This window comes from Pseudomonas sp. COW5 (assembly GCF_026240005.1).
Taxonomy (GTDB): Bacteria; Pseudomonadota; Gammaproteobacteria; order Pseudomonadales; family Pseudomonadaceae; genus Aquipseudomonas; species Aquipseudomonas kribbensis.
Map to the genome: position 1 here is coordinate 5402119 of NZ_JAPHVP010000001.1, position 230686 is coordinate 5632804.

Below are 230686 nucleotides of genomic sequence, written 5' to 3' on the forward strand. Positions count from 1 at the left end.
GCGACCATCAACAGCTTGTCCAAATCCCACGCCATGACCGGGTGGCGCATCGGCTGGATGATCGGGCCCAAGCCGTTGGCCGAGCATCTGGTGAATCTGTCGTTGAGCATGCTGTTCGGTCTCCCGGACTTTGTGCAGAAAGCCGCACAGATCGCGCTGGAGAAGGATTTGCCGGAGGTGACGCAGATGCGCGAGGAATACCGGTTGCGCCGGGATCTGGTGTGCGAGCGGTTGCGCGGCTGTCCGGGTTTGTACCCGATCAGGCCGGATGGCGGGATGTTCGTGATGGTCGATGTGCGCCAGACCGGGATCGGCGCGCAGGGTTTTGCCGAACGGCTGCTGGAAGGGTATGGGGTTTCGGTGCTGGCCGGTGAAGCGTTCGGGCCCAGTGCGGCGGGGCATATTCGCATCGGGCTGGTGGTGGATCGGGTGAAGCTGGCGGATGCGTGTTCGCGGATTGCCTTGTGCGCTGCGCAGCTTCTGCAAGTGCGCAGCGCCTGAAAAATGTGTATTACCTTGACCGGCCCCATCGCTGGCAAGCCAGCTCCCACAGTGGCCGTGTCGTCCACAAAATCTGTGCACGCCAGAAAACCTGTGGGAGCGGCGGTGCGACGATTCGACTTGCCCGCGAAGACGACCTGACAGGCGCTGAAGATTTCAGCCTTGCCAAGCTGATGAATTCACCAGATTCATCGGCCTCTCCCCACCCAGCGCCGCCAACAGATTCTCCACCGCACACCGCGCCATGGCCTCGCGCGTTTCATGGGTCGCCGACCCCATGTGCGGTGTCGCCACCACGTTGTTCAACTGCAACAACGGCGAGTCGTGATTCAACGGTTCACGCTCGAACACATCCAGCCCCGCCGCGCGAATCCGGTTATGGCGCAAGGTGTCGATCATCGCTGCCTCATCCACTACCTTGCCTCTGGAGATGTTGATGAAGATGCTTTCCGGGCGCATTAGTGCAAACTGCTCGGCGCCAATCAAACCCTCGGTCTGTGCGGTCAGTGGCAACGTGAGGCAAATGAAATCCGCCTGCCGCAGCAGTTCCTCCAGACTGCGGTACTGCGCATCGAAACGCGCTTCGACTGCCGGTTTGCGCGACTGACTGTGATAGATCACCGGCATGCCAAATCCGAAATGCCCGCGCTGCGCCAACGCCTCGCCGATCCGACCCATGCCGATGATGCCCAGCGTCTTGCCGTGCACGTCGGTGCCGAAATGCGCCGGGCCGATGCTGCGGTGCCAGTGGCCGCCGCGCACCATGTTCGCCAGTTCAACCACGCGCCGGGCGGTGGCCAGGATCAGGGCGAAACCGGTGTCGGCGGTGGTTTCGGTGAGCACGTCCGGGGTGTTGGTCAGCAGAATCCGGCGCCGGGTCAGGTAGTCGATGTCGTAGTTGTCGACGCCCACCGAGACGCTGGAAATCGCTTCAAGCTTCGGCGCCAGATCGAGCAGCGCCGCATCCAGTTTCAGGCTGGCACCGAGCAACCCGTGGGCGCCGGGCAGGGCGTCGCGCAGTTTCATCAGGCCGGTGGCGTCGAGGCTGTCGATCAGCGTCACATCGACCTGTTCCTCAAGGCGCGCCATCAACGCCGGCGACAGTTTCTTGTACAGCACAACCTGCTTTTTCATTGCAGTCATCTCTCTATCAATTCAGGAATGGGCCGGCAGCGGACGCGGTGCGACGCGCTTGGCCGTCACCCGGTCGCTGGCGCCGGGCTTGAGAAAAATCGTCAGCACCACGGAGAGCAGCAACGCGCCACTCATCAACAGGTACGAAGCGCCGGGCGAACCGGTGGCGCTGTTCAGGTAACCGACCAGATACGAGCCGCCAAACGAACCGAGGGCGCCCATGCTGTTGATCAGCGCCATGGCGCCACCGGCAACGTTGGCCGGCAGGATCTCCGGGACGATGGCGAAGAACGGGCCGTAAGGTGCGTACATGCAGGCGCCGGCGATCACCAGCAGCGTGTACGACCACCAGAAATGCTCGGCGCCCAAGGCGTAGGAGCCGTAGAACGCCACCGAGGCAATCAGAAGTGGCGGCCAGACGAAGCGTTTGCGTTTTTGCAGTTTGTCCGAGCCCCAGGACACCAGCAGCATGCCGATCACTGCCGCGAGATAAGGCAACGCCGACAGCCAGCCGGCCTCGATCATGTCCATTTGCGCGCCGGCCTTGAGGATTGACGGCAACCACAGCACGAAGCCGTAGACGCCGATGCTCCAGCAGAAGAATTGCAGCGCCAGAATGATCACCTTCGGCGAACGGAAGGCTTCGGCGTAGTTCTTCACCGCTTTGATGCCGACCTGTTCGGCGGCGAGGGCGCTCTCAAGATCGTGCTTTTCCCGGTCGCTGAGCCACTTGGCCTGGGCCGGACGATCATCGGCGAGCTTCCACCAGATAAACGCCCAGAGAACCGCCGGCAGCCCTTCGATGATGAACATCCAGCGCCAGCTGAAATGCTGCACGAGATAGCCCGAAACCACCGACATCCACAACATGGTCACCGGGTTGCCGAGGATCAGGAAGGTGTTGGCCCTCGAGCGTTCGGCGCGGGTGAACCAGTGGCACAGGTACACCAGCATTGCCGGCATCACCGCGGCTTCGACCACGCCGAGCATGAAGCGGATGACGATCAGCCAATAGGCGTTGGAGACGACGCCGGTCAACGTGGCAAGCCCGCCCCAGAGGATCAGGCTGACGAAGATCAGCTTCTTGACGCTGTGCTTTTGCGCGTAGATCGCGCCGGGCACCTGGAAGAAAAAGTACCCGAGGAAGAACAGCGCGCCAAGCAGCGAGGACAGGCCCGGGGTGATCATCAGGTCTGCGGCCATTCCGGAGGCGGCGGCGAAGCCGTAGTTGGCACGGTCGAGGTACGCCAGGCTGTAGGTGATGAACACGATCGGCATGATGTACCACCAGCGGCGGGTGGCGAGGGTTGCGGTTTTCATGGTCTTGCTCCTGAGCTTGTTGTTTTTGTCGCAGCAGGTTCAAAAATTGTTGCGTCTGTTACGCGCCCTTCGCGAGCAAGCTCGCTCCCACAGTGTCCGTGGCGTACACAAGACTTGTGGGAGCTGGCTTGCCAGCGATGGCGGCCTCGAATTCAGCGGTGAGTTCGGATCGGGTCGGCAGTCCTTCCATGTCGCCACGGCTCTGCACCGCCCGGCTGCCAATCCAGTTGGCGCGTCTGACGGCTTCGGGAAAACTCAGGTGCTCCAGCAGGGCACTGATCATCCCCACCGCAAATCCGTCCCCGGCGCCGACCGTATCGACCACAGTCTCGACCGGCACCCCGGCGACAAACCCCTGATCCAGATGCGTGCGGTAATACGCGCCCTGCGGCCCGAGCTTGATTGCCACGGCTTCGGCACCCTGATCGAGATAGAACGCAGCAATATCCGCCGGATCTTCAAACCCGGTCAGCAACCGGCCTTCGCTCAACCCCGGCAGCACCCAGTGGGCGAGGGCGGCGAGGCGGTTGATCTCGGTGATCATCTCCCGTTCGCTGGCCCACAGGCTCGGGCGCAGGTTCGGGTCGAATGACACGCTGCGCCCGGCGTTGCGCATGCGGGTCATCAGTTCACGGGACATTTCCCGGGCCGAGGCGGACAGCGCCGGGGGAATGCCGGTGGCGTGCAGATGTCGGGCGCCGAGCAGTGTCGGGGTGATCGACTGCGGCGACAGGTGACTGGCTGCCGAGCCACGACGGAAATATTCGACCGTCGGATCGCTGCCGTCATCGTTGCGGGATTTGAGCTGGAAACCGGTCGGGTGCGCCGGGTCAACTTCGACATGGCTGCAATCCAGACCTTCCCGATGCAGCGTTTCGACCACGAAACGACCCAGCGAGTCAGCGCCAACCCGGCTCAACCACGCAACGTTGAAGCCCAGGCGCGACAATCCGATGGCGACATTGCTGTCCGCCCCGGCAATCCGCCTGTGGAACTGGTCGACAAATGCCAGATCACCGCATTGTTCGGCGACAAACATCGCCATGGTTTCGCCGAACGACAGAATATCGATCTCAGACATGAGCAGGCTCCAGGCAGGATTGGCCGAGGCGGGCGAGGGCGGCGACGTGTTCGGTAGTGAGTTGCACCAGGTCATCGCCCTGCAACGGGTATTCGGCGGCGCGCATGACCCCTTGGGCCATGTGCCGCAGCAGTTGTTCCCACAGATGCAGGTCAGTGGCGGCGGGCGGTACGGCTATCAATTTGCCGTCGGCGCGGCGTGCCACGGCTTTGCAATGCACGTACCCGACATGCCGGCCCAGCAGTCGTGCGGCGCTGGCGGCGGACTGGTCTTGCCACTGCCAGTTGCCGATATCGAAGGTCATCTTGATTGGCAGGTTGTGCTGCTCGACGGCGGCGAAGAAACACTGGAACGGTTCGATGCGACCACCGTGCAGGGTCTGGTCGTTCTCCACCAGCAGTTGCACCGGGCTTTGCGCAAGGATTTGCGCCAGCGTCTGCAGATCGTTGTTGTCGGTGAAGAAACCAAGGGAAACCTTCAGCCACTTCGAACCGAACGCTTCGGCGTTTTGCAGTGCAGTGATGAGTTCGGGATTGGGCCGCGACTGACCGGCCAGCCACAGCTCGGTGGGCGAGGAGTAGATGCTTTGCAGGCCTTGAGCTTGTGTGGCAACGGCGAGTTGTCCGGGGACTTCGTTGGTCAGCAGCTCTTCGCGCCATTCGATGCGATTGGCGCCGGCAGTGGCCAGCACCTCGATGAACGAGCCTTGGCCACGACGACGAACCAGGTCGGCGCCGTAGCTGGACAGGCTGATGGAAATGGCAGGTTTATTCATTGTTATCTACCTCTGAAACCGGTTTCATTTTTGTTCAAAAAAATTTGGGTGGCCCCGTAGGGCCTTATTCCGCCTTACTGCACGTCGAACCACGCTCGACCAGCACCGGAGCAAAATCCACGGTTCGCGCCGCTTCATCATTCCCACGTAAACGCTTGAGCAAGCATTCAAATGCCTGTGCCCCAATCTCGGCGGTTGGCTGGGCGAGGGCAGTAATCCCGCTACCCACTAACGGATACCAATCCAGATCATCCAGCGCGATCAGCCCGACATCCTCGAACAGCCGGCAGCCAATCTCGCGCAAGGCCAAGGTGCAAGCCAGCGCTGCCACGCCATTGGCGCAGAACAGGGCTTTCGGGCCCGAATCTGGTGTGTTCAAAAAGGTTTGAAGGTCGTTCGCAAGGCTTGGACCGGTTTCCAGCACCGCGCCACGCATGTCTTTGCGCTGGCCAATCTGCTGCTGAAAACTGCTGACCCGCTCGATCCGTGAACTGGTGCCGTCGTAAGGTTCAGTCACCAGTAGTACATCGCGATAGCCACGCTGCTGAAGATGTTCCAGAGCCATCTCAATGGCTTGCGGGTTGTTCAGCCCGACCATGTCGCTGTCGAGCCCGTCGACCTTGCGATCCACCAGCACCAGCGGCATTTCCCGCTTCAACTCATCCAGTTCATCCCGGTGATGGCCCAGGGTGTTCACGATCAGCCCTTCGATGTTGTACGAGCGCAACAGCGCCAGGTGCTGGCGTTCCTGCTCGTCATCGCGGTCGGTGTTGCACACCACCAGGCTATAGCCGTGCTGGCGGCAGGCGGTTTCCACCCCGTGCATCACGGCAATCGAATAAGGGTTGCGGATATCGGCCACCAGCATGCCGATCAGGCGGGTGCGACCACGCTTCAAGCCTCGGGCCATCTGATTGGGGCGATAGCCAAGTTCGGCAATGGACTGCTCGATGCGCTGCGCAATGGCATCGGAGAGCAGGGCACGGTCATCGCCGATAAAGCGCGAAACGCTGGCCTTGGACACGCCAGCGTGCTCGGCGACGTCGAGCATGGTCACGCGGCTGCGCTGGGCGGCGGAGAAATCGTTCATGTAGGTGGGCCTTGTTTTTATGTCATGAAACCGGTTTCAGGAAACCTCATCAGCCGCGCTACGTCAACCGGGATATTCAGCGAGTGGTCAGAAGAAATCTGACAGACGGTAGTTTTACCTGTCAGATCTGACAGTAGGCCGATACCGAGAACTGGCGCCTAATTGATTCCAGCGCAGGCTTGGCAATCGATGGGAAATGACCATGTCCAACAACATTCTGGTTTACGACGCTCCCAAAATACAAGGAATGTCCGATAACGATGTTTTGATCCCGTCTGATCTCTTGAAGAACGGCATGAATGTCGTTATTCCAGTTTGGCCACAACAGTCACCTGCCGGTAATCAGGACACGCTTATCGTCCGGCTTACTCGAAATGGCATCGAAGAATTCAAATCTACAACTCAATACACAACACCGATTACCTTGCCCGAGATCATTATTCACATCGGGCCTCAGTATTTGGTCAATGACGGTGACGTACAGCTTTCCTACGAGACGCTTAACTATGTAGGTAACCCACATCCGTCTATAGTTCGGTCCTTGACCATTGACCATACGCCGGTTCCCGTAGATCTCATGCGGCCAGGTTTTCCCAAGGCAGACATTTGGGGACAGTTCCACTGTGATACTCAGCCCGCGATCTGGTTTGGAGTGGAAGTTGAAGTTCCACCACTGCCAACGTTTTGCAGGATTGGGGATACTTGCACTGTCGAGTGGTTTGGTTATTTAAGTCCGAATGCCAGCGGAGCGGTTATTCCGGGGACCTATAAAAAAATCGACAAGCCAATATTGACCAACCAGGAAATCGCCCTCGGGTTCACTGTCACGGTACAACCGTATGTGCCTCACATTAAACCTATGGAGAAAAACGCTTCGGCCAAGGCCAAGTACTCAATCTATCGTGGTCCGAAGTTGCTTGGCTCTTCTCTGGATGGGGTAGTAAAGATTGATCGATATCCGGCGGGTTCAACTCAACCGTGCGGTCCTTGATTGTGTTGGAACCAGGTTTACCCCTATGCACCGACTTTCACGGCGAGTGGGCGAGGTGCTTTTATGTAAGAGAGATGGAGATCATGGCATGAACACAAAAGTGACAAATACAGCAATGGCCCAACAAGTTTCGCTGCAGGGTGGCGGCATTGTTTTACTGGATGGCGCGACGATTGATGGGCAGATTCCCGGTGATGGACGTATTCTGGTTTCGAAACTTAACGCACCTTTGGGCTATACAATTCCTCAGCCACCCCAGGAGTTTCCCCGGGATCTGCTGACCGTTTACATAGTGGTACAAGGTAATCCGACTAAAATTCCGCTTATGACGGGACACCCGCTGGGACCCATTGCGGACCGCGATTGGTCCAAGGAGTTTTTTATTCCGGTAGCTGAACTCAAGGAATTGCCAACTCCGGAGGCGCCCACTGTTTACGAATTGATTTACGAGTTTATTGCCAATGGTGCCAACCCGAGTCCGCCCGCCAGCACTGAATACCGCATCGACAGGACAGCCCCCTACCGAGTCAAAAACCCACCGTCCAATCTTTCGCCGTCTGCGATCTCATTTCCCACAGACCTGCCACCTTCGCAAAAAATTGACGATACCTATCTGGGTCTACACCCAAACGGTATCGACATCACAATCACTCTGGCTGCCAACTATGACCCAACAGACGTTTGTGATATCTACTTTGGCAATCCGTCTGATCCGGCGTATGCCACACCAGTCATGACCAACGTAGCGATACCTGCGACCGGTATCATCAACATCCCGCTCGCCATCCTTCAGGGCCTGAATGAAGGATTGAATACAATAACCGTCATATACAAGGACTTGGCAGGCAACATCAGTCTTCGCTCCAAACCCGAGCAGCGTACCGTCGAACGTTTGGCCCCGCCTGTTCCCCTGGAACCTGTTGTTCCGCTGGCAGATGGAACAGGAGGGGACGACCTGATTGACGTTGCGGACTGTGTAACCGGGGTGACCGTCGAAGTTACAGTGCCACTGCCCAGCACACCGACTGATTCCATCAGGTGTTATTGGGGGAATACCCTGCTTGTTCCTGAGAAACCTGTTGGTAACAACACGTTATTGGTTTTTGACGTGGATTACTCAGTCATCAAGGCTGAATACGGCGTGACGGATGTCGATGTCCCAACAACCGCAAGATATGAAATGTTTCGACAAGGAGTCCTCGCGCCCATTGCAACACACAGTACGTCTTTCAAGGTCAATATCTACCAGCCTGGCGGCCCGAATCCCGACGAACCCAGTGACGTCAATCCGAACTTTAAAAAGCCTCGATTGGTGTCTTCTCAAGGTGTCGACAATAAGCTGGACGATAACGACCACGGCAACAATGCGGATATCTTCGTTGAGCTGTTAGCCACACCCCCGGCGGCATCCGGTCAATTCATCAGGTGTTTTTATGACGGTGTAGCGCTCACGCCTGATTATTATTTGTCGCCGGGAGATGAAGGCAAGGATATCAAGATGGCCGAAGTTCCATGGTCCCTCATTGAACTGAAGCCAAACGGGACCATTCCGATAAAATGGACGCTCTTCGAAGTGCAGGGCCCCAACCCGGTTTCTTCATTGGATGAAGACGTTGATGTCGATATCACCAAGATCGACTTGCCGAAACCCGTGGTCGACGGTCTCATCTTTGACAATATCTCTTGTCCGACACTGAACTTCGTACCGCCTGGAGATGGTACAAGTCGACGAAATCTGAAAGTTTTGGTTCCTTTCAGTCCTTCAATGGTGACCGGGCGCGACGTGGAATTGACCTGGGAAGGCTTCACTGATCAGAACACGAGTAACCCGATTGCGGGAACAAAAGTATCGGTCACACTCCCAGTTCCAAATCCTGCACCTGCAACCGGTATGGAGTTCTTCATCGGTGATTACTTGAAGGAGCTGAAGCCTGTGTCGGACGGATACGGAAAACTGTTTTACACGATTTCGACTGTTACACCAGAGTCCGAGCCTGCCGTCCACTTTGTATTCCTGGAGGATAACAATGGCGACTATTGCGAAGTCGCCAATCCGCTTCCTTGATCGTGTCTTCACGCTCTCGGGGGGTATGAATTCGATTTCATGCCCCCTGAGTGTTTGAATGCGCAACGAAGTCTGATCGTCCATACCGGGCGATTTATCGCCAGCGAGAAAAGGATAAGTCCTACATAAAAAAACGTAGTTGCTCGGTAGTCTTGCGCCCCTTCAAAAACGAGATGACGGCATCTCGTAGTACTCGATCATTCTTTTTCGAAGCAGGTGGCCCGTATGCACTTTCGTTCACTCCATCACTTCCCGATCAGAAACCTGTGCTTGCCCTTGTTGGTGATTTCTCCTTTTGCCAGCGCTGCACCTGTGGTGGGGGGAACCGCGACGGTCAACACGGGGGATGCCATTGAAAGCTGGTTTCTCAGCCAGAACGCTACTTTGAATGTCAATAATGCCCAGACACTGACGATCAGTGCCGATAACTCGGCGGTGAATGTCAATTCCGGAAGCAGCACCCAGGGAATAAGCGTCTCGAACAACTCGACGGTGAGCCTGAACGGCGCCACTGTCACTGGCACGGCGGGACAGTCGGGGTTGCAGCTAGTTTCGAGTCTGGGCAACGTCAACAACAGCACGGTCAACGGGGATGTCTTCGGCTTGTCGGTCTTGCGTTTCTTTGGCACGCAAGATGGTTCTACAGTCAATGTCACGAGCAACAGCGATATCAAAGGCGTTGATGCCGGAGCCTTCGCAACCTCCCACAGCCTGGTCAATATCACCGACTCGACACTGGAAGGCACCGCCGCCACGGGATATGGCCTCTGGCTGCAAAGCGCCAATGGCGTCGCAAAAAACAGCACGATTACCGGCGGTCAAAACGGTGTCTTCATTGATCTGGATCTGACCGGCGTTGCACCGGCAACCTTGAATCTGGACAACACCACCGTACAGGGCAAAAACGGTTCCGCCATCGTGGTGGATTTCGACAACGCCGGTACATCGACCGCCACCTTGACCCTGACCCATTCCAGATTGCTCGCAAGCAATGACACGTTGCTTGAGGTCAAGGGGGGGGCGGATGTCTCGATGACCGTCAACAGCAGCACGTTGAAGGGCAACATCGTGACAGAAGCCGGCAGCACGACCGGACTGACGTTGCAAAACAACTCCATCTTGACCGGCCGTCTCGAAAATGTTGCCAGCGCAACGATCAACGACACCTCGCAGTGGGTGCTGGTGGATAACAGCCAGGTCGGAAAGCTCGAGCTCAATGGCGGTTCGGTGAAGTTCGGAGCAGATGATGCCTTCTATCAGTTGAACGTTACCGATCTGTCGGGCAATGGCCGGTTCATTATGGCGACCAATCTGGCGACCGGTCAGACCGATGTGTTGAACGTCACAGGGACGGCCAGCGGTACTCACCAACTGCTCATCTCCAGCAGTGGCACTGAGCCGGCTGCTGGTCAGCCAGTCACCGTAGTCAAAACCAATGGTGGATCCGCAGAGTTTTCGTTGTCGGGCAATGTGACCGACCAAGGGGCTTACTCCTATGCGTTGGCCAAGAGTGGCAATGACTGGATTCTTGATCCGAGCACACGCATTGTCAGCCCGGGAGCTCGGTCGGTGTTGGCATTGTTCAATACTCCGTTACCCACCTGGTATGGTGAGCTGAAGTCGCTGCGCACCCGGATGGGCGAGTTGCGCTACAACCCTGGCCGGTCCGGAGCATGGGGAATTACCTATGGCAACAAGTTTCAAGTTGCCGACGGCTCAGGTGTGGGCTATGAGCAAACTCAGCGCGGATTCACCCTCGGTGCCGATGCTGCGGTGGCAGAAGACTGGGTAGTCGGGATTATGGGCGGACAAAGTGATTCCGATCTCAATCTGGATGCTGGCACGTCTGGCACCGTCAAGAGTGTCTACGGCGGTGCCTACGCGACCTGGATGGCGCCGAAAAGTGGTTACTACGTGGATGCCGTCCTGAAAGTCAACCGGTTCAGCAACGAAGCCAAGGTTGGTTTGAGCGATGGTGGCCGCGCCAAAGGCGACTACGGCAACACGGGCGTAGGCGGGTCGGTGGAGTTCGGTCGACACATCAAGCTTGAAGAGGGTTACTTCGTTGAACCGTTCACCAAATGGTCGGCGGTGGTCATTCAGGGCAAAAGCTTTTCGCTGGACAACGACCTGCAGGCCGATGGCGGACGCGCACGCTCTTTGTTGGGTGAAGCAGGTGTGACTGCGGGTCGCAATTTCAAGCTGAACAATAACGTTGAGGTTCAGCCTTACGTTCGGGTGGGCGGTGCATATGAGTTCGCCAAAAACAATGAAGTGAAAGTCAATGACAACGTGTTCAAGAACGATCTCTCCGGCGCGCGCGGAATGTTCGGGGCAGGGGTCGCCGCTTCAGTGACGGACAAGCTGCAGATGCATGCGGACTATGAATACAGCGACGGCAAGAACTTCCGTCAGCCAGCAGGATTGACACTTGGCCTGCGATACGCGTTTTGACAGCCGTGTCAGCCGATATGAAAGGGAGGCGCGTTGGCCTCCCTTTCGTTTTAACGTGCCGATGGCTGCTACTCGATTAGCAAGGACCTTTAAGGGACGCAGGACGGCGAGGAATTCGTCTCTGTGGTGGGTTAGGAATTGCCTCAAAATTGAATTTCAGATTGACGGTCTTTGGGGTGTCATCGTCCAGGTTTTCAAGTGTGATGGCGACGTCGCCGCTGAAATTCGATTGCTGTGAGTCGAAAGCAACGTTCGCGATACCTTGACGCTGTGTATAAGCAACCGGTTTGTCCTTATCCGAACTATCCACGTATACCACTCGGACAGAGTTGGCATCTGGGAACAATCCATAAGAGCCATCCGGCTTGTCCACCGAAAAAGACACTTTCAGTTCCTTTGTCTTGAAATCCGGTGCCGGCCCTCGCTCGGTGGCCTGCATGACGTGTGCTTCGCCGTGCGGCAGGGGATAAGTTGCTTTTGAAAGCACCACCAGGCCCGCATCAAAAGTCTCTGAACCGTTGATTGTTCCTTTACATGTTCCCACCATCACAGTTTGTTGTGCCACTTTCGCTAATGCGTTCATTGATACAGTCTCCGCTGTCATGACAAGTGATATCTCGCCATTTGAAACAGCAGGCGGGATAGCCCATCAGATGCCAAGTAGACAGCTCTGTAAACTGTCAGAGTTGACAGGTGTACAGCACGCTTTTTGTGTGAATGTTTAATGAGGGCTACCTGTTGACCAATGATGGGTAAAAAACAGCTTTTAGCCAAACAACCCCGCCGCAATATTGATCGAAAACCCCAGAATCGCCGTATTGAACACAAACCCGATCAACGACTGCGCCAGCACGATCTTGCGGATCTCCCGCGTAGCCACGCCGACATCCGCCGTCTGAACCGCCACGCCGATGGTGAACGAGAAGTACAGAAAGTCCCAGTAATTGGGCGTCGTCAGGCCTTCGGCAAAGCGCAGCGCCGGCTCCTTGCCGTCCCAGGTGTAAAACAGCCGGGCGTAATGCACGCAGAAAATCACCCCGATCAGCAGCCACGAACCGATCACGGTCAACGCGGTAAAACCGTAGTGCAAGAGTTTGCGGGTGTTTTCCAGATCCTTGCTGCCAGCCAGCTCGACGGTAATGGTCGCCAGGCTCGCCAACGCCGCAATGCAGACGACAAACAGCACCAGCCCGGCATTTTCATCCTCGACTTCGGCAATGCGTTTGACGTCCGGCGCTTTGGCGCGGATGGTCAGCCAAAGCATCAGGATCAGGTAAGTCCAGACCCCGGCGTTCCAGCCAATGAGGATTTTGCTGATGACAGATTCCGCCGGGGCCAAAAGACCTGCGGCAAGGCCGAGCAACGCAGCAGCGGAGAGGCGAGGGTGGGTGCGGGCGAGAAAGCGCATGGGGACTCGACGGGCCAGGGTGGTTCAGACACCTTAGCCCAGCGCGGCGACCTGTGGCCACCGCGCCGGGAGCGCTCAATCAATCAGGTTTGGTGAACCGGCGCACAAGCTTGATCACGACAACGAAGAACACCGGCACGAAGATCACCGCCAGAGTCGCTGTAATCATCCCGCCAATCACCCCGGTGCCAATCGCCTGCTGACTCGCCGAACTCGCGCCCGTGGCAATCGCCAACGGCACCACGCCCAGAATGAACGCCAGCGAGGTCATGACAATCGGCCGCAACCGCAGGCGTGCCGCTTGCAACGTGGCGTCAATCAGATCGTGACCTTCGTCATACAGGCTCTTGGCGAACTCGATGATCAGGATCGCGTTCTTCGCCGACAGGCCGATGATGGTGATCAGACCGACCTTGAAGAACACATCGTTGGGCATCCCGCGCAAGGTCACCGCCAGCACTGCACCGAGCACACCGAGCGGCACCACCAGCAGCACGGAAGTCGGAATCGACCAGCTCTCGTACAACGCCGCCAGACACAGGAACACGATCAGCAGCGACAACCCGAGCAGGATCGGTGCCTGACTGCCGGACAAACGTTCCTGCAGCGACAGACCGGTCCATTCCTGCCCCATGCCTTTCGGCCCTTGGGCCACCAGCCGTTCGATTTCCGCCATCGCTTCACCGGTGCTGTGGCCGGGTTTCGGCTCGCCGGAAATCGAGATAGCCGGGTAGCCGTTGTAGCGGGTCAGCTGGGCCGGGCCTTGGGTCCATGTTGCTCGGACAAATGCCGACAGCGGCACCATTTTCCCGGCGTCGTTGCGTACGTGCATCTTCAGCAGGTCGTCGACCTGACTGCGACGGTCGCCTTCGGCCTGCACCACCACCCGTTGCATCCGCCCCTGGTTGGGGAAGTCGTTGACGTACGAAGAACCGATGGCGGTGGACAGCACGTTACCGACGTCGGCGAAGGAAATGCCCAGCGCGTTGGCCTGCTTGCGGTCCACTTCCAGCTGCACTTGCGGCGCTTCGGCCAGGGCACTTTCACGCACATTCATCAGGATCGGGCTTTTCTCGGCGGCTTCCAGCAGTTGGGTGCGCGCCTCCATCAGGGTTGCATGGCCGAGCCCGCCGCGATCCTGCAAGCGGAATTCGAAACCGCTGGAGGTGCCGAGACCGTCAACCGGCGGCGGCAGTACCGAAAATGCCATTGCGTCCTTGATCTGACTCAGGGCGATGTTGGCGCGCTCGGCAATGGAGCTGGCCGAGTCGTCGCTGCCGCGATGCGACCAGTCCTTGAGCGTGGTGAACGCCAGTGCGGCGTTCTGCCCGCTGCCGGAGAAACTGAAACCCAGAATCACCACGCTGTCACTGATGCCCGGTTCGCCACTGTTGTGCGCTTCGAGCTGCTCGGCAACCTGCACGGTACGATTCTTGGTCGCGCCTGGCGGCAGCTGAATGTCGGTGATGGTGTAACCCTGATCCTCGACCGGCAGGAACGAGGAGGGCAGGCGTGCGAAGCACAGGCCCAGACCCACCAGCAGCACAACGTAAATCAGCAGATAACGCCCGGTGCGTTTCAGCGCGTAGCCGACCCAGCCCTGATAGCGATCGGTCAGTTGTTCGAAGCGGCGGTTGAACCAGCCGAAGAACCCGGTCTTCTCGTGATGCTCACCCTTGGCGATCGGCTTGAGCAATGTCGCGCAGAGTGCCGGGGTCAAGGTCAGGGCAAGGAAGGCCGAGAACAGAATCGAGGTAGCCATCGACAGCGAGAATTGCCGGTAGATGACGCCCACCGAACCTTGCATGAACGCCATCGGAATGAACACCGCCACCAACACCAGCGTGATGCCGATGATTGCGCCGGTAATCTGCCGCATCGCCTTGCGCGTCGCCTCTTTGGGCGACAGGCCTTCGGTGGCCATGATCCGCTCGACGTTCTCCACCACCACGATGGCGTCGTCCACCAGAATGCCGATGGCCAATACCATGCCGAACATGGTCAGCACGTTGATCGAGAAGCCCAGCGCGAGCATGGTCGCGAAGGTGCCCATCAACGCCACCGGCACCACCAGTGTCGGGATCAGCGTATAGCGGATGTTCTGCAGGAACAGGAACATCACCGCGAACACCAGCAGCATGGCTTCGCCGAGGGTATAGACCACTTTGGTGATCGAGACCTTCACGAACGGCGAAGTGTCATAGGGGATCTTGTATTCCACGCCGGTCGGGAAGTAGCGCGACAGCTCGTCCATCTTCGCCCGGATCAGCGTCGCGGTGCTGAGGGCGTTGGCGCCCGGCGACAGTTGTACGCCGACGGCGGTGGACGGCTTGCCGTTCAGGCGGGTGCCGAACTGGTATTCCTGACTGCCGATCTCGACCCGTGCCACATCCTTGATGCGCACGGTGGAGCCGTCGGGGTTGGCCTTGAGCACGATGTCGGCGAACTCTTCCGGCGTCGACAGTTGTCCCTTGACCAGAATCGTCGCGGTAATTTCCTGAGTGCCCGGGTTCGGCAGATCGCCGATGCTCCCCGCCGAGACCTGTGCGTTCTGCGCGACGATGGCGGCGTTGACGTCAGCCGGCGTCAGATTGAAACCGATCAGCTTCTGCGGATCGACCCAGATCCGCATCGCCCGCTCGGCGCCGTACAGCTGAGCCTTGCCGACGCCGTCGATGCGCTTGATCTCGTTCATCACGTTGCGCGCCAGATAATCGCTGAGCGCCACGTCATCGAGCTTGCCGTCGCTGGAGGTCAGGGTGATCAGCAGCAGGAAACCGGCGGAGACTTTCTCCACCTGCAAGCCTTGCTGGTTGACCGCTTGCGGCAGGCGCGACTCGACCACCTTGAGGCGGTTCTGCACATCGACCTGCGCCAGTTCCGGGTTGGTGCCCGGCTGGAACGTCGCCTTGATCGTGGCGCTGCCGAGGCTGCTCTGCGATTCGAAATACAGCAGGTGATCGGCGCCGTTGAGCTCTTCCTCGATCAGGCTGACCACGCTTTCGTCGACGGTCTGCGCCGAGGCGCCCGGGTACACGGCGTAGATTTCGATCTGCGGCGGCGCAACGTCGGGGTATTGCGCCACCGGCAATTGCGGGATGGCCAGCGCACCGGCCAACAGGATGAACAACGCGACGACCCAGGCGAACACCGGGCGGTCGATAAAGAACTGCGGCATAGAAGAGCGTCCTGCTTACTGACCAGAGGTCTGGGCAAGTGGAAGAGGGGTGTCGTCGATCTGCACCACTTCGCCCGGACGGGCGTGTTGCAGGCCTTCGATGACAATGCGGTCGCCGGCCTTCAGGCCACCGGTAACGATCCAGCGGTCGTTCTGTACTGCGCCAAGCTGCACCGGTTGCTGGGCGACGCGCATCTGATCGTCAACGGTCAGCACTTGCGCCACACCGGCGCTGTCGCGTTGCACCGCACGTTGCGGCACGGTCAGGCCATGCTGGATCACGCCTTGTTCCAGACGCACGCGAACGTAGCTGCCGGGCAGCAGATCAAGGTCCGGGTTGGGGAATTCGCTGCGCAGAACGATCTGACCGGTGCCCGGATCGACCGTGATGTCGCTGAACAGCAACTTGCCCGGTAGCGGATAGAGGCTGCCGTCGTCCTGGATCAGCGTGGCCTTGACCTGATCCTGACCGACCTGCTGCAACTGGCCGGAACGGAAGGCGCGGCGCAGCTCATTCAATTCACGGGTCGACTGGGTGAGGTCGGCGTGGATCGGGTTCAGTTGCTGGATCAGCGCCATGGGCGTGGTTTCATTCTGGCCGACCAATGCACCTTCGGTTACCAGTGCGCGACCGACACGGCCGGAGATCGGCGCGGTGACGGTGGCGTAACCGAGGTTCAGCTTCGCTCGTTCGACGGCAGCCTTGTTGGCGGCGACGTCGGCGGCGGTCTGCCGGGCGTTGGCGCGGGCGTTGTCGTAGTCCTGAGCGCTGATGGCCTTGTCGTCGATCAACTGGGCATAGCGCTGTTCCTGCAGTTTTGCCTGGAACGCGTTGGCTTCGGCCTTGCGCAGGGCGGCTTCGGCGCTGTCCAGGTCGGCCTTGAACGGTGCCGGGTCAATGCGGAACAGGACGTCGCCCTTTTTCACGTCGCTGCCTTCGCGATAGGTGCGTTGCAGCACCACACCGGCGACCCGGGCGCGGACTTCGGCGATGCGTGGCGCGGCAATGCGCCCGCTCAGTTCGCTGCTGATCGACAGGGGGCGTGCCTCAAGGGTTTCGACCCGCACGGTGGCCGGCGGTGCCTGTTCCTCGGTGCTTGAGGATTTACCACAGGCACTCAGCGTCAGCGCCAATGCGATCAGGCCGAGCCCGGCCAGCAGATTCTTCGACATGTACAACCCCCAATATTGATCTGCGCATCCTACGGACAGTCGCCGAGGGTAGCGGTGAAGCTTTGTAGGCGCTGTGTGAAATTGTGTAAGGGTTTTGCTCAGGGACGAGTGAGGGCGTATATCCTTTACGCCTTGAAATTTATTGCGACAGATAAAGCATCGAGAGCAGGCTCGCTCCCACATTTGGAATACAGTCCCTTGTGGGAGCGAGCCTGCTCGCGATAGCGGATGATGAGTCGCCACAGCACTTTCTGGATCATCAATGCCCAACATCCTCCTGGTCGAAGACGACACCGCCCTCGCCGAACTGATTTCCAGCTACCTGGAGCGCAACGGTTACTCCGTCAGTGTGATCGGCCGGGGCGACCATGTGCGCGAACGGGCGCGGCTCAATCCGCCGGATCTGGTGATTCTCGACCTGATGCTGCCAGGCCTCGATGGCTTGCAGGTCTGTCGCCTGTTGCGCGCAGACTCGGCGACGCTGCCGATCTTGATGCTCACTGCCCGCGACGACAGTCACGATCAGGTGCTGGGCCTGGAAATGGGCGCCGACGATTACGTCACCAAACCCTGCGAGCCACGAGTCCTGCTGGCGCGGGTGCGCACCTTGCTGCGCCGCAGCAGCCTGGGCGAGCCGATGACTGCCAACGACCGCATCCTGATGGGCAATCTGTGTATCGATCTGTCCGAACGCACCGTGACCTGGCGCGAGCAACCGGTCGAGCTGTCCAGTGGCGAGTACAACCTGCTGGTGGTGCTGGCCCGTCATGCCGGTGAAGTGCTGAGTCGCGACCAGATCCTGCAACGCCTGCGCGGCATCGAGTTCAACGGCACCGACCGCTCGGTGGACGTGGCGATCTCCAAGCTGCGACGCAAGTTCGATGATCACGCCGGCGAGGCGCGCAAGATCAAGACCGTGTGGGGCAAGGGTTATCTGTTCAGCCGTTCCGAGTGGGAATGCTGAGTCGATGTTCAGAATCCTGTTTCGCCTTTATCTGGTGACGATCGTTTCCTACAGCGCGGCAATCTATCTGGTGCCGGATCTGGTGGTGATGGCGTTCAGGGATCGCTTCGTGACTTACAACCTCGACTATTCCCGAGGCCTGCAATCGCTGATCACCAAGCAGTTTCGCGCGGTGCCGCAGGATCAGTGGCCGGCGGTTGCCGCGTCGATGGACAAGGATTTCCAGCCGCTGCACATCGTCCTCGCCCGCATCGATAACGCCGACTTCACCCCGATTGAACAAGAGCGCCTGCGTCGTGGCGAAAACGTCGTGCGTATCGGTGACTGGGGCTGGCGCACCCTGGCGGTGACGCCGCTGAACGACCAGGTCGCCGTGCAAATGGTGGTGCCGCCGGATCCGATGGACGTGAACTTGCTGTACTGGAGCATCAACGTTCTGATCGGTGCGAGTTTGCTGGCGTGCCTGCTGCTCTGGCTGCGGCCGCACTGGCGTGATCTTGAGCGCCTGAAGGGCACCGCCGAGCGCTTCGGCAAAGGCCATTTGAGCGAACGTACGCAAATCGGCTCGAGTTCGAACATCGGCAGTCTGGCCAATGTGTTCGACACCATGGCCGGCGACATTGAAAACCTGCTCAATCAGCAGCGTGATCTGCTCAACGCTGTGTCTCACGAACTGCGTACACCACTGACCCGACTGGATTTCGGCCTGGCGCTGGCGTTGTCCGATGATTTGCCGCAAACCAGTCGTGAACGCCTGCAAGGTCTGGTCGCGCACATTCGTGAACTGGATGAGCTGGTGCTGGAGTTGCTGTCCTACAGTCGCCTGCAAAACCCGGCTCGCTTGCCGGAGCAGGTCGAAGTGTCGCTGGACGAGTTCATCGACAGCATTCTGGGCAGCGTCGACGAAGAACTGGAGTCTCCGGAAATTGTCATCGATGTGTTGCTGCACAATCAGCTGGAGCGTTTTTCCCTAGATCCACGCCTGACGGCTCGCGCGATTCAGAACCTGCTGCGCAACGCCATGCGCTATTGCGAGAAGCGCATTCAGATCGGCGTGCAGGTCTGCCCGAAGGGCTGTGAAATCTGGGTGGATGACGATGGCATCGGCATTCCGGAAGACGAGCGGGAGCGGATTTTCGAGCCGTTCTATCGACTGGATCGCAGCCGTGATCGAGCGACCGGCGGGTTTGGTCTGGGACTGGCGATCAGTCGGAGGGCGCTGGAAGCGCAGGGCGGGACGTTGACGGTGGAAAGTTCGCCGTTGGGTGGGGCGCGGTTCAGGCTTTGGTTGCCGACCCCGGCTTGATTCAATCGCTCCCGCGCATGGCGCGGGAGCGATCGGTGATCAGAGCAATTCAGTGGATTGAATCAGCCCGACCCCGGCCACTTGCATCCGTTCGATCGCCGAGGCCAGTGATCCATTCATATCGATCGCCCGACAGGCGTCCAGCACCACAAAGGTATTGAACCCCGCCGCCCGCGCATCCAGCGCGGAGAACATCACGCAGAAATCCAGCGCCAGGCCGACCATGTACACCGTGTCGATGCCGCGCTCCTTCAGATAACCCGCCAGACCTGTGGTTGTGATGCGGTCCGCTTCCAGAAACGCCGAATAGCTGTCGATGTCCGGATTGCAGCCCTTGCGGATGATCAGTTGAGCGTGGGGCAGATTGAGTCCCGAATGAAAATCGGCGCCGCGTGAGCCCTGAATGCAGTGATCCGGCCAGAGGGTCTGTTCGCCGTACGGCAGTTGAATCACCTCGTAGGGCTGGCGGCCGGGATGGCTGGAGGCAAACGAAGCGTGGCCCGCCGGATGCCAGTCCTGGGCAATGACCACTTGCTTGAACTGTTCGGCAAGGCGGTTGATCAACGGAACGATCAGGTCGCCCTCGGGCACAGCCAGCTGGCCGCCGGGAGTGAAGTCGTTCTGTACATCGATGACCAGCAATGCAGTACGCGGTGAAATCGGCATGTAAGGGTTCCTCCCTGGATAATCACTGGCCAAGCATAGTGACAGGCTGGCTCATGTGCTCAGCCGCTCTTTAAACATTTTTGCCAGACCTTCCAGCTCGGTGGCCGGGTTATGCCCGATCAGCATCCACGCGTGTTCACGTTCGGTCCAGTACACCACGTTCATCCCGTGCCGGCGTTCATGGGCCAGCGGCTGGCTGCCGCTGTTGGAACGCGTGACGCACAGCGCCAGCGGGCCGTGGGCGGCGTCGAGCCAGGTCATCTGCGCAATCGACACGCCGTCATATTCGAGCAGTTGCGCACGTTTGAACTGCGCACCAGGCAGTTTCAACTTCGCGGGCGACAAACTCAGGCCCAGTCGAGCGTCAACCGTGCGCAGTTGCGCCAGTTGCGAGGCTTCGTCGGTGGCCAGATATTCAAGGGTCTGCGGTACATACAGAGCCATGTAATCGCCCACCCGCTCGCGCCAGTTGTGCGATTGCTGCGCTTGCCAGCCGAGGAACAAACGGTCGGCCGCGGCACCCGCGAGTACCATGCCCGCTGCTGCCGCGCCGATGAACCAGCGCCGGCTGAATCCGGGCTGCTGCGGGGAGGGCGCGGCATCCAGTCGGGCTTGCAAACGATCGAGCGGTGCCTGTCGGGCCAATTCGTCGTAGGCATCGCGATAGGGCAGGTTGCTGCGGCTCAACCACTGCACGCGCAGGTTGAGCAGCGGATCGTCGGCGATGAGGCTGTCGAGGAGGCTGCGTTGTTCGCGGTCCAGTTCATCGTCCAGATACGCCACCAGTTGCTCGTCGGAAGGCGTATTCATTGCCGGTCTCCTGCGGGGGTGTTCGGTACTGCTTGCAGCGGTGGGTATTCGGCCAGTTTCGGGCGGGCGGTGGCGAGGCGACTCATGACGGTGCCGATCGGCACTTGCAGGATCTCGGCGACTTCGCGATAGGACAGACCTTCGACGTAGGCGAGATAGACCGTTTCGCGCTGGGTCTCCGGCAGCGCGTCGACGCGGCGAATCACCTGCGTCGCCATCACGTGGGTCTGCGCGGCGTATTCGCCGTCGAAGGTGAGCTGGCTGTCGGCGTCCACCACGCCCTGGCCCTGGCGCACCCGGCGGGCGCGCACTTCGTTGAGCCAGATCGAATGCAGGATGCTCAGCAGCCAGCGGTCCATGCGCGTGCCGGCCACGTACTGGCCCGAACGTTCAAGCGCCCGTACGCAGGTGGCTTGCACCAGATCCTCGGCCACGTGCCGGTTGCGCGACAGCAGCAAACCGTAGCGCCACAGGCGCGCCAGGTGTTGTCCGAGTTCGGCTCTGAAGGCCTGATCGCTGAAAATGTTCGCCTCCGCGTGTCGTGTCAGGTTTTCGATGAATCGTTGATGGCTTCGGCAAGGTCCCGGTATTCCTCGCAGCCCGTGCCGCAGATCTTCTGGATATGCTGCAACTGCTCCTGCGCCAGGTCGATGCGGCCCTTGATGACGTAGGCCTCGCCCAAATACTCACGCACTTGGGCGTACTGCGGATCCAGTTTCACCGATTGCAGGTAATAACCGATGCCTTCGTCGGTGCGCCCCAGCTTGCGCGTGGCGTAACCGCGATAGTTGAGGGCCTTGGCGGTGTTCGGCTGTTTCAGGGTGTCGAGCAAGGCGAGAGCTTCTTCATAGCGACCGTCCTTGGCCAGGCGATAGGCGTAATCGGTGCGGTCGGCGTCCGGTACCAGGCTGCTGGTCTGCGTCACGCATTTCTGCGTTTTGCTGTCGTACACCTGGCCTTTCGGGCAGTTGGGTTTCTGCACCGGCTCGTCTTCATCACCGTGGGCCAGGGCCAAAGGGCTGGACAGCATCGCGGCCATCAGCAACGGGGCGGCGAACATAACGGAACGGAAAGTCATGGGCAAGGCTCCATAGTGGGTCATGTTTCACGTTGAACACCGCAAGGTGAAGTTTTATTCATTGCTTTGTCAGGTTTCATTCAAGGAAAGCTCAAAGTCGCGGGCTATGCTCGTGTCGTCTGTCGTCGATCCGCCGTTCCACATTGGGAGTCGCGCCATGAAAGATCAGGTTCACCACTCGGCCGCCGCCGGTTACAAGACTGCCGCCGAAACCTACGTCAAAGGCCGGCCGGACTATCCGCCGGCGGTTACTGAATGGCTGACGGCAACTCTGGACCTGGATGGCCACAAGACGGTTATCGACCTTGGCGCCGGCACCGGCAAGTTCACCGGACGACTGGTGGCGACCGGTGCCCAGGTGATTGCCGTGGAGCCGGTGGCGCAGATGCTGGCAAAACTGTCTGCCAACTGGCCCGACGTGTTGGCCGTCAGCGCCATGGCGACCGATTTGCCATTGCCCGACGCCTCGGTGGATGCCGTGGTCTGCGCCCAGGCCTTTCACTGGTTCGCCAGCACCGAGGCGCTGGACGAAATCGCCCGGGTACTCAAGCCCGGCGGCAAGCTCGGGCTGATCTGGAATCTGCGCGATACCAAGGTCGGCTGGGTGCCCAAGCTCGACGCAATCGTCAACGCCCTGGAAGGCGACACGCCGCGCTATTACACCGGTGCCTGGCGCAAGGTGTTTCCGCACCCGGCGTTCGGGCCGTTGCAGGCCGAGCATTTTCATCACGGCCATACCGGCTCGCCGGAAGATGTGATTTTCAACCGGGTGCGTTCCACCAGTTTCATCGCGGCGCTGCCGGATGCAGAGCGGGCCCGGATCGATGAGCAGCTGCGGGCGTTGGTTGCGTCCGATCCCGAGCTGCGGGGCAGGGATGTGATGACCGTGCCCTACGAGACTGCCGCGTTCGTGGCGGTGAAGGGCGGTTAGAGTCCTGCATTTGGCCGAACCGCCGTTCTGAGGCCTTGATATAGTTCAGGCCTCATTTTCAGACCGGTAAAGGATTTCTGCCATGACTCAATACACCGCCTTCAGCGTCGAACTGGCCGACAACATCGCCCATGTGCAGATCAACCGGCCGGAAAAGATCAACTCGATGAACGCTGCGTTCTGGAGCGAAATCGCCGAGGTGTTCCAGTGGATCGACGACACCGACGAAGTGCGGGTGGTGGTGCTCAGCGGTGCCGGCAAACACTTTTCCTCGGGCATCGACCTGATGATGCTGGCCGGCGTGGCCAATGAACTGGGCAAGGACGTCGGACGCAACGCGCGCCTGCTACGCAAGAAGATCCTGACCCTGCAAGCCTCGTTCAATGCCGTCGACAATTGCCGCAAGCCGGTGCTCGCCGCAATTCAGGGTTATTGCCTGGGCGGTGCCATCGACCTGATCGCAGCCTGCGACATGCGTTACGCTGCCGAGGATGCGCAATTCTCCATTAAAGAAATCGATATCGGCATGGCAGCCGACGTTGGCACTTTGCAACGGTTGCCACGGATCATCGGTGACGGCATGCTGCGTGAGCTGGCTTACACCGGTCGTACCTTTGGCGCCGAAGAGGCCCGCAGCATCGGACTGGTCAATCGCGTCTACAGCGACAAGGACAGCCTGATCGAAGGCGTGATGGACATTGCCCGGGACATCGCCGGCAAGTCACCGATCGCGGTCACCGGCACCAAGGAAATGATCAGCTACATGCGCGACCACCGTATCGACGATGGTCTGGAGTACGTTGCCACCTGGAACGCCGCCATGTTGCAATCCACCGACTTGCGCGTGGCCATGGCCGCCCACATGAGCAAACAGAAACCCGAATTTCTGGATTGAGAAACCATGACACCTCGCTGGACCACCGCAGTACTGGACACCGATCAACCGGGCGGCTGGGCCGTCGCGCGCAGCCCCGAGGGCTTTCTGTTCGATGACAATGGCGCGCTGTTCCCCCGGGAATGGCTCAAGCGCCAGGACTTGTCGATCCTTGCCGAGCATGGCATCGGCCACCTCGATGGCGAGCCGGTGTACCTGCTTGAACTACGCAGCACCAGCGAGGTGCCGGGTTGTAACTGGAAAGGCTTGCGGGCGTTCATGCTCGACGGCGATCACACGATCTACAAAGTGTTGGGTTACGCGGCGCAGATCGGGACGTGGGCCCGTGAACACCGTTTCTGCGGCAACTGCGGTCAGGCCATGACTCAAGTGCCACGGGAGCGGGCGATGTATTGCCAACCGTGCGATCTGCGCAGTTATCCGCGTATTTCGCCGAGCATGATCGTGCTGGTGACCCGGGGCGATGAAGTGCTGCTGGCGCGTTCGCCGCGTTTCGTCACCGGGGTCTACAGCACGCTGGCCGGGTTTGCCGAACCGGGTGAGTCGGCTGAAGACTGTCTGATTCGCGAAGTGCGCGAAGAAGTCAGTATCGAAGTGAAGAACATCCAGTACATGGGCAGCCAGTGCTGGCCGTTCCCGCACTCGATGATGCTGGGTTTCCATGCCGAATACGCCGGCGGCGAGATTGTCTGTCAGGAAGACGAGATCGAAGACGCCCAGTGGTTCAACGTGCACGATCTGCCGCCGTTGCCGGCGTCCAAATCGATTGCACGTTACCTGATCGACGTCTACGTGGCGCGGCGTTTAGGCCACGCTGAACCAGTGCTGCCAGGCTAGACGCACGGTCAACCCCAGCACCACGGTGATGAACACCGGACGAATGAACTTAGCGCCGCCGCTGATCGCGGTGCGCGCCCCGAAGAACGCGCCGACCATCACCGACAGGCCCATGCTCAGGCCGATGATCCAGTCCACCTGCCCGGAAAACACGAACACCGACAGCGCCGCAATGTTGCTGACGAAGTTCATGCTGCGCGCCACGCCGCTGGCCTTGACCAGATCGATCGGGTACAGCAGCAGGCTGCTGACTGTCCAGAACGCGCCAGTGCCGGGGCCGGCCACGCCGTCGTAAAAGCCGAGGCTGAAGCCCTGGGTCGATTGCCACTTCTTCTTGATCGGTGCATCGCTGTCCAGCGGCGCCTTAGGCGTGCCGCCAAACAACAGGTACAGACCGCAGGCGAAGACGATCACCGGCAGCATTTTGTTCAGCCATTCCGCCGGCAGATAGTGGGCGACGATGGCGCCGGTCAGTGCGCCGACCAGCGTGCCGATGATCGCGTGCATCCACTGCCGTGGGTGGAACAGCTTGCGCCGGTAGAAGGTGAAACTGGCGGTGGCCGAGCCGAAGGTCGAACTCAGTTTGTTGGTGCCCAGCACCAGATGCGGCGGCAGACCGGCGGTGAGCAGCGCAGGCGTGGTCAACAGACCGCCACCGCCGGCGATGGCGTCGATGAATCCGGCAATGAAAGCGACAAGGGCCAGAACGGCCAGGGTAGTGAGGTCAACGCTGAGTTCGAAAGGCATGGAATCGGCTTATTCGGCAGGTTGCAGAGCTGGGCTGCGGGGAGGGTCGTCATGTTACTCATTTCCAGGTGTTGCGGCGACCCATAAGGCCCGGCCACCGACTGCTCAACTGTTGCCCAGCCAACACGCACACAACAAATCACCCTCACGCCATGCATCCCGATCACCTCAAGCCCCAATAAAACCGGGCTGTCGAGGCTGGCACGCTTGCTGCTCTGGCTCTCTCACCGTCATCAACTGTCCCGAGGACACGCCAATGAGTCAGCAAGCCGTGAAATTTGCCTACTGGGTGCCGAACGTCAGCGGTGGGCTGGTGGTCAGCAAGATCGAACAACGCACCGACTGGGGCATTGATTACAACCGCAAACTGGCACAACTGGCCGAGGCGGCGGGTTTTGAATACGCCCTGACCCAGATCCGCTTCACCGCCGGCTACGGTGCCGAGTTCCAGCATGAGTCGGTTGCCTTCAGCCACGCGCTGCTCGCCGCCACCAGCAAACTCAAAGTCATCGCGGCCATTCTGCCCGGCCCGTGGCAACCGGCGCTGGCGGCCAAGCAACTGGCAACCATCGATCAACTCACCAATGGCCGGATTGCAGTGAACATCGTCAGCGGCTGGTTCAAGGGCGAGTTCCAGGCCATCGGCGAGCATTGGCTGGAACATGACGAGCGCTATCGTCGCTCGGAAGAGTTCATCCGTTCATTGCGAGGGATCTGGAGTCAGGACAACTTCACCTTCCGTGGCGATTTCTATCGCTTCGACAACTACAGCCTCAAGCCGAAACCGCTGGGCCGGCCGGAAATCTTTCAGGGCGGCAGCTCGCGTGCCGCGCGGGACATGGCGGCACGGGTGTCGGACTGGTATTTCACCAACGGCAACAGCGTCGAGGGGATCAAGGCGCAGGTCGACGACATTCGCGCCAAGGCTGCAGCAAACAATCATTCGGTGAAGGTCGGGGTGAATGCGTTTGTCATTGCCCGTGATACCGAGGAGGAAGCCAAAGCGGTGTTGGCGCAGATCATCGATCAGGCTGACCCGGAAGCGGTGAATGCCTTCGGTGATGCGGCGAAACAGGCGGGCAGGGCATCGCCGGAGGGCGAGGGCAACTGGGCGAAATCGACGTTTGAAGATCTGGTGCAGTACAACGATGGCTTCAAGACCAATCTGATCGGCACGCCGCAGCAGATTGCCGAGCGCATCGTCGCGTTGAAAGCGGTGGGTGTGGACCTGGTATTGGCGGGGTTCCTGCACTTTCAGGAAGAGGTGGAGTATTTCGGCAAGCGAGTGTTGCCGTTGGTGCGGGAGCTGGAAGCCAAAGCGCAATCGGTCCCGACTGCCGAAGTTGCCTGAGAATCCCTCCTGCATTTTGTGCAGGAGGGATCGGCTGAATTACAGACCGAGTTCGGACAACCCCGGATGATCATCCGGGCGCCGGCCCAGTGGCCAGTGGAACTTGCGTTCGCTTTCCTTGATCGGCATGTCGTTGATGCAGGCATAGCGCTGGAACATCAGGCCATGCTCGTCGAACTCCCAGTTCTCGTTGCCGTAGGAGCGGAACCAGTTACCCGAGTCGTCGCGCCATTCGTAGGCGTAGCGCACGGCGATGCGGGTGTCGGAGTAAGCCCAGAGTTCCTTGATCAGGCGGTAATCCAGTTCCTTGGCCCATTTGCGGGTCAGGAAGGCCTTGGCTTCCTCGCGGTTGTTGGCGAATTCGGCGCGGTTGCGCCATTTGGTGTCCAGGGTATAGGCCAGCGAAACCCGCTGAGGGTCGCGGGAGTTCCAGCCATCCTCGGCCAGACGAACTTTTTCAATGGCCGATTCACGGTTGAAGGGTGGCAATGGCGGACGCACTTCGGCTGCAGTAGACATGTTTGTCTCCCGATCAAATTAACGATTTAACAACTTGTCGCTTATTGAGGCTTTACAGGTCCAATAACTTTCGCGCCATGCATTGCGCATTATCGGCGGCACTGTGATCACCCATCACAAGCGCTACGGTAATGGCACCGTCAATCAGGATCAGCAATTGTCTGGCCAGCAATTGCGGGTCCTCGGCACCATGTTCGGTACACAGCTCGCACACGTAGTCGAGCAGCTTCTGTTTGTGGTCTTTGGCGACCAGGCGCACCGGATCCTGCGGATCGCCGGTCTCGCCGCTGGTATTGATGAAGGCGCAGCCCCGAAAGCCTTCCGAGGCGAACCAGCCCTTGAGCACGGTAAACAGGTTGAGCAGGCGATCGGCCGGGGTTTCGGCCTGATCGACGGCGCTTCTGTACCAGTGCATCCAGCGCACGTCGCGGCGTTGCAGGGCGGCGACGGTCAGCTCCTCCTTGTTGGCGAAGTAGCGGTAGATACTCTTTCTGGAAACGCCGGCGGTTTTCACCAGGAGATCCATGCCGGTGGCAGCGATGCCACTTTTGTAGATCAACTTTTCGGTGACATCCAGAATGATGTCTCGGGTCGTGTCGTTGCTTGTGTTTTCGTTCATGTGGCGAACAGTAGAACGATCGTTCTCCTTGGTCAAGCGGATATTTCTTTCACCTGGAAAATAGCGATCGCCAGCAGGCTGGCTCCCACAGAGAAATGCATTTCAGCCGAGGGAACCCGGCGGCTGGAGATGAAGTCATTACAGACACTCACAAGACCCGAAGGAGTTGATGGTGTAAGCTCTCGGGTTCTTCGGATTCGACCCATTGCGAGCCCTATGCCGTTGCTTTTCAAACGCTCTCTGCTGCCCAAGTTGCGCAGCTTTCCGCTGACCGCCGAGGCCGTGACCATTCTGTCCGGCGCCGCCGAGTTCCGTCGTTGCCTGCTGGAGAAAATCGCCCAGGCGACCCAGCGCATCTACCTCGTCGCGCTCTATCTGCAAAACGACGAAGCCGGTCAGGAAATCCTCGATGCCTTGCACGCCGCCAAGCTCAAGCGCCCGGAGCTTGAGATCGTTGTGGTCGTCGATTGGCTGCGCGCCCAGCGTGGCTTGATCGGTGCCGGCAAGCAGCCGGGCAACGCCGTCTGGTATCAGGAAATGACCCGTACCCACCAGAGCGTGGTGCCGGTCTACGGCGTGCCGGTGCAGACCCGCGAGCTGTTCGGCGTGCTGCACCTGAAAGGCTTCGTGATCGACGATTGCGTGGTCTACAGCGGTGCAAGCCTGAACAACGTTTATCTGCACAAGTTCGACAAGTACCGCTTCGACCGTTATCACGTGTTGCAGAGCCGTGAACTGGCGGACTCGATGCACCACCTGGTCAAGCACGGCCTGATCGAATCGAAAGCGGTGCATCGCCTCGACCTGCCGCACTTGCCGACCACCCGCAGCCTGCGCAATGACATCGGCGATCTGCGCAGTCGTCTCAAATATGCGGCGTACGACACCAGCGCCGGCAGCACGGCGCATACCGGCCTGTCGGTCAGCCCGTTGCTCGGCGTGGGCAAGAACAACCCGCTGAACCGGGTGATTCTGGAATTGATCGCCAGCGCCCAGAAGCAACTGACCATCTGCACGCCGTACTTCAACCTGCCGTTGGGGGTGATCCGCGAGATCAACCGGGCGCTGGCCCGTGGCGTGAAGATCGACATCGTGGTCGGTGACAAGACGGCCAACGACTTCTACATTCCGCCGACCGAGCCGTTCAAGGTGATTGCCGCGTTGCCGTACTTGTACGAGATCAGCCTGCGCCGTTTCGCCAAGCGGCATCAGCGCAACATCGATAGCGGCCAGTTGAACCTGCATCTGTGGCGTGAGGGCGACAACAGCTATCACCTCAAGGGCATGTGGATCGACCAGCGCTACACGCTGCTGACCGGCAACAACCTCAACCCGCGGGCTTTCCGTCTCGATCTGGAAAATGCGCTGCTGATCGACGACCCGAAAGGCGAGTGGCTGGAGCCGCGCCGTCTGGAGCTGGAAAACATCTTCGAACACACCACGCGGATCGAGCGTTTCCAGGATCTGGAAGCCTTGCCGGACTACCCGGCCGGGGTGGCCAAGTTCCTCAAGCGCGTGAGCCGGGTGCGGGTCGAACGGTTGCTGTACCGGATTCTGTAAGACCGGAAAACAAAAATCCCCCGAATGCAGAACGCGTCCGGGGGATTTTTTATGCGCGGAACTCAGTTCAGACCGAGCTTGCCACGCAAGGTCGACAGGTCTTCTGCCAGGGTATTAACCGGGCCCACCAGCGCCTTGCGGTCGTTATCTTTCACTTTGTCATAAGTCTCGAAGCCACCATCCTTGGTCTTGTACTTGGCCAGGATCTTGTCCACGGTGGCGAAGTTCTTGTCGACTTTGGCCACGAAGGCCTTGTCCTGCTTCTCGATCTGCGGACGGAACAGGTCGACGATTTTCTTTGCGCCGTCGATGTTGCCCTGGAAGTCATAGAGGTCGGTGTGGCTGTAGCGGTCTTCCTCACCGGAGATCTTGGTGGCGGCGACTTCTTCCAGCAGTGCGGCAGCACCACCGACGACTTTCTCGGGCGGGAAGGTCAGGCCGGCGACGCGGGTCTGCAGGTCCTGCACGTCTTTATCCAGCTTGTCGGCCAGATCGTTCAGGCCCTGGGTGCTCTTCTCCGAGAACAGCGAGTACTCGAGGCGGTGGAAACCGGTGAAGTCTTCGGCCTTAACGCCTTTTTCGTGGTCGTCGACGCGGGAGTCGATGGACGCATCGAGGTCACTGAACAGCTCGGCAATCGGCTCGATCGACTCGTAGTAGACGCGGGTCGGTGCGTAGAGCTTCTGCGCGGTGGCCAGGTCACCCTTTTTCACCGCATCGGTGAATTGTTTGGTGTGGGTGCCCAACTGATCCAGTTGCTCGGTGACGTAGATCTTGTAGTCCGAAACCGGCCCGACCAGATCCAGCGGTGCAGTCGCCGCGAACGCCGACAGCGGAGTGTTGAGTAGACCAAGGGTCAGCAATAACGCGATGGGCGTCTTTTTCATGGGGGCGGCTCCTGTTGAATGCTATGCAGTTGTTTTTGGTTGGGTAGCGTTGAGCAGCGAGCGACCGATGAAATCCTTGTCGCCCGTAACACCCGGCAGGGTGAAGAAGTAACCGCCGCCGACCGGCTTGAGGTATTCCTCCAGCGGTTCGCCGTTGAGGCGGGTCTGTACGGTGATGAAGCCTTTTTCCAGGTCGGCCTGGTAGCAGATGAACAGCAGGCCCATGTCGAGCTGGCCGTTCTTGTTCACGCCATTGGAATAGTTGAACGGCCGGCGCAGGATCAAATTGGCCTGGCTCGCGGCGGTGCGCGGGTTGGCCAGACGGATGTGCGCGTCGAGCTTGGTCAGCTTGCCTTCCGGGTCCTTGCTGTAGTCCGGGACTTCGGTCTCATGGCTGGCGCCCATCGGCGCACCGGTGGTTTTCACGCGGCCGATGATGCTTTCCTGCTCCTGCAGCGGCGTGCGGTCCCAGCGTTCGACGAAGTTACGGATGATCCGCACCGCCTGATAACTGCCGTGGGCCGCCCAGGCCGGTTCGTCGCTGCCCGGTTGTACCCAGACGATGCGGTCCATGGCTTTGCCGTCGTTGGAGTCAGGGTTGGCCGAACCGTCGCGGAAACCCAGGAAGTTACGCGCCGATTGTGCCGGTACGCCGGGTTTGGCCGGGGCTTGCGGCGGCACGCTGCCTTCCTGCTTCCAGCGCACCAGCAGCAGGTCCGGCAGGTTTTTCACGATGTCGCGCAGGGCGTGGATGTTGGTGTCGGCGGTGTTGGAGCAGAACTGCAGGCTCAAGTCGCCGTGGCAGCAATCGGCTTCCAGCGCATCGTTGGGGAAGCCGACCATGCGCACCAGACGTTTGGGTTTGGCGGCGGCGAGGCCGAAACGCTCGTCGAACAGCGATTCGCCCACCGAGACGGTGATGGTCAGGTTGTCCGGGGTGACCACCGGGCCAAGGATACCGGAGTCCGGCGGCGGCAATTTCGGATCGATCTGCGCCACCGGGCCGCCCTTCATCAGAAACGCGATGCGCTCGTTGAGGGTGCGGAACAGACGTTCGAGGTCTTCACGGTCGCTGGCCAGCACATCGAACGACACCAGCATGCCGGATGCCGGGCGCGGGGTGACGATGCCGGTCTGGTGCACGCCGTGAAAATCGTGGTGATCCTGGGTCTTGTCGCTGCTCGGCGCTTCAGTGACTTGCGCAGGCGCTGCGGCCATTGCCGGGCAGCTCAGGGCGGTACCGGCCAGTGCGACGCCGGCAGCGCCCATGCCCATCAGTACGCGGCGACGTTGCAGGTTGAAGTGTTCGGAATCGTTCATCGGTATTCGTCTTCTACTTACAGGCCGGAGAGGCCGAGGGCGGGATCGATGCCGTCGAGAGTGTCGGCCAGGGTCTTGGCCTTGTCGGCGATCTGTTTGCGTTGTTCACCGCTGACGGTGTCGTAACTTGCGTAGCCGTCCTTGACCTTGAAACCGTTCAGGGTGTTGTCGAAGTCAGTCAGCGCGCTGTCGATTTTCGGCAGCAGGTCGGCGGCGGATTTCGTCAGCAGGGGGCGCAGCAGTTCGACGACTTTGTGCGCCGTTTCCAGATTCGCTGCGAAGCCGTTGAGGTCGCCGTGGCTGTAGCGTTCCTCTTCGCCGCTGGCGGCGCGCACGTCGGCCAGGGTGTTGAGGTTGCGCACGAGGATTTCCACCAGTTGCTCCGGCGGCAGCGATTGAGCCAGCAACTGTTGTTTCAGCGTGGTGACGTCGCCCAGCAGGCGCTCGGCAATCGGCGACAAGCCGTCGAGGTTGCGTTGCTGGAACAGCGCGTACTCGATGCGATGGAAGCCGACGAAGGCCGGATCCTGCTCGCGTTTCTCGAAGTAATCGGCGCGAGCGTTGATGCTGTTGTCCAGCTCGGCCAGGCGTTGTGCGGCCGGGGCCAGACGTTGATACGCCGCGCGGGCCGGCAAATACGCCGCTTGCGCCTGGGCCAGATCACCGCTGGTGATCGCCTGATTGAGCGCCGTGACGGTTCTGATCAACGCACTGCCCTGAGTGGCCAGATACACCCGGAACTCAGACAGCGGCCCGACAAACGCGACCATCGACGGCTTGGCCTTGGCGGCGGCATCGGAGGCTGCGGTCGGCGTTACATGCAGCACGCCGCGCGGATTGCTTAGCAGGCCACAGGTGATGGCGTAGTCGCCGGGTTGCAGGTTGGCGTTGATCACCTGGCTCAAACCCGGGGCGATGTTCTCGCGCTCTTCGATCACCAGCACGCCGTCGAGGATTTCCCATTCCACCGCCCGGTCGGAGCGGTTGACGATGCGGAAGCTGGCGCGACCGGCGGGTACACTCAGCTCGTTCGGCTCGCAATTGCCAGGGTGGATGTTGACCACCACTTCGTCGTGGTTGTGCTGACGCTTGGCCGCAGCCATTTTCGAGGCGTAGTAGAACAGGCCACCGGCGGCGATCATCACGACCACCGAACCGGCCACCGCCCAGCGTAAGGCGCGGGGAGGGGATGCCTGGGGAGTATTAGGCTTTGACATGGAGGCCCTTATTGGCTGGAAGCGGAATTCGAGGCGGCGGTTTTGGGCGCCGGGGCGGGAGCCGGATAGAAGAACATCACCAGCGCCACCACCAGATAGATCAGATACGCGCCGAGGGTGCTGACGGTCGGCGCATCCTGATAACCGAACATGCCGGCCAGCACCGAGCCCAACGGGCCGTCCATCGGCAGCGTTGCGCTGAAGTCGAAGAGCACGGTTTGCAGGTGATTCCAGACGCCGGCTTCATGCAGTGCCTGCACCGAGTTGGAGAGGATGCCGGCGGCGACCACGAGGATGAACAGCCCGGTCCAGCGGAAGAACGCCGAGAGATTCAGGCGCATGCTGCCGCTGTAAATCAGGAAACCGACGACGATGGCCAGGATCAGGCCGAGCAGGGCGCCAATCGGCGCGCCCGGGCCTTCGCTCTGCTGGAACACGGCGAGCAGGAAGAACACCGTTTCCAGGCCTTCCCGGGCAACAGCGAAAAACACCATGGCGATCAGGGCGATGACCTGATGCTTCGATGCCGTCAGCGCATGATCGAGAGAGGCCTGCAGCGAATGCTTGATCGAACGCGCCACCTTGCGCATCCAGAACACCATGGAGCTGAGAATACCCACGGCGACGAGGCCGACCACACCTTCGAACAGTTCCTGCTGTTTTTGCGGGAATTCGGCACTGACCAGCTCCAGGCCACCGCCCACCAGCAAGGCCAGCGCAGCGGCGAGAAACACGCCGATCCACACCGCCGGCATCCATTGGCCACGGCCGGTCTGTTGCAGGTAGCTGGCGATAATGCCAACGATCAGCGCGGCTTCAATGCCTTCACGCAGCATGATCAGAAAGGGAACGAGCATTCGGCATCCACTGTGTAACGAAATGAGGTTACAAGTTGTAACATAATGAAAGTCATTCTCACATGTCACTCATTGACATTTACCTGAACGGTAGCTGAACAGGCTTGAAGATCAACCATTCTCAAATGCGTCACGGCCATTGCGGATGAAGCGAGCCGTGTCCGGGCTGCTGCGTTAAGATGCCAGCCACTCGAACAACCACAGGATTCGCCTCGATCCATGTCGGAAAAAGACACCATCGCCATTCAACTGGTGCGTGAAGCACTGCAGCAAAGTTGTGCCCCGGGCGTGGCCACGGAAGAAGTCTTGAACAAGGTCGGCATCGATCCGGCGCTGTTGGCCACCGACGATGCCCGCGTGCCGGCCAGCCAGTACGCGCGGTTATGGCGATTGCTGGCGCGGCGCGGCGATGACGAGTTCTTTGGCATGGACCCGCGCAAGCTGAAATCCGGCAGCCTGGAATTCCTCTGCCGCAGCGCGATGGCCCAGCCGAATCTGACTGCCGGCTTGAATACCGGGTTGAATTTCCTGTCGCTGATGCTTGAACACATGCCGGCACAACTGGTGCACCAGCAAAGTCTGGCGGAGATCGTCTTGCTGGAGGACGACCCCGAGCCGCGCCGCGCCTTCACCTATTTCACTTACTGGATGATTGTCCATGGCGTGGCGTGCTGGCTGGCGGGGCGGCGAATTCCGATCCTCGCTATCGAACTGCGCTGCCCGGCGCCGGATTTCTGTGATGACTATCGGGTGATGTTCTCGGAAAACCTGCGCTTCGACCGGCCGCGCACGCGGATGATTTTCGCCGCCGACGTGCTGGATCTGCCGATCAAGCGCAGCGCCGAGGAGTTGAAACGCTTTCTGGCCCATGCGCCGGCCAACATTCTGGTGAAGTACCGCGACCCGGAAAGCCTCGCCAGCCGGATCAAGCAGGATCTGCGGCAATTACCCGCCGAACAGTGGCCGGAAACCGAAGCCCTGGCCCAACAGTTGTGCATGTCGGCCTCGACCCTGCGCCGGCGTCTGGCGGAAGAAGGGCAGACCTATCAAGGCCTCAAGGACAGCGTGCGCAAGGAACTGGCGATCACCTGGCTGGCGGAGCCTTCGATCAGTTTTGTCGACATCGCCACACGCCTGGGATTTGCCGATGCGAGCTCGTTCTACAAGGCGTTTCGAAAGTGGTCCGGGACCAATCCGGGGCACTATCGCAGCCTGATTCTCAACGAAGCGGTCTGATCCTCGAATCGACGCAAACCTTGGCCAAACCAGTCATCCACTTTGAAGGCTTTGGCCATTGCCGCAGCCGGCGTGCGGCGCGAGTATTCCTCTGATGTTTACGGTTCCCCGACCTAATAAAAACACAGAGGGATTCTGGCAATGCGCGATTACTTGTCTGCCACCGAACAGTTCAATTATCAGCACACCGTGGACGCCGCACTCAGCGGCTCGCTCGAGGCGCTCAACGCCTGCGTCGAATGTTGTGACCGTCACGCCTTGCCGGGGCGCATCGCGCTGTTCTGGGAAGGTCGCGACGGCGCCAGTGCGACCTACACCTTCAGCGATCTGCAGGACAAAGCCGCGCGTTTCGCCAATTTCCTGCTCGCCCAGGGCGTGCAGAAGGGTGACAAGGTCGCCGGCCTGTTGCCGCGCAATATCGAATTGCTCATCACCGTGTTCGCCACCTGGCGCATCGGCGCGGTGTATCAACCGCTGTTCACCGCATTCGGCCCGAAAGCCCTCGAACATCGCCTGAGCAGCTCCGGCGCCAAAGTCGTGGTAACCGACGCCGTCAACCGGCCGAAACTCAGCGAAGTCGCCGATTGCCCGACGCTGGTCACCGTCGGCGGCCCGAAAGGCCAGGGTATCGTTCGTGGCGATTTCAGTTTCTGGGCCGAGTTGCCCAACCATTCCAGTGTCTGCGAACCGGTCATGCTGACCGGCGAAGACCCGTTCCTGCTGATGTTCACCTCGGGCACCACCGGCCCGTCGAAGGCGCTGTCGGTGCCGCTCAAGGCTGTCGTCGCGTTCCAGAGCTACACCCGCGATGCCGTGGATCTGCGCCCGGAAGATGCGTTCTGGAACGTTGCCGATCCGGGCTGGGCCTATGGCATTTATTTCGGCGTGACTGGCCCGTTGTCGATGGGCCATCCGATCACTTTCTACGATGGCCCGTTCACCCTCGAAAGCACCTGCCGGGTGATCAACAAATACGGGATCACCAATCTCACCGGTTCGCCCACGGCCTATCGCCTGCTGATTGCCGGCGGTGACGAGTTCGCCAAATCGATCAAGGGCAAACTGCGCATCGTCAGCAGCGCCGGCGAACCGTTGAACCCGGAAGTGATCCGCTGGTTCGCCGACAATCTCGGCGTGGTCATTCACGATCACTACGGCCAGACCGAACTGGGCATGGTGCTGTGCAACCACCACGGCCTCGAACATCCGATCCACCTCGGCGCCGCCGGGTTTGCTTCGCCGGGCCATCGCATCGTGGTGCTCGACGACCAATACAACGAACTTGGCGTCGGCCAGCCCGGCATCCTCGCCATCGACCGCACACAGTCGCCGATGTGCTGGTTCGCCGGTTACGAAGGCGCGCCGACCAAGGCCTTCGTCGGCGATTACTACCTGAGCGGCGACACCGTGGAATGGAACCCGGACGGCAGCATCAGCTTCGTCGGCCGCAGTGATGACGTGATCACCACTTCCGGCTACCGGGTCGGCCCGTTCGACGTGGAAAGCGCCCTGATCGAGCACCCGGCGGTGGTCGAAGCCGCCGTGGTCGGCAAGCCCGATCCCGAGCGTACCGAACTGGTCAAAGCCTTCGTCGTGCTCAACCCGCAATATCGCGCGGAACCTGCGCTGGCCGAAGAACTTCGGCAACACGTGCGCAAGCGTCTGGCCGCGCATTCGTACCCCCGTGAAATCGAATTTGTCAGCGAGTTGCCGAAAACCCCGAGCGGCAAATTGCAGCGCTTTATCTTGCGCAACCAAGAAATCGCCAAGGCTCAAGAGGCCGCGGCGCACAACGTTTCAGCTTGAATCCAAGGAAACAGTCATGCAGATCGAGAACAAGGTTTTTATCGTCACCGGCGGCGCATCCGGCCTGGGAGCCGCCACCGCTGAGTTGCTGGTGAACGCCGGCGCCAAAGTGATGCTGGTGGACATGAATGCCGACGCCGTTGCCGCCCAGGCCCAGCGCCTTGGTGCGCAGAGCGTGGTCGCCGACATCAGCAACGAAGCCGCCGCCGAAGCCGCCGTGCAGGCGACGGTAAAAGCTTTCGGTAGCCTGAATGGTCTGGTGAACTGCGCCGGCATCGTTCGCGGCGAGAAGATCCTCGGCAAGAACGGCCCGCACGCGCTGGCCAGCTTCGCCCAGGTGATCAACGTCAACCTGATCGGCAGCTTCAACATGCTGCGTCTGGCAGCGGCGGCGATTGCCGAAAGCGAAGCCAACGCCGACGGCGAACGCGGCGTGATCATCAACACTGCATCGGTCGCTGCGTTCGACGGCCAGATTGGCCAGGCCGCATACTCCGCGTCCAAAGGTGCCATCGCCAGCCTGACCCTGCCTGCCGCCCGCGAACTGGCGCGCTTCGGCATCCGCGTGATGACCATCGCCCCGGGTATTTTCGAAACCCCGATGATGGCCGGCATGACCCCGGAAGTGCGCGAGTCGCTGGCCGCCGGCGTACCGTTTCCGCCGCGTCTGGGCAAACCTGCCGAGTACGCTGCGCTGGTGCGGCATATCATTGAAAACAGCATGCTCAACGGCGAGGTGATCCGTCTCGACGGCGCCTTGCGCATGGCCGCCAAGTAAGGAGGATTTCCCATGACCATCTCCAACGATCCGATTGTCATCGTCAGCGCCGTCCGCACCCCGATGGGCGGTTTTCAGGGCGAACTGAAAAGCCTGACCGCGCCGCAACTCGGCGCGGCGGCGATCAAGGCTGCCGTTGAACGCGCCGGTGTTTCCGCCGATGCAGTCGATGAAGTGCTGTTCGGCTGCGTACTGCCGGCCGGTCTCGGCCAGGCGCCTGCGCGTCAGGCTGCACTGGGCGCCGGGCTGGATAAATCCACCCGCTGCACCACCGTCAACAAGATGTGCGGCTCGGGTATGGAAACTACGATTCTGGCCCACGACATGCTGCTGGCCGGCAGCGCCGACGTAGTGATCGCCGGCGGCATGGAAAGCATGTCCAACGCGCCGTACCTGCTGGACCGCGCCCGCGCCGGTTACCGCATGGGCCACGGCCGGGTGCTGGATTCGATGTTCCTCGACGGCCTCGAAGACGCCTACGACAAAGGTCGCCTGATGGGCACCTTCGCCGAAGACTGCGCTGAAACCAACGACTTCAGCCGCGAGGCTCAGGACGCTTTCGCCATCGCCTCGACTACCCGTGCCCAGCAGGCGATCAAGGACGGCAGCTTCAAGGACGAAATCGTTCCGCTGACCGTGACCATCGGCAAGGAACAAGTGGTGATCAGCAACGACGAGCAGCCGCCAAAAGCCAAACTGGACAAGATCGCTTCGCTGAAACCGGCATTCCGCGAGGGCGGCACCGTGACCGCAGCCAACTCCAGCTCGATCTCCGACGGCGCCGCCGCACTGGTGCTGATGCGTCAGTCGCAAGCGCAGAAACAGGGGCTGAAACCGCTGGCGGTGATCCACGGTCACGCCGCGTTTGCCGACACCCCGGGCCTGTTTCCGGTGGCACCGATTGGCGCGATCAAGAAGCTGATGAAGAAAACCGGCTGGTCGCTGGATCAGGTCGATCTGTTCGAGGTCAATGAAGCCTTTGCCGTGGTCGGCATGGCGGCGATGACCCACCTGGAAATCCCTCACGACAAACTCAACATCCACGGCGGCGCCTGCGCCCTGGGCCATCCGATCGGTGCCTCCGGTGCGCGGATTCTGGTGACCTTGCTCTCGGCCCTGCGCCAGAAAGGCCTGAAACGCGGCGTCGCGGCGATCTGCATCGGCGGCGGCGAAGCCACGGCGATGGCGGTCGAGTGCGTCTGAACCCGAGTTAAGGATTTGCCATGATTCCCAATGACGACCAGCAACAAATCCGCGACATGGCCCGGCAGTTTGCCGAGGAACGGCTGAAACCGTTCGCCGCCGAATGGGATCGCGAGCACCGCTTCCCGAAGGAAGCCATCGGCGAAATGGCCGAGCTGGGTTTCTTCGGCATGCTGGTGCCGGAGCAGTGGGGCGGTTGCGACACCGGTTATCTGGCATACGCCATGGCCCTGGAAGAAATCGCCGCCGGCGACGGCGCCTGTTCGACGATCATGAGCGTGCACAACTCGGTGGGCTGCGTGCCGATCCTCAAGTTCGGCAACGACGACCAGCGCGAACGCTTCCTCAAACCGTTGGCCAGCGGCGCGATGCTCGGTGCTTTCGCGTTGACCGAACCCCAGGCCGGCTCCGACGCCAGCAGCCTGAAAACCCGCGCACGGCTGGAAGGCGATCACTACGTGCTCAACGGCTGCAAACAGTTCATCACCTCCGGGCAGAACGCCGGGATCGTGATCGTGTTTGCCGTCACCGACCCGAGTGCCGGCAAGCGTGGGATCTCGGCGTTCATCGTGCCGACCGACTCGTCGGGCTACAAAGTCGCTCGCGTCGAAGACAAACTCGGCCAGCACGCCTCGGACACCTGCCAGATTTTGTTCGAAGACGTCAAAGTGCCGGTGGCCAACCGTCTGGGCGAGGAGGGCGAGGGCTACAAGATCGCCCTGGCCAACCTTGAAGGCGGCCGTGTCGGCATCGCTTCGCAATCGGTGGGCATGGCCCGCGCCGCGTTCGAAGCGGCCCGTGATTACGCCCGCGAGCGTGACACTTTCGGCAAGCCAATCATCGAGCACCAGGCCGTGGCGTTCCGTCTGGCGGACATGGCGACTCAGATCGCCGTGGCGCGGCAGATGGTGCATTACGCCGCCGCTCTGCGCGACAGCGGTCAGCCCGCGCTGGTCGAGGCGTCGATGGCCAAACTGTTCGCCTCGGAAATGGCCGAGAAGGTCTGCTCCATGGCCTTGCAAACCCTCGGCGGTTACGGTTACCTCAACGACTTCCCGCTGGAGCGCATCTACCGCGACGTGCGGGTCTGCCAGATCTACGAAGGTACCAGCGACATTCAGCGCATGGTCATTTCGCGCAATCTTTGAGAAGGAATCTGCACATGAGTTACGAAACGATTTTGCTGGAAACCCATGGCCGCGTCGGCGTCATCACCCTGAACCGCCCGCAGGCGCTGAATGCCCTGAACGCGCAGTTGGTCAGCGAAGTGAACCGTGCCCTCGATGGCCTGGAAGCCGATGCGAACATTGGCTGCATCGTCATCACCGGTTCGAAGAAAGCCTTCGCTGCCGGCGCCGACATCAAGGAAATGGCCGAGCTGACCTACCCGCAGATCTACATGGACGACCTGTTCAGCGACAGCGACCGTGTGGCCAACCGCCGCAAGCCGATCATCGCGGCGGTCAACGGCTTTGCCCTTGGTGGCGGCTGTGAACTGGCGCTGATGTGCGACTTCATCCTGGCCGGCGACAACGCCAAATTCGGCCAGCCGGAAATCAACCTCGGCGTACTGCCGGGCATGGGCGGCACCCAGCGCCTGACCCGCGCCGTGGGCAAGGCCAAGGCCATGGAAATGTGTCTGAGCGGGCGTTTGATCGACGCGGTGGAAGCCGAGCGTTGCGGCATCGTTGCGCGGATCGTGCCGAGCGATGAGTTGCTGGATGAGGCGCTGAAAGTTGCGGCGGTGATCGCCAGCAAGTCGTTGCCGATTGCGATGATGGTCAAGGAAAGCGTCAACCGCGCGTTCGAAGTGAACCTGACCGAAGGCGTGCGTTTCGAGCGCCGGGTGTTCCACGCGGCGTTTGCGACGCAGGATCAGAAGGAGGGGATGGCGGCGTTTGTGGCCAAGCGTGCGCCGGAGTTCCAGGGCAAATAACGCTGCGCAATTACAAAATGCCCTCACCCCAGCCCTCTCCCAGAGGGAGAGGGAGCCGACCGAGATGCCTCAGGTCTGACATCGACCTGAGAGGCCGAGTCGATTATGGATTCACAAGCGATCGTTCAAGTCGGTGCAACTCGTGAATATCCCACGGTCAGTCCCCTCTCCCTTTGGGAGAGGGTTAGGGTGAGGGGAAAGAGGGCCGACACGGTTACAACTGATAGTTCTTCAACTCCCGCGCAATCACCATCCGCTGTATCTCGCTGGACCCCTCGTAAATCTGGGTAATCCGCGCATCCCGGTAATACTTCTCCACCGGGTAATCCTCCAGATACCCGTACCCGCCATGAATCTGAATCGCTGAAGAGCACACCTTTTCAGCCATTTCCGAAGCAAACAGTTTGGCCTGCGAAGCCTCCGACAGACACGGTTTGCCCGCTGTACGCAGCCGCGCCGCATGCAGGATCATCAAGCGCGCCCCGTTGATCTGCATCTGCATGTCCGCCAACAGGTTGGCGATGCTCTGGTGCTCGACGATGGCCTTGCCGAACTGCACCCGATCACGGGCATAACCCAGCGCCGCTTCAAACGCCGCACGGGCGATGCCCAGTGCTTGCGCGGCAATGCCGATGCGTCCGCCCTCAAGGTTGGACAGGGCAATGGCCAGGCCTTTACCGCGTTCACCCAACAGATTGGCCTCGGGAATACGGCAATCGTTCAACGTCACCGCGCAGGTGTCGGAAGCGCGGATGCCCATCTTGTGTTCGGTGCGGTCGACGATGAAACCCGGTGTGTCGGTCGGCACGAGGAATGCCGAGATCCCGCGCTTGCCCAGATCGGGATCGGTGACGGCAAACACGATCGCCAGTTTCGCCCTTTTGCCGTTGCTGACGAATTGCTTGGCGCCGTTGATCACCCATTGCCCGTCGCGCAGTTCAGCGCGGGTGCGCAGGTTGTGCGCTTCGGAGCCAGCCTGGGGTTCGGTCAGGCAGAAGCAGCCGATCATTGCGCCGCTGGCCAGGTCTGCCAGCCAGGTCTGTTTCTGTTCTTCGCTGCCGTAGTTGAGCACCGGCCCGCAGCCCACTGAGTTGTGAATGCTCATGAACGCACCGGTAGCGCCGTCACCGGCGGAAATCTCTTCCACCGCCAGCGCATAAGCCACGTAGTCGACATAGGTGCCGCCCCATTCTTCCGGCACCACCATGCCCAGCAGGCCCAGTTCGCCCATCTTCGCCACCAGACCGTCATCGATCCAGCCGGCCTTTTCCCACGCTTGGGCGTGGGGCGCGATTTCTCCACGGGCAAAATCCCGGGCCATGTCGCGGATCATTACCTGGTCTTCAGTCAATTCGAGATCGTGCATGGCTCAGCTCCCGCTCTCTTCGAAACCGTGGAAGAAACTCGCGACGTGCTCGGCGTGCAACGCGGCAAGGGTCGGCGGGTTCCAGCGTGGTGATTTGTCTTTGTCGATCAGCAAGGCGCGCACGCCTTCGATCAGGTCGCCGCGCTCGAACCACTGGCGATCCAGATGCAGTTCCAGGGCGAAGCAGTGTTCCAGGCTCAGGTGCCGACCGCGACGCAGCATCTCCAGGGTCACGCCCATGGCCAGCGGCGAGCGGGTTTCCAGCAGGTCGGCGGTGGTGGTCGCCCATTCGTGGCTGTCGGCAACGGTGACGGCGCGCAGTTGCTCGACGATGCTCGGCACGTCTGGCAGTGCGAAGAAATGGTCGATGACAGGGCGCAAGGCTTCCAGCGGTGCATCCGGCAGGGTTTGCACGGCGTGGCGGGCCAGCAGGTTTTGCAGGTCTTTGAGCGGCGTGTCGTGCCACTCCAGGTGATCGAGCTGCTCGTCGAGGGTGCCGAGTTTGCTGCTGTCCAGATACCAGTCGGCGAGGCCGCAATACAGCGCATCCGCCGCCCGAATCTGCACGCCGCTGACGCCCAGGTAAATCCCCAGCTCGCCGGGAATGCGCGGCAGGAAATAACTGCCGCCGACATCCGGGAAATAACCGATGGCCACTTCCGGCATTGCCAGACGGCTCTTTTCGGTGACCACCCGCAGGTCAGCACCTTGCACCAGACCCATGCCGCCACCGAGGACGAAACCGTCCATCAGCGCCAGCACCGGTTTGCGGTAGTGGTGGATCGTCAGGTCGAGGGCGTATTCCTCGACGAAGAAATCTTCATGCAGCGTGTCGCCGCTTTTATGGCTGTCGTACAGGGAGCGAATGTCGCCACCGGCACAGAAGGCCTTCTCGCCCGCACCGCGCAGTACCACGGCGTGAATATGGGCGTCGGAGGCCCAGGCATCCAGTTGCAACTGGAGCTGGCGCACCATGTCGAGGGTCAGCGCATTGAGGCCGGCGGGGCGGTTGAGGGTCAGGTGACCGATGTGATTGCGAACCTCGGCCAGCACTTCGTTTTGCGTGGCATCCATGGACGAAGTCCGCGGGGATGAAGCCTGAGCAGTCATCACTAACTCCCTGCTTTTATTGTCTTTATTCGAGAAGCCCGCGCGCGGGCGTTAGCGGATCGTAACAGTGCAAATTTGCCGTGTACAACGGGGATATGTGCATGGGGTGTCTGCATTTTTGCTTGGCCCGGAAAGCCGCTTGCGGACGTTGATTCCAGTCCCGGCCGTCATTTGTCGCAGAACTGTGCCTGTAGGGTCCGGGCGCAAAACAGCAGGGCGCGTCTGGCTTCTTCATGGGCGGCGGGGTAGTTCATGAAGCCGTGGCGCATGCCCGAAAACTCTTTGTGTTTGACTGTGACACCTGCTTTGCGCAGTTGTGCGGCGTAGGCACGGCCTTCATCACGCAGAACGTCATGTTCGCAGGTGATGATCAATGTCCGGGGCAGTCGGTACAGCGAGTCGCCCAGCAGCGGCGACAACCGGGTATCGGCTCGCGATGTTCCGGGCGGTAGATAGTGACCGAGGTACCATTCAAGCATATCTGTGGTCAGTCCATGCCCTTGCGCGAACTTTGTGTGGGAGCGTCGGCGTATGTGGCAGTCGAGCAAAGGATAAAGCAGCAACTGAAAGCAGATACGTGGTGTGTCACATTCAGCGTCGCGCTGGCTGATAACGGCGGCCATCCCGCCTCCTGAACCACCTCCTGCGACTGCAATTGCTGAAGTGTCCAGCCCGGAACCGGCGTCTTGCCGTGTCACCCACTTGAAAGCAGTCCAACAGTCTTCCAGAGCTGCCGGAAACACGTGTTCCGGAGGACGGGCGTAATCAACGGCAACCACTTTGCAACCGGCCCACTCACACATCAACCGACAGAACCCGTCATGGGTGTCCAGGTCTCCCGTCACCCAGCCACCGCCGTGGAAGAAAACCAGCACGGGAAACGGCCCCTTGCCGGGTGGCGTGTAAAGGCGCAGCGGCAGTGACCGGCCCTGGCTTTCAATCGCCAGATCATGAACGCAGGTCACTTGCGCCTGACGCAACGCTGTTCTGGCGTCCTCCACCGTCAACGAGGCCTCATCCATGGCCGCAGCCCTTGCCTGAACGGGCCTCTGCCTCGATCTCGATAACGTATTCAGAGCTAACCAGTCGAGAGACTTCCACCAGCATTGTTGTCGGAGGATGTCCTTCGAAAAACGCTTTGTGCGCCCGCGCGATATCTGGCAAGAGCGCCATGTTGGTGGTGTACATGCGCGTGGCAATGATGCGGGTACGATCTTCACCCAGTTGTTTCAGCGCCTGTTCGATGATTTTCAGGCATCGCCGTGTCTGGGCATAGGCATCACCGGGTTTGAAGGGCTTGCCGTTCTTTCGAAATGCCACCGTACCGCCGACCAGAATCGTCTTGCCGGCCTTCACGGCTCTGCAGTAACCAGCGAGGCGTTCCCAAGGTGCTCCAGAATAAACACGTTTGAATTTCATGCTTCAGACTCCTGTCCCAGATCGACCGGAAGCGTCTTCAAACCCCGGAATTGCAGGTTGTTGTTGCGCCACGTGACAGGCCGGCGCGCGATGAGATGCAAGTCAGGGAAGCGTTTTAACAGCGAGGTGAACACGATCTCGGCCTCAAGTCTGAACAGCGCCGTGCCCATGCAGAAATGTTCGCCTCTCCCGAACGTCAGGTGTTCGTTCTTTGGCCGACGTATATCGAAGTTGTCGGGATCGGGGAATTTTGTCGGGTCACGATTGGCGGCGGCCCGGACCAGATAAACCAGCTGTCCCTTTTTCATCGTGACGTCGCCAATGGTGACGTCCTCCATGAGCACCCTATGGCTCAGAGAACCGGCAGGATCGAAGCGCAGCATTTCTTCAATGAATGAGCCAATCAATGTCGGATCTGCCAACAGAGTCTTGAGTTGTCCGGGATGCTTCAGCAAATGCAACAGGCCGAGGCTCAACTGGTCTGCGCTGGTGGTATAACCCGCCACCAGAATGAACACGATCTGTGCCAGCACCTCATCGAAACTGGCGGCGCTGTTCTGGCCACTCTCCAGTACCCGGCTCACAAGATCATCCCTGGGCTGCCTGCGCCGCTGTTCAATGAGAACAGCGAACCAGGCGTACATCTCTTTGATGCCTTCCAGGGCCTGCTCCGGCCCTTGATCCGCGTCCTGGCTGCCGCCAAGGAACATCACGATGTCTCGTGTCCAACGCCGAAGATTCAACGCCTCGTCATCTTCCATGCCATACAGCCTGGCCAGAATCAGTGCCGGAATCCGGTCAAACAGCCCGGTTTTCAAATCGGTCTGCCCGTGCAGACCGGACAGTTCTCGATCAGTGATGTCATGAATGACCGTCCGCAAGGATCCGATGGAGCGCGGTGTGAAGGCATTACCCAGTAACTGACGGCTGGCTTTGTGAAACTCGCCATCCTGGGAGTACATCCATCCGGACGCCAGCTTGATGAATTCGGTTATTTGCGTGCGTTTGTTTCCAGGCACCCGAGCATCGATCAGTTGTTGCATTCGATTTGAAGAGAATCGTCGGGAATCGGCCTGTGCGGCAAAGACATCGCTATAGCGGGTCAGAAACCAGGCCTGCAAATGTTCGCACCAATAGACTGGCCGATTTTCTCGCAGCCAGGCGTAGGCCTTGTAAGGATTGCGAATCGTATTGCGGTTCGAGAAATTCGGCTCATTGTCGTACAGCGGTTTTGTGAAGCGCTTTACGTATTCCTTTTTGTCGATGGGGGCACTGACCAGCTCTGACGGTGGTTTTAACAGCTTGTTGATCACGCGCAATTGAGCTTTGGTGGCGTGTCGCTCCAGCTCGGTGCCTGCGACGAGCCCCCGGTCATGAAGTTTCGGGGAAAAGACACCGACGATGTCCTGAAGTGTCTCGGCTGGCACAAGCGAATGGCGTTTGCCTTCTTCGATTATCAGATCCAGCGCGCGGGCGTAGGTGAGTGCAACCGCCTGGCGATGAGTGAACTCACCTGCACTGCGGCACTGATCGACAATCAGCGATTCAATTCGTTGGGCGATGTTTTCGCTGGCAAACCGCGGTCGGTTTATGGCGTCCCGTGCAACCTGACAGCACAGGACGTTGTTATCGCCTGCGAAGGTCGTGCTGATCTCGTGATCCATGCACAAGGTGATGATTTGATTGTCGTGATGAAATCCCTGCGAACCACATAGTTCTCTGCATGCCCTCATGACCTCAAGTCCCAGCCATGTGCCGATGCTTTTGACGATGGCCGCGAGAATATGCAGTTCTGTTTTGCGGGACGGCTGATGCCAGCACGCTTCGAATCGCGACACTACTGCTTGCTCCAGCAGCCTCAAGGCCAAGACTTTGAGTTGCTCGACATAAAGTCGCTGTCGAAACAGCGGTCTGGTCAGGAGAGGTTGGTTGTTGTCGTCAGTCCTGACCAAACGATGGCAAGCGAAACGGTACGTCAGATAAACACACATACTGGCGGCACCACGCGCGCCAGCGATAAGGAAAAGGCGCTCCTGAATGAAGGTCTGCATCGCGCATGTCAGGCGCTCCTTTCGTGGAACCTCACTGGTGAAAACGCCTTCGGGAGATAACCTGGCATAGCGTTGCATCATCGCGCCCGGTGGAAGCCTCATTTCAGAAAAACGGATGCCGGCAACTTGATTGGCGTGGATGCCTCCCTTGGGGTCGCAGGAGGTAACGCTGACACCAGGCAGGAGCGGACCGTTCTCTTTCTCGCGAATTCGTACCCGGAACCAGTGCAACCCCTCGTCCACGTCATTGACGATAAGACGTCCCAGCACCATGACCACCCCTGCTGCGTGCAATGCGTTGCCGATCCAGAACTTGCAGGACTGCGGTGTGGGAGAGTTCAGAATCAGGCAATGGTTGTGCGGGTCATAGGTGATCGTGGTTTGCAGGTTGCCGACATCGGAGCCGCTGGCGATCTCTGTGCAGCCAAAAGCGTAAACCGCGTCCAGCTTGCAAATTTCCTGATGATATTGCGTGATCTGGAGCTGACTGCCGTGGGCAAACAATGCATCGCCGGCAATGAAGTGGTCGACAATGCAGGCAAGCAATGAATAGTCCCAGGCGCCGATAAACGCTGCTCGCTCAAGCATCAACCTGAAAGCGGACTGATCGCGCTGGCCCAGCCACATGTCATTGGTCATGAGCCCCTTGCCGATGATTGCGCGCATACGATCGATATTCAGATCCATGTATTCGCGCAGTGACAGACGATGACGCTTTCCGGGGGCGAAAAGGGGTGTTTGCAGTAGTTGCAGTAGTGGATCGCTCATGAAACGTTCCTCTCGCAGAATTCGAAACACTGGATTCGAAAACCACCAGATTCGCGGAGCTGGCGAAAAACACACACGCCCGTCTGCTGCAGACAGGGCATTTTGGCGGACAACAGGTTACGCAAAAAAGACGGTGTTTTCTGAAAGGAACGTTTCAATCAAAGCGTAAAGCCAGCTCGCTTCTCAACGACGTTGAGCGTTTCTCCATAGCCAGACTACCGGTGTCATCGCTACTGGACATAACTGCGGGCCAGACTTCCAAGTGAAAGGCAGACAACTCTGTGCGGTACAGATTTGAAATCTAGTTGCTGATCTCTACTTGGCAATACCTCGGAACAACCTTTGGTCGGAAGTGGCTCAAACCCGTCCACTGAGAACTTCACCAATGCTCCGCCGTCTGGCATGCAACTCACTGGCATGAATCAACTGTTCCAGGTCTTCTGGCGTCACATCGATAAACGCCTCCATATCGGCCAGCGCCAATTTCAGATCCTCGGCCGTGATGGCTTGAGAATCGACCGGCGTCACGGCCGGCGCAGGTTCGGCGGGGCGTTTCGGGTAGCGGATGCGGGTCAGGTTGTTGTAGGCCAGTGCGGCCAGCAGCATGCACGCGGCGCTGAGCATCACCGGTTCCAGGGCTTTCCAGTCCATGGCGATGGTCGTCGGATCCGCCAGCACCATGGTCAAGGCCACCGCGCCGGCCGGCGGGTGCAGGCAACGCAGCCAGCACATCAGGATCAGCGCCATGCCCGCCGCCAGACAGGCACTGCCGAGGGTTCGGCCGAGAACATGGGCCACCAGCAATGCGACGACGCCCGCACACAGATAACCGCCGATGATCGACCACGGCTGGGCGAGGGCGCCGGAGGATACGGCGAACAGCAACACCGCCGACGCACCCAGCGGGCCGATCAGGTGGTAGGCCACTTCGATGCCGAACACCTGGCTGCATGCCCACACGCTGAACAGCGTGCCGAGTGCCATGCCGATGGCGGCGCGGCTCCATTCGGTGGGGCGGGTGTTGATGGCAGCGGGCAACCAGCGAGCGAGCATGAAGAAGCGATCCTTTGAAGAAAACCGAAGGCAAAAAAAAGGACTTGTCCGTCAATCCGGAAAGTCCTTCGAAGCGTTCCAACTATTGGGGGAGGAACGCGCACAGTGTGCCAAGCAATCTCGATGCTGACAAATTCATATAAATGCAGCTTCAGTGCATTATTTTTGAACTGTTTTAATTCGACGGCCACTGACCACGCACAAGTATCCACCCAGCGCAGCCAGTGCACTCAACGCATAGAACATGCTCGGTGCCGGGGTGTGCATCAACAGAAATCCACACATCATCGGGCTCAAAGCCCCGCCCAGTGCGGCGAGGTTCTGCGCGCCGTAGTAGCTGCCGCGCAGGGCTTCCGGGGCGAGGGTGTCGACGAACAGGAAGTCCGCCGGATAGATGATCATCTCGCCGAGGGTGAAGATGAACATCGCTACGCACCAGCCAATGAGGCTGTCGGCCATGCTGAAACCGATCAGCCCGCCGATGAACAACGCTGTGCCGCCGGCGATCCAGCGCCGCAGATGTTCACGCTTGAGCAGGCGACCGATCTGGTATTGCAGCAGGATGACGGTAATCGCATTGCAGGCGAGCAAAGCGGCCATGGTGTCGAGCGTCTGCTGTTGGGTGTGGGTGACCAACAGATACTGCGACAGGTACAGGGTGAACCGCCCGTGAACCAGTGTGCTGAGCAGGCAGCCCAAAGTGAACAGGACCATCGTGCGGTCGTTCTTCAGGATTCTCAGCGTGTCCAGGAAACTCTGCGGCTGTTTTCCCGACGACTGCGGATCGGCTTCCCGCGAGACGCCGAGCAGCAGAAACATGCTGCCGCAGGCAATCGCGCCAGCAACGATAAACGGCGCAGTGGGCTGGATGCCGGCAATCACCACGCCGATCATCGGGCCGATGGCGTAGCCGATGTTGGTCAGGGTGTAGTTCAGCGAGAACGCTTTGACCCGTTGGCCGACGGGCAGGTTTTCACTGAGGATCGCCTTGGAGCCAATCAGGAACAGCGCCGAAGCGGTTTCGCTGATGATCAGCACCAGGGTGACCAGATACAGGTTCTGCGCGAACGTCAGCAGAATCAGGCCAACGCCGCTCGACAGCATGGTCAGGATCAGCAACCGACGTTTGTCGAGGCGGTCGATGATGTAGCCACCATAAAGTGACAGCAGCGTGGCACTGAACACCGCGATGCCCAGCAACAGCCCTACATCCTGAGGGTCGAGGCCCAGCTTGTTGCTCAGGAACAGGGTCAACAGAGGGCTGATCAGGGCGCGGCTGATGACGATGGTCAACGAGGTGATCATCAGCCGGCGAATAAGGCGCGAGTAAGTGGCCACGAAAAGATCAATGTCCTTATTTCAGGTTCGGATACGAGCGGCGTTGCCATCCTCACCGCGTGCCGGTTACCGGTCAAGCACGCGCGAGGCGGTCGTGATATCAGGCAAGCGACAGGCGCATGGCGCAGCGACGTTCACCGGGAAGGCCGTGGGCAATTTCATCGTTCAAGGCCAGGGCCAGATGCGCGCCGATATTCTCGTCGTTCAGCACGACAAACCCCATTCGCTGATAAAACGGCGCATTCCACGGCAGGTCGCGGAAAGTGGTCAGCGTGACGGCATCCAGTTGCTGTTGGCGGGCCTGTTCGATCGTGGCCAACAGTAACTTGCGACCGATACCCTGGCCTTGAAAGTGTTGGCTGACGGAGAGTTCCTCGACATGCAGTTGCCTGTCGATTTCAACGGCCCTTAGAAAGCCTGCAAGTTGTCCGTCGATATTTTCTGCCACCCACACAGTGGTCTGTTCGATGGCCTGCAAATGCTGCGCGGCGTCGGGTACATCGCTGTCGGCCAGCCAGGCCAGTGCAGGATCCAGACGAAACAGTTCAGCGGCCGAACGTTCGATGGCGGGGAGGGTGGCCGCGTCTGTGGGCCGGGCGGGGCGTATAAGGAATGTCATGCGGGAACTGCCGATGGCTGCGATCCTGGGAAGCTCCGCAAGATCGCAGCCTTCAGCGAGGTCTACAAGGGTTTCAGGTACAACAGCACGTAATCGTTCTTGTCGAAGCGACCGCTCAGTACCGGTTGCAGGCTGGCCAGCGGCGTGCCTTGCAGTGACTGCATATCCTTGCTGTCCATGATCAGCCAGGCCGGACCCTGGAGGGCTTCCAGTTGCTGGACGGTTTCGGTGAACTGCGGTTGCAGGTCCTGTTCGACGTTGACCATGAACTTGATCGCCTTGGCGTCCTTGCCCATGCCGTGCAGCACCAGCGGGGCCGGGTTCTGTTGAACCTGGGCGAACGCCGCACGACTGAAAGAACGGGTGTCATAGAGCGCGCGTTCCACCGGCTCGAACACGGCGGCATAGACCGTCCACAACGCCAGTACGGCGCTCAGGGCCAACACCTCGGCACGCCAGCGCGGCTTCCACAGTCGCGACAACGCCAGCAGTTGCAGCAGGCCCAGCACGATCAGCACCGGCATGACACCGGTCAATAGCTCCGGGAACTTGCGTCGTGCAACCAGCAGGGCAACGATCAGCAACAGCGGCGTCAGCAGCCACAAGGCCTGAATGATCCCGCGCAACCAGGCGAATACCCGACCGTGAGCCACCTGGAACGGATACGCGGCGATGATCGCGGCCATCGGCAACATCGGCAGCAGGTAACGCGCCTTCTTCGCCTGTGGAATCGACAGACCGACCATGACGATCAATCCGGCCGCCGCGCAATATTGCACCAGCCGCAAGGCCGGTCCGCGTTGATGCGGTTTGCTCAGCCACGCCGCCGCCAGCACCACAATGGCCAGCGGGTAAGCCAGCGCGTAGTTGCCCAGCGAACTGGTGAAGTAGTACAGCGAGCCGCTGACACCTTCACTGCCATCCATGCGCCCCATGAACTGCATGCGGATCACGTCTTGCAGGAAAGCCTCGCCACCGCTGAGGTTGGCCAGCCACAACAACAGGCCGACACACGCCGCGAGCAGGATCGACGCCAGCACACCGAACACGAACAGCCGTGTCCACTGACGGTTGAGCAGGTAATAGCTGCAGAGCATGCCGGTCGGCACCACTAGCCCGATCGGCCCGCGAATGCCGAAACCCAGCAACAACAGGACGAAAATCAGCGGCCAGCGTCGGCCGGAGCCGAAATGGTCATGAGCGTAACCCAGATAGAACACCGACAGCGCGACGGCAGCCAGCATCAGGTCTTGCGACACCGCGCGGACTTCCGTGATGAAGGTGCTGGTGAGCATCAGCAGCGCAATGCTGATCAATGCCCAGCGCTGCGAATGCACCGCCAGCAAGCGGTACATCAACATCACGATCACCCCGCCCGCGATGGCGCTGGGCAACCACGCGGTCAGGGTATTGATAGCCCCGAAAGGCAACGCCAACAGCCAGATGAACAACGTCGACAACGCCGAATAGTCTGCGTAAGGCTCGCCGTAGGTGGTCGGGAATACCGTCGGCCCGTGTCGCAGCATCTCCTGGGCAAACAGTACAAAGCGTGAATCAAAGCCAATGGGTGCCTGTCCATAAACCCCGGCGATAAACAACAACAGTGCCAGCAGCCCTGCGATCAGGGACTGCCGGCGGATGGCAGGCGACAACGTAATCAAGCGACGTCCGCAGTGTTGGGCCATTGTTGCAGCGGGATCGGCAACTTGCGCGAATCCCCACGGCCGATCGGGAAGTACTTGAAGCCATTGCGCGCCAGACGATCGGCGTCGTACAGGTTACGGCCGTCGAAGATCACTGGATCCTTGAGGCGTTGCTGGATCAGATCGAAATCCGGCGCCTTGAACTGTTGCCATTCGGTGCAGATGATCAGCGCGTCGGAACCGGCAAGCACCGATTCAGGGGTGCCCATCAGCATCAGTTTTTCTTCGTTCGGGTACAGATGCTGGGTTTCCTGCATCGCTTCCGGGTCGAACGCGCGAACGCTGGCGCCGGCGGCGAACAGCGAATCGAGCAGCACGCGGCTTGGCGCGTCGCGCATGTCGTCGGTGTTCGGCTTGAACGCCAGGCCCCACAGGGCGAAGGTCTTACCGCGCAGATCACCCTTGTAGAACGCATTGATGCGGTCGAACAGCTTGTGCTTCTGACGTTCGTTGATCGCTTCGACCGCTTGCAGCAGGTCGCTGGAGCAATGGGCCTGTTCGGCACTGTGGATCAGCGCGCGCATGTCTTTGGGGAAGCACGAGCCGCCGTAGCCGCAGCCCGGATAGATGAAGTGGTAACCGATGCGCGTGTCGGCGCCGATGCCCTGGCGGACCGACTCGATGTCGGCGCCCAGGTGTTCGGCCAGTTCGGCGATCTGGTTGATGAAGCTGATCTTGGTCGCCAGCATGCAGTTGGCGGCGTACTTGGTCAGCTCGGCGCTGCGCAGGTCCATGAACATGATGCGGTCATGGTTGCGGTTGAACGGCGAGTACAGGTCGCGCATCACGTCGCGCACTTCATCACCTTCGCAGCCGATGACGATGCGGTCCGGACGACGGCAGTCGGAGACCGCCGAACCTTCCTTGAGGAATTCCGGGTTGGAGACGATATCGAACTGCAGCGCGCGACCGGCCTTGTCCAGCGCGGCCTGGATATGGGCGCGCAGGGTGTCGCCGGTGCCGACCGGTACGGTGGATTTTTCCACCAGGATCAGCGGTTGCTCGCGATGGCGGGCAACGGCATCGCCCACCGACAGCACGTATTTCAGGTCGGCCGAGCCATCCTCGCTGGACGGTGTGCCCACGGCAATGAAGGCGACGCGACCGTGAAGCACGGCGGTTTTCTCATCGGAAGTGAAGTGCAGACGACCGGAATCCAGGCCTTCACGGACCAGGCTCGACAGGCCCGGCTCGAAGATGCTGACGTGACCCTGGCTGAGCAGTTCGACCTTCTTCTGATCGATATCCATGCACACGACATCATGGCCGACCTCGGCCAGAACCGCGGCTTGCACCAGGCCGACGTAACCGCTTCCAAATACTGTGATTTTCATGGAGCACTCCTCAAATCGGGCGCTTGTGCCGGACGAGTGTTGATAGTGATGACACCGAGCATGACCAGTGCCACGCCCAGTGATTTGGTGAAACTGAAAGATTCGTTGAACAGCGGCAGACTGGCCGCCAACAGATACACCAGCGCATAGCTGATGCTCAGCAGCGAATAGGCCCGGCCCAGCGGCAGGTCGCGCAGGGCGGCGAGCCAGCAGAGCATCGACAGTGCGTAGGCGAGAATGGCCATGAACACCACTGCCAGCGCCGTCAGGTCGACGTTGCCGGTGGTCAATGCGGATAACCATTGTTCCGGCTGCGGCAGGCGCGTCATGCTCCAGCGCATGCCCAGTTGGGCGCCGCTGACCAGCAACACGCTGCCCAGCGCAAAGCCGATTCCGCGTCCCTGACTCATGACTGTTGCCCCAGCAGCGCCACGCCGCCGATCACCAGCGCCACGCCGATCCAGTGCTGGCGATCGATCGGTTCGCGAAACACGAAACGCGCGATCAGGGTGATCAGCACAAAGTTGAGGCTGAGCATCGGATAAGCGATGCCCACCTCAAGGCGTTGCAATACCAGCAGCCAGACCAGCAGGCCCGAACCCAGTGCGAACAGCGCCAGCCACAGCCACGGCGAGCGCAGTTTGTCAGCCCAGGACGAATCGACCCCGCGCCAGCTCTCCACCGCGTACTTCTGTGCAACCTGGCCCAGGCACGTCAGCAGACACGCCGTCAGCAACAGCAACCAGCTCATGACGGATCCTTGGGCAGGACAATGATCACCAGGTTGCCTTGCTCATAACGGTTGCCGTCCTTGGGCAGCAGGTCGACTTCATGCAGCTCGTCGTCGCCCTTGACCCGCATGACCACGCCGACCGAGCCGGTGCGGCGGGCATCGCGTACCCACTGCTGGACTTCATCGGTGGTGATCCGCTGTTCCGCGCCTTCGGGATAGCTCAGGCCGTACTTCAGCTCGCCCACGGTGTTGTACAACGCCACCTTGGGTTGCTTCAGGCGCCAGGCCAGTGCCGAAGCGGCACCGAGATCGTTGCTCAGCAGGTGCGTGGTGCCGGACAGTTCGTCGAGGTGATGCAGGATGAACTGGTCCGGCGTCTTGTTGGCCACCACCGACTTCGGCAACGCGGCCGGCAGGACACCGATCAGCAGCAGACTGCCGAGCGCCGGAGCGGCCCAGCACTGCAGCGGCAGAAACGCCTGCGCAAGGTTGGCGATGATCCAGCCGATCAGGGCAATGAACACCAGCACCATGCTGTGCAGCTCATGGTCGTACACCGGTTTTTTCAGTTGCAGGTAAACCAGTGCGATCAGCGTGACGACGCCCAGCACCAGGTTAAGCAAACCGTTGATGCTCAAGGCCCGGCCCTGTTCCAGACGCAGACGGTCGGCCAGGGCATGACCCAGCAACAGCGCCAGCGGCAGCAGGCACGGCAGGATGTAGGTCGGCAGCTTGCCGTTGGCGGTGCTGAAAAATGCCAGCGGCATCACCAGCCACAGCAGCAGGAAGGCAATGCCCGGTTGGGTACGGGTCTGCCAGGCTTGCTTGAACGCCGGCACCAGCATGCCGACCCACGGCAGGCTGAAGGCAACCAGCAATGGCAGGTAGAACCACCATGGTGCGTCGTGTTGGGCATCGTCACCGGCAAAGCGGCGGATGTGTTCGTGCCAGAAGAAGAACCGCCAGTAATCCGGTTCCTGACTGTGCACGGCCAGCACCCACGGCAGGCTGACGACGATCGCCACGGCAACCGCCACCGGACCGTAGATCAGCAGTTCACGCCAGCGTTTCTGCCAGAGCATCCAGGGCAGGGCGATCAGCACCGGCAGCAGCCAGGCGAGAAAACCCTTGGTCATGAACCCCATCCCGCAGGCCAGCCCCAACACAGCCCAGCTGATTACGCGTTGCCGGGTGCTACGACTGTCGACGGCAAACCACAGGGCGACGAGGCTCAGGTTTACCCAGAAGGTGAATTGCGGATCGAGGTTGGCATAACCCGCCTGACCGGCAACCACCGTGAAGCTCATGTAGAGCAGGGCGCAGATGAAGCTTTTGCTCGGCTCGTTCCACAGGCGACGGGCAACCAGGAAGCACAACAGCACACTCAAACCGGTGCTGAGGGCCGAGGCGAAACGCACGCCGAACAGATTCTGCCCGAACAGTTCCTGACCCAGCGCGATCATCCAGTAACCGGCAATCGGTTTCTCGAAATAACGCAGGCCCATGAAATGCGGGGACACCCAGTTGCCGCTCAGCAGCATGTCCTGGCTGATCTGGGCGTAACGGGTTTCATCGGGAATCCACAGACCATGGGTGCCGAGCGGCAGCAGGTAGGCCAGCAGAAACAGTCCGATCAGCAGCGGCAGTGCCCAGCGTTTGCTCATGCCCCTTGCACTCCCAGCCAGCCTTCACGGCCTTCGAGGACGCCACGCTGCACACGGCCGACAGGCAATGTGTTGAGAAACTCGGGCAACAGATCGCCCAAAGGCTTGAACTCGATTTCTCGCTGGCGTGCATCGGCCAGCAAACGGCGAAAATCGTCGGCCATCAGAATCCCTTCTACTTCGGCATGAATGGTGTAGTTGTTGAGGTTGTCCGGGCGGAACCGGTCAAGGATGAAGGCGTTGAAGTCCTTCGCCGCCACGGTCGGGCCGACCACCTCGTCGAAGGTCGGCATGTCCACCGGAATCTGCGGCGCACCCACTGAACCATCGGCCAGCAGTGGTCGAAACAGCCGATTCCCGCGGCAATCGCTGTTGTAGCGAAAACCGAAGGTCTCTTTGGCTTCGACCACGCGCTCGTCCGCGCGCCAACCGGCGGCGGCGGAGCACTGGATCTTTTCGCCGATGATGTCGCTCAGGGTGTCGACGCCGCGACGGATCTGCTCGATCAGTTGCGCGTCGCTCCAGGTGCCGGCATTGGCCTGCCAGCCGTGGTGATCCCAGGCGTGCAGGCCGACTTCATGGCCGGCGTCCCGGGCCTGACGCATCAGGTGCCCAAGGTCGCGACCGATCGGTTTGCCCGGCCAGGCGGTCCCGGCCAGCAGAATGTCCCAGCCGTAAAGGCCGGCGGCGTTGGAACGCAGCATTTTCCAGAGGAATTGCGGGCGGATCAGGCGCCACAGATGTCGGCCCATATTGTCCGGGCCGACACTGAAGAAAAACGTTGCCTTGACCTGCGCTTCGTCGAGGATTTCCAGCAACCGGGGCACCCCTTCACGGGTGCCTCGGTAGGTGTCGACATCGATACGAAGACCTGCCTGCATTAACGCTTGTCCGCGATTTCGAGCATGGCTTCACGCAGGAAGAAGTCCAGGGTGTTGCCGATGGTCTCGCGCATTTCCACGGTCGGCTCCCAGTTCAGCAGGCGCTTGGCGTTGGCGATGCTTGGCTTGCGGTGTTCCACGTCCTGGTAACCGGCACCGTAGAACGCCTTGCTTTCCACGTCGCGGAAACCGGCGAACGGAGGGAAGTTGCTGCGCAGCGGGTGAGCTTCGAACTGACGCAGCAGTTCTTCGCCCAGCTGACGGATGCTGGCTTCGTTTTCCGGGTTGCCGATGTTGATGATCTGGCCGTTGCAGACATCGTTGTCGTTGTCGATGATGCGGGCCAGCGCCTCGACGCCGTCGGCGATGTCGGTGAAGCAGCGCTTCTGCTCGCCGCCGTCGAACAGACGGATCGGAGTGCCTTCCACCAGGTTCAGGATCAGCTGGGTGATGGCGCGGGAGCTGCCGATACGGGCCGAGTCCAGACGGTCCAGACGCGGGCCCATCCAGTTGAACGGACGGAACAGGGTGAAGTTCAGGCCCTTGGCGCCGTAAGCCCAGATCACGCGGTCCAGCAGTTGCTTGGAAACCGAGTAGATCCAGCGCTGCTTGTTGATCGGGCCGACGATCAGGTTGGAGCTGTCTTCGTCGAAGTTCTTGTCCTGGCACATGCCATAGACTTCCGAGGTCGACGGGAAGATCACGCGCTTGTTGTACTTGACGCAGTAGCGAACCAGTTTCAGGTTCTCTTCGAAGTCCAGTTCGAATACGCGCAGCGGGTTGCGGGTGTATTCGATCGGGGTGGCGATGGCCACCAGCGGCAGGACTACGTCGCACTTCTTGATGTGGTACTCGATCCACTCGGAGTGAATGCTGATGTCGCCTTCGACGAAGTGGAAGCGTGGGTGGTCGCGCAGACGGTCGATGGCGTCGGAACCGATGTCCAGGCCATAGATTTCGTAGCGGTCGTCACGCAGCAGACGCTCGGACAGGTGGTTACCGATGAAGCCGTTGACGCCCAGGATCAGCACGCGGGTGCGACGTGGCGCACGGCCGGATTCGGCACCGCGCAGCAGCGAGCCGTCGACCAGACCCAGTTCGTTGGCCAGTTGCGGGCCGCTCAGGTACAGACCGTTGTCGTTGCGCTGACCGGCGTTGATCACCAGCGAGTCTTCACCGCAGGCAATGCGCAGCGGATCGACGCTGATCACACGGCCAGGAGCCTGACCTTCGTTGCCCTTGACGACTTCGGCGCTCCAGACGATCAGCTTGTGCTCGCCCACGGCGCAGAAGGCGCCCGGGTATGGACGGGTCACGGCGCGAACCAGGTTGAACAGTTGCTCGGCCGGTTTGGCCCAGACCAGTTTGCCGTCCGCCGGAGTACGACGACCGAAAACGGTGGCCTTGGATTCGTCTTGCGGGGTTTCGGTGATCTTGCCTTGCAGCATGTTCGGCAGGGTGTCGCGCAGCAGGTCGCTGGCGGCAGTGCGCAGTTTGGCGTGCAGGGTCAGACCGGTGTCGCTGCGCTCGATGGCAACGCGTTGCTGGGCAACGATGGCGCCGGCATCAGCGCGCTTGACCATGCGGTGCAGGGTGACGCCGGTTTCGGTTTCGCCGTTGACCAGCACCCAGTTGGCCGGTGCGCGACCACGGTAGCGTGGCAGCAGCGAGCCGTGCAGGTTGAACGCGCCTTTTTTGGCCAGCGCCAGCAGCGGCTCGCTCAGCAGGTTGCGGTAGTAGAACGAGAAAATGTACTCAGGGTCGAGCTTGGCGATGCGCTCGATCCACAGTGGGTGGTTGGCGTCTTCCGGCGCGTGGACCGGGATGCCTTTGCTGGCGCACAGCTGTGCAACCGAGGCGTAGAAGGCGTTTTCTTTCGGATCGTCGGCGTGAGTGAACACTGCTGCAATGTCGTAGCCGCTGTTAAGCAGGGCTTCAATGCCGGCGCAGCCAATATCGTGGTAAGCGAAGACAACAGTTTTTGCACTCATGAGAGAACCTGATCGGAAGTGGAATTGGAAGTTAGGCCGTCAACGGTGACCGCAGGTGCCGGGGAGGCCGGCTGGCTGCGCAACACCTTTTCAATGAAGAAGCGCGGACGGGCGCGCACGTCGCTGTACATGCGTCCCAGGTATTCACCCAGCAGACCCATGCCGATGAACTGGCCACCGGTGAACACGAACAACACCGCAAACAGTACGAACGTGCCGTCACCGGCCCAGCCTGCACCGAACGCCAGGCGCAGGACGATCAGCGCAACGGCGAACAGTGCGCCCAGACCTGCCATCGCGAAGCCGACGATGCTCAGCAGACGCAGCGGCGTGGTGGTCATGCAGGTGACCAGATCGAACATCAGGTTGATCAGGCGCATCGGGCTGTATTTCGAGTCGCCGTGTTCACGTTCGGCGTGGGCCACGACGATTTCGGTGGTGTGGCGGGCGAAGCTGTTGGCCAGGATCGGAATGAACGTGCTGCGTTCGCGGCAGGCGAGCATGGCGTCAATGATGGTGCGGCGGTAGGCGCGCAGCATGCAGCCGTAGTCGCTCATGGCCACGCCGGTGGAGCGTTGCACGGCGAGGTTGATCAGTTTCGACGGGTAGCGGCGCAGGGCCGAGTCCTGACGGTTGCCACGCACGGTGCCGACGACGTCGTAACCCTTTTCGGCTTCGGCCACCAGGCGCGGAATTTCTTCCGGCGGGTTCTGCAGGTCAGCGTCGATGGTGATCACCACGTCGCCCTTGCACTGCTCGAAACCGGCCATGATCGCGGCGTGCTGGCCATAGTTGCGGTTGAGGATGACCGCTACGAACGGGCTGTTTTCGCGTCCGGCCGCTTCTTCCAGCATGTTGGCCGACTCGTCGCGGCTGCCGTCGTCGACCAGCACGATTTCGTAGTCATGTTTGAGTTGGGCGCAGGCCGCCTCTGTGCGCCGAAGCAGCTCAGGCAGACTGTCCTGTTCGTTGTAGACCGGGATGACGATCGACACGCATTTAATCGGGTAAGGTCTCACGAGCGTTTGTCCATAAGAGTGGCGATGGCGCCGACAACACGATCCAGATCCTGGTCGGTCATGTCGGGGAACAGCGGAATCGAGCACAGCCGCGCCGAGTTCCATTCGGTGTTGGGCAGATACAGGTCAGGGTCACGCTGGCGGTACCAGGTGTGCAGGTGGGTGGCGATGAAATGGATGCCGGTGCCGATGCCTTGCTCCTGCAAACCTTTCATGAAGGCTTCGCGATCCATCCCGCAGCGCTCGCTGTCGATGCGCAGGATGAACAGGTGCCAGGCGTGTTGCTGGGCGTATTGCTGCGGCACGGCCAGCGGCTGCACCGGCAGGCCTTCGAGCTTTTGCAGGTATTGACCGGCCAGCTCGGTGCGGCGGGCATTGATGGCGTCCAGACGCTCCAGTTGCACCAGGGCAATGGCAGCGTTGATGTCGGCCAGGTTGTACTTGAAGCCCGGCTCCATGACCTGGGCCTGCGGCTTGCGGCCACCGGTCAGACGGTCGTAGGCATCGACGCCCAGACCGTGGAACTTGAGCATGCGCACGCGGCTGGCCAGGGCTTCGTCGTCGGTGACGAACATCGCGCCTTCGGCGCAGGTCATGTTCTTGATCGCGTGGAACGAGAAGATCGCCGTGCCGTGGGAGCCGACGTGGCGGCCCTTGTAGCGGGTGCCGGCTGCGTGGGCAGCGTCTTCGATGACGGCGATGCCGTGCTTGTCCGCCAGTGCGTACAGCGGATCCAGATCGAACGCGGCACCGGCGTAATGCACCGGAATGATGGCTTTGGTGCGTGGCGTGATGGCGGCTTCGATGCGGGCGGCGTCGGTCATCAGGGTGTCGCGGTCGACATCGACGAACACCGGCGTGGCGCCCAGCAGGGAAATCATGTTGGCGGTGGAGACCCAGGTCTGCGACGGCGTGATGACTTCATCGCCGGGACCGATGCCCAGGGCCAGCAGGGTGATGTGCATGCCGCCGGTGGCGGAGGAGAGAGCAACGGCGTGCTTGCAACCCACGTACTGCGCGAACTGTTCTTCAAGTGCCTGGTTTTTCGGCCCGGTGGTGATCCAGCCCGAGCGCAGAACCTGCTCGACGGCCGCAATTTCTTCATCGCCGATACTCGGGCGAGAGAAGGGGAGAAACGCCTGACTCATGGACACCTCATTGCGAAAAAAATGGACAGATCCATCTGTTCATCGGATCCAATCCCAGCGTAGACGCAAAAAACAGGTTTTGCATCAACGAGTTGCTTGGAAAGCATGACGTCGGGGGTTGGTTGACTTTTCAGGCGTTGCCCGGCAGGTTGGGCGGTACCGACTGAGGACCTATCTAGCTAAGGTTATTCCCGATTTTGTGAAAGGAATATGAAAAACCGGTCGGTGAATCGTTTATCTCAAATTCATACAGCCGCTGTTCAGATTTCCGCGGCTTTATCGGAAAAGTCCTACTACAAGACTCTTCCTTACATCAAGTTCATTGCAGTAGTTAGTTGTTGTGCTGGACTGTTTTTTACTCAAGGTCTTTCGTTTGAGCAGCTTATCCGTTACCTCTTCAGAGTCTATCGCAAGCAACCCTTTGTCCTTGTATTTGGCGCGTTTGGCACCTTCCAGCCAACTCACCATGCGGTACGTTTTACAAGATGCCGCCGATCGCCTCGGCTTTGAAGACATGAATGTCGAGGACATTCCCTGGCACGCCCTGCAACCCGAGGATGTTGTCGCGTTAGTCGCGGCATTGCGCGCCGATAACTACGCCCCCAACACCTCTTCACTCTATGTAAACGCCATTCGTGGCGTCATGAACGAAGCCTGGCGCATGAGCCTGATCAGCCAGGATCACCTGTTGAAGATGCGCTCGGTCAAGGGCATTGCCGGTACGCGGCTGTCTCAGGGGCGCAACCTGAAGCGCACGCTGATTCATGAATTGATGGAAGTCTGCGCGGCCGATCCGCGTCCGCAGGGGCTGCGTGATGCGGCAGTGATTGCGCTGCTGTACGGCACCGGCATGCGTAAATCCGAGTCGGTGGATCTGGACCTGAACCAGGTGGACTTCACGGAACGCAGCCTGTGTGTCACCGCCAAGGGCAATAAACAACTGATCAAATACGCACCGGCCTGGGCCTTCGCCAAGCTCAATGCCTGGCTGGAGTTTCGCCGTTCAGAGCTCAAGGAAGGCGAGAGCGACGATACGTTTCTGTTCAACCGCATCCGCCGTGGCAGCCACATCACCCGGGAGCGCATCACCAAGCACGCGATCTATTACATCGCCCGCCAGCGTGGCACTCAGGTCGGGGTGAAGATCATGCCCCACGATTTCCGGCGTTCGTTCATCACCCGGGTGATCGAAGAGCACGATCTGTCGATCGCCCAGAAACTCGCGCACCACAGCAATATCCAGACGACCGCCAACTACGACGTGCGCGACGACAATGAACGGCGTCGCGCCGTGGATCGTTTCGATCTGTAGTCGAGTGTTACGACGCGTCGAAGACGTGGGCCGCCCCTAGAATCGACAATTGCACCGCGCTGCCGGCCGGCGGCGCGTGCATTCCGGTGCTGCGAACCAGCAGCGAACGACCGGGTTCTTCATTGGCTGCGGCCCGCAACTCGACCGTCAGGGTGCACGTGTTGCCGCCGAAATCGCGTTCGGTGACCACGGCGTTGCAGCCGTCTGAATCGGCGGGAAGGTCGGACAGCTGAAGCTGTTCCGGGCGCAGCATGATCTGTGCGGGACCGGAGAAACCGTTGCTGTTCACCGCGATCCGCCCAAGATCGCAATGGGCCCAACCGGCTTCGATTTGCGCCGGCATGACCACCGCTTCGCCGAGAAACCGTGCGGTCTGCTCGTCGTCCGGGTAGCGGTAGAGGTCCATCGGATGCCCCGACTGCACCAGTCGCCCGTCACGCATGACGGCCAACTGATCGGCAAACGACAAGGCTTCGCCCTGGTCGTGGGTGACCAGAATCGTCGTTACGCCGCTCTCTTCGAGCAGGCGCGCGACCATTTTGCGCATGGCGCCGCGCAGGCCGGTGTCGAGGGCGGAAAAGGGTTCATCCAGCAGCATCAGTCGCGGTTGCTGGGCCAGTGCCCGGGCGAGCGACACCCGTTGCTGCTGGCCGCCGGACAACTCATGGGGCCAGCGTGTGGCCATGTTGGCGTTCAGGGCCACGCTGTCCATCAACGCCTGGATGCGCTCGGTTCTGGCGCTGCCGGTTTCACTCAGACCGAAACCGATGTTGTCGGCCACGGTCATGTGCGGAAACAGCGCACCATCCTGGGGAACATAGCCAATCTGGCGCTGGTAGGCAGGCACGGCGTGGGTGCTGTCGACCAGCGTCTGGCCGTTGAGCGTCAGGCTGCCGGCATCGGGGAACTCGAACCCGGCGATCATCCGCAGCAGCGTGGTCTTGCCGGAGCCTGACGGACCGACGATCACGGTGCGACTGCCGGTCGGGACGGACAGGTTGATGGTGTCCAGCGCGGTTTGCGCGCCGAAGGATTTACTGAGATTGATGATGTCGAGAGCGTTCATCGGCCGGCACTGCGCCTGGATTGGTGATAGAGGATGGCCGTGAGGGGCAGCGAAAGCACCACCATCAGCAGCGCGTAAGGTGCTGCGGCGGCGTAGTCGATTTCGCTGGTCATGGCCCAGAAACCGGTGGCCAGGGTGCGCGTGCCGTTGGGCGCGAGCAACAGGGTTGCGGTCAATTCATTGGTGATCGCGAGGAACACCAGCGCTGCACCCGCCGCCGCACCGGGCGCGGCCAGGCGCAGGGTGATCAGCCACAAGGCGCGCAGCGGCGAGCGGCCGAGGCTTTGCGCGATGTTTTCCAGCTCCACCGGCGCCTGGGCGAAACCGGCACGCAGGCTGACCAGCGCCCGCGGCAGGAACATCAGCAGGTACGCCAACAGCACTGTGATGGTGGTCTGATAGATCGGCCGGGCGAAGTGGATCGTCACGGTGACCAGTGCCAGCGCCACAACAATTCCCGGCAGGGAACTGGTGATGTAGTTGCAGCCTTCCAGCACACGTTGCAGTTTGCCGGGCGCGCGGATCGACAGCCAGGCAATCGGGATCGCTGCAAGGCTGGTCAACACCGCACCGGCCACGCCGAACGACAGGGTCTGGAGCAAGGCCGGCAACAATTCTTCGCCTTGCCAGACTTCAGCGCCGCCAGCGATCAGCCATCTGCCAAGCGTGAGCATGGGAACGCCGAGAGCGAGTAGGCAGGTCAGGGTTTGCAGGCACAGGCCCAGAGCTGCGATGCCGGGTTTGAGACGCACGGTCCGCTGTTCCCGGGCGCTGCCGGAACCGACCCGGGCATAACGTGCATGGCCACGTGCGGCGGATTCCACGGTCAGCATCGCCAGGCAACACAACGCCAGAACACTGGCGAGCATGTTGGCGGCCGGGCCGTTAAAAGTGGATTTGAACTGATCGAAAATGGCCGTGGTGAAGGTGTCGAAGCGGATCATCGCGTACAGGCCATATTCGGCCAGCAAGTGCAGCCCCACCAACAGCGCACCGCCACAGATCGCCAGGCGCAATTGCGGCAGTACTACCCGGAAGAACACGGCCCACGGTTTCAGGCCGAGGGATTCGGCCACGTCTTCAATCGCCGGGTCGAGACGACGCAACGTCGCCGCAATCGGCAAATAAAGGAACGGAAAGTAAGCGATCACAGACACCAGCACACCGGCCGGCAGCCCATTGATCGACGGAACCAGACTGACCCAGGCATAGCTGTGCACGAACGCCGGCACGGCCAGCGGCGCAACCGCCAGCACTGACCACAATCGCCGACCGGGCAGATTGGTGCGTTCGGTCAGCCAGGCCAGAGTGATGCCCAGCACAATGCAGATCGGCAGGGTGATCAACACCAGCAGCACGGTGTTGATCAGCAATTCGGCCACCCGAGGGCGGAAGATCAAGGCTTCGATGGTCGCCCAGCCGGTGTACCACGACACGCCGACCACAAAGCCGATCGGCAGTAACGACAGCAATGAAACACCGATCGCCAGTACGACCACCCAGGGGCTCCCGCGCCCGTTGAGGGCGCGGGACCTGCGTGAAAGGTTGGCGGAGGGCGCCGCAGCGACCCCCGCCGGCAGAGTTTCAGGCATCAATTAAAGCAGTCCCGCCTGAGTCATCAGTTCGACGGCTTTCTTGCTGTCGAGCTTCGATGCGTCGACTTTCGGTGCGTCCAGATCCTTCAACGGCACCAGTTTCGGGTTGGAAGCCGAGTCCTTGCCCACGGCGTACTCGAAGGAGTTGCCGGTGCGCAGTACCTCCTGGCCTTGCTTGCCGGTGATGTACTGGAGGAATTTCTGTGCTTCTTCCTGGTGTTTGCTGGACTTCAGCACGCCACCACCGGAGATGCTCACGAACGCGCCCGGATCCTGATGCTTGAAGTAGTGCAGGGCGGTGTTCTTGCTGTTTTCACCGGTCTTGGACTGATCGACGAAAGCGTAATAGTGATAGATCACGCCGCTGTCCACCTGGCCGGCATTCACCGCTTTGAGCACCGAGCTGTTGCCACGGTAGGCAGTGAAGTTGGCTTTCATGCCCTTGAGCCATTCCAGGGTGGCGGCTTCGCCTTTCTGTTCCAGCACGGCGGCGACGATGGCCTGGAAGTCGGCACCGGCAGGGGATGCAGCCCAGCGACCTTTCCATGCCGGGGTCGCCAGATCCATCAGGGATTTTGGCAGGTCTTTTTCCGGCAGTTTGGCCGGGTTGTAGACAAAGACTGTCGAGCGAGCGGCGATGCCGACCCACTGGCCATGGGCCGGACGATAGGCCGAGCCCACTTGTTCAAGGGTGGCCGGAGCTACAGGGGCGAACAGTTTGGCATTGTCCACCAGCACCATGGCCGGGGAGTTTTCCGTCAGAAACACGTCCGCCGGGGAGGCCGCGCCTTCCTGCACGAGCTGGTTGCCCATTTCCGTGTCGTCGCCATTGCGAATCGTGACCGGGATCCCGGTTTCCTCGGTGAAGCCGGCGACCCAGGCCTTGGTCAGGGTTTCATGCTGGGCGTTGTAGACCACGATGCCGACGGAATCGGCGGCAAACACCTGACCGGCAACGAGCAGCGCGGTTGCCAGAGTAGCGTGCTTGAGAAAGGACGGAAGGGATGGACTCATGACGGAGCAGCTCCTGTTTTTTAGACGTTATGGGCAAGCATTCGCCGGAAAACTTCAATGCGAATGATTTGCATATGTTGGCTGGCTGGCAATGTAGAGAGGCAAATGAGAAAAAAACGTCAAACAAACCGTTAATACATGTCATTGCCATTCAGGTTAGCAGTCACTGGGTGGGGACGCCGGGCGAACCCGGCGTTGTCTTTCAGGAGCCTTGGGGCAGGTAGGCGACGCTTTGATCCTCGCGGCCATGGAGCACTTGTTCGCCGCGGGTCGGGGTGGTCGTGATGACTTGATGGTCTTGACCGAGCCTGGAGAGCGGCACGGGTTCGCCGGTGCGGTATTGGGCGACGAAGATCGTACGCTTCGGATCCCAGTGCTTGCCGCTGGTGCGTTCCAGCCATTCGAACATCGCGGCAGCATCGCCATCGCGAGGGAAATCACGGGTTTCCGGCACGTAGTAGAACGGCTCGCCGCCGGTCTGCAGGTACATCGGAACCTTGTTGTCCACCTCGACCATGACGAAGTGCCATTGGCTCAACGGCGCACGCTGGCTGGCTTGCAGTCGCACGGTCTCGCCGAACTGGATCGCGCCGCCACCGCTGTTGGTCCAGGGGTAGAGCACGCCGAGAATCCCCAGCAGCAACACCGTGGTCACCGCAAAACCGATTTTCAGGCCGCGCCCGCCAAACGGGCTCTCGGCGTTGCGCGCGGCCATGCGCCGGGTGATCCACCAGGCCCCGAGCAGTTGCGCGAACGGTACCAGTGGCAGCACGTAGTAACTGCGTCGGCTGCCGCTGGCGGTGAAGAACAGCATCAACAACCCGAGGCCCTGAATCAGCCAGCGGGTATCCGGTTCGATGTGTTTCCAGTTCTTCGCCGCGACCCACAGGGCAATGATCCAGCACGGCGCCCAGGGCAGGGTGTAGATCGGCAGGTACAGCAAATAGGTGTAGATCGGGCCGATGTTGTCGAACGGCTGGAAAAACCGCACGACGTTTTCCCGCAAGACCAGCCCCAGGCCGCTTTCCCCGTAGTTCGGCGCGCCATAGAGGTGCGACAGCAGGAACGGCGTCATGTAGAACGCCCCGGCAATCACCAGCGCCGCGAGCAGACGCAGGTTCAGATGGCGCTTCCAGCGGCCTTCACTCAGCAGGTGCGGCAGCAATACCAGCCCCGGCAGGATGAAACCGATCAGGCCTTTGAACAACGAAGTCAGGGACAGCAGAACGCAGAACACCAGATAGCGCGAAAACCGCGTATCGTCCGGCCCGCGCCAGTACCACCAGACCGCCGCCAGTACACCGCAGACCGTCAGGATGTCAGCGGTGGCGACCCGAGCCCAGAACACGAAATAGAAGGTGGTCGCCAGCATCCAGCCGGCGATCAGTCCCGTGCCTTTGCGAAACAGTTGCTCGCCCAGCAGATACACCAGCCAGACGCTGAGCCACGCGGACACCACCGAAGACAGGCGCAGCGACCAGTGATCCAGGCTGCCGGTCAGCCAGGCGGTCGCGGTGATCAGCCAGTACGACAAAAGCGGCTTGTCGTAGTAGGGATCACCCTTGAGGTACGGGTCGAAGTAATCGCCGCTTTGCATCATCTGCAACGCGATGTTCGCCCAGCGGGTTTCCGCGCCCCACAATTCGCGGCTGCCCAGACCGAGCAGCAACATCAGGGCGCTGGCGGCCAGCAGGAGCAGCAGGGCGCCCCGGTCGTTATTGCGCAAGGTCATGGCTGGCGCTGCGGGAAGATGAAGATCTGCAGATTGCCGCGACGGTAATGCTTGCCGTCTACCGGCAGCAATCCGACTTCCTGCTCTTCCTGCGTACTGTTGACGCGCAAGACCACACCGACCGCGCCTTTCTTCCGCGCTTCGGTCATCCACTGGCCGACGCCGTCCATAGTGACTTTACGTGCTTCCATGGCCGGGTCTTCGAGGCCGTACTTCAGTTCACCGATGGTGTTGAACAGATCCACCTGCGGACGTTTCAGACGCCACGCCAGTGCCGAGGCTGCGCCCAGATCGTTGCTGAGCAGGGACGCGGTTTCACTCAGTTCCTGTTGGTGTTCGGCAATGAACTGGTCGGGCATCTTGCTATTGACGATCTGCCCCGGCATGGCCGCCGGCAACAACGCCACCAGCAAGCCGATACCCAGCGCCGGCATGGCCCACAGCGTCAGCGGACGCAGCACTTGCAAGGCGTTGGCGATGATCCAGCCCACCAGCACGATATAGGCCAGCGACAGGCTGAACATCTCGGTGTTTTCGTAGATTTCCTTGGTTGCCTGCAGATAAAGCAGTGCCACCAGCGCCGCACTGGCGATGACGGTGTTGATCACGCCGTTCAGGCGCAGGACGCGGCCACTGTTCTGATCCAGCCAGTTGACCACGGTCTGCCCCATCAACAGGGCGATCGGCAGCAGGCACGGCATGATGTAGGTCGGCAGCTTGCCGCTGCTCAGGCTGAAAAAGGCCAGTGGCAGCAGGAACCACAACGCAAGGTAGGCGGTTTTCGGGTCACGCTTTTCGCGCCAGGTGCGCAGGAGTGTCGAAGGCAGCAGAACGGCCCACGGCAGGGTGGAGGCAAACAGCAGCGGCAGGTAGAACCACCACGGACGGGCGTGCTGCGCGGCATCGCCGGCGGCAAAGCGACGGATGTGTTCGTGCCAGAAGAAGAAGCGCCAGAAATCAGGTTCCCGGTAATGAACGGCCAATACCCACGGCAGGCTGATCAGCACGCAAACCACCACGGCCACCAGCCCGTAACGCACCAGTTCGCCGAAGCGGCGTTGCCAGATCATGTAGGGCAGGGCGATCAGCACCGGCAGCAATAACGCCAGGAACCCTTTGGTCATCAGGCCCATGCCGCAGGCGACACCGAGCAGCGCCCAACCGCCCAGGCGGGCGCGAGGGGTCTGGCTGTCGATGGCAAACCACACGGCGACCATGCTCAGGTTGACCCACAAGGTGAACTGCGGATCGAGGTTGGCGTAACCGGCCTGGCCGGCAATCAGCCCGAAGCTCATATAAAGGAGGGCGCTGGCGACGCTGATGCGCGGGTTGTTCCACAGCCGGCGGGCTATCAGGTACGTCAGCCAGACACTGACGCCGGTACTCAGGGCCGAAGCGATACGCACGCCGAACAGGTTTTCACCGAAGATCGCCTGGCCGATCGCGATCATCCAGTAACCGGCAATCGGTTTTTCGAAATAGCGGATGCCCATGAAATGCGGCGCGACCCAGTTGCCGCTGAGCAGCATTTCCTGGCTGATCTGGCCGTAGCGGGTTTCATCGGGGATCCACAGGCCGTGGGTCATCAGCGGCAACAGATAAAACACCACGAAAGCCAGAATCAGGCCGGGAATGGCCCAACGCTCGAAAGTCGTGGTGGGGGAGAAATGACGGGCAGCGTGTCGCAGCGGGTTGTTTTCAGACGTCATGACAAAGCCTTGGTGCCAAACGAAGTTCTTGTGTCGATGGCCTGCCCGGCGCGTTCCTGAGCGGGCGGGTCATCGCGTTGAATGAATGCAGGTGTGCGATCGGGGGACGGGCGTTTCCTGTATCCAGAGAACTGCCGAACCTCCAGGCCGGAGTTCTCGCACTATAGCCAAGCTTAAAAAAAACCGTTGTCCAGTAAATCGGGGGCAGATACATCTTTCATTACAAATTAATGAAGTCCATTCCTGACTAGTTGAAAAAAGTGCAACCTTGTCGGTCCGCCCCAACTAAAGCATTAATGACTATTGAGTTGAGACCAGGCATCGGCATTCATGATGCCTAAAACTTTAAGTTGGCCTTTGTCATCGATGCGTGCAAACAGGGTACTGCCGTATTCGGCGGCGACGGCGTGAGGAAAACCGGTCTGTTTTTCGAAGTCACTGATGCATCCGCTGTGGGTGACCAGCACCAGATTGCGCTTGGCAACCTTGTGCGCCACCACGTCGTTGCGCAGAGAAGAACCGCAGGACTCGAGCCAGATCTGGGTCGTGGCGTCCTGACCGAACATGGCGCGCGCGGTCTGCACGGTACGGGTCAACGGGCTGGTGAACACCTGCGCCTGCTGCATGCCCAGCCCCACGAAGCCTTTGCCTACAAGCGCTGCAGAGTCGTTGCCGGCCTGGGTGATGCCGTCGGCCGGGCCCAGGCAGAGGTTGTCGGAACGGTCGCAACGTTCGGCATGACGCACCAGTGCCACGACTTCGCCAGCCTGCCAGGCCTGGGTCCAGTCAGCCCGGGCAGCCTTGCCGGCGTTGCCCAGATCCACGGGCGAGCGGGTTACCCAGACGAAGCCGCTGACCAGTCCGATGGCGACCACTACACCGATGCCGGTCAACAGTTTTCCAAGTCGAAGCGTGCGGCGTTGTTTATATGTCGCTGTTAATTGCATCTGTCGCTCCACGGCATGCCCCTTGACGTCGCAGGCGATATTGGCCGGCGATTTAACCAATTTTTATAGTTGTGAACTTGAATAATGGCTGAACATTACGTTTGTGCACGTCGGGGGGCGGTGAAGAACATGTGAAAATTTCGCGAGAGTCGATAAAACCCAACTAATCCGGTGTTTGATAACCAGACTCAAATACCCTTTTTTTACCGGCCAGTCTTAACAAATGTTTATGTTTGCGGTGAAGCTGCGCAGGTTCGGTCAATGTCGCTGTCTTTGACCGTGAAGTCTGAATTCAGCAGTGGAGTCATCGACCCGAATGGATCTCAAGCAAAGCCTGACGAAACGGATCGTCATCGTGTTCGCTTTGATGAGCGCTCTCGTCGCCGGGGTGTTTGCGCTGGGCATTGTCGCCGCCGTGCACGTCGTCGAGCACCGGCTGGCCACCAGCACCTTGAGCGGCGGCCTGCACCGCCTGCTGGCCATGGAAGACATCAATCGCTGGAGCCATCAGCCGGAAAAGAGCGAGTTGTTTTTCTTCGAAGGCGGCCCCGGCGCTATGGCTCTTATTCCCTCGCTGGCGTCACTGGCACCCGGTTTTCAGGAAATCAGCTTCGATGGCGATGATTTCTTTGCCATGGTCGAGGTGGTCGGTGGACGCAAATATGTGTTGTTGCGCGATCAGGAAAGCCTCGAACAGCGCGAGCGATTGCTGTTCATCGTGGTTACGGTCGGTTTTGTCCTGAGTGTTCTGCTGGCGCTCGTACTTGGCCGGTTACTGGCTCGACGGGTGATGGCGCCGGTCATACGTCTGGCGCGTCAGGTGCGCCATCGCGATCAGTTGCTGGTGCTGGCGCCTCCGCTGCACCCGGACTATGCCGCAGACGAAGTGGGCGAGCTGGCGCTGTCGTTCGACCAGACCTTGGGCCGCCTGCGTGAAACCCTGAGCCGCGAAAAACTGTTCACCAGCGATGTCAGCCATGAACTGCGCACGCCGTTGATGGTGCTTTGCGGTTCTTGCGAGCTGTTGCTCGCCAATCCGTCGCTCGATGCCCGTTCAACGGCGCAGGTCAATCGCATCGCCCGGGCCAGCCACGAGATGCGCCAACTGGTGGATACCTTCCTGATGCTGGCTCGCGCCGAGGACGATACCGGCAGCGATATCTGCGTCACGCTCAAGGACGTCGCGGATGCCCAGAGCGAGATCTGGGGCCGACTGATTCGTGAAAAGGGCCTGGAGTTTTTCTACGAGGTGGAGCAGCCGTGCATGGAACGCTTCAACCTGACGTTCCTGCAATCGGTCATGGGCAACCTGTTGCGCAATGCCTGGCACTACACTGATCACGGGTTCGTCCGGTTGACCCTGACCGGCAACGGTTTTGTGGTGGAAGACAGCGGCATCGGCATCCCGGAGGAACAGCGTCAGGCAGTGTTCCAGCCGTTCGTGCGTGGTGACGAGGGCCGCGGCGAGGGCCTTGGCCTGGGGTTGTCGCTGGTGCAGCGGATCTGCAAGCGCCAGCACTGGCGGGTGCAGTTGAGCAGCGGCCAGTCCAGCGGCAGCCGCTTCAGCGTGGAATTGAAGCCGGCGGCTCAGGACGGCGGGCAGCCGCGCGCATTGCCCGCGGCCTGACGGATCAGCTCGGCAAGGCGTTTGACGTTGTTCTGCTGAGCGTTCACCAGATCGTCGATGCTCGATCCGGACGGCGTCTGCAGAATCGAGCGGCAGGTGAGCAGACCGCTATCGCCCGCGTCGGCCGGACGCAGGCGCCATTTCACGTCCATCAATCCGTATTGCCCGGGAATCGAATCGAAACGCTGCACATCGATGCGCACTGACGTTTTGCGCGAGACTCCAGCGTTGCTCAATTGATCCACCAACGCACTGCGCAGCTCATCGCCGAGGCTCGCGCCCCACCATTGGGTTTCCAGAATCGCCAGGCCGCTGTTGCCCTGGCGGATGACGATTTGCGGCCGGTCGACCTGGGGCGGCACGCTGATGCTTTCAATCGCGATGTCCTGTCCGGATCGGCCAGGCATCGGCTGTGCCGAGGTCAGGGTGTGGAAACTGATCGGGTCGCTGCGACAGGCACCCAGCAGCAGGCACGCGGCGAGCACGGTGAACTTCAGCGGTAAAGCCATGGCAAAGCTCCTGTGCTCAATTGCGCGGCGGTCCCTTGAGATCCAGCGGCGCGGCGTTGTCGGGGCGACCGCGAATCAGCGATTCCGGATGGCGTCCGAGGTAATCCGACAGTTCACGCAGCGAACGCGACATGCGCCCGAGTTCGTCGAGGGTCTGGGTGAGTTTCTCTCGCTGCGGCGAATCTTCGGCCAGGGTCGAGTTGGCCGATTGCAGGGTCTTGCTCACGTCTGCCAGGGTGTTCTGCACACTGGGCAGCGTCTTGGTGTTGAACTGGCTCAGGCTTTTGCGCAGTTCGACGAGGTTGCCGTCGAGATTGCCGGCAATGCGTTCCACCGGCAGTTTGTTGAGCTTGTCGACCATCGCCTCGAGTTTTTCCTGCAACTGTTCGAGGCTGCCGGGAATGGTCGGAATGACGATCGGACGCGCCGTCGGGTCAAACGCGACTTTTTCGGCTTTCGGGAAAAAATCCAGGGCGATGTACAGCTGACCGGTCAGCAGGTTGCCGCTGCGGGCCTGGGCGCGCAGACCGTTGTCGACGAAGGTGCCGATCAGGCGCACGGCGGCGGCTTCGTCTTCCGGGTTGTGGTGGAGCACCTTGAGCATCTTTTCGTGGGCCCGTCCGAGGCGTTGTGGGTAGATCACGATGCCGACGTTGACCGGGAAACTGCGTTTCTTCTCGTCGTAGTCCAGGTTGATGCTCACCACGCGGCCGATTTCCATGCCGAGGAATTCGACCGGCGCATCAACCTTGAGACCGCGCATGGCCTGATCGAAACGCAGGCTCAGGTACTGCGGCTTGCCGGCGGGCGGGGCGAGGGCGGTCTGCTGGTCGTCGAACAGATCGAAGGATTTTTCATCCGCTGCCGCCACATCGTTGGGGCTGTAATCCGGCGCGCGGAAGGCAATGCCACCAACCAGCAAGGTGGAAAGCGATTCGGTCTTCACCGCAAAACCATTGGCGCCGACGTTCACGTCTATACCGCTGGCGTTCCAGAACCGGGTGTTCTCGGTAACGAAGGCATCGTTCGGCGCGTGAATGAACACTTCGATATTCACCCCTTTGCCATCGGGATCGAGTGCGTAGGCCACGACCTGACCGACCGGAATCTTGCGGTAATAGACCGGAGAGCCGATGTCCAGCGAGCCCAGATCCGAGGAGTGCAGGTTGAAGCGTCTGCCCGGTTCGCCATAGGTGATCGGCGGCGGGTTTTCCAGGCCCTTGAAGTATTTGCCGCGCGAATCGGACTGGCCGATGTCGGCACCGATGTAGTCACCCGAAAGCAGCGTATCGATACCCGATACACCGCCAGCACCGATACGTGGGCGTACCACCCAGAATTTGGAGTCTTCGCGGGTAAAGGTTTCGGCCTGCTTGGCCAGTTTGATCGTGGCGTTGACACTCTTCTGGTCGTCGGCCAGCTCGACGTCCGAGACCTGGCCGACCACCACGTTGCGGTATTTGACTTCGGTCTTGTTGGCGGTCAGACCGCTGCCGGTCTTGAAGGTGACGACGATGGTCGGGCCTTCCTGCATCAGGTTGTGCACCACCAGCGAAATGCCCACCAGTACCGCGACGATCGGCACGATCCACACCAGCGAAATGCTGAAGCGCCGGGTCTTGACCGGTGCCTGGCCGGGTGCTCGCGGTTGATCGGCGGCTGACGACTCCATCCATGACCTCCAGAGTGTGTTGGGCACTGAGCGTCAGGAACGCAAAAGCACTTCATCAATATAGAAGTGCTTTGCGATAGAGCAAATCGGCGAGCCTCAGCCCAGCATTTCCCGCAGGCGATACCAGAACATGCCCAGTGCCAGCAGCGGCGAGCGCAACGCCGGGCCGCCGGGGAAGGTCATGTGCGGTACGCCGCTGAACACGTCCATGCCCTGGCTGTGGCCGGCATGAATCGCTTCGCCCAGCAACTTGGCGCACCAGTGGGTGACGTTCAGGCCATGGCCGGAATAGCCCTGGGCGTAGAACACGTTCGGATGCTGTTTGAGCCGTCCGACCTGCGGGAAACGATTGGCGGTGATGCCGATCTTGCCGCCCCACTGAAACTCGATGCCCACGTCCGCCAGTTGCGGGAATACCTTGAGCATCTTCGGTCGCATGTAGGCGGCGATGTCCGCCGGATCCCGGCCGGAATAGTGGCAGGCACCGCCGAACAGCAGGCGCCGGTCCGCCGAGAGCCGGTAATAGTCGAGGCCGACTTTCTGGTCGCAGAGCGCGAGGTTCTGCGGGATCAGCTCGGCGGCGCGTTCCCTGGACAAGGGCTCGGTGGCGATGATGTAGCTGCCGGCGGGCAGGACTTTACCGCTGAGCTGTTGCTCAAGCTCATCCAGATGCGCGTTGCAACCGAGCACCAGACTGCCGGCGCGCACCGTGCCTGAAGCGCAGCGCACTTGCACCGTCGTGCCATGGACGATCTCCAGCACCGGGCTCTGCTCGAAAATCCGCACCCCGAGCGACGCTGCCAGACGTGCTTCGCCCTGCACCAGGTCGAGCGGGTGCAGATGGCCCGACCCCATGTCGATCAGGCCTCCTTTATAGACACCCGAATTGACGACTTGCCGACGCATGTCTTCAGGGCCGACCAGTCGCGTTGCATGGGCATAACCCGAAGCCGCGAGACTGTCCTGTTCAGCCTTGAACGCCTCGAACTGCGCCGGGGTGTTGGCCAGTTCACAGAAGCCCCAGCGCAGGTCGCACTCGATGACGTTGTCTTCGATGCGTCGGCGCACCAGCTCCACCGAGTCGACGCCGGCCTGTTGCAGGTAGCGCACGCCTTCGGCGCCGACATGACGGGCGAAGCCCTCGACTTCATGGCCGATGCCACGGATCAACTGGCCGCCGTTGCGCCCGCTGGCGCCCCAACCGATGCGCCGGCCTTCGAGCAGCACCACCGAGAGGCCACGCTGGGCCAGCTCGATGGCGGTATTGACGCCGGTGAAGCCGCCGCCGATCACGCAGACATCGGCGATCAGGTCAGCTTCAAGTGCAGGGTATTGCGTGCTCGCCCGAGCCGAAGCGGCGTAGTAGGAGCGAGCGTGTTCCTGGGTGTACTGATTCATTTGTTCGACTTCACTTTGCTCCAGGAACGGGTCATCAGACGCATGATCGACTGGGGCGGGGTGGTGGAAATATAGAGTTTGTCGAGCACTTCCTGAGGCGGATAAACCTCAGGATTGCTGACCAGTGCCACGTCCATGTATTGCTTGGCCGGCGGGTTCGGGTTGGCGTAGCCGACCGAGGCGCTGACCTTGGCGATCACCTGCGGATCGAGCAGGTAATTGATGAAGGCGTGGGCTTCCTTGGTGTTGCCGGCATCGGCGGGAATCGCCAGCAGGTCGAACCACAGGTTCGCGCCTTCCTTTGGAATCGCATAGGCGATGTTCACACCGTTCTTCGCTTCTTTGGCGCGGTTGGCCGCCTGGAACACGTCACCGGAATAACCGAACGCCACACAGATGTCGCCGTTGGCCAGGTCCGACACATATTTCGACGAGTGGAAGTAGGTGATGTACGGGCGGATGCTCAGCAGCTTGGCTTCGGCTTTCTTGAAGTCTTCCGGGTTCTCGCTGCGCGGGTCCATGCCCATGTAGTTGAGGACGGCCGGGAACACTTCGTCCGCCGAGTCCATCATCGACACGCCGCACTGGGTGAGTTTCTTCAGGTTCTCCGGCTCGAACAGCACAGCCCAGGAATCGATGTGGTCGACGCCCAGCACCTGTTTGACCTTGTCGACGTTGTAGCCGATGCCGTTGGTGCCCCACAGGTACGGCACCGAGTGTTCGTTGCCCGGATCATTCTTTTCAAGAAGGGCCAGCAGTTTCGGGTCGAGGTTCTTCCAGTTCGGAAGTTGCGAACGGTCCAGTTTGAGGAACGCGCCGGCCTTCACCTGGCGGGCCAGGAAGTGGTTGGAGGGAACCACCACGTCATAACCGGTGCGACCGGCGAGCAGTTTGCCTTCGAGGGTTTCATTGGAGTCGAAAACGTCGTAGATCACCTTGATGCCACTGCCGGCCTGAAAGTCGGCGAGGGTGGTCGGACCGATGTAATCGGTCCAGTTGTAGACGCTGACCTGGGGTTGGGCTTGCGCACCGGCACTGCAAGCCAGGGCCAGAGCGGCGGGAATCAGGGATTTCAACAGACGCATATCGACACCTCTTCGAATTATTGGATTTTTCAGGTGATTCTCTGGTGTGCCATCGCGAGCAGGCTCACTCCCACGGGGGAATGCATTTCAAATGTGGGAGCGAGCCTGCTCGCGATAGCGATGGATCAGTCAATGAAGGTCTCAGACGCTCAGCAACAGGAACTCACGCTCCCAGGAGCTGATCACGCGCTTGAAGTTTTCATGCTCGGCACGTTTCACCGCCACGTAGCCACGCACAAACTTGCTGCCCAGGTATTCGGCGACGGTGTCGCACTCTTCCATCTGGGTCAGGGCCTCTTCGATGGTGATCGGCAGGCGCAGATTGCGGCGTTCATAGGCGCGGCCTTCGACGGCAGCGCTTGGCTCGATGCCCTCGACCATGCCGATGTAGCCGCACAGCAGGCTTGCGGCAATCGCCAGATACGGGTTGGCATCAGCGCCGGGCAGACGGTTTTCCACGCGCATCGCCTCAGGCCCGGAAGTCGGAACCCGCAGGCCCACAGTGCGGTTTTCTTCACCCCACTCGACGTTGACCGGTGCCGAAGTGTCCGGCAGGAAGCGGCGGAACGAGTTCACGTTGGGCGCAAACATCGGCAGCACTTTTGGAATGAGTTTCTGCAGACCACCGATGTGATGACGGAACAGGTCGCTCATGCTGCCGTCGGCGTTGGCGAAAATCGGTTTGCCGGTGGCGATTTCCACCACGCTCTGGTGCAGGTGCATGGCGCTGCCGGGTTCATCGCCAATCGGCTTGGCCATGAAGGTCGCGGTGACGTTGTGCTTGAGTGCAGCTTCACGCAGGGTGCGCTTGAACACGGTGATCTGGTCGGCCAGATCCAGCGCGTCGCCGTGGCGGAAGTTGATTTCCATCTGCGCCGGGCCGTCTTCGTGGATCAGCGTGTCGAGATCCAGGCCTTGCAGTTCGCACCAGTCGTAGACGTCTTCGAACAGCGGATCGAATTCGTTGGCCGCGTCGATGGAGAACGATTGACGACCGCTTTCAGCACGGCCGGAACGACCCAGCGGTGCCTTCAAAGGCAAGTCCGGATCTTCGCAACGCTGGGTCAGGTAGAACTCCATCTCCGGCGCCACTATCGGCTTCCAGCCCTTGTCGGTGTACAGCTGCAAGACTTTCTTCAGCACGTTGCGCGGCGACAGTTCGATCGGGTTGCCGAACTTGTCGAAGGTGTCGTGGATCACGATGGCCGTCGGTTCGATGGCCCATGGCACCACGTACACCGCATCGCTCACCGGTTTGCAGACCATGTCGATGTCGGCCGGGTCGAGCAGGTCGTAGTAGATGTCGTCGTCGACAAAATCCCCGGTTACCGTTTGCAGCAGCACACTTTCCGGCAGGCGCATGCCTCGCTCATGCAGGAACTTGTTGGTCGGTGCAATTTTGCCGCGGGCGATGCCGGTCAGGTCGCTGACCACACATTCCACTTCGGTAATCTTGTGATCTTTCAGCCATGTGAACAGCTGATCGAAAGGGGCATTCATAAAGACCTCGTCGTTGGTTTTATTGACGCGGGGGAAATGCGATTTCATCTTTCGCAGGCTTCCCCTGTGGCGCGTTGACGACTATCTTGGGCGGGCCTTGCCGTTCCATCTATCCACTTTCAGCAGCACCAAAGCGCACCAAAAGAGTGCGCAAGGTCTCCCATGACAACGTGTAATCCGCTACAGGTTCAAGCTTTCAACACCGCCGATGTCGCCGAACAGATTCGCGCCACACCGGGCTGGGTCCAGCATTACCAGCAGATGTCGCCGGGGCATTTCGCCGGGCAAATCCGCTATCTGGACCTGGAAGGCGTGGAGGTCTACGAAGAACAGATGAACACCCGTGTGGAGCAGAATTTCAGTGCGCCCTCGGGGTCTCTGGCGTTCTGTTTCGATCGCAGTGACAACGCGCTCTATCTGCTGAACGAAGAGAGCCGCAACATCTGGATCACCCCGGAGAACTACCAGGAAATCGCCGTGGTGTTCGGCCCCGAGTTCGTCCGCCGCAACGGTCTGGACGTGGCCCGGCTGGAGGGCCTGTTCATGGCGCCGCTCAACGGCGCGCAGAACGCGCTGTTCAGCCGCTGGTTGAGCTCGACTCTCACGAAGTTGTCGCAAACCCTTGATCAGCCAAGCAAAGAAGCACTGACCCAACAGTTGCTGGAGGACTGCCTGTTCATCCTCGATAACGCCCGGGTGTGTCTGGACAGCAGCGGTTTGCAGCGCCGCGCCGAAGAGCGGCAAACCATGAAGCGCGTGGGGGAATGGGCGGCGGATTCGCCGGAAGAAACCCTCAATCTGCTGGAACTGGCCCAGGTGGCCGGGGTGTCGTTGCGACAGTTGCAGCAGACGTTCAAGGCCTACACCGGGATGTCACCGACTCAGTGGTTGCGTTTGCGCCGGCTCAACAGTGCCCGCCGGGAACTGCTCAAGGGAGCCGCTTCAGGCACCACGGTGGCCGAAGTGGCGATGAACTGGTCGTTCTGGCATCTGGGGCGGTTTTCCAATAGCTATCGGGCGCTGTTCAATGAGTTGCCGAGTGAGACATTGAAGCGATCGTGCCGCTAACGGACGGGATACATCCTTTCAAACGCCGTTCCTGAGCAACTGGCCGAGCGCCTCCAGCTCACCCTTCTCCACATCGGAAACCAGCACGAAGCGCATGTGGCCAGCCTGCCAGGAAACCACGTTGAAACCGCGAATCGTCTGGCTCTGCGAGGGTTTGTCGGTGTCCGTCGTCGGCAGGATGAACACATTGATGATGTGTTTGGCCCGGCCGTAACTCAGGGCGGCGGTGGCCTGGTGTTGCAGGTAATCGAGCCGCCCGCCGAGCAATGGAAAACCCTGTGCCGAGTAGTCAACGACGGGGGGCGAGAAGTCGAGTTTGCCGGTGAACCAGGGTTTTACGGTGTGGCGGTCGGACGACACCACATCGTTCAAGTGAGCGCCCATCAATGAGCGCACGTGGCTGGAGACGGCTTCGTCCATCAACGGCTGTTCGCTGCCCGGTGTTGCCACGTAAAGCACCATCGCCAGGGCCAGGGCCGCTGCTGAAATTGCCGGGGCGAACCATTTTCGCCAGCGTTCGAACGGGCTCGACGAAGCCGGCGCAACGGCGGCAAGCACGCTGGCCGTCAGTGATGCCGGCGCGGAGTAATACTGCGCATGGCGCTTCACACTGACCTTCAACAGTTTTGCCTCATCATGCAGCCGCGCGCAGTCAGCGCAGGTGGCCAGATGCGCAGCGACATCCGCCGCCATCGCCGGATCAAGCTCCTGGTCCAGATAGCCCTGCAGTTGTGTCTGGCAAACCGTGCAGTGGAGTTCATTCATGATCGTGCAACTTCAGTAGTTCGAGCTTGAGCATGGCGCGGGCCCGGGCCAGCCTCGACATGACGGTGCCGATGGGAATGTCGACCACCAGCGCGATGTCCTTGTAGGGCAAGTCTTCGAGTTCCTTGAGCACAATGACCTCGCGAAACGCCGGCGGCAAGGCACTCAAGGCTTGCTGGAGCAACGCCGCGTTTTCCGTGTGAATGGCCAACAGTTCCGGGCTCTGGCCGTGACTCAGCGCGCCGTCGATATCACCGGTTTCGTCATCGATGGCGACCCAGTGGCGCCCGGCCGAAGCCTTGAGCCAGGTGTAGCTTTCGTTACGCACGATGGTCAGGAACCAGGCCTTGGCGTTGCCATCGGCAAATCGCTGCAAAAACCGGAAGGCGCGCAAGGCGCTTTCCTGCACGACATCCCGTGCAGCGGCGTCGTTGCCCGTGATCCAGCGCGCGAGGTTGTAAGCCGCGTCCAGGTGCGGCGCAATCAGTTCCTCGAATCGATTCATAGTGGCTTCCGCACCGTCACACCCCTATAACCGTGATGCGTCGTGTTTTATTCCCTGAAAAGAATTTGTTTTGCGGCGTGGAATAAACGCCCGGACCGCAAAGTTCTCTCTGGTGTCAGCTACATCACTGTAGTCCGCCAGCGAGGACCTACCGATGGACAATCAAACAAAACATCCACTGCGCACCGACGGCTTTCTGAGCAACCCGGACCGGCGAACGCTGCTCAAATGCTCGGCGTGGGCCGGGGCCGGGGTCCTCTGGGCCCTGAGTGGCGGCATTCCCAGAGCCTTTGCGATGGATGAGGCGGGCAACGTCAGCGATCCCAAGGCGTTGGCCAGCACTTTTCATTTCGTGCAGATCAGCGATTCGCACATCGGCTTCAACAAGGAAGCCAATCCGGAGCCGGTGAAGACCCTGCAAGTGGCGATCGACAAGGTCATCGCGCTGCCGAAACGGCCGTCGCTGATCCTGCACACCGGCGACATCACCCACCTGTCCAAGGCCGAAGAATTCGACACCGCGGCGCAAGTGCTCAAAGGCCTGCCGTCCACCGTGCATTACATCCCCGGCGAACACGACACCCTCGACGAGGGCGGCGGCAAGCTCTATCTCGAACGTTACGGCAAGGGCACCAAAGGCAACGGCTGGTACAGCTTCGATGACCATGGCGTGCATTTCATCGCGCTGGTCAATGTCTTCAACTTCCAGGCCGGACACGAAGCCAACCTCGGCGCCGATCAACTGGCGTGGCTGGCCGATGATTTGCGCGCGGTATCGACCAGTACGCCGATCGTGGTGTTCACCCACATTCCGCTGTGGACGATCTATCAGCCCTGGGGATGGGGCACCGAGGATGGCGATCAGGCGATCGCGATGCTGCGCAAGTATGGCTCGGTGACGGTGTTGAACGGGCATATCCATCAGGTGATCCAGAAAGTCGAAGGCAACATCACCTTCCACACCGCCCGTGGCACGGCCTATCCGCAACCGGCACCGGGCGCGGCTCCGTCACCGGGGCCGATGACGGTGGCGGCCGATCAGTTGCGCAACTATCTGGGGATCACCGAAGTGCGGGCGACACAGGGCGATCATCCGTTGGCGCTGATCGATTCGACACTGGTCTAGGGGAGGGCGGCTCAATGAAAGCGCGACTGTTGGCAGTGCTGTGCCTGTTTTTGTCGATGCCGGTATGGGCGCAGGAGGTGAAAGTCGACATCAAGGCGTTCATGTTCGGCCCCAAGGACCTGACCGTGGCCGTCGGCACCAAGGTGACGTGGGTCAATGACGACCAGATCCCGCACACGGTGGCCGAAACCCACAAGGTGTTCCGCTCGGGGGCGCTGGACACCAATGACAGTTTTTCCTGGGTGTTCAATACGCCGGGCGAGTTCGAGTATTTCTGCGTACTGCATCCGCAGATGATCGGCAAAATTGTGGTGACTCAGTAAACAGAGGGCGCGGCTCTCACAGGGCCGCGCCTTTTTCCATCTGTTTTCAGAGCTGAACCCGACGCAGCCTGCCGTTCAATGCAACCACCTTGTTATCCGGCGTGGGCAACGGTCGCCCCGTCAACCCCATGCCTTCGCTCACCAGCACCGCGTCCTGCACCAGGCACAGGTTGGACGGGGTATCCAGGTCCCGGGCGAGTACGGTCACTTCGCTGGTTTGCAGATTGCAGCTCAACAGTCGCCCGCTGAACCGGGTAAATCCGCCATGCAGGGTTTCGCCATTCCAGTCAGGCGGCAGCGGTTGTTGCAGACGGCTGCAAAGCTCCAGCACCAACACATTTCCTTGCGGACACAGCGCCAGTCCGGTGGGCAGTTGCAGGCCGCGAATCAGCACTTCGATCCGGCCGGTGTCGGGCCAGACCCGGATCACCTGGCCGGCCTGATTGTCAAAGTCGATGCCTTTGCGGGCCGGGTCGCTTTGCAGCTCACCGGAAAACAGGCTGATCAGCACCGCGTCTGTCGTCGGTTCGTACACCAGCGTGACGGGGACGGCTTCCTGGCCCATGTCCAGATCCGGCAACTGCACCAATACCTGTTCATCCTCGCCGCGGCTGAATTCCACCAGTTGGTTGGTATCGGGTTTGACCGCCAGCCAGCTGCGGCGGGTCGGGTGATAACACAGCGCATTCAGATTGCCCCGACTGTGAAACACAGGCTCCGGCGGGGTGTATTGCAGATCCAGCAGTTTCGAACCCGCGACATAGTCGGTCTGGCTGACCAGGCAGCGACCGTCACCGCAGGCGATGTCCGACAGACCCATGATTTCGTCGCGCAGCATGCGGGCCTGCATGTTCATCGAACGAAAACCCTGAGCCACGGTTTCGCGAGCGAGCCAGGCGCCGGGGTGGAGCGGGTCAGGTTGCAATCGGCTGATGCGGCCGCTGAACTTCTGGTCCGGCAGGCCCGAACCAGCCTCGACCAACAGCAGGCTGCCATCGGCTTGCAGGCAGGCGCCACGCGGGTTCAGCAAGCCTTCGGCGATGATGGTGCTCGGGCGCAGCGTCTCGCGGGGGCGCGCAGGAATATGAACAGTCATAGGTTTTTCTCCATGGGCCGAGGGGCGCGATTATTGCGGTGGTTGCCACGGTTCGCCCGTGAGATAGGCCCGCAACAACGCCCGCTGACAAGGCGACATCGACCTCACCACGGGCATGAACAGCGTCGTGCCTTTGTAGGCATCCGAGGTTCGGGCGAGGATCGGGTTCTTTGCGCCCATGATCGCGTCGGGCTGGTTCAGCGGGATGTAGCGGGACATGGCCGGGAAGGCCAGATAGTGAAAACGCAGGACGTTCGGGTACATCTGTTCCCAGGTGATGGTGGTGCCTCTGGGGATGCCGAAGTCGGTCTGGGCGTATTTGCGGAAGTTGGTGAAATAGGTGCCGCTGTCCTGACCGTTGACGGTGTAGGTCAGGGCGACGAATCCGGCGAGGGGCGCTGCGGCGGGTTTTACGTTGACGGAGAACGTGACGGACAACTGACCGGGGCTCACCGTCAGCGCAGGGGGAAAATAAAGGAAGTCGCAGTAACGCTGTTGCGTGTAATACGGCCCCGAGGGCCCGGCGGTGAGATCGATTTCGGTTGTACTGGTCACCGCAGCCCCCAGATACCGGACCTGCAGCGTAATCGACAGACCTTGCGGGTAGTCCTCGGTATAGACACTGCGTTGATCCGCGTAGATCCGATAGACAGACTCCGTGGCCTGCAACGTAGTCCCGGCGACCGAGTCGGGGGCGCTGATGGCCAGCGGCGAGGATCTGACCGCCGACTGTTGGGCTGTATTGAGCGGCAGATCGACAATGCCGCCATACACGTAATAGTCGAACAGGGGACTGCTGGTCGGATCGAGTGTGCCCAGGGTGGTCTCGCCGGCTGCCACGGTGACAGTGCCGTAATTGCCATTAGGTCCAATAGGGCTGGTGATGTCATCCCGGACGGCCCTGAACGTCTGTTTCGGAATGATGTTGACCATGTCGACGCTCAGCATGGCCGGGTTGCTCAGGTCGGCGTAACCCGTGCCGCCCGTGCCCTGATTGACGATCTGACGGCCCGCCTGACAGTCCAGCGGCTCATTGGCGAACGCCGGCGCCAATGTGCCGATGACCCGGCCGATGCTCGGGTTCGGGGTGTCCCTGCCGGCGGCATAATCGGCTTGCAACTGGGGTGTGGTCATCGTCGGGCACATTTCGAACATCACGAAGCGCAGGACGATACCGGTGGCACCCGGAGCCTGGATGATTGATCGCAAGCCGGCGCTGTTCTGGTTCCAGCTGACAATGCTGCTCAGCGGGAAGGTCAACTGGAAGGTGCCACTGATACGGCAGGAACCGGGTGCATCCAGCTCCTTCGGCGTTGGCTGCAGCACCCGCTTGCCGAGATCCAGGCTGCTGCAGACTGCATTGTCGTGAATCAGCAACTGGATGTTGCTGCTGCCACCGATTTGCAGGCCACCGACAAATATCTGGGTGGTGGTGGTCGAGGTGGGGTCGAGGTCGACCATCATCGGGCCTGAAACCGGCTTCTGTCCGGTCACCGGGTCCACGGAACCCAGCAGATAGACCGGCTGGCCCACCAGATCCCCGGTGGTACTGACGCTGCCCGGGCTGCCCTGAGAACTGATCAGCGCATTCTGCATGTCGACGACATGTTGCCCGTAATGATTCCAGCCACCGGCGGTGTAGTAGTCGCCCGTAGGCGCATTGATCATGCTGTTCAACTGATCGTCGGTATAGGACCGGGCCCCCGATGCCAGGGTCGAAGTGGTCAGGTCAAAGATCGGCCAGTTGTCATCGCCGTCATAAGGAATGGTCGGTGAGTTGTTCGGCAGGCTGACATCCGTGCGGATGCCGCCCCAGAAATTCAGTCGCGGGCCGTTGAGGATGCTCATGATTTATTTCCCGTCCTTGATGGTTTTGCCGAGCGGCGAGTTGGCGAATTTGAACAGGTAGGAGTAATCGGACTTGTACGGGCTCTTGACCGGGGTCGCCATGGAATGGCAGTTCATGCAGCTGCTGTTGGGCTGGATGTAGCTTTCCATGGTCACGTTGGCCGAGAGTGCCGGCGTCGGCTGGCCCAGCGGGTTGCTCGGGTTGTCAGGCATCAGCGGGCGCTGGGTGGTGATGAGCTGGTAGTACTTCAACACGCTGTTTTGCAGCCCCGGATCGGCCTGGTAACTGGCGTTGATCTGGTTGGTGATGTCGGCGATCGGCGTGACCCGGTTCAGCGGGTTCGGGGTCTGGAACGTGGTGCCGGGTTTGGGCACACAGACCTGATGCGGGCCCTGAGTCTGCCAGTCGCACGGCGACTGGTTGAGGGATGCGGCAGGCGCAGCGGCGTTGAAGTAGGAATAGGCTGTGCCCGCGACCGGCTGATCGACCCATTGGCCGTTCACCAGTGCCTTGGGCGGAACGTTGTCGACCTGTTCGAACGTCGACCAGATCCACTGCGGATAACCGTTGGCCTTGGTGATGATGTGCAGGCCGACCAGCCCCAGAAACGCCTCGGTGACACCGTTTTTCTGGCCCTGCTCATCGAAGGTCGCCACCCGGGCGAGCATGGTCAGGTAACGGCTGGCGTTGTCATGGGGAGTGAGGATGCGCCAGCTCGACTTGATCTCGATGACACCCCACGGAAACGTGATGTTGTTGGCTTTGGAGACGACGTCGGCGTTATAGAAGTTGTTGCCCACGATGTAGTTGTATGAAGTCTCGTTGGCCGAAATATCGTAGTAGGTCGGGTTTTTCGCCTGATCGATCAGCCAGCCGCCGACCGCCTGATCGACGGCGTTCACCTGAGCGCTGTTTTTCAAAGAGGCGATGTTGATGATGTTGAAGCTTTTTGCGAGTTGCGGGGAATTCCACGGCCCCGGATTGGCGGCGTTCGGCAGAAAGATTTCCCCCACGGTCTTGTAGGTCTGCCAGACGGTGTAGCCGGCCGCACCGGGCTGTTTGGTGCAGTCGGGATTGCCGCGCTGCCCGCTCTTTGCCGGCCAGCTCAGGGCGATGAACATCTGCCAGCTGTATTGATCGAACTGATCCTGACCGGCCGTGGCGGCCGGTGCGGTGCTCGGCGGCTGGCAGTTCAACTGGCTGGCCTGCATCGATGGCATGGCTTGTTCCCTGGCCAGCGCCGGGAGGCTGGCCAGACCCAGCAACATCACGGAAAAACAGAGTGTGGTTTTCATGGCGATCCTTCGTCGTTGATCACGGTTTACGCTGCATGAGCTTGTTCCACTGCGCCTTCTGGCCGTTGCTCTGCGAAGCCGGCGGTTCGAACAACTGGCAGGGTGGCGGGTTCGACGGGCACATGGCGGCGACCTGCGCCCAGGTCTGTTTCGGGTCGGGTTTGGCGATGCGGAAGTCGGTGTAGTTCTGGCTCACGATCGGTGCGTTGGCGACGCTGGTATCGCCGGAAAAGAAGAACGACTGCGGCGGCCGGTAGGGCGGTTGCCCCGACATCTTTTTGTAGAAGGCGTAGCCGAACAGGATCGGGCCTTGTGGCGAGTCGAGATCCAGGGCGTAGGCCTGCACGCTGCCATCGAGATTCTTGCTGCGCGCGGCGCTGTAGGGCAGGTGTTCGATGAAGTCCTGCCGAGGCGGATGATTCATCGGCGAAAACATGCAGCAGGCCGGCATGTCTTTCGGGCGATCCTGCGGATAGGTCAGGAAATACGCCTTGTTGCCCAGGGACACGAACGTGCAGGTGTAGTTGTTGTTCTTGATCGGGAAGATCGGCAGGCAGTATTTCTCGTAGTGCTCCATCATCGCGCCGAAGCCGTCGCCGTCCGGCGGGATGTAGGTGGTGTCGTAATAGCTCGTCCCCCGGGAGACGGTGTAGTCCGCAGGCTTCAGGGTCGTTGGCGGGTTGCTGTAGGGCGGCGGGTTGTTTTCGTAGTTGTGCATCACCCGGTACATGGTCCAGTTACTGATCCAGAACGCCGGGAAGAACGGGTCGGAAGGCTCACCCGGATTGCGTTTGGCGATGCAATTGCCGTTCTGTTCATTGCACCCCAGCGTGTTGTGTACGCCATTGGTGAAGTAGACGGCGCCGCTGTCCTGGGCGAATGCAGACGGGCAAAACAACAGGATCAACAGCAACAGACGGTTCAAGAGGCTGACGTTCATGGGTCACTCCCTGGCAAGGCGCACTGCGGGCGCGAGGCCCGCAGTGGCTCACCTTTCCTGATGGATCAGAGGTCGTCGTAATCGCTCATCTTGAGTTGCATGGGCGGGAAGTTGCGCTTGACCAGTTTCTGCGCCCACAACTCCAGCACGGCGCGACGGCTCTGCGACAAGTCGCGGGTGATGGGCATCGCGAGGGTGCTTTCTTCCTGGTACTCCTTGCTGATCAGCCGGATCAACTGATCGACAGCGCCTTCCACCCGCGTGCGGGAGTTGAGCGGCATGAACTTGTTCATGATCGGGTACAGGTAGTAGAAGGTCTTGAGCACCCTTGGGTAGATGAACTCATCCCAGATCGCTTCGGGCGCATCCTTGTTCTTGTAGATCTCGTTCCAGAAGTTGACGAAGTCCTGCTGCAGCTGCATGTCCAGAGGCAGGACGCGCAGCGGGGCGAGGAAGTCGGTCTGGGCGTCCGTGAGCGCGAAACTGAAAGGGATGTCCGGGTCGCTGGTGTCCTCCTTGACGATGAAACGCAGCGTAGGGAAACCCGGGGCCACAGCCTTGAAACTCACCTGGGCGATGCCGTTGGCGTCGGTGGTGGTGGCGACGTAGGAGTAATCCACCGTCTGATCGTTATCCAGCGTTCCGCTGGTGTAGACGCCGGCGTCGAATTGCAGGCAAGGGGTCAGGGGGACCGTGATCGGTTTACTTGAGCCATTCATGAATGACTGATAACTGACCTCAACGCCCACCGGTTTGTCTTTGGTTTCCAGATTGACCAGTCGACGACCGCTGCCGGTGGCAAGGTAGTTCGCTACAGGCGCCGTGCCCTTGAACTGTGGCAGGTTGGCGGTGTTTTTGTTGCGGTCTGCGTTGTCGTAGAACAGCGTGAAGTCGGGGTTATTCAGGAACGTCAGGTAGTAGTCGCTGGTGGTCACGTTGTAGGGGTTGCCGTATTCCACCACCCAGAGTGTGGTGTTGGCGGCCGGTTGACCATTTTTCTGCACCATGATGTTCAGCGTCTTGTGATCGTTCACGTCGACGAAGGTGCCGCTTTCTACCACCTCGGCGGTCCAGACTTGCTGAACGGCGGCTTTCACGGGGCCTGATGAAGTCTTTTGCTGCAGCTCCAGCGGGCCGGATTGCAGGGTGGTCGCTTGCGTGGCGCTGAGGGGGATATCCAGCAGGCCCGAACGCTTATCGAAGGCCGACTGTCGGTACTGCTCGAAACCAATGTCGACCACCGGCACGAAATTCCCGTTCTGCGATACGCCCAGCTTGAAGTCGCCGGCCTGGAACTTCTCGGCCGTCAGGACATCGGCGGTCTTGTCCAGCGGATAGAACGGGAACGTGTTGGCTAGATCCAGCGACAGGGTGTTGTTGGTGATCTGCGCCGAGGTCACACCCAGATTGGTGCTTGTCGGCTCAGGCATGTCGGGGCTTGTGACCATGATCTTCTGGGCGCTGACCAGACGCGGGCCGGCGGGCGCCGTCGGGTATTCGTGGTCGAACCACAGACCCAGGGTCGCGACGGTACGGTTGTAGGCGGGGTTGAAGAAAATATCGGAAACGTTGTCCAGCCCCTTCTGATACATCGCCTTCAAACGGGCCTGCGCCGATGGGACATTGTCGCGGGTGTCGACGTACGGGAAGTCGTTGAACACACCGTTCCTGTCGTAACAGGTGAGGTACGTGGCGAACCTGAACATCAGGCCCTGAGCATTTTGAGCCTCCATCTGATGCTGGAGATTGCTCAGCAGGACGGAATCGCCAATGACCCATTCCAGATTGTCCCGGGGAAAGCAGGTCTGCCAGGTGGTGGTGACATGCACCAGCCCACGGAAGTCGCCGGCCCAATTGAACGTCAGGAAGCGGTCGAGCATCCGGTATTGCCGGTTCAACGTCAGGCCACAGGTGGCATCTCCCAGCTGCAACTTGTCGAAGTACAGCGCCGTGAAGGTGTTCTGCCACGGGCTGATATCGACGAAGCGGGCGGCGGTCGGGGTATTGCTGCCAAAGGGATTGCCGAGCAACTGGAAGTCCCTGCCGACCAGCGCGTCCTGAGCAATGTAGGTGTTGGCCTGCAACTCGCCGCCAATAATGGTCGAGCGGGTACTCTGGTAACTCACTGTCCCGCAGGCGTTGTCGCCAAACAGGTCCCATTCGGCGGGTATGAACGGGAAGGTGTTCGGGCCTCCGTTGCCCGGAACCTGCTGTACATAGGGCGGCAGATTATTCTGCTCCAAGGGTGAAATGATCCAGGGCATCAGGGTGGTGGGAGCGTTCTCCTGGGTGATGTCGTAGTAGCGGGTAAACGGCCAGTTGATATCCATCTTCACCGCGTCATACAGCGGCAGCACGTCGTTGTTGTTGGCCGTCGGCGGGTTCCAGAACATATGGCCGTTGAGGTAGATCCGGGGGAAATTCAATACGCTCATGTCGTGCTCCTTAGCGTTGCCACTGGGCGCGCTTCAGCGACCAGACAAAGTCCAGTTTTTTGTAGCCTTCGAAGTCGGAGGCCGGCAGCGGAGTGGTCGGGTAGACGATGCCGCCATCCTGTTTCATGGCGAAGTTGTAGTAGCCCTTGTCGTTCGAGTAGGCCGCGGTGCCGTGGCAGGCCAGACAGGACGAGGTGTTCTGGAACGCCGACTCCAGCTGCGAGTTGGCCAGCACCTGGGTGACGGGCTGGAACTCGACTCCGATCAGTTCGTATTTCGATAGCGTCGGGTTGCTGGCCTGGAAGCTGACGTTCACCGGTTTGGCGGTCGGAGTCGGCCCGGTGGTGTTGGTCATCGGCGTCGGTGTGGGGGCGTTGGTCACCGTGTACTTGCTGTTGTTGACGTTTTCGAAGGTGGTCCAGACCCAGTTGGCGTCCAGCTTGTTGACCACATGCAGCCCGCTCAACGCTGCATAGCCGACCTGATAGGTGCCGTCATCCTGCTCGTAATAAGCCTGACCAATGTAGTAACCGTCGTTGGCCAGGGTTTGCCGGTAGGTGGTGTCCGAGCCGATCCACAGCCACGCGGCCTTCAACTCCCACGCGGTGGCCGGGAAGTCCAGGTTGTCCGGCAGCGCGGCCTGACCGTTCATGTTGTAGACCTGACGCTGCACGATGTAATCGAAGGTGTCCTGACCCATCAGCAGTTGAAAACGCACCGGGTTGCCTTTCTGAGAAGCAGGCACAGCGCCGCCCATGTGCAGCGCCAGGCCATCGACCTGTTGCGTGGCATTGATGTTGTGGAAGGTCCGGTTCAGGTCCATCCCCAGCGTTCGGGCCTGTGTCAGTACCTCGGTCGGAGGCGGCACGGGGCTGGCGTAGGCGCCGGGCGCAGCGCCATCGGGCAGGTAGACCTGGTCCGAAGGCTTCATGGTTTCCCACACCCGGTTGCTGGCCTGGGTGGGGCTGAACTGGTTCAGACAGACGAACCAGTTCCAGGCCATGGTTTCGGGACTCTGCTGGAACGCGGCCCGGGTCTTGGCAATGTCGGTTCCAAACTTGAGGAATTGGTTGCAATCGAAACTGTTGGTGTCCTGTGCCTGAGCCAAACCGGCCAGTGCACTGAGAACGGTTAAAGAAATGGCTCGCCGCATGGAAGCTCCTTGGCATTGGCCGAGTGGTGGTAGAGGTGCCCCAGAAAATGCTGAAGGAGCAGTTGTTTCACTGCCGTGGCCGCCAGGGTTTGCGGCAGCGGCAGATCGCAATTGGTGATGAGCAGCGGGCCGGTTTCCTCGCGCTCGGGCAGGCGGCCGTGACTGCCCCGGACCAGTCCGGTGTCCAGTGGAATCAGGTCCATGTAGTAACGGAAACCGAGTTTTTTCTGCAGCAGGCGGCGCGCGACTCGCAGTTTCGGGAAGCGAATGGCCGGGTCGATGAACAGCTCCAGCGGGTCGTAGCCGGGCTTGCGGTGGATGTCCACGGTGCGGGCAAAGTCCGGGGCCTTGCGATCGTCGAACCAGTAGTAGTAATCGAACCAGTAACCCGCGGCGGCCACGGCCACCAGTTCGCCGCTGCGCGGGTGATCCAGTGCAAAGGCCCGTTGCTCGGCCTTGTCCAGCACCTGCTCGATACCGGGTTGGCGCTGCAGCAACGCTTTGACGCGGGGAATGTCCCGAGCGTTCTTCACGTAGACATGGGCGATCTGGTGATCGGCCACGGCAAACGCAGCACTGGCGCCGGGGTCGAGCAGTTCCCAGGTCAGCGACTGGCGTACTTCCAGCAAACCTTCCGAGCGCAGCACGCGGTTGATGGACACTGATTGGTTGACCGCTTCGATCCCGTATTCCGACAGCAACATCACCGCCGCGCCTTGTTGATCGGCGAACGCCAGCAGACGCCCGACTTCCTTATCGATGGCCCGCACCTCATCGGCAATCGACGGATGATCGGGCCCCACGCGCTGCAAGCTGTAGTCGAGGTGCGGCAGGTAGATCAATTGCAGGTCGGGCCGATTGAGCTGGAATTCGGCGATGGCGCAATTGACGATCCAGCGGCTCGACGCAATGCCCGCCGCCGGACCCCAGAACCCCGGAAAGGGAAACTCGCCAATCTGCCGTTCGATGGTTTCGTGCAACGAAGCGGGCGACGAATACAGGCCGAACAATTTGCGGCCATCGGCGGGGTAGTGCGGACGCGGGGTGATGGCGGCGTCCACGTCGGCGTACATGTTGTACCACCAGAACAACTGGCTGCAGCGAAACCCCGGGATCTCACGCTTGAGTGTTTCCCAGACCTTTTCCCCCTGGATCAACGCATTGGGCTGTAGCCAGAACTTCACTTCGGCCTGATCGCGAAAATACCAGCCGTTGCCGACGATGCCGTGTTCGGACGGCGGCCGTCCGGTGAGGATCGAGGCCTGTACCGACGAGGTGACGGCCGGATACACCGGTTGCAGGCTGGCCATTTTTGCGGTTTTGAGCAGGGCATTGATGTTCGGGGTCGCGTCGCCCAGCAACGCCGGCGTCAGCCCGACCACGTTGATCAGCAGCAGCGGTTGGCGTGGTTGTTCAGAGGGCATCGGCGTAGGTCTCCTGCGCTTGTGGCTGCAACAGTTGCCGTTGGCGCAACTGCTCCTCGACCCATTTCAGTTCCGCCGCGATGCCCTGCAGCTGGGCGTGTTCGGTGGTCGGGCGCAGTTGGGCGGGAAGGACGCCCCAGCTGTAGGTTTCCACCTCCAGCACGGGGCGAAACTCCCGATGGTCGGCGAGATAGTCGAAGGTCTGCGCCAGGGCGATCTGACTGCCGCTCAGCTCGGGCAACACCAGCTGTTCGCTGAACAGCGGGATATGGAAATGAATACGCAACTCGGCATGGCGATCCGGGTGCTTCGCGCAATCGTCGAGGGCGGCGGGCAGGTCCGCCCAGGCCACCAAGCGGTCCTGCGCGTCCAGCGCCTTCACCTGATGCAGGTAGGTGGTTTCGCAAAAGTCGCGCAAGGTCTTGAGGACCCGTTCGCGGCGGCTGTCGTCCGCAGAGGGCAGGCGACAGACCAGGGCATTGGACAGCTGGATCTTGCCGATGGGTACCCGCGCCTGACGCAGCCTGACCAGCGAGCGATAGCAGTCTTCGAACATCACGGCCTGGTGGCAGACGTCAAAACACAGCGCCAGATACTCATGGTGCGGATCGGTGGTTTGCCAGCGGCGGAAGAAGGCGATGGCCTGATCGGTGTTTTCCAGCACGCAGTCCGGTTCCATCTCCAGACAGAACACGATTTTCTTGCCGGTCTCCCGATGCAGCCTGGCGAGTGCAGTCGTGAGTTCGCGCAATTGAAACTCGGCACGTTGTTGCAGTGTCGGGCTCCAGGTGGCGGCGTATCCCAGCGGCACGGTGGAAATCACCCCTTGATGACAGTCCGCCGGCAACGCCTGAGCGAGGATCTGCGCCAGTTCGAGGCTGTACGCCAGGCGCTTTGGCTCGGCCCAGCTGGGCAGGTACACGGCGGCTTTCACAGCCCCCTCATGAAACTGTCCGTAGGGAAAACCGTTGAGCGAGGTCAGTCGCAGTCCACTGCGTTGCAGCAGGCCGAGGAACTCCGCACGCGCGGATTTCTGCTGTAACCCGGTGGCGGCGAGGGCGCTGATCCACAGTCCACTGTCCTGTTGTTTCAACCCGCGTTGTGCGCGCACGCCCTGAAAGTGCTGTTCGATGGAGGCCTTCAGCCTGGCCAGGTCATGGGTCGGGTGCACGTTGCTGCAATACCCGACCTGCGCGGCAGCCCAACCCATGCCGGCACTCATTTGATCACCGGCTCCTGCCCGCGCAGGGCAGAGTTATCCTGCCATTGCCGGCGCTGATCGATGGGCAGCGGCGTGCTGATCAGGGTTTTGTCCAACTGGCCGCTCTGGGCGAAAAAATCCACCGGGTTGTGGAACAGCACTTGTTCGACCTGGGCCTCGCTGAAACCCGCCGCCAACATCGCCTGACCGGTTTTCGGCACTTTGAGCGGATCGCTGATGCCCCAGTCGGCGGCGCTGTTGACCACCATCTTCTCGGTGCCGTACTCCTGGAGCAGGGCGACCATGCGCTGTTCCGACATTTTGGTGTTGGGGTAGATCGAGTGACCGCGCCAGCAGTCGCTGTCCAGTACCAGCGGCAACGTCAGTTCGTTGAGGTGATCGATGATCACCAGATTTTCGTTGATTCCCACCTCGCGAATCACCGCCAGCGTGCGCTTGGTGCCGCCGATCTTGTCGCGGTGCGGCGTGTGCACCAGCACCGGCAGATTGAATTGTCTGGCCAGTTCCAGCTGTGCGGCGAGAAAACGGTCTTCCTCGGGCGTAATGTCGTCGTAGCCGATTTCACCGACCGCCACCACGCCGTCCTTCACCAGATAACGCGGCAGGATCTCCAGCACTTCGTTGGCCACCGACAAATCATTGGCCTCCTTGGGATTGAGGCCGATGGTGCAGAAGTGATGGATGCCGAACATGCTGGCGCGAAAGCGCTCCCAGCCCAGCAGGGTGTCGAAGTAATCAATGAAACTGCCGACGCTGGTGCGGGCCTGACCCTGCCAGAACGCCGGTTCGATCACCCCGGTAATGCCGGCGGCGGCCATGTTCTGGTAGTCGTCGGTGGTGCGGCTGACCATGTGAATATGCGGATCGAAATACTTGGGCATGGTGAATCCTCGTCAAGGGAAAGGAGACGTTGGGTGTCAGTTCAGGTGAGCGCGCCATTCCGGCGGCAAACGTTGCTGCTGGTTCAGCTCGACCAGTCGCTGGCGTTGCTCCGGGCTGAGCAGGTCGAAGGCAATCGCCAGGGGCAACCCGGCGGACACCGCCCGGACAGCCGCGAGTTGCTCTTCCAGCAGATCGAGGGCCAGTTGATTGAGGGTGAGGCTGTGCCGCTGGCTCAGGCCGGTCAGGCGTCGCACATCGAGCCCCATGCCCAGCGCTTTCAGCACCAGTTGGTGGAAGGCCCGTTCCGGGTAATGACGGGACGGGTAGGGCGTATCGAGGGCGAGGGCGGCAAACACCTGGCTGTTGCTGGTGCGCCCGGCCTGCAGCGCCAGCTCCACGCATTGCCCATGGCTGTCGAGCCAATCGAAGGCTTTGAGAGTGGCGATCTTTTCCTGATCGTCTCCCCATAGAAAAAGCTGGCGCAGCAAGGACAATTGTCCGCCCTCGGAGGACTGTTCAAGGACCTGTGCCAGCAATAACGCACGTGCCAGCTGGATCAGATTCCAGTGGCTGTCGGGCAGTACCCGGTCACGCAAATGACGTTTGCACTGACCGCTCAGGAGCGATGCGGTATTGGCGTCCGGTTGCCGGGCCAGTTGTTCCTGTGCCTGACGCCACCAGTGCAATTCGCTGTCATCGAGTTGCCGGCTCAGGGCCTGATGGTGTTCGGCAAGGCAATCGCGGCGCATGCCGAGGGCCGCCGTCGGCGGCGCGGTGACGTCCATGTTCATGTCGGTTTGATCCAGCGTTGAAAGTGTGGGAGCAGGAAAAACACCAGAACACACAGCAGGCTGCCCAATGGTTGATTGGCCACGGCCATCACCAGCGCATCGAACAGTGGCAGCGCCGCGAGGCCGGCCCCGATAAAGGCGCGGACCTTGCGCTGCTGCGGGTCGGCAAGGTGCTGCCGGTAATGCCAGCCCAGCCAACCGAGCCAGAGCAGCAACACCGGCCAGAACCACAGGTTGTCGGCGTAGATCGCCAGGGCCAACGGGCTCAGCATCAAGAGCAGGGGCAGGCGGCTGAGCAACTGGTTGTTGTGCTCATTGCGCGCCAGGTAAGTCAGCCCGCTGATATAGACACCCAACAAAATCGCGCAGAGCCAGATCGGCTCCGGCGGCACCGCCAGGCTGGCGGCTGCCGTGAGGTACAGCGCCGAGCGACAGGCGCCCATCAACCAGACGCTGTGGGCGTATTTTTTGTGCAGCACGTTGTAGCCGATGATGCAGCCCACCAACAACGTGACACTGGCCAGCAGCCAGTGCGGCTGGTCGATCAACTGGCTCAGGCCCAGCACCGAAGCGGCCGCCAGTGTCAGCAACAACACCGTGGCGAGGCGCACTTGCTGGCGGCTCACCAACCCCAGCGTGATGGGCCGAGGATTGTGGTGTTGCTGGTCCCAGTCGGCATCCAGCAGATCGTTCAGCAACATGCCGGCCAGATATAGCAGCGACAGGGTAAACAGCAGCAGAATCCACACCAGCCACGAGGGCGGCGCCAGTGCACCGGCGCTGCTGGCTAGCAGCGCGGCGGCCAGGGTGTTGGTCCACACCGTGGGCAGGTTGGAGACACGGCCAAGGGTCAGCCAGGTCTTGAGGCTTTGCGGGGTCTGGCTCATTTCGCGAAGCCCTCGCTCAGGTCGAGCACCGGGATGCTGCGGGCGGACAGTTTCTGCAGCGCCCGCTCCATCCGCGCGTCGTCGATCTCATGCAGGTCCACCGACTGGCCGATTCCGCTGAGCATAGGGATCGAGAGTTGTCCGCCGAGGTGCTGGCGGAACTCTTCCAGCCCGAGCAACACCGGTGAGCGACCTTGCGCATCTTTGAGGGTCAGCTCCGGCGGGCACAGGTTGAAACCGAGCCGGGTCAACAGGCTCATGACCCGTTCACTGTCGACATCGCTCAGCAGCCCGAGGGCATTGGCGTAGAGCCCGTCGAGGGCCATGCCCACCGCAACGGCTTCGCCATGGCGCAAGCGGTGGTGACTGAGATTTTCCAGTTTATGTGCGGCCCAGTGCCCGTAATCCAGCGGCCGTCCGTTGCCGCGTTCGAAGGGATCGCCGGCGCCGGTGATGTGCGCCAGGTGCAGCTCAGCGCAACGGCGGATCGCGTAACGACTGGCCGGGTGATCGAAGCGGGCGAGGGCGTCGGCCTGTTGTTCCATCCATTCGAAGAATGTCCGGTCCTTGATCAGCGCGACTTTCACCGCTTCGGCCAGCCCGGCGATCTGGTCGCGGCGGGTGAGGCTGGTCAGCAACTGGAAGTCATTGATCACGGCGGTGGCGGGGTAGAAGGCGCCGAGCAGGTTTTTCTGGCCGAAGGCATTGATGCCGTTTTTCACGCCGATGCCGGCGTCGTTCTGCGCCAGCACGGTGCTTGGCACACGAATCAGGCGGATGCCGCGATGGAAGGTGGCGCAGGCGTAGCCCACGGAATCCAGCACCGCGCCGCCGCCCAGAACCAACACATAACAATGCCGGTCCAGCCCGTGTTTCAGCATGTCGGCGTAGAGCTGCTCCAACACCTGTGAATCCTTGCTCAGCTCTCCTGCCGGAACGGCAATCGGCGGCGCCTGCAAATGCAGGTCCGCTGCATGGGCGGCAAAGTAGCCATCGATCTGTGCCAGCAGGTGCGGCGCGCTTTTCAGCAGTTGCTCATCGGCGAACACCATCACCGTCACCCGGCCGTTTTGCCGGGCGGTGAGCTGTTGATGCAGGCAGGGATTGGAAGAATCGAAGAGGTGATCGGTGAACACCACCGGATAGTCGTAACTGACCTCGAACCGCCCGTGCAGCACTTGGCCGGCGCTGTATTTGCGCAAGGCCTTGAACAGGCTGTAGCCGGCGATGAACAGCCCCGGCAGCACCATGCTGGCAAGAATCGTCACCAGCAACGCGTTCTCCTCGACGAGGAATGTGCCGATGGCGCTGTAGGCCAGTGCCAGCCCGGCGTTGGCCAGGGTCGTCACCAGCAGGAATGAGCGCAGCGGATAACGCTGCATGCCCGCCGCTACCACCGAGGTTTCCGCCAGTACCGGTACCCCTCGCAGGCAGACCAACGACAGCGTGCCCAGTCGATAGGCCATTTGCCCTGGCTTGCGTTGATGCAGGCCAAGACGACTGGACAGCATCCGGAAATAACCGGCACCCAGTGCGTAACCCAACCCGGCGCCCAGACACAGGCCAATGAAGATCACCAGATAACCGCCGACGCTGCCGAGCATGGCCACAGCCAGTAGCGCGACCACGCTGGAAGGCACGGGCAACACAACGTCCAGCGTCAACAGGGCGATCAGCAAAAGCGCCAGGTTGAGCTGTTGGGTGGGGGAAGAGGGCTGGTACAGATCGAGATGATTGAGGAAGTCCTGGATCTGCTGTTCGAACAACAGAAAACTGACGATCACAAGACCTGCAAAGCAAAACAGTGACAGCCAGAAGTGTCCGGCCGACGCATTTTTCGAGAGCGCACGATACCAACGGCTGTGCTTCATCAAGCATCCCTCTTGATTGTGATGACTGAGTTCCGTTCAGCAACTAAAGCAGCGTCTTGTTTGTTTCAGAAGAATGAACGCTCCCGCCGGGAGGGCTGTTTTTATTATTCGATTGATAGCGCTTGCGAAGATATTCATGAACCTAGACGGTTGTTGTGGATTTGCAAGTCGATTGGGTGATGGCGTTTTTCAGAGGGTGTTTAGTGGGTGTGAGAGTGTCGAAAGGTGCCGGGAATGGTCCGTAGGTATTCTCAACTTATTCAACAAGATGAGCGCTTTTGTTGAAGTGCTTTAAATGCTGTTTAAATCGCCAGATGAGAAATAATTTCAACTGAGTTTGTTAGCAAGCTACTTAGGTAGTGGCCAAGTGGCATTATTTTTTGTTATTTGAGTTATTGCGGCTGGCTATAAGTGTTCTTGATAGTTGAGTGAATTACTCGGTTAGTTGGCTTTTGAACTTGCAAGTTCATCTTGAAAGAAAGATCCGGATGAAAGGCATTTCGTTAAAACCTGTGCCGTAGCGCGTTACCGTTCTGCACCTTTCCGGGGCTCGCCATGCGCAATCAGGTAGCAGATTCCGATCCTCGTGCCGGTAAACCTGATGGATGTGTACGTCGCAGTTTCTCCTTAATTCATTCAAATCAAACGCTTGGCGCGTTGCTGCAGGTTCTGGCACGCATTCTGCTTTTATGTATCCGTGGATAATTGGATACAAAAATACAAAAGGTGCCGCCATGCAATTCGCTCCCGCCTACGACCAGCGCCAACCGATGACCGCCGAGGAGGAGGCCTACAACTTTCTTCTGGAAGGCATCTGCGGCGGCCGTTACCGCAAGGGTGACCGGCTGATCGCCGAGGACATCGCCGGTGAAATCGGCATGAGCCGGATGCCCGTGCGTGAAGCCTTCCGGCGTCTCGATGCTCAGGGCCTGGTGACGCTCAGGCCCAATCGCGGTGCGATTGTCAGCGGTCTGGATGTCGAGGAAATGCACGAAGTCTTCGAGATGCGCAGCGCGCTGGAAGGGCTGGCGATTCGAGTCGCCGTGCCGAAGATCGGTGAGCGTCAGTTGACGGCCCTGGAGCGACTGCTCGATGAAATGGATGACTACCGCGACGAGAGCGCGGAGTGGGTCAGTCGTCACCGCAAGTTCCATGAATACCTGTGCAGCCTCAGCGGACGACCGCGTCTGGTGAAACAGATCAGCGCGCTCTACGCGCTGATCGAGGCCCCGATGCGTCTTTGGCTGCAACACGTGGAAAAGCCATTGAGCGCGCGCCAGGAACACGTGGTGATCCTCGACGCGATTCGTGCCGGTGATGCCGTCAAGGCCGAAGCGGTGGTGCGCGAACACATCGAAGGCACGGTCCCCGAGCTGATCAAGTTTCTGCAATCGGAACGATAACCACAGAGCGGGCAACGAACCCGCCGATGTTTTGACTTTGAGTACTGCCCCGTTACTAACCGAACTGGAGTGTCTGGTCATGCATACGTCTCGCCTGTTGTTGGCTGCAATTTCCCTGGGGCTCTGTACGCAGTGGGCGGTTGCCGCACCCACGGTGCCGGAGCGTTTGCTCAAGGTCGACAAACTCACCTATTGCTCGGGCATGGATTCGCCGCCTCTGGTTTCCTTCGATGAAGCGCAAAAGCCAAAGGGCCTGACCGTCGATCTGGGCCTGGAAGTCGCCAAACGTCTGGGGGACAAGAAAGTCGAGTGGCGGGTGATCCCGTTTTCCGGATTGCTGCCGGCGTTGCTGGCCAAGCAGTGCGACATGATCGTCGACCAGTTGTTCGACAAGCCCGAGCGCCGCGAGGTGATCGACATCGTCAACTACATGTATTCCAGCCAGGCGGTGGTAGTGCCCAAGGGCAATCCGAAAGGGCTCAAGACGCTGCCCGATCTCAGCGGGCACAAGATTGCGGTGCTGAACGGTTCGACCATCAAGACCTTGCTCGACACCGAGAATGAAAACCTGACCAAGGCCGGCAAGCCACCGATGAAACTGGTGGTCTACAACACCGACACCGATGCATTCCAGGCCCTGCGGATCAATCAGGTCGATGCTTACGGCACAACCGTCGAAACCGCCGGTTATTACGCCGCCATGGCCCCGGACCTTTTCGAGGAAGGCGTTCCAGCCTTCAGCCGGATTCTCACCGGACTGGGCATTCGCAAGGACGATCCGCAACTGAGCGCCGCTGTGCAGCAGGTGATCACCGACATGCGCAGCGACGGCAGCTACAACCAGCTCCTGAGTAAATGGCACATCTCCAGCGACACGCTTGATTGAGGTAGACGTTGATGAATTTCAATTGGGATGTGTTCTGGCAGTACCTGTTGCAGCCCAGCGGGGTCTACCTCACCGGGCTCTGGCTGACGTGCCTGATCAGTGTGCTGGCCATGTTATTGGGTTGCGTTTTGGGATTGGCGGCGGCGTTGCTGCGGTTATCGAAGAACCCTTTGCTGCATCTGCCGGTGCGCTTTTATGTGTGGCTGATGCGCGGGACGCCCTTGCTGGTGCAGATCGTCTTCCTTTACACCGCGCTGGCGGCGGGCGGGATTTTCCGCTTCGAAGACATCGAGCTGTTCGGTCTGGTGGTCCCCGGCAATATTCAGGCTGCAATCATCGCGCTGGGCCTGAACGAAGGCGCGTACATGGCCGAGATCATTCGCGCCGGTATCGGCGCCGTCGACAAGGGGCAATACGAGGCCGGGCGTTCCCTGGGCATGACCTTCGCCAAGTTGATGCGGCGGATTGTTTTGCCACAGGCGTTCCGGGTCATCGTGCCGCCGCTGGGTAACGAATTCAACGTAATGCTTAAAAACACCACGCTGGTCAGTGTGATCGGTGTACAGGAGCTGCTGCTCAGCACGCAGATGGTCACTTCGGCGACCTTCCGGGTGTTCGAGTTGTACCTCGTGGTGGCGATCTATTTCCTGTTGCTCACGACGCTGTGGGGCTTCTTCCAGCGCTGGCTGGAAACACGTTTCGGCCAGTCGGACCGACCTTCGTCGCCGCCGCCGGCATCCAGCCGGATGTTCGGTCGCAGCACGCTGAAACTGCTGAGGGGGCGTTAACCATGGCGCATCAAAGTGACGAACTGATCATCGAGGCGCTGAACATTCACAAGTCGTTCGGCAACCTCGAGATTCTCAAAGGGATTTCCCTGCAAGTCCGGCGCGGTGAAGTGGTGGTGCTGATCGGCGCCTCGGGGTCGGGCAAAACCACGTTTATCCGCTGCATCAATTTGCTGGAAGACATTCAGTCCGGGCTGATCCGGGTCAACGGTCAGTCCATGGGCTATCGCACCAAGGCCGATGGCAGCCTGGTGCGGGATTCGGAACGCAACATCGCCCGACAGCGTCGGGACATCGGCATGGTGTTCCAGCGCTTCAATCTGTTCCCGCACATGACCGCGCTGGAAAACATCATCGAAGCACCGATTCAGGTGTTGGGTGTGCCGCGCAAAGCGGCGGAGGAACAGGCGCGGGCGTTGCTCAAGCGTGTCGGATTGGCTGAGAAGGCCAACCATTACCCGTCGATGCTTTCCGGTGGCCAGCAGCAGCGGGTGGCGATTGCCCGGGCGTTGGCCATGAAACCTCAGGCGATGCTGTTCGACGAACCCACCAGTGCGCTGGACCCGGAAACCGTCGGTGAGGTCCTGCAGGTGATGAAGGAATTGGCGGAGGAGGGCATGACGATGGTGGTGGTCACCCATGAAATGGGTTTTGCCCGAGAGGTCGCCGACCGTGTGGTGGTACTCGATCAAGGTGAACTGATCGAACAGGGCCCACCGGAACAGATTTTCAGTCACCCCACCCATCCCCGTACCCAAGCCTTTCTCAGCCGCGTGCTGTGAGACTCACAAGGATATTGACGATGCGTTTATCGAGCGTGTTTGCAGCCCTGTGCTGCGCTGCCGTGGTGCCCTTTACTCAGGCTGCCGACCCGGTGGTGAAGGTCTACAACTGGTCCGACTACATCGGCCCCGACACCCTGAAGAACTTCGAGAAAGACAGCGCCATCAAAGTGCAGTACGACATCTTCGACACCAACGAAATGCTCGAGGCCAAGCTGCTTTCCGGGCACTCGGGGTATGACGTGGTGGTGCCTTCCAGCCAGTTTCTGTCGAAACAGATCCGGGCCGGCGCCTATCAGCCGCTGCAGCGTGAATTGCTGGATAACTGGAAGCACCTCGACCCGCGTTTGATGCAGCGTCTGGAAGCGGCTGATCCGGGCAATCGTTATGCCGTGCCTTATATGTGGGGCACCGTGGGCATCGGCTACAACGAGGAGAAAGTCCGCGCGGTGCTGGGCAAGGACGTACCGTTGGATTCCTGGGCCATGGTGTTCGATCCGCAGAACCTTTCCAGGCTCAAAAGCTGCGGCGTGGCCTTTCTCGATGCGCCGGTGAAAATCATTCCTCAAGCCATGCTTTATCTCGGGCTAGACCCCAACAGCGTCAAGCCGGACGACTACAAGCAGGCGTCGAAATTGCTGATGACCTTGCGGCCATCGGTGACTTACTTCAACTCATCGAAGTACACCGCCGACCTGGCCAATGGCGACATCTGTGTGGCGATCGGTTACTCCGGCGACGTGATGCAGGCCCAGACCCGGGCCCGCGAGGCCGGGAAAAACATCGATATCCGCTACGTCATTCCCAAGGAAGGCGTGAACCTGTGGTTCGACATGCTGGCGATTCCCAAGGATGCCGGCAACGTGGCCAACGCCCATGCGGTGATCAACTATCTGCTGCGACCCGAGGTGATTGCGTCGGTCAGTGACTACGTCGGTTATGCGAATCCGAACAAGGACGCCACGCCGTTGATGGACCCCAAGGTCAGCGGCAACTCGGGGATTTACCCGGGCGATGAGGTGATCAGTCACACCTTTGTCTCTGCTGATCTGCCGGAAAACATCCAGCGCCTGATGACCCGCGAATGGAACCGGATCAAGTCCGGCCAATGAATCCTTGTTTTGAAGAGTCTTTGCCATGCTGAATTTTTCTGCTCACGAGTATCCGTATCCGTCGCAACGCCAAAGCGTGTTTGCCCGTCGAGGCATGGTGGCGGCGTCCCAGCCGCTGGCCGCTCAGGCCGGTATCGAGATGATGCAAAAGGGTGGCAATGCGATCGACGCCGCCATCGCCACTGCGGCAGCGCTGACCGTGGTCGAGCCTACGGGTTGTGGCCTTGGCGGTGATGCTTTTGCTCTGGTCTGGTTCAAGGATCAGTTGCATGGGCTCAATGCCAACGGCCATGCGCCTGCGGCTTTAAGCATCGAAGCGGTCAAGGCGGCCGGCCACGAACAAATGCCTCTGTATGGCTGGACGCCGGTGACAGTGCCCGGTTGTCCATCGGCCTGGGCCGAGCTTTCTCAACGCTTCGGGGTACTGCCGTTTGCTGACTTGCTGCAACCAGCGATCAGCCTGGCGCGGGATGGTTTTCCGCTGTCGCCAGTGGTTGCCCATCAGTGGCAGATTGCTCTGGACGAGTTCGGTCCCCATCGCGACGCAGTGCTGGACGCCTGGTTCGATACTTTTCTGATTGAGGGCAGGGCGCCAAGGGCAGGGGAGCTGTTTCGCAATCCGGCACAAGCGCGGACGCTTGAAGAGTTGGCACTGAGCCGCTGCGAGAGTTTGTATCGCGGCGCATTGGCCCAACGGCTGGATGCTCACTCGCGGGCGACTGGCGGGTATCTGCGAGCCACGGATCTGGAACATTACCGTGCGCAGTGGGTGGAGCCGATCCACGTCAACTATCGCGGTGTGGATGTCTGGGAAATCCCGCCAAGCGGCCAGGGTCTGGTTGCGTTGATGGCGCTGAAGATCCTCGAGGGTTTCGACTTTGATCATCGTGACAGCCAACAGACCTGGCATCGTCAGCTGGAGGCCATGAAGCTGGCTTACAGCGATGGTTTGCACTACATCACCGATCCACTGCACATGCGCGTGGCGGTGACTGATCTGTTGAGTGATGACTACAGCGCCCGGCGTCGTGGGCAGATTGGCGATAAAGCTCAGCCACCCAAGCCCGGCGATCCTCACGCGAGCGGTACGGTTTATCTGGCCACGGCCGATGGGCAAGGCAACATGGTGTCGTTCATCCAGAGCAATTACCACGGCTTTGGTTCGGGTGTGGTGCTGCCTGACAGCGGTATTGCGCTGCAGAACCGGGGGCAGGAATTCAGCCTTGACCCAGAACATGCCAACTGCCTGGCGCCGGGCAAGAAGACGTTTCATACGATTATTCCGGGGTTCCTGACCAAGGATGGCAAGGCACTTGGGCCGTTTGGTGTGATGGGCGGGTACATGCAGCCTCAGGGGCATGTGCAGATGGTCATGAACCTGGTGGATTTCGGGCTGAATCCGCAATCTGCGCTGGACGCTCCGCGCTGGCAATGGCTGGGGGGGATGAAGGTGGGGATCGAGCAGGGGGCTTCGAGGGATTTGGCCAATGCGCTGGCGCGAAGGGGACATGAGGTGCAGATTGCCTGTGACCTGACGGATTACGGCCGAGGGCAGATCATTCTTCGTGATCCGGTCAGTGGTGTGCTGTGTGGCGGGACTGAGCCGAGGGCGGATTCGCATATTGCAGCTTGGTGAAGCCAAGAGTAGAAGTGCAGCGAACGTCTTCGAATGTGAAGCCATTATAGGTTAACTACACTAAATGACCGTTTAGTCGAGTTATTACAGGCTGTATTGGAAATCGTTGGAGCAGGTCATGAATCCACACTCGATTACTGCGTCAAACCTGATCGCATCACTGGACCTTGAACCTCACGTCGAAGGCGGATTCTTTCGCAGAACCTATCAGGCCGACCACCGGAATATGCTCGAAACAACGGGCGGTCCACGTTATTTGATGACGTCCATTTATTACCTGTTGACCGAAGACTCACCGGTCGGCCAGTTCCATTTCAACCAGTCGGACATCCTGCATTATTTCCATCTGGGCGATGCAATCGAGTACAGCCTGATTCACGCTGACGGTTCGTTGCAGACGCTAGTGATGGGCAGCGACATTCTGGCAGGACAACATCTGCAACTGCACGTACCAGGCGGAATCTGGAAAGCCTCCAGACTGCTCAATGGCGAGAACGGATTCGGCTTGATCAGCGAAGCGGTTTCGCCAGGGTTTGATTTTGCGGATATGGAAATGGGGAATCGGCAGAAACTCACAGCGCAGTATCCACAGCATCGAGCGCTGATTGAAAAGCTGACGCGTGGCGAGGAATGAGAGCCGGACATTTGGAATGGATCGTGTGATCACCTGGCATCAAGCGCATGGTTGCCTTGGAGAGAGATGTTGGAGATTGAAATCGTGTGCGCAACCGGGCTGATCTCGTAACACTTAGTTACGTGTAATGTATATTATGTTAAATGACGTGTCAGGACGGAACTTTACGGAACCTGCTTTATGGCCTGTCACTCGTCCTTCTCAAGCCTTGCCCACTCACAGTTCGCAGTGATTCACCGTCGATAAGGAATGGCGCCTCTACTCAAGTTTTGTTCGAGGCACCTTCATGGCTAGCGCAACAACACGCCCGTTCGAAATCTTGAAAATCTACCGTCTCTGGTCAGTCGCTCAGTGCCTCTGCAGTGCACAGCGGGAACCAGCCTGGCGTGGCGCTGATTGCACGCCACAGGCCATCGGGTATCGCACTGTCTGGGACTGCTCGCACATCCAGTTGCTGAGCGATCCGCTCGGCCTTGCCTTCACGGGCCAGGGTGACCCAGTCAGGGTTGATCACCAGCCCCCGGCCAAGCGCAACCATCGACAGGCCCAACGCCAGAGCGCGCTCGGCCTGCGCCGGCGTAGTGATCTGACCGGCCGCAATCATGGGCAATCGCCCTCCGATCTGTTCCAGGGCACGTACGATCGTCAGCGCCGAAGGCATTTCCTGCGCCTCGTTTTCCTGGCTGGCCGGTGTGGCGTTGAGCAGGTCGTAAAGGGACACATGCAAGTAGTCGATATCCGCCTGTGCCAGACGCTCCACCAGTGCCAACGCATCGTCGATGCGCAAGCCGCCCTCCTGAGCTTCCTCAAGCGAAATTCGATATCCGATGAGAAACGGGCGCGGTGCATGCTCACGGACCACCTGCTGCACCGCCTGCACCAGTGCCAGAGGGAAGCGCATGCGGTTCTCCAGCGAACCACCCCACTGGTCGTTGCGCTGGTTGGAGGCCGGGGACAAAAAGTTCTGGATCAGAAAACCATGAGCACCGTGCAGCTCCACGCCGTCGAAACCCGCCTCGATGGCTCGTCGGGTGGCTTTGGCGAATGCCTCAATCGTTTCGAGTATCTGCACTTCAGACAGTGCGCGGGGCGTTGGAATACCGCTGTTGAACGGACCGGCAGGAGCCCTGACGGCGCTGGCACTGACAATCTCGCCAGAGGGTGTTTGCTCCACGATGGCTTTGCTGCCCGCATGAAAAATCTGCAGTACGGCGGGCGCCCCGCCACTTTTTGCGGCCTGGGCAAGACGCCGCAGGCTCGGCAGAAAACGATCGTCCCAGGCAGCGAACTCGGCATCGAAACCGATGCCTTCAGGACTGACATGGGAGCAGCCGGTGATGACCAGTCCGATGCCTTCCACACGGCGACGGTAGTACGCGAGTTCCTGCTCGGAAATGCTGGCGTCGGGATTGGCAGACCAGGTGGTCATCGGTGCCATGGCCAGCCGGTTGTCGATCGTCAGGCCGTTGGCGAAACGCAGAGGACGAAAAATTTCGGGGTAATTCGGTTTCATGATGCTTTCCAGACAAAGCCGACCCATGTGGTCAGCCGATGGCAATGGATGTGATTCAGTTCAGGCGCAAGCGGCGGATGTCGCGTTGAGGTGGCTGACCAAACAGCCGGGCGTATTCACGGCTGAACTGCGAGGCGCTTTCATAGCCGACCCGAGACGCCGTCACGCTTGCATCCAGGTTCCGCGTCAGCATCAACTGACGGGCCTCCTGCAGACGCAGTTGCTTTTGGTACTGCAGGGGGCTCAAGCCGGTGATCGAGCGAAAGTGCTGGCGGAACGTGGAAGGACTCATATGACAGCCGGCAGCCAGCTGTTCGATCTTCAGCGGCTCGGCGAAATGGCGCTTGAGCCAGTTGATGGCGCCGGCGATCTGTTGGCTGGGTGCTCCCTGATTGATCAGATGGCACAACTGTGCACCGTGGGGGCCGGCGAGTAACCGGTAAGCGATCTCTCGCTTCAGCAGCGGCGCAAGACAAGGCAACAGCACCGGATCGGCCAGCAACTGCACGAGACGCAGCACGGCATCCAGCAACCCCTCGGTCAAAGACTCAACGGCGATCGAACAGAAATCACAATCGCGGGCCGGCGCCGGCAGGCGCATTTCAGTGGCCAGTTGCAAGATGTCCTGAGGTGCCAGCTGCAACATCAGGCCCAGGAACGGCTCGGTGTGACTTCCCTCCATCACTGTGGAGACCACGGGCAGATCGACAGCGGTCAGCGACGACTGACCCGGACCGAAATTCAGGATCTGATCACCCAGCACGACCTGCTTCCGGCCTTGTGCAGTGATCCCCAGTCCCAGACCGTAGATGCAGTGCATCGGCTGGGTCACAGCCCGACGGCGATGCAGAGTCAGACCGGGAATGGCCGTCTCGTAGTCACCGTCCGACGGAGCGATGCGGGCAATGGCAATGGCCAGGTCGCGGCTGTCGTTGAAGGACAGCCGCGACGATTCGGAATCAGGCTTCACTGCAGATGCTTGCGCAGGAACGGCACAGCCTGGGCCATGGCCAGTGCGACAGGCTCGGGCTTGTCGTAAAGGTCGTAATGCGACCAGCCTTCTGCCACGTAAATCTGTTTGTCGGCCGAGGCGGCCCGGCCGTAGATTTCCCAGCCATCGCGGTATGCTCCGAAACCGCCGGGCTTGTCACCGATTACCACCAGCAGCGGCTGCGTCAACAGCACTTCGGCATGCAGAAACGCATCCCAGCCAAAGGCTGCGCTGTTGAACGAAAACAGGCCGCTGGTAGCGCCGTTGGGCTGCTGTCCGCGCGACGTCTTGTAGTACTCGGTCGCTTCGAGCACGTCGATATCGGTGATGCCCGCGTTGCGTCCCTCTTCCACCGATGCCGGCAGATAGTTGATGACATGTCGGGCGCCGCCCTGGGCTTCTGCGGTGCGCTGGGCAGCCATGGCTTGCAGCGCCGTGACCGGATCGAAGTTGCTGAAGCCTTCACGGATCAGTCGCCCGAAATTGACCCCGGTGATCGAGACCAGCGCTTTGATCCTGTGGTCGGTGCTGGCAGCGTGTACGGTGTACGCGCCCCCACCACAGATACCGATGGCGCCGATGCGCGCCGGATCGACGTAGGTCAGCGTGACCAGATAATCGATGGCGAAGCGGATGTCCGAAACGCGGATCGACGGGTCTTCGATGAAGCGTGGCTCACCACCGCTCTCACCCTGGAAACTGGCATCGAAGGCAATTACCACAAACCCTTCTTTGGCCAGACCTGCGCCGTAGACGTTGCCTGAGGTCTGTTCCTTGCAACTGCCGACCGGGTGGGTGCTGACAATCGCCGGGTATTTTCTGGAGGCATCGAAATCGGGTGGTAGATATAAATCCGCTGCGGTTTCCCAGCCCAGATTCTGATAGCGAACGTGCTTGATAGTGACAGTGCTCATGTGATTCTCCAGGCGTAAATCGGAAAGGAGGGAGAGCGGCGCAAGACCCGCGCCGCCCGACGTACTCAGAGGCTGGTGCGGAAGAACGGCGCCAGGTGTTCCATGGCCGTGTTGACCCCGGGACCGTCGTACAGATCCATGTGAGCCAGACCGTCGAGCACCACCAGTTCCTTTTGCCCCAGCGCCTTGGCATGCAGCTCCTGGCTGTGCCACAGCGAACCGGCCTCGCTGCCGGCGATGATCAGTGTCGGCTGGGCCAGCAACTGGTCGATCAGGTCGAACGCATCAAACGCGACCCAGGCGCCGAGACCATTCATCAGCATCTTGTTCTGTGCGTTCGGGTGCTGGGCACGAGGCGTGAGGTAGTAGTCGGCCGCCTCCTGAAGATCACGGGGCGCACTGGTATCACCCAGTTGCGGTACGTAAGGGGCATACACGGGCTCGGCGCCCGCCGCTTCTGCCGAGCGCTGTCCAGCCAGGGCATCCAGGACCGGCAGCAAATCGTTGATGGAACCCTTGCCTTCCCAGCCTTTACGAGTGGCAGTCCCTACGTTGACCGCACTGGCGGTGGCCAGGGCCTTGATCCGGCGGTCGACCGACGCCGCCTTGGCCGCGAAGCCGCCACCGGCGCAGATGCCCAGCACGCCGATGCGCTGAGCATCGACAAAACCGAGGGTGGTCAGGTAGTCGACGGCGCTGTACACGTCGGCCACGCGATTCATGGGCTCATCGAGAAAGTGCGGCTCGCCGCCACTGGCACCTTGATAGGACGCATCGAACGCCAGGGTGACGAAACCCTGCTCGGCCAACAGCCGGGCGTAAGTGCCGGCCGTCTGCTCTTTCACACCGCCCCCTGGATGAACGGTAATGATCGCCGGGTATTGTTGGCCTTCAACGAATGCAGCGGGCAAGTAGAGGTGACCAGCCATCTCGATGTTGCGGTTCTTGAACTGAACGTTTTGCATGGTGTTGCCTCCGATAGAGCAGCGCGCAGCGCCAGTTGGCGCGATTGCCGGGTTGCGGAGGGCGAGGTGTTTTCGCTTCGACTGAGTCGTGCAGGTTGCCTGCCCTTCGTTGGAGTCCAGTATAAGAAGGGCTCTGCGGGTGTTTTTGCCTATTCCGACTCCTTAATTGCACGTTTCAAGGAGAATGCGGATTCATCACACTCTCCCGAAAACTCGCGAGAGCCTTGTGTTTACGGGCGCGCAAGACCACAGGCCTGCTGCCGGCGGGGAAATTGGCTCCTTGCTCGATTGCCTGTTACGCAGACAGGTCAGCCTGGCTGGCGCATACGCCGGATGTCCCGTTGCGGCGGCGCGCCGAAGGCCCGGCTGTACTCGCGACTGAACTGCGAGGCGCTTTCGTACCCCACCCTCCCCGCTGCCTGCCCCGCGTCCAGATGCTGGTTGATCATCAACTGCCTGGCCTCCTGCAACCGTAATTGCTTGTGGAACTGCAGCGGGCTCACACCCGTGAGCGTGCGAAAGTGCTGACGAAAAGTGGAAGGACTCATGTGCACCCGCTCGGCCAGATGGTCGATGCGCATAGGCTCGGCCAGGTTCTGCTTCAGCCATGCGACAACCCTGGCGATCTGTTGCATCGGCGAACCCGTGGCAATCAGATGACGCAACGCCATGCCATATTGACCCACCAACAACCGGACGATGATCTCTTGCTGGACAAGAGGCGCCAGATGATCGACGAGTTCCGGCTCCTCCAGCAGACCCAGCAGACGCTCGAGGGCCCGGACCAGTCCGGGGTCCAGTTCGGCAATGACGATGGCGTGATGGGTACCGGCCCTCGACGGAGGCGGCAGTTGCAGTTCGGAGGCGATGCGCATGATCTGGCTGACATCCAGCGTCAGCATCATCCCGAGAAAAGGCTTCGCCACCGACGCCTGGGCAACATGGGACACCACCGGTTGGTCGATGCTGGTCAACATCCCCTGCCCCGCACGGAAATGCAGCACGGCTTCCTGCTGCAATACCTGTTTGCTGCCCTGGGCCACCACGCCAAGACCCAGGCCGTAGATGCACGGCATGGGATCTGTCGGGGACGTGCGACGGTGCAGACTCAACGCCGGTAACCGGGTGGGAAAATCCCCGGCATGGGTGGCCTGTCGCGCAATCAAGGATGCCAGGCCCGTCAGGTCCGCCTCGATCAGATCGTCGGGTTGAAGGTGAGTCATCGGTGGTTCCTTACGCGATTGCCGCCATACATGGGGACAAATCATAACGCTGAACCTGATTCACGGCTGCGCCTTCGCGCATCGGCACCGTCATTGTCCGGCCGATGCGCGTGCAGTCATCGCGTATCAGCCCACCAACCCTTCCCAGCGAGACAGATAAGCGATCGTCGCTTCCGTTGCCTCGACAGAGATTGCTTCACTGATGCAGCCTTCTGTGAGGTATCCATAACGCATGCAGGCAAACGCGATATCGACCGCCAGCGTCGCGGCATCCGGTTGCCGTGGCAAGTCGTGAAGCACTCCCTGAGCCTGCAAGAAATGACGCAGGAGGTTGCCGATCATGGCGCCTTTCTCCTCGTGGGCCTTGCAGTCGGTCGGGGTGAAGTTGCCGCGCATGAGCAAAGCGGCCGCCGCCGGATGCTCGTTGTAGTAACCCGCAACGCCACGCACCACTCTGCCGATCGCCACTTTCCAGCCCTCACCCTCCGTGGAGACAGACAGCAACTGGCCGATTGCTGCCGTGGCGTGAGGCAGAAAGCGACCCAGTGCCGCCGGTGACGACGGGCAACAACCAGCCAGTAGCGGACGGTCATTCTCAGCCGTATATCTCAGCTGTCTATCAGGCGGTACAGTGCTTGGGCATGGGATACCGTTAACCCGGCACGTTCCAGATTTCGGCGGCTCTGGGAGCTGGCCAGCGCGGTCGCGGCGACCCAATGACAGCCATGCTTCTTTGCTTGCTCTATTCGGTGAAAGATCAGTGCTCGGTGGTAGCCGTGGCCCCGGGCATCCTTTCCTGTCGCCGCCGTTCCAAGGTAGGCAATGCCGTTGCTGGCCAGGTACATCGAAGCCCCTGCTACCACCATCCCTCCCGCTTTCAATACGTAGATTTTCAGACGTCCGTCAGGCACCAGGCCTGCAAAGGAAGCCTGATTCAGAAGACGATGCTCCGGCTTGGTATGAAAGCCACTCGCATGTACTTCTGCGAATAGAGCCAGAGTCTTCGATGTGACCTCTTCAATTTCGAATGAGTGACGACTCAAAATCACCTTTTCAATAGCACAAGCTAATTGCAGATGAGTCCAGCCCCTCAAACGCTCAAGGCGTGTTCCGCCCACAACAACGTATTGCTCCAGCGCCGAAGATTTCCCGATAAGAGGAATTACAGTCGATCGTGCCGCTGACTCATTGAGCAAATTCAACACTGCTTGGGGATCGCTGGTGATGTCACCATAAATGCGGTTGAACATTGGGCTTGGCGATGCGTTCACCTGAAAGCACGGAAAGTCCGCGTTGAAAAAAACACGCGCGCCATAAGGATTTCCGCTTATCTCTGCCAAGCTCTCAACGCGTGAACGTAGATATTCGCTTTCTGCGGCCTCAATCTTATGAGCAAGTTCAACATCCATGTTCGTCATCCTTTTTTTAAAACTCCACGAGAGGTGAAGCGCGTCGAACAATACGCTTGCGTCCAGGTACGTACCAGTGCCCGGCTCAGCTTCACTGCTGCTTTGGGTCGACTATTGCCATTCGTGGCAGACTGCAATCAACCCGAAGCTGCCCTTGATGTATATTTTTCGTCGCCAAATGTTATTGGCATTCATGGAGGATTCTGACTGATGGCACGTGTGGGATTGATACTTACACCCGGTTTCGCGGACTGGGAATATGCTTTCATTGCTGGAACTGCGTCCCCGTTTTACGGGATCGACGTCAGGTTTTTCGCTTCTGCTACGGGTCAGTTCCGCTCGCAAGGTGGATTGGCTGTAACTGTCGATAGCAGTTTGCAACAATGTCTGGACTGGAAACCGGACGTTGTTGTCGTCATTGGAGGAGTGGTTTGGGAAAGTGCAGAAGCACCGGATATTCGAGGCTTTCTTCATGCCAGTCGTTCAAATGGAACAACAATTGCCGGTATCTGTGGGGGAACGCTGGCACTTGCCAGGGCCGGGCTTCTCGACACGGTTCCTCATACCTCGAACAGCGCTGACTTCTTAGAACAGAATGCCGTAGGTTATGAAGGGCGCGAGCTTTATCGAAACAGTCCGGTGGCTGTGGTTGCAGACCGCATCATAACTGCTCCAGGCCCTGCACCCGTCAGCTTCACCTGCGCAGTGTTCGAAGGTGCCGGGCTATCTTCAGATAGCATTTCTCAGTTCAGGTCAATGTTGGGAGCGGAACATCGGTGACCGCTTCGACCTGCAAAACAGCTGATCAAGGTGATGTATTCGAGTGGCCGCCCATGGCCGATGGCTGCCGAGCGCATCTCCGCATCTTCGGCAAGTGTCAGACAATGAGGCGTGGCCGTGGTGAATGAGCTCGGCCAATCAACGTCAGTGTGACTTGATTATACTGCGGACTGACATATGAACATCTGACATCGCCCTCAAGTTAAATATCGAGTGAAAATTTTGTACACCATTTCAAGCAACGACGACATCGAAGATTACATCGGATTTTATGATGAAAAAGGGTTCTGGGTTGAGGACTGGTTGGATGTCGACGATCCGACTGATCGCCGCAAGCTGAATGGCATTATTCCCGACCCGGTGATTTGGCACCTCACACCGAAATTTTCAGCGGTCATCTGCGTCGACGGGCTGATGCTGCTTCATATGAGTGAATTAGCGAAGACCCGTCCGTCCATGAGCGACCCTGACCAGATTGCAGAAGCCGTTCAATGGTGGGACGAACATATGGATTATGCCAATGTAATGCAGCTTTACATTGAGTCTGAATCCATCGCCTGCGCTGATTCCGGAGAAATTTCGTTCTGTGCGGTATCGATGGAGGATACCTGCCGTGTCGGCTTTATCGGACAAAACCCTGTGCGGAAAAATCACACGAACAAATTATCTTTGATGGCTGCAAGATGCACATCATTCATAAGCACCTATTCGACACCCTCCTACGACATTGGGACATGGTCAAGTTTCACAAAGGTGAAGGCTGCTACGATCAAAAGCGCATTGCAGCATTTTGAACAAGCCATCGAAAGCCCGGAACTAATCAAGCGACTCGCTTTGATCGCCAAAGCAAAGTTCGCATTCAGCAACCACGACTTCAGAGGATCGTTCACGATGATCTGGTTTGTTGTCGAGTCCTCTCTCAAGCAGTTATGGGACTTACACAAAACGGTTCACAACTCAAAAAAACCGACTGTAGGCGACATGCTCAACAACTTAAGCAGCAGCGGTACGATCAGTCCAGATTTGTTCGCCCTCCTGGACGACCTCCGAGATCGTGTACGCAACAAACTAATGCATCAACCCGTTACGACCGTCTGCATGCCTTTGGATTGCCGCAAAGTGGCTGATGGCGCGATGGGTTTATTGAAAACAATTGGGGGCGTTCCGGATCTGATACTCAAATTGAACTATAAAGTCGAATTTTGACTTAACGATGAAATTCGGCACACCTGCTCTGCTGCCCGCTCTTCTGATTGCGACCAACCAAACCTTTGCACAGGATGGCGGTGATCGCGTATCAGCACGACAACAAGCGCTCCTGATACAAGCCCGTGAGGCCTCCGCCCGCAAAAATGGCGAGGCGGTGGCCAGCCAGGACACCAAAGCCGTAAACCCGGATCGACGGCCCACGCAAACCCGTCAACCCGAGCTGCTCGGCCAGATGATCGAAGAGTGCCGATCCGTCGCCGCTACACCTGATCAACGTTGCGCGCAGCAACGGCAACGGTGGTCGGTGATTCGGAAAGTTTGACGAAGCGTCGAGTCGCACCATCCAGCGCATCGATGCAGCCCGCCTCGATGTCATACACCCAGCCATGCAGATTCAAGCGCCCCTGCTCAAGCGCGAGCGCCACCGAGGGATGCGTGCGCAGATTCGCCAGTTGTGCGATCACGTTTTCACGCACGAGGCCATCGAGCTTGTCACGCGGCGTATCGAATTCATGCGCGGCATTGATCGCTTTCGCGGCGTCCGAGTGGCGAAGCCAATTGGCAACGGCCGGAAGATGATCCAGGCACGTGCAGCGTGAAATCGCGCCCATCGCCCCGCAGTCCGAGTGGCCGCAGATCACGATGTCCTTTACGCCGAGCACGGCAACCGCGTATTCGACGGTGGCCGAAACACCGCCCGGTTCAGGGCCGTACGACGGCACGATGTTGCCGGCGTTGCGGATCACGAACAGCTCGCCCGGTTCGCGCTGTGTGAGGAGTTCAGGTACTACACGACTGTCCGAGCAGGTGACGAACAACGCCTTCGGGTTCTGTTCTGTCGCGAGCTGCTTGAAAAGCTCGACACGTTGCGGATAGACCTCGCGCTGGAAACGCAGAAAGCCATCAATGATGTCACGCATGGAATCCTCCAAATCAAAATGCCGGATACCGACACGAGCACTCGACATGCCCTCGCGCCGCAATGGTGGTCATTATTGCAGACCTCGCGAGCATTGGATGTATTCAATCAATGGTGGTCGGTGGATTGAGTCGAGGTGTTGGGTATGCGAAATCTTTGCCAGTTGCTGCACAGCATGCACGTATGAACTGCAACCATCCCCACTAGTGCTTCCCATGCACGCGCTTAAACTCTCCCCACAATCAACTCAAGGGAGCGTTAAACATGGTCACCACTGCTGTCATAAACCGAACCGGTGAGCCTCAAATCATTCAGTTTGAGCACGCCAAGGTGCAGGCGCCCGGTCCCGGCGAGGTCTGGTTGGAGCAGTTCGCCATTGGTGTCAATCCGCTCGATTTGAGCCAACGTTCCGGTGCTGTGCCGTTGGCGCTGCCTTCCGGTTTGGGGCTTGAAGGTGCCGGGCGCGTCGTGGCAACAGGGGCGGATGTGACGAATGTGCTGGTCGGCGACCGGGTCGCCTATGCCACTGGCCCCATCGGGGCTTATGCCAGCGCCCGCCTCTATCCGGCCGATCGGCTGGTGAAGATCCCCGACAGCCTGAGTTTCGAGGACGCCGCCGTGCTGTTCAAGGGCATCACCGCGCAGTATCTGCTCAAGTCCACTTACCCCGTCGGGCCGGGTTCGACGGTGTTGATCTACGGCGCGGCCGGTGCATTGGGTCAGATCATGGTGCCGTGGGCCAGGCATTTGGGGGCATTTGTGATCGGTGTGGTGTCCAGCGCCGAGAGTGTCGAGCGGGCCAGGTTGGCGGGGTGTGATGAGGTGTTGGTGTTCGATGCAGCGACGCTGGCCCAGTCGGTGATCGACATCACGATAGGCGGGAAAGTGGATGTGGTGTACGACCCGATTGGCCGGGTGTCTTTCGAGGCGTCGTTGAACTGCCTGCGCCCACGCGGGTTGCTGGTGTCGTTCGGCATGTCGTCGGGCGCGCCGATGCCGGTGGAGATCAGCACTCTGAATGCCAAGGGTTCGCTGTTCCTGACCCGACCCTCCCTCGCTGCCCACACCGCTACGCCGGAGGAATACCAGCAGCGCGCAAAAGACGTGTTGCAAGCCATTGACGCCGGTATCATCCGGCCCAACGTCGGGCGTCGTTATCCGCTGTCGGAGGCCGCCCAGGCCCACGCCGACTTGCACCGGGGCGGTCTATCGGGTGCAGTTGTGCTGGTGCCTTGAGTTTTTTTTACCGCGTCATTCACGAGGGTTGCCGCTGCATGGATCTGTTCGATAGCCGTCAGGCTGATGAGGTCGCCACCCTGCTGGCCCTGTCCGAGCACGGCTCGTTTGCAGAAGCGGGTCGAATGTTGCAGCGCCATCCCTCGGTGCTTTCGAAACGCCTTGGCGCTCTGGAGTCGCGGCTGGGGGTACGGCTGGTCGAGCGTACTACCCGGCAATTGCGCTTCACTGATGAAGGGCAACGTCTGGTGGCCCGGTTCGGGCATGCGATCAGTCTGATCGCCGATGCGGAGCAGGATGCCCGCGAGGGCGCTGCCGAAATTCGCGGGCGTTTGCGCATTGCCTTGCCGGCTGCCATGGGACGGCTGTGGTTGGGCGACATCGTTTCAGCCTTCGCCCAGGCACATTCAAATGTGGCGCTTGAAGTTGAATACGCCGAGCGCTTCGTCGATATCGTCGCCGAGGGATTCGACGCAGCGATCCGTATCGGCGAGTTGGCAGACAATCGACTGGTGGCGAAAAAACTTTGCGATCACCGCCGAATCCTGTGTGCCGCTCCCTCTTACCTTCAACAGCACGGCAAACCGAAAACACCGGCAGATCTCGCTGCCCATCATTGTCTGGGATTCACCGGTTTGCATTCGTATCCCGAGTGGAAACTGACACGTGCCGGGGAAAAAATCGCCATTCGGGTGCGGAGCCGTCTGGTGAGCAACGATAATGAAGCACAGCTGTGCGCCGCTCGCATGGGGGTGGGGATTCTGGCCGGTGGTGACTGGCTGATGACCAAAGACCTGCGCGAGGGACGTCTGGTGCGGGTGCTACCCGAATGGCAGCTGGATACCGACGCGGGGGTCTATCTGGTTCGGCCGTCGGCGCGGTTCAACACGGCGACAACGACAGCGTTCAAGGACTGGATCGAGAGAGCATTTGCCGAAGGCGCACCCTGGCGGACATGACAAAGCCTGCGCCGAAATAGCGAGAACTCTACGAAAACTCAGGCAGGCCGGGGTTCCGGGGGAATTTCAACTGGTCGGGTACGGGGCTTTTCCTGCACAATCCCTCGCATTGAAATTCGCTCCGAGACCCACTGATGTCCCTGACTCCCCAAGACGAACGACTCATCAAGGCACTGGCCCTGGCCATCGTTGATCGTCCACGCGCGACGCTCAAGGAACTGGCTGAAGCCGCCGGCGTCAGCAAGGCGACGCTGCACCGTTTCTGCGGCACCCGTGACAATCTGGTGCAGATCATGGAAAGCCATGGTGAGACCGTTCTGAACCAGATCACCACCACGACCGACCTGTTGAATGGCGATCCGGTGCAAGCCCTGCGCGGTCTGGTGAATGAGCATCTGGCACATCGTGAAATGCTGGTGTTCCTGCTCTTTCAGTATCGCCCCGACACGTTCACCGACACCGAAGAAGGCAAGCGCTGGCAGTTCTACCTCGATGCCCTCGATGCATTCTTTCTGCGCGGTCAGCAATTGGGCGCGTTCCGTATCGATATCACGGCGGCGGTCTTCACCGAGCTGTTCCTGACCATGATCTTCGCCATGGTCGATGCCGAACGCCGTGGGCGTGCCGCCAGTGCCAACTCGGCCAACGTCGTGGAACAGATGTTCCTGCATGGCGCTGCCAATCCCGTCCGTCCTCAATAACGTTCCGCCAGGCAAAAAAAAGCCCCGTGACCTCTCGGTTCACGGGGCTGAATGGCTGGACGTGCCAACCCAAAGGAGCTGTTGTCAGGACTTGTCCGGCGACCAGCCTCCGCCCAGCGAGCGGAACAGATCGACCAGGGCAATCTGCCGCTGGGTGCTGACTTCGATAAATGCCGTTTCGTTGACGAAACTGGTGCGCTGGGCATCGAGGTAGCGCAGGTGACTGTCGATACCACCTTCATAACGCGCCTTGGCCAGTTTCAGGGTTTCGCTGCTGGTATTAGCCAATGCGCGTCGCGCCGCTTCTTCCCGGCGCAAAGTGTCGGTGGCGGCCAGTGCATCAGCGACCTCGCGAAACGCCGTCTGAATCGTGCCTTCGTAGGCCGCCACCGCCGAGTCCTTGCGCGCTTCCGCCAGGCTCAGGCCGGCACTGTTGCGCCCGGCATCGAACAACGGCAGCGTCAGGTTCGGCACAAAACTCCAGGACCGCGAGCCTCCGTCGAACAAACCGGACATTTGCGCGCTGGACGTGCCGAAGCTGCCGGTCAGGCTGATACGCGGAAAGAACGCCGCCCGAGCAGCGCCGATGTCGGCATTGCGCGCCTGCAATCGATGCTCGGCGGCGAGGATGTCCGGGCGGCGCTCGATCAAGGTCGAGGTGGTGTCAGGCGCAATGTCCTGAACCAGCATCGGCTCCGTCGACAGCCGTTCAGGGATCGCCTTCGCCGCATCCTTGGTGCCGAGCAACAACACCAGCGCGTTGAAGGCCTGCTGTTTCTGCCGCAGATTGCTTTCCTGTTCGGCGCGCGATTGCTCGACCAGCCCCAGTGCTTCCTGATAATCCAGCGCTGTGGCCGTGCCGTTTGAGCGGCGCTGACTGATCAGCGCGAAAGAATATTCGCGGCTGATCAGGGTTTGTTGGGTCAGATCCAGGCGACGCTGGGCGCCATCGTGAATCAGATAAGCCTGGCTGACTTCGGCAATCAGGGCGATTTGCGCGGCGCGGGCCGCTTCTTCAGTCGCCAGATACTCCTGCAATGCAGAGTCAGTGAGGCTCTTCACCCGGCCGAACAGATCCAGCTCGTATTCCGGCAGCGACACGCCGACCTGATAACTGCTGGCAACGCCTGCCTGGCCGTTGCTGGCCAGATCCGCCGGCAAGCGCTGACGATTGCCGGATGCGCCGGCATTCAGGCCCGGAACCCGGTCGGCCCGCTGAATGCGGTACTGCGCCCGGGCCTGCTCGATGTCCAGAAGCGTTTGGCGTAGTGAGCGGTTGTTGTCCAGGGCGATCATCACCAAGCGGCGCAGCTCGGGATCGACAATAAACGTCTGCCACGCCAGTTGATTGATCGGACTGCCCTGCTTCGTCGTCTCTCCCGCCCAGTGCTCGGCAACCGGCGCAACTGGACGTTCATAAGTCGGTGCCAGCGAGCAACCGCCCAGCAGCAGGGCGATCACCAGCGTAGAGAATGCTGAAATACGCATGGAATCACTCCTGAGCCAAAGCGGGTTGTTCGACAGGCGCGGGTTTACGGCGCAACCGCGACAGCACCCAGACAAAGCAGATCGGGACGAACAGCACACCCAGCAGCGTCGCGCTGAGCATCCCGCCGATCACGCCGGTACCGATTGCACGCTGACTCGCCGCCCCTGCCCCGGTGGCCAATGCCAGTGGCACCACACCGAGGATGAACGCCATGGAAGTCATGACGATCGGACGGAAGCGCAGCCGTGCGGCCTCGATAGCGGCGTCACGCAGGCTGTAGCCCTTCTCCCACAGTTCCTTGGCGAACTCGACGATAAGGATCGCGTTCTTCGCCGCCAGACCGATGATGGTGATCAGACCCACCTTGAAGTACACGTCGTTGGGCATGCCGGCGACCATCACCGCGAGTACCGCACCGATGGCACCAATCGGCACGATCAGCATCACCGTCAACGGAATCGCCCAGCTCTCGTAGAGCGCCACCAACAACAGGAACACCACCAGGATCGCCAGCGCGAACAGTTGGGTCGCCTGACCGCTGGAGACCTTTTCCTGATACGACAGCCCCGTCCATTCGTAGCTGAAACCCGCCGGCAACTGCGCGGCGATTCGCTCCATTTCCGCCATGGCCTCACCGGTGCTGTAGCCCGGCCCGGCGTCACCGACAATGCGGATCGACGGATAACCGTTGTAGCGCACCAGTTGCACCGGGCCTTCTTCCCAGTGCGTGGTGACGAAGGCGCTCAGCGGCACCAGATTGCCGGCGCTGTTGTGCACGTACAGTTTGAGCACGCTTTCCGGGGTCATCCGGTCGCCCTGCTCGGCCTGTACCACCACACGTTGCTGACGACCGGAGTTGGTGAAGTCGTTGATCACTTCGGAACCGAATGCGGCGGACAACGCACTGCTGATCGACTCGAAACTCACACCCAGGGTGCGCGCCTTGTCACGGTCGATCACTACGCGCAGCTGCGGCGATTCGGCCAGGCCTTCCATCATGGCGTAGAGGATTTTCGGGTTACCGTTGGCCTGACCGAGCACCTGGTCACGGGCGGCGAGCAAGGCTTCACGGCCCAGTCCGCCGCGATCCTGCAGACGCAGCGCAAAACCACCGGAGTTGCCCAAACCGTCAATCGGCGGCGGCGGCACCGCCATCACGGCACCGTCGTTGGTCACGGCAAATTGTTCGTTCAGCGCCATGACCTCGGCCATTGCCGATTGATCTTCGCCACGCAGCGACCAGTCCTTGAATACCGGGAATGCCAGCGCCGCGTTGTCGCCCATCCCGGAGAAGCTGAAGCCCGAGACCAGGAACATCGACTGCACCGCGTCACGGGAAGCGAGATAGCGTTCCAGTTGTTCGCCGGTCGCTTCGGTGCGGGTACGGGTCGCACCCGGCGGCAACTGGATGTCAACGATCATGTAGCCCTGGTCCTCCACCGGCACGAACGACTCCGGCAAGCGCAGGTAGAAGTAACCGAGCATCGCGATAATGCCCACATACACCAGCATCATCCGCCCGGCACGGGCGACCAGTCCGTTGTTGAGGATCGAGTAACGCTCGGTGAGCCGCGCAAAACCACGGTTGAAGGCGCCGAAGAAGCCGCGTTTTTCATGGTGCCCTTGAGGAATCGGCTTGAGCAGCGTGGCGCACAGCGCCGGCGTGAATGTCAGCGCGAGGAAACCCGAGAACAGGATCGACACTGCCAGCGACACGGAGAACTGCTGGTAAATCACACCCACCGAACCGGACATGAACGCCAGCGGCATGAACACCGCCGACAACACCAGGGTAATGCCGATGATCGCACCGGATACTTGCCCCATGGCTTTGATCGTGGCGTCGACCGGTGACAGCCCTTCTTCGGCCATGATCCGCTCGACGTTCTCCACCACCACGATGGCGTCGTCCACCAGAATGCCGATGGCGAGCACCATGCCGAACATGGTCATCATGTTCACCGAGAAGCCCAGCAGGTACATCATCACCAGCGTGCCGAGCAGGCACACCGGCACCACAATCGACGGAATCAGCGTGTAGCGGATGTTCTGCAGGAACAGGAACATCACCAGGAATACCAGCACCATCGCCTCGATCAGGGTGTGAATCACCTTCTCGATGGCGACGTCGACGAAACGCGAGGTGTCGTAGGGAACGGAATACTCCACGTCGTCCGGGAAGTACGCCGACAGTTCGGCCAGGCGTTCCTTGACGGCGGTCGCGGTCTGGATTGCGTTGGCGCCGGGAGACAACTGGATCGCGGCGGCCACGGCCGGTTTGCCGTTCAGGCGCGAGTTGAAGTTGTAGCTTTCCTGGCCGATTTCCACGCGGGCCACGTCGCCCAGTTTGACCGTCGAGCCGTCCTCGTTGGCCCGCAGAACGATACGTGCGAACTCTTGCGGATTATCCAGCGTGCCTTTCACCGCCAGGGTCGCGGTCAGTTCCTGCTGGCTGCTGCTCGGCGTGCTGCCGAAACTGCCGGCCGGCACCTGCACGTTTTGCCCGCGAATCGCGGTGCTCACGTCGTCGATGGACAGCCCGTAACCCACCAGTTTCTGCGGGTCGAGCCAGATGCGCATCGCGGCTTCGGAAGAGAAGAATTGCAGCTTGCCGACGCCCGGCACCCGACGCAGTTCGTTATTGATGTTGCGCGCGGCGTAGTCGCCCAGCGCGGTCGTGTCGGTGTGTTGAGTGCCCTCCTTATAGTTGAGCGCATAGATCAGCAGGAAACCGGCGCTGGCCTGCTCTACCTCCAGACCTTGGGTGAGCACGGCTTGCGGCATGCGCGATTCAGCCTTTTTCAGGCGGTTTTGCACGTCGACCTGAGCGAGCTGCGGATCAGTGCCCGGCTGAAACGTCACCGCAATTTCGGCGATGCCGTTGGAGTTGTTGGTCGACTCGAAATACAGCAGGTTCTTGGCGCCGTTGAGCGACTCTTCGATCACGCTGGTGACAGAGTCCACCAGCACTTTCGCCGAGGCACCGGGATAGGTGGCCGTGACTTTGATCTGCGGCGGCGCAACGTCGGGATACTGCGCCACCGGCAGCATCGGAATGACCAGCAGGCCGGCCAGAGAGATGAAGAGCGCCACCACCCAGGCAAAGTTCGGGCGCTTGATGAAAAACTTGGACATCGGGAAATCCTCGCGGCGACGGCGCCCTTATTGTTTCGACTCGGACGACTGAGCCACGGCCTGAGACTGACCCGGCACGACCTTGGCCCCCGGTTGCAGTCCGGCAAGACCACCGACGATCACTTGATCGCCCGCCTTCAAGCCTTCACTGATCTGCCAGCGCGAACCCTGCATGGCGCCGGTGACCACACTGCGCGCTTCGACCCGCTCGTCTGCGCCGACCACCATCACCTGAGCAGTGCCATCGCTGCCCCGTTGCACCGAACGTTGCGGCACGAGAATGGCCTGGCTGTCGGTGCCCTGTGGCGTGCGCACGCGGACGTACATGCCCGGCAACAGCACGCCATCGGTATTGGCAAACTTGCCGCGCAACGACACCTGCCCGGTGCCGCGATCCACGGCGACATCGGTAAACATCAGCGCGCCCTGACGCTCGTAATTAGTGCCGTCGACACGAATCGACAGTGCCTTGTTGTCGTCGGCGGAGAGTTTTCCGTCCTTGAGCGATTCGCGCAGACGCAGCGCGTCGGCAGCCGATTGGGTGAAGTCGACATAGACCGGATCCAGTTGCTGAATCCGCGCCATCAACGTCGCGTCCCCCTGCCCGACCAACGCCCCTTCGGTAACCAACGCACGGCCGACGCGGCCGGAAATCGGTGCCGTCACCGAGGCATAACCAAGGTTCAGCCGGGCGCTTTGCAGATCGGCCTGGGCCGAACGCGTGGCTGCCTGAGCGCTGCGCAGGTCAGCCATGGCGCTGTCGAAATCCTGTTGGCTGACTGCCTCGATCTTCACCAAGGGTTCATAACGCTTGACCCGGGCCTGAGCCTCAAGCGCAACGGACTGGGCGCGGGCCAGTTCACCTTCGGCCCGGGACAACGCGGCTTTGAGCGGTGCCGGATCGATCTGGAACAACAGATCCCCGGCTTTCACATCGGCGCCCTCTTCAAAACGCTTCTGCATCACGATGCCCGGCACACGAGCACGCACTTCCGCGACGCGCATTGGCTCCACCCTACCCGGCAGCTCCGACGTCAGCGCCAAAGGCTCGGTCTTCACCGCCACCACTTCTACCGGGCGTGCCACTTCCGCCACCGCCGCCTGTTCACTTGCCGGCCCACACCCGGCCAACGCAATGGCGACTGCCAGCGAACCCGCCATTCCTACCGCACGCAAATTGCCCATAACTCACCCAAGGCTTGATCGAATTTGGCGCGAATGCTACGTTTCAAATCCTAATGAGTCAATAATGTCTCATGTGAGTATTTTGTGAATCTTATATGAACACCGCTCAAGGCCTCTGATGAACTCGATTTCCCATGATGAACAGCTGCTCAAGTCGCTGACGCTGGCCGTGGCCAACCGGCCGCGGGCGACGATGAAGGAACTGGCGCAACAGGCAGGCGTGAGCAAGGCCACCCTGCACCGCTACTGCGGAACACGGGAAAACCTGACAGCCAAACTGGAGGAGCACGCCGAGGGCACGTTGAAGCTGATTATCGAAAACGCCGGCCTGCAGCACCTGGAACCACTTGAGGCGTTACGCCGATTGATCCGGGAACACCTCGCCCACCGCGAGCTGCTGGCCTTTCTGATGGCGCAATACCGCCCTGACTTCCTCGACCTGGAACAGGGTGGCAGGCGCTGGCTGTTTTACCTGGAGGCGCTGGACGGGTTCTTTTTGCGAGGCCAGCAGGCGGGGCTGTTTCGCATCGACATCACTGCGGCAATCTTCACCGAGTTGTTCGTATCGTTGGTCTACGGGCTGGTGGATGCCGAGCTGCGCGGGCGTGCGGCCCATGCCGATTCGGCACGGACGCTTGAGCGGATGTTTTTGAATGGGGTGCTGGCTGCTCGGCGCCTTTCTTGATCAGCCAAACAATTTACGGATCTCGGAAACCACCTGCATTGTTGCGTCTTCGATCGTGCCTTCATTACGGCACAAGACCCAGCCGTGATCGGCAGCCGCTTGCTCGAACATCTCCGTACACGCGACATGCTCCGCGTGCTTCTGAATCACCGTACCGCCCAGTCCTCTGGACCGTGCCTTTGCCCTGGTCCATGAAATATCCGGCGCGGTGACGACGCCGACATGCAGGTCTGGCACCTGCACGTTTCGCTCGATATTCAACCGGAGAATCTCTGCAAACGGGACGGTATGGCGAAACGCGGCGTCCGACGGATACCAGCGATCGATCAAGATAATGCTGCCCGGCGGTTGTTCAGTCAGCACGTGCCGGGAGATCCAGCGACGGCTATCAGCAAAGCGCTGACACACCGCCCACTCCAGATCCCGGGAGTGATTTCTGGCAAGTTCGTTGACGAGGGCCATGGTGGCACCCCGGTCCGGATCGCTTTTTCGCTCGCAAAGCCGGATGACTTTCTTGTTGTCGGCCCTCAGTACTGCCGTCACCGCTTCCAGTAATGTGGTTTTGCCGGTTCCTTTTGGCCCATCCAGAGAAACAAACAGCGAACGATTCATTTTTCACACAACAATTGAGGCATTGATGACCACTCTATCCTCATTTCTGCAATTCACTCAGCTCATCCCTGCCCTTTGCCTAAACTTGCTTCCCGATGATGTTCGCCAGACCTTTTGACTGCCAGGGAATCACATAAGGAGTCACCCCATGTCAAAGCTATACCCGAGTATCGATCCTGAAGGGTTGGTCGAGTACTCCGTGGTCTACACCGACCGCTCGCTCAACCACATGTCGCAGTCATTTCAGGCGGTGATGAAGAACATTTCCAGGACCCTGAAACAGGTCTACAACGCCGAGGCCGTTGCGGTGGTTCCGGGCAGCGGCACATTCGGCATGGAAGCGGTGGCGCGACAGTTCGCCACCGGCCAGCAATGCCTGGTGATACGCAATGGCTGGTTCAGTTATCGCTGGAGCCAGATCCTTGAGACGGGCAACATCCCGGCGGCGACTACGGTGCTGAAAGCCCGCCCGGTCGAAACCGGTCACCAGGCGGCTTATGCCCCGCCGCCTCTGGACGAAGTCCTGGCAGCCATTCGCACGCACAAGCCGCAGATTGTCTTCGCCCCCCACGTTGAAACCTCATCAGGGATTATCCTGCCCGACGAGTACCTGCGGGCCGTCGGCGACGCCGTGCATGCGGTGGGCGGGCTGTTCGTGCTGGATTGCATCGCTTCCGGCACGCTTTGGGTTGATATGCACAAATGCGCCGTCGACCTGCTGATCAGCGCACCGCAGAAAGGCTGGAGTGCCTCGCCTTGCTGCGCCCTGGTGATGTTTAGTTCCCTGGCCCTCGAGCGCATCGAGCACACGCAAAGCAGCAGCTTCGCCTGCGACTTGAAGAAGTGGCTGCAGATCATGCAGGCCTACGAACAGGGCGGACATGCCTACCATGCGACCATGCCCAGTGATTCCCTCGCGCGGTTCAACGACGTAATGAGCGAGACCCAAGCCTACGGTTTCGAAAAGGTCCGCGGCGAACAACAGGTTCTGGGTGACCGGGTGCGCGCCATGTTGACCGGCAAGGGCTTCAAAAGCGTGGCCGCAGCCGGGTTTCAGGCCCCAGGCGTGGTAGTGAGCTACACCGATGATGCCGATATCAAAAACGGCAAGAAATTTGCCAGCCATGGCCTGCAGATCGCTGCCGGGGTGCCGCTGCAATGCGACGAACCGGCTGACTTTCAGACCTTCCGTATCGGTCTGTTCGGGCTGGAAAAATTACACAACATCGAGCGTACGGTCAGCACGCTTGAGCAGGCACTGGATGAGGTGATAGCTCACTAAGTCCACTTCACGCCCGTAGCCAATAGTGTTCCCGCCGATCCTGTTCGGCGGGAACCATCAAGCCGCGAACAACCTGTCATAAATTCCATATCTGCTGGCAATTAAAAGACTTTCCCACCGTTTCAATAGTCCCTGAGGGCCCGCGAGGACAAGGCCAGCGTCGATTCGTCGCACCATTGAGCGCAAAAACCCCTTTCATTCTGAATTAGTGATTTAACTAGGTAGTTACCTAACTATATAATGCCCGCCTCATTTCAACGGGACATTCAACGTGAAGCAGAGTCAACGCCTCTCGGGCATATCAACATTCATTCTGGTCGGGCTTGGGGTGATCATCGCCCTGCTCGGCCTGGCACTGGCGGCTGGCGGTGTGAAATTGGTCAGTCTGGGAGGCTCCTGGTACTTCCTGGTGGGTGGTCTGGTCATGGCCCTGTCCGGTCTGCTGATCGCTCGCCGCAAGCCTGCCGGCGCCTGGCTGTTCGCAGCGTTTCTGGTCGGGACTGCGATCTGGGCAGTGAGCGACGCGGGCCTGGTGTTCTGGCCGGTGTTCTCGCGCCTGTTCATGTTCAGCGCCGTAGGTCTGGCGGTTGCGCTGGTCTACCCGATGCTGAAACGCGCCAATGGCGGCGTTGCGGGTCGCGGTGCTTACGGCGTTGCCGCTGTTCTGGCAGTTGGCCTGGCAGTCGCTGCCGGCAACATGTTCGTGGCGCACCCGACCGTCGCCCCTACCGGCACTGGCCCGGGCCTCACCCCGGTCGAGCCGGAAAAGGCGCAAAAAGACTGGGCACACTACGGCAACACCGAAGGCGGCAGCCGCTTCGCTGCGCTGGACCAGATCAACCGCAGCAACGTCGACAAGTTGAAAGTCGCGTGGACCTACCACACCGGCGACATCGCCGAGAGTGACGGCAACGGCGCTGAAGACCAGCTGACCCCGCTGCAGATCGGCAACAAGGTGTTCATCTGCACCCCGCATAACAACCTGATTGCGCTGGATGCCGACACCGGCAAGGAACTCTGGAAAAACGCGATCAACGCCAAGTCCAAAGTCTGGCAGCGTTGCCGAGGCATGGCCTATTTCGATGCCAGCGCAGCCGTCGCCAAACCGGCCAGCTCGCCAGTCACCGAAACCCCGGCCGCTCCTGCCGCCAACTGCACCCGCCGTCTGCTGACCAACACCATCGACGCCCGCCTGATCGCAGTCGATGCCGACACCGGCGAGTTCTGCCAGGGTTTCGGCAACAACGGCCAGGTTGATCTGAAGGCCGGTCTGGGTGATGTCCCGGACAGCTACTATCAACTGTCGTCCGCGCCACTGATGGCCGGCACCACCGTGGTCGTTGGCGGTCGCGTGGCAGATAACGTGCAGACCGACATGCCGGGCGGCGTGATCCGTGGTTTCGACGTGATGACCGGTGCGATGCGCTGGGCATTCGACCCGGGCAACCCGCAGGATAAAAAGGCCCCGGCCGATGGCAAAACCTATGTTCGCAGCACGCCGAACAGCTGGGCGCCGATGTCTTACGACCCGGCAACCAACACGGTCTTCCTGCCGATGGGCAGCTCGTCCACCGACATCTACGGTGTAGAGCGCAACAAACTCGATCACACCTACGGCGCTTCGATCCTGGCGCTGGACGCCAACAGCGGCGAAGAAAAGTGGGTCTACCAGACCGTGCACAACGACCTCTGGGACTTCGACCTGCCGATGCAGCCGAGCCTGATCGACTTCACCAAGGACGGCAAAACCGTACCTGCGCTGGTGATCGGCACCAAGGCCGGGCAGATCTACGTGCTGGATCGCGCCACCGGCAAGCCACTGACCGAAGTCAAAGAAGTACCGGTCAAGGCTTCGAACATCCCGAACGAACCGTACTCGCCAACCCAGCCGAAATCCGTGGGCATGCCGCAGATCGGTGCCCAGCACCTGACCGAATCGGACATGTGGGGCGCCACCCCGTATGACCAGCTGCTGTGCCGGATCGATTTCAAGTCGATGCGCTACGAAGGCCTGTACACCGCGCCGGGCACCGACAAGTCCCTGAGTTTCCCGGGTTCGCTGGGCGGCATGAACTGGGGCAGCATCTCCACTGACCCGGTGCACGGTTTCATCTTCGTCAACGACATGCGTCTGGGGCTGTGGATTCAGATGATCCCGTCGCAGAACAAAGGTCAGGCAACCTCCGGTGGCGAAGCGCTGAACACCGGCATGGGCGCCGTTCCGCTGAAAGGCACGCCATACGCGGTGAACAAGAACCGCTTCCTGTCGGTGGCCGGCATTCCGTGCCAGGCACCGCCGTTCGGCACCCTGACCGCGATCGACATGAAGACGCAGAAGGTCGCCTGGCAGGTTCCGGTCGGCACTGTCGAAGACACCGGTCCACTGGGCATCCGCATGCACCTGCCGATCAAGATCGGTCTGCCGACCCTCGGCGGCACCCTGTCGACTCAAGGTGGCCTGATCTTCATCGCCGGCACCCAGGACTTTTACCTGCGCGCCTACAACAGCGGCAACGGTGAAGAAATCTGGAAAGCCCGTCTGCCGGTCGGCAGCCAGGGTGGCCCGATGACGTACGTGTCGCCGAAAACCGGCAAGCAGTACGTGGTCATCACCGCCGGTGGTGCCCGTCAGTCGACCGATCGTGGCGACTACGTCATGGCTTACGCCCTGCCGTAAACCGCTGCGCCCTCCTTCATTTCACTGCGCGCGGCACCTTCGGGTGTCGCGCCGTTTCATGTTCCTGGCTCTGGATTTCAGCAATGTCATTCGTTGTTCGTTTTTCCCCCACTGGCGTACTGCTCGCACTTGCCTGCAGCACCGCCCTGCCCGCTTTCGCTGACACCGATTCGAATGTGTTCACCCGCAATACCCTGACCGGTGACTGGGGCGGCCTGCGTCACCAGCTCGACGAAGACGGCGTCAAGTTCACCGGCGACTACACCGGCGAAACCGCCTACAACGCCGACGGTGGCCTGCATCGCTCCGCCCGGTACTCACAAAACATCAAGCTCGGCGCGCAATTTGATCTGAGCAAAATCTATGGCGTGGACAACGCCGGCAAGGTCCAGCTGACCATCAACGACCGGCGCGGCAACAGCGCCTCGGAAGATCTGGTCGGCAACCGTCTGCCGATCCAGGAAAACTACGGCGGGCTCTACACCCGCCTCACCGAACTGAGTTACGAGCGCACGCTGTTCACGCCGGCGCTGAACGTCAAACTCGGCTACATGGCCATGGGCAACGACCTCGGCGGCCTCGACAGCGGCATTCTCTGCAACTTCATGAACGCCGGTTTCTGCGGTCACCCGTTGAACATGTCCGGCGGCAGCGGCTGGACCAACTACCCCAACGCGCACCTGGGTGTGCGGGTGAAATACGACCTGTCGCCGGAATGGCAACTTCGCGTGGCCGCGTTCAACGTCGACCCCGAAAGCAACGGCAACTCCAGCCGCGCCTGGCACCTGGGACCGAAACATACCACCGGCACCGTGGTGCCTGTCGAACTGGTCTACAAACATGCGGGCACCCTGCCTGGTGAATACAAGCTCGGTTATTACTACGACAGCTCCGACGTGAAACGCATCGGCAGCGACAAGGAAGTGTCCGGTCGCGGCGGCCATTACCTGCTGATCGATCAGGCCGTGTGGCGTTCGCCAACCTCCGAAGGCCGCAGCCTGCACGCCTTCGGTCAATACTCGGCAGCCAGCGAAGCGGCTTCGCCGTTCAGCAAGTGGTATGGCGCCGGCGTGGTGCTGTACAAACCGTTCGAAGGCCGCCCGCGTGACACCGTCGCCCTGGGTTACGGCCGCGCCGTGCAGAACCCGCGCAGCCGCGACGTGCAACAAGACGCCGCACTGGCCAACGGCACGCCACTTTCCAACCTCGACGGCGCCGAACAACTGATCGAACTCGGTTACGGTTACCAGGCCACTCCGTGGCTGACCCTGCGCCCGAACCTGCAGTACATCATCGAGCCGGGCGCGTTCTCCGGCCAGGACATCGACAATGCGCTGGTGGTGGGCCTACAGGTAAAAGCGGCGCTGTGACGTAGAGGCTGTCACCGCGCGGTCACCTTGCGCGCGGCGACACAAGTCTGGCTCAAATCGCTGGCCCAACCGTCGAGCACGCCTTTGACGTTCTCGGCGGTCATCACCTGTTTATCGTTTTCCAATGGCACGCCCGTGCCCTTGCGCACGACTTTCGCCACCACCTCGCCGGTCGATCCGTCCTCGATCGACACTTCCGTGGCGATCTCACTGTCCTGATCACGAATGCCGGCAGCGGTGCTCACGCCGGCCGCAACCAGCGTGATCGGCAGCCATTCGTAGTACCGCAGGCCCTGGGTGCTGGTGGCGACTTGCGTGATGGCGGGTCGCACAACCAGCGTGTTCGGGCCGGGCCCGGATGCCAGCGGCAGCGTTTTGCCCAGTTCCTGCCGGAGGGCTGCGTCGTAGTAGCGGGTCACGCCGGACAACGTGCTCTGCGGAATTCGCCCCGTGGGCTGAACCTGCGGATAAAACTGGCTCGGCGCCAGATACACCCGGGTGTAACGGCCGGTCGCCAACGCCGGGCTGACCCAGCTCAGAACCGTCTGCCCCGACGGCGTCTGCTGCTCTTTCAACATGCTGTAGTCGTTGAGAAACCCGGAATACATTTCCGGTTCGACTTTTTTGCTGCTGCAGGCCGACAGGCTCAATGTGGCGGCCAACAACAGCACCAGCGAATGACGGTTTCTCATCAATGCACTTCCCCAGCGGTCTGAATCTGGCCGAACGGGGTATTTTCAGAACACTCGATGCGCAACTGGCCGTGGGTCATGATCCAGTGGATGAATTCGGTCGTGGGGATGGAGTGGATGTATTCCACCCAATGACTGTCGGCCGGGCTGAAGCGCTCGAAGTAGCGGCGCATGACCAGTTGGCTTTGGTCCGGAACGATTCCCAGGCAGGTTTCCTGGAAAAAGATTGGCGCGTTGAGAACGCTACTAGTCGTGCGCTGGGTCAGGATCAACGGCCGCACGGCGCCGTGCCCCTGAGTGGAATAAGCGCTTTTCATATCCTTCATATGAACCCCCTTGGATGGAATGCCGGCAGAGTGCCCGAGGTTTTTTGCCCGAGGATGTCCGGCTGATGTCCGTCCGGAAGGAATGTTGCAGGATTGAAATAAATGACCCCGCGATCGAAATGGTTTTAGATGCCCTCTTTTGATTCATGGATCCTGCAAACGTGAGCAGACTGCTGATCGTCGACGACGACGTGGAAATTCTGTCCCTGCTGAAGAAGTTCTTCGTTCAGCACGCCTACGAAGTCGAAGTGGTAACGGATGGCCAGGCCATGTGGGCGGCCATTGACCGGGCGCGGCCGGACACGATCATTCTCGACCTGATGCTGCCGGGTGAAGGCGGTTTGAGCCTGTGCCAGAAAATCCGCGCGCAGATGGGGATCCCGATCATCATGCTGACGGCCATGGCCGAGCTGAGTGACCGGATTGTCGGTCTGGAACTGGGGGCCGACGATTACCTGACCAAACCCTTCGCGCCCCAGGAATTGCTGGCCCGGGTGCGTGCGCTGCAACGCCGCGCCGGCGAACACGGCCACCGCACCAGCGAGCCCGCACGCCCGGTCATGACCTTCGCCGGTTGGCACCTGGACATTACCTGTCGCGAGTTGCGCTCACCCGAGGGCGTGATGATCCCGATGTCCGGCGGTGAATTCGATCTGCTGCTGGTCTTTCTCGAGCATCCGCAACGGATCCTGACCCGTGAACAACTGATCGACCTGACCCACGGCCAGGGTCACGACGCCTTTGATCGCAGCATCGACGTGCAGGTCAGCCGCTTGCGGCGCAAGATCGAACCGGACAGTAAACGCCCGGACCTGATCCGCACCGTGCGCAATGGCGGCTACATGTTCACGGCCAAGGTCAGCCGCTCATGATCGGTCGAATCCTGCCGCGCGACACCCTCAGTCGCCGGATCGCCCTGACGATTGTCGCGGCCATGCTCGCCTCGCTGGCTTTCAATGCCCTGTTCGTGCAGGTGGCGGGCATCTGGGCCCGCCCGCCCATCGAACGCACCGGATTGCTCGAACGGATTGCTGCGAGTGCCCGCCTGATCGAGGCCGCCCCCGCCCAATTGCGCCCGCAACTGGCGAATGCCGCCAGCAGCCCGTCGCTTGAAGTGGTGTGGAACGCGCAACGCAGCGAATTCAAACTGCCTGGCGACGGCGCAGCGGTCGAGAGCTCGAAAATTCCGGCGCTGGAGCAATTGCTGGGCAGCCACCGGGAAATCGAAGTGTTCAACCCCGATGACTGGCCGCCAGGCAGTGCCCAGGCGCACTATGTCGCCCTCATCCCTTTGACCGATGGCAGCTGGCTGTCCTTCACGCCGCCGGAACGCAGCTGGGGCCTGACCCTGAACGCCCGGATCGCGGTGATTGCCTCCCTGGGCCTGATCGCCACCTTGCTGGTTGCCTGGATCGCCACCCGCCAACTGGCCAATCCGCTGCAACGCTTTGCCGGGGCCGCCAGGCGTTTTGGCGTCGACCTGAATGCACCGCCCATCGAGATTGAAGGGCCCCACGAAATCCGCCAGGCTATCATCGCCTTCAACGCGATGCAGGCGCAGATCCAGCATTTCATCGGCGAGCGCACGCATATGCTGGCTTCCATCTCCCATGATTTACGCGCGCCGTTGACCCGGATGCGCCTGCGCAGCGAATTCATGGAAGACCTGGACCATCAGCAGAAACTGATTCGCGACATCGAAGAGATGCAATCGATGATCAACGCCGCCCTGGCGTTTTTCCGCGAAGGTACACAGCTCGAGCAACCCACGGCGTTCGATCTGTCGGAACTGCTGCAAACCATCCTCGACGACTACCGCGACCAGCACATCCTCATCGACTTCAACGGCCCGGCCCACCTGGTCTACGACGGCCGGCCGCTGAGCCTGAAGCGGGTGATCGTCAACCTGCTGGAAAACGCCGTGAAATACGGCGAACGCCCGCGCATCGCACTCAGCCGCAACGCGCACTCGATCTGCATCGAAATCTGCGACGAAGGCCCGGGCATTCCCGAAGAGGCTCTACAACGGGTGTTCGACCCGTTCTTCCGCCTCGAAACCTCGCGCAACCGCGAAACCGGCGGCGTCGGGCTCGGCCTCTCGGCGGCCCGGGCGATCGTGCGTGAACAGGGCGGCGAACTGACCTTGAGCAATCGCAACGGCTCGGGACTGGTGGCGAGGGTCGAGTTGCCGGTGGTCGACTGACTCAGCACATCCGCTCAATCATTCAGAGGTGGTCCGCACGACAATCCGGCGACATTCCATTTACGCCGGTCACTGACACATGAAAGGTTTCTCGCCCTCGGGTATCACGCTGGCCTTGCTGTTGGGCGGCGTCGCCAACACAGCATTGGCCAGCGGTTTTCTGGACGACGCCAAGGGCGTAGTGCTCAGCCGCAATTTCTTCCTGAGCAACGACTATCGCTCGCCCTCGCCCAGCGGCAAGAACTACAAACAGGAATGGGCTCAGGGGTTTATCGGCACCTTCTCATCCGGTTTCACCGAAGGAGCACTAGGTTTTGGCCTCGACGCCCACGCTTTTTATGGTCTGAAACTGGACGGCGGCCGGGGACATTCAGGCACCGGTCTGTTGCCGGTAGACAGTGACGGTCGCAGCGAAAGCGACTATTCCAGCGCCGGCGGCGCCCTGAAATTGAAAGCCTCGCGCACCACCCTCGCCTTCGGCGAAATGACCGTCGAGACCCCGGTGTTCGACACCTCGGACAAACGCCTGCAACCAGAATACGCCACCGGATTCCTGCTCAACAGCCGTGAAATCGACAACGTCAATCTGGTGGCCGGGCATTTCACCGCGTTCAAGAATCAGGACAGCTCATCCGGCCAAGGCGATTTCCAGGGCTACGGCGCCAACACCAAGGCCGGCGGAATCAGCTTCATCGGCGCGGATCTGTTCAGCGACAGCCCGGTCGGCGGCGCGCTGTACGCGTCCGACCTCAGCGAAACCTGGCACCAGTACTACGCCAACCTGCATTTCAAACAGTCCGGCGTGCTGCTCGACGCCAACGTCTACCACACTCGTGATACCGGACAGGCACTGGCCGGGGAAATCGACAACACCGCGTTCAGTCTCTCGGGCAAATACGCCTTCGGCCCACACGCGGTGATGCTCGGCTGGCAACGCATCAACGGTGACACACCGTTCGATTTCGTCGGCGGCGATTCGATCTATCTGGCCAACTCGATCAAATACGCCGACTTCAACGGCGCCCACGAGCGCTCGTGGCAAGCCCGTTACGACCTCGATCTCGGCGCGTTCGGCATTCCCGGTCTGAATTTCATGACCCGCTACGTCTCCGGCAGCCACATCGACGGCACCCACGCGCCCAAGGGTGGCGCCTACAACCCGTTCGACCCGGACAGCGGCCAGTACCAGCCACAACAAGGGGACGGCGGCAAACATTGGGAGCGCGACATCGACCTGCGCTACATCGTCCAGTCCGGCGCGGCCAAGGATCTTTCCGTGCAACTGTCCCACGTCTCGCATCGGGCCAACAGCGCTCAGGCGGGCGATGACATTGACCGGATTTATGTGGTGATTCAGTACCCGTTGGGGTTCTGAATGCAGAAAAGTGGCGGAAGGCAGCCGGAGTCGAACCTGCCCGGGAACGGATGCCGTCCCCAACCGGGTTTGAAGCCCGGCCGCGCCACCGGGCGCGATTGCCTTCCTTGAACTCACTCGGCGCCGGGGTTGGCCAGCGCGTTGTCGAAGCGGATCTGCCGACCCTCGCCGAGACGCCGGGTCAGGCCGAGGCGGTCGAAGTATTCGAGGATCTGGATACTGCGTTTGCGTCCCAAGCCTAGCGCATCACGGAACGCCGTGACTTGAATCGGCGGATTTTCTTCACCCTGACGCAGTAGCACCGCCGCCATTTGCCGCAAGGTGATGTCAGTAAAGAACAAATCCCGCACCACCTGATGCATCACGCCGAGCCGCGCCAGTTTGCGCAGCAACAGCCGGACAGTGGCGTCCTCCTGGCCCACGGTTTTGGCCACGTCGCGTACCCACGGTGGGTCGAAACCGGCCTGTTCGAACAGCGGCTGCAACGCCTGCCACAGGGTTTCGTCGTCGGCATTCAGGCGCACCTGATGGTCCGGCAGGTGAAGCCAAGGGCCGCTGGCGGTGAGCGAACCGGCGCTGCGCAGTTCTTCCAGAAGACTAATGAAGGTCGAATGCTCGATGTTCAGGCCGCTGAAGCGCCGCAGACGATCACGGTCCGGGCCCATCTGGTCGGGCTCCAGTTCATGGAAGCGCGCCAGTTGCTCCAGCAAGGTGAACTTGAGAATGCCCCAGCGCTGGGCGTTGAACAGCACCTGGCCCTGACGGGTTTCGATCAGACGGACGTTGTCCGGTAGCGACCAGCTTTCACGCGGACGGTTGAACTGACGCTCCAGGCGCTGCGGATCAAGGCCGCTTTCGCTGTATTCCAGCAACGTCGGCAACGCGTGTTCAAGATCACTGCTGATCGCCAGCGCGCGCAATTGCGCCAGACGTCCGGGGCTTCGCCGTTGCCGGGCCGGGGCGAATGGGTCGAGTAACTGACCGCCGCCGAGCGTGCGCTGGGCGCTTGGGTCACGCAGGATCAGTCGATCGCCCTTCACGCCGTGCACCGGGGTGTTGGTCAGCAGTTGCGCGAGCATGCGCTCGCCCGGAAGCAGTCGTGGTCCTTCGAGCAGCGCCACACGGGCGATCACGTCCTGTGTGCCGAGGTGCAGATGCACGGGCTGAAAGTGTTCGAAGGTGCGCGTCTCATCGGGCAGCAGCTGGAAGTCGATGTCCAGACGTTGAGTCGGCGCGAACAGTGTCTCGGCGAGCAGCCATTGCCCGCGATGAATGTGCCCGAGTTCCAGGCGATCAGCGCTGATGTTCAGAGCTACACGCTGGCCGGCAAACGCCAGCTCTGCGGGTTGATTCTGCGCGTGCAGCCCCCTCACCCGCACTGTTTTGCCCGACGGTCCGAGGATCAGTCTGTCGCCCACCGCAACCATTCCCGACAGCGCCGTGCCCGTCACCACAATCCCGGCACCGGCGACGCTGAATGCCCGGTCGATGGCCAGACGAAACCCACCCTCGCGCCCCCGCTTCAACACTTCACCTTGCGCCTGCAGCAACGCTTGCCGCAGGGCCTCGACACCCTCACCCGTCAAGCTTGAAACCGCGAGCATCGGCGCGCCTGCAAACGGACCGGGCGCCAACAGATGTTCGATTTGCCGGCGAACCTCCACCAACCTGCCCGCCTCGACCCGATCAGCCTTGGTGATCGCCACCAGCGCCCGGGGAATGCCCAGCAACTCGACAATCGCCAGATGTTCGCGAGTCTGCGGCATCACGCCGTCATCCGCTGCCACCACCAGCAACACCAGATCGATGCCCTGGGCGCCGGCGAGCATGTTGTGGGTGAATTTCTCGTGGCCCGGCACGTCGATGAACCCGCTCAGCCCCGCTCCGGGGGCCAGTTCGGCATAGAGATAACCGAGATCGATGGTCATGCCCCGCTCGCGCTCCTGCGGGCGGCGGTCGCCGGATTGCCCGGTCAGGGCCTGAAGCAGCGAGGTCTTGCCGTGGTCGATGTGCCCGGCGGTGCCGACGATCATGTCTGCAACGGCCCGAGTTGCGCGAGCCACGCCGGCTCGTCGTCGAGTTGCCGCAGATCCAGCCACAGCGCGTCATCGTCGAGGCGTCCGAGCACCGGAATCGGCAATTCGCGCAGTGCGGTCTGCAGATTCAACAGCGAGCGCCCGCGCAGGCGTTTCGACACTTGAGGGCGGGCGCACAATGCTGCGCTCGGCAGCCGCGCCACCGGTTGGCTGCCGCTGCCGATCATGCCCAGGGTTTTCTCCGCCGTCACAGTCCAGGATACGCCGAGCACCTTGGCCAGTGCCGGTTGCAGACGATCGGCCTGGGCAAGGATGTCATCTTGTGGGCGGGTCAGCAGACGCAAGGTCGGTAACCGCTCGGCCAGCCGATCCGGATCGCGATAGAGCCCGAGCACCGCTTCCAGCGCGGCCAGCGTCATCTTGTCGACCCGCAAGGCGCGTTTCAGCGGGTTTTTCTTGATCTTCGCGATCAGATCCTTGCGCCCGACGATCACCCCGGCCTGCGGTCCGCCGAGCAGTTTGTCGCCGCTGAAGGTGACGATGTCCGCGCCATCGAGCAAGGCCTGACGCACCGTCGGCTCCGCCGGCAGGCCCCAGCGGGTCAGGTCCAGCAGGCTGCCGCTGCCGAGGTCTTCAAGCAGCGGCAAGCCATGCCGATGGGCCAAGTCGGCCAATTCGACTGTTGGCACCCGGGCGGTAAACCCTTCGATGCTGTAGTTGCTCGCATGCACGCGCATGATCAAACCGCTGCGCGGGCTGATCGCCGCTTCGTAATCCCGGGCGTGGGTGCGATTGGTGGTGCCGACCTCATGCAGGCGCACACCGGCGCGGGCCATGATGTCGGGGATGCGGAATGCGCCGCCGATTTCGATCAGTTCGCCACGGGATATGATGCCTTCCTTGCGCGCGCCGAGGCTGTTGAGCGTCAGCAGCACCGCCGCAGCATTGTTGTTGACCACGGTGACGGCTTCAGCGCCGGTCAATTCGCGGATCAGGCCTTCGATCAGGTCGTCGCGGTCGCCGCGTTTGCCGCTGTCCAGATCGAACTCCAGATTCAACGGATAACGGGCCGCCAGTTGCACCGCTTCGATGGCTTCTTCCGGCAACAGTGCACGACCAAGGTTGGTGTGCAAAACCGTTCCGGTCAGGTTGAACACCCGCCGCACCTGACTGCGCTGCTGTATCGAAAGACGTTCGGCGACCCGGCCGGCCAGTGCTTCCGGGCTGATTTCAATGGCGGACAACTGCCCCGCCACCACCGTTTCGCGCAAATCGTCCAGCAACTGGCGTAACGCCGCCAGCAGCGCCTCACGCCCGTGGCGTTCGACCAATGGCTGGAAGGCGATATGACGCAACAAACTGTCGATGGAAGGCAAACGCTGGGCAACACTGGCAGGCATCAGACGCTCCGGATAAAAAGCCGTTGCGCCAGAGTGTAGACGCTCTGCTTATTCGTCTCCGGGTGCCAGCAACAGATTCGGTGCCAGCCGCTGATAGCCGTCCTGGGCCAGGCGCATGTCCAGCAGCAGACTGCTCAAGTCTGCCGACAGCGCTTCGGCGTCCGCATCGTTTTCCAGATACAGCAGTTTCAGGTAGCTGTTACAACTTGGGCAGACCTCGGCCCGCAACGGCGCCTGATTGGCGGCGTGGCGATCATCCTCAAGACTCAGGTATTCCAGCCCCTTGCTCTGCTCGCAGTACACGCATTTGACCCGCACCACATGCCATTCACAGGCGCACAGCGAGCACACCAGATACCGCAAGCCGTTGTGCTTGCCACGATGGCGGATCACCCCGGCCATCGCCGGCGAACCACAGGCCGGGCACTGGCCGAGGCTGTTGCCGGGCGCCAGTTGCAGGTGCGGTGCACTGAGCAGCCAGTGGCTCCAGGCCGTTTGCAGTGCCGCGCCAAGAAACGGCACCAACGCCGCCGGCACCAGCGAATACTGGCCGCTGACCAGCGCCACCGCCCAGGCCCGCAACTGGCCGGCGCTGGCAACCCGCAAAGTCGTCACCGCATCGGCAACGGCGGGTTGTTCCGGTAAACCGTAACGTTGCAGCAAGGCATCCAGATACGCCTGCCAGCCGTCCTCGCGGATCAAGGCATCGGCGGCGAACGGCGGCATGCCGTGTTGCCGGCAGACCTCAAGCCGTTGCTCATCGATCGGCCCGGTCGAGGGCGGGTCGTCGAGGATCTGCTGCTGCGTGCGGCACAGTCCGGCGATCAGGCGCAGGTAGTCGGCCAGCGGATGGCCCGCCGCCAAACGTTCCAGACGTTCGGCGCGCAGCTGGAAAAGATTGTGCGGCGGCAAATACAGAAACGGCGGCGCACTGGCCGCCGCTTCGATTTCCCCGGGTTCAAGAATGGTCGGCAAATGTCAGCCCTTTTTGGTGACCGGTCGCTCTGGCGGATCCTGGGATTCCACTTCGCGATACCAGAGTGCGTGATGTTTTTTCGCCCAGGCGCGGCTGACCCAACCGTGCAGCATCGCGTCCACCGAGCCCTTGATCCAGATGCCGGCGTAGATGTGCACGATGATGCTCAGGATCAGTACAAACCCGGCCAATGCGTGCAGCAGCATCGCCCAGCGAATCGTGGTGATGCCGAAGTAATGACTGAAGTACGCGCGCCAGATCACCAGCCCCGTGAACAACAGCCCAAGCATGCACAGCAGTAAAGTCCAGAACAGCATCTTTTGCCCGGCGTTGTATTTGCCCACCGGCGGTACGGTCTCTTCGTCGTTGACCAGCACCCGGTCGATGCGCCGCAGCCACTTCCAGTCGTTGTCGATGAAGAAGTTCGAACGCCAGAAACGGAACACCAGGCCGAGGAAAAACACGAACATCAGCACGCCCATGAACGGGTGCAGGATCCGCGTCCACGGCCCGCCGCCGAACAGATTGGTCAGCCAGAACATCGACGGATGAAACAGCGCCAGTCCCGAAAGCCCGGCCATGAAGAACAGAATCGCCACCAGCCAGTGGTTGGTGCGCTGGTTGGCGGTGTAGCGCAGGATCGTCTTGTTGCTCATGGCCGGTCCTCCCCGCGTGGATCGAAGGTGTGCACCGCCGGGTCGACCACGTGGACCGAGGTGTCGGGCGGTTCCGGATGGTCATCCTCTTCGGTGCGGTTCGGGCCGATCCGCACATAGTGGAAGAACCCGGCCAGCACCGCCGCGCCCATGGCCAGCAGGCCCAGCGGTTTGCTGATGCCTTTCCACAGGCCCACCAGCGGGCTGATTGCCGGATTTTCCGGCAGGCCGGCGTAGATCTTCGGCGTGTCGGCATGATGCAGCACGTACATGACGTGAGTGCCGCCGACGCCTTCGGGATCGTAGAGACCAGCGTTGTCGAAGCCACGGCTCTTGAGGTCAACAATGCGTTCGGCGGCGTGGGTTTTCATGTCCTCTTTGCTGCCAAAGACAATCGCCCCGGTCGGGCAGGTTTTCACGCAGGCCGGCTCCAGCCCTACTGCCACCCGATCCGAACACAAGGTGCATTTGTAGGCCTTGTGGTCCTTCTGCGAGATGCGCGGAATGTTGAACGGGCAACCGGTGATGCAATAACCGCAACCGATGCAGTGGTCCTGATCGAAATCGACGATGCCGTTGGCGTGTTTGATGATCGCCCCCGGGCTCGGGCACGCCGCCAGACAACCGGGCTCGGCGCAGTGCATGCAGCCGTCCTTGCGGATCAGCCATTCGAGGTTGCCGGCGTCGGTTTCGTGCTCGGTGAAGCGCATCAGTGTCCACGACTCCGCGCTCAGATCCTGCGGGTTATCGTAGGTGCCATGGTTGTGGCCGACCTCGTCGCGCAGCTCGTTCCATTCTGAGCACGCGACCTGGCACGCCTTGCAGCCGATGCATTTGGTGGTGTCGATCAGCTTGGCGACTTCTTCCTGATTGCGCACCGAGGGTGCCGGCGTGGTGGTGGCCGAGCGGGCAATGATGTCTTGGCTGGCCATATCAGAGCTTCTCCACGTTGACCAGGAATGACTTGGATTCCGGGGTCTGTGTATTGCCATCGCCGAGGAACGGCACCAGGGTGTTGGTCAGATAGCCGTGACGCGTCAGGCCGGTGAAGCCCCAGTGCAGCGGGATGCCGATCTGATGCACGACCTGACCGTTGACCTGCAACGGCCGGATCCTTTTGGTCACCACCGCCACCGCTTCGATGAACCCGCGCTTGCAGCTGACCCGCACCCGGTCACCGGCAGCGATGCCCTTCTCTTTCGCCAGCACTTCGCCGATCTCCACGAATTGCTCCGGTTGGGCAATCGCATTCAACCGGCAATGCTTGCTCCAGAAGTGGAAATGCTCGGTGAGCCGGTAACTGGTGGCGGCGTACGGGTAATCCTTGGCCACGCCGAGGCTGTCCCACACCGAATCGAAGATCCGCGCCGCCGGGTTGCTGGTGGCTTTCTTGTTTTCGGGGTGCAGCGGGTTGATGCCGATCGGCGTTTCGAACGGCTCGTAGTGCTCGGGGAATGGCCCTTCGTTCATTTTGTCGACGGCGAAGAACCGCGCCACGCCTTCGGGGTTCATGATGAACGGGTTCATCCCGGCTTCCGGCGGCACGTCGGCCTTGTAGTCCGGTACGTCGGTGCCACCCCAGGCCTTGCCGTTCCACCACACCAGACGTTTTTTCGGGTCCCAGGGTTTGCCCTGCATGTCCGCCGAGGCACGGTTGTAGAGAATCCGCCGGTTGGCCGGCCAGGCCCACGCCCAACCCTGATGCTGATGCATGCCGTAAGGGTCGGCGTTGTCGCGCCGGGCCATCTGGTTGCCGGCCTCGGTCCAGCTGCCGCAGAAGATCCAGCAACCGGACGCGGTGCTGCCGTCATCCTTGAGCTGGGCGAAAGCGGCCAGTTGTGAATTGCCCTTGACCGCCGCGCCCGTGGCGTCGGTGAAGTCGGTAGTGGCGTAGCCGTTGACCTCCTTGGCGATTTCTTCCGGAGACGGCTCTTCGGGAACCTTGTATGGCCAGGAGAGTTTGAGGATCGGATCGGGATAAGCCCCGCCCTCGGTCTGGTAACGCTGACGCAGACGCATGAACAGCTCGGTCATGATCCGCACGTCGGTGCGGGACTCGCCCGGGCCGTCGGCGCCTTTCCAGTGCCATTGCAGCCAGCGACTGCTGTTGACCAGCGAGCCGTCCTCTTCGGCAAAGCAGGTGGTGGGCAGACGAATGACTTCGGTCTGGATGTCGGCGCTTTTCACATCGTTGTACGGCCCGACGTTTTCCCAGAACTGCGAGGTTTCAGTGGCCAGCGGGTCCATCACCACCAACCATTTCAGTTTGGCCAGCGCCGCCATCACCCGGTTCTTGTCCGGCAGTGCGGCAATCGGGTTGAAGCCCTGACACATGTAGCCGTTGACCTTGCCCTGTCCCATCAGGTCGAACACCTTGAGGATGTCGTAGTTGGGGATGTCGAGTTTCGGCAGATAGTCGTAGGCCCACTGGTTTTCGGCAGTCGCGTTGGCGCCGTACCAGGCTTTCATCAGGCTGACGTGGAACTTGCTGTAGTTCTGCCAGTAGGACAGTTGCCCCGGCCGCAACGGCAATTGCGTGCGTTTCTTGATGTAGCCGTTGTAGTCCTGCTCAGCGTCGGTGGGCAGAGTCAGGTAACCCGGCAACGAGTTCGACAGCAACCCGAGGTCGGTGAGACCCTGAATGTTCGAGTGCCCGCGCAAGGCGTTGACCCCACCGCCGGGCATGCCGACGTTGCCCAGCAATAGTTGCACCATCGCCGCGCTGCGGATGATCTGCGAGCCGATCGAGTGCTGGGTCCAGCCCAGCGCGTAGAGAATGGTCATGGTCTTGCCCGGCGTCGAGCAAGTGGCGATTTCCTCCCAGATTTTCTTCATCGCATCGACCGGCATGCCGCAGATCTGGCTCGCCAGGTCGATGTTGTAGCGGCTGTAATGCTGCTTCATCAGCTGATAGACGCAGCGCGGGTCCTGCAGGGTCGGGTCGACTTTGGCAAAGCCGTCCTCGCCCAGCTCGTAACCCCAGCTGGATTTGTCGGTGTAGCTGCGTTTGGCCGCGTCGTAACCGGTGAACAGCCCGTCCTCGAAGCCGAACCCGGCTTTGACGATGAACGACACGTCGGTGTAGTTGCGCACGTACTCGTGCTGGATCTTGTCCTCGGTCAGCAGGTAGTTGATCAGCCCGCCCATGAACGCGATGTCGCTGCCGGTGCGGATCGGCGCGTAGTAATCGGCCACGGAGGCGGTCCGGGTAAACCTTGGGTCGACCACAATCAGCCGCGCCGCGTTGTGCGCCTTGGCTTCGGTCACCCATTTGAAGCCGCATGGATGCGCTTCAGCGGAGTTGCCGCCCATCACCAGGATCAGATTCGCGTTGGCGATATCAGTCCAGGTGTTGGTCATGGCTCCACGGCCGTACGTCGGGGCAAGACTTGCCACCGTCGGGCCGTGTCAGACACGCGCCTGGTTATCGAACCCCAGCATGCCGAGACTGCGCACCACCTTATGGGTGATGTAACCCGCTTCGTTGGACGCCGCCGACGCTGCGAGGAACCCGGTGGTCAGCCAGCGGTTCACCGTCTGCCCCTGGGCGTTCTTCTCGACGAAATTGGCGTCGCGGTCGGCCTTCATCAGGTCGGCGACGCGGTCGAGGGCTTCGTCCCAGGTGATCCGGGTCCATTCGCTGCTGCCGGGCTTGCGCACCTGCGGGTACTGCAAACGGCCCGGGCTGTGAATGAAGTCCAGAAGGCCGGCGCCTTTCGGGCACAGGGTGCCGCGGTTGACCGGGTGGTCGGCGTCGCCCTCGATATGGATGATGTTTTGCGCAACGTTCTTCGCGGCATCGCCCTGGCTGTACATGATCAAGCCGCAACCGACCGAGCAATACGGGCAGGTGTTGCGGGTTTCATGGGTGTGGGCAAGCTTGAAGTGGCGCACCTGCTCGGCGAAGGCCAGCGTCGGGGCCATGCCCAACGCGCCCAGGCTAGAGCCTGCAAGGCCGATACCGGCGACCTTGAAGAACTGACGACGGCTGAGATCCATCGTGCACTCCTGATCAGGTGGAACCCGGTACTTGAGCCGGGTTTTTTCTGGACAATCACGGTGGCGGCAAGCGAGTGCCGACTTTTTCACTGTAGACAACGTCGCCGTGGTCTGTGTGAAAACCGACCGTCGGCCATTCGTCGGTCACAAGTTCGCGCCCGCAGGGGATGGAGGTTTATCATCGCCGGCACGACCCATCTCCGCCCTCAGAGACCGCGCATGACTTTCGATTTTGATCAGGTATTCGACCGCCACGACACCGGCAGCACCAAGTGGAGCCGCTATGCGGCCGATGTGTTGCCGATGTGGGTCGCTGACATGGATTTCGCGGCACCGCCAGTGGTCATCGAGGCGCTGCAACAGCGTCTGCTGCACCCGTTGGTCGGCTACAGCGTCGCCCAGGACAACCTGCGCGAGGCCATCGTCGCCGACCTCTGGAACAAATTCGCCTGGCGGGTCAAACCGCAGGAGCTGATCTTCCTGCCGGGCGTCGAATCAGGCTTCAACATGGCGCTCAAGGCGCTGGTGCAACCGCAACAGAATGTCGTGGTGCAAACCCCGAACTACCCGCCGCTGCGCCATGCACCGGGCCATTGGGGCCTGAACAAGGTCGAGCTGGAGTTCAACGCCCGGGCCGACGGCACCTACGCCACGCCGCTGGATGCCTTGCGGGAATCCCTGACCGGTGGCGGCGCCCTGCTGCTGAGCAACCCGCACAACCCGATCGGCAAGGTCTTCGACCGTGAAGAACTGCAAGCGGTGGCCGACATCTGCATGGCGCAGGATGCGTGGATCATCTCCGACGAAATCCACGCCGAGCTGTGCTACGACGGTCGCGTGCACATTCCGACCGCGTCCCTGAGCCCGGAAATCGCCCAACGCACCATCACCCTGATGTCGGCGAGCAAGGCCTACAACATTGCCGGCCTCAAGACCTCGTTCATGATCATTCAAGACAGCGCCCTGCGCGAGCGCGTCAACCACGCCCGTTGCGGCATGGTCGACAGCGTCAATCCGCTGGGCATGGAAGCCACCCGTGTGGCCTACAGCGAGGCCGGGCCGTGGCTGAAAGAACTGAAACAGTACCTGCAAGCCAACCGTGACTGGCTGGTGGACGCGGTTCGCAGCCGCCTGCCGGGTGTGACGATCAACGTGCCACAGGGCACTTATCTGGCGTGGCTCGATTGCTCGGCCCTAGGCTTGGACAATCCCCAGCAGTTCTTCCTCGAACACGCCCGCGTCGGACTCAGCCCGGGCATCGATTTTGGTGACCAGAGCCAGCAATTCGTGCGTCTGAACTTCGGTTGCCCGCGTTCATTGCTGGAAGAAGGCATTGCGCGGATGGAGCGTGCGCTGGTCAATCGCCAGGCCTGAATCATCGCGTCAATCACGGCGGGCGCCGTGCAAACCAGCGCCCGCCGCCTCTTCCCCGAGAAAAACTGAACCGTCGCCGCGAGCGCCTCTCCATACTTCATGGCCCTGTCGGGTCGCGATGGTCAGGGCGGGCCGCGAACCATGACATTCATTATCTGGGTAACGGTGCTGGGCGCCGTCCTGCTGATGCTGGCGTTGACCTCGTCGTACCTGCGCTGGATGCCGGTCACGACGTCGGCCGTGTGCCTGTTGCTCGGCATCGGTATCGGCCCGAGCGGCCTCGATCTGCTGAAACTGCCGCTGGAACATGCCGCCTCGTGGATGGAGCACCTGACTGAAGTCGCGGTGCTGTTTTCGCTGTTCGTCTGCGGTTTGAAGTTACGTTTGCCATTGCGCGACAAGCGCTGGCGAATAGCCTTCGGCCTGGCAGGCCCGGTGATGGTGCTGACGATTATCGGCGCCAGTCTGCTGCTGCATTACGGTCTGAAACTGTCGTGGGGGCCGTCGTTGCTGATCGCTGCGATTCTGGCCCCTACCGATCCGGTGCTGGCGGCGCTGGTGCAGGTCAACGATGCACGGGATGTCGACAGCGTGCGCTTCGGACTGTCCGGCGAGGCCGGGCTGAACGACGGCGTGGCCTTCCCCTTTGTGATCCTCGGGCTGTTACTGCTGCAAGGCGAGGGGCTGGCCGCCGAGTGGAGCCACTGGGTATTGCGCGATCTGTTCTGGGCGGTCCCTGTCGGTTTGCTGACGGGTTATTGGATGGGCCGAGGCCTTGGCCGGGCCACGCTCGCGTTACAGACGCGCAATGAAGACAGCACTGTCAGCCCGAACGACTATCTGGCACTGGCCTTGATTGCACTGGCTTTTGTGGTGGCCGAGTCCTTGGGCGGCTACGGCTTTCTGTCGGTGTTCGCCGCCGGACTGGGCCTGCGTCAGGAGGAAGTGAAGTCCACCGGCGCCCATCAGCCGCCGGCCGAGCATCTGGTTCAGCCGGTGGTCGGCCATCAGAACGTCGAACCGCAACATGCCGTGCATGGCGACACAGAAGGCCTGGAAGGCAGTCAGGTGGCCGCCGGGATCATGATGGGTGACATGCTCGCTTTCGGTGGTCTGGTGGAGCGGGCCATGGAAGTGTTTCTGGTGACCCTGCTCGGCGTGGTGCTGGTCACCCATTGGGACTGGCGGGCGCTGTGGGTCGGCGCGGTGCTGTTCTGTGTCATCCGCCCGGTCTGTGTGGCGTTGATGCCATGGGGATCGTTGCTGGTGTGGCGTCAGCGGATGTTGATCGGCTGGTTTGGCATTCGTGGCATCGGCAGCCTGTTCTATCTGTTCTACGCCTTGAACCATGGTTTGGGCGCCACAATGGCCGCGCAGTGTACCGATCTCACCCTTTCAGTCGTGGCCCTGAGCATTTTGCTGCACGGCATCAGCACCCAGCCGCTCCTAGCCCGTTACGAACAGCACAAACAACCTGATGCCTGACCTCACTTCATCGACTGGGCGATGATCTCCACCAGTTGCATCTGATTGAACGGTTTCGACAGCCGTGGCAACTCGGCCGCAAAGCCCTCAAGGCGTTCGGCATAACCAGTGGCCAGGATGATCGGCAAATCCGGCTTGAGCACGCGCACGGCATGGGCCAGTTGCGCGCCATTCATTTTCGGCATGGCCATGTCGGTGATCATCAGATCGATCACTTCCCCTTGATCAAACAACTCCAGTGCCTGCGCACCGGAGGCCGCGCCGATGACCCGATGCCCCAGATCCTCCAGCAACAGGCTGGTGCTGGTGCGCACCAGACTGTCGTCGTCCACCACCAGCACGCTGAGTCGCGGCACCGACGCCATGGACGGCCTCGGGCTCAGGGGCTTGGCCGCCATCCCGTCGACGGCGACCGGCAGCCAGAGCTCGGCGCAAGTACCCTGTCCCTTCACGCTTTTGAGTATGAAACGGCCGCCCAACTGCTCGATGAATCCATGCACCATCGACAACCCCAGCCCGGTGCCCTTGCCCAGGCCTTTGGTGGTGAAGAACGGATCGGTCGCCGAGGCCAGCGTCGCGTCGTCCATGCCTTCACCGGTATCAGTCACGCTCAGGCAGACATAGCGTCCCGCCGCAAGGCTTGCCTGACTCTCCTGCAAAACCACTCGCGGCTCGGCGCCGATGACCACGCTACCACCCTCGGGCATCGCATCACGGGCGTTGGTGGCCAGGTTAAGGACCGCCAGTTCGAGCTGGTTGGTGTCGGCCAGCACCGCTTCAAGATCGTCGGGAAACTGCGTTTCGATGCGAATCCCCGGCCCCAGTGAACTGCGCAACAGACCGGTGATGCCTTGCACCAGTTTCGGGATGTCCACCGGTTCGGTCTTGAGTTCCTGGCGCCGGGCGAAGGCGAGCATGCGCTGGGTCAGTGACACGCCACGCAGGGCACCCTGGGTGGCATTTTCCAGCAGACGGCTGACCTTCGGGTCGTCGCCGACGCGTTTACGCACGATTTCCAGATTGCCGAGGATCACGGTCAGCAGATTGTTGAAGTCATGGGCGATACCACCGCTGAGCTGACCGATGGCCTGCATCTTCTGCGCCTGGAACAGCGCTTCGCGGGTTTGCTCCAGTGCCAGTTGCGCCTGGTGGGCTTCGGTCACGTCCCGGGTGATTTTGGCAAAGCCGAGCAACGCGCCGGTTTCGCCGCGAATCGCATCGACCACCACATGGGCCAGGAACCGCGTGCCGTCCTTGCGCAGACGCCAGCTCTTGTTCTCGAAGCGGCCCTCCCGCACGGCGGTTTCCAGCGCCCGTTGCGGCTCCCCGATCTCGCGGTCCTCCGGGGTGTAGAACATCGAGAAATGCTTGCCGATGACTTCGTTGGGCGCGTAGCCCTTGATCCGTTGCGCGCCGGGGTTCCAGTTGGTCACACGGCCTTCCGGGCTGAGCATGTAGATCGCGTAGTCGGTGACGCCCTGCACCAGCAGGCGGAACTGCTGTTCGCTTTGCTTGAGGGTTTCTTCGGCCATCTTGCGGTCGGTGAGGTCACGGGTGATTTTCGCAAAACCTAGCAGTTGCCCGTCCGGGCTGTAGATCGGGTCGATCACAACATGGCACCAGAAGTGCGTACCGTCCTTGCGCACCCGCCAGCCTTCGCCTTCAAAGCGGCCCTCACGGATCGCCGTATCCAGTGCCCGTTGCGGCATGCCGACGGCGCGGTCTTCATCGGTGTAGAACCGCGAAAAGTGTTCGCCGAGAATCTCGGCTTCCTCATAACCCTTGAAGCGTTTGGCCCCGGAGTTCCAGCTGGTGATGATGCCGCCGGGGTCGATCATGTAGATCGCATAATCGACCACGGCATCGATCAACAGGCGAAAGCGCATTTCTTCGATCGCAGCGGACTTCTTGTTCTCGCTCATCAGGCTTGGCTCAAAGCAGATTTTCAATAACAGGAGTATGCGTCAAACCGGCGGATTGAAAAGCTGCATCTGCATGATCGAGTTGCCACCAGCGCGGCAACAGCTGCTGGATGCGGCTCTCGGCGAAGCGGTCATCGATCAGCATGACCACGCCGCGATCCTGCTGGGTGCGGATCACCCGTCCGGCGGCCTGCACCACTTTCTGCATGCCGGGAAACAGGTAGGTGTAGTCGTAACCGGCGCCGAAGATCGCTGCCATGCGCCGTTTCATCTGTTCGTTGACCGGGTTCAACTGTGCCAGCCCCAGCGTGGCGACAAAGGCGCCGATCAACCGGGCACCGGGCAAATCGACGCCTTCGCCGAATGCACCGCCGAGGACAGCGAACCCGACGCCCTGGCTGTGCGCCGTGAACTGATCGAGAAACGCCTGCCGCTGCCCTTCGGCCATGCCCCGCGATTGCTGCCAGAGCGTGATCTGCGGATACCGTTCAGCGAGCAACTGCGCGACCTGTTGCAAATAATCGAAGCTGCTGAAGAACGCCAGATAGTTGCCTGGACGCTCGCCGAACTGGCGGGCGATCAGTTCGACAATCGGCTCCAGTGAGGCCTGACGATGGGTGAACCGGGTGGAAATCTGGCTGACGATCCGCACCTGCAACTGTTCGGCGCTGAACGGCGACTCAACGTCGATCCAAACGGTGTCCGCCGGAGTGCCGAGCAGGTCGGCGTAATAATGACGAGGGCTCAGGGTCGCGGAAAACAGCACGCAGCTGCGGGCTGCTTTCAGGCGCGGGCCGAGCAGCGCCGCCGGCACCACGTTGCGCAGGCACAGTTGCGACAACGGACGTTTGCGGTCGAGGTCACGTTTGCTGATGTCGAACAGATAGTTCGCGTCGAACAACTCCGCGACCCGGCCGAATTGCAGCATCTCGAACCAGGCATTCTGCAAGCCGCTGTCGAGCCCTTGCGGGTGATCATTGAGGTAATCGCCAATGCTCGCGCTGCACGACGTGATCGCCTGCAGCAGTTTTTCCGGTGCCTTGTCGTAGGCCTGATACGGCGCCAGTTGTGCGTTGTGCAAGGCATTCCATTCACGGTTGACCCGTTGCAGGGGCTTTTTCAAGGCTTCGGGTGCGGTTTTGCGCACGCTGTTGAAGATTCCCTGGTCGAGGGTGGCGCTGTACATCTGCCGCCCGCGCTCGACCAGGTTATGCGCTTCGTCCACCAGCACCGCGACCTTCCATTGATTGAGCTGGGCCAGGCCGAACAGCAGCGCGGTGAAATCGAAGTAATAGTTGTAGTCCGCGACCACCACATCAGCCCAGCGCGCCATCTCCTGACTCAGGTAATACGGGCACACCGAATGTTGCGCGGCGACTTCACGGATGGCCGCCTGATCCTGCAACCGCAATTGACTGGCGGCTTCACGGGCTGCCGGCAACCGGTCATAAAAGCCTTGAGCCAACGGGCAGGACTCGCCGTGACAGGCCTTGTCGGGATGCTCGCAAGCCTTGTCCCGCGCGACCATTTCCAGCACCCGCAGCGGCAGGGTTGCATGGTGATCGAACAGCACTTGCGCCGAATCCAGCGCCAGTTTGCGCCCCGGTGTCTTGGCGGTGAGGAAATACACCTTGTCCAGCTGCTGCGGCGCCAACGCCTTGAGCATCGGGAACAGCGTGCCGAGGGTCTTGCCGATGCCGGTGGGGGCCTGGGCCATCAGACAGCGGCCGGTGCTGACGGCTTTGAATACCGATTCGGCAAGGTGTCGCTGGCCGGGGCGAAATTCGGTGTGGGGAAAGCCCAGTTGCTGCGCCGCCTGATTGCGCGCTTCACGGTGGGTCATTTCCTGCTCGGCCCATGCCAGGAACAAGCCGCACTGTTGTTCGAAAAACTCGCGCAATGCTTCAGCGCTGAAGGCTTCGACCAGGCAGGTTTCCTTTTCGCTGACGATGTCGAAGTACACCAGCGCCAGGTTGATCTGTTCCAGCTGCAACCGGCAGCACATCAGCCAGCCGTAGATCTTCGCCTGCGCCCAGTGCAGCGCACGGTGATTGACCGGTTGTTTGCTCAGGTCGCCACGGTAGGTTTTGACTTCCTCCAGGCAGTTCTGCGTCGGGTCGTAGCCGTCCGCACGGCCCTTGACCTTCAAGGTGCGGAACTCGCCTTCCAGCGCCACCTCGCTCTGATAGGCGTCATTACGCCGCGAGGCGACGGTGCGGTGGCCGGCGATGCCCTCCAGCGCCGTGGGCGACGGGGTGAAGCGCAAGTCGAGGTCGCCGCTCTTGGCGGTGAACTCGCACAGCGCCCGCACCGCGATGCTGTAGCTCAAGCGCCCTGCTCCGCCCATTGCACGTAACACACCGCCACCGGCATCTGGTGCGTGTGGCAGAACTCCAGCCAGCGCAGTTGATTGTCCTGCAAGCGGTCGCCGGGGCCTTTGACTTCAATCATTCGATAAGTCTTGTGCTGCGGCCAGAACTGGATCAGGTCCGGCATGCCGGCGCGGTTGGCCTTGATGTCCAGCAACAGGCGATTGAACCAGTGTTTAAGATGCTCGGCCGGCAGGCAGGTCAGCGCTTGTTCCAGCAGTTCTTCATTCAGCGCGCCCCAGAACACGAACGGCGACTGAATGCCCCATTTGGCGGCAAACCGGTTGCGGATGGTGTCGGCATAACGGCCGTCATCGAGTTCCGTTAGACAGGCCTCGAACAGAACGGCCCGCCGTCCCTGAAAATCCTCGTGGAGCAAATCCGCCGGCCCGCGCTGGAACGGGTTGAAAAACGCGCCCGGCAGCGGCGCGAAAATCGCCGGCCAGCACAGCAGGCCGAACAGCGAGTTGATCAGACTGTTTTCGACGTAATGCACCGGGCCGGTGTCCTCATGCAGATGCGCCTGCACGTGATACTCCACCGACAGCGCCGGATCGAGCCGAGGCAGGTGCAGATCCAGACGCTCCACAGGTCTTGGCGCCACGCGTTTGAGCGCCGGCCCGCCAAGTTTGCGCCGAAGCCGTGGCAGTGCCCGTTGCAGGCCCTGTTGTTCGGCGGCGCTTTCCGGCGCCTGTTCGGCCAGTGTGCCCAGCTCCAGCGCCAGGGCATATTCGCCGCAGCGTTCCAGCACCCGGATCATCCGCAACCGCGCGCCGGGGTAGGCACAGCCGCGATAAAGGCTCAGAGCCAGGGCAAATTCGGCGATGCGTTCGCAATGCTGACCGATCTGGAACAGCAGCTTGCCGAGCCGACGCTGCAACCACGGGTTATCGAACTGCAAAACGCTCAGTTCTTCGGCAATCGGCTCCAGCGCCTCGCCCGCCTCGAAACGCTGCTGGCAATCGTGCAGGAACAGGCAGGCATCGACGTCGGCACGGCTGCGCAGGCCTCGGGAATCGGCACTGAGTTCGACTTTTTCGTAGGTGTAGATTCCAAGGTCGGCGAGGACGAACTCCGACCAGTCCTGGTAGAGGTTGCCGAAGAACATCAGGCGAAACCGGTCGCACAGTTCCATCAGCGTCAGGCTGAACAATCGGTCTGCAATCACCGGGCACCACTCATGCCAACAGCGTGATTCGGGAAACTGCTCATGCAGGATCGGCAACCAGTCGACCTTGCGGCCCTTTGGATCATCGATAGCCGGGCCGAAGGCTTGCACGACTTCAGCCTTCAGCAGCAGATCGAACAGCTCTGGCATCGACAGCAGAGCCTGTTCATCGAGCCAGCCATGATCGAGCAGCGGCTGAGCAGCTGATGCAATGTCGCCAATCTCCGGATAGTTGAGTTTGCCCACCCGAAAATGCACACCCTTGCGCATCACCATCCGCACCAGCAAACCCTGGGAGCCGCGAGGCAGTGACTTGAAGTCGCGGATGAAGGCATGCTCCGTTTCGCTCATCACGTCGGCATAACGGAGCTCAAGCCAGTCAAGCACTTGCCGGAAGTTGTTGAGGTAATAGAACGGATCGTCGAGGGGGCTGGAAGTCACGGTGATAACGGGCCATGGCAAGCGAATACTGGTTATGCGTACAGATACCAGTTCTGCCCCGACGGGCGCAAACGGAAAAGGATCAGTGGCATCCGCGATTGAGGTTTTTTCGCCAGTCCATCGAACTTTTACGGACGATTTGGCACCAACCGCGTTAGAGGACCGACGCCGGTCGAATTGAATGAGGAAATACCGGGTATGAATTTCAAGACGTTGTTTATGCCGATGACCGTCGTAGCGCTGATGGCACTGGCCGGTTGCTCCACCCCGACCGTGGTCACCTTGCAGAATGGCACGCAGTATCTGACCAAGGACATGCCGAAAACCAAGTCCGAGGATGGTTTCTATGAGTTCCGGGACATTTCCGGTGCCAAGATCCGCGTGAAGGCCGATGAAGTCGCCACGGTGCGCAAGGAAGACTGACGATTACCCCGCCAAAAAAGGCTGCAATCCTGTAGGAGCGCAGCCTTTTTTGCATTTTTCAGCGGGGTAACGCCATGCCCGGCAGGGAGCCGTCGCAGTTCAACGGGCGCTCACCGCGCCGGACCATTTCTTCCTGCAGGCGCTGGCAACGTTGGCGCTCCTGTTGCGCCATGCGGTCGATGCTCAGGTTGCCGGTCATTTCGGGCTCATTGTTCTCGCCGATGCGAACGGTCACGAACGGTTGTTCGGGCTGGATATGAAAGCGGCTTTTCTCTTCGACCGGCTCGCTGTTCTCGGTGGGTGCCGGTTTCGGCAGTTCTTCGGAGCTGACACCGTAGCGGCTCAGAATCGAGCTGTGAGGCAGATCGGCCCAGACGTTGGCCGACAGCAGCGTCAACCCGACGATACCGATATACCCCTTGAAACCTTTCACGTTTGAATCTCCTGTACTCAATGGCGGCTTGCCCATACATGACGAGTGCGCATGCAATGGCTTTAGTCCGCATTTCCTGTTGGTGCAGGGGTTTGAGTCAGGTAGTGGCCAATTAGTCACTTTTGACAGGGAGAGGGAAAAAATTCCCTCTCCCTGTCATCCTCAGGCGATCACGATTCCATCAGCACTGAGACTGTTCAGCGAAACCCCGACCAGCGTCACCGAATCAGCGCCAAACTTCAGCACCGTATCCTGCCCCACCGACGAGGCATGGGCGCGGAAGTCATCGCCGGGCAACACACCCTGTACGCCGAGGAACACCAGTTTGTCGTTGCCGTTGAAGCCCACCACCCGGTCCTGGCCGAATGCGCCGCTGAACAGGAACGTGTCCGCCCCGCCGCCCGACTCCATCAGGTCATTGCCGGCGCCGCCGACGAACACGTCGTTGCCCGCGCCACCGATCAGGTGATCGTTGCCGTCCAGGCCGAACAACCAGTCGCCACCGGCATGGGCCTTGAGGGTGTCGGCGCCACTGGTGCCCTTCACGCTCGACTCGTACTGGGTGACGTTGTTGCCGACCTTCAGGCCATCGGCGGTCACGCTGTGGGTCACGTCGTCCTTGAACAGGCCCCAGAGGAAGCCCGGCTCCTTGGTAACGATGCTGCCGATGTCGCGGGTGATGCTGATCCCGCCGTTGGCATCGCGGATGTACAGGTTGCCGGCGCCGTCGTTGGCGAAGTCGAACTTGTTCACCGATTGCTGCAATTCGAGGGTGTTGTTGCCTGAACCGCCGAGGATGATGTTGTAGCCGCCGCTGTCACGGAAGGTGTCGTTGCCGGCACGGCCCTCCAGATAATCGTTGCCGCTGCCGCCCTGGATCAGGTCGTTGCCGTCGCTGCCGATGATGAAGGTGCTGCCCTTGTGGGGCTCGGCGTTGCGGTTGAGGTCTTGCACCCAGGTGTTGGCCCGCGCCGGATCCGACAGGTTGGCGACGATGATCGTCGAGTCACGGCTGGTGAGGTCGTAGAACTTCGACTCGATGACCCGGTTCATGCCGTCGCCGTAAGCCGTCGGCAGGTGCGAGATCCAGGTCGGGATGTTGACGATCGAATACGGCAGCACGTTCCACACGTTCGAGGCGTAGTGGTCGTTGAAGCTGACGATGTTGTCGGTTGCCGACACTTTCGATGCGTCGTGTACGCCAACCGATGCAGCGGTGAAGGTCGAGCCGTCGAGGGCGCGGAATACCGGGTCGTTCTCGTAGCCGACGTTGAGCACCTTGTCGGTGCTGCTCTGGGTCGGCGAGGCGTAGGCGATGTAGTTGGAGTCCTGGAAGAATCCGCCCCACTTGCTGCTGCTCAGGTCCGCCATGCTGTTGACCGCCAGCCCGCCGAGGCTGTGGCCGCTGACCAGTATGTCCTTGCCGCTGAGACCGTTGGCCTTGGCGAACGCCACCACGTTGTTCATCAGGTTGCCGAAGGCTTCACCGACGTAGTTCTTGGCGTAATCCTTGGGACCGAATGCAGCGAGCAGGTCATTGATGGCGTCGGCGATGGAGTCGCCGATGAGGATTTCCCGTGGGCCGCTGGTGCCGCGAAAGGCGATGCCGATTTCAGTGAGGTGACCCTGGGCGTCGTACTTGCCGAGGATTTCCACTTGCGCGCTGGTGTAGCCGGGCTTTTCGCCGAAGAAAGTTCCGCGCACGTCGGTCTTGCCGTCATAGCCCAGTTGCGACGCGGTGATGGGCGTCCAGCCGGCCTTCTTTACGGCGTCGAGGGCGAGTTTTTCCGAATCGGGGTTCCACGGGAGTCCGGGAATCACCCCTTGCGAATCGGTGCCGCCGATCAGCGCGCTGATCAGCGTGGCCGGCAGGCCGAGGCCGAAGCCGTTGTGCTGATAGCCGACCGCGAAACCGTTGTCGAGGTTGTGATAGGAGTACAGCGTGATGGCCATGGCGTCGCTGAACAACGCTTTGGAATCCGCTGTGCTGAAGTTCTTGTAGTCATACACACCCATTGCTGTTGCCTCTCTCTTTGTTGGAATTATTCAGAGATAGCTCACAACCAGAACGCCCCTCTCGGGGCGCCCCGGAGCATTTCCTTACAACACTTCTGTCATGCAACTCCAGTGGGAACCGCCGCAAGCCGCGGTGGTTCCCGTGGGGAATCAAGCGAACACGAAACTCGAGTCCGACAGGTTAGCCACACCCACCCCGATCAGGGTCACGGCATAGTCGCCAATCTTCAGCACGGTATCGGCGCCGGACTGCGAAGCATGTTGCTTGTAGTCGTAGCCTTGCCCCGCACCCTTCACGCCCATGAACACCAGTTTGTCGCTGCCCTGGTAGCCATGGATCGAGTCGAAGCCGAACGCGCCGCTGAACAGGAAGGTGTTGTTGCCACCCACCGCACTCATCACGTCGTTGCCGGCGCCGCCGACGAAAGTCACATGGGCCTTGTCGCTGAACAGGTGATCGTCGCCACCCAGGCCGAACAGCCAGTCGCCGTCAGCGGTGGCTTTCAGCGTGTCGCCGAGCGCGCCGCCGTTGAGCGAATGGTTGTACTGGGTCAGTTCGGCGCCGTTGGCCAGGCCTTTGCCGGTGACGGTCCAGGTGATTTCCTTGCTGCTCCACATCGAACCGGACTCTTTGCTCACGATTGCGCCGATGTCACGGGTCATGCTGATGCCGCCGTAGGCGTCGCGCACGTACAGCGTGCCGTCGCCGTCGTTGGCGAAGCTGAAGTTCTGCAACGGTTTTTGCAGGTCGAAGGTGTTGTGGCCCTGACCACCCAACAGAATGTTGAAGCCCCCGTCATCGCGGAACAGGTCATCGCCGGCACGACCTTCAAGGAAGTCGTTGCCCGCCCCGCCCTTGAGCCAGTCGTTGCTGTCGGTGCCGATGATGAAGGTACTGCCGGTGTGCGGCTCGCCGCTGCGGCCCAGATCCTCGACCCAGGTCTTGCCCCGGGACGAGGCTTCCAGATTGGACACGATGATGGTCGAGTCCTGGCTGGTGAGGTTGTAGAACTTCGAATCGATCACCCGGTTCAGGCCATCGGCATAGCCCAGCGAGCTGTGAGCCGACCAGTTCAGCGGGTTGACGATGCTGAACGGCACCAGGTTCTGCGCGGTGGACGCGTAGTTGTCGTTGAAGTTGACGATGTTGTCGGTGGTCGAGTCGTGCGGCTTGTCGTGTTTGCCCATCGACGCCGTGCTGAACGTGGTGCCGTCGAGCACACGGAATACCGGGTCGTTCTCGTAGCCGATGTTCAGCACGTTGGTGCCGGTGCTGCTCTGGGTCGGCGAGGCGAAGGAAATGTAGTTGGCGTCCTTGAAGAAGCCGCCCCAGTCGCTGGCACTCAGTTCCGCCACGCTGTTGACCCCGAGACCGCCGAGGCTGTGGCCGCTGATCAGCACGTCCTTGGCAGCGATGCCATGGGCCGAAGCAAACGCGGCCACGGATTTGAGCAGGTTGTCGAAGGCGTTCTTCGCATAGTTCTTGGCGTAATCCACTGGCCCGATGGCGGCCAGCAGGTTGTTCTTCATGTCGCCGAAGGTGTCGCTGTAACTCAGCCCGCCCGTGCCGCGAAAGGCCACGCCGATACCGATCAGCTTGCCGGCGGCGTCGTATTTGCCCAGCACTTCCGCCTCGGCGCTGGTGAAGCCGTCCTTCTCGCCGAAGAACGTCCCTTTGGCGTCGGTCTTGCCTTGATAACCCAGGGCCGAGGCGCCCAGTGGCGACCAACCGGTGCCGGGCAAAGCCTGCCCGGTCGGCGTGTAGGAATACAGCGTCAGCGCAATCGCATCGCTGTACAACGCTTTGCCGTCGGCATTTTTGTAATCGAACAATCCCATGTCGTGCTCTCTCTTCCTTTCAAAAACGGCAGTTCTCTGCAGAACTGCCGCTACACCTTAGAACTGCCAGTCCAGCGTCAGGCCCACACCGTGGTCCTTTTCGTTCGAACCGATCAGTCCGTTGTAGTCCAGGTTGACCCGGACATCGCGATTCAACGCCAGACCGGCACGCACGCCGACCACCGCTGCATCTCGATCCATCGACACACTTTGCACCGTGAACGCGCTGTTGCCATTGACGAAGGCCAAGTGGCTGTCGGAATCCACGCTGCTCAGGTTGTGCTGCCAGCCCAGTGTCGCGCCCAGCTCCAGCTGATGTTTGTCCGACAGGGCAAACGTACGCTTGGCGCGAACGCCGAGGGTCGACAGCACGGCGTCGCGGTTGTCTTCACCGCCCTTCAGTGCGGCGGCATCACCCTTCTCGGTGAAGCTGTCGCTGTTCAGGTGCACGTAAGCCAGATTGGCGAACGGCTCCAGGTTCATCGGCTGCAGACCGAGATCGTAGGCAGCTTCTGTGAACAGTTGTGCGGTGGTCGCGTCGCGTTTGGTTTTCTGCTTGCCGCTGACACCGGCGAATTGCAGGTCACGTTTGACGTCGATGCGATGCCAGCTGTAAGCCGCGCCGGCGGTCAGACGCAGGGCATCGATCTGATGCCCCAGGTATGTACCCAGGTGATAGCTGTCAATCGACGCCGACGAGTGCGTGCCGCTGCCCATGTTCAAAGAACTGTCGCTATAACCGGTAACGAAACCCAGGCGAGTATCTTCAGTAATCAAACCATCGACACCGAGCAACAGACCGCCAATGGAGCTGTTGGAATTGGCATTTTCATGGCCGCCATCGGTCTTGCCCCAGGCACCGAGCACTTTGAACCAGGCATTGCTGCGGTCATCGGTCGGCGCACCGGCATCGAACAGATCCCGTTCGCGCAGACGCTCGCCCACCGCATCACGCAGGTAACGGCTGTCGTTGATCAGCAGCGTGCCGATGGCCGGGTGGATCTCGCCGGACAGTTGCTGGAACGCGTCCTGTGCAACGGCGGCGGTCGGCGACAGCAGCAGGGTTTCGAACAACGCATTGCCTGCGCCCAGACGTTCGGCGGCCGCACCGACGGCGCGCTGGTTCGGCGTCAGGCCGACGCTGGCGAACGAAGCACCGTTGCGCCCGACATTCAGTTGAACACCGCCCGAGGAGTAATCGAGGGTGCCGCCGAGGAACGCGTAGTTGGGCAAGACCTGACCAAAGCGCCCCTGAATGCCGCCCGCCGCCTGCAGAATGTTGAACTGGCTGCCCAGCAGCGATTTCACTTCAGTCGTGGTCAACAGCGTCGGGCTGTTTTCCAGGGTCAGGGCGACCGTTGCGCCATCAATGATTGCGGTGCCGCCAGCGACCACGCGGTCGCTGCTGGTGGGCGAAACTTCCACGGCATAGGTCGAGCCCGGTTCGAAGGTCACGTCACCGGCCACGTTCAAGGTGCCGATGGAGTTGCCCGGCGCCACGATACCGCCGCTTTTCGCGGTCAGTGCGGCGATGCGCCCGTTACCGCCCAAAATACCGCCGTCATTGACCGTAACTGCCGATTGCAACGAGCCGTTGATTGCCAGTCGGCCACCATTCACCAGCGTCGGACCGGTGTAGGTGTTGGCGCCGGTCATCACCAGGGTGCCGATCCCCTGTTTGGTCAGACCGCCGTGGCCGGAAATGTCGTTGCGCCAGGTGTCGAGCCCGCAGGTGATGTCGGTGCACACGCGCTGGGTGGGTTTGCCGGCGTCGATGATCGCGCCGATCCCCGGTAGATCCGCCACGAACTGGCTGGAGCCGTAGGCGCCTTCGATGCGGAACTCGGCCGGGATGTCCTGCTCGGTGACGAACATCGCCGGGCCGTCGATGCCCTTGCGCAGGTTGATCATGCCCCATCCGTACAGGGCGTCGATGCCCGGAGCGCCAAGGTCGGTGGCGGTGGTGCGCAACACACTGGCGACCTGGGCACCGGTCATGTACGGGAAACGCTCCATCAGCACTGCCACGGCGCCGGCCGCGTGCGGCGCGGCCATCGAGGTGCCGTTGTAGTTGGCATAACCGGTGGTCAGATCGCTGGCGTTGGTGCCGCCGATGATCGAACTGTAGATCTGCGTACCCGGCGCAGAAACGCAGAAGCTCGCGGTGTAACCGCAGCGCGAGGAAAAGGTACTCATGATGTACGGGTTGGCGCTGGTCTGATCCGGGTTCTTCTGCAGCGCGGAGACGGTCATCCAGTTCGGCGCGATTTCCGGCACGAAGTAACCGAGGCCGGCGATGGCGTCGGGGTTGTTCAGGTTGTAGTCGTTGCCGGCGGCAAAAATGGTCACGATCCCGCTGCGCGCGGCCGCGATTGCACCGTCATAGGCGCCGCCGGGTTTGGTGCCGAGCAGCGTACGGATTTCGTTGAACTGCAATTGCGCGTCGTTGACGGTGAAGTGCGGGTACGCCGGGTTACGACCGCCGAGGTCGAAACGATCGGTGATGCCGATGCCCCAGCTGTTGTTGATGATTCTCGCGCCACTGGCGATCAGGGCATCCCAGCCGGCCTTGTACACCGCGCCGTCGTTGCCACGGACGATGCCGTCTTCCGGGCCCGGGTCGCCGTTGTCGGCACTGATGATCTGTGCACCGAACGCCACACCGTGCATTGGCCCGCCATCACGGCTGCCCGCCGCGATACCACCGACGTGGGTACCGTGAGCGCCGAGCTTGCCGTTGGAACCCACCGACGGTGAACCGTCATAGCGGAAGGCGTCTCCGGCTTTGACCGGGATGTACGGGTCGGTGTATTCGCGGATACCGCTGGTGACCAATGTGATCACTTTGTTCGGCCCGGAAAACTCCGGGTGCGCGGCATAGACCGGCTGGTCGAAGATCCCCAGTTTCACGCCTTTACCGGTGTAACCGGCGGCGTAGGCGTAGTCTGCGCCGATCGCGCCCAGGCCCCAGTCCGCCTTGAACTCGGCACTTCGCCAACTGGCCGGGTCCCCTGCCCGGCCGTTTTCGACGTAGGGCGCGGCGTGTGCGCTACCCCAGGTGGCCATGGCGCAGAGCAAGGCGCAGTTGAGGGTTTTCAGGCGAAAGCATCCACCCGATTGCGCGGGGGTGTTGTTGTTTTTCATCCAGCGACCTTCCTTAGTGATGTTGCACAAAATCCGTCTTTTGAATTGATCGTTCCGACGCTCCCGCGTGGAATGCAGCCCGTGACGCTCCGCGTCCCTTGAAGCATTCCCACGCAGAGCGTGGGAACGATCAGTCAGAACTGCCAGTTCAAGCTCAGGCCGACGCCGTGACTCTTCTCGCGGCTGGCCAGTTGTCCGTTGTAATCAAGGTTTACCCGTACGTCGCGGCTCAGGGCCAGGCTGGCCTGTACCCCCACCAGCGCGGCGTCGCGCACCAGCGGCGAACTTTCGACGCTGTACGGCGCGCTGCCGCTGGCGAAGCGCAAATGCTGTTCGGATTCGATGTCGGTGAGGCTGTGCTGCCACCCGAGACGGCCACTGACATCGAGTTTCTGCGAGCCCGACAGGTTGATCGTCTTGATCGCCCTGACGCCGAGGGTGCTAAGCACCGCGTCACGCTCGTCGCCATTGCTTTTCAGCGCGGCAGCATCGCCCTTCTCGGTGAAACCGTCGCTGTCCAGATGCACGTAAGCCAGATTGGCGAACGGCTCCAGAGCCAGCGGTTGCACGTTCAGCCGGTAGGCTGCCTCGCCGAATACCTGAGTGGTGGCGGCATCGACCTTGGCTTTCTGTTTGGCGCTGACGTCGCCGTATTGCAGGTCCCGTTTCACGTCGGCGCGATGCCAGCTGTAGGCGGCGCCGGTGCTCAAACGCCAGGCACCGATGTCATGCCCGGCATAGGCACCGAGGTGATAGCTGTAGACCTTGGCCGAAGCGTGCGTGCCGGAACCCATGCTCAAAGAGCTGTCGCTGTAACCGGTGACCAGACCGATGCGGGTCTGCTCGTCCAGCGCACCGTCGACACCGGCCAGCAGGCCGCCAATCGAGGTGCTGTAGCCGGCGGTGTCGTGTCGCGAGTCGGTCGTGCCCCAGGCGCCGAGGGCCTTGACCCAGCCGTTGCCTTGCGCGCTGTTCGCATCGTGCAGGCGTTCGCCGATGGCGTCGCGCAACTGACGGCTGTCGTTGATCAGCACCGAACCGAGGGCCGGGTAGATTTCCCCGCTCAGTTGCTGGAAGGCTTGCTGTGCATCACTGGCAGTGGCGGACAGCAGCAGGCTTTCGTACACGGAATTGCCGGCGCCCATGCCTTCTACGGCGCTGGCCACGGCCCGCTGGTTCGGCGTCTGGCCGACGCTGGCAAAAGACGTCGCGTTACGCTCGACACTCAGCGTGATCCCGTTGCCGGTGGACGCGAGGCTGCCACCGATGAACAGGTAGTCGGGCACCACTGCGCCGAACTGACCCTGGATGCCGCCCGCCGCTTGCAGAATGTCGTACTGATGACCGAGCAGGCTTTTCGCTTCGGCGGTGCTGAGCAAGGTCGGGCTGTTTTCCAGTGACAGGCTGACGGTGGCACCGCTGATGGTCGCGGTGCCTCCGGCGACGATGCGGTCGCTGGCCGTCGGTGACAGCTCCACCGCGTAGGTCGAGCCCGGTGCGAAGGTCACGTCACCGGCGACGGTCAAGGTGCCGATGGAGTTGCCCGGTGCCACACGACCGCCGCTGTTGGCGGTCAGTGCGCCGATCCGCCCGGAACCTCCGAGGGTGCCACCGTCATTGACCGTGACCGCCGACGTCAGCGAGCCGTTGACGCTCAGCAGGCCGCCATTGACCGTGGTCGGGCCGCGATAAGTGCTGTCGCCGGTCAGGATCAAATGCCCGGCGCCGGACTTGATCAGGCTGCCCTGATACACCCGATTGGCAGCCGCTGCCTCACGGGCCGTGCCGACGGCGTAATCCGTCTGGTCCTGTTGGCTGGCGCCGACCGGAACGCCGTTCTGCCAGCCCTTGTCTTGCAGGGTCTGCTGCCAGGCGCTGTGTTCGGCGAGGTCTTCGCTCTGGCGCTGGATCAGTGCCTTGTCGGAGATGTCGTTGCTCCACACATCGCGTTGCCCGGTGGCCAGATTTGCGTCGAACGCGCCGAGCAACTGCCCCGGCCCACCCATCGCCCGTTTCAGGTTGGCCACGCCCCAGCCGACCCGCTCGTTAGGTGCGTCGGTCACCGAGCCGTCGAGCTGAGTAGCGGTGGTCAACAGCACCTCCAGCGCCTGCTGGTTGTTCATGTACGGGTAACGCTCCATCACCAGGGCCAGAGCGCCGGTAGCATGGGGCGCGGCCATCGAGGTGCCGGACTTGATCCCGTAGCCGCCGTCGGGAATGGTGCTGTCGATCTTCGCGCCCGGCGTGGTGATGCACCAGTATTTGGCGATACCGCACTGGTTGTATTTCTGCTGATTGCTTTGATCCAGTCCCGACACGGCCAGCCAGTGGCCTTCCAGATCCGGCTGAAAGTACGGCAGCGCCGAGCGCACGCTGGCGTTGGGGTAACCACTGTTGCCGGCGCTGAACACGTTGATCACGCCGCGGCGCGAAACATCGGCGGCGGCATCGAGCCAGGTGCCCTTGTTCCAGTGCTGTGCGTAAGCGGCGTGCAGATCGTTCAGGGTTCGATAACTGACATCCGGCGGCTGGCTGCCCCAACTGTTGTTGATCGCCCGTACGCCGGCATCGGCAAGTGCGTCGTAGACCGCTTTGAAGTAGCGCGGGTCGGGATTGGGACCGAACAGGAAACTGTCGTTCTTGTTGGTGTTGCCGACGTAGATCTGCGCATTGAACGCCACACCGTGCATGCCGGTGCCGTCGCGGGAAGCGCCCATGGTTCCGACCACGTGAGTGCCGTGAGAATCGTTGTTCGGATTGAGCGTGCCGTTGACGCTGAAGAGCGCACCATCGACATAGCTGCCGCTGCTCAACACCGGATGATAACGGTCGCTGGCAAACTCGGGATGGGCGGCGTCGAAACCGGAATCCAGCGCGCCGATCTTCACGCCCTTGCCGGTGATGCCGGCGGCGTAGGCCTGATCGGCCTGCATCCGGTCCAGTCCCCAGTCCCGCAGGAATTCGGCGGAACGCCAACTGGCGGCGTCGCCAGGTTTGCCAGACTCCAGGTATTGCGCCTGGGCCTGGCTGACAGAAATTGCGAGCAACAGGGCGCCGACCGATGCCGGCTTGAAGCGTACGTCCATGTTCACCACTCGTTTTTGTTGTTTGGTGTAAAAACTACGGTGTTATTGCGTCCGTGGGCCTTGCCCGAATGCTTCGTCCACCCGAGCCAGATCCTGCTCGCTCAAGGTGCCCGCGTAGTAATGCAACTTGGTCCAGGCCATGAGGTAGTCATAGCGTGCCTGGGCCAGATCGCGGCGGGTGGTAAACAGTTGTTGTTCGGCGTTCAGCGCATCCAGATTGGTCCGTTCACCGCCGAGAATGCTTTGCTTGGTCGAGACCACCAGCGCCTCGGCCGAGGTCAGGGCTTTCTGGTAGGCGCGCAGTTTGTTGACCCCGGACAGGCACGCACTGAACTGCCGCCGCAGCTCGATCAGAGTCTCGCGGGTCTTGCCGTCCAGTTCGTATTCCGCCTGCTCCATGTTGCGGCTGGCCTGACGGGTCGATGCCGATACCCCGCCACCGGCGTACAACGGCACGTTGACTTCGAAGCCGATGGTATTGGTCTCGTAGCGCTGGTTGTAAGTGTTGCCGCTTTCCGATTCATTCTTGCGCATTGCCGCGTAGGCACTGACTTTCGGCAGATGCCCCGCACGATTGCGTTCGACTTCATAGCGCGCCACTTCCACGGCCTGACGCTGGGAAGCCAGGTTCGGGTTGTTGCTGATCGCCAGTTCGTGCCAGGTGTCGTAGTTGGCCGGCGTCAGGGCGAAAGTCTGGAAGTTCTGATCCAGCGGTGCCAGATCGGTGATGTTCACCGCTTGCTCACCGATCAGTGCTCCCAATTCACGCAACGCGGCATCCTGCTCGTTGCGGGCTTCGATTTCCTCGGCCGTCGCCAGTTCGTAGCGCGATTCGGCTTCGAGAATGTCGGTCCGCGTGCCTTCGCCCTGCTTGAACATGTGTTCGTTCTGCTGGAACTGCTGCTCGTAGGCCTTTTTCTTGGCTTGGGCGATGTCGATCTGATCCTGAGCGAACAAGGCCTTGGTGTAATTGTCCAGGACCCGTACCAGCAGCTCCTGACTCTTGCCGCGGAAGTTTTCGTCGGCAAACAGCGACTGCGCCACGCCCTTGCGATAGGCCGCGTAGGCTTCGTAGTCGAGCAGCGGTTGTTGCAGGGTCAGGGTCGAGCCGTAACTGTTGTAGTTACGCTCTTCAGTGTTGTTCCTTGCCCGGGAGTCGAGGGACGTGGCCTTCGACGTGTTATGGCCCTTGTTGTAGTTGTAACCCAGTTTCGGCAACAACCCGGCGCGGCCGATGGCCCGGTTTTCAAGGCCTGCATCGCGTTCCTTGATCGCGCCGAGGAATACCGGGTCGTTACGTAATGCCTGTTCGTAGATTTCAAACGGCCCCATGGCCGCCACCGCACTGTTGCCCGCGAGCAGCGCGAACGCTGCCGCCAGCATGGAAAGCTTATTCATACAGCCGAACATCCTTATTCTTCAGTCAATGCGGAGCCGGCCCGGTCGAGCAGCGGTTTGAACAGGTAGTTGAGGAGTGAACGTTCGCCCGTGCGCACGAACATTTCCGCCGGCATGCCCGGCTTGATCACCAGGCCGTTGAGCTTCTCCATGGCCTGATCGCTGACGCTGCTGCGCAACACGTAATACGGCGCACCGGTTTTTTCATCGACCATCTGGTCGGCAGAAATCAGGCTGACTTCGCCGGGAACGCGCGGGGTCTTGCTCTGGTTGAACGCGGTGAAGAGGATGTCCACCGGCAGGTGCGTGCCGACCTTGTCGATCAGGTTGATCGGCAGGTGCCCTTCCACTTCCAGGCGCGTGCCTTGCGGGACGATCTCCAGCAGGGTTTCGCCCTGACGCACCACGGCGCCTTCGGTGTGCACGCCGAGATTGACGGCGATGCCGTCCGAGGTCGCGAGAATCTCGCTGTGTTGCAGGTCGAAACCGGCGGAGGTCAGTTGCTCGGACAGGGTGACGCTTTTCAGTTGGGCGTCGGCCAGTTGGCTGCGGACTTCTTTCTGGTATTCCTCACCGTGCTGTTGCAGTTTCAGGCGCGATTCGAGAATGCCCTGCTCCACCCGGCCACTTTCGCCGGTGTTCTCGGCCAGTTGCTGCTGCACTTGCGACAGCTGACGCTGGTATTCCATCAAACGGTTGCGCGGAATGTAGCCGTTGTCCGCCAGCGGTTGCAGATTGCTCAACTGCTGTTGCAGGGAATCGGCCTGGGCGTTGAGATCGGTGCGAGCGCGGCGCATGCCGGCCAGTTGCGCGGTGGCGCCTTCGATGCTGGCACGCAGTGCAGCCTGCTCGCGGGAGAACGCTTCACGACGGCTGCTGAACAGTTGCCGCTGGCCTTCCAGTACCAGCGCCAGACGCGGATCGGCGTTGTCGCTCAGCTCTGGAGGAAACGTCACCTGCTTGAGGTTGTCACGCTCGGCCTGCCAGCGCGCCACGCTGGCCCAGGCCATGCGGTACTGGGCCTGCAGCGATTGCACGTCGGCGGCGACCTGGGTCTGGTCGAGGCGGAACAAGGGCTGGCCCTGCTTCACGATCTCGCCTTCGCGCACCAGAATCCGGCTGACCACACCGCTGCTCATCGACTGCACGGCCTTGCGTTTGCCGGAAACCACCACGGTGCCTTGCACCGGAATCCCTTGATCCAGCGGTGCCAGTGCCGCCCAGGCAAAGAAACTGCCGGCGCCGGCCAGTGCCAGAATCCAGCCCATGCGGGCGAAGAATTTCGCGTCGCGCTCCGGGCGTTCGGTGATATACGCGTGTTCCATCGTGGCTTCGTTTTCTGTGTTCATGCTCGCGCTGCTCATACACCCGAATTCCTTGTCGTGGGCTGGTACTGCCGGCTCATGCTGAGCCCGCCCGGTGCCTGCGCGGTTTTTTCAGTTTGTTGTTGCGGTTGTTGCTGCGGGTTGCCGGACAGCGCCTTGAGCACGTCATGGCTCGGACCGAAGGCTTGCAGTCGACCGTCGTTGAGTACCAGCAGCTTGTCGGCCTGGGCCAGCACCGAAGAACGATGCGTCACCAGCACCACGGTGGTGCCTTGCGCCTTGAGTTGCACGATGGCGCTGGACAGCGCCGCTTCGCCGACGGTGTCGAGGTTGGAGTTCGGTTCATCCAGCACCACCAGGCTTGGCGTGCCGTAAATCGCACGCGCCAGGGCCACACGCTGTTTCTGGCCGCCGGACAGACCGCTGCCGTCCTCGCCCAGTTGCGTGTCGTAGCCTTGCGGCATGCGCAGGATCATTTCATGAACCCCGGCCTGTTGTGCGGCAGCCACGACTTTCTGCGGATCGGTCTCGCTGAAGCGCGCGATGTTCTCGGCGATGGTGCCGCTGAACAGTTCGATATCCTGCGGCAGGTAGCCGATGTACGGACCGAGCTGATCGCGGTTCCAGCGATGGATGTCGGCACCGTCCAGACGCACCGTGCCACCAAGGGTCGGCCACACGCCTACCAGCACCCGCGCCAGGGTCGACTTGCCGGAGCCGGAGGCACCGAGCACGCCCAGCACTTCACCGGCAGCCAGATTGAAATTGACCATGTGCAAGGTCGCGGCACGTTGCCCGGGCGGGCCGGCGCTGACCTGTTCGAACGTGATCTGGCCTTTCGGCGCCGGCAGCGCCATGGCGTCGTCGCTTGGCGGGAACGACTGCAGCAGGGAATCGAGACGGCGGTAAGCCAGCTTCGCCCCGCTCCACTGTTTCCACACGGCAATCAGCTGATCGATCGGGCTGAGCACGCGGCCCATCAGGATCGAACCGGCGATCATCATCCCGGCAGTCATGTCGCCCTTGATCACCAGCAAGGCGCCCAGGCCCAGCACCAGTGATTGCAGGCACAGGCGCAAGGTCTTGCTCAGGGAGCTGATGACCGCGCCAGTGTCACTGGCCTGGTTCTGCAAGCCGAGGAAGCGTGAATGCACCTGGAACCAGCGCTTGCGCAGCGAGCCGAGCATGCCCATCGCCTGAATGGTTTCGGCGTTGTGCAGGTGGCTGGTGGCCAACTGGCTGGACTTCTGCGAGAAACCGGCGGCTTCGCCCAATGGTTTCTTGGTCATGTATTCGTTGAGGCACGCCAGAGCGATCAGCAGCAGCGCGCCGGCCGTGGCGAGAACGCCGAGCCAGACGTTGAACAGGTAAATCACAAACAGATAGACCGGGAACCACGGCGCATCGAAGAACGCGAACAGCGCAGGCCCGGTGACGAACTGACGGATGTGGGTCAGGTCGCCCAGAGACTGGCCGGCGTTGCCCTCGCCCTTGAACAGGTTGCGCTCGAACGCGGCTTGATAGACCCGCAGGTTGAAACGGCGCTCCAACTGGCTGCCGATGCGGATCACGATGAAGCTGCGCACCACCTCCAGCAGGCCGATGAACGCGAAGAACCCCACGACCATCAACGACAGCATCGCCAGCGTGGTTTCGTTTTGCGAAGACAGCACTCGGTCATAGACCTGGAGCATATAAATGGAGGGCACCAGCATCAGCACGTTAATCAGTGCGGTAAAGCATCCGACGCTGATCAGAATACTTTTATAGTCACCCAACGCCTTGAATAAGGGAGCGGTGGCCGGGGCCTTCGCCATCTTCATTGATTATTCCTGAAATGATATTCCCCGCCGTACTTGGCGAGACTTCAATTAATTGCCCGCGCAGAAAACGGGATATACGCCGTCAGTACTCGCTTACACCTCAACAACAACTTTCGCGATCAACTCCGGCGTCAGCGTTATTGCAGGCTCGCTTATAACTATAACGGGGTGCCTTATATTTAAACTGTGAGTCGGTTCCGGTGATCAGGGCTGTTTGGCAGCTCGTTCGAGTGTAATCACCAGGCCTGACTTCAAAGTGCTCAGATAAAGCCCATCACGTTGTCGGCTGAAAAACTGGATTCTTGAGCCTTCCTTGCCAGTGATCGAAAGACCGTCCGGGTCGGGAAACCAGCCGATGGCGCTGTCCTGCAGCCACGCGCTCAAGCAGTCGGCGCCCTTGCCCAGCGTCTGGTTGGATTGCAGATCGATCAGGCAGATGTTCGACGGTTTGTCTTGCAGCGCCTGCGCTTCGGGAGCGTCGCTGCGAGCGGTCAATGTCGCTTGCCACTGCCCGGCAAATACCGATGGATCTTCGAGTCTGAGGCTGCTTGCCATGGTTGTTTCTCCAGAAATCATCATCAGCATCGGCAACAGATACGCTGCCGCTTTGCGGGTAAAAGCGAATTGGATCATAGGAAATTTCACTCCGGCGTGTAGCCTTGCTTACCGATCAAAGCGATGCAAGTAAAGAAAGCGGCGCATCACGCGCCGCCTTCCTTTTTTACATCACGCTACGATGTCGCTGATCGCCGCCTGGCCAACGGTGCTGACCTGGAAGTCCGCCACGCCGTGCCCGGAGAAGTCCACCGACAGCAGGCTGTTGCCGCCCGAGGTGGTCAGGATGGCATCGCCCGCCGCACCGGTGAAAGCGCTGACGAAGTGCAGGCCCGCGCCTTTGGTGATACCGGTCAGGTCGATTTTGTCCAGGCCGCTGGCAAAGTCGAGGATCTGATCGATCGCACCCGGCTTGGAGTCGGAGCTGGCCGCGAACACGAAGGTGTCCGAACCCGAACCGCCCCACAGCTTGTCGGCACCGCCGCCGCCCCAGATGATGTCGTTGCCGGCACCGCCCTTGAGTTCGTTGGCTGCGCTGTTGCCGATGATCAGGTCGTTGCCCGAACCACCAATGGCGTTCTCGATGGTGACGCCCTTGGCGATGGACACGTTGCCCACCAGGCCGCCAACGTCGGAGAACGAGGCTTCATTGAGGTTGATCTTCTGGTTCTGGGTGAAACCCGAGAAGTCGAAGGTATCCTTGCCGCCCGCATCCCACACCGAGAACACCAGCTTGTCCGACGATGAAGTCGCGCTGAGGAAGTCACGACCGGCGTTGGAGTTGAAGCCGTAGGTGGTGTCACCGGTACGTGTGGACATGTTCGCGCCGTAGAGCTTCTGGATCGCTGCGATATCGTCCATCAACGGGCCCGAAGCATAGGCTTCGACGCCGCCCTTGCTGAAGTTCTGGCTGGTGTTGCTTTCACTCCAGTAACTCATGAGGCTGTAGCCGCGGGTGTCTTGCCCGTAGGAAGCGTCATTGTAGGTCGGGTTGCCAGTGCCGGCGTTGTAGTCGCCAGGGTGAGACAGGCCCAGGGTGTGGCCGATTTCGTGGGTCAGCGTCTGACGCCCGTAATTGTTCACGCCCGGGTTTTTGTTGACATCGTATCCACTGCCGGTCAGGTACCAGGACTGACCGTCATAGCCTGGCTCGGTGCCTGGCAGGAACGCGAATGCCGCCGCGCCTTCCTGACCGCCGCTGTAGTTACCGAAGGTCATGTGGCCGTCGCCACCCTTGGCTGCTTCGGTAAAGGTCACGTTGGCGACATCGGCCCAGGATTGCATGGCGAGCACCGCCTGGGCTTTTTGCAGGGAGCTGAACTGACTGAAACCGGTGACGCCCAGGCCGCCGAAGTTGGCCGTCTTGGAGGTCAGAAAGGTGTAGGTCAGTTCGATCTTGCCGCTGCCGTCGAGATCGTGCCAGGAGGCACCGTCGCGCAGCAGTTGAGTCGCGGCTTGATCCACCGAGAAGGAGGGTTTGCCATTGACCGTGAGGTTGCCGCCACGATCGTACTGATGGCTGAAGCTATTGATCTGGTTGAACGCCGAACTGGTCGCTGCCAGTGGTTGTGGCGCCGCGCTCAGCTGGAAAGCCTGTTCGGCGGTATCAATAGCATTAGCTTTTACTTTCGACATAAACACACTTCCTTGTTTAGCAATGGAACAGTTTTTGTCCGATAGCGACAACCTCTGGCGAGATTGTCCTATCACTCGCCCAATGAAGGCGTAAGAAACCTGACACAATTTGAAATCTGTCGTCTAGCGATTTTTCGAGATCAAATTGAACTATTCCGGGAAAGTCCCGTAAACAAAGCGCGTGCCGCTGAAAGAATGTTGTAAGTGTGGTGAGTTTGCCTAATTGTCTGACGATTTCTTATTTAAATATTAAATATCGGTAAGTTACTTTTTGTTAGCCGCGTCTCACTTTTCTGCACTTTATTAGTGCGGTGCCAGCGAAGTGACATCAAACAAGTAAACATATGCAGCAGGCGTCATATGCCTTTGACGGAGCGGGGAAAAACCCGCTCCGTCAGTATTTTCAGCTACCGGTACGAATCTTGTTCCAGACGCGCGTGCGGATCCGGTCGATGTTCAGCGGCATGGCCTCCAGCGCGAACAATTTGCCCATCATTTCCGGGCTCGGATACACCTTGGTGTCGTTCTTGATGGCCGGGTCGATCAGGCTGTCGGCCTGTTCGTTGCCGTTGGCGTAATGCACGTAGTTGCTGATGCCGGCCATGACGTCGGGCTGCAGCAGGTAGTTCATGAAGGCGTAACCGGCCTTGGCATCCGGGGCGTCGGCGGGCATGGCCACCATGTCAAACCAGATCGCGGCGCCTTCCTTGGGAATCGCATAGCCGATATCGACACCGTTCTTCGCTTCTTTGGCGCGATTCTCCGCCTGCAGGATGTCACCGGAGAAACCGACCGCTACGCAGATATCGCCGTTGGCCAGGTCGCTGGTGTACTTCGAGGAATGGAAGTAGCTGACATACGGCCGCACTTTCATCAGCAGCGCTTCGGCCTTCTTGTAGTCCTCGGGGTTCTTGCTGTGATGCGGCAGACCCAGGTAGTTCAGCGCTGCCGGCAGCAATTCCGGGCCGTTGTCGAGGATCGCCACACCGCACTTCTGCAGTTTTTCCATGTATTCGGGCTTGAAGATCAGGTCCCAGGAATCCACTGGCGCGTTATCGCCCAGCACCGCCTTGACCTTGGCGACGTTGTAACCGATGCCGGTGCTGCCCCACAGGTACGGAAAACCGTGCTCGTTGCCCGGATCGTTGGTCTGCAAGGCCTTGAGCAATACCGGATTGAGGTTCTTCCAGTTCGGCAACTGGCTCTTGTCGAGCTTCATCAGCGCCCCGCCCTGAATCTGCCGCGCCATGAAATGGTTGGACGGAAATACCACGTCGTAACCGGATTTGCCGGTCATCAATTTGCCGTCGAGGGTTTCGTTGCTGTCGTAGACGTCATAGGTCACACCTAGACCGGTCGCCTTTTCGAAGTTTTTCGCGGTGTCCGGCGCAATGTAGTCGGACCAGTTGTAGACCTTGACCGTTTCCGCTGCCTGAGCAAGGGAAGCGGCGAGCATCAAGGGGGCGAGAGCGAGGGTCTTTCGGATCATGGATCGATTCCTGTATTGGCTATTGTTGTTGGCAGGCAATCAAAAGGATCAAAGCGTCAGAAAATCAGGACGTAGGTCTTGCGCACGGTTTCCTGGATGTCCCAGATGCCGAGCGTGTTGGCCGGCAACATCAGTGCGTCGCCACCTTGTATGTGCAGGGTTTCGCCGCCATCGTCCGGGGTGAACGTGCAGCGACCGGAAATGAAGTGGCAGAACTCCTGGGCGGTGATCTGCCGCCGCCAGCGACCGGGGGTGCATTCCCAGACGCCGGTTTCGACGCCGTCGTCGCGTTCGACGCTGGTGGTCGAGGCAATGGCGACCGGCGTGCCGAGCGGCACGGCAACCGGGTTGGACTCGTCCAGTTGCAGCGTGGAGGTGTTTTTGAATTGGGTGATGCTCATGGCGCTTCCTGTCTTGAAGGCTGTCTGGAGTTGAACGACGTTTAGTGCATGAAACCTTCCATGAACCCGGCCACCCGACTGGCAAGCTTGCGCCGCCAGGGCGCGGTCGCCGGGTTGGCCAGGGTCTGGTCTTCGTGGACGAAGCTTTTGATGATCGCGTTGTAACCGAGCCAGCGGCACGGTTCCGGCTCCCAGGCCCGCAGCGCATGGATCCCGCCGTCCGGCAGCACCCAGGGCTGATGCACCAGTTCGGTATCGCGCTCGAGAATCAGATCGGCCAGGGTGCGGCCGCCCAGGTTGGAAGCCCCGACACCCTCCCCGCCATAACCGCCGGACAGCGCGATGCCGTTGGCCCGGTCGCAAAGCATGTGCGGCTTGAAATGCCGGGACATGCCGAGATTGCCGCCCCAGGCGTGGGTGATCGTGGTGTTTTTCAGTTGCGGGAACAGCTCGCCGAACAGATAACGCCGCAGCTCCACTTCATCCCGGGTCAGATCGAAGTTGTGCCGCAACTGGCCGGCGAACTGATATCCGCCACGGGCGCCGAAGATCAGCCGGTTATCGGCGCTGCGCTGGCCGTAGGTGACTTGACGGCTGAACTCACTGAAAGCCTGGCCGCGGCTGAGGCCGATTTCATCCCAGGTCGCCGCCGACAACGGTTCGGTGGCGACAATCAGACTCTGTACCGGCAATTGATAGCGACCCAGCGGCGGTAGCGTCACCGAATAACCTTCGATGGCCGGGACGATCCAGCGACTGCGCACGCTGGCCTTGTCGGTACGCAGACTGCCCGACTGCCAATGGGTCACGGGGCTGTTTTCGTAGATCTTCACGCCCATGCCCTGAACGATCCGGGCCAGGCCGCGCACCAGTTTTGCCGGTTGAATGGTTGCCACGTGCGGGGCGAAGATTCCGCCGTAAGGTTTGGCGACGCGAATCTGCTGCGCCAGTTGCTCAGGATTGAGCCAGCGATAATCGTCGTCGGTCAGGCCTTGGGCGTGCAGCTTGTTCAGATACTCGCGCAGGCTGGCTTCCTGCTCGGGATAGCGCGCGGCGCAGTAAAGCACCCCGCCCTTGCGGTAATCGCAGTCGATGCCTTCGCGCTCGAGGACGACTTCCACCTCATCGGGAATGCTGTGCAGCAGATCGAATGAGGCGCGGCGTTGTTCTGGCGACAGGCCCGCCAGCAGGCGATCCTCGCCCAGCAGATTGCCCATCAGCCAGCCACCATTGCGGCCGGATGCGCCGAAACCGGCGGTTTGTGCCTCGATGATGGCGATATCCAGGCCTGGCGCGTGTTTCTTCAGGTAATACGCGGTCCATAACCCGGTGTAACCGGCGCCGATGATTGCCACGTCGACGTCAAGGTCCTGCTCCAGCGCCGGGCGCGCAGTGAGCGGCTCGTCGAGTTGGTCCATCCACAAACTGATAGTGCGCCACGCCGGCATGCAAGACTCCGCCAATCCAGATTTCGATGGCGTCGATCCTAGTGGCTGACCTCAAGAACTGTCTTGCGCGCGTGTACGCAAAGAAATTTGTTTGGCATAAGCCTTGGGCGACTGGCCGGTGTGCTGGCGGAAACAGCTATAAAACGCCGAAATCGAGTTGAACCCGGCGGCGAACGCCAGTTCATCGATGCGCAGCGGCGGCGTAGCGTTGTCCAGCGATTGCAGCAAATGCTGGAGCCGCGCCTGATTGACGTAGCGGTAGAAGCTCTGCCCCAGCACCTGGTTCAGCAGATAGGAAATCTGGTTGCGGCTGTAACCGCACTCCTTCGCCACACGTTGCAGATCCAGTTCGGGATCGAGGTACGGCTGCTGACGCTGGAAATACTGCTGCAGGTCTTCGGCCATGAAACTTAACTGACGTGGTGACAGGCCCAGCCGGCTCGCCGCCGGACGCTGACTCGGCGTCGAGCTACTGGAGCCCTGCTCGCGCACCAGCGACGCGTATTCGTTTACCCGCCAGATTTTCGCATCCTTGACGGTAATCGCTTCGCTGGAGCGGAACGACACCAGGCCATTACCGCCCCGCAGGGTCACTTCGTATTGGATGAACGCCGTGTTGCCGTCGATGCGGATCCGGTCGCAATGCTCCAGCGCTTCGTCGGATTCACGGGGCATGCTGACGCGAACGTACTCGCGCAGTTCGTCGAGACCGAGCACGCGGTTCTGGAAAAAATCGTTGTACTGAATGTCCGGATGGTACAGCGCCATGACGCCATCCAGGTCCCGGTGTTTCCAGCACAGGTGATAGCGCATGACCGTTTCGGCCGTGGCCGGGGTCTGCTGCGGGCCGTCATCGTCGGCGTGCATAAGGGACTCTTGGCAAAAGAACCGAGCTTGCCCAACTTCGGGCGCCTCATCAACCAAGCGGTGCATAGTGGCACTTTGGCGACAATTTCATCAGCCGTGACTTACATCAAAAAAATCCCTGCAATCGCCAAACGGCCTGAAAATTCTCACAGGCTTTTCACATCCAGATGCTACTTTTAAGGACAGTCACCGGTTGAGCCAATGAAGGCTCTTCCCACCTACCATGAGCAAACGGAAGCGCTCGATGAAGAAGGCGGGCAACACATGAACAAAGGGTCAAGCAAGGTCACATTCCCCAACGCCTGCCAGCTGATGCGCTGGCATTTTCATCCCATGGGTTTCGAAGCCACGATGGACGCACCGGGCAGCATGATCGCCCGCCTGTTCGATCGGGCCAGCGGCGAAACGCTGATTGCCATTGCCGGCATTCCTTGCGCAACGGTGATGAATGCAGCGGATGTCGAACGAATAATCGAAGCCGTCGAGGACGAACTGGAAGCCTTTGTTCCTCCGGAGTCTCTTAGAAGTTACGCCTAAGTCATTGATTTAAAATAAAAAGCCCGCTGCACGCGGGCTTTTTTATGGGCGATCGGTTCAGGCGGTTTTCTTTTCCAGGCGGTGATCGACGAAGAACGGCTTGCCCTTGGCGACCCGGTCCGACGCACGCGGCATATTCACGGCCTGGGCATCCTGCGGCTCGACGAACCAATAGCAATGACTCACTGCCCGGGTAATGCCGACATAGGCCAGACGCAGGATTTCGTCCTTCTGCGCTGTGTCGTAAGGCTCGTTGTCACCGGCCTTGCCCAGCCCGGCCATGCGGTAGACCTGATTCTTGTAGGGCGAACTGGTGAGGTGCTGGCAGTCACCCAGCAGAAACACTGCATCGGCCTGCAAGCCTTTGGCGCTGTGATAGGTCAGCTGCTTCAAGCGCCGGGACTCGTACGGCAAGCTCGAATCAACATTAACTACTGACTGAATATGCTGCTCTATCAATGACTTATCGATACTTTTTCGATAGAGCATCAGGATCGAGTCGCCGTTTCTGTAGTGCTCCGCCAGGCGTTGACCCAGTGCCTGGTCGTCGCGCTCCAGCACATTGACCGGTTGCAACGGCTTCTCCTCGCCGCTGGCCTTGGCTTTTTTGCCGGGAATCGCCGGTGCGGCACGGACGATGTGCTCGGCTGCGTCGATGATGTGCTGATGGCTGCGATAGTTGTCGCTGAGCATCACCCGCGTGGTGCTCGGCGAGGAAAACTCCTTGTTGAACTCCATGAAGTAGCTCGGCGAACTGCCGCGCCAGCCGTAGATCGACTGCCAGTCATCGCCCACGCACAGCAAGGATGAGCGTTGCGCGCCGCGTCCGACGTGCATGGCCGGGCCACGGCTGCGGATCTCTGCAAGACTGGCGCGAATCCACGAGACGATCTGCGGTGAAACGTCCTGAAATTCGTCGATCATCAGATGCGACATGGGGCGCAGCAGTTCATCGCTCAGTAGCTTGAGGTTTTCCGGCGAGTGTTCGCTGAACAGCGCGAACATGCGGTTGTAGGTCATGACCGGCGGCTTCTGATCGAGCAAGTGATCTTCCAGTGCGCGCCAGAACAGGCTCAGCGCCTCGAAGAAAAACCGGTCCGGATCATCCTTGGCGAAACTCATGCGGCCAACGGCGTCCGGTACATCCAGGCCCAGGTTCTCGATAAACCCGGCGGCAGCGACAAAACAGTCCAGCAACGGCGCGGATGCGAGCTCTCCCTTGACCTTGTAATCGAAGCCGGGACCCGCACTGGCATCACCGGCCAACGTGGCCAGAACACGCCTTGACGACTCGTAACTATCTATCCAAATCAATGGCTTACGGCAGAAAGCTTGAAACAGGGTGCGCTTAACGGCCCATTCTGCGCGGACCGTCAGCTTGGCATCGGGACGGCAGACTTGCGGGTTTTCTCTCGGATCGAAGCCCAAAACGACCCAGGCATCGAGACTCGGGATGTAGCCATGACAGTGAAAGGTCGCGCCGTTGATCTCGAAGGTCTGACGGTTCGGCTCGACCCCCTTGATCGGCCAGGCACCGGCGCGAAACCACAGATCCTCGATCACATCGCACAGTTCTTCGTCACGCCTGGCCGCCAGTTCGGTCACCGCCATGCGCTTCTGCACGTCCGGGTGATCGCGCTCCAGCTCCTTGAGCTGCAGGGCATGCCGGGACAATGGCTGGATCAATTGCCGGAAACGCTCATCCTCGGTGTAGAGGCGGTGATAGCAGGCGTTGAGCTGCTGGCGCTGGGCGTCGTTGATCCGCAGATCGAACGGATTGCTGTCGACGTCATCGTCCCCGCCCTGTGGCCGCAGACTGAGGTTTTCAAACGCCTGCAAACGCTCGAACCCCGGCAGGCTGCACACCATCGGCAGAATCCGCGAATGGAAGGTGCGCACCAGATCCCGGGCGGTCTTCTGGCTCAGGGAATGACCCCAGAGGGCAAACAGCTCGATCAGTTTGCTGATGAAGTCTTTGCGCGACTCCCGGGTGAAAGTCACCACGGTCATCGAATCCAGCTCAAAGCCCAGGTAGTGCGTCAGCAGCAGGATGCGCAACACCAGCGTGGTCGATTTCCCGGCGCCAGCCCCGGCGACCACCGACGTTGACGGCGTATCACTGAAGATCATCTTCCATTGCGCCACGCTCGGCTGGGCGTGGGCCGGCAGCAAGCGGGCAACGTCAGCCTTGATGCGCTTCTTCAGCTCGGCGGTCAGTGGCAGACGCCAGTCATCGAACAGGTGATTGTCGATACCCGGTGCACGATGCTCGGTGCTGCGGCTGTCGCGGATCAACAGAACCTGACGACCCTCTTCCAGCCCCTCGGCCTTGCCTTCCTTGTAGCCGTAGTCGAACCCGGCGGTGTGCCCGCTGCGAAAGCCATCGGCCTGACCGTGCAGCCACGAGGCCCGATGCTGGGCGCGCAATTGCGTCAGACCATGCCCGAGAAAACGCGCCGCCAGGCGTTTGAACCACGGCATCTCGGCCAGGGGACGAAGTTCGGGAGGAAGATCGGGGGTGTGTTGCGCCACGCTGACGGACTCCAGAGGCTGAGGCTGTTGAGGGCTATGGTGTCTGCATTTGCCGCTGAGTTCTAGCGAAATGCTTACAGGTCATTGAGTTAGGCGATGAACTGAAGGCTGCATGAGAGCGTTTCGAGATTTATAACATCAGTCAATTCGATGGGAATGCAGCACTTTTTACGCTTTTTCTCGATTATTGGTTGATAGATGATGCTCGCCATCAATCACCGGTCTCGCTTCGTGGCTGCGGCCGAAACGCCCCATGACGAACCTTTTGAGGAGAAGATCATGCTTGAACTCAGACCCTTCAGCTCGCTGGGCGGCGCCCATCACGGCTGGCTGGATGCCCATCACCATTTTTCGTTCGCCGAGTACTACGATCCGCAGCGCATGAGCTGGGGCAATCTGCGGGTGTGGAACGATGACATCATCGCCCCGGGCACCGGTTTCCCCACTCACCCGCATCGGGACATGGAAATCATCACCTATGTGCGTGAAGGTGCGATTACCCACCAGGACAACCTGGGTAACAAGGGTCGCACCGAAGCCGGCGACGTTCAGGTGATGAGTGCCGGCACCGGGATCGCCCACAGCGAATACAACCTGGAAGCGACCTCGACCAAGATCTTCCAGATCTGGATTCTGCCGACCGAAACCGGTGCACCACCATCCTGGGGCGCCAAACCGTTCCCCAAAGGTGAGCGCGAAGGCTTCGTGACGCTCGCCAGCGGCAAGGACGGTGACGATGAAAGCCTGCGGATTCGCGCCAACGCACGTTTGGTGGCGGCCACCATCAAGGCCGGGGAAACCGCCGAGTATCGACTCGATGCCGGACGTCGCGCTTATCTTGTACCGGCCACCGGTGTGATTGAAGTCAACGGCTTGCGTGCGCAAGCTCGAGACGGCGTCGCGGTGAGCCAGGAACCGGTGCTGACCGTCACGGCCCTTGAAGACAGTGAAATCGTGTTGGTGGATCTGGCCTGATCGGCTGGATTGCAGGCAAAAAAAGGGCGACCTCATGGTCGCCCTTTTTTATTCAGCACTGATCACTTGGTGGAAATTGCACCATCGACCAGGGTCTGCGCTTCGGCCACCAGTTGCTTGAGGTGGTCGTCGCCGATGAAGCTTTCAGCGTAGATCTTGTAGATGTCCTCGGTGCCCGAAGGACGCGCGGCGAACCAGCCGTTCTCGGTCATCACTTTCAGACCGCCGATGGCCTGATCGTTGCCCGGTGCCTTGCTGAGAATGCTCTGGATCTTCTCGCCCGCCAGTTCGGTCGAGGTTACCTGCTCCGGCGACAACTTGCTCAGCAGGGCTTTCTGCTCAGGGTTGGCCTTGGCGTCGACACGTACCGAGAACGGCTCGCCCAGCTCTTCGGTCAGTGCACGATAGGCCTGGCTTGGGTCGCGACCGGTGCGGGCGGTCATTTCAGCGGCCAGCAGGGCCGGGATCAGACCGTCCTTGTCGGTACTCCACACACCACCGTCCTTGCGCAGGAACGATGCGCCGGCGCTTTCCTCACCGCCAAAACCGAGCGAACCGTCGAACAGACCGTCGGCAAACCACTTGAAGCCGACCGGCACTTCGTAGAGACGACGGCCCAGACGCTTGGCCACACGATCGATCAGACCGCTGCTGACCACGGTTTTACCCACGGCCGCATCGGCGCGCCATTGCGGGCGATTCTGGAACAGGTAGTCGATCGACACGGCAAGGTAATTGTTCGGCGCCAGCAGACCGCCGGACGGAGTCACGATGCCGTGACGGTCGTGATCCGGATCGCAGGCGAACGCGACGTCGAAGCGCTCCTTGAGGCCGATCAGGCCTTGCATGGCATGGCTGGACGACGGGTCCATGCGGATCTGGCCATCCCAGTCGACGGTCATGAAACGGAATGTCGAATCGACTTCCTTGTTCACCACATCGAGGTCCAGACGATAGTGCTCGGCGATGGCCGACCAGTAGCGCACCCCTGCTCCGCCCAATGGATCGACACCCAGACGCAGTTTGGCGCCACGGATGGCATCGAAGTCGATGACGTTGATCAGGTCGGCAACGTAGGTGTTGACGTAATCGTGGCGGTGCGTGGTCGGAGCTTTAAGCGCCTGCTCGTAACCGATGCGTTTAACGCCGGCCAGTTTGTTGACCAGCAGTTCGTTGGCCTTGGCTTCGATCCACTTGGTGATGTGGGTGTCGGCCGGGCCACCGTTGGTTGGGTTGTATTTGTAGCCACCGCTTTGTGGCGGGTTGTGCGACGGCGTGATGACGATGCCGTCAGCCAGGCCGGTGGTGCGGCCGCGGTTGTAGCAAAGAATGGCGTGAGACACGGCCGGCGTCGGGGTGTATTCGTCGCCTTCGGCGATCATTACGGTCACGCCGTTGGCTGCCAGCACTTCCAGGGCGCTGGCCCCAGCCGGTGTGGACAGCGCATGAGTATCAATGCCGACAAACAGCGGGCCGGTGATGCCCTGGGCTTCGCGGTACAGGCAGATTGCCTGACTGATGGCCAGAACGTGCCACTCGTTGAAACTCAAGTCGAAGGAGCTGCCACGATGTCCGGAAGTACCAAACGCCACACGCTGAGTGGAAATCGAAGCGTCGGGTTGACCGGTGTAATACGCCGTTACCAGTCGCGGGATGTCGACCAACAACTCTGCCGGTGCCGGTTTGCCCGCAAAAGGACTGAGTGTCATGCAAAACCTCTGAAATAGAGTGGTTCAGGAAATTACAGCGGAGTTTACTGGCAGTTTGACCGTAGTGCGATGGGATCTATCCAGTGCGTCCCCGATGTTTTTTAACAGCTCAGCCATCGGGCGCCAGTCGCAACGCATCGCCGATCAAACCGACGACGCCTTCCAGTTCAGGCCCGTTGCTTGTCGTCGCACTCAGGCGCATGTATTGCCCATGCATGCCTTGCGCGCTGAACAGTTCGCCCGGTGCGATCAACACGTGCTGTTTGAGCAGGCGTTGAAACACGGCGCCCATCACCACTCGGCGCGACGAGCACACCCAGACCGTCGCGCCGCCCTGCGGCTCATCGATGTGCAGCGCGTCACCCAGCCCTTCGCGCAGCAACTCGATCAACCGGGTACGACGCTCCTTGAGCAGGCGCTTCAACACCGGGAGATGCTGATCGACCCGACCACTGGCATACAGTCGGGCAATGGCCTTCTGGCGAATCGGCGACAGTCGAAACGAGCGCAGCAAAAAGTGCCGTTGCAAGTCGGTGCGCCACTGGCGAGCAAGCACGAAGCCGTAAGGCGCTTCTACACCGATCACCTTTTCGAAGGTGGAAAACACCAGGAGACGATCCGGATCCAGCAAATCCCGCAGAGGTCGACGTTCACAGTCGTCACCCAGTTCGCTGTAACTGTCGTTTTCCAGCACCCAGGTTCCATGATCCCTGAGCAGCTGCGCTATGGCCTCTCGATTATCCTCAGGTGCCAGACTGCCACGGGGCATGTTCAACAAAGAAGACAGCAGGATCAGTCGAACCGGCTCGGTTTCCAGCAGCATTTTCAATTGCCGTGGATCAAGCTCCCCGCCCGATTGCACCGGAAGCTCGATGACCCTCACATCGGCAGACTGGAACAGGCGCAACACCATCCAGTCACAGGGCGATTCAACCACCACGGTTGCGTTACGCAGTTCGAGGACAGCGATCAGGATCTCCAGCACCCCTCTCACATCGGCGCCGATATAGACGTCCTCGGCGTGCCAGCAGTGAGTCGGTGATGAGGTGTAGCGAGCCGCCAGCAGCATACGCAACTCAAGCTCGCCACACGGCTGGGCCGGGACCTGTGATTGCCGAGGGTATTGCCGCATCAGCTCCCGTTCGAGCATCAGCAACGGACTGTCCAGCGGCTGGATCGATGCCGGATCGTCGGCGCTCAATACGCGCATGCCGAAACACCTTGCGTTGACGTAGACGGTTTCCAGCAAATCATTGCCTCTACGCGGCGGCATGACCGCGGACGCCGGTTGTGCGAAATACCCGGACTTGGCCACTGAATAGACCCGGCCTTCTTTCTCGAGCAGCGCGTAGGCGTACTGGATGGTCGAAATCGATACATTCAACCGTTCGGCCAGTTGCCTCAAGGATGGCAGTCGCATCGCGCCTTCACCGCCTGGCCCATCGATCAGTTGGGTGAGATAGCGATAGACCGCCTGATAGGCGAAATCGGTTTCACGCGAGGCATTCATGAACGGGCGTCCGGCATTCTTTGGCGATCGGGCACCACACTCACACTCAACCTTCCGCCGAGCGGTCGCCTGCGGCAACCTCACTGTCGGCAGGGTCCGGGGCCTGCGTCGCCTGGTCAGTCACTCGGACGGGCGCCATGGCATACAACCGGCTGATCAGTTGCACGGGCAAGCCGCTGACATCGGTCATCCATTGCAAAACCTGCTCCGGAGCGTGCAACCCCTGCATCGCACGATGCAGGTCCGGCATGGCCACCAGCATGCCTGGATGGCAGGTTCGCAGAAAACGTTCGAGTCCTGCCCCACCCTCGATGAAGGGCGCAAACAGCAGGCATACCAGTTGCGCTTCATTGAGCCCGAAATTCTTTTGCAAGGCAGCAGCGGCCAGTGATCGATGCTCGCCCGGATCGGTCAGAGTGCCGAACGTCGCCATGAAGCGCTCGCAGGTTTGCTCCGGAACGTCCTGGCGACGCATCAATGCGAGGCAACGCTGCAGGTATTCGGATACGCCACTTTCGTAATTGCGACCCTCGATGCAGCAAGCCTGGAGACCGCTCAGGTAAGCAGCGATCAAGGGATCCGTCGACTCACCGGTACCCGGTTCGAACAGCAGCTCGTCAGTCTGAAACCCGAGAAAATCGCTGAGCAAGGGCCACCGTTCCTCCATCTTGCCCACTACGATGTCATCGATACCGATATAACTGGTGCGTCGGCAGGCTTCGAACTGGCCGAGCGGCCGCCATGGCGGCAGGTCGTCTGGTGCACGGAGTTCCCGGTAACAGTCACCTCCCATGGCGTCCAGCGCATCGAACAACTCATCGAACCCGGCGGTCCGCTTTGGCAGTGCGCCGATGCCGGCCTTCTGTGCTGCGCGATCCAGCCCTTGCAGGAAGTGCGCCTGACGGCGTGCGGAGTCGCTGCTGACCAGTGCATCGACACCATTGCTCCACCGGGCGACCTGTCCGTAGAACTCGGCCGTGGCCAGGTACGCATCGTCCCAAAGCTCCAGGCTCTCGCTCCAGCAGCGGCGGTGGCCAACCATCAGCAGATTGATGCGGTTCGCCTCGCGCCCATCGTCGGAAAGGGGCTCTTGATGGTGGAAAGGCAAGACCTCCCGGTTGTCGATCATCAGCAGTTCGACCCTTGGGTCGTCATACAGAAACAGGGCGCTGAAGCTGCGATGCATGTTGTGCAATGCCGACGCCGGTGTGGTGCAACCACGCAGGGTCGCCACCCGTAACTGAAAAGTGCCCGGAGCCCGTCCGGCGATACTCAGTTGCGCAGCACGCAACAGGGCCAGGCTGTAGCAGCAATCACGAGTGCCCGATTGCGTGACCAGCACCTTGAACTCACCGATACGATCCATGCCCCCGGCGGCTACCGCCAATCGCTGAATCAACAGCTGCAATGCCGTGCGTTCGGCACGGGAAAAGAAACTCAGCAATCGTTGCAATACTTGCTGGTAGACATAGTTCATTGCCTGGTCATGGATCGTGCTCATCAGTACTTCACCCGATATCAAAGGTTTTATATTGCGCAGCCACGAACGTCGGATACGCAATCACTCTTCATTAATTAATAGACGCTGAAATGCTAACACTTAAGGTTTTGTAGTTATTTGAAACAGTTGAGCTCATAACAATTTGAATTCACGATCTGAACGCCGCAAGCCCGCGTATTTACGGGCTTTTCTCGACACAGAAGTTTTCCTAGGAAAATTCTTACAACGGCTTTCGCATGATGAGTACAAGAAAAAAAGAAGGGATTACTGGGTCGCCCTACAGCAATTAAACAGAATTTTAAATATCGGTCAGCCACTATTGCCCGGTATTGCACAAAGTAAACAGAATGCACAGCCATAGCTCATTCCTTGAGATGAAAGTAGTCATTCAATTATCAGGGTCTGGATGGCGATTAGAAGATACAGATCAAGAGCAAAAACCAGTTCAGTTGCTGAACGTCCCCAAGCATCGCGCCCGGGGTTTCTCATGGTCTGAAGGATGGAACGCACAAGAGTCCGTGGGGCCACGGACTCTAATCACAAGGGTCAGGCAGGTTCGACTTGCAGGGCAACCCGTTCACGGCAAGGGCATTCGTCCATGTAGCGGTGTGCTTCGACAAACTCGTTGAACGGGAAGACCCGGGTCTTGAGCGGAAGCAGCACGCGGTCGGCCGTCAGCTGGTTGATGTCACGCAGGGCACGTTGCAGCGCGACGTGATCCTGGACGATGCCCAGTTCCGGCTTGCCGGTGAAGTTGCCGATGCAGTGCACGAAGAACTGAATGTTCTTCTGGAACGCTGCGCACGCCGGAAATGGCGTCTGGTTGCCACCTTGCAGGCCATACAACACCAGACTGCCGCGAGGTGCCAGCACATCGCCCAGCAGCGACATCTGCGGGCCGCCGAGACCGTCGAACACGACGTTGACGCCGCGGTTGTCAGTGATCTTGTTGATCCGCATCAACAGGTCTTCTTCTTCGGTGACGATGACTTTCTCGGCACCCAGGGACAGCAGGTATTCACGCTCTTCAGCGGTTTTCGTGGCGGCAATCACGCGCACACCCAGCGCCTTGCCCAGCTGGACAAACGACGGACCGGCGCAATGGCTGGCGTCGGTGACCAGGGCAAACTGCCCGGGTTTGACTCGCGCCAGATCGACGTAACCGAAATAGGCGATCAACAGCGGCGTGTAATGCACGCTGGCCTCGATCGGGGTCAGCACGTCCGGATAACGGGTGAGCGCGGTACGTGGCAGAACGATCAGTTCGCCGTAGACCGGATAGTCGTTGGGGCTCTCGGCCGGGAAGCTGGCCACCTTGTCACCGACGATCAGGTCTTCGACACCATCGCCAATGGCCGTGACCACACCCGCCATTTCATGGCCCAGGCCCGAAGGCAGGCGAGCCTGTGACGACGCCAGGTTCTGACGCCAGAGCGTGTCATACCAGCTGATGCCGATCGCCTCGACACGCACCTGCACTTCGCCAGGACCTGGCTGAGCGGCCGCATGCTCTTCGCATTTGAGCACCTCGGCCGGACCAAACTTGTGAAAACGGATCGTGCGGGACATCGCAAACCTCGTCAAAGTAACCTCTAATGCCCTGAACTCTATCTGGGCTTTCCAGCCAAGACTATCAGTGGCTATTAATAGTCGACATGCCTGTCATTGATTCCGCAGTATGGCCAGCATTGAGCAAATCCATGAAAAAACTGCTGCATCCTTCTCAGTAAAGCTGAATTACCCGGTGCAGAGTACCAGCCTTTCCCCGTAAGATTCATGCCGGCCATTGTTCTCATATGGTCGCTCTCGTCAAGCTTGATGACTCTGCCAGGACTCCAGATGAATCGTAATGACCTGCGTCGTGTCGACCTGAACCTGTTGATCGTATTCGAAACCCTGATGCACGAACGCAGCGTGACCCGCGCGGCGGAAAAGCTGTTTCTCGGCCAGCCGGCGATCAGCGCGGCGCTTTCGCGCCTGCGCGGTCTGTTCGACGATCCGCTGTTTGTACGCACCGGGCGCAGCATGGAACCTTCCGCCCGTGCGGTGGAAATCTTCGCCCTGCTCTCGCCTGCCCTGGACTCGATTTCGACAGCGGTCAGCCGCGCCGCCGAATTCGATCCGGCCACCAGCACCTCGGTATTCCGGATCGGCTTGTCGGACGACGTCGAATTCGCCTTGCTGCCCATGCTGCTCAAGCGCCTGCGTGCCGAGGCGCCGGGGATCGTGCTGGTGGTGCGCCGCGTCAACTACATCCTGATGCCCGGCCTGCTCGCCTCCGGCGAAATCTCCATCGGCGTCAGCTACACCACCGACCTGCCGGCCAACGCCAAGCGCAAGGTCTTGCGCCGCAGCCAGCCAAAACTGCTGCGCGCCGACACCGTGCCGGGGCCATTGAGCCTGGACGACTACTGCGCCCGCCCCCATGCGCTGGTGTCGTTCGCCGGCGACCTCAGCGGCTTTATCGATGAAGAACTGGAAAAACTCGGCCGCAAACGTCACGTTGTGTTGGCCGTGCCGCAGTTCAACGGCTTGAGCACGTTGCTGGCCGGAACCGACATCGTCGCGACCGTGCCGGATTACACAGCTGATGCGCTGACGTCTGCGGGTGGCGTTCGGGCGGAAGATCCACCGCTGCCTACTCGTACGTTTGAACTGCACATGGCTTGGCGTGGGTCGCAGGATAACGATCCGGGGGAGCGGTGGTTGCGGTCGCGGATTCAGATGTTTTTTGGGGATCCGGATAGTCTTTGAAAGGCCTTTCCTGAACCGCTTTGCTATCGGTAGCAAAGCGGTTCAGGAACTCAAGCAGAAGTTTTGGAACGAGCTAAACGGTAGCTCGACAGGCAGTAAATCAACAACGCCAACGCCGCCAACATCCCGCCAACGACCCCAACATAAGCAAAACCAAACTGGCTCCCCACCCAGCTCCCCATCAACGCCCCGCCGCCAATGCCGATGTTGTAGATCCCCGAAAACAGCGCCATCGCCACATCGGTCGCGTCAGGTGCCAGCACCAGAACTCTGGACTGCAATGCCAGACCGAAGCCCATGATCGCCATTCCCCAGAACAGGCTCAGGGTGCACAGGTAGGAAACCTCGCCGTTCAAAGGCAGCAGCAATGCCAGACACAACGCGAGCAACGACACGGCGACGATCAGAAAGCGCTGCGGGCTGTACCGGTGCAGCCAGCTGAACAGCAGAGATCCGAAAATCCCCGCGCCGCCGAATAGCAGCAGGATCAGCGTGACCGTCTCGCCACTCATGCCCGCCACCACCTGAACGAAAGGCTCGATGTAGCTGTAGGCAGTGAAATGAGCTGTCACGACCATGGCCGTCAGGACATAGATCGCCACCAGCGCCGGTCGCTTCAACAGTAACGGCAGGCTTTTCAGTGATCCCGAGTTCTGGCTCGGTAACAAGGGCAAGACCCTCGCCAGCCAGAACACCAGCGTAGCGGCCAAGACTGCGATCGCGATGAAGGTGGTTCGCCAGCCCATCGCCTCGCCCAGAATCCTGCCGAGGGGAATACCGAGCACCATCGCCAGGGATGTGCCGGTCGCCAGCAGGCCCAAGGCCTGGACCTGTTTACCGGGCGGCGCCAGTCGCACAGCCAGAGAAGCTGTGATCGACCAGAACAATGCATGGGATAACGCCACGCCGATCCGGCTCAGCAGCAGGACAGCGAAGCTGGTCGCCACACTCGACAGAATGTGGCTGACGATGAACATCGCAAACAGCACGATCAACAGCTTGCGCCGCTCGACGTTGCGCGTCAGCAGCATGATGGGCAGCGACGTCAGCGACACCACCCAGGCATAGATAGTCAGCATCAGGCCGACCTGAGCCGACGTCATGTCGAAGCTGCTGCCAATCGAACTCAACAGGCCGACCGGGACAAATTCGGTGGTGTTGAAGACGAATGCTGCCAGTGCCAGCGCAATGACCGCAAACCAATTGCCGCTGGTGGTCGTCGTAGAGTTGCTCATTTGAAAGTCGTGTCCATCTGTCGGTTTTGCGTACACCAATTGCCGGAAAGCCTCAGACGACAGGTGGTTCGATGGCGACTCTACTATAAAGAAACGCGGACGGGTTCATCGTGGGGGTGAAACTCTCGGCGCTCGGGATACAGGCGTGCGTCATTGGCCGGCGTAGCCTTTGATCCGCATGCAATCATTGGTCAGATCGATCTGTTTTTCGGCGATAACGATGCCCTCCCCCACGGCACTGCCCATGCCGTGAGTCTGGTCGTCTGCTGCCGGCGTCGAGTGGTAGCTGGCCGTTGCGGCTTTGGCCTGGTACTGGCATTCAGCTTTGTCGTGCTGGATGTCAGAGGCGCTTGCGCCCGGCCTGGACCAATCATGAACAGAAGTGGCACAAGCGCTCAAAAGCATCGCGAACAACGTGAAAATAATGAACTTCATGGCTTTCTCCATCGGGAAAAAGATTCTGATTGCGCTGTTTGAAATCACTTGCAGACGAACGTCACGTTGGCGACTTCATTCTCGGGATCCAGCGGCAAGCGAGATTGAACTTCAAATTCGCCGAGTTGCTTGCCAAGCGATTCACACTTTTTGTGGGCATTGTCCAAGGCCAGCTGACGGGCCCCTGAGTGGGTGTGTCTCGATAGCAGAGCATTCGCCGACGCCTGATACTCGTAGGGTCCAAGCTTCAAGTCGTGGGACTGCCAGATATAGTTGCCGACCAATGCGACAGCGCTCACAGCAATAATCATGTTGAGTTTCATGGCAGGCATCGGTCACTGGACATTTCATTCCTCAAAACGCTTACCTCGTGTGGTCAATAGCGCGACGTTTGTGCGGGTCTGAATCGGTCAGATCGCGGTGATGGAATGATTGAGCAGTTCGGTACCGAGATGAAGAAAAACGAAGTATCTTTCAGTGCGGATTAGAAATACTTAACGAGACTGGCGGCCATGCAACTCGATGCAAAACAGATGCAGGCGTTCCTTGCCGTCGTCGACAGCGGCAGTTTCGAAAAGGCTGCGGAACGGCTCAACGTGACACCGTCTGCGGTGTCGCAACGGATACACGCACTGGAAGTTCGCCTGGGCAGCTCGGTTGTAGTGCGCGGGCGACCATGCGAACCCACTCAGGCCGGACGAAAACTGATGCTCTATCTCCGCCGTGCAACGGTGCTCGAAGAGGAACTCCTCAACGACCTGACCGGTGACGAAAAAGAGCATCTGCGGGTTGTCATTGCCGTCAACGGTGACACGCTGGCGACCTGGTTTTTCCCTGCGCTGGCCGAGATATTCGTCAGCGAAAAAATCCTGCTCGACGTCGTGGTCGACGATCAGGACCACACCTATGCATTACTGGAAAGTGGCCAGGTCATTGGTTGCATCGGCACGCGCTCACAGCCGATGCGTGGATGTTTTGCAGAATTGTTGGGATCGGTACGCTACCAATTGGTGGCATCGCCCGCCTTTCAGGAACGTTGGTTTGCCAAGGGGCTGACCCGCACGGCTGCACGCAAGGCGCCCGTTTTCGCTTATTCGCGCAAGGACACTTTACAGTCTGATTTCATGCGGTCGCGTTTCGGCCTGCAGGCAGATGCTTATCCAACCCATTATCTGTCACTTCCCGAAGCACGCCTCAAAGCCATACGCCGTGGCCTTGGATATGGGATGGTGCCGTATATGCAGGTGAGTGACTTGCTGAAAAGCCGGGAGCTGGTGGATTTGGCGCCCGGTCATTTCACTGATGTCGAGCTCTATTGGCACGCGTGGGACCTGCAATCAGCGCGCATGGAAATGCTCTCCGAACGTGCAGTGCATGCGGCGCGCCGCATCTTGAGCAGCAAAACATCGGTCAAACGCTCCACCATGCCGAAAAAGTAAACCGTTGCATTCGCGGCAACACAGATTTGTCATCGACCATATTGATAGCCCCCTAACGAAAGGTGCATGCTAGAGGGCTTCGCTCGGTCTTATATCATTCCGAATGATAGTTACCTTCGTGTCATTCGATTCGTTTGCTATCTACCTGCCGAGCATCATCCGCCCATCTTCAATACATTGGCGGATGCATCCATGGAACAATCACTCAAACATTTGCGCTTCCCGTTGGCTCTGTTGGCCGTGATGGTGATGAGCGCCTGCGGCAAGACTCCAGAAACCGCCGCCGCCATGCCTGCTGCCAAGGTCAGCGTGGCCAAGGTGCTGGAACAACCGGTCAACGAGTGGGACGAATTCACCGGGCGCCTCGAGGCGCCGGAAACCGTTGAAATCCGTCCACGGGTCTCCGGCCAGATCGACGAAGTCGCCTTCACCGAAGGTGCACTGGTCAAGAAAGGCGACCTGTTGTTCCAGATCGACCCGCGTCCGTTCCAGGCCGAGGTTCGCCGCCTTGAAGCCCTCGTAGCCCAGGCTCGCGCCAACGCCACCCGCAGTGAAAACGAAGCCGGCCGTGGCGAACGCCTGCGTGCCAGCAACGCCATTTCCGCCGAACTGGCTGATTCGCGCACCAGCGCTGCACAAGAAGCACGTGCCGCTGTCGGCGCCCTGCAAGCGCAACTGGATCTGGCCAAACTGAACCTGAGTTTCACCCGTGTAACCGCACCGATCAGTGGCCGCGTCAGCCGAGCCGAGATCACCGCCGGTAACCTGGTGACCGCCGACACCACCCCGCTCACCAGCGTGGTTTCCACCGACAAGGTCTATGCCTACTTCGACGCGGATGAGCGTGTATTCCTCAAATACACCCAACTCGCCCGTCAGGGTCAGCGCGGCGCAACCACTCCGGTGTACATGGGCCTGTCCAACGAAGACGGCAACCCGCATTTGGGCCAGATGAACTTCGTCGACAACCAGGTCAACCCGAAGACCGGCACCATTCGTGGTCGCGCCGTGTTCGACAACAGCGACGGCACCTACACCCCGGGTCTGTATGCGCGTCTGAAACTGGTCGGCAGCGGCACCTACAACGCCATGCTGATCAACGATGAAGCGGTCGGCACCGACCTCGGCAAGAAGTTCGTGCTGGTGATGGACGGCGACAACAAAACCGCCTACCGCGCCGTGGAACTCGGTCCGAAGATCGAAGGCCTGCGCATCGTGCGCAACGGCCTGAACAAGGACGACACGATCATCGTCAAGGGTCTGCAACGGGTCCGTCCTGGCTCTCCGGTTTCCCCTGAAGTGATCCCGATGGCCAGCGAGCAAACCATTGCCGCTCTCGCTCAACAACGACAAGCGCTGGAAGCCAGCAACCTGCCCAAAGTCGCACCTGCCAAAGGCGCGTCGGGATCGGTTGTGAAACTGGCTGCTGCGACCCCACGCGGTTAAGGGACGACAACTCCGATGAATTTTTCCCAATTCTTCATTTCACGGCCGATCTTCGCAGCGGTGCTTTCGCTGCTGATCCTGATCGCCGGCGCTATCTCGCTGTTCCAGTTGCCGATCAGCGAGTACCCGGAAGTCGTGCCGCCCACCGTGGTGGTACGTGCCAACTTCCCGGGCGCCAACCCCAAAGTCATCGGTGAAACCGTGGCCGCTCCACTGGAGCAAGCCATCACCGGCGTCGAGAACATGCTGTACATGTCCTCGCAGTCCACCGCTGACGGCAAAATCACCCTGACCATCACCTTCGCCCTGGGCACTGACCTGGACAACGCGCAGGTGCAGGTGCAGAACCGCGTGACCCGGACCGAGCCGAAACTTCCAGAGGAAGTGACGCGCATCGGTATCACCGTTGACAAGGCCTCGCCCGACCTGACCATGGTCGTGCACTTGACCTCGCCGGACAAACGCTACGACATGCTGTACCTGTCCAACTACGCGATCCTCAACATCAAGGATGAGCTCGCTCGCCTCGGTGGTGTCGGTGACGTGCAGCTGTTCGGTATGGGCGACTACTCGCTGCGTGTATGGCTGGACCCGAACAAGACCGCTTCGCGCAATCTGACCGCCACTGATGTGGTTACCGCCATTCGCGAGCAGAACCGTCAGGTCGCCGCCGGCCAACTGGGCGCCCCCCCTGCCCCGAATGCCCAGAGCTTCCAGCTGTCGGTCAACACTCAGGGCCGTCTGGTCTCCGAGGAAGAGTTCGAGAACATCATCATTCGCGCCGGCGACAACGGTGAAATCACTCGCCTGAAGGACATTGCCCGCGTCGAACTGGGTTCCAGCCAGTACGCCCTGCGTTCGTTGCTGAACAACCAGCCGGCCGTGGCGATCCCGATCTTCCAGCGTCCGGGCTCCAACGCCATCGAAATCTCGAACGAAGTTCGCGGCAAGATGGAAGAACTGAAGAAAAGCTTCCCGCAAGGCATGGACTACAGCATCGTCTACGACCCGACGATCTTCGTGCGCGGCTCCATCGAAGCGGTGGTTCACACCCTCTTCGAAGCGCTGATCCTCGTGGTTCTGGTGGTGATCCTGTTCCTGCAGACCTGGCGCGCCTCGATCATTCCGTTGGTGGCGGTGCCGGTATCGTTGATCGGTACGTTTGCAGTGATGCACCTGTTCGGCTTCTCGCTCAACGCCCTGTCGCTGTTCGGCCTGGTACTGGCGATCGGTATCGTGGTTGACGACGCCATTGTGGTGGTGGAGAACGTCGAGCGGAACATTGAACTGGGGCTCAATCCCTTCGATGCGACTAAAAAGGCCATGGGTGAAGTGACCGGCCCGATCATTGCCACGGCGCTGGTGCTGTGTGCGGTGTTCGTGCCGGCGGCGTTCATCTCGGGCCTGACGGGTCAGTTCTACAAGCAGTTCGCACTGACCATCGCGATCTCGACCGTGATCTCGGCCTTCAACTCGCTGACCCTGTCGCCGGCGCTGGCCGCTGTGTTGCTCAAAGGTCACGACGCCCCGAAAGACCGCTTCTCGCGGGTGCTGGACAAGATCTTCGGTGGCTGGCTGTTCCGTCCGTTCAACCGCTTCTTCGACCGCGCCAGCCATGGCTACGTCGGCACCGTGCGCCGGGTCATCCGTGGCAGCGGCATCGCTCTGTTCGTGTACGCAGGCCTGATGGTGCTGACCTTCTTCGGTTTCTCCAGCACGCCAACCGGTTTCGTACCCGGCCAGGACAAGCAATACCTGGTGGCCTTCGCGCAACTGCCGGACGCCGCGAGCCTGGACCGCACCGAAGACGTGATCAAGCGCATGTCCGACCTGGCATTGAAACAGCCTGGCGTGGAAAGCGCCGTAGCGTTCCCGGGCCTGTCGATCAACGGCTTCACCAACAGCCCGAACGCCGGCATCGTGTTCGTGACCCTGAAACCGTTCGACGAGCGTAAAGACCCGAGCATGTCCGCCGGTGCCATTGCCGGTGCCTTGAACGGCCAGTACGCGAACATCCAGGAAGCCTACATGGCGATCTTCCCGCCGCCGCCGGTACAAGGTCTGGGTACCATCGGTGGTTTCCGCCTGCAAATCGAAGACCGGGGCAACCTGGGCTACGAAGAGCTGTACAAGGAAACCATGAACATCATTGCCAAGAGCCATAACGTTCCGGAACTGGCCAACCTGTTCACCAGCTACACCGTGAACGTGCCGCAGGTCGATGCCGCCATCGACCGGGAAAAGGCCAAGACCCACGGCGTGGCCGTCAGCGACATCTTCGACACCCTGCAGATCTACCTGGGCTCGCTGTATGCCAACGACTTCAACCGCTTCGGGCGCACCTATCAGGTCAACGTTCAGGCCGAACAGCAGTTCCGCCTCGAATCCGATCAGATCGGTCAGCTGAAAGTACGCAACAACAAGGGCGAAATGATCCCGCTGGCGACCTTCATCAAGGTCAGCGACACCTCGGGTCCGGATCGCGTGATGCACTACAACGGCTTCATCACTGCTGAAATCAACGGTGCCGCAGCCCCGGGCTACAGCTCCGGCCAGGCCGAAAAAGCCATCGAGAAACTGCTCAAGGATGAACTTCCGAACGGCATGACCTACGAGTGGACCGACCTGACCTATCAGCAGATTCTGTCCGGCAACACCGCGCTGTTCGTGTTCCCGCTCTGCGTATTGCTGGCGTTCCTGGTGCTTGCCGCTCAGTACGAAAGCTGGAGCCTGCCACTGGCGGTGATCCTGATCGTACCGATGACCCTGCTGTCGGCCATCACCGGCGTGATCATCTCCGGCGGCGACAACAACATCTTCACCCAGATCGGCCTGATCGTACTGGTGGGCCTGGCCTGTAAGAACGCGATTCTGATCGTCGAGTTCGCCAAGGACAAACAGCAGGAAGGTCTCGATCCGCTGGCCGCGGTACTGGAAGCCTGCCGTCTGCGTCTGCGGCCGATCCTGATGACCTCGTTCGCGTTCATCATGGGTGTGGTGCCACTGGTGTTCTCCAGCGGTGCCGGTGCCGAGATGCGTCACGCCATGGGTGTGGCGGTGTTCTCCGGCATGCTCGGGGTGACCTTCTTCGGTCTGCTGCTGACGCCAGTGTTCTATGTACTGATCCGCAACTTCGTGGAACGCAGTGAAGCCCGCAAAGCGGCCAAGGCGCAGAATCTTCCACAGCAACTGGAGGCGCACCAATGAGTCTGAAAGTCTTCCTGCCGAGCCTGCTGGTACTGGCCCTGAGCGCCTGTGCAGTCGGTCCCGACTACAAGACCCCAGCCACGGAGGCGGCCAACATCACGGCCGCCACCGACGGCGCCGCCGGCCAGAAGAACTTTGACCGCTCGAAATTCGAGGGCATCTGGTGGCAGCAGTTCGACGATCCGACCCTCAACCAGTTGGTGACTCAATCGCTGCAGGGTAACCGTCAACTGCGCGTCGCCTTTGCTCGCTGGAAAGCGGCCCGGGCGATCCGCGACGACGCCAGCAACGATGCGATGCCGACCATCACCAGCCGCGCCAGCAGCAATCTGGGCAAGGGACAGATTCCCGGCCAGACCACCCAACGGGTCAACAGCGAACGCTATGACCTGGGTCTGGATATGGCCTGGGAGGTCGATCTGTTTGGCCGGATCCAGCGCAACCTGGAAGCCAGCGAAGCCGATCAGCAGGCTGCCGAAGCCGATCTGTACCAACTGCAAGTCACCATGATTGCCGAACTGGTGGATGCCTACGGTCAACTGCGTGGCGCCCAGCTGCGGGAAAAGATCGCCGTGGCCAACCTGGAAAACCAGCAGGAGTCGCGCAAGATCACCATCAGCCTGCGTGACGCCGGCGTGGGCGATCAGCTCGATGTCGAGCGCGCCGATGCCCGTCTGGCCTCGGTCGAAGCCAGCGTGCCGCAATTGCAGGCAGAGCAGGTTCGGCAGAAAAACCGCATCGCCACCCTGCTGGGTGAACGTCCGGACAAACTGACCGTCGACCTGAGCCCGAAAGACTTGCCAGCCATTGCCAAGGCATTGCCGATCGGTAACCCGGGCGAACTGCTGCAACGTCGCCCGGACATCCTCAGCGCCGAACGCAAACTGGCTTCCGCCACGGCGCGTATCGGTGTGGCCAAGGCCGACCTGTTCCCACGGGTCAGCCTCAGCGGCTTCCTCGGCTGGACGGCCGGGCGTGGTTCGCAGATCGGTTCCTCGGCGGCCAACGCCTGGGCGCTGGGCCCGAGCATCACCTGGGCGGCGTTCGACCTTGGCAGCGTGCGTGCCCGTTTGCGCGGTGCCGACGCCGATGCCGAAGGCGCACTGGCGACCTACGAGCAACAAGTGCTGCTGGCCCTGGAAGAGTCGGAAAACGCCTTCAGCGATTACGGAAAACGTCAGCAACGCTTGATCTCGCTGATCCGCCAAAGCGAATCCAGCCGCAAGGCTGCCGATCTGGCTGAGATCCGCTACCGCGAAGGCACCACCGATTTCCTGGTGCTGCTCGACGCCCAGCGTGAACGCTTGAATGCCGAAGACAGCCAGGCACAGGCCGAAGTCGAGCTGTATCGCGGCATTGTCGCGATCTACAAGGCTCTCGGTGGCGGCTGGCAACCGGAAACGGTCGCCAGCAAGTAACAGTTTTTTAAAGAGCTCCTTTGGTTGGCCGCAACCAACCAATTTTTTGCCCCGCGTATCATTCGGTCGCGGGGCTTTTTTGTGCCTGTCTTTCGTGGTTCTCCAGAACGGTGACGGTGGCTGTGGTACCTGCCCTGAGGCGATCCTTGCCCTCATAGTCGGAATCAATACCGATACGCACCGGCACCCGCTGTGCCAGCTTCACCCAGGTGTAACTGGGGTTGATATTGGCCAGCAATCGACTGCCCGGCGCGTTTTCCCGGTCGGCGATGGCGAAGGCGATGCTCTGCACGGTACCGCCGAACTTCTCTCCGCTCATCAACTCGATCCGTACCCTGTCGCCCTCCTCGATCCGTGGCAATTTGGTCTCTTCGAAGTAACCACTGACGTAGAACGAGTCGCTGTCCACCAGTGCCAGCAATGCACCGCCGGCCACCGCGTAGTCGCCCTGCCGGGTCAACAGGTTGGTGACATAGCCACTGACCGGCGATTCGACACGGGTACGCTGCAGATCCAGTTCCGCCTGGGTCAGTGCTGCAATCGCCAATTGCACATTGGCCTCGGCCAGGCCGAGATTGGCCTGGTTGCGCAGCAGGTCAGCCTGGGCCACGGCCACGTCGGTGCTGGACTTTTCCCACTCTTCACCCGAAATCGCGAAGCCCTGTTTGAGCGTGCGTCTGCGTCGTTCCTCACTCTCGCGTTGTTTCAGCAAGGCCTCGCTGGCCACGATGGACGCCCGGGACTGACCCAGGGTGGCCTTGGCCACCTCGACCGAACGTTTGGCATGCTCGACCGCCAGACTGTAGCGAGCCGGATCGATCTCCAGCAGCAATTGGCCCTTCTCGACGTGTTGATTGTCCTGCACCGCCAGGCTGACGATGCGCCCCGAGACATCCGCCGACAGGGTCACCACGTCTGCCCTCACCCGCGCATCCCGCGTCCAGGGCGCACGGGTGTAATGCTCCCAGGCGAACCAGCCCAGCACGATGGCCAGAAACACCACAGCCAATGTCGTCAATCGAGTGAGTAACGTCTTCAAGGCATCAGGCTCCCATCAACAGAATCAATGTGGCGCAGACACAGGCGTACAGCGCGCCCTCGAACAGCGCTTCATGCCAGACCAGTCGCAGTACGCCGAGGCGGCGCAATACCCAGTCCAGCAATAGAAAGACCGGTATGGCGAGGATCAGCGCCTGGGCGATTGGCGGCAGGTAGACGCCGCCTACCTCGAAATCAATGGGCAAGGACGGGTTCTCCTTCAGGGGCGTTGTGTTGCAGATATTCACCGTGACGCTCAAGGAACGAGACGACGATCAGCAACGCCACACGCATGCGGAATACAGACCACAGGTGTTCGTGCGTGGAGGCATGCAGCTCATCCAGCTCGTCACCGAGCGCATGTAACGTCGTCAGCAAGGCTGGCAGGTGCACATCCGGGCGGCCAGCGACGAAGCGGCCGGTGTGGCGCAAAGCGTCCATCAATTGCCGGCCGAAGGTGTCCGTCAGCAAAGCGTTGCCCTGCACCTGTTGTCTGAGCTGGTGAATGGCGACACCGAGCGCCACACAGGCGAGGCTGATTTCATAGCGTCGTTGCATGTCCGGATCATTGGCTGCCGGCAACAGACCCAGCATGGTGGTCAGGCGATCGACCATGCGGCTTTCGAACGCGAATTGCTCTGCGTCCGTGGCGGGCGCTTGGGTCAGTTGATACACCTGCTCCCGCGCTTCGTTGTAGAACCGACGGATTCGCAACACCGGCCGGAACGGAAAGATCCACGCATAGACGATCAGGGCAAGCATCGCCGCACTGACGTAGGCACCGGCAAACTCGAACCATTGAATGGCAGTGTTCTGCCCGGTGCCGACGTTCTGCGGGCCCAGCATCAGGAAACTCGATAACCCCAGCCCCATGCCGATGCCCGCCGTGGCCGGGCTGGCCAGTCCCACCGCGATGACATAAAGCAGCGGAGCCAGCAATAACGCCAGCCATTCGAAGTCGTTGACCGCCGGTACCAGCATGAACTGATACAACGCTGAAACCACCAATGCCAGGCCCAATCCCCGGGCGTAGCTCTGCGCGGCGATCAAGGGGCGCGGGAACGTTGCCATCAGCGAACACAGAATCCCCACCAGAATCATCCCGCCACGCGCACCGTCCCAGGCCGTTTCGATCCAGATCAGCCCGGCCACCAGCAATGCACTGAAGGCCCGGATCGCATTCATCGTCGCCAGAGTGAAATCCAGGTGCAGCGGGCTGGACTGGCCACGGAACATGCAACTGGCCTCTCGGCCTTCCTGTATGGCTTCGCTCAGTTCGAGGATCTGCTCCAGTTGTTGCAGCAGCCGCGCCTGCTCCCAGCGCAGGGCCCATGCCAGCGAACGCAAGGTTGCGCTCATGTCCTCGGTCAACTGTTCAGCCCTGTAGGCCAACGCTTCGAACTGTTGCTGCAGGACAACCAGCTGATGCCTCATGTCTTCCGGCAGTGAACGCCCGTACTCTGCCAGTTGATCGAGAAACGCCAGTTCATCGGCACGCAAGTGCTGGACCTCCAGTGGCAGATCCCCGTCCCAGCGTTCGGTCAGCAACTGCCGCTGATGACGCAGGGCTGTCAGACGTGAGGTGAGCAGCATCAGTTGATTGCCCAGCATCAGCACCAGATTGTTGGCACTGCGCAGACGCGGAGCATCGAAATACAGATGACGGCGCAAACCTTCCAGGGCGCTGATTTCGCCGAGCAGTTGCATTTGCCGGCGCTGGAATTCGCTTTCGCTTTCCTCGGTGCGAATCACCGCTGCGGCATGGGTGGCGACCAGTTTGATCACCTGATCGACTTTGGCGAAGTAGTTGCGCGAAACCGCCTCCGGACGGGCCGTCAACAGGCTGACGACACAGACGCAGGCCACCGCCAGCAGGGTTTCGGTCACCCGGGTAACCGCCAGCAGGAAGGTGCCGTCCTGGTCCGGAATGGCCAGCAGCGCCACGACCACGGCGGTGTAACCACTGAGCACGAATGCCTGAGAACTGGTGTAGCGCAACAAGGTGCCGCCGGCCGTGCATAGCGCCAGCCACAGCGCCAGGGTTGTGATGAACGGCAAAGGCGCCTGAGGGAAAATCGCCATGATCAGCACCGCCACCGCCGCGCCGAGCGTGGTGCCGATAACCTGACCAAAACTGCGGGCCAGCGCCATCCCGGCCAGCGGCTGACTGATGATGACCACCGCCATGATCGACCATTTGGGTTGATCCAGATCGAACAGGAACGCCAGGTACAGCGTCAGCAGCCCGGCTGCAATGGTGCGCAGGGCAAACAGCAACACTGCCTGACCAGGATGGATCACCGTCTTGAAATAATTGAGCAGGGCTTGCATGAACGCACTCGTCAAAGGAACTTCACCAAGCGTAGTCACTGCATCGAAAGCTCGACGGCTTCCGGGGCCGACAGATGTTGTAGGGATATTCATCCTCAGTCGCGTGACATATCGGGCAGAGTGTTTGACTCAAGGCGTCAGCTGACCGAAGCTTGCCCCTCTGCGTCAATATGAAAGCTTCGGATACCTGCATGCCTCAGTCCCGCCGCTACGTGCTCATCAGTCTTGGCCTCGTGCTTGTCCTTCTGGTTGCCTGGCTGTCGCTGCGCAGCACCGCTCTCGTGGTGCCGGAAGCCATCAAGCATGGCTACAGCGAAGCGCTGGCCGCCGCCCGGGCCGGCCAGCCGGGCGCGGCGCGGGTTTTGTACCAGCAACTGGGACGCCCGGATCTTTCAGTCAAGCGGCGCGTCTGGCTGCATGCCGAACTGCCGAACTACCCGAGCCCGCAAGCGTTGAAACTGGCCGATGCCGATCTGCAGAACGAATCCCCCGACGTGCGAATGGCAGCGATCAGGAGCGTGACCGGTCTGGTGCCAGGGGGCCAGCGCAGTCTGTTGCTTGGCCCGTTGCTCGACGATGAAGACCAGAACGTTCGTTTTGCCGCGATCAACGCCCTGCTCGGCCTGTCCCCTGACCAGTTGGGCCTGTACTTCGCGCCGTTGCAGCAAGGCATCGACGTGTGGGAAGAGGCGCTCAAGCATCAGCCGGAAAGTGCCGCCAACCATGCGCAATTGGCGCGTCTGTACCTGCACAATGCCGAGCTCAAACAGGCGCAGGACGCCCTCGAGGAGACTCTGCGTCTGGATCCCGCCAACCTGCCGGCGCTGGTGATGCAGATCGAGGTGCTCGACCGCCAGGGCCAGAGCGACGCCGCCCGGCAACTGCTGGCCCGACAGCTGAAGGCTCAACCTGATTCCGCCTACCTGCAACATGCCCTGGGCCTGTGGCTGCTCCATCACGATCAACGGGAATTCGCCCTGCTCGGCCTCTCCAAGGCCGTGGAGCTTGAGCCCGACAACAAGGACTATCGCTACGACCTCGCCACCACGCTGCACAGCGCCGAGGAACTCGAAGCGGCGCAGAAACAGTTACAGGAAATCGTTCAACGTCATCCGGCCGACCGCAAGGCACGGGTGCTGCTGATCAGTTACTGGAAAGAAAGTGGTCAGTTGCAGAACGTTCAGGTTCTGCTGGCCCAGCTTGAGCAGATGAATCCGGACGACCCCTCGTTGCAGCAGGGTCTTTGAACGACTTCTGACAGGCTCCATGACACACCCGGAAAGAAATTCGGAACCGCCTTCTCGGCAAAGGGTCAAGTAAACAGGCAGCCCGCAAAGGCGTACACCGCCCGCTGCCTCGTTTCCCCTAGTCATGAGAGGGCATTTTTTGTCTACATCGAACGAGTTGATCAGCGCAAAAGCCGCCACGGGCATCGAAGGTCTGGACGACATCCTGGCCGGTGGTCTCTCTCGCAGTCATGTGTTCCTGCTGGAGGGCGAGCCTGGCACCGGTAAAACCACGGTGGCGTTGCATTTTCTCCTCGCCGGTGCCCGTGCCGGAGAGCGCTCGCTGTACATCACACTCTCCGAAACCGAGCGCGAACTGCGCCAGGGTGCGGCCTCCCATGGCTGGGAGTTGAACGAGAACATCGAGATTTTCGAGCTGACACCGCCGGAAAGCCTGCTCAACGCCGAGCATCAGCAAAGCCTGCTGTACTCCTCGGATCTGGAACTGGGTGAAGCTACCAAACAGATTTTCGAAGTGGTCGAACGCTTCAAGCCGACCCGGGTGGTGCTCGACAGCCTGTCGGAGATCCGCCTGCTGGCGCAAAGCTCCTTGCGCTATCGTCGGCAGATCCTGGCGATCAAGCACTACTTCGTGCGCTATGACGCGACGGTGTTGCTGCTGGATGACCTGACCACCGAATCCCTCGACAAGACCGTCCACAGCGTGGCCCACGGCGTCATCCGCCTCGAAGAACTGACCCCCAACTACGGCGCCGAACGCCGACGCGTGCGGGTGATCAAGTATCGCGGCCAGAAGTATCGCGGCGGTTTCCACGACTTCACCATCATGGGCGATGGCGTGCATGTCTTTCCGCGTCTGGTGGCGGCTGAACATCGGGGCGATTACCCGCGTCTGCAATTGACCAGCGGGATCGCTGAAATGGATGCGCTGCTGGGCGGCGGCATCGAGACCGGTTCCAGCACGCTGATACTCGGCCCGGCCGGTACCGGCAAATCGCTGATCTCGATGATCTTCGCTGCCGCAGCGGTAACGCGCGGCGAAAAAGCGGCATTGTTCATTTTCGATGAAGAACTGGGCCTGCTGTTCGAGCGCATGAAGAACATCGGCATCGACCTCAAGGCCCTGCAAGCCACCGGTAATCTGCTGATCGAGCAGGTCGACGCGGCCGAACTGTCCCCAGGCGAGTTCTCTCACCGGGTACGCCGCTGTGTCGATGAAGCCGACATCAAGACCGTGGTGATCGACAGCATCAACGGCTACCAGGCCGCCATGCCGGAAGAAAACGCGCTGGTCCTGCACATGCACGAACTGCTGCTGTATCTGAACCGCAAAGGCGCCGCGACTTTCATGACCGTCGCCCAGCACGGACTGGTCGGCGACATGCAGGCGCCGGTGGACATTACCTATCTGGCCGACACGGTCATCCTGCTGCGCTACTTCGAAGCCCTCGGCAAGGTGCGTCGGGCGATTTCGATCATCAAGAAACGCACCGGCAGCCACGAATCGACCATCCGTGAATACCGGATTTCCGCCCAGGGCATGACCATCGGCGAACCGCTGGAGGCCTTCCAGGGTGTGCTGCGCGGTGTGCCCACGTACCTCGGCGCGAGCAATCCGCTGCTCAAGGAAGAGAACTTGTGACCGTCACCGTCCCGCTGTCGGAACGGGCGCTGATTCTGGCGCCCCTGGGTCGCGACAGCCAGATTGCGCTGATGATCCTCAACGAGGCCGGGTATGGCGGCCTGATCACCCCGGACCTCGCCAACCTTTGCAGTGAACTGGAGCCCGGCGCCGGTCTGTTGCTGATTGCCGCCGAAGCCCTCAATGGCCCGGACCTGGAAGGCCTGCTGGCCTATCTGAAGCAACAACCGGCATGGTCGGATCTGCCCATCGTTTTGTTCACTCATCATGGCGGGGCCGAGCAAGGTCCGTCTTCGCGTCTCAGTGAGTTGCTGGGCAACGTGACATTCCTCGAACGCCCTTTCCATCCGGCGACCCTGATCAGTCTGGTTTCTACAGCCTTGCGCGGTCGACGACGACAGTACGAAGCCCGCGACCGTCTGATCGATCTGAGCGAAAGCGAGCGGCGTCTGCAATCGACACTCGAAACCCTTGAGCAACAAGTCGAGGAACGCACGGCGCAACTGCGGCACAACGAAGAAGCCCTGCGCCAGTCGCAGAAGATGGAAGCGGTCGGTCAGCTCACCGGCGGGATAGCCCACGACTTCAACAACATGCTGACCGGGATCATCGGCAGTCTGGAACTGTTGCGCCGGCGTCTTGCCCGTGGCCGGACAGAGGATCTCGACAGCCTGATCGATCTGGGCGTGACCTCCGCCAACCGCGCGGCGGGCCTGACTCACCGTCTGCTGGCGTTTTCCCGCCGGCAATCGCTGGATTCCAAAGCGGTGCAGATGAATGATCTGGTGCAATCGATGGGTGAGCTGCTGCAACGCAGCCTGAACGAAAGCATCCAGCTGGACATGCGCTTGCATGAACAATTGTGGGTGGCCAAGGCCGACCCCAATCAACTGGAAAGCGCCCTGCTCAACCTGGTGATCAACGCCCGGGACGCCATGCCCGACGGCGGCAATCTGGTGGTCGAAACGGGCAATCAGGTGCTGGATCGCGATTTCACTGCGAGCTACAGCAATCTGCAACCCGGCGACTATGTCGTCCTGAGCGTCACAGACAACGGCTGCGGCATGCCGCAGAGCGTGATCAACCGCGCATTCGATCCGTTTTTCACCACCAAACCCATCGGTCAGGGCACCGGGCTGGGTCTGTCGATGATTTATGGCTTCAGCAAGCAATCCGGCGGGCATGTGTCGATCGACAGCGAAATCGATCAGGGCACCACAGTCAAACTCTATCTGCCGCGCTTTCAGGGTGAGTCCCTGCCCCATACCCCGATGGATACAGAACAGACTCCGGACGCCCTGGAAGGCGAAACCGTGCTGATCGTCGAAGACGATCCGGCCGTGCGGGTGCTGGTCAGCGCCGTATTGAGCGAGTTGGGTTATGGATTTGTCGAAGCCAGCGATGCCGACGGTGCCGTGCCCATCCTGGACTCGGCGCAGCGTATTGATCTGCTGATCAGCGACGTCGGTCTGCCGGGCATGAACGGCCGGCAACTGGCAGAAATCGGCCGACAATACCGGCCGGAATTGAAAGTGCTGTTCATCACCGGCTATGCCGAGCACGCGGCGGTGCGCGGCGGATTTCTCGACCCTGGCATGCAGATGATCACCAAGCCCTTCACCTTTGATCTGTTGACGGCGAAGGTACGGGAGATGATCAAGAGCTGAGGCGGTTGACGCCTCAGGCCAGCAATTCCTGAATTTTCTCCTGCAACACGTCCAGGTCGAATGGTTTTTCCAGGATCGGCGCCCGACGGGTAATCGGGCTGCCAGTCTCGCGGATTTCCTGCGGATAGCCGCTGATGAAGATCACCTTCAGGTCAGGACGCAATTTGACGGCGGGTTCGGCGATCTGCACGCCGGAGATTCCGCCAGGCAAGCGGAAATCGGTAATCAACATGTCCAGATGCGGCTTGCTCGCCAGAATCTCGAACGCCTGCTCGCCGTTTTCGGCCTGCAATACGCGATAGCCCTGGCCTGACAGATAGTCTGTCAGGACCATCAGGATCACCGGTTCGTCCTCGACGACGAGTACTACATCTTGTGCATCTACGCTCATGGGAAGCCTTTGTTCGGTCAATAGCTGCTGATACGACCGTGTGGTCACTCAGAGGTTGCGTTTGTTTCGCCGTTTTCCTGGAGCGGCAGACAAACGCGAAACAGGGCGCCCTCGTTGATCTTGCTTTCGACGACGATGGAGCCGCCGTGGGCGGCGACGATCTGCTCGGAAATGAACAGACCCAGTCCGAGACCGGCGACCACCGTCTTGGCGGAAACCCGTTCGAACTGTTGAAAAATACGTTTCTGGTTCTCCTCGCTGATGCCGATGCCCTGATCCGCAACTTCGACCCGCGCTTCATTGCCTTCGCGATAGACCCGCACCTGCACCGGGCTCTTGCCGCCATACCGCAAGGCGTTGGTCAGCAGGTTCGACACCACTTGCTCGATGCGGAACTCGTCCCACTGCCCTTCCACCGCTTCCGTCGCGGTAAAACTGACTTCAGTCTCGGCCGCTTCGATCTGCTGGGCGAAATTCTGCAGAAGGTTGCCCACCAGTTGCGAAAGATCGAACCGGCTCGGCCGGATCGACAGCTTGCCGGTGCGGATCCGCGACACGTCGAGCATGTCCTCGATCAGCCGGATCAGGCTTTTGATCTGGCGCTCGTCGCGGTCGACCATGGCGTGCATCTTGTCGAGGGTGAACGCGGCGGCGTTGTCCCGGGCCAGGTGCATCTTGCGCAGCTGCGTTTCGAGGATAAGGCCGTTGAGCGGCGTGCGCACTTCGTGGGCGACGATCGACATGAAATCGTCACGCATGCGCACGGCCTGCTCCAGTTCGCCCTGGGTGCTTTGCAGTTGCTGCAACAGCGCTTCCTGTTCGCGACGGCTTTGCTCCAGCGCTTCGACCTGTTGCTTCATCGCCTTGCTCTGGCGATACAGGTCGACGAAGACGTTGACCTTGCTCTTCACCGCATGGATATCCAGCGGCTTGTGCAGGAAATCCACTGCGCCGCTTTCATAGCCCTTGAACGCGTAATTCAGTTCACGGCCGGCGGCGCTGACGAAAATGATCGGGATGTTCTTGGTCTTCTCGGTGCCGCGCATCAGTTCGGCCAGTTCGAAGCCGTTCATGCCGGGCATCTGCACATCGAGAATGGCCATGGCGAACTCGTGTTGCAGCAACAGCGACAGCGCTTCGTCTGCCGAAAGCGCTTTGTAGACGGTGCGGTCTTCGCGTTTGATCAGCGCTTCGAGAGCCAACAGGTTCTCGGGCAGATCGTCGACGATCAGCAGTTTTGCCTGGATATTACTCAGCATGCGATTCGTTCCAGCTCGACAAGCAAACGGCCGATGCCGCGTATGGGAAGTATGTGATCCGGTTGATGAGTCTTCAATGCGGCCTCGGGCATGGTCGCCACTAGCGCATCTTGCGGATCCTGAACGATGGTCAGCCCGCCATGACGTTTGACCTGGGCCAGGCCCCGCGCGCCATCGTGATTGGCTCCGGTCAGCAGTACGGCAGCCAGCGTCGGGCCGTAGACATCGGCAGCGGATTCGAACAGGAAGTCAATCGATGGCCGCGAATGGTGCAAACGGTCTTCCAGGCTCAACGACAGACTGCGATCCTGCTCCACCGACAGGTGATAACCCGGTGTGGCGAAATACACCGTGCCGGGACTGATGTCCTGTTTATCGATGGCCTCGGTGACGGGCAACGCCACACGCCGGGCAAACACCTCGGCAAGTTGGCTGCGTCGTTCTTCCGGCAAATGCAGCACGATGATGATCGGCAGACCGAAACCTGCCCGCAGCGAACCGAGCAGGGTCAGCAAGGCCTCGACGCCACCGGCGGAAGCCCCGACCACAATCGCCTCGACCCGAGGCAAATCCGCTGCACTGTTCATGATTTGCGGTAGATCCGTTCTTGTTTCACCAAGGGTTCGAACTGGTTTGAGTAGCCGGAAAAATCCAGCGTTTCCTTGCTGCCCAGCACCAGAAATCCACGGTGGCACAGCGACTCATGGAACAACCCGAACGCCCGATCCTGAAGTTTTTTATTGAAATAAATCAACACGTTACGACATGAAATTAATTGAGTTTCGGAGAATACGCTATCCGTTGCCAGGCTGTGATCGGCGAAGGTCACGTTCTCGCACAGGCTCTTGTCGAAAATCGCGTAACCATACGCAGCCGTGTAGTAGTCGGCAAACGAGCGCTGACCGCCGGCCTGCTGGTAGTTGGCGGTGTAGGCACGCACGTTCTCCATCGAAAAGATCCCCTGCTTGGCCTTGTCCAGCGAGCGCGGGTTGATGTCGGTGGCGTAGATGATCGTGCGATCCAGCAAACCTTCCTCGCGCAGCAGGATCGCCATCGAGTAGACCTCCTCGCCCGTGCTGCACCCGGCGATCCAGATCTTGATCGACGGATAGGTCTTGAGCAGCGGCACCACTTCCTGACGGATCGCCAGGAAGTGCGACGGATCGCGGAACATTTCGCTGACCGGAATCGTCAGCAGCTGCAGCAACTGCATGAACGCCGTCGGATCATGCAGGACCTTTTCCTGCAACGCCGAAATGGTCGCGCATTCAAACTGGCTCAGCGCATGTTGCACCCGGCGCTTGATCGATGCGCCGGAATAATCGCGAAAGTCGTAGCTGTACTTGAGATAAATCGCCTCGATCAGCAACCGCAGTTCGATTTCACTGTTTCGTTCAATGTGATTACTACGTTCCACTAAATGCGTTCCATCTTCGGCAACCACACGCGAATCAGCGAGAACAGGCGATCCAGATCGATGGGCTTGGCCAGGTAATCATTGGCGCCCGCCTGCAGGCAGCGCTCCTGATCGTCCTTCATGGCCTTGGCCGTCACCGCGATGATCGGCAGCTTGCGCCAGCGCGGATCCTTGCGGATTTCCATGGTGGCTTCAAAACCATCCATTTCCGGCATCATCACGTCCATCAGCACCAGATCAATGTCCTCGACTTCTTTCAGTTTTTCAATCGCTTCACGGCCGTTACGGCCGATCACCACGACTGCACCCTTGGTTTCCAGCGCGCTGGTCAGGGCGAAGATGTTGCGTACATCGTCGTCCACCAGCAGCACCTTGCGGCCTTCGAAGACCTTGTCGCGGCTGCGCGCGGTCTTGAGCATCTTCTGCCGTTCATGGGACAACTGCGATTCGACTTTGTGCAGAAAGAGTGTGACCTCGTCCAGAAGGCGTTCCGGCGAGCGTGCGCCCTTGATGATGATCGAGCGCGAATACTTGCGCAGATCGGCCTCTTCATCGCGGGTCAGGTTGCGCCCGGTGTAGACGATGACCGGCGGGAACGAGCAGATGTCTTCGGTGGACATGCGCTTGAGCAAATCGTTGCCGAGCATGTCCGGCAGCTTCAGGTCGATGACCATGCAATCGAAGATCGTTGTGCGCAAAAGCTCCAGCGCGTCCTGCGCCAGGCCGACGGCGGTGATTTCGATGTCGTCGTCACCGATCAACCGGGCGATGCTCTCCCGTTGCAGATCGTCGTCTTCGACCAGCAACACGCGTTTGACCTTCTGGGTCAGCTTGGCTTCAAGACGCGCGAACACGTCCTTGAGCTCTTCGCGGGTGGTCGGCTTGACCGCGTAACCGATGGCGCCCATGTGCATGGCGGCCTCGACGCGATCCTCGACCGAAATCACGTGCACCGGGATGTGCCGGGTTTCGGGGTGTTCTTTCAGGCGTTGCAGAACGGTCAGGCCCGAGTGATCCGGCAGGCGCATGTCCAGCAGGATCGCATCCGGAACGAACTCTTTCGCCAGGTCATAACCTTCGTCGGCTCCGTGAGCAACCAGGCACTGATAACCCAGCTCGTGGGCCAGGTCGTAGAGGATGTGGGCAAAGTTCGGCTCGTCTTCCACCACCAGAATGCAGCGGGTGTCGAACGGCGCCTTGTTGCGGTCGTCATTGAAACGCGGGATATCCGCGGAGGCCACCGGCGAAACCGCCACGACCGGCGCAGCAACCGGTACGGGCGGGGTAAACGTCAGCGGTGCGAACGCCGTTTCACCCTCTTCGCTGTATTGCTGCGGCAACACCAGGGTAAACACACTGCCCTGCCCCGGTGCGCTGCTGACGCTGATTGAACCGCCCAGCAACATCGCCAGATCCCGGGAAATCGACAACCCCAGACCGGTCCCGCCGTACTTGCGGTTGGTGGTGCCGTCAGCCTGGCGGAAGGCCTCGAAAATGCTTTCCTGCTGGTCCTGCGCAATCCCGATCCCCGAGTCGCGCACGATAAAGGCAATGCGATCGTCCGGCTGGCCGGCGATGGTCAGGCTGACCGTGCCGTGTTCGGTGAACTTCACGGCGTTGGACAGCAGGTTCTTGATCACTTGTTCCAGACGCTGGCGGTCGGTGAACAGAGTGATCGGCGCATCCGGTTGCAATTCGACGCTGAACGTCAGTTTCTTGTCTGCCGCCAGGGGTTCGAAAACGCTGCGCAAGCCATCGGCCAGACGCGCCACACTGGTGTTTTCCGCAACCACTTCGAGTTTGCCGGCTTCCACCTTGGAAATGTCGAGAATGTCGTTGATCAGGTTGAGCAGGTCGTTGCCGGCGGAATAGATCGACTCGGCAAACTTCACCTGCTCGGCGCTGAGATTTTCCTGCGGGTTTTCCGCCAGCAACTTGGCCAGGATCAGCGAACTGTTCAGCGGCGTGCGCAGTTCGTGGGACATGTTGGCGAGGAATTCGGATTTGTACTTGCTTGAGCGCTGCAACTCTTCGGCGCGCTCTTCCAGTTGCACCTGAGCCTGATTGAGCTCGGTGTTCTTCTGGTCCATGGCGTCGCGTTGCTCGGCCAGGGTCTGGGCCTGTTCGGCCAGTTGCTCGTTGGTCTGTTCCAGCTCGACCTGCTGGGTTTCCAGGTGCGCCTGGGACTCCTTGAGAATCCGTGACTGTTCTTCCAGCTCTTCGTTGGCGGTTTTCAGTTCTTCCTGTTGCACCTGCAACTCTTCGTTGAGCTGCTGGGTTTCGGCCAGGACTTCCTGCAGACGCTGGCGATAACGCGCCGCCTCGATGGACGTGCCGATATTGCCGGCAATCAGTTCCAGCAAGGCCACATCGCGCTCGGTGAGCGGACGCAGGAAACCGAGTTCGATCACACCGTTGACCCGGTCGTCATCGCTGGTCGGCACCACCAGCACACTGTGCGGCAAGCCCTCTCCCAGACCGGAGCTGACCTTGAAGTAATCGGCCGGCACCGAATCGAGGCGAATCAGCCGCGCCTGCTGCGCGGCCTGGCCGACGATGCCTTCATCGCTATAGAGGGATTGTTCCTGTTGTTCCTGCTCGCGCGAGAAACCGTAAGTCGCCACGCGCTTCAGGCCGCCATGTTCTTCACGCACGTACAACGCCGCGACGGCAGTGCCCAGGTATTGCGCACAAAATTGCAGGATGTTGCGACCCAACAGGTTGAGCGTCAGTTGCCCCAGAACCTGCTCGGCCAGCTCGGTCTGGCCTGTGCGCAGCCAGGCTTGCTGCGAAAGGCGTTCAGCGCTGGCCAGTTGCGCGGCCAGGTTGGCGCTATAACTGTTGGAAAGACTGACCAGATCGCGCCGGCCAATGTAGGCCAGCAAACCGCTGATGCCGGCGATGAACAGCAGATACAGGCTGATGCTCCAGATCGTGGTCCGGCGCACATCTTCGTTGCGCGTGGTGCGCAATGTCTGCTCGGTGTCGATCACGTCATCGAATTGCTTGCGGATCTCATCGGTCAGGCGCTTGCCGCGCCCGGCCTTGACCGCGGCCTTGTAGTCGCCGCTGGCGCGTTGCAGGTCGATCATCGATTGCGCGTAGGTGGCCCACTCGGTCTGCAACGCTTGCAGGCGGCGCAAGCGATCGGTCTGCACCGGGTTGTCGGCGGTCAGTTCGAGCAAGGTGTTGAGCGCCACGGCGATGCGAGGCTTGGCCGTTTCATAGGGATCGAGGAAATGCTCGTCGCCGCTGAGCAGGTAGCCGCGCATGCCGGTTTCCAGATCGACCGTGAGCTTCACCGCTTCGTTGGCGTTATTGATCACCCGGTCGGTGTGCTCCACCCACTGGATGACCGACAGCAAATAAGTGATCAGCGACACGAAGAACACGGCACTGATCGCACCGACGCCCAGTGGCAGCGCGATGTTGCGGGTCAGCAGTTTGCGAAACCGTGATTCATCAACCGAAGACGGAGAGGACATGTGGCAGCCTTGTCGAACTGTTGAAAACCAGGGAGTTTGCCCCAAAACGGCGGCATGGATCCATTTTTCTCACAGTCTTAGCACTGTTTTCCCACATTTGCCTGCGCCGGATCGCAGGCTAACGGTTATCCTTGCCCGCCCGTTTGCGCCTATTCTTTTTTGTATCCATCCGGGAACTTGTGGCCATGCGCCACTTACTCATGCAAGAGCCCGGCAATTTTGATCGACCGGCGCCCCGTCCCCCATTCTTGAGAGCCGCCACTATGTCCACCACCACGTCCACCATCCTTGTAGTAGAAGACGACACCATCGTGCGCATGCTGATCGTCGACGTGCTGGAGGAACTGGACTTCAAGGTGCTGGAGGCGGACGGCAGCGAACAGGCCCTGGCAATCATCAAGGACGGGAATCAGCACATCGATCTGATGATGACCGACGTCGGGCTGCCGATCATGGATGGCCGTCAACTGGCCACCGAGGCCCGCAACATTCGCCCTTCACTGCCGATTCTGTTTGCCAGCGGATATGCCGAGACCATTGAAGTGCCGGCAGACATGCATGTGATTGGCAAACCTTTCTCGATCGATCAACTGCGCGACAAGGTGAAAAGCGTTCTGGGTCAACACTGACACAAGCGGCCTTTCCAGCGCGGATTCAACCTCAGGATATGTTCTAATCCGCGCGTTTTTTCTTCTTCCCTCTCGTTCTTCAGGAAACACTTTTTCATGAGTCAGCCCGCAACCAAAGTTCTCGTCATTGGTTACGTCTGGCCGGAACCCCGCTCCTCCGCCGCGAGCGGGCATGTCATGCAGATTCTCGAGACCTTCCTGCAACAGGGCTGGGACATTACCTTCGCCAGCCCTGCAGGCGTCGGCGAACATCCGGCCGATCTTGCCGAACTGGGCATCCGTACTGTTCCGATCGAATTGAACAACAGCAGCTTCGATGTCTTTGTCAGCGAGCTGGCGCCGGATATCGTGCTGTTCGACCAGTTCATGATCGAAGAACAATTCGGCTGGCGCGTGGAAAAGCACTGTCCCGATGCTTTGCGCGTACTGGAAACGTCGGACTTGCAGAGTTTGCGGCACGCTCGTCATCAACGCTTGAAGGATCGGCTGAAGGCCAGCGATGACGCGAACGACTTCCATGAGTTGTTCGCGCCTGCGCTGCGCGAAGAATTCGAGCTGATGGCTGACACCGATCTGGCCAAACGCGAGATTGCCGCGCTGTTTCGCTGCGATCTGAACTTGATGATTTCACCGATGGAAATCGAATTGCTGGTGCAGCAGTTCAAGCTGCCGCCCGAGTTGCTGCACTGGTGCCCGCTGATGGTCAACCCGTCCAGCACACCGGCAAAACCTTTCGAGGAGCGCGCGCACTTCCTCAGTATCGGCAACTTCCGCCACGCGCCGAACTGGGACGCGGTTTTATGGATGAAATCGGCCGTCTGGCCGTTGATCCGCGAGCAACTTCCAAAAGCTCAATTGCACATCTACGGCGCCTACACGCCACCCAAGGCTGCTGCGCTGCACAATGCCGCGCAGGGTTTTCACATCATGAACTGGGCGGAGGATGCGTTGCAGGTGATGTCCGATGCGCGTGTTTGCCTGGCACCTCTGCGCTTCGGCGCCGGTATCAAGGGCAAACTGATCGACGCCATGCTCTGCGGCACGCCAAGTGTCACCACGCCGATTGGTGCTGAAGGCATGCATACCGACCAGCCATGGCCCGGCGCCATTTGTCGTACAGCGCGGGATCTGGCCAATGCCGCCGTGGAACTCTATCGCGACGAGGCCCGTTGGCAGGCAGCTCAGTCTCAGGGACAAACGCTGCTCAACGACGTTTACCCGCAAGCCATACACGGACCGGCATTGATCAACAAGTTGCAGGAGTGTCGCCAAAACATTGCTCAACTAAGACGCCAAAACTTTATCGGCAGCATGTTGCGCCACCACTCACACAAAAGTACCCAATACATGGCGCAGTGGATTGAAGCGAAGAACCAGAACAAGTAAACCACCTGGACACTTAAAAAAATAAAACCCAACAACTTGAATTGATCCTTACATAGCCAACCAGAACATCAAACTCTATAAACATCCTGCAAGTGCCGCCCTGGACTACTGACAGAGCGGCATTTTTTAAATTTTATGCAGGATGCATTTATGAGCACTAACAACTGGATGGGCACGACACCCGCCATTGACTCACTATCGATATCTGAACTGACCCTGCCAGGCACTCATAACGCCGGCAGTGACTGGCGCGCCTCCTATCCGATTTTCGGCCCTCCGCGCCACTGGCTCGCATGCCAGCATGACTCCTTTCATGCCCAGTTGAATCATGGCGCCAGGGCGCTCGATATTCGCCTGACCCATGATCAAAAGGGAGAAGGCCCGAAAAAGTTTGTCATTCATCATAACGGTCATCGAAACTCTCGCACTCTGGAAAATCTGATAACCGACGTGAACAAGTTCCTGGACAGTAATCCGGATGAATTCATTATCCTGGACTTTCACAGCATTGATGGGAGCGACTTCGATTACGACTACTTCAATAAAATGATGATCCACTTTCTGGGCCACCGACTGGTTCCCCGCCAGAACTTGTCATTGAGCCTTCGTGAACTCAAGCGCGCCGGCACGCAACAACGTGTGTTTGCTGCGGCCAGGTCACATTGGCAACTGGATCACAAACTGTTCCACGATCAGATCAGCCATCGATGGTCCGGCAATGGCATTACCAGCCCAAATGAATTGAGGCAATTTATTGGCAGCGTTCTGCAGAACCCGCCGGGTACCTGGAAGCCCTGGTCGTTATCCGCCACCAGTTACACCGCCCTTGGCGGTCCCGTCGACATTCACGACGAACTGAACGAATGGTTCGATCTGGATAAAAGTGACTGGGCGTTGAAGTGCAACATTATCAATGTCGACTTCATGGAAGAGTCGGACCTTGTGGAGTTCTGCCGGATTGCCAGTTTGAAGAAGGCCCGACAACGCACGCTTTGAGCCGCAATGGAAACTGGCGCATCCCGCGTACAAAGAGGCATGATCGCCAGGCGATAACAAAAAAAGCGCCCGATCATGACCCGAACCGCCCGCGTGACCGACCCCTCTTATGAATTGATGGATGACCACAACGGGTTGTCCATCATTTATCGCCAGCACGGTTTCCCCTGTCCGCTGGTGCGCTGGCATTTCCACAAGGAATACGAACTGCACCTGATCGTCGCCAGTTCGGGCAAGGTGTTCATCGGCGACTACATCGGCAATTTCTACCCGCAGACCCTGTTCCTCACCGGCCCCAACCTGCCGCACAACTGGATCAGCCAGGTGGCGGAAGACGAAGTGGTCGAGAAGCGCGACATGCTGGTCAACTTCACCGATGAACTGTTCGAAAGCGGTCATCAGGTGTTCGCCGAACTGAAGACTTTGGCTCCGTTGCTGGAGCGTGCGCAGTACGGCATCGAATTCCGCTCACCACAGACGATTCGTCAGGCCATGACCCTGATGCAACGCATCGCCGATTCAAGCGGCATCACCCGTCTCGGGCACTTTTTCATCCTGATGGAGCTGCTGGCCGCGACCGACGACTACCAACTGCTGTCCGGCGCAACCACCCCGCAACTGGCAGACGAACACAACATCGACCGCACCAACCGTGCGGTGGATTACATCTTCGCCCACTACGCCCGCGAACTGCCGCTGGAGGAAGTCGCCGAGCATCTGGGCATGAAACCCACCTATTTCAGCCGCGTGTTCAAACAGGCCACCGGGCGCAATTTCATCGAGTTCGTCAATCGCCTGCGCATCAGCAAATCCTGCGAACTGCTGGCGGACGGTGACAAACCGGTGACCGAGGTGTGTTTCGAGTCGGGCTTCAACAACATCTCCAATTTCAACCGGCGCTTTCAGCAGCTCAAAGGCATGACGCCTTCCCATTATCGGCGGCTGGTGGTGCAGCGCCTGACCGAGCAGAACCACGGCTGATCGCCGAAAACCTGTACGGTTTCATCAACCCTGACCTGCTGAAATCCCCTTCCCTGCGTTGATCACTCCAATCCCGAGTGCAAAAAAGTATCGATTCAAGTGCTAGGGATGATTTGTCAGCCCTGCGATTGAAGGCTGTAATCAGTGCACATTCTTCCTGCAGCCGGAAGACACAAAAACAATAACTGTCCTTCTGTCCCCCTCCGGGTGCAGAAAAGGAGTGCACGATGCAACCCACTGCAAAAGCTCTGCTTGCCCTCACCTGCATGACCCTCAGCAGCGTCAGCCTTGGCGCCCAGACCCTGACCATCGCCACCGTCAACAACAGCGACATGATCCGCATGCAAAAGCTCTCGAAAACCTTCGAGACCGAGCACCCGGACATCAAGTTGAATTGGGTGGTGCTGGAAGAAAACGTCCTGCGTCAGCGCCTGACCACCGACATCGCCACCCAAGGCGGCCAGTTCGACGTGTTGACCATTGGCATGTACGAAGCCGCACTCTGGGGTGCAAAAGGCTGGCTCGAACCGATGAAGGATCTGCCGGCCAGCTACGCCCTCGACGATGTGTTCCCGTCGGTGCGTGAAGGCCTGTCGGTCAAGGGTTCGCTGTACGCCCTGCCGTTCTACGCCGAAAGCTCGATCACCTATTACCGCACCGACCTGTTCAAGGACGCCGGCCTGACCATGCCCGAACGTCCGACCTGGGAGCAGATCGCCGGCTTCGCCGAAAAACTCACCAACAAGGACAAGGAGCAATACGGCATCTGCCTGCGCGGCAAGGCTGGCTGGGGCGAGAACATGGCGCTGATCACCACCGTGGCCAACGCCTACGGCGCACGCTGGTTCGATGAGCAGTGGAAACCCGAATTCAGCGGCCCGGAATGGAAGAACGCGCTGAACTTTTACGTCGACACCATGAAGAAATCCGGCCCGCCCGGTGCCTCCAGCAACGGTTTCAATGAGAACCTCGCGCTGTTCAACAGCGGCAAATGCGCGATCTGGGTCGATGCCAGCGTCGCCGGCTCGTTCGTCACCGACAAGACCCAGAGCAAGGTCGCCGATCACGTCGGCTTCACCTTTGCGCCGCATCAGGTCACGGACAAGGGTTCAGCGTGGCTGTACTCGTGGGCGCTGGCGATTCCGACCAGCTCCAAGGCCAAGGACGCCGCCAAGGAATTCAGCGCCTGGGCGACCTCCAAGGAGTACGGCGAACTGGTCGCCAAGACCGACGGCATCGCCAACGTACCGCCAGGCACTCGCGCCTCGACCTACAGCGAGGCTTACATGAGCGCCGCGCCGTTTGCCAAGGTCACGCTGGAATCGCTCAAAGCGGCTGATCCGAGCAAACCGACCCTCAAGCCCGTGCCTTACATCGGCATCCAACTGGTGACCATTCCCGAGTTCCAGGGCATCGGCACCCAGGTCGGCAAACTGTTCTCGGCCGCGCTGATCGGCCAGACCACGGTCGACCAGGCCCTGGCCGCTGCGCAGCAAACCACCGAACGCGAGATGAAGCGCGCGGGTTATCCGAAGTAACCCGCAAAGCTCGCTCCTGCCTCCTGTGGGAGCGGGCTTGCTCGCGAAAGCGGACTTCCAGTCGACATCAATGTTGAATGTCAGATTGCTTTCGCGATCAAGCTCGCTCCCACAGGGGATCTTCATAGGTCTGTATGACTCGGTTGTGATCCCCATGAATACTTCAACTGCCAAAGCCCACATCGACCTGTCGCAGCCCCGGCGCAAAAACCGCGTGGCCAATCCCGGCTGGTTTCTGGTCAGCCCTTCGGTGGCCCTGTTGCTGCTGTGGATGATCGTGCCGCTGGGCATGACCGTCTATTTTTCGATGATCCGCTACAACCTGCTCGACCCGGGCATCAACGAGTTTGTCGGGCTGGATAACTTCACCTACTTTCTGACCGATTCGGGCTTCCTGCCCGGCGCCACCAACACCTTGCTGCTGGTGGGCAGCGTGCTGCTGATCAGCGTGGTGTTCGGGGTTTTGATCAGTGCACTGCTGGAGGCCAGTGAATTCTTCGGTCGCGGCATCGTGCGGGTGATGCTGATTTCGCCGTTTTTCATCATGCCCACTGTGGGTGCGCTGATCTGGAAGAACCTGATCTTCCACCCGGTCTCCGGAATCCTGGCCTATATCTGGAAACTGTTCGGCGCGCAACCGGTGGACTGGCTGGCGCACTACCCGCTGCTGTCGATCATCATCATTGTCTCGTGGCAATGGCTGCCCTTCGCGATCCTGATCCTGATGACCGCCATGCAGTCCCTCGACCAGGAACAGAAAGAAGCCGCCCGCCTCGACGGCGCCGGCCCCGTCGCGATCTTCTGGCACCTGACCCTGCCGCATCTGGCGCGGCCGATTGCCGTGGTGGTGATGATCGAGACGATCTTCCTGCTGTCGGTGTTCGCCGAAATCTTCACCACCACCAACGGCGGCCCCGGCTATGCGTCGACCAACCTCGCCTACCTGATCTACAACCAGGCACTGGTGCAGTTCGACGTCGGCATGGCCTCGGCCGGCGGCCTGATCGCCGTGGTCATCGCCAACATCGCCGCGATCATTCTGGTGCGGATGATCGGCAAAAACCTGACTGACAAAGCCTGAGGCCCGCCATGACTCTTCAACAATCCCGCCGGCTGCAAAGCCTGCTGCTCGGCACGCTGGCCTGGGCCATCGCGATCATCATTTTCTTCCCGATCTTCTGGATGGTGCTGACCAGTTTCAAGACCGAAATCGACGCCTTCGCCACGCCGCCACAGTTGTTTTTCACGCCGACGCTGGAGAACTACCTGCACATCAACGAGCGCAGCGACTACTTCAGTTTCGCCTGGAACTCGGTGGTGATTTCCTTCAGCGCTACCGCCCTGTGCCTTCTGATCGCGGTGCCGGCGGCCTACTCGATGGCGTTCTACGAAACCCAGCGCACCAAAGGCACGCTGCTGTGGATGCTCTCCACCAAGATGCTGCCGCCGGTAGGCGTGCTGATGCCGATCTACCTGCTGGCCAAGAGTTTCGGCCTGCTCGACACGCGCATCGCGCTGATCGTGATCTACACGCTGATCAACCTGCCGATCGTGGTCTGGATGGTTTACACCTACTTCAAGGACATCCCCAAAGACATCCTCGAAGCCGCCCGCCTCGACGGCGCCACCCTGGCTCAGGAAATGCTCCGGGTGTTGCTGCCGATCGCCAAGGGCGGCCTCGCTTCGACCGTACTGCTGTCGCTGATCCTGTGCTGGAACGAGGCGTTCTGGTCGCTGAACCTGACCTCGTCCAAAGCCGCGCCGCTGACCGCGCTGATCGCCTCCTACTCAAGCCCTGAAGGACTGTTCTGGGCCAAGTTGTCGGCCGTCTCGACCCTGGCCTGCGCGCCAATCCTGATCTTCGGCTGGATCAGCCAGAAACAACTGGTGCGCGGCCTGTCGTTCGGCGCCGTCAAATAAGAATTCGCAAAAGGAGCGCCACCATGGCCAACCTGAAAATCAAGAATCTGCAAAAAGGCTTCGAAGGTTTTTCCATCATCAAGGGCATCGACCTTGAGGTGAACGACAAGGAATTCGTGGTGTTCGTCGGCCCGTCGGGCTGCGGCAAATCCACGTTGCTGCGACTGATCGCAGGCCTTGAAGAAGTCAGCGGCGGCACCATCGAACTGGACGGGCGCGACATCACCGAAGTCAGCCCGGCCAAGCGTGACCTGGCGATGGTGTTCCAGACCTACGCGCTGTACCCGCACATGACCGTGAAAAAGAACATGTCGTTTGCCCTCGATCTGGCCGGTGTGCCGAAGGCTGAGGTCGAAAAGAAAGTCGGTGAAGCGGCGCGGATTCTCGAACTGGGCCCGATGCTGGAGCGCAAGCCAAAGCAGTTGTCCGGCGGCCAGCGTCAGCGTGTGGCCATCGGCCGGGCGATCGTGCGCAACCCGAAAATCTTCCTGTTCGACGAACCACTGTCCAACCTCGACGCCGCCCTGCGGGTGCAAATGCGCCTGGAGCTGCTGCGCCTGCACAAAGACTTGAAAGCGACGATGATCTACGTGACCCACGATCAGGTCGAAGCCATGACCATGGCCGACAAGGTGGTGGTGCTCAATGGCGGCAAGATCGAGCAGGTCGGCTCGCCGCTGGAACTGTATCACAACCCCGCCAACCTGTTCGTCGCCGGGTTCCTCGGCACGCCGAAAATGGGCTTCCTCAAGGGCAAGATCGCCCGGATCGACGGCCCGAGCTGCGAAGTCTCGCTGGACGCCGGCACCCGCATCACCCTGCCGTTCAACGCGGCGAACCTGAGCGTCGGCAGCGCCGTGACCCTGGGCATTCGCCCGGAACATCTGGAACTCGCGCAGCCGGGCGACTGCACCCTGCAAGTCACCGCCGACGTCAGCGAACGGCTGGGCAGCGACACCTTCTGCCACGTCAAGACCAACGCCGGCGAAGCCCTGACCATGCGCGTGCGCGGTGATCTGGCGAGCCGTTACGGCGAACAACTGAACCTGCACCTGGACGCCGCCCACTGCCATCTGTTCGATGCCGACGGCGTGGCGCTGACCCGCCCGTTGCGCGCCGCCGCCTGATTTCGAGACCGACCCAATGAAACTGAACCAACAGAACCTCAACCGCCTCGCCACCGAAGTGAAACTGCCGGCCTACAGCCTCAGCGACACACGTCAGGGCATCGCCCACATTGGCGTCGGCGGTTTCCATCGCGCGCATCAGGCGTATTACACCGATGCGCTGATGAACACCGGCGAAGCGCTGGACTGGGCCATTTGCGGTGTCGGCCTGCGCGCCGAAGACCGTCGCGCCCGGGACGACCTCAAGGAACAGGATTACCTGTTCACCCTGTTCGAACTCGGCGACAGCGATGACACCGAAGTCCGCGTCATCGGCGCCATCCGCGACATGCTGCTGGCCAGCGACAGCGCCCAGGTGCTGATCGACAAACTCGCCGCCCCGCAGATCCGCATCGTCTCGCTGACCATCACCGAGGGCGGCTACTGCATCGACGACAGCAACGGCGAGTTCATGGCGCACCTGCCGCAGATTCAGCACGACCTGACCTACCCGCAGCAGCCACAAACCGTGTTCGGCTTCCTTTGTGCAGCGCTGGCCAGGCGGCGCAAGGCGGGTATTCCGGCGTTCACCGTGATGTCCTGCGATAACCTGCCACACAACGGTGCCGTCACCCGCAAGGCACTGCTGGCCTTCACCGCGCTGCTGGATCCCGACCTGCGTGACTGGATCGACGCCAACGTCAGCTTCCCCAACGCCATGGTCGACCGCATCACGCCGATGACCAGCACCGCGCATCGCTTGCAACTGGCGGATAAACACGCCGTCGACGACGCCTGGCCGGTGGTCTGCGAGCCGTTTGTGCAATGGGTGCTGGAAGACAAATTCGTCAACGGCCGCCCGGCCTGGGAAAAGGTCGGTGTGCAGTTCACCGACGACGTTTCGCCCTACGAAGAGATGAAGATCAAGCTGCTCAACGGCAGTCATCTGGCCCTGACGTATCTGGGCTTTTTGAAGGGCTACCGTTTCGTTCACGAAACCATGAACGACCCGTTGTTCGTGCGTTACATGCGCGCCTACATGGACCTGGACGTGACACCGCAACTGGCGCCGGTGCCGGGGATCGACCTGACGGAGTACAAGAACACCCTGGTGGCGCGGTTTTCCAATCAGGCGATTGCCGATCAGCTGGAGCGGGTTTGCTCCGATGGGTCGTCGAAGTTTCCCAAGTTCACCATTCCGACGATCAATCGGTTGATTGCCGATGGGCGCGAGACCAAGCGAGCGGCGCTGGTGGTGGCGGCGTGGGCGCTTTATCTGAAGGGCGTGGACGAGAATGGCGACACTTATTCGATTCCGGATCCTCGGGCGGCGTTTTGTCAGGCGTTGGTGGCGGAGGATGCGCTGATTACTGAGCGGTTGTTGGGGGTTGAGGAGATTTTCGGGGTGGCGATACCGCGTTCGAAGGAGTTTGTGGCGGCGTTTGAGTGGTGCCTGAACAGCTTGCGGGAGGAAGGTGTGACGCGGACTCTAGAACAGGTTCTAGCCTGAAAAGCCCCCCTAACCCTAACCCTCTCCCGGAGGGAGAGGGAACTGACCGAGGCGCTTATCCGAGCTACATCGACCTGAAAGTCCCGAGCCGAACTCAGGATTTGAAAAGCATCGAGATCTGCTCCCTTTCCCCCTCTCCCTTAGGGCGGTCCGACGTTTCGGGAGGGCTGGGGTGAGGGGTACTCTTGATCTACGAGGCATAAGACAGGTTCAGAGTCGAACTCAGGGTTTGAAACCTACACAAATCTGCTCCCTTTCCCCTCTCCCCTCTGGGGAGAGGGCTGGGGTGAGGGGTGGCTCTTGATCTTCATCGCGAATCAACAGGTTCACTCATGAACAACCAACAACTCTTCCTCGGCATCGACTGCGGCACCCAAGGCACCAAAGCCATCATCCTCGATGCTACCAGCGGTCAGGTGTTGGGCCAGGGCGCCGCCGCCCACACGATGATCAGCGGCGCCAACGGCCGTCGCGAACAGGACACCGCACAATGGCTGGAGGCCTTCGCCCTCGCCACCCGGCGTGCATTGCTGGCGGCAAATGTCGACGGCCAGTCGATCCTCGGCATCGGCGTTTCCGGCCAGCAACACGGTCTGGTGCTGCTCGACGAGCAAGGCCAGGTCCTGCGCCCGGCCAAGCTCTGGTGTGACACCGAAACCACGGCGGAAAACGACCGTCTGCTGACTTACCTGGGCGGCGAAAAAGGTTCGCTGGAACGCCTCGGCGTGGTGATTGCGCCGGGCTACACCGTGTCCAAGCTGTTGTGGACCAAGGAGCAACACCCCGCCGTATTCTCACGGATCGCAAAAATCCTGCTGCCCCATGACTACCTGAATTTCTGGCTCACCGGCCGTAGCTGCAGCGAATACGGCGACGCATCCGGCACCGGTTACTTCAACGTGCGCACCCGCCAATGGGATCTGCAACTGCTGCGCGACATCGATGCCAGTGGCCGCCTGCAAGCGGCGCTGCCAGAGCTGATCGACGCCCATCAAGCGGTGGGCACGATCCTGCCGGCGATTGCCGAACACCTGGACATCAACCCCAACGCACTGGTGTCCAGCGGTGGCGGCGACAACATGATGGGCGCCATCGGCACCGGCAATATTCAACCGGGGGCGATCACCATGAGCCTCGGTTCCTCCGGCACGGTGTACGCCTACTCTGAGGCGCCCAAGGTCAGCCCCGATGCCTCTGTCGCGACCTTCTGTTCGTCCAGCGGCGGCTGGCTGCCGTTGATCTGCACCATGAACCTGACCAACGCCACCGGGGCGATTCGCGAACTGTTCGACCTCGATCTCGACGCTTTCAACATCTTGGTGGCCCAGGCCCCGATTGGCGCTGAAGGCGTAAGCATGCTGCCGTTCCTCAACGGCGAACGCGTGCCTCCCCTGCCCCACGCCACCGGCAGCCTGCACGGCCTGACTATCGATAACCTGACGCAAGCCAATCTGTGCCGAGCCGCCGTTGAAGGCACCACCTTCGGCCTGCGTTTCGGACTGGATCTGTTGCGCCAGAATGGTTTACAAAGCCGCAGCATTTGCCTGATCGGCGGCGGCTCGAAAAGTGCGGTGTGGCGGCAGATCGTCGCCGACATCATGAACACCCCGGTGATCTGCACCGAGCAAAGCGAAGCCGCCGCCCTCGGCGCGGCGATTCAGGCAGCGTGGTGCAAGTCATGGTCGAATGGCCACGAAGACACTCTGGCCGACCTGTGCGAACGCTGCGTGAAGCTCGACCTGAACAGTGAAACCCTGCCGGTTGCCGCGAATGTCGCGGCTTTCCAGCAGGCCTATGAACGCTATCGACTGCATGTCGCAACCTTATAAAGAGCAAACAACTATGTACCTGGTGTGTGGCGAAGCGCTGTTCGATTTCTTCAGCGAAGACGATGCCGGCGGGCAGGCGTCGAAAGTCAATTTCAAGGCGATTGCCGGTGGCTCGCCGTTCAACGTGGCGTTGGGTTTGCGTCGCCTCGGCGTGGACTCGGCGCTGTTCGCCGGGCTGTCCACCGACTATCTGGGCCGGCGTTTGCAGCAAGTGCTGCAGGACGAAGGCGTACGCCCGGATTACTTGGTGGATTTCGCCGCACCGACCACGCTGGCCATGGTCGCGGTGGGCGCCAATGGCTCGCCGCATTACAGCTTCCGGGGCGAAGGCTGCGCTGACCGCCAGTTGAGCCTGGCGCACCTGCCGACGCTGGGGCCGGACGTGCGTGGCCTGCACTTCGGTTCCTTCTCGCTGGTGGTGCAACCGGTGGCCGATACCCTGCTCGCCCTGATACGGCGCGAAAGCGGCAAACGCCTGATCAGCCTCGACCCGAACGTGCGCCTCAATCCCGAGCCGAATATTGATCTCTGGCGCGAGCGGATCGCCACGCTGGTGCAACTGGCCGACCTGATCAAGGTCAGCGACGAGGACTTGAGCCTGCTGTATCCCGAGCAGGATCCGCAGCGCGTCATCGAAGGCTGGCTGCAGCATCGCTGCCAAGTGGTGTTCCTGACCCGTGGCGGCGAAGGCGCGACCGTATTCAGCCGCGCTCATGGCTCATGGTCGGTGCCCGCAAGCTCGGTGAAGATTGCCGATACCGTCGGCGCGGGCGATACCTTCCAGGCCGCGTTGATCACCTGGCTGACCGAGCATGAACTGGATTCGGTGGACGGCGTACAGCATCTGCAACGTGATCAGATCGACGCCATGCTCAGGTTTGCCGTACAGGCGGCCGCCCTGACGTGCAGCAAGACAGGTCCGGATTTGCCTTATCGCCACCAGTTGACCTGACCGCGTAGACTGGCGCCCTTTTTTGCACGACGGGATGACGGCTTTTGAATTCGGGGCGCACGGTTGGACTTTTGATTTTGGCGGCATTGCTGAGCGGTTGCGGAACATCGCCGCCGCGTTCGCCGGAAAACCTCTGCGAGATTTTCCGCGAGAAAAGTGATTGGTACGACGCCGCACAAGTCACGCAAAAGCGTTGGGGCGTGCCGATCCAGGTGCCGTTCGCGATCATGTATCAGGAGTCCGGCTACCGTTACGACGCCAAGACGCCGCGCAAATACCTGTTGTGGGTGATTCCGTGGGGACGCGTCACGACCGCAGCGGGCTACGCGCAGGCCAAGGATGAAGTCTGGGCCGACTACCAGAAAAGCACCGGCCGCCATGGCGCCGACCGTGAAGACTTCGATGACGCCATCGACTTTGTCGGCTGGTACATGGACAAGACCACGTCGATCAACGGCGTGTACAAGTACGACGCCTACAACCAGTACCTCAACTACCACGAGGGCTGGGGCGGTTTCCGGCAGAAGACCTACGCCAGCAAGGCGTGGCTGCCGCCGGTGGCGCGCAAGGTGCAGAACCGTTCGGACATGTACGGCCAGCAATATGCGGCGTGCAAGGATGATTTGAATCGCGGGTTCTGGAGCCGGTTCTGGCACTGGCTCTGACCCTCGGAGCCCTTAAGGACGCATTCGCGAGCAAGCCCGCTCCCACAGGTTTCCCGGGTGCTCACTAAATTGTGGTCACCCTGAATCCCTGTGGGAGCGGGCTTGCCCGCGAAGGCGTCAGCTCAGACCCCGCCGACCTATGGGTTACAACACCGAAAAGTTGTAGCTCACGATCAACCGGGTCTCATCCACGTCCCGGGCGAACTTCTCGTAGTTCGTCCGATACGTCGCATTACGCAGACGCAGGCTGACGTCCTTGAACGTCCCGCTCTGGATCACGTACTTCAACTCGCTGTCGCGTTCCCACTCTTTGCCTTCCTGATCGCTGCCCGGCACTTTGATGTGATCGCCGTTCACGTAACGGGTCAGGAAGCTCAGGCCGTTGATGCCGATGGCCTTGAAGTCATAGTCGTAACGCAGCTGCCAGGAACGTTCCTGCGCGGCGGCGAAGTCGTTGACCTGCACGTAGTTCACAAGGTACGGATTGCTGCCATCGAGGTACGGCATCGAATTGTCGCCGTTCATACGCTGCCAGCCGGCGCTGAAGGTGTGGCCGCTGATGCCGTAGGACAGCATGCCGCTCAAGGCGCGGTTGTCGATGGAGCCGGCTTTTGCATCGCCGCTGTCGGCGCTTTTCAGTAGTCGCAGATCGGCTTTCAACACACCGTCACCCAGCGGCTGATTGGCCAACAGACCCACGAAGTGCTGGCGATAGATATCTTCCAGTTCGGCGTAGTGATACTGCGCAGTCAGGCGGTCGTTGATCTTGTAGTCGAAGCCGTACATGTCGAAATGATCGGCGGTGGTGTTGCACGCATAGCGCTTGTTCTTGCAGTGCACGCGGATGTCCTGGGAGTCGGTCGAGTCCCGGGCGGTGTACTTGTCCAGGCGTGCGGCCATGAAGGTCAGGTCCTTCACCTCTTTGGAGGTCAGCATCGCGCCGTTGAACATGGTCGGCAGCAGACGGCCGTCGTTGTACTTGAGCAACGGCAGATCCGGCAGCAGCGCGCCGTATTTCAGCACCGTGTCCGAGACTTTCACTTTGGCGGTCAGGCCCATTTTCGCGTACTGACCTTTCGAACCGCGCGGGTTGTCGCCGCTGGACGGCAGCAGGCCGCTGTTGCTGCGGTCGGGACTGGAATCGAGCTGGAAGCCCGCCATGCCCAGCGCATCGATGCCGAAACCTACGGTGCCTTCGGTGTAACCCGATTGCAGATTGAGAATGAAGCCTTGAGCCGACTCTTCGCGCTTGGATGCGCCCTGATCGCTGGAGGTGTGCCCATCACGGAAATCGCGGTTGAAGTACACCGTGCGCGATTCGATCTTCGCCGTGGTGTCTTCGAAGAAACCGCCGGCCTGAGCCTGTGCGGTAAAACCGGCGCACAGCACCAGGGCTCCGAAGCCAAACGACTGGCGCGGGGTGATGAGGGGAAATGGGGGACGCATTGAAAACTCCAACAGAACAACGATTGCGCGGGGGCGCAAACAACCAGAAATAGCTCCCGTCCCGGCACAGTGAAGAGCCGGGAGGAAGTGAACACGCGGGGGTGAGCGCCCATGATGGCAGATGGCTTTGACGTGCTACAGGCGACTTTAGTCTGAAACTGACTGATTGTTCCTGAGCACCAAATCAGGCGGCAGTCTTGGGACTGGCAGCGCCAAGTGCCGGTTTTACTGGATAAAACCGTGGCTCTAAGGGTTTTCCCTATACCTTCGGGGCTGTGCTTCTACGGCATTTGCGCCTTGAACGAGGCCGTTTAATCCTGCACCATCCGCCCACGCTAATCCAAAGGACGGAAATCAAGGCATGCTGGACGCCAACGCTACCCACATTACCCTCACGCTCGAAGGCGCTTCCGCCGACCTGCAAGTCCTCAGCTTCACCGGTCGCGAAGCCCTCAACGAACCGTTCCGTTTCGACCTCGAACTGGTCAGCGCCCGCCCCGACCTCAAGCTCGAAGAACTCCTGCACAAGCCCGGCTGCCTGACCTTCGGCGCCACTGGCGAGGGCAAGATTCATGGTCTGGTGTATCGCATCGAGCAGGGCGATTCCGGCAAGACCCTGACCCGCTACAGCCTGAGTCTGGTGCCACAACTGGCCTACCTGCGGCACAACCATGATCAGCAGATCTTCCAGCAACTGACCGTGCCGAAGATCATCGCCCAAGTGCTCGAAGATCGCGGCATTCTGGCCGATGCCTACAGCTTCCAGCTCAGCGCCGAGTACCCGGAACGCGATTACTGCGTGCAGTACGACGAATCCGACCTGCATTTCATCCAGCGCCTGTGCGAAGAGGAAGGCATTCACTTCCACTTCCAGCACAGCAGCAGCGGCCACAAACTGGTGTTCGGCGACGACCAGACCGTGTTCCGCAAACTGAAACCGGTGAACTACCAGCAAGACTCCGGCATGACCGCCGACAAACCGGTGATCAAGCGCTTCAACTTGCGCCTGGAGACCCGCACCAGCCGCGTCAGCCGTCGCGACTATGATTTCGAGAAACCGAAAATCCTGCCTGAAGGCGCGGCCAAATCCGCATACATGCCAGACCTTGAGGACTACGACTATCCCGGGCGCTTCACCACGCGTGAGCGCGGCAAGTTCCTCTCGACCCGAGCGCTGGAACGCCATCGCAGCGACTACAAACTCGCCGAAGGCAAAGGTGACGAACCGACCTTGACCACGGGCCATTTCCTGACCCTGGCCGAACATCCGCGCGCCGAATGGAACGATATGTGGCTGCTGCTGGAAGTCTTCCACGAAGGCAAGCAACCGCAAGTGCTGGGCGAGAACGTCACCAGCGACGTCACCGACAACAAAAGCGATTTCCACCAGGGCTACCGCAACAGCTTCGTGGCCACTCCGTGGGACGCCCACTACCGCCCTGCCCTCGAACACCCGAAACCGAAAGTCCTCGGCAGCCAGACCGCCATCGTCACCGGTCCCGGCGGCGAAGAGATCCACTGCGATCAGTACGGCCGCGTGAAAGTGCAATTCCACTGGGACCGCGACGGCCAGGCCGACGACAAGACCACCTGCTGGCTGCGCGTCGCCAGCGGCTGGGCCGGCGCGGCCTATGGCGGCATCGCCATCCCGCGCATCGGCATGGAAGTGCTGGTGACCTTCCTTGAAGGCGATCCTGACCAACCGCTGGTCACCGGTTGCCTGTACCACAAGGAAAACGTCGTCCCCTACGACCTGCCGGCAAACAAGACCCGCAGCACCTTCAAGACCCTGAGCTCCCCGGGCGGCAAGGGCTACAACGAATTCCGCATCGAAGACAAGAAAGGCGTGGAGCAGATCTACATCCACGCCCAGCGCGACTGGGACGAAAACATCGAGCACGACCAGAAAATCCGCGTTGGCAACGAACGCCACGACACCGTCGAAGCCAACACCCTGAGCGAATTCAAGGTCGAGGAACACCGCATCACTCACCTGGACCGCAAGAGCGAAATGCGCGCCAACGATCACCTGACCGTGGGCGTGACCCAGCACGTGAAGGTCGGCACCGGGCAGTTCGTCGAGGCGGGCACGGAGATTCACTACCACGCTGGCGACAAAGTCGTGATCGAGGGCGGGATGGAGCTGACGGCCAAGGCTGGCGGCAGCTTCGTCAAGGTCGATGCCGGTGGCGTGACCATCAGCGGTGCCGAGGTGAAGGCCAATACCGGTGGTGCACCGGGTGCCGGCACCGGGATCGCGATTCTGCCGCCGGTCATTCCCGCCCCGGCCGCCAACGACAAGCCTGGCACCGTCGTGTCGCCGAAGCAGGTGGTGAAATCCGCTTGAGGCTCAACGCAGTCTTTGCGGCTGGACTCATCGCTTCAAGCCTTCATGTCGTTGCCGCTCAGCCATCGTTCACGACGGTGGCTGAGTGCGATCTGGCAGGCCCCGACAGCAGACTGTCCTTGCTGCGGGGCCACCCCCTCTCCGACGCTCACGTTTACAAAATCCGTCAGGAACAAGAAACCCGATTCTTGTATGCGGATGCCGATGCTTCTTTCGGTAGTCGTGTTGATTGGCAGTGCGTGCCAACCGGCAAAGGCGCGAATGTCTTTGTGATGACTGGCGAGTTCAGCTCCAACTACCAACAAGGCATTCTGTTTTTTCGGGATACGAACGACAGGCGGATTCACCGCGTGGAGTTCGCGGAGCGAAACCGTCCTCGCTGGGTATTGAGCGGCTCGAAAGGCCCTCAAGTCATTTTCGAGAACGCTGGATATGAGAGCGCCCACAAGTATTTGATTTACGGGCCGGCGGATGCCTATCTGGAAACGGATGAGCTGCCGTTACCTGCGACCGCACAAGGCGAATCGCTGATTGAGTTGAAACCTTATCCTTAGCGTGAACGTTTTAATTCAACAGGGGACCATCGCGTCCCCCGTTGAACGCTGGCGAAATGTCAGGCCGGTGCGGTCCAGTTCAACATTCTCTGTTGGGCTACCTGCAGCAAATCATTGCCATCCTGCGCCAGCAAATACAGCGCATGAGTGATGTGGGGAATGTCCTGGACATCGGCGTGTTTGAAACACAGGCAATGCAGGGTTTCGAGCAGGTCGGCGGCGGCGCGTACGCGCTGGACGGCGGCTTCGAAGATGTCTTGGGGGTTGGCTTCGGTGTCGATGACCAGCGGTGCGCTGTCGGTGACGCCGCTGTTGAGCGGGAGGTAGCGGGCGGAGCTTAGTTTCAGTATTGGCATTGGAATTACTCACGGCAGCTTGAATGTAACCGCCAGCACCGTGACCAAACGATGGGGAGGCGGACTGTGTACAGGCTTGGTCAACCGAGAACCACCCGACTCGGCTCGCCCGAAGGCGACCCTGCACACAGCCGCCACAGCAATGCACTCCACAGACACGAATGTCCGTCGGGCGAATAATGGCACACATGCACAGGTGATTACGTTAGGTGACCAAACCTAAGTCGCTGATTTTGCAGCGACACCAAAACCATAACCGCCCCGCTCCAGCCGCCGGAAGCAGACAAGGCAGCGGTTCCTGTAGGAAGGCGCCGAGAATCCCACGAGAAACAATCCCCCGTCAGACAGCCGGCATTCAGCCGGGTTAACCCTCGCTTAACGCCGTGGTCAAAGACTCTAGTCATCCGCACGCTCTCAGCCGATGCTGACGCCCAGTGCGGCAGGTCTGGCGTGTTTCACGCCGGGCTTTCTATCCGTCGCACGGGAGTTTCTCCATGAACATTCGTCCGTTCCTGCTCACCACCGCCCTCGCCTGTACCGCGTTTGCCGGGCTGGCCCAGGCCAATGACACCACGACCACCAAAGCGGTGCCGTACACCTATGGCATGCCGTTGAATGTGGCCAAAGTGGTCTCGATGACCGAGCAGCCAACCAAGGCCTGCAAAGTGATCGATGCCGACATGAAGTACATCGACACGTCAGGCAAACCCGAGGAAATCACTTACCGGAAAATGTCTGACGCCTGCGACTTCCAGAACTGACAGAAAGCTCTGATTTGCGGCTTTGCGGTAGGCGGGCAAGGGTCTCGAAGGTTATGCTCGGGGCCCCTCCTCACTGCCGCAAGGATTCGCCATGCAGTTGTCGTTTCGCACGTTGTCGACCATCACCTTTTCCCTGTGTTTTCTGTTGGCGCTGGCCTGGGGCCTCGTGCCGCAAGTACTGCTTTCGATCTGGAGCATTGAATACTCCGAGGCAGCAGGATTTGTCGCACGACGCATGGCGGTGCTGTTCGCGGCGTTGGGGGTGATGTTCTATCTGGTGCGCAATGCGCCGGTGTCGATCGCGCGCAATGCAATGAACAACGGTTTTATCGTCGGCTGTTTTGGTCTGGCGGTGCTGGGTTTCGCTGAATGGCTCAACGGCCACGCCGGCCCCGGGATTCTGCTCGCGGTGCTGGTCGAGTTCGCGCTGGGCCTCGGTTTCGTGCAGGCCCGGCGCGTGACGGTCGAACTGGGTGAAACGGTGGGTTAAACCACTTTTGCACGCTGGGTGAATTGATGATTGGCAGCCTGTTGCGCAAGATCGGAGCGCAACCCGGCAATCAGGCCATTGATTTCACGACAACTATTCAAATGACTGGCATCGATGCCACTCACCAGTAGATCCACCTGATCAGTCTTATGATCGCCATATACCTTGACGGTCATCGACAGATCCGTGGACAGCGTGCACTGACAGCGTTTCGGCAGAAAGCTGCTTTCAATGATATTGCGTAGTTCCAAGGCAGACAGAAACATGGCGAACCCTCTCCTTACTGTGAGACTGCCAATCAAGTATTCACATTGACCGTTGCCACTGTTCCCGGCGGGTGTATCCCCGCTGAATCCCTGGGTATGACAAGCGGTTGTACTGCGAAATGCCCATTGGAGTGTAGGCGCACAAACTCGGTGCGCCGCACCAAATCAACGCATAAAACGTGCCTTTCATCGGTTCGCTTTCACCTCCTGCCAAATCAATGACTTGGCGAAAGCACAGGCAAGTGGCCAGTTGCAAAATGCAAGATTCGATCGTGCAGGCACTGCAATTTGCAAGCGGCTGGCGGTTTGCATTCATTGCCCATGGCAGTGAGAATGCCCGTCTACCAACGTACACCCGCCAGGAGGCTTCAATGGGAAATTTCACTGTTTACGCGACGGCCGGCCTGATGCTCGCGAGCATCTCCACCCTCACCCACGCCGCCAAACTCGAAGACACGGCGCCCTACCCCAAAGCCGAAGCGGGCTTCACCCGCCAGGTCATTCACCTGCCGCAGCAGGCCCAGGAAGACAACTTCAAAGTCGAAATCCTTGCCGGCAAGACCCTTGAAGTGGACTGCAACCGCCAGCGCCTGGGCGGCACCCTCGAAGAGAAAAATCTGGAAGGCTGGGGCTATCCGTTTTACCGCCTGGAAAAAGTCAGCGGCCCGATGAGCACGATGATGGCCTGCCCGCCCGGCAGTCAGAAAAAGCGCGCCTTCGTCCCTGTGATCGGTGACGGCTTCACCGTGCGTTACAACAGCAAACTGCCAATCGTGGTTTACGCACCGACGGATGTCGAAGTGCGCTATCGCATCTGGTCGGCTTCGGACAAGGTCGGCACTGCCATCCCCGAGTAACTCGCCAAGGAGCAGCGGCATTGATTACCTGCCACGTCAGATACGTGATTGATCCCTACCAGCTCGACGCCTTCGAAGCCTACGCCAAAACCTGGCTGGGCATCGTCGAACGGCTGGGCGGGACGCATCACGGCTATTTTCTGCCCTCGGAAGGCGCGAGCAACATCGCTTACTGCCTGTTCAGTTTTCCGTCCCTGGCGGATTACGAAAGCTATCGCCACATTGCATTGACCGACCCGGAAAGCACGGCGTTGGTGGCGGATCTGATGGAGAAGAAGTTCATCATCAGCTACGAGCGCAGCTTCCTGCGCCCGTTGTTGCCCTGATAACCCTTACGCCACAATCCCGCCGGCCGCAGCGCGTTCGGCGACGTGGCGCAAGCTGTCAAAGTTGATATTGGCGCCGGAATCGATGGCGATCAGCGTCTGATTCCGT

At 60.4% G+C, this 230686-nt stretch carries 189 protein-coding genes, 1 tRNA gene and 2 pseudogenes (2 of these 192 running past the window's edge); 72 read left to right on the top strand and 120 right to left on the bottom strand.

The genetic code is table 11. From position 1 onward, the window contains the following. A protein-coding gene (locus OQ248_RS24690) for a pyridoxal phosphate-dependent aminotransferase (RefSeq protein ID WP_265814360.1) crosses the window boundary here: on the top strand, positions 1 to 501 show its 3' end. It extends 687 nt beyond the left edge of the window; 501 of the gene's 1188 nt are visible here — the last part of the coding sequence; its start codon lies beyond the left edge, outside the window; its stop codon occupies positions 499 to 501. Between the two features lie 156 nt (positions 502 to 657). Here the strand turns inward: OQ248_RS24690 and OQ248_RS24695 are convergent, their stop codons facing one another. From OQ248_RS24695 to OQ248_RS24715, 5 genes are all read right to left on the bottom strand, one after another. Next, the gene (locus tag OQ248_RS24695; protein WP_265814361.1) at positions 658 to 1635 is read right to left on the bottom strand and encodes a D-glycerate dehydrogenase; all 978 of its coding nucleotides are present in this window, start codon (positions 1633 to 1635) and stop codon (positions 658 to 660) included. 21 nt (positions 1636 to 1656) lie between these two features. Continuing rightward, positions 1657 to 2955 carry an MFS transporter gene (locus tag OQ248_RS24700; RefSeq protein ID WP_265814362.1) on the bottom strand — a complete coding sequence of 433 codons (1299 nt, stop codon included), beginning with the start codon at positions 2953 to 2955 and terminating at the stop codon, positions 1657 to 1659. A gap of 58 nt (positions 2956 to 3013) precedes the next feature. Next, positions 3014 to 4036: a sugar kinase gene (locus tag OQ248_RS24705; protein ID WP_265814363.1), complete on the bottom strand. Its 1023-nt coding sequence runs from the start codon at positions 4034 to 4036 to the stop codon at positions 3014 to 3016. Continuing rightward, positions 4029 to 4811, bottom strand: a complete 783-nt coding sequence (locus OQ248_RS24710) for an AP endonuclease (RefSeq protein ID WP_265814364.1) — start codon at positions 4809 to 4811, stop codon at positions 4029 to 4031. Before OQ248_RS24710 ends, OQ248_RS24705 begins: the two co-directional genes overlap by 8 nt. 64 nt (positions 4812 to 4875) lie before the next feature. Beyond that, positions 4876 to 5901 (bottom strand): LacI family DNA-binding transcriptional regulator, encoded by a 1026-nt coding sequence (locus tag OQ248_RS24715; RefSeq protein ID WP_265814365.1) that lies wholly within the window; start codon positions 5899 to 5901, stop codon positions 4876 to 4878. Positions 5902 to 6103: 202 nt separating this feature from the next. On the opposite strand from OQ248_RS24715, the gene OQ248_RS24720 reads away from it, so the two are divergent. The 3 genes from OQ248_RS24720 to OQ248_RS24730 all read left to right on the top strand — a co-directional run bounded on the left by OQ248_RS24720 (position 6104) and on the right by OQ248_RS24730 (position 11411). Next, positions 6104 to 6892, top strand: a complete 789-nt coding sequence (locus OQ248_RS24720; protein ID WP_265814366.1) for a hypothetical protein — start codon at positions 6104 to 6106, stop codon at positions 6890 to 6892. 88 nt (positions 6893 to 6980) lie between these two features. Further along, positions 6981 to 8957 (top strand): hypothetical protein, encoded by a 1977-nt coding sequence (locus tag OQ248_RS24725; RefSeq protein WP_265814367.1) that lies wholly within the window; start codon positions 6981 to 6983, stop codon positions 8955 to 8957. A gap of 225 nt (positions 8958 to 9182) precedes the next feature. Continuing rightward, positions 9183 to 11411 (top strand): autotransporter outer membrane beta-barrel domain-containing protein, encoded by a 2229-nt coding sequence (locus tag OQ248_RS24730; RefSeq protein ID WP_265814368.1) that lies wholly within the window; start codon positions 9183 to 9185, stop codon positions 11409 to 11411. A 76-nt stretch (positions 11412 to 11487) separates the two neighbouring features. Here the strand turns inward: OQ248_RS24730 and OQ248_RS24735 are convergent, their stop codons facing one another. From OQ248_RS24735 to OQ248_RS24750, 4 genes are all read right to left on the bottom strand, one after another. Beyond that, positions 11488 to 11994: a hypothetical protein gene (locus OQ248_RS24735; RefSeq protein WP_265814369.1), complete on the bottom strand. Its 507-nt coding sequence runs from the start codon at positions 11992 to 11994 to the stop codon at positions 11488 to 11490. 183 nt (positions 11995 to 12177) lie between these two features. Then, the gene (locus OQ248_RS24740) at positions 12178 to 12819 is read right to left on the bottom strand and encodes a DUF1345 domain-containing protein (RefSeq protein ID WP_265814370.1); all 642 of its coding nucleotides are present in this window, start codon (positions 12817 to 12819) and stop codon (positions 12178 to 12180) included. A 79-nt stretch (positions 12820 to 12898) separates the two neighbouring features. Next, positions 12899 to 15997 carry an efflux RND transporter permease subunit gene (locus OQ248_RS24745; RefSeq protein WP_265814371.1) on the bottom strand — a complete coding sequence of 1033 codons (3099 nt, stop codon included), beginning with the start codon at positions 15995 to 15997 and terminating at the stop codon, positions 12899 to 12901. 15 nt (positions 15998 to 16012) lie between these two features. Next, positions 16013 to 17170, bottom strand: a complete 1158-nt coding sequence (locus tag OQ248_RS24750) for an efflux RND transporter periplasmic adaptor subunit (RefSeq protein WP_265814372.1) — start codon at positions 17168 to 17170, stop codon at positions 16013 to 16015. Between the two features lie 262 nt (positions 17171 to 17432). Here OQ248_RS24750 and OQ248_RS24755 point away from each other — a divergent pair, with 262 nt between their 5' ends. After that, positions 17433 to 18134, top strand: coding sequence for a response regulator transcription factor (locus tag OQ248_RS24755; protein ID WP_007960391.1), 702 nt, complete (start codon positions 17433 to 17435; stop codon positions 18132 to 18134). Positions 18135 to 18138: 4 nt separating this feature from the next. Next, positions 18139 to 19440 (top strand): ATP-binding protein, encoded by a 1302-nt coding sequence (locus OQ248_RS24760; protein WP_085710000.1) that lies wholly within the window; start codon positions 18139 to 18141, stop codon positions 19438 to 19440. Between the two features lie 39 nt (positions 19441 to 19479). Here OQ248_RS24760 and pncA read toward each other — a convergent pair whose 3' ends face one another. From pncA to OQ248_RS24780, 4 genes are all read right to left on the bottom strand, one after another. Then, positions 19480 to 20106 (bottom strand): bifunctional nicotinamidase/pyrazinamidase, encoded by a 627-nt coding sequence (pncA, locus tag OQ248_RS24765; protein ID WP_265814373.1) that lies wholly within the window; start codon positions 20104 to 20106, stop codon positions 19480 to 19482. Positions 20107 to 20157: 51 nt separating this feature from the next. Continuing rightward, complete coding sequence (locus OQ248_RS24770; RefSeq protein WP_265814374.1) at positions 20158 to 20916, bottom strand: transcriptional regulator; 759 nt, start codon at positions 20914 to 20916, stop codon at positions 20158 to 20160. Further along, complete coding sequence (locus OQ248_RS24775; RefSeq protein WP_265815143.1) at positions 20913 to 21371, bottom strand: sigma-70 family RNA polymerase sigma factor; 459 nt, start codon at positions 21369 to 21371, stop codon at positions 20913 to 20915. Before OQ248_RS24775 ends, OQ248_RS24770 begins: the two co-directional genes overlap by 4 nt. 89 nt (positions 21372 to 21460) lie before the next feature. Continuing rightward, positions 21461 to 21994 (bottom strand): tetratricopeptide repeat protein, encoded by a 534-nt coding sequence (locus tag OQ248_RS24780; protein ID WP_265814375.1) that lies wholly within the window; start codon positions 21992 to 21994, stop codon positions 21461 to 21463. A gap of 157 nt (positions 21995 to 22151) precedes the next feature. Here OQ248_RS24780 and OQ248_RS24785 point away from each other — a divergent pair, with 157 nt between their 5' ends. The 3 genes from OQ248_RS24785 to nudC all read left to right on the top strand — a co-directional run bounded on the left by OQ248_RS24785 (position 22152) and on the right by nudC (position 24657). After that, the gene (locus tag OQ248_RS24785; protein WP_265814376.1) at positions 22152 to 22925 is read left to right on the top strand and encodes a class I SAM-dependent methyltransferase; all 774 of its coding nucleotides are present in this window, start codon (positions 22152 to 22154) and stop codon (positions 22923 to 22925) included. A gap of 82 nt (positions 22926 to 23007) precedes the next feature. Beyond that, positions 23008 to 23820 (top strand): crotonase/enoyl-CoA hydratase family protein, encoded by an 813-nt coding sequence (locus OQ248_RS24790; protein ID WP_265814377.1) that lies wholly within the window; start codon positions 23008 to 23010, stop codon positions 23818 to 23820. Between the two features lie 6 nt (positions 23821 to 23826). After that, the gene (nudC, locus tag OQ248_RS24795) at positions 23827 to 24657 is read left to right on the top strand and encodes an NAD(+) diphosphatase (protein WP_265814378.1); all 831 of its coding nucleotides are present in this window, start codon (positions 23827 to 23829) and stop codon (positions 24655 to 24657) included. Here nudC and OQ248_RS24800 read toward each other — a convergent pair. After that, positions 24625 to 25404, bottom strand: a complete 780-nt coding sequence (locus OQ248_RS24800; RefSeq protein ID WP_085709993.1) for a TSUP family transporter — start codon at positions 25402 to 25404, stop codon at positions 24625 to 24627. The two genes, nudC and OQ248_RS24800, sit on opposite strands and share 33 nt — an antisense overlap. Before the next feature lie 256 nt (positions 25405 to 25660). On the opposite strand from OQ248_RS24800, the gene sfnG reads away from it, so the two are divergent. Next, a complete protein-coding gene (sfnG, locus tag OQ248_RS24805) occupies positions 25661 to 26755 on the top strand; it encodes a dimethylsulfone monooxygenase SfnG (protein ID WP_265814379.1) in 1095 nt (364 codons plus the stop codon). A 39-nt stretch (positions 26756 to 26794) separates the two neighbouring features. Here the strand turns inward: sfnG and OQ248_RS24810 are convergent, their stop codons facing one another. Then, entirely contained in the window at positions 26795 to 27274 is a 480-nt protein-coding gene (locus OQ248_RS24810; protein ID WP_265814380.1) for a nuclear transport factor 2 family protein, read from the bottom strand. 52 nt (positions 27275 to 27326) lie between these two features. Beyond that, positions 27327 to 27893, bottom strand: a complete 567-nt coding sequence (locus tag OQ248_RS24815; RefSeq protein WP_265814381.1) for a TetR/AcrR family transcriptional regulator — start codon at positions 27891 to 27893, stop codon at positions 27327 to 27329. Between the two features lie 216 nt (positions 27894 to 28109). Between OQ248_RS24815 and pssA the strand changes: the two genes are divergently transcribed. Then, positions 28110 to 29453 carry a CDP-diacylglycerol--serine O-phosphatidyltransferase gene (gene pssA / locus OQ248_RS24820; RefSeq protein ID WP_265814382.1) on the top strand — a complete coding sequence of 448 codons (1344 nt, stop codon included), beginning with the start codon at positions 28110 to 28112 and terminating at the stop codon, positions 29451 to 29453. Positions 29454 to 29515: 62 nt separating this feature from the next. Here the strand turns inward: pssA and efeO (OQ248_RS24825) are convergent, their stop codons facing one another. From efeO (OQ248_RS24825) to efeU, 4 genes are read right to left on the bottom strand one after another with little or no spacing between them, the layout of a single operon-like run. After that, positions 29516 to 30340, bottom strand: coding sequence for an iron uptake system protein EfeO (gene efeO, locus OQ248_RS24825; RefSeq protein WP_085709988.1), 825 nt, complete (start codon positions 30338 to 30340; stop codon positions 29516 to 29518). Between the two features lie 21 nt (positions 30341 to 30361). After that, complete coding sequence (gene efeB / locus OQ248_RS24830; RefSeq protein WP_265814383.1) at positions 30362 to 31660, bottom strand: iron uptake transporter deferrochelatase/peroxidase subunit; 1299 nt, start codon at positions 31658 to 31660, stop codon at positions 30362 to 30364. A 17-nt stretch (positions 31661 to 31677) separates the two neighbouring features. Beyond that, positions 31678 to 32877, bottom strand: coding sequence for an iron uptake system protein EfeO (efeO, locus tag OQ248_RS24835; RefSeq protein ID WP_265814384.1), 1200 nt, complete (start codon positions 32875 to 32877; stop codon positions 31678 to 31680). 8 nt (positions 32878 to 32885) lie between these two features. Next, positions 32886 to 33734: an iron uptake transporter permease EfeU gene (gene efeU / locus OQ248_RS24840; protein WP_265814385.1), complete on the bottom strand. Its 849-nt coding sequence runs from the start codon at positions 33732 to 33734 to the stop codon at positions 32886 to 32888. A 219-nt stretch (positions 33735 to 33953) separates the two neighbouring features. Between efeU and OQ248_RS24845 the strand changes: the two genes are divergently transcribed. The 6 genes from OQ248_RS24845 (at position 33954) to OQ248_RS24870 (ending at position 40693) form a co-directional block, all read left to right on the top strand. Beyond that, on the top strand, positions 33954 to 34970 hold the full coding sequence (locus tag OQ248_RS24845; protein ID WP_265814386.1) for an AraC family transcriptional regulator: 1017 nt from the start codon (positions 33954 to 33956) through the stop codon (positions 34968 to 34970). Between the two features lie 141 nt (positions 34971 to 35111). Beyond that, entirely contained in the window at positions 35112 to 36776 is a 1665-nt protein-coding gene (locus OQ248_RS24850) for an AMP-binding protein (RefSeq protein ID WP_265814387.1), read from the top strand. A gap of 16 nt (positions 36777 to 36792) precedes the next feature. Next, complete coding sequence (locus tag OQ248_RS24855; RefSeq protein ID WP_265814388.1) at positions 36793 to 37554, top strand: SDR family NAD(P)-dependent oxidoreductase; 762 nt, start codon at positions 36793 to 36795, stop codon at positions 37552 to 37554. A gap of 12 nt (positions 37555 to 37566) precedes the next feature. Continuing rightward, positions 37567 to 38757 (top strand): acetyl-CoA C-acyltransferase, encoded by a 1191-nt coding sequence (locus OQ248_RS24860; RefSeq protein ID WP_265814389.1) that lies wholly within the window; start codon positions 37567 to 37569, stop codon positions 38755 to 38757. Positions 38758 to 38777: 20 nt separating this feature from the next. Then, positions 38778 to 39905, top strand: coding sequence for an acyl-CoA dehydrogenase (locus OQ248_RS24865; protein WP_265814390.1), 1128 nt, complete (start codon positions 38778 to 38780; stop codon positions 39903 to 39905). A 14-nt stretch (positions 39906 to 39919) separates the two neighbouring features. Beyond that, positions 39920 to 40693 (top strand): enoyl-CoA hydratase, encoded by a 774-nt coding sequence (locus OQ248_RS24870; RefSeq protein WP_265814391.1) that lies wholly within the window; start codon positions 39920 to 39922, stop codon positions 40691 to 40693. Positions 40694 to 40907: 214 nt separating this feature from the next. Here OQ248_RS24870 and OQ248_RS24875 read toward each other — a convergent pair whose 3' ends face one another. The 17 genes and pseudogenes from OQ248_RS24875 to arnB all read right to left on the bottom strand — a co-directional run bounded on the left by OQ248_RS24875 (position 40908) and on the right by arnB (position 60890). Further along, positions 40908 to 42059: an acyl-CoA dehydrogenase family protein gene (locus OQ248_RS24875; RefSeq protein ID WP_265814392.1), complete on the bottom strand. Its 1152-nt coding sequence runs from the start codon at positions 42057 to 42059 to the stop codon at positions 40908 to 40910. Between the two features lie 3 nt (positions 42060 to 42062). Then, entirely contained in the window at positions 42063 to 43169 is a 1107-nt protein-coding gene (locus OQ248_RS24880; RefSeq protein ID WP_265814393.1) for an enoyl-CoA hydratase/isomerase family protein, read from the bottom strand. 167 nt (positions 43170 to 43336) lie between these two features. Then, the gene (locus OQ248_RS24885) at positions 43337 to 44191 is read right to left on the bottom strand and encodes an alpha/beta hydrolase fold domain-containing protein (protein WP_265814394.1); all 855 of its coding nucleotides are present in this window, start codon (positions 44189 to 44191) and stop codon (positions 43337 to 43339) included. Further along, the gene (locus OQ248_RS24890; RefSeq protein ID WP_265814395.1) at positions 44184 to 44588 is read right to left on the bottom strand and encodes a RidA family protein; all 405 of its coding nucleotides are present in this window, start codon (positions 44586 to 44588) and stop codon (positions 44184 to 44186) included. Before OQ248_RS24890 ends, OQ248_RS24885 begins: the two co-directional genes overlap by 8 nt. Next, positions 44585 to 47407, bottom strand: a complete 2823-nt coding sequence (locus OQ248_RS24895) for a cytochrome P450 (protein ID WP_265814396.1) — start codon at positions 47405 to 47407, stop codon at positions 44585 to 44587. Before OQ248_RS24895 ends, OQ248_RS24890 begins: the two co-directional genes overlap by 4 nt. A gap of 357 nt (positions 47408 to 47764) precedes the next feature. Beyond that, entirely contained in the window at positions 47765 to 48460 is a 696-nt protein-coding gene (locus tag OQ248_RS24900; RefSeq protein ID WP_265814397.1) for an HPP family protein, read from the bottom strand. Between the two features lie 159 nt (positions 48461 to 48619). Next, the gene (locus OQ248_RS24905; protein WP_265814398.1) at positions 48620 to 49798 is read right to left on the bottom strand and encodes an MFS transporter; all 1179 of its coding nucleotides are present in this window, start codon (positions 49796 to 49798) and stop codon (positions 48620 to 48622) included. A gap of 100 nt (positions 49799 to 49898) precedes the next feature. Continuing rightward, a complete protein-coding gene (locus OQ248_RS24910; protein WP_265814399.1) occupies positions 49899 to 50417 on the bottom strand; it encodes a GNAT family N-acetyltransferase in 519 nt (172 codons plus the stop codon). A gap of 62 nt (positions 50418 to 50479) precedes the next feature. Next, entirely contained in the window at positions 50480 to 52078 is a 1599-nt protein-coding gene (locus OQ248_RS24915) for a glycosyltransferase family 39 protein (protein ID WP_265815144.1), read from the bottom strand. Beyond that, a pseudogene (locus OQ248_RS24920) lies at positions 52064 to 53454 on the bottom strand (UDP-glucose/GDP-mannose dehydrogenase family protein); the annotation flags it as partial. The gene OQ248_RS24915 and the pseudogene OQ248_RS24920, both read right to left, overlap by 15 nt. Beyond that, a complete protein-coding gene (gene arnF / locus OQ248_RS24925) occupies positions 53451 to 53864 on the bottom strand; it encodes a 4-amino-4-deoxy-L-arabinose-phosphoundecaprenol flippase subunit ArnF (RefSeq protein WP_265814400.1) in 414 nt (137 codons plus the stop codon). The pseudogene OQ248_RS24920 and the gene arnF, both read right to left, overlap by 4 nt. After that, positions 53861 to 54205 (bottom strand): 4-amino-4-deoxy-L-arabinose-phosphoundecaprenol flippase subunit ArnE, encoded by a 345-nt coding sequence (arnE, locus tag OQ248_RS24930; RefSeq protein WP_065257283.1) that lies wholly within the window; start codon positions 54203 to 54205, stop codon positions 53861 to 53863. The genes arnF and arnE overlap by 4 nt, the downstream gene beginning before the upstream one ends. Further along, positions 54202 to 55851, bottom strand: a complete 1650-nt coding sequence (gene arnT / locus OQ248_RS24935) for a lipid IV(A) 4-amino-4-deoxy-L-arabinosyltransferase (protein WP_265814401.1) — start codon at positions 55849 to 55851, stop codon at positions 54202 to 54204. Before arnT (OQ248_RS24935) ends, arnE begins: the two co-directional genes overlap by 4 nt. Continuing rightward, positions 55848 to 56732: a 4-deoxy-4-formamido-L-arabinose-phosphoundecaprenol deformylase gene (arnD, locus tag OQ248_RS24940; protein ID WP_085709968.1), complete on the bottom strand. Its 885-nt coding sequence runs from the start codon at positions 56730 to 56732 to the stop codon at positions 55848 to 55850. Before arnD ends, arnT (OQ248_RS24935) begins: the two co-directional genes overlap by 4 nt. Further along, a complete protein-coding gene (arnA, locus tag OQ248_RS24945; RefSeq protein WP_085709967.1) occupies positions 56732 to 58723 on the bottom strand; it encodes a bifunctional UDP-4-amino-4-deoxy-L-arabinose formyltransferase/UDP-glucuronic acid oxidase ArnA in 1992 nt (663 codons plus the stop codon). The genes arnD and arnA overlap by 1 nt, the downstream gene beginning before the upstream one ends. After that, the gene (gene arnC, locus OQ248_RS24950; protein WP_114883231.1) at positions 58720 to 59742 is read right to left on the bottom strand and encodes an undecaprenyl-phosphate 4-deoxy-4-formamido-L-arabinose transferase; all 1023 of its coding nucleotides are present in this window, start codon (positions 59740 to 59742) and stop codon (positions 58720 to 58722) included. Before arnC ends, arnA begins: the two co-directional genes overlap by 4 nt. Continuing rightward, positions 59739 to 60890 (bottom strand): UDP-4-amino-4-deoxy-L-arabinose aminotransferase, encoded by a 1152-nt coding sequence (gene arnB, locus OQ248_RS24955; RefSeq protein ID WP_085730869.1) that lies wholly within the window; start codon positions 60888 to 60890, stop codon positions 59739 to 59741. Before arnB ends, arnC begins: the two co-directional genes overlap by 4 nt. A 466-nt stretch (positions 60891 to 61356) precedes the next feature. Between arnB and OQ248_RS24960 the strand changes: the two genes are divergently transcribed. Further along, positions 61357 to 62202, top strand: coding sequence for a tyrosine-type recombinase/integrase (locus OQ248_RS24960; protein WP_240789138.1), 846 nt, complete (start codon positions 61357 to 61359; stop codon positions 62200 to 62202). A 7-nt stretch (positions 62203 to 62209) separates the two neighbouring features. Here the strand turns inward: OQ248_RS24960 and OQ248_RS24965 are convergent, their stop codons facing one another. The 6 genes from OQ248_RS24965 to OQ248_RS24990 form a co-directional block, all read right to left on the bottom strand. Next, positions 62210 to 63268: an ABC transporter ATP-binding protein gene (locus OQ248_RS24965; RefSeq protein WP_265814402.1), complete on the bottom strand. Its 1059-nt coding sequence runs from the start codon at positions 63266 to 63268 to the stop codon at positions 62210 to 62212. Further along, positions 63265 to 64860, bottom strand: coding sequence for an iron ABC transporter permease (locus OQ248_RS24970; protein WP_265814403.1), 1596 nt, complete (start codon positions 64858 to 64860; stop codon positions 63265 to 63267). Before OQ248_RS24970 ends, OQ248_RS24965 begins: the two co-directional genes overlap by 4 nt. Before the next feature lie 3 nt (positions 64861 to 64863). Then, a complete protein-coding gene (locus OQ248_RS24975; protein WP_265814404.1) occupies positions 64864 to 65877 on the bottom strand; it encodes an iron ABC transporter substrate-binding protein in 1014 nt (337 codons plus the stop codon). Positions 65878 to 66079: 202 nt separating this feature from the next. Further along, on the bottom strand, positions 66080 to 67609 hold the full coding sequence (locus OQ248_RS24980; protein ID WP_265814405.1) for a glycosyltransferase family 39 protein: 1530 nt from the start codon (positions 67607 to 67609) through the stop codon (positions 66080 to 66082). Further along, positions 67606 to 69318, bottom strand: coding sequence for a lipid IV(A) 4-amino-4-deoxy-L-arabinosyltransferase (gene arnT / locus OQ248_RS24985; RefSeq protein WP_265814406.1), 1713 nt, complete (start codon positions 69316 to 69318; stop codon positions 67606 to 67608). Before arnT (OQ248_RS24985) ends, OQ248_RS24980 begins: the two co-directional genes overlap by 4 nt. A 293-nt stretch (positions 69319 to 69611) precedes the next feature. After that, positions 69612 to 70265 (bottom strand): histidine phosphatase family protein, encoded by a 654-nt coding sequence (locus tag OQ248_RS24990; protein ID WP_114883219.1) that lies wholly within the window; start codon positions 70263 to 70265, stop codon positions 69612 to 69614. Between the two features lie 316 nt (positions 70266 to 70581). Here OQ248_RS24990 and OQ248_RS24995 point away from each other — a divergent pair, with 316 nt between their 5' ends. Next, a complete protein-coding gene (locus OQ248_RS24995; RefSeq protein WP_265814407.1) occupies positions 70582 to 71892 on the top strand; it encodes a HAMP domain-containing sensor histidine kinase in 1311 nt (436 codons plus the stop codon). Here OQ248_RS24995 and OQ248_RS25000 read toward each other — a convergent pair. From OQ248_RS25000 to OQ248_RS25020, 5 genes are all read right to left on the bottom strand, one after another. Beyond that, positions 71853 to 72401, bottom strand: a complete 549-nt coding sequence (locus OQ248_RS25000; RefSeq protein WP_265814408.1) for a PqiC family protein — start codon at positions 72399 to 72401, stop codon at positions 71853 to 71855. The two genes, OQ248_RS24995 and OQ248_RS25000, sit on opposite strands and share 40 nt — an antisense overlap. A gap of 16 nt (positions 72402 to 72417) precedes the next feature. Next, a complete protein-coding gene (locus OQ248_RS25005; protein WP_265814409.1) occupies positions 72418 to 74073 on the bottom strand; it encodes an MlaD family protein in 1656 nt (551 codons plus the stop codon). Positions 74074 to 74169: 96 nt separating this feature from the next. Further along, complete coding sequence (locus tag OQ248_RS25010; RefSeq protein WP_265814410.1) at positions 74170 to 75471, bottom strand: FAD-binding oxidoreductase; 1302 nt, start codon at positions 75469 to 75471, stop codon at positions 74170 to 74172. After that, positions 75468 to 76556 (bottom strand): polyamine ABC transporter substrate-binding protein, encoded by a 1089-nt coding sequence (locus OQ248_RS25015; RefSeq protein ID WP_265814411.1) that lies wholly within the window; start codon positions 76554 to 76556, stop codon positions 75468 to 75470. Before OQ248_RS25015 ends, OQ248_RS25010 begins: the two co-directional genes overlap by 4 nt. Positions 76557 to 76697: 141 nt before the next feature. Further along, the gene (locus OQ248_RS25020; protein WP_065257395.1) at positions 76698 to 78056 is read right to left on the bottom strand and encodes a glutamine synthetase family protein; all 1359 of its coding nucleotides are present in this window, start codon (positions 78054 to 78056) and stop codon (positions 76698 to 76700) included. Positions 78057 to 78218: 162 nt separating this feature from the next. Here OQ248_RS25020 and OQ248_RS25025 point away from each other — a divergent pair, with 162 nt between their 5' ends. Further along, on the top strand, positions 78219 to 79124 hold the full coding sequence (locus OQ248_RS25025; RefSeq protein ID WP_265814412.1) for a helix-turn-helix domain-containing protein: 906 nt from the start codon (positions 78219 to 78221) through the stop codon (positions 79122 to 79124). 18 nt (positions 79125 to 79142) lie between these two features. Here OQ248_RS25025 and OQ248_RS25030 read toward each other — a convergent pair whose 3' ends face one another. Both OQ248_RS25030 and OQ248_RS25035 read right to left on the bottom strand, forming a co-directional pair. Continuing rightward, on the bottom strand, positions 79143 to 79889 hold the full coding sequence (locus OQ248_RS25030; RefSeq protein WP_265814413.1) for an anti-sigma factor: 747 nt from the start codon (positions 79887 to 79889) through the stop codon (positions 79143 to 79145). Next, complete coding sequence (locus OQ248_RS25035; RefSeq protein WP_265814414.1) at positions 79882 to 80394, bottom strand: sigma-70 family RNA polymerase sigma factor; 513 nt, start codon at positions 80392 to 80394, stop codon at positions 79882 to 79884. Before OQ248_RS25035 ends, OQ248_RS25030 begins: the two co-directional genes overlap by 8 nt. A gap of 154 nt (positions 80395 to 80548) precedes the next feature. Between OQ248_RS25035 and OQ248_RS25040 the strand changes: the two genes are divergently transcribed. Together OQ248_RS25040 and OQ248_RS25045 are read left to right on the top strand one after the other, a co-directional pair. Beyond that, the gene (locus OQ248_RS25040) at positions 80549 to 81520 is read left to right on the top strand and encodes a metallophosphoesterase (RefSeq protein WP_265814415.1); all 972 of its coding nucleotides are present in this window, start codon (positions 80549 to 80551) and stop codon (positions 81518 to 81520) included. Between the two features lie 14 nt (positions 81521 to 81534). Beyond that, positions 81535 to 81843, top strand: coding sequence for a cupredoxin family copper-binding protein (locus OQ248_RS25045; protein ID WP_265814416.1), 309 nt, complete (start codon positions 81535 to 81537; stop codon positions 81841 to 81843). A 46-nt stretch (positions 81844 to 81889) separates the two neighbouring features. On the opposite strand, the gene OQ248_RS25050 is transcribed toward OQ248_RS25045, so the two are convergent. From OQ248_RS25050 to OQ248_RS25105, 12 genes are all read right to left on the bottom strand, one after another. Beyond that, positions 81890 to 82939, bottom strand: a complete 1050-nt coding sequence (locus OQ248_RS25050) for a hypothetical protein (RefSeq protein WP_265814417.1) — start codon at positions 82937 to 82939, stop codon at positions 81890 to 81892. Between the two features lie 30 nt (positions 82940 to 82969). Continuing rightward, entirely contained in the window at positions 82970 to 84787 is a 1818-nt protein-coding gene (locus OQ248_RS25055; protein ID WP_265814418.1) for a hypothetical protein, read from the bottom strand. 3 nt (positions 84788 to 84790) lie between these two features. Further along, positions 84791 to 86083 carry a hypothetical protein gene (locus tag OQ248_RS25060; protein ID WP_265814419.1) on the bottom strand — a complete coding sequence of 431 codons (1293 nt, stop codon included), beginning with the start codon at positions 86081 to 86083 and terminating at the stop codon, positions 84791 to 84793. Between the two features lie 19 nt (positions 86084 to 86102). After that, positions 86103 to 87023: a hypothetical protein gene (locus OQ248_RS25065; RefSeq protein ID WP_265814420.1), complete on the bottom strand. Its 921-nt coding sequence runs from the start codon at positions 87021 to 87023 to the stop codon at positions 86103 to 86105. Between the two features lie 65 nt (positions 87024 to 87088). Then, the gene (locus OQ248_RS25070; protein WP_265814421.1) at positions 87089 to 89458 is read right to left on the bottom strand and encodes a hypothetical protein; all 2370 of its coding nucleotides are present in this window, start codon (positions 89456 to 89458) and stop codon (positions 87089 to 87091) included. A 10-nt stretch (positions 89459 to 89468) separates the two neighbouring features. Further along, complete coding sequence (locus OQ248_RS25075) at positions 89469 to 90611, bottom strand: hypothetical protein (protein WP_265814422.1); 1143 nt, start codon at positions 90609 to 90611, stop codon at positions 89469 to 89471. Further along, on the bottom strand, positions 90590 to 92035 hold the full coding sequence (locus OQ248_RS25080) for a nucleotide pyrophosphatase/phosphodiesterase family protein (RefSeq protein WP_265814423.1): 1446 nt from the start codon (positions 92033 to 92035) through the stop codon (positions 90590 to 90592). Before OQ248_RS25080 ends, OQ248_RS25075 begins: the two co-directional genes overlap by 22 nt. Further along, positions 92025 to 93257: a metabolite traffic protein EboE gene (eboE, locus tag OQ248_RS25085; protein ID WP_265814424.1), complete on the bottom strand. Its 1233-nt coding sequence runs from the start codon at positions 93255 to 93257 to the stop codon at positions 92025 to 92027. The genes OQ248_RS25080 and eboE overlap by 11 nt, the downstream gene beginning before the upstream one ends. Further along, on the bottom strand, positions 93254 to 94138 hold the full coding sequence (locus OQ248_RS25090; RefSeq protein ID WP_085709939.1) for a TatD family hydrolase: 885 nt from the start codon (positions 94136 to 94138) through the stop codon (positions 93254 to 93256). Before OQ248_RS25090 ends, eboE begins: the two co-directional genes overlap by 4 nt. Positions 94139 to 94174: 36 nt before the next feature. Next, complete coding sequence (locus OQ248_RS25095; protein WP_265814425.1) at positions 94175 to 94930, bottom strand: EboA domain-containing protein; 756 nt, start codon at positions 94928 to 94930, stop codon at positions 94175 to 94177. Next, a complete protein-coding gene (locus tag OQ248_RS25100; RefSeq protein ID WP_265814426.1) occupies positions 94927 to 95817 on the bottom strand; it encodes a UbiA family prenyltransferase in 891 nt (296 codons plus the stop codon). Before OQ248_RS25100 ends, OQ248_RS25095 begins: the two co-directional genes overlap by 4 nt. Then, the gene (locus tag OQ248_RS25105; protein ID WP_265814427.1) at positions 95814 to 97688 is read right to left on the bottom strand and encodes a 3-dehydroquinate synthase; all 1875 of its coding nucleotides are present in this window, start codon (positions 97686 to 97688) and stop codon (positions 95814 to 95816) included. The genes OQ248_RS25100 and OQ248_RS25105 overlap by 4 nt, the downstream gene beginning before the upstream one ends. 734 nt (positions 97689 to 98422) lie before the next feature. Between OQ248_RS25105 and OQ248_RS25110 the strand changes: the two genes are divergently transcribed. The 7 genes from OQ248_RS25110 (at position 98423) to OQ248_RS25140 (ending at position 104929) form a co-directional block, all read left to right on the top strand. Next, positions 98423 to 99091: a GntR family transcriptional regulator gene (locus tag OQ248_RS25110; RefSeq protein WP_265814428.1), complete on the top strand. Its 669-nt coding sequence runs from the start codon at positions 98423 to 98425 to the stop codon at positions 99089 to 99091. 79 nt (positions 99092 to 99170) lie between these two features. Next, positions 99171 to 99977, top strand: a complete 807-nt coding sequence (locus OQ248_RS25115) for an ABC transporter substrate-binding protein (RefSeq protein ID WP_265814429.1) — start codon at positions 99171 to 99173, stop codon at positions 99975 to 99977. A gap of 11 nt (positions 99978 to 99988) precedes the next feature. Then, entirely contained in the window at positions 99989 to 100765 is a 777-nt protein-coding gene (locus OQ248_RS25120) for an amino acid ABC transporter permease (RefSeq protein WP_085709894.1), read from the top strand. Between the two features lie 2 nt (positions 100766 to 100767). Then, on the top strand, positions 100768 to 101547 hold the full coding sequence (locus OQ248_RS25125; protein ID WP_265814430.1) for an amino acid ABC transporter ATP-binding protein: 780 nt from the start codon (positions 100768 to 100770) through the stop codon (positions 101545 to 101547). A gap of 20 nt (positions 101548 to 101567) precedes the next feature. Next, complete coding sequence (locus OQ248_RS25130) at positions 101568 to 102659, top strand: polyamine ABC transporter substrate-binding protein (protein ID WP_265814431.1); 1092 nt, start codon at positions 101568 to 101570, stop codon at positions 102657 to 102659. A 25-nt stretch (positions 102660 to 102684) separates the two neighbouring features. Beyond that, positions 102685 to 104295: a gamma-glutamyltransferase family protein gene (locus OQ248_RS25135; RefSeq protein ID WP_265814432.1), complete on the top strand. Its 1611-nt coding sequence runs from the start codon at positions 102685 to 102687 to the stop codon at positions 104293 to 104295. A gap of 118 nt (positions 104296 to 104413) precedes the next feature. Next, positions 104414 to 104929, top strand: coding sequence for a cupin domain-containing protein (locus OQ248_RS25140; RefSeq protein ID WP_265814433.1), 516 nt, complete (start codon positions 104414 to 104416; stop codon positions 104927 to 104929). Positions 104930 to 105269: 340 nt separating this feature from the next. Here the strand turns inward: OQ248_RS25140 and OQ248_RS25145 are convergent, their stop codons facing one another. The 7 genes from OQ248_RS25145 to OQ248_RS25175 form a co-directional block, all read right to left on the bottom strand. Then, complete coding sequence (locus tag OQ248_RS25145; protein WP_265814434.1) at positions 105270 to 106442, bottom strand: NADH-dependent flavin oxidoreductase; 1173 nt, start codon at positions 106440 to 106442, stop codon at positions 105270 to 105272. Positions 106443 to 106497: 55 nt separating this feature from the next. Further along, positions 106498 to 107412, bottom strand: a complete 915-nt coding sequence (locus tag OQ248_RS25150) for an AraC family transcriptional regulator (protein WP_265814435.1) — start codon at positions 107410 to 107412, stop codon at positions 106498 to 106500. Next, positions 107409 to 108347: an alpha/beta hydrolase gene (locus OQ248_RS25155; RefSeq protein WP_265814436.1), complete on the bottom strand. Its 939-nt coding sequence runs from the start codon at positions 108345 to 108347 to the stop codon at positions 107409 to 107411. Before OQ248_RS25155 ends, OQ248_RS25150 begins: the two co-directional genes overlap by 4 nt. Before the next feature lie 65 nt (positions 108348 to 108412). After that, a complete protein-coding gene (locus OQ248_RS25160; RefSeq protein WP_265814437.1) occupies positions 108413 to 109312 on the bottom strand; it encodes an alpha/beta hydrolase in 900 nt (299 codons plus the stop codon). Positions 109313 to 109620: 308 nt separating this feature from the next. Next, positions 109621 to 110535 (bottom strand): AraC family transcriptional regulator, encoded by a 915-nt coding sequence (locus OQ248_RS25165; RefSeq protein WP_265814438.1) that lies wholly within the window; start codon positions 110533 to 110535, stop codon positions 109621 to 109623. A gap of 126 nt (positions 110536 to 110661) precedes the next feature. After that, positions 110662 to 111003: a hypothetical protein gene (locus tag OQ248_RS25170; RefSeq protein WP_265814439.1), complete on the bottom strand. Its 342-nt coding sequence runs from the start codon at positions 111001 to 111003 to the stop codon at positions 110662 to 110664. A 140-nt stretch (positions 111004 to 111143) separates the two neighbouring features. After that, complete coding sequence (locus OQ248_RS25175) at positions 111144 to 111944, bottom strand: GNAT family N-acetyltransferase (RefSeq protein WP_265814440.1); 801 nt, start codon at positions 111942 to 111944, stop codon at positions 111144 to 111146. A gap of 210 nt (positions 111945 to 112154) precedes the next feature. Here OQ248_RS25175 and OQ248_RS25180 point away from each other — a divergent pair, with 210 nt between their 5' ends. Next, the gene (locus tag OQ248_RS25180; protein ID WP_265814441.1) at positions 112155 to 112724 is read left to right on the top strand and encodes a DJ-1/PfpI family protein; all 570 of its coding nucleotides are present in this window, start codon (positions 112155 to 112157) and stop codon (positions 112722 to 112724) included. Positions 112725 to 112937: 213 nt separating this feature from the next. Next, positions 112938 to 113930, top strand: a complete 993-nt coding sequence (locus OQ248_RS25185; protein WP_265814442.1) for a hypothetical protein — start codon at positions 112938 to 112940, stop codon at positions 113928 to 113930. 263 nt (positions 113931 to 114193) lie between these two features. Here the strand turns inward: OQ248_RS25185 and OQ248_RS25190 are convergent, their stop codons facing one another. Then, positions 114194 to 114853 carry a carbonic anhydrase gene (locus OQ248_RS25190; protein ID WP_265814443.1) on the bottom strand — a complete coding sequence of 220 codons (660 nt, stop codon included), beginning with the start codon at positions 114851 to 114853 and terminating at the stop codon, positions 114194 to 114196. Between the two features lie 263 nt (positions 114854 to 115116). Here OQ248_RS25190 and OQ248_RS25195 point away from each other — a divergent pair, with 263 nt between their 5' ends. From OQ248_RS25195 to OQ248_RS25205, 3 genes are all read left to right on the top strand, one after another. Beyond that, the gene (locus OQ248_RS25195; RefSeq protein WP_265814444.1) at positions 115117 to 116088 is read left to right on the top strand and encodes a quinone oxidoreductase; all 972 of its coding nucleotides are present in this window, start codon (positions 115117 to 115119) and stop codon (positions 116086 to 116088) included. Between the two features lie 38 nt (positions 116089 to 116126). After that, positions 116127 to 117047, top strand: a complete 921-nt coding sequence (locus tag OQ248_RS25200) for a LysR family transcriptional regulator (protein WP_265814445.1) — start codon at positions 116127 to 116129, stop codon at positions 117045 to 117047. 134 nt (positions 117048 to 117181) lie between these two features. Beyond that, entirely contained in the window at positions 117182 to 117748 is a 567-nt protein-coding gene (locus OQ248_RS25205) for a transcriptional regulator (RefSeq protein ID WP_265814446.1), read from the top strand. 84 nt (positions 117749 to 117832) lie between these two features. Here OQ248_RS25205 and OQ248_RS25210 read toward each other — a convergent pair whose 3' ends face one another. From OQ248_RS25210 to OQ248_RS25220, 3 genes are read right to left on the bottom strand one after another with little or no spacing between them, the layout of a single operon-like run. Continuing rightward, positions 117833 to 119236, bottom strand: a complete 1404-nt coding sequence (locus tag OQ248_RS25210; protein ID WP_265814447.1) for an efflux transporter outer membrane subunit — start codon at positions 119234 to 119236, stop codon at positions 117833 to 117835. Between the two features lie 4 nt (positions 119237 to 119240). Further along, complete coding sequence (locus OQ248_RS25215) at positions 119241 to 122372, bottom strand: efflux RND transporter permease subunit (protein WP_265814448.1); 3132 nt, start codon at positions 122370 to 122372, stop codon at positions 119241 to 119243. Between the two features lie 27 nt (positions 122373 to 122399). Then, positions 122400 to 123557: a MexC family multidrug efflux RND transporter periplasmic adaptor subunit gene (locus OQ248_RS25220; RefSeq protein ID WP_265814449.1), complete on the bottom strand. Its 1158-nt coding sequence runs from the start codon at positions 123555 to 123557 to the stop codon at positions 122400 to 122402. 118 nt (positions 123558 to 123675) lie between these two features. Between OQ248_RS25220 and OQ248_RS25225 the strand changes: the two genes are divergently transcribed. Beyond that, entirely contained in the window at positions 123676 to 124242 is a 567-nt protein-coding gene (locus tag OQ248_RS25225) for a helix-turn-helix domain-containing protein (protein WP_265814450.1), read from the top strand. Here the strand turns inward: OQ248_RS25225 and OQ248_RS25230 are convergent, their stop codons facing one another. Further along, positions 124243 to 124854, bottom strand: a complete 612-nt coding sequence (locus tag OQ248_RS25230) for a dTMP kinase (protein WP_265814451.1) — start codon at positions 124852 to 124854, stop codon at positions 124243 to 124245. A 148-nt stretch (positions 124855 to 125002) separates the two neighbouring features. On the opposite strand from OQ248_RS25230, the gene OQ248_RS25235 reads away from it, so the two are divergent. The 3 genes from OQ248_RS25235 to OQ248_RS25245 all read left to right on the top strand — a co-directional run bounded on the left by OQ248_RS25235 (position 125003) and on the right by OQ248_RS25245 (position 130183). Then, positions 125003 to 126136, top strand: a complete 1134-nt coding sequence (locus OQ248_RS25235) for an aminotransferase class V-fold PLP-dependent enzyme (protein ID WP_265814452.1) — start codon at positions 125003 to 125005, stop codon at positions 126134 to 126136. A gap of 271 nt (positions 126137 to 126407) precedes the next feature. Then, on the top strand, positions 126408 to 128813 hold the full coding sequence (locus OQ248_RS25240) for a glucose/quinate/shikimate family membrane-bound PQQ-dependent dehydrogenase (RefSeq protein WP_265814453.1): 2406 nt from the start codon (positions 126408 to 126410) through the stop codon (positions 128811 to 128813). A gap of 83 nt (positions 128814 to 128896) precedes the next feature. After that, positions 128897 to 130183 (top strand): carbohydrate porin, encoded by a 1287-nt coding sequence (locus OQ248_RS25245; RefSeq protein ID WP_265814454.1) that lies wholly within the window; start codon positions 128897 to 128899, stop codon positions 130181 to 130183. An 11-nt stretch (positions 130184 to 130194) separates the two neighbouring features. On the opposite strand, the gene OQ248_RS25250 is transcribed toward OQ248_RS25245, so the two are convergent. Both OQ248_RS25250 and OQ248_RS25255 read right to left on the bottom strand, forming a co-directional pair. Next, complete coding sequence (locus OQ248_RS25250) at positions 130195 to 130875, bottom strand: DUF3313 domain-containing protein (RefSeq protein ID WP_265814455.1); 681 nt, start codon at positions 130873 to 130875, stop codon at positions 130195 to 130197. Continuing rightward, complete coding sequence (locus OQ248_RS25255; RefSeq protein WP_265814456.1) at positions 130875 to 131201, bottom strand: hypothetical protein; 327 nt, start codon at positions 131199 to 131201, stop codon at positions 130875 to 130877. Before OQ248_RS25255 ends, OQ248_RS25250 begins: the two co-directional genes overlap by 1 nt. 146 nt (positions 131202 to 131347) lie before the next feature. Between OQ248_RS25255 and OQ248_RS25260 the strand changes: the two genes are divergently transcribed. From OQ248_RS25260 to OQ248_RS25270, 3 genes are all read left to right on the top strand, one after another. Beyond that, the gene (locus OQ248_RS25260; protein ID WP_134826812.1) at positions 131348 to 132073 is read left to right on the top strand and encodes a response regulator transcription factor; all 726 of its coding nucleotides are present in this window, start codon (positions 131348 to 131350) and stop codon (positions 132071 to 132073) included. Then, positions 132070 to 133404, top strand: a complete 1335-nt coding sequence (locus OQ248_RS25265) for an ATP-binding protein (RefSeq protein WP_265814457.1) — start codon at positions 132070 to 132072, stop codon at positions 133402 to 133404. Before OQ248_RS25260 ends, OQ248_RS25265 begins: the two co-directional genes overlap by 4 nt. Before the next feature lie 79 nt (positions 133405 to 133483). Then, positions 133484 to 134779 carry an OprD family porin gene (locus OQ248_RS25270; protein WP_265814458.1) on the top strand — a complete coding sequence of 432 codons (1296 nt, stop codon included), beginning with the start codon at positions 133484 to 133486 and terminating at the stop codon, positions 134777 to 134779. 11 nt (positions 134780 to 134790) lie between these two features. Here the strand turns inward: OQ248_RS25270 and OQ248_RS25275 are convergent. From OQ248_RS25275 to fdnG, 7 genes are all read right to left on the bottom strand, one after another. Then, positions 134791 to 134886 (bottom strand) — tRNA-Sec (locus OQ248_RS25275). Positions 134887 to 134892: 6 nt separating this feature from the next. After that, entirely contained in the window at positions 134893 to 136812 is a 1920-nt protein-coding gene (gene selB, locus OQ248_RS25280) for a selenocysteine-specific translation elongation factor (protein ID WP_265815146.1), read from the bottom strand. Further along, positions 136809 to 138215 (bottom strand): L-seryl-tRNA(Sec) selenium transferase, encoded by a 1407-nt coding sequence (gene selA / locus OQ248_RS25285; RefSeq protein ID WP_265814459.1) that lies wholly within the window; start codon positions 138213 to 138215, stop codon positions 136809 to 136811. The genes selB and selA overlap by 4 nt, the downstream gene beginning before the upstream one ends. Before the next feature lie 48 nt (positions 138216 to 138263). Then, a complete protein-coding gene (gene fdhE, locus OQ248_RS25290; protein ID WP_265814460.1) occupies positions 138264 to 139190 on the bottom strand; it encodes a formate dehydrogenase accessory protein FdhE in 927 nt (308 codons plus the stop codon). Positions 139191 to 139193: 3 nt separating this feature from the next. After that, the gene (locus tag OQ248_RS25295) at positions 139194 to 139847 is read right to left on the bottom strand and encodes a formate dehydrogenase subunit gamma (RefSeq protein WP_114882931.1); all 654 of its coding nucleotides are present in this window, start codon (positions 139845 to 139847) and stop codon (positions 139194 to 139196) included. After that, positions 139844 to 140779 (bottom strand): formate dehydrogenase subunit beta, encoded by a 936-nt coding sequence (gene fdxH, locus OQ248_RS25300; RefSeq protein WP_114882929.1) that lies wholly within the window; start codon positions 140777 to 140779, stop codon positions 139844 to 139846. The genes OQ248_RS25295 and fdxH overlap by 4 nt, the downstream gene beginning before the upstream one ends. Position 140780: 1 nt before the next feature. Next, entirely contained in the window at positions 140781 to 143846 is a 3066-nt protein-coding gene (gene fdnG, locus OQ248_RS25305) for a formate dehydrogenase-N subunit alpha (RefSeq protein ID WP_265814461.1), read from the bottom strand. A gap of 219 nt (positions 143847 to 144065) precedes the next feature. On the opposite strand from fdnG, the gene OQ248_RS25310 reads away from it, so the two are divergent. Together OQ248_RS25310 and OQ248_RS25315 are read left to right on the top strand one after the other, a co-directional pair. Continuing rightward, on the top strand, positions 144066 to 145220 hold the full coding sequence (locus tag OQ248_RS25310; RefSeq protein ID WP_265814462.1) for a PatB family C-S lyase: 1155 nt from the start codon (positions 144066 to 144068) through the stop codon (positions 145218 to 145220). Positions 145221 to 145361: 141 nt separating this feature from the next. Next, positions 145362 to 146705 (top strand): cation:proton antiporter, encoded by a 1344-nt coding sequence (locus OQ248_RS25315; protein ID WP_265814463.1) that lies wholly within the window; start codon positions 145362 to 145364, stop codon positions 146703 to 146705. Positions 146706 to 146707: 2 nt separating this feature from the next. Here the strand turns inward: OQ248_RS25315 and OQ248_RS25320 are convergent, their stop codons facing one another. From OQ248_RS25320 to OQ248_RS25330, 3 genes are read right to left on the bottom strand one after another with little or no spacing between them, the layout of a single operon-like run. Next, a complete protein-coding gene (locus OQ248_RS25320; protein WP_265814464.1) occupies positions 146708 to 148627 on the bottom strand; it encodes a PAS domain-containing sensor histidine kinase in 1920 nt (639 codons plus the stop codon). 10 nt (positions 148628 to 148637) lie between these two features. Next, positions 148638 to 150956 carry an ATP-dependent DNA helicase gene (locus OQ248_RS25325; protein ID WP_265814465.1) on the bottom strand — a complete coding sequence of 773 codons (2319 nt, stop codon included), beginning with the start codon at positions 150954 to 150956 and terminating at the stop codon, positions 148638 to 148640. Then, positions 150953 to 152605, bottom strand: a complete 1653-nt coding sequence (locus tag OQ248_RS25330) for a VRR-NUC domain-containing protein (RefSeq protein WP_265814466.1) — start codon at positions 152603 to 152605, stop codon at positions 150953 to 150955. The genes OQ248_RS25325 and OQ248_RS25330 overlap by 4 nt, the downstream gene beginning before the upstream one ends. A 198-nt stretch (positions 152606 to 152803) precedes the next feature. On the opposite strand from OQ248_RS25330, the gene OQ248_RS25335 reads away from it, so the two are divergent. After that, positions 152804 to 153028: a YgdI/YgdR family lipoprotein gene (locus tag OQ248_RS25335; protein ID WP_085709821.1), complete on the top strand. Its 225-nt coding sequence runs from the start codon at positions 152804 to 152806 to the stop codon at positions 153026 to 153028. Between the two features lie 58 nt (positions 153029 to 153086). On the opposite strand, the gene OQ248_RS25340 is transcribed toward OQ248_RS25335, so the two are convergent. The 14 genes from OQ248_RS25340 to OQ248_RS25405 all read right to left on the bottom strand — a co-directional run bounded on the left by OQ248_RS25340 (position 153087) and on the right by OQ248_RS25405 (position 174487). Further along, entirely contained in the window at positions 153087 to 153461 is a 375-nt protein-coding gene (locus OQ248_RS25340; RefSeq protein ID WP_265814467.1) for a hypothetical protein, read from the bottom strand. Between the two features lie 162 nt (positions 153462 to 153623). After that, on the bottom strand, positions 153624 to 155477 hold the full coding sequence (locus tag OQ248_RS25345) for a polyurethanase (RefSeq protein WP_265814468.1): 1854 nt from the start codon (positions 155475 to 155477) through the stop codon (positions 153624 to 153626). A gap of 150 nt (positions 155478 to 155627) precedes the next feature. Beyond that, positions 155628 to 157316 carry a polyurethanase gene (locus tag OQ248_RS25350; protein ID WP_265814469.1) on the bottom strand — a complete coding sequence of 563 codons (1689 nt, stop codon included), beginning with the start codon at positions 157314 to 157316 and terminating at the stop codon, positions 155628 to 155630. Between the two features lie 57 nt (positions 157317 to 157373). Continuing rightward, complete coding sequence (locus OQ248_RS25355; RefSeq protein WP_265814470.1) at positions 157374 to 160460, bottom strand: autotransporter serine protease; 3087 nt, start codon at positions 160458 to 160460, stop codon at positions 157374 to 157376. 134 nt (positions 160461 to 160594) lie between these two features. Beyond that, on the bottom strand, positions 160595 to 163546 hold the full coding sequence (locus OQ248_RS25360) for an autotransporter serine protease (RefSeq protein ID WP_265814471.1): 2952 nt from the start codon (positions 163544 to 163546) through the stop codon (positions 160595 to 160597). A 42-nt stretch (positions 163547 to 163588) separates the two neighbouring features. Next, a complete protein-coding gene (locus OQ248_RS25365) occupies positions 163589 to 164956 on the bottom strand; it encodes a TolC family outer membrane protein (RefSeq protein WP_119426344.1) in 1368 nt (455 codons plus the stop codon). Between the two features lie 2 nt (positions 164957 to 164958). Next, positions 164959 to 166308: an HlyD family type I secretion periplasmic adaptor subunit gene (locus OQ248_RS25370; protein ID WP_265814472.1), complete on the bottom strand. Its 1350-nt coding sequence runs from the start codon at positions 166306 to 166308 to the stop codon at positions 164959 to 164961. Next, the gene (locus tag OQ248_RS25375) at positions 166305 to 168092 is read right to left on the bottom strand and encodes a type I secretion system permease/ATPase (protein ID WP_085709814.1); all 1788 of its coding nucleotides are present in this window, start codon (positions 168090 to 168092) and stop codon (positions 166305 to 166307) included. The genes OQ248_RS25370 and OQ248_RS25375 overlap by 4 nt, the downstream gene beginning before the upstream one ends. Positions 168093 to 168296: 204 nt before the next feature. Next, entirely contained in the window at positions 168297 to 168725 is a 429-nt protein-coding gene (locus OQ248_RS25380; protein WP_265814473.1) for an AprI/Inh family metalloprotease inhibitor, read from the bottom strand. A 93-nt stretch (positions 168726 to 168818) separates the two neighbouring features. Continuing rightward, entirely contained in the window at positions 168819 to 170282 is a 1464-nt protein-coding gene (locus tag OQ248_RS25385; protein WP_265814474.1) for a serralysin family metalloprotease, read from the bottom strand. A 403-nt stretch (positions 170283 to 170685) separates the two neighbouring features. Then, on the bottom strand, positions 170686 to 171771 hold the full coding sequence (locus OQ248_RS25390; RefSeq protein WP_114882904.1) for a polyamine ABC transporter substrate-binding protein: 1086 nt from the start codon (positions 171769 to 171771) through the stop codon (positions 170686 to 170688). 56 nt (positions 171772 to 171827) lie between these two features. Further along, positions 171828 to 172172, bottom strand: a complete 345-nt coding sequence (locus OQ248_RS25395; protein ID WP_265814475.1) for a cupin domain-containing protein — start codon at positions 172170 to 172172, stop codon at positions 171828 to 171830. A gap of 41 nt (positions 172173 to 172213) precedes the next feature. After that, on the bottom strand, positions 172214 to 173620 hold the full coding sequence (locus tag OQ248_RS25400) for an FAD-dependent oxidoreductase (RefSeq protein ID WP_265814476.1): 1407 nt from the start codon (positions 173618 to 173620) through the stop codon (positions 172214 to 172216). A gap of 51 nt (positions 173621 to 173671) precedes the next feature. Further along, a complete protein-coding gene (locus OQ248_RS25405; RefSeq protein ID WP_265814477.1) occupies positions 173672 to 174487 on the bottom strand; it encodes a helix-turn-helix domain-containing protein in 816 nt (271 codons plus the stop codon). 264 nt (positions 174488 to 174751) lie between these two features. Between OQ248_RS25405 and OQ248_RS25410 the strand changes: the two genes are divergently transcribed. Then, positions 174752 to 175024: a DUF1652 domain-containing protein gene (locus OQ248_RS25410; protein ID WP_096820481.1), complete on the top strand. Its 273-nt coding sequence runs from the start codon at positions 174752 to 174754 to the stop codon at positions 175022 to 175024. Positions 175025 to 175081: 57 nt separating this feature from the next. Here OQ248_RS25410 and OQ248_RS25415 read toward each other — a convergent pair whose 3' ends face one another. Further along, complete coding sequence (locus tag OQ248_RS25415) at positions 175082 to 177556, bottom strand: UvrD-helicase domain-containing protein (protein ID WP_265814478.1); 2475 nt, start codon at positions 177554 to 177556, stop codon at positions 175082 to 175084. 279 nt (positions 177557 to 177835) lie between these two features. Here OQ248_RS25415 and OQ248_RS25420 point away from each other — a divergent pair, with 279 nt between their 5' ends. Beyond that, entirely contained in the window at positions 177836 to 178531 is a 696-nt protein-coding gene (locus OQ248_RS25420) for a pirin family protein (protein WP_265814479.1), read from the top strand. 62 nt (positions 178532 to 178593) lie between these two features. Here OQ248_RS25420 and pgm read toward each other — a convergent pair whose 3' ends face one another. The 4 genes from pgm to OQ248_RS25440 form a co-directional block, all read right to left on the bottom strand. After that, positions 178594 to 180240 (bottom strand): phosphoglucomutase (alpha-D-glucose-1,6-bisphosphate-dependent), encoded by a 1647-nt coding sequence (pgm, locus tag OQ248_RS25425; RefSeq protein ID WP_265814480.1) that lies wholly within the window; start codon positions 180238 to 180240, stop codon positions 178594 to 178596. A 109-nt stretch (positions 180241 to 180349) separates the two neighbouring features. Beyond that, positions 180350 to 181750, bottom strand: a complete 1401-nt coding sequence (locus tag OQ248_RS25430; RefSeq protein WP_265814481.1) for a PLP-dependent aminotransferase family protein — start codon at positions 181748 to 181750, stop codon at positions 180350 to 180352. 46 nt (positions 181751 to 181796) lie between these two features. Further along, on the bottom strand, positions 181797 to 183251 hold the full coding sequence (locus OQ248_RS25435) for a hypothetical protein (protein ID WP_265814482.1): 1455 nt from the start codon (positions 183249 to 183251) through the stop codon (positions 181797 to 181799). Positions 183252 to 183797: 546 nt separating this feature from the next. After that, positions 183798 to 184820, bottom strand: a complete 1023-nt coding sequence (locus OQ248_RS25440; RefSeq protein ID WP_119426356.1) for a zinc-dependent alcohol dehydrogenase family protein — start codon at positions 184818 to 184820, stop codon at positions 183798 to 183800. Positions 184821 to 185090: 270 nt separating this feature from the next. On the opposite strand from OQ248_RS25440, the gene OQ248_RS25445 reads away from it, so the two are divergent. Continuing rightward, the gene (locus tag OQ248_RS25445) at positions 185091 to 186005 is read left to right on the top strand and encodes a LysR family transcriptional regulator (RefSeq protein ID WP_085709803.1); all 915 of its coding nucleotides are present in this window, start codon (positions 185091 to 185093) and stop codon (positions 186003 to 186005) included. Between the two features lie 50 nt (positions 186006 to 186055). Here OQ248_RS25445 and OQ248_RS25450 read toward each other — a convergent pair whose 3' ends face one another. The 3 genes from OQ248_RS25450 to OQ248_RS25460 all read right to left on the bottom strand — a co-directional run bounded on the left by OQ248_RS25450 (position 186056) and on the right by OQ248_RS25460 (position 187998). Then, positions 186056 to 187240 (bottom strand): sugar transporter, encoded by a 1185-nt coding sequence (locus OQ248_RS25450; RefSeq protein ID WP_265814483.1) that lies wholly within the window; start codon positions 187238 to 187240, stop codon positions 186056 to 186058. 150 nt (positions 187241 to 187390) lie between these two features. Further along, positions 187391 to 187675 carry a hypothetical protein gene (locus tag OQ248_RS25455; RefSeq protein ID WP_265814484.1) on the bottom strand — a complete coding sequence of 95 codons (285 nt, stop codon included), beginning with the start codon at positions 187673 to 187675 and terminating at the stop codon, positions 187391 to 187393. 44 nt (positions 187676 to 187719) lie between these two features. Next, positions 187720 to 187998: a hypothetical protein gene (locus OQ248_RS25460; protein WP_265814485.1), complete on the bottom strand. Its 279-nt coding sequence runs from the start codon at positions 187996 to 187998 to the stop codon at positions 187720 to 187722. Between the two features lie 189 nt (positions 187999 to 188187). Here OQ248_RS25460 and OQ248_RS25465 point away from each other — a divergent pair, with 189 nt between their 5' ends. From OQ248_RS25465 to OQ248_RS25480, 4 genes are all read left to right on the top strand, one after another. After that, positions 188188 to 189114: an HTH-type transcriptional regulator ArgP gene (locus OQ248_RS25465; protein ID WP_265814486.1), complete on the top strand. Its 927-nt coding sequence runs from the start codon at positions 188188 to 188190 to the stop codon at positions 189112 to 189114. A gap of 192 nt (positions 189115 to 189306) precedes the next feature. Beyond that, positions 189307 to 190560, top strand: coding sequence for a multidrug efflux RND transporter periplasmic adaptor subunit MexE (mexE, locus tag OQ248_RS25470; RefSeq protein ID WP_265814487.1), 1254 nt, complete (start codon positions 189307 to 189309; stop codon positions 190558 to 190560). Positions 190561 to 190575: 15 nt separating this feature from the next. After that, complete coding sequence (locus OQ248_RS25475; protein ID WP_265814488.1) at positions 190576 to 193767, top strand: efflux RND transporter permease subunit; 3192 nt, start codon at positions 190576 to 190578, stop codon at positions 193765 to 193767. Then, positions 193764 to 195185 carry an efflux transporter outer membrane subunit gene (locus OQ248_RS25480; protein WP_265814489.1) on the top strand — a complete coding sequence of 474 codons (1422 nt, stop codon included), beginning with the start codon at positions 193764 to 193766 and terminating at the stop codon, positions 195183 to 195185. The genes OQ248_RS25475 and OQ248_RS25480 overlap by 4 nt, the downstream gene beginning before the upstream one ends. Positions 195186 to 195243: 58 nt before the next feature. On the opposite strand, the gene OQ248_RS25485 is transcribed toward OQ248_RS25480, so the two are convergent. Genes OQ248_RS25485 through OQ248_RS25495 form a run of 3 tightly spaced genes read right to left on the bottom strand, consistent with a single transcriptional unit; the run spans position 195244 to position 198554 of the window. Then, positions 195244 to 196224 (bottom strand): HlyD family secretion protein, encoded by a 981-nt coding sequence (locus OQ248_RS25485; protein WP_265814490.1) that lies wholly within the window; start codon positions 196222 to 196224, stop codon positions 195244 to 195246. Positions 196225 to 196228: 4 nt separating this feature from the next. Then, a complete protein-coding gene (locus OQ248_RS25490) occupies positions 196229 to 196429 on the bottom strand; it encodes a DUF1656 domain-containing protein (protein WP_096820375.1) in 201 nt (66 codons plus the stop codon). Further along, a complete protein-coding gene (locus tag OQ248_RS25495; RefSeq protein ID WP_265814491.1) occupies positions 196419 to 198554 on the bottom strand; it encodes an FUSC family protein in 2136 nt (711 codons plus the stop codon). The genes OQ248_RS25490 and OQ248_RS25495 overlap by 11 nt, the downstream gene beginning before the upstream one ends. 191 nt (positions 198555 to 198745) lie before the next feature. Here OQ248_RS25495 and OQ248_RS25500 point away from each other — a divergent pair, with 191 nt between their 5' ends. The 3 genes from OQ248_RS25500 (at position 198746) to OQ248_RS25510 (ending at position 203110) form a co-directional block, all read left to right on the top strand. Beyond that, entirely contained in the window at positions 198746 to 199801 is a 1056-nt protein-coding gene (locus OQ248_RS25500; protein ID WP_265814492.1) for a tetratricopeptide repeat protein, read from the top strand. 139 nt (positions 199802 to 199940) lie between these two features. After that, a complete protein-coding gene (locus OQ248_RS25505) occupies positions 199941 to 201443 on the top strand; it encodes an ATPase domain-containing protein (protein WP_265814493.1) in 1503 nt (500 codons plus the stop codon). Continuing rightward, positions 201440 to 203110, top strand: a complete 1671-nt coding sequence (locus OQ248_RS25510) for an ATP-binding protein (RefSeq protein WP_265814494.1) — start codon at positions 201440 to 201442, stop codon at positions 203108 to 203110. The genes OQ248_RS25505 and OQ248_RS25510 overlap by 4 nt, the downstream gene beginning before the upstream one ends. Positions 203111 to 203123: 13 nt before the next feature. Here OQ248_RS25510 and OQ248_RS25515 read toward each other — a convergent pair whose 3' ends face one another. From OQ248_RS25515 to OQ248_RS25535, 5 genes are read right to left on the bottom strand one after another with little or no spacing between them, the layout of a single operon-like run. Continuing rightward, positions 203124 to 203501: a response regulator gene (locus OQ248_RS25515; RefSeq protein WP_007954537.1), complete on the bottom strand. Its 378-nt coding sequence runs from the start codon at positions 203499 to 203501 to the stop codon at positions 203124 to 203126. A gap of 44 nt (positions 203502 to 203545) precedes the next feature. Then, complete coding sequence (locus OQ248_RS25520) at positions 203546 to 204760, bottom strand: hybrid sensor histidine kinase/response regulator (RefSeq protein ID WP_265814495.1); 1215 nt, start codon at positions 204758 to 204760, stop codon at positions 203546 to 203548. Continuing rightward, positions 204754 to 205347: a chemotaxis protein CheB gene (locus OQ248_RS25525; RefSeq protein WP_265814496.1), complete on the bottom strand. Its 594-nt coding sequence runs from the start codon at positions 205345 to 205347 to the stop codon at positions 204754 to 204756. The genes OQ248_RS25520 and OQ248_RS25525 overlap by 7 nt, the downstream gene beginning before the upstream one ends. Further along, positions 205344 to 206177 carry a protein-glutamate O-methyltransferase CheR gene (locus tag OQ248_RS25530; RefSeq protein WP_085709782.1) on the bottom strand — a complete coding sequence of 278 codons (834 nt, stop codon included), beginning with the start codon at positions 206175 to 206177 and terminating at the stop codon, positions 205344 to 205346. Before OQ248_RS25530 ends, OQ248_RS25525 begins: the two co-directional genes overlap by 4 nt. Next, positions 206177 to 209662: a response regulator gene (locus tag OQ248_RS25535; protein ID WP_265814497.1), complete on the bottom strand. Its 3486-nt coding sequence runs from the start codon at positions 209660 to 209662 to the stop codon at positions 206177 to 206179. Before OQ248_RS25535 ends, OQ248_RS25530 begins: the two co-directional genes overlap by 1 nt. A gap of 263 nt (positions 209663 to 209925) precedes the next feature. On the opposite strand from OQ248_RS25535, the gene OQ248_RS25540 reads away from it, so the two are divergent. From OQ248_RS25540 to OQ248_RS25595, 12 genes are all read left to right on the top strand, one after another. Then, positions 209926 to 210291 carry a response regulator gene (locus OQ248_RS25540; protein WP_265814498.1) on the top strand — a complete coding sequence of 122 codons (366 nt, stop codon included), beginning with the start codon at positions 209926 to 209928 and terminating at the stop codon, positions 210289 to 210291. Between the two features lie 96 nt (positions 210292 to 210387). Next, positions 210388 to 211677, top strand: coding sequence for a glycosyltransferase (locus OQ248_RS25545; protein WP_265814499.1), 1290 nt, complete (start codon positions 210388 to 210390; stop codon positions 211675 to 211677). 150 nt (positions 211678 to 211827) lie between these two features. Continuing rightward, positions 211828 to 212673, top strand: coding sequence for a phosphatidylinositol-specific phospholipase C domain-containing protein (locus OQ248_RS25550; RefSeq protein WP_265814500.1), 846 nt, complete (start codon positions 211828 to 211830; stop codon positions 212671 to 212673). Positions 212674 to 212748: 75 nt separating this feature from the next. Then, entirely contained in the window at positions 212749 to 213654 is a 906-nt protein-coding gene (locus tag OQ248_RS25555; protein ID WP_085709776.1) for an AraC family transcriptional regulator, read from the top strand. Positions 213655 to 213881: 227 nt separating this feature from the next. Beyond that, entirely contained in the window at positions 213882 to 215192 is a 1311-nt protein-coding gene (locus OQ248_RS25560; RefSeq protein ID WP_265814501.1) for a sugar ABC transporter substrate-binding protein, read from the top strand. 154 nt (positions 215193 to 215346) lie between these two features. After that, positions 215347 to 216273: a sugar ABC transporter permease gene (locus OQ248_RS25565; RefSeq protein WP_134826769.1), complete on the top strand. Its 927-nt coding sequence runs from the start codon at positions 215347 to 215349 to the stop codon at positions 216271 to 216273. An 8-nt stretch (positions 216274 to 216281) separates the two neighbouring features. Then, positions 216282 to 217112 carry a carbohydrate ABC transporter permease gene (locus OQ248_RS25570; protein WP_085709773.1) on the top strand — a complete coding sequence of 277 codons (831 nt, stop codon included), beginning with the start codon at positions 216282 to 216284 and terminating at the stop codon, positions 217110 to 217112. Positions 217113 to 217135: 23 nt separating this feature from the next. Continuing rightward, complete coding sequence (gene ugpC / locus OQ248_RS25575; RefSeq protein ID WP_248739618.1) at positions 217136 to 218239, top strand: sn-glycerol-3-phosphate ABC transporter ATP-binding protein UgpC; 1104 nt, start codon at positions 217136 to 217138, stop codon at positions 218237 to 218239. A gap of 16 nt (positions 218240 to 218255) precedes the next feature. Further along, a complete protein-coding gene (locus OQ248_RS25580; RefSeq protein WP_265814502.1) occupies positions 218256 to 219728 on the top strand; it encodes a mannitol dehydrogenase family protein in 1473 nt (490 codons plus the stop codon). Positions 219729 to 220060: 332 nt separating this feature from the next. Then, positions 220061 to 221557: a xylulokinase gene (xylB, locus tag OQ248_RS25585; protein ID WP_265814503.1), complete on the top strand. Its 1497-nt coding sequence runs from the start codon at positions 220061 to 220063 to the stop codon at positions 221555 to 221557. 13 nt (positions 221558 to 221570) lie between these two features. Continuing rightward, complete coding sequence (locus OQ248_RS25590) at positions 221571 to 222509, top strand: carbohydrate kinase (protein WP_265814504.1); 939 nt, start codon at positions 221571 to 221573, stop codon at positions 222507 to 222509. A 44-nt stretch (positions 222510 to 222553) separates the two neighbouring features. Next, positions 222554 to 223174, top strand: coding sequence for a hypothetical protein (locus OQ248_RS25595; protein ID WP_265814505.1), 621 nt, complete (start codon positions 222554 to 222556; stop codon positions 223172 to 223174). A 144-nt stretch (positions 223175 to 223318) separates the two neighbouring features. Here OQ248_RS25595 and OQ248_RS25600 read toward each other — a convergent pair whose 3' ends face one another. Then, a complete protein-coding gene (locus tag OQ248_RS25600) occupies positions 223319 to 224620 on the bottom strand; it encodes an OprD family porin (protein ID WP_114882842.1) in 1302 nt (433 codons plus the stop codon). A gap of 361 nt (positions 224621 to 224981) precedes the next feature. On the opposite strand from OQ248_RS25600, the gene OQ248_RS25605 reads away from it, so the two are divergent. Both OQ248_RS25605 and OQ248_RS25610 read left to right on the top strand, forming a co-directional pair. Next, positions 224982 to 226967: a type VI secretion system tip protein VgrG gene (locus tag OQ248_RS25605; protein WP_265814506.1), complete on the top strand. Its 1986-nt coding sequence runs from the start codon at positions 224982 to 224984 to the stop codon at positions 226965 to 226967. Continuing rightward, positions 226964 to 227521: a hypothetical protein gene (locus tag OQ248_RS25610; protein ID WP_265814507.1), complete on the top strand. Its 558-nt coding sequence runs from the start codon at positions 226964 to 226966 to the stop codon at positions 227519 to 227521. Before OQ248_RS25605 ends, OQ248_RS25610 begins: the two co-directional genes overlap by 4 nt. A gap of 59 nt (positions 227522 to 227580) precedes the next feature. Here the strand turns inward: OQ248_RS25610 and OQ248_RS25615 are convergent, their stop codons facing one another. Continuing rightward, entirely contained in the window at positions 227581 to 227877 is a 297-nt protein-coding gene (locus tag OQ248_RS25615) for a hypothetical protein (RefSeq protein ID WP_114882838.1), read from the bottom strand. A 494-nt stretch (positions 227878 to 228371) separates the two neighbouring features. Between OQ248_RS25615 and OQ248_RS25620 the strand changes: the two genes are divergently transcribed. Both OQ248_RS25620 and OQ248_RS25625 read left to right on the top strand, forming a co-directional pair. Next, positions 228372 to 228638 (top strand): DUF2790 domain-containing protein, encoded by a 267-nt coding sequence (locus OQ248_RS25620; RefSeq protein ID WP_119426394.1) that lies wholly within the window; start codon positions 228372 to 228374, stop codon positions 228636 to 228638. Between the two features lie 91 nt (positions 228639 to 228729). Next, on the top strand, positions 228730 to 229128 hold the full coding sequence (locus OQ248_RS25625) for a hypothetical protein (protein WP_114882834.1): 399 nt from the start codon (positions 228730 to 228732) through the stop codon (positions 229126 to 229128). Here the strand turns inward: OQ248_RS25625 and OQ248_RS25630 are convergent. Continuing rightward, the gene (locus OQ248_RS25630) at positions 229125 to 229394 is read right to left on the bottom strand and encodes a DUF1652 domain-containing protein (protein WP_265814508.1); all 270 of its coding nucleotides are present in this window, start codon (positions 229392 to 229394) and stop codon (positions 229125 to 229127) included. The genes OQ248_RS25625 and OQ248_RS25630 overlap by 4 nt on opposite strands. Before the next feature lie 371 nt (positions 229395 to 229765). Here OQ248_RS25630 and eco point away from each other — a divergent pair, with 371 nt between their 5' ends. Continuing rightward, entirely contained in the window at positions 229766 to 230251 is a 486-nt protein-coding gene (eco, locus tag OQ248_RS25635; protein ID WP_265814509.1) for a serine protease inhibitor ecotin, read from the top strand. A 20-nt stretch (positions 230252 to 230271) separates the two neighbouring features. Beyond that, positions 230272 to 230577, top strand: a complete 306-nt coding sequence (locus OQ248_RS25640; protein WP_085709756.1) for an NIPSNAP family protein — start codon at positions 230272 to 230274, stop codon at positions 230575 to 230577. A gap of 30 nt (positions 230578 to 230607) precedes the next feature. Here the strand turns inward: OQ248_RS25640 and ilvA are convergent. Next, a pseudogene (gene ilvA / locus OQ248_RS25645) lies at positions 230608 to 230686 on the bottom strand (threonine ammonia-lyase, biosynthetic) (its annotated part continues 911 nt past the right edge of the window); the annotation flags it as partial.

Excerpts from the sequence above, each read along its gene's own strand:
- OQ248_RS24695 (WP_265814361.1), bottom strand. The coding sequence starts at position 1,635 with ATGAAAAAGCAGGTTGTGCTGTACAAGAAACTGTCGCCGGCGTTGATG.
- OQ248_RS24700 (WP_265814362.1), bottom strand. The coding sequence starts at position 2,955 with ATGAAAACCGCAACCCTCGCCACCCGCCGCTGGTGGTACATCATGCCG.
- OQ248_RS24705 (WP_265814363.1), bottom strand. The coding sequence starts at position 4,036 with ATGTCTGAGATCGATATTCTGTCGTTCGGCGAAACCATGGCGATGTTT.
- OQ248_RS24710 (WP_265814364.1), bottom strand. The coding sequence starts at position 4,811 with ATGAATAAACCTGCCATTTCCATCAGCCTGTCCAGCTACGGCGCCGAC.
- OQ248_RS24715 (WP_265814365.1), bottom strand. The coding sequence starts at position 5,901 with ATGAACGATTTCTCCGCCGCCCAGCGCAGCCGCGTGACCATGCTCGAC.
- OQ248_RS24720 (WP_265814366.1), top strand. The coding sequence starts at position 6,104 with ATGTCCAACAACATTCTGGTTTACGACGCTCCCAAAATACAAGGAATG.
- OQ248_RS24725 (WP_265814367.1), top strand. The coding sequence starts at position 6,981 with ATGAACACAAAAGTGACAAATACAGCAATGGCCCAACAAGTTTCGCTG.
- OQ248_RS24730 (WP_265814368.1), top strand. The coding sequence starts at position 9,183 with ATGCACTTTCGTTCACTCCATCACTTCCCGATCAGAAACCTGTGCTTG.
- OQ248_RS24735 (WP_265814369.1), bottom strand. The coding sequence starts at position 11,994 with ATGAACGCATTAGCGAAAGTGGCACAACAAACTGTGATGGTGGGAACA.
- OQ248_RS24740 (WP_265814370.1), bottom strand. The coding sequence starts at position 12,819 with ATGCGCTTTCTCGCCCGCACCCACCCTCGCCTCTCCGCTGCTGCGTTG.
- OQ248_RS24745 (WP_265814371.1), bottom strand. The coding sequence starts at position 15,997 with ATGCCGCAGTTCTTTATCGACCGCCCGGTGTTCGCCTGGGTCGTCGCG.
- OQ248_RS24750 (WP_265814372.1), bottom strand. The coding sequence starts at position 17,170 with ATGTCGAAGAATCTGCTGGCCGGGCTCGGCCTGATCGCATTGGCGCTG.
- OQ248_RS24755 (WP_007960391.1), top strand. The coding sequence starts at position 17,433 with ATGCCCAACATCCTCCTGGTCGAAGACGACACCGCCCTCGCCGAACTG.
- OQ248_RS24760 (WP_085710000.1), top strand. The coding sequence starts at position 18,139 with ATGTTCAGAATCCTGTTTCGCCTTTATCTGGTGACGATCGTTTCCTAC.
- pncA (WP_265814373.1), bottom strand. The coding sequence starts at position 20,106 with ATGCCGATTTCACCGCGTACTGCATTGCTGGTCATCGATGTACAGAAC.
- OQ248_RS24770 (WP_265814374.1), bottom strand. The coding sequence starts at position 20,916 with ATGAATACGCCTTCCGACGAGCAACTGGTGGCGTATCTGGACGATGAA.
- OQ248_RS24780 (WP_265814375.1), bottom strand. The coding sequence starts at position 21,994 with ATGACTTTCCGTTCCGTTATGTTCGCCGCCCCGTTGCTGATGGCCGCG.
- OQ248_RS24785 (WP_265814376.1), top strand. The coding sequence starts at position 22,152 with ATGAAAGATCAGGTTCACCACTCGGCCGCCGCCGGTTACAAGACTGCC.
- OQ248_RS24790 (WP_265814377.1), top strand. The coding sequence starts at position 23,008 with ATGACTCAATACACCGCCTTCAGCGTCGAACTGGCCGACAACATCGCC.
- nudC (WP_265814378.1), top strand. The coding sequence starts at position 23,827 with ATGACACCTCGCTGGACCACCGCAGTACTGGACACCGATCAACCGGGC.
- OQ248_RS24800 (WP_085709993.1), bottom strand. The coding sequence starts at position 25,404 with ATGCCTTTCGAACTCAGCGTTGACCTCACTACCCTGGCCGTTCTGGCC.
- sfnG (WP_265814379.1), top strand. The coding sequence starts at position 25,661 with ATGAGTCAGCAAGCCGTGAAATTTGCCTACTGGGTGCCGAACGTCAGC.
- OQ248_RS24810 (WP_265814380.1), bottom strand. The coding sequence starts at position 27,274 with ATGTCTACTGCAGCCGAAGTGCGTCCGCCATTGCCACCCTTCAACCGT.
- OQ248_RS24815 (WP_265814381.1), bottom strand. The coding sequence starts at position 27,893 with ATGAACGAAAACACAAGCAACGACACGACCCGAGACATCATTCTGGAT.
- pssA (WP_265814382.1), top strand. The coding sequence starts at position 28,110 with ATGCCGTTGCTTTTCAAACGCTCTCTGCTGCCCAAGTTGCGCAGCTTT.
- efeO (WP_085709988.1), bottom strand. The coding sequence starts at position 30,340 with ATGAAAAAGACGCCCATCGCGTTATTGCTGACCCTTGGTCTACTCAAC.
- efeB (WP_265814383.1), bottom strand. The coding sequence starts at position 31,660 with ATGAACGATTCCGAACACTTCAACCTGCAACGTCGCCGCGTACTGATG.
- efeO (WP_265814384.1), bottom strand. The coding sequence starts at position 32,877 with ATGTCAAAGCCTAATACTCCCCAGGCATCCCCTCCCCGCGCCTTACGC.
- efeU (WP_265814385.1), bottom strand. The coding sequence starts at position 33,734 with ATGCTCGTTCCCTTTCTGATCATGCTGCGTGAAGGCATTGAAGCCGCG.
- OQ248_RS24845 (WP_265814386.1), top strand. The coding sequence starts at position 33,954 with ATGTCGGAAAAAGACACCATCGCCATTCAACTGGTGCGTGAAGCACTG.
- OQ248_RS24850 (WP_265814387.1), top strand. The coding sequence starts at position 35,112 with ATGCGCGATTACTTGTCTGCCACCGAACAGTTCAATTATCAGCACACC.
- OQ248_RS24855 (WP_265814388.1), top strand. The coding sequence starts at position 36,793 with ATGCAGATCGAGAACAAGGTTTTTATCGTCACCGGCGGCGCATCCGGC.
- OQ248_RS24860 (WP_265814389.1), top strand. The coding sequence starts at position 37,567 with ATGACCATCTCCAACGATCCGATTGTCATCGTCAGCGCCGTCCGCACC.
- OQ248_RS24865 (WP_265814390.1), top strand. The coding sequence starts at position 38,778 with ATGATTCCCAATGACGACCAGCAACAAATCCGCGACATGGCCCGGCAG.
- OQ248_RS24870 (WP_265814391.1), top strand. The coding sequence starts at position 39,920 with ATGAGTTACGAAACGATTTTGCTGGAAACCCATGGCCGCGTCGGCGTC.
- OQ248_RS24875 (WP_265814392.1), bottom strand. The coding sequence starts at position 42,059 with ATGCACGATCTCGAATTGACTGAAGACCAGGTAATGATCCGCGACATG.
- OQ248_RS24880 (WP_265814393.1), bottom strand. The coding sequence starts at position 43,169 with ATGACTGCTCAGGCTTCATCCCCGCGGACTTCGTCCATGGATGCCACG.
- OQ248_RS24885 (WP_265814394.1), bottom strand. The coding sequence starts at position 44,191 with ATGGATGAGGCCTCGTTGACGGTGGAGGACGCCAGAACAGCGTTGCGT.
- OQ248_RS24890 (WP_265814395.1), bottom strand. The coding sequence starts at position 44,588 with ATGAAATTCAAACGTGTTTATTCTGGAGCACCTTGGGAACGCCTCGCT.
- OQ248_RS24895 (WP_265814396.1), bottom strand. The coding sequence starts at position 47,407 with ATGAGCGATCCACTACTGCAACTACTGCAAACACCCCTTTTCGCCCCC.
- OQ248_RS24900 (WP_265814397.1), bottom strand. The coding sequence starts at position 48,460 with ATGCTCGCTCGCTGGTTGCCCGCTGCCATCAACACCCGCCCCACCGAA.
- OQ248_RS24910 (WP_265814399.1), bottom strand. The coding sequence starts at position 50,417 with ATGACATTCCTTATACGCCCCGCCCGGCCCACAGACGCGGCCACCCTC.
- arnF (WP_265814400.1), bottom strand. The coding sequence starts at position 53,864 with ATGAGTCAGGGACGCGGAATCGGCTTTGCGCTGGGCAGCGTGTTGCTG.
- arnE (WP_065257283.1), bottom strand. The coding sequence starts at position 54,205 with ATGAGCTGGTTGCTGTTGCTGACGGCGTGTCTGCTGACGTGCCTGGGC.
- arnT (WP_265814401.1), bottom strand. The coding sequence starts at position 55,851 with ATGAGCAAACGCTGGGCACTGCCGCTGCTGATCGGACTGTTTCTGCTG.
- arnD (WP_085709968.1), bottom strand. The coding sequence starts at position 56,732 with ATGCAGGCAGGTCTTCGTATCGATGTCGACACCTACCGAGGCACCCGT.
- arnA (WP_085709967.1), bottom strand. The coding sequence starts at position 58,723 with ATGAGTGCAAAAACTGTTGTCTTCGCTTACCACGATATTGGCTGCGCC.
- arnB (WP_085730869.1), bottom strand. The coding sequence starts at position 60,890 with ATGAGTCAGGCGTTTCTCCCCTTCTCTCGCCCGAGTATCGGCGATGAA.
- OQ248_RS24960 (WP_240789138.1), top strand. The coding sequence starts at position 61,357 with ATGCGGTACGTTTTACAAGATGCCGCCGATCGCCTCGGCTTTGAAGAC.
- OQ248_RS24965 (WP_265814402.1), bottom strand. The coding sequence starts at position 63,268 with ATGAACGCTCTCGACATCATCAATCTCAGTAAATCCTTCGGCGCGCAA.
- OQ248_RS24970 (WP_265814403.1), bottom strand. The coding sequence starts at position 64,860 with ATGCCTGAAACTCTGCCGGCGGGGGTCGCTGCGGCGCCCTCCGCCAAC.
- OQ248_RS24975 (WP_265814404.1), bottom strand. The coding sequence starts at position 65,877 with ATGAGTCCATCCCTTCCGTCCTTTCTCAAGCACGCTACTCTGGCAACC.
- OQ248_RS24980 (WP_265814405.1), bottom strand. The coding sequence starts at position 67,609 with ATGACCTTGCGCAATAACGACCGGGGCGCCCTGCTGCTCCTGCTGGCC.
- arnT (WP_265814406.1), bottom strand. The coding sequence starts at position 69,318 with ATGACGTCTGAAAACAACCCGCTGCGACACGCTGCCCGTCATTTCTCC.
- OQ248_RS24990 (WP_114883219.1), bottom strand. The coding sequence starts at position 70,265 with ATGCAATTAACAGCGACATATAAACAACGCCGCACGCTTCGACTTGGA.
- OQ248_RS24995 (WP_265814407.1), top strand. The coding sequence starts at position 70,582 with ATGGATCTCAAGCAAAGCCTGACGAAACGGATCGTCATCGTGTTCGCT.
- OQ248_RS25000 (WP_265814408.1), bottom strand. The coding sequence starts at position 72,401 with ATGGCTTTACCGCTGAAGTTCACCGTGCTCGCCGCGTGCCTGCTGCTG.
- OQ248_RS25005 (WP_265814409.1), bottom strand. The coding sequence starts at position 74,073 with ATGGAGTCGTCAGCCGCCGATCAACCGCGAGCACCCGGCCAGGCACCG.
- OQ248_RS25010 (WP_265814410.1), bottom strand. The coding sequence starts at position 75,471 with ATGAATCAGTACACCCAGGAACACGCTCGCTCCTACTACGCCGCTTCG.
- OQ248_RS25015 (WP_265814411.1), bottom strand. The coding sequence starts at position 76,556 with ATGCGTCTGTTGAAATCCCTGATTCCCGCCGCTCTGGCCCTGGCTTGC.
- OQ248_RS25020 (WP_065257395.1), bottom strand. The coding sequence starts at position 78,056 with ATGAATGCCCCTTTCGATCAGCTGTTCACATGGCTGAAAGATCACAAG.
- OQ248_RS25025 (WP_265814412.1), top strand. The coding sequence starts at position 78,219 with ATGACAACGTGTAATCCGCTACAGGTTCAAGCTTTCAACACCGCCGAT.
- OQ248_RS25030 (WP_265814413.1), bottom strand. The coding sequence starts at position 79,889 with ATGAATGAACTCCACTGCACGGTTTGCCAGACACAACTGCAGGGCTAT.
- OQ248_RS25035 (WP_265814414.1), bottom strand. The coding sequence starts at position 80,394 with ATGAATCGATTCGAGGAACTGATTGCGCCGCACCTGGACGCGGCTTAC.
- OQ248_RS25040 (WP_265814415.1), top strand. The coding sequence starts at position 80,549 with ATGGACAATCAAACAAAACATCCACTGCGCACCGACGGCTTTCTGAGC.
- OQ248_RS25045 (WP_265814416.1), top strand. The coding sequence starts at position 81,535 with ATGAAAGCGCGACTGTTGGCAGTGCTGTGCCTGTTTTTGTCGATGCCG.
- OQ248_RS25050 (WP_265814417.1), bottom strand. The coding sequence starts at position 82,939 with ATGACTGTTCATATTCCTGCGCGCCCCCGCGAGACGCTGCGCCCGAGC.
- OQ248_RS25055 (WP_265814418.1), bottom strand. The coding sequence starts at position 84,787 with ATGAGCATCCTCAACGGCCCGCGACTGAATTTCTGGGGCGGCATCCGC.
- OQ248_RS25060 (WP_265814419.1), bottom strand. The coding sequence starts at position 86,083 with ATGAAAACCACACTCTGTTTTTCCGTGATGTTGCTGGGTCTGGCCAGC.
- OQ248_RS25065 (WP_265814420.1), bottom strand. The coding sequence starts at position 87,023 with ATGAACGTCAGCCTCTTGAACCGTCTGTTGCTGTTGATCCTGTTGTTT.
- OQ248_RS25070 (WP_265814421.1), bottom strand. The coding sequence starts at position 89,458 with ATGAGCGTATTGAATTTCCCCCGGATCTACCTCAACGGCCATATGTTC.
- OQ248_RS25075 (WP_265814422.1), bottom strand. The coding sequence starts at position 90,611 with ATGCGGCGAGCCATTTCTTTAACCGTTCTCAGTGCACTGGCCGGTTTG.
- OQ248_RS25080 (WP_265814423.1), bottom strand. The coding sequence starts at position 92,035 with ATGCCCTCTGAACAACCACGCCAACCGCTGCTGCTGATCAACGTGGTC.
- eboE (WP_265814424.1), bottom strand. The coding sequence starts at position 93,257 with ATGAGTGCCGGCATGGGTTGGGCTGCCGCGCAGGTCGGGTATTGCAGC.
- OQ248_RS25090 (WP_085709939.1), bottom strand. The coding sequence starts at position 94,138 with ATGCCCAAGTATTTCGATCCGCATATTCACATGGTCAGCCGCACCACC.
- OQ248_RS25095 (WP_265814425.1), bottom strand. The coding sequence starts at position 94,930 with ATGAACATGGACGTCACCGCGCCGCCGACGGCGGCCCTCGGCATGCGC.
- OQ248_RS25100 (WP_265814426.1), bottom strand. The coding sequence starts at position 95,817 with ATGAGCCAGACCCCGCAAAGCCTCAAGACCTGGCTGACCCTTGGCCGT.
- OQ248_RS25105 (WP_265814427.1), bottom strand. The coding sequence starts at position 97,688 with ATGAAGCACAGCCGTTGGTATCGTGCGCTCTCGAAAAATGCGTCGGCC.
- OQ248_RS25110 (WP_265814428.1), top strand. The coding sequence starts at position 98,423 with ATGCAATTCGCTCCCGCCTACGACCAGCGCCAACCGATGACCGCCGAG.
- OQ248_RS25115 (WP_265814429.1), top strand. The coding sequence starts at position 99,171 with ATGCATACGTCTCGCCTGTTGTTGGCTGCAATTTCCCTGGGGCTCTGT.
- OQ248_RS25120 (WP_085709894.1), top strand. The coding sequence starts at position 99,989 with ATGAATTTCAATTGGGATGTGTTCTGGCAGTACCTGTTGCAGCCCAGC.
- OQ248_RS25125 (WP_265814430.1), top strand. The coding sequence starts at position 100,768 with ATGGCGCATCAAAGTGACGAACTGATCATCGAGGCGCTGAACATTCAC.
- OQ248_RS25130 (WP_265814431.1), top strand. The coding sequence starts at position 101,568 with ATGCGTTTATCGAGCGTGTTTGCAGCCCTGTGCTGCGCTGCCGTGGTG.
- OQ248_RS25135 (WP_265814432.1), top strand. The coding sequence starts at position 102,685 with ATGCTGAATTTTTCTGCTCACGAGTATCCGTATCCGTCGCAACGCCAA.
- OQ248_RS25140 (WP_265814433.1), top strand. The coding sequence starts at position 104,414 with ATGAATCCACACTCGATTACTGCGTCAAACCTGATCGCATCACTGGAC.
- OQ248_RS25145 (WP_265814434.1), bottom strand. The coding sequence starts at position 106,442 with ATGAAACCGAATTACCCCGAAATTTTTCGTCCTCTGCGTTTCGCCAAC.
- OQ248_RS25155 (WP_265814436.1), bottom strand. The coding sequence starts at position 108,347 with ATGAGCACTGTCACTATCAAGCACGTTCGCTATCAGAATCTGGGCTGG.
- OQ248_RS25160 (WP_265814437.1), bottom strand. The coding sequence starts at position 109,312 with ATGCAAAACGTTCAGTTCAAGAACCGCAACATCGAGATGGCTGGTCAC.
- OQ248_RS25165 (WP_265814438.1), bottom strand. The coding sequence starts at position 110,535 with ATGACTCACCTTCAACCCGACGATCTGATCGAGGCGGACCTGACGGGC.
- OQ248_RS25175 (WP_265814440.1), bottom strand. The coding sequence starts at position 111,944 with ATGGATGTTGAACTTGCTCATAAGATTGAGGCCGCAGAAAGCGAATAT.
- OQ248_RS25180 (WP_265814441.1), top strand. The coding sequence starts at position 112,155 with ATGGCACGTGTGGGATTGATACTTACACCCGGTTTCGCGGACTGGGAA.
- OQ248_RS25190 (WP_265814443.1), bottom strand. The coding sequence starts at position 114,853 with ATGCGTGACATCATTGATGGCTTTCTGCGTTTCCAGCGCGAGGTCTAT.
- OQ248_RS25195 (WP_265814444.1), top strand. The coding sequence starts at position 115,117 with ATGGTCACCACTGCTGTCATAAACCGAACCGGTGAGCCTCAAATCATT.
- OQ248_RS25200 (WP_265814445.1), top strand. The coding sequence starts at position 116,127 with ATGGATCTGTTCGATAGCCGTCAGGCTGATGAGGTCGCCACCCTGCTG.
- OQ248_RS25205 (WP_265814446.1), top strand. The coding sequence starts at position 117,182 with ATGTCCCTGACTCCCCAAGACGAACGACTCATCAAGGCACTGGCCCTG.
- OQ248_RS25210 (WP_265814447.1), bottom strand. The coding sequence starts at position 119,236 with ATGCGTATTTCAGCATTCTCTACGCTGGTGATCGCCCTGCTGCTGGGC.
- OQ248_RS25215 (WP_265814448.1), bottom strand. The coding sequence starts at position 122,372 with ATGTCCAAGTTTTTCATCAAGCGCCCGAACTTTGCCTGGGTGGTGGCG.
- OQ248_RS25220 (WP_265814449.1), bottom strand. The coding sequence starts at position 123,557 with ATGGGCAATTTGCGTGCGGTAGGAATGGCGGGTTCGCTGGCAGTCGCC.
- OQ248_RS25225 (WP_265814450.1), top strand. The coding sequence starts at position 123,676 with ATGAACTCGATTTCCCATGATGAACAGCTGCTCAAGTCGCTGACGCTG.
- OQ248_RS25230 (WP_265814451.1), bottom strand. The coding sequence starts at position 124,854 with ATGAATCGTTCGCTGTTTGTTTCTCTGGATGGGCCAAAAGGAACCGGC.
- OQ248_RS25235 (WP_265814452.1), top strand. The coding sequence starts at position 125,003 with ATGTCAAAGCTATACCCGAGTATCGATCCTGAAGGGTTGGTCGAGTAC.
- OQ248_RS25245 (WP_265814454.1), top strand. The coding sequence starts at position 128,897 with ATGTCATTCGTTGTTCGTTTTTCCCCCACTGGCGTACTGCTCGCACTT.
- OQ248_RS25250 (WP_265814455.1), bottom strand. The coding sequence starts at position 130,875 with ATGAGAAACCGTCATTCGCTGGTGCTGTTGTTGGCCGCCACATTGAGC.
- OQ248_RS25255 (WP_265814456.1), bottom strand. The coding sequence starts at position 131,201 with ATGAAGGATATGAAAAGCGCTTATTCCACTCAGGGGCACGGCGCCGTG.
- OQ248_RS25260 (WP_134826812.1), top strand. The coding sequence starts at position 131,348 with ATGGATCCTGCAAACGTGAGCAGACTGCTGATCGTCGACGACGACGTG.
- OQ248_RS25265 (WP_265814457.1), top strand. The coding sequence starts at position 132,070 with ATGATCGGTCGAATCCTGCCGCGCGACACCCTCAGTCGCCGGATCGCC.
- OQ248_RS25270 (WP_265814458.1), top strand. The coding sequence starts at position 133,484 with ATGAAAGGTTTCTCGCCCTCGGGTATCACGCTGGCCTTGCTGTTGGGC.
- selB (WP_265815146.1), bottom strand. The coding sequence starts at position 136,812 with ATGATCGTCGGCACCGCCGGGCACATCGACCACGGCAAGACCTCGCTG.
- selA (WP_265814459.1), bottom strand. The coding sequence starts at position 138,215 with ATGCCTGCCAGTGTTGCCCAGCGTTTGCCTTCCATCGACAGTTTGTTG.
- OQ248_RS25295 (WP_114882931.1), bottom strand. The coding sequence starts at position 139,847 with ATGAGCAACAAGACGATCCTGCGCTACACCGCCAACCAGCGCACCAAC.
- fdxH (WP_114882929.1), bottom strand. The coding sequence starts at position 140,779 with ATGGCCAGCCAAGACATCATTGCCCGCTCGGCCACCACCACGCCGGCA.
- OQ248_RS25310 (WP_265814462.1), top strand. The coding sequence starts at position 144,066 with ATGACTTTCGATTTTGATCAGGTATTCGACCGCCACGACACCGGCAGC.
- OQ248_RS25315 (WP_265814463.1), top strand. The coding sequence starts at position 145,362 with ATGACATTCATTATCTGGGTAACGGTGCTGGGCGCCGTCCTGCTGATG.
- OQ248_RS25320 (WP_265814464.1), bottom strand. The coding sequence starts at position 148,627 with ATGAGCGAGAACAAGAAGTCCGCTGCGATCGAAGAAATGCGCTTTCGC.
- OQ248_RS25335 (WP_085709821.1), top strand. The coding sequence starts at position 152,804 with ATGAATTTCAAGACGTTGTTTATGCCGATGACCGTCGTAGCGCTGATG.
- OQ248_RS25345 (WP_265814468.1), bottom strand. The coding sequence starts at position 155,477 with ATGGGTGTGTATGACTACAAGAACTTCAGCACAGCGGATTCCAAAGCG.
- OQ248_RS25350 (WP_265814469.1), bottom strand. The coding sequence starts at position 157,316 with ATGGGATTGTTCGATTACAAAAATGCCGACGGCAAAGCGTTGTACAGC.
- OQ248_RS25355 (WP_265814470.1), bottom strand. The coding sequence starts at position 160,460 with ATGAAAAACAACAACACCCCCGCGCAATCGGGTGGATGCTTTCGCCTG.
- OQ248_RS25360 (WP_265814471.1), bottom strand. The coding sequence starts at position 163,546 with ATGGACGTACGCTTCAAGCCGGCATCGGTCGGCGCCCTGTTGCTCGCA.
- OQ248_RS25365 (WP_119426344.1), bottom strand. The coding sequence starts at position 164,956 with ATGTTCGGCTGTATGAATAAGCTTTCCATGCTGGCGGCAGCGTTCGCG.
- OQ248_RS25370 (WP_265814472.1), bottom strand. The coding sequence starts at position 166,308 with ATGAGCAGCGCGAGCATGAACACAGAAAACGAAGCCACGATGGAACAC.
- OQ248_RS25375 (WP_085709814.1), bottom strand. The coding sequence starts at position 168,092 with ATGAAGATGGCGAAGGCCCCGGCCACCGCTCCCTTATTCAAGGCGTTG.
- OQ248_RS25380 (WP_265814473.1), bottom strand. The coding sequence starts at position 168,725 with ATGATCCAATTCGCTTTTACCCGCAAAGCGGCAGCGTATCTGTTGCCG.
- OQ248_RS25385 (WP_265814474.1), bottom strand. The coding sequence starts at position 170,282 with ATGTCGAAAGTAAAAGCTAATGCTATTGATACCGCCGAACAGGCTTTC.
- OQ248_RS25390 (WP_114882904.1), bottom strand. The coding sequence starts at position 171,771 with ATGATCCGAAAGACCCTCGCTCTCGCCCCCTTGATGCTCGCCGCTTCC.
- OQ248_RS25395 (WP_265814475.1), bottom strand. The coding sequence starts at position 172,172 with ATGAGCATCACCCAATTCAAAAACACCTCCACGCTGCAACTGGACGAG.
- OQ248_RS25400 (WP_265814476.1), bottom strand. The coding sequence starts at position 173,620 with ATGCCGGCGTGGCGCACTATCAGTTTGTGGATGGACCAACTCGACGAG.
- OQ248_RS25405 (WP_265814477.1), bottom strand. The coding sequence starts at position 174,487 with ATGCACGCCGACGATGACGGCCCGCAGCAGACCCCGGCCACGGCCGAA.
- OQ248_RS25410 (WP_096820481.1), top strand. The coding sequence starts at position 174,752 with ATGAACAAAGGGTCAAGCAAGGTCACATTCCCCAACGCCTGCCAGCTG.
- OQ248_RS25420 (WP_265814479.1), top strand. The coding sequence starts at position 177,836 with ATGCTTGAACTCAGACCCTTCAGCTCGCTGGGCGGCGCCCATCACGGC.
- pgm (WP_265814480.1), bottom strand. The coding sequence starts at position 180,240 with ATGACACTCAGTCCTTTTGCGGGCAAACCGGCACCGGCAGAGTTGTTG.
- OQ248_RS25430 (WP_265814481.1), bottom strand. The coding sequence starts at position 181,750 with ATGAATGCCTCGCGTGAAACCGATTTCGCCTATCAGGCGGTCTATCGC.
- OQ248_RS25435 (WP_265814482.1), bottom strand. The coding sequence starts at position 183,251 with ATGAGCACGATCCATGACCAGGCAATGAACTATGTCTACCAGCAAGTA.
- OQ248_RS25440 (WP_119426356.1), bottom strand. The coding sequence starts at position 184,820 with ATGTCCCGCACGATCCGTTTTCACAAGTTTGGTCCGGCCGAGGTGCTC.
- OQ248_RS25445 (WP_085709803.1), top strand. The coding sequence starts at position 185,091 with ATGAATCGTAATGACCTGCGTCGTGTCGACCTGAACCTGTTGATCGTA.
- OQ248_RS25450 (WP_265814483.1), bottom strand. The coding sequence starts at position 187,240 with ATGAGCAACTCTACGACGACCACCAGCGGCAATTGGTTTGCGGTCATT.
- OQ248_RS25455 (WP_265814484.1), bottom strand. The coding sequence starts at position 187,675 with ATGAAGTTCATTATTTTCACGTTGTTCGCGATGCTTTTGAGCGCTTGT.
- OQ248_RS25460 (WP_265814485.1), bottom strand. The coding sequence starts at position 187,998 with ATGAAACTCAACATGATTATTGCTGTGAGCGCTGTCGCATTGGTCGGC.
- OQ248_RS25465 (WP_265814486.1), top strand. The coding sequence starts at position 188,188 with ATGCAACTCGATGCAAAACAGATGCAGGCGTTCCTTGCCGTCGTCGAC.
- mexE (WP_265814487.1), top strand. The coding sequence starts at position 189,307 with ATGGAACAATCACTCAAACATTTGCGCTTCCCGTTGGCTCTGTTGGCC.
- OQ248_RS25475 (WP_265814488.1), top strand. The coding sequence starts at position 190,576 with ATGAATTTTTCCCAATTCTTCATTTCACGGCCGATCTTCGCAGCGGTG.
- OQ248_RS25480 (WP_265814489.1), top strand. The coding sequence starts at position 193,764 with ATGAGTCTGAAAGTCTTCCTGCCGAGCCTGCTGGTACTGGCCCTGAGC.
- OQ248_RS25495 (WP_265814491.1), bottom strand. The coding sequence starts at position 198,554 with ATGCAAGCCCTGCTCAATTATTTCAAGACGGTGATCCATCCTGGTCAG.
- OQ248_RS25500 (WP_265814492.1), top strand. The coding sequence starts at position 198,746 with ATGCCTCAGTCCCGCCGCTACGTGCTCATCAGTCTTGGCCTCGTGCTT.
- OQ248_RS25515 (WP_007954537.1), bottom strand. The coding sequence starts at position 203,501 with ATGAGCGTAGATGCACAAGATGTAGTACTCGTCGTCGAGGACGAACCG.
- OQ248_RS25520 (WP_265814495.1), bottom strand. The coding sequence starts at position 204,760 with ATGCTGAGTAATATCCAGGCAAAACTGCTGATCGTCGACGATCTGCCC.
- OQ248_RS25525 (WP_265814496.1), bottom strand. The coding sequence starts at position 205,347 with ATGAACAGTGCAGCGGATTTGCCTCGGGTCGAGGCGATTGTGGTCGGG.
- OQ248_RS25535 (WP_265814497.1), bottom strand. The coding sequence starts at position 209,662 with ATGTCCTCTCCGTCTTCGGTTGATGAATCACGGTTTCGCAAACTGCTG.
- OQ248_RS25540 (WP_265814498.1), top strand. The coding sequence starts at position 209,926 with ATGTCCACCACCACGTCCACCATCCTTGTAGTAGAAGACGACACCATC.
- OQ248_RS25545 (WP_265814499.1), top strand. The coding sequence starts at position 210,388 with ATGAGTCAGCCCGCAACCAAAGTTCTCGTCATTGGTTACGTCTGGCCG.
- OQ248_RS25550 (WP_265814500.1), top strand. The coding sequence starts at position 211,828 with ATGAGCACTAACAACTGGATGGGCACGACACCCGCCATTGACTCACTA.
- OQ248_RS25555 (WP_085709776.1), top strand. The coding sequence starts at position 212,749 with ATGACCCGAACCGCCCGCGTGACCGACCCCTCTTATGAATTGATGGAT.
- OQ248_RS25560 (WP_265814501.1), top strand. The coding sequence starts at position 213,882 with ATGCAACCCACTGCAAAAGCTCTGCTTGCCCTCACCTGCATGACCCTC.
- OQ248_RS25565 (WP_134826769.1), top strand. The coding sequence starts at position 215,347 with ATGAATACTTCAACTGCCAAAGCCCACATCGACCTGTCGCAGCCCCGG.
- OQ248_RS25570 (WP_085709773.1), top strand. The coding sequence starts at position 216,282 with ATGACTCTTCAACAATCCCGCCGGCTGCAAAGCCTGCTGCTCGGCACG.
- ugpC (WP_248739618.1), top strand. The coding sequence starts at position 217,136 with ATGGCCAACCTGAAAATCAAGAATCTGCAAAAAGGCTTCGAAGGTTTT.
- OQ248_RS25580 (WP_265814502.1), top strand. The coding sequence starts at position 218,256 with ATGAAACTGAACCAACAGAACCTCAACCGCCTCGCCACCGAAGTGAAA.
- xylB (WP_265814503.1), top strand. The coding sequence starts at position 220,061 with ATGAACAACCAACAACTCTTCCTCGGCATCGACTGCGGCACCCAAGGC.
- OQ248_RS25590 (WP_265814504.1), top strand. The coding sequence starts at position 221,571 with ATGTACCTGGTGTGTGGCGAAGCGCTGTTCGATTTCTTCAGCGAAGAC.
- OQ248_RS25600 (WP_114882842.1), bottom strand. The coding sequence starts at position 224,620 with ATGCGTCCCCCATTTCCCCTCATCACCCCGCGCCAGTCGTTTGGCTTC.
- OQ248_RS25605 (WP_265814506.1), top strand. The coding sequence starts at position 224,982 with ATGCTGGACGCCAACGCTACCCACATTACCCTCACGCTCGAAGGCGCT.
- OQ248_RS25615 (WP_114882838.1), bottom strand. The coding sequence starts at position 227,877 with ATGCCAATACTGAAACTAAGCTCCGCCCGCTACCTCCCGCTCAACAGC.
- OQ248_RS25620 (WP_119426394.1), top strand. The coding sequence starts at position 228,372 with ATGAACATTCGTCCGTTCCTGCTCACCACCGCCCTCGCCTGTACCGCG.
- OQ248_RS25625 (WP_114882834.1), top strand. The coding sequence starts at position 228,730 with ATGCAGTTGTCGTTTCGCACGTTGTCGACCATCACCTTTTCCCTGTGT.
- OQ248_RS25630 (WP_265814508.1), bottom strand. The coding sequence starts at position 229,394 with ATGTTTCTGTCTGCCTTGGAACTACGCAATATCATTGAAAGCAGCTTT.
- eco (WP_265814509.1), top strand. The coding sequence starts at position 229,766 with ATGGGAAATTTCACTGTTTACGCGACGGCCGGCCTGATGCTCGCGAGC.